The organism is Streptomyces sp. NPDC051211, assembly GCF_040689505.1.
Lineage (GTDB): Bacteria > Actinomycetota > Actinomycetes > Streptomycetales > Streptomycetaceae > Streptomyces.
In genome coordinates this window covers 1-175,180 of record NZ_JBFBAV010000015.1, presented here as the reverse complement: position 1 = coordinate 175,180, position 175,180 = coordinate 1, and the positions used below count along the sequence as shown (strand labels likewise).

Here is a 175,180-nt window from a genome sequence, read left to right as displayed (position 1 = left end):
GACGTACGGGCGGACCTGGGCCAGGTCCTCGCCGTCGGCATCGAGGAGCTGGGCCCGGCGACCGTGCGGCCGCCGGGGCAGGGCTCGATCCGGGCGGAGGCGTCCGGCGTCAGACCGGGTCCGGGTTTCCGGGCCCGGGCCCGGGTCCGGGTTTCCGGGTCCGGGTCCGGGTCCGGGTCCGGGTCGCAATGATCAAGCCGGTCGGGCGGGCCCGCGCGGGTCGATCGGGGTGAGTACGCCGAGCCGGTCCTCGACCGCTTGGGCCGCGTCCAGGCAGAGGTCCTCGCGGAAGGCGCGCCCGATGATCTGCACTCCACAGGGGAGCCCGTCGGCCAGCCCGGTCGGTACGGCCACCGCGGGCACGCCCACGAAGCTGGTGACGGTGCACAGGCGCATACCGGACCCGACCCGGTCCCGGCCTGCCCTGTCACGTGACTCCAGGCCCGGCTCGACCGGCGGCTCGGTGAACGACGGGCCGAGCAACAGCGGGTACTCGTGGAGGAATTCGGCCCAGGAGCGGCGGATGTTCAGCCAGGTGCCCATCAGCTTCATCAACTCGTCCGCGCTCGCGGGCGGGGTCTGCTCCATCGTCATCTGGATGTAGCGGTCCCCGCCGTTGCCGAGGAGCGTGCGCACCATCGGCCAGGTCGGGGCGAACTCGGTCACGGTGATGCGGCCGTACGCTTCGAGCGCCTCGTCCAACCGCGGCACGTCCGGCACCTCGTGCACCTCGTACCCGGCGTCGCGGAGCGCGTCGGCCGCGGTCTCGACGGATGCGCGGACCGCCGGGTGGACGCCGTGACCGCCGGGGTCCGCCACGACGGCGACCTTGACCGGTCCGGGGAGCGGTTCGCCGTAGGCGGGCACCGGTACGGCGCGCGGGTCGCGGGGGTCGGTGCCGGCCAGTACCTCGTACGCCAGCCTCAGGTCGCCCACGCGCCGGGCGAGCGGCCCGTCGGTGACCAGCATCTGGGAGGCCGGGCCCGGGTCCTCCGGGCCCAGGAAGCGGTGGTCGGCCGGGAAGCGCCCGGCGGTCGGCTTCAGCCCCGCCACCCCGCAGAACTGTGCCGGGACGCGGATCGAGCCGCCGGAGTCGTTGCCGAGGCCGAGCGCCGCCATGCCCGTGGCCACGGCCACCGCATCGCCCCCGCTGGTGCCGCCCGGTGTCCGGCTGCGGTCCCACGGGTTGGCCGTGTCGCCGAACAGCTCGCTGCGCGTGTGCATCCCGGCCAGGATCAGGGTGGGCATGTTGCTGTGCCCGATCGGGATGGCCCCGGCGGCACGCAGCCGGGCCACCGGCGGCGCGTCGGCCGGCGCCACGAGATCGCGGAAGCGCTCCACGCCGAACGTGGTCGGCACGCCTTCGACGGCGGTGGTCTCCTTCACCGTGAACGGCACGCCCGCGAGCGGCCCCAGCGTGTCGCCGGCGGCCCGCCGGCGGTCGGTCTCCGCCGCGGCCTCGCGGGCACGCTCCGCCAGCAGCTGCGTGACCGCGTTCACCTGCGGGTTGACCTCCGCGGTGCGCTCCAGATGGCTGTCGACCAGTTCGACGGCCGACACCTCCCCGCTCCGTACGGCTTCCGCCTGGGCCACGGCCGGCCTCTGCCACAAGGCGTCCTGCATGGTTCGCACTCTCCTGCCTTCATTCCTTCATCGCGTTTCGATGCGTTTCGATGCGCTTGCATCGGAACAATAGCGGGGAACCGATGCGAGCGCATCGAATAGAGTGAGGCGACACGTCCGTACGGGAAACAGGGAGGCGCGCGGGCATGCCCAGGCAGGTGGATCACGAGGGCCGACGTCATCTCATCGCCGAGGCCGTCTGCCGGCTCGCCGACGAAAGCGGGCTGGAGGGTGTGACGCTGCGCGATGTCGCCGCCCGCGCGGAGGTGTCGATGGGGGCCGTCCAGCGGTGCTTTCGCACCAAGGAGGAGATGCTGGTCTTCGCCCTCGGGCACATCTCCGAGCGGATCAGCGCGCGCGTACGGGCCCGGGTCCTCGGGAGCCCCGCCCAGTCGGCCGGCACCGCCCTGGGCCACGCGGCCACCGAGATCGCCCTGCTCCGGGAGGAGCACCGCGCCGAGGCCAGGGTCTGGCTCGCCTTCGTGGCGCAGGCGGCCGTCACCCCGGCACTCGCCGCCACGCTGAAGGCGAACTACGGGGGCTTGCAGGAGGCGTTCACCCGCCTGATCGCGGAAGCCTGCGAGGGCGCCACCCCGGGGACCTGCGATGCGTCACACGAGGCCCGCACCCTGCTCGCCCTGGCGGACGGCCTCACCACACACGTCCTGATCGGCCATCTCACTCCGCAGGAGGCCGAAGACGTCCTCCATGGGCACTTGGGCACCCTCTGGGGGAGGTTCGCGCTTTCGCCCGACCCCGGAAACCAGCCGCGATGAAGCCTTCGGGGCTGCGAACCGCCGCCTGGAGGAATGAGCCGGGGCGGGGCGGGGTTCTCCCCGTGTAGGTCTTCCCTGCCGAAGGAGCGAGCCGTGGCCCTGTCCCCCGCCGAACGTGAACAGTTCCTGGCCGAGCCCCACACCGCCGCACTCGCCGTGGACGCCGGCACGGGCGCCGGCGCGGAAGGTGAACGCGCACCGCTGACGGTGCCGATCTGGTACCAGTACGCCCCCGGCGGCGACATCTGGATCATGACCGGCCGGGACTCCCGCAAAACCGAACTGATCAAGGCCGCAGGCCGGTTCAGCCTGATGGTCGACCGCCTGGAGCCGACGATCCGGTACGTGTCGGTCGAGGGCCCGGTCGTCTCGACAGCACCTGCGGTGCGCGAGCAGCTGGTGGAGATCTCCTCGCGGTACCTGCCCGCGGAGAAGGTGGCCGATTACGTCGACTTCGCGTGGAAGAACCACGGCGAGCAGGTCGTGATCCACATGCGTCCGGAGCGGTGGGTGAGTTCGGACCTCGGCTCGATCTGAATCCGACCGCCCGCGGCGACCCGAAGCCGGGTCGGGCCTGTCAGCCCGGCCTCGGCTCGCTCATCGAATGCAGCTGGGCGAACTCGTCGGCGAGCATGCCCATCATGACGAGATCGTGGTGCCGGCCGGCGTAGAACACCTGATCGCGGAGGCGGCCTTCCTCGACGAATCCGAGCCGGCGTTGAAGTGCCAGCGAAGTCTCGTTGTGCGCGAAGATCCGCGCTTGGCACTTGTGGTAACGCCGCTCGGCGAACATGAAGCGCAGCAACAGGACTGCGGCTTCTGCCGCGTAGCCCTTGCGCCGGTGTTCGGCACCGATCGTGACGCCGTATTCGAACCAGCCCGCACGGGGGTCGGCGTGGTGCGAGCCGACGGCGCCGACGATCTCCCCCGTGCCGACGGCTTCGATCGCCGACTGAAAACGGTCGCCGTCCGACCCGGCGGCGGCTTGCTCCTTCGCCCAGGCGCGGTAGCTCTCGGCGGAACGAGGCGGGTTCAGCAGGTCGCCCAGCCGCTCCTCGTCCGCGGAGAAGCGCATGAACGCAGTCCAGTCGTCGGGCTCGATACCGCGCAGATGTACTCGTTGGCCGGTCCAGAAGGATGCCATCCCCTATTTGATCATGTCGGATGGCGGGGGTCCAGTACTGCTGCCCGGGCTTGGAGCTAGCCCACGGGCTCGATCACGACGATCGGGATCTCGCGGTCCGTCTTGGCCTGGTAGTCGTCGTACGCGGGCCAGTGCCCGGCCATCAGCGGCCAGTACGCGGTGCGTTCCTCGGGGGTCGCCGTGCGTGCGATGGCCTGGTGGGTCTCGGGGCCGACCTGGATGCGGACTTCGGGGCGGGCGGTCAGGTTCCGGTACCAGAGCGGGTGTTCCGACGCCCCGCCGTTGGAGGCGACGACGAGGTAGCGGCCGTTGTCCTCACCGTAGATGAGCGGGGTCCGTACGGGGTTGCCGGAGACGCGGCCGACGGTGGTCAGCAGCAGGGTCTGGGTGCCGTTCCAGAACTGGCCCTCGGCGCCGTTGGTGGTGACGTACTGCTTGATGTGGTCCAGCTGCCAGCCGGACCTGGGGTCGGTCGGGTTGTCCCAGTCGATGTCGGTCATGAGGCTCGGCCCGCCTTCGGGTTGAAGGGTCAACAAACCACGGCAGGGGTGCCAACGCCCGGGGTGCGGCCGTCATTCCCCGGTCGGCGGAAGGGCGCAGCCGTTGAAGAGGTCGTCCAGGGCCCGGTGCGTGACGCGTGCGGGGGTGGCGCGGACGGCGAGGTCACGGACGGCCACGGCCAGCGGGTGGGTGAGGGCGGCGATCCGGCCGGCGCGGCGGGCGCGGAGCCGGATGGCGTCGGTGCGGGCGAGGCGGGCCCGGGTGTATGCGGCGAGGGCGGCCGGTATACCGGCCCCCTCCGCGCCCGTCGCCGCCCCATCCGCGCCCGTAGCCACCCCATCCGCCCGCGCCGCCGCCCCGTCCGCTCGGGCGGCCCCCCGCTCCGCCCGGACGGCAAGGAGGCGGGCCAGGACGACGGCGTCCTCGATGGCCTGGCAGCCGCCCTGGCCGAGGTTGGGGGTCATGGCGTGTGCGGCGTCGCCGATCCAGGCGATCCGGCCGTGGTGGAGGCTGGGGAGCGGGGCCGCCAGGTCGTACAGGTCGTGCTGGAGCACCGCCGCGGGGTCGATCCGGTCCAGGAGCGCGGGGATCGGGTCGTGCCAGGTGCCGTAGCGGCGCGTCAGTTCGGCGAGGGTGTCGGCGGGCCGGTACCCCTCGGGAACGACGGCGGTGGCGTAGACGTAGATCCGGCCGTCGGCGAGCGGGACCACCCCGAAGCGTTGGCCGCGGCCCCAGGTCTCGGCCGGCGGCGGAGGCGGCCCGTCGCCGGGCAGGACGGCGCGCCAGGCGGTCTCCCCGCTGTAGCGCAGGCCGGAGTGGTCCGGGAAGTACCGGCGGCGCAGGGGGCTGTGGATGCCGTCGGCTGCGACGACGACGTCCGCGGTGAGGTCGCCGGAGGCGGTACGGACCACCGGGCGCCCCCCGGCCCCATCCCCGGCCCGGGCTCCGACTCCGGCCCCATCCCCGGCCCCGGCCCTGTCCCCACCCCCGCCCGCGTCCACGCCCGTGACGGTGGCCCCGTAGGCGACGGTGCCCTCGGGCAGCACGGCAGCCAGCCCGGCGGTGAGGGCCTGGCGGTGCACGGCGAGTGCGGACCTGCCGTAGCGCGCGGTCATCGCGGTGGTGTCGGCGCGGCTGAGCCAGTCGCCGGCCGGGCGGCGCAGGCCCAGGGCCGCCAGTACGGTGCGGCCGGCCGCACGCGTGGCGTCGAAGCCGATGGCGTCGAAGGCGCGCAGCGCGTTGGGGGCGAGGACGATCCCCGCTCCGGCGGCGGCCGGCCCCTCCGCGCGCTCGCACACGGTGACCCGCCACCCGTGGTGGTGCAGTGCCACGGCGGCGGTGAGCCCGCCGATCCCCGCCCCGACGATGACGGCGTGGCGCTGACGCTCCGGCATGGCATGCTCCTCCGCGCTCGACCGAGCCTCTACATCCGTAGAGGCTCGCTACTCACTCTACAGCTGTAGAGTGAGCGCATGTCCATCCCCACCCCAGCCCCCACCCCCGAAGGGCCCGGCTCCCGCACGAGCGACCGCAGAACCCTCCTCGCGGACACCGCGATCGGCCTGGTCGCCGCCGGCGGCCTGCGGAACCTGACGCACCGCGCCGTCGACGGCGCGGCGGGACTGCCGGCGGGCAGCACCTCGTACTACTTCCGTACGCGGACGGCGCTGATCGGTGCCTGCTACCGGCGGGTGGCCGAGCTGGACCTCGCGGACCTCGACGCGGACGCCACGGCCTTCACGCCGCCGCAGCCGCCCGACCGGGACGCCGTCGCGCGGGCGGTCGCCGGGCTGCTATACCAGTGGCTGACGGTGGGCCGGGCACGCCAGCTGGCCCGCTTCGAACTCAGCCTGGAGGCGGGGCGCAACCCGGAACTGGAGGCAGAACTCCATCAGGCTGGCCTCGGCGCGCGGGCACGCGCCGCCGAGATGCTCGCGGGCCTGGGGGCGGACCGGCCGCAGGAATCCGCCGAACTGCTGGCCGCCTGGACCGACGGCCTGCTCTACGACCGCCTGGCGGGCTCCCTCGCCCGCTCCCGCCCGGCCCCTGAGCTGGACGAACTCACCGCCACCGCCCGGCGGATGCTCGACGCCGCCCTGGCCCGCGTCCCGGGATCCGGCACCTGATCCCCGCATTCCCGCCCGGCGCCTGCGAGGGCGTCATGGGATGCTGGGGAGGGATGAATCCGACACCGAGCTTGGGTGGCCGGAGCATTGCGGCGCTCCCGGGCAAGGGGAGGAGGGCCATGAAGGGCACAAGAAGGGGCGGTACCGGAAAGGCATCGTCCCCGTTGCTCACAGCATGCCTGTTGGCCGGCAGTCTGCTCGCCGGCGCCAGCGCCGGTTCGGCGTCGACGTCGACGTCGACGTCGACGTCGGTCGAAGCAACCGGCTCGCGGCGAGCGCCCCCTTGCACGCACAACCAGTTCGTGGCCAACCCTGCGGAGCGCGTGGGGTCCACTCAGGTACGGGTCACCGTGATCAACGAAGGCCCGAAGGCGTGCCAGCTCCGGGGCTTCCCGACCGTGGCCCTCGCAGGTCAGGGCTCGCCTGACAAGAACAAACCCCTCAAGGTGGTCCGCCAGGGACAAGCGCCGCTCGTGCAACTCCCGGTCGGCGGCACGGTCACGACACGGATCACCTTCACCCCGGTCCTCGGCGAGGCGGACGGGTACTGCGCCTCCGGCGCCGAGCCTTCCGTCGCACCCTCGATCGTCGTGGGCATCGCGGGAGGGGCACTCCAACTCGCGCCGGAAGACGGCGGCAACTTCGCCCTGTGCGGCAACAGCGTTCGTGCCACCGCGTTCCGGTGATCCGGATCAAGCACACTGGCCGGATGGACGACTACCGCCCGGTGCACCGTGAGCCCGGTCCCGACCTGTACGGCCGACTGCGCGTCCAGGGCACCGATCTCGGTCCGGCCCGCCGGCTGGCCGAACGCGGCCCGGGATTCGGCGGCTTCGGCACCGTCGCGGGCATCGCCGCGCCGGGGTTCGCCGCCTACGCCCGGGTGCTGCATCCGGCGTCCCTGGACGAGCGCCCGGTGCGGTGGTCGACGGTGGCTGCCGCCTACGGGCGCGAAGCGGCGCCGCGCACGGACTGGCACGACCTGATCGGGATGGACCGCGATTACCAGAACGCCGCCGAGTACGGCCTGCCCGGCGTATGGGACGAGCACCCCGCCGAGGGTCCCACCCCGCCCGACCTCGCCCGCGCGCTGATCCCCGTGCTGGCCCGGCACACCCGGACCCCCGAGCGTTGCTGGTACGGCCTGTGGAACGGCTACGGGCGCTGGGACTTCGACCGGGTGCCCACCTTCGAGACCCCGGGCCGGGACGAACTGCTGCTCGCCGGCACGCTGGACGATGCCGTTTCGCCGGTCTCCCTGGACGAGTTCGCCGAGCTGCCCGACCTGTGGTGGCCCGAGGACCACGCCTGGTGCCTGGGCGGTGACGTGGACCTGGTCAGCACCTACATCGGCGGATCCGAGGCCCTGGTCGCCGAACTGCTGGCCACCCCCGGGCTGGAGGCCCACCGGGTGGCGCCCGGAAACCGGGTCGGCTGACCCGCCGAGCCCGGCGCGAGGCGTCGGCGGTCAGCGGCCAGCGGCCAGCGGCCAGCGGCCTGCCGTCAGCGGCCTGCGGTTTGCGGCCTGCGGTTTGCGGTCAGCGCTGGTCGCCCAGCTTGTGGTGCTCGGTCAGTTCGAGGTCGATGAATGCGGCGATCATCGCCCGCCAGACGGCCTCGGCCACCTCGGGAGCGAGCCCGGCGGTTTCGGCCCGGACCCGGGCCGCGCGGACGACGCGTTCGACCCTGTCCGGAGCCCGGACGGCCTGCTCGTCGGCCTTGAAGCCGGCCGCCGCCCGGACCAGTTCCTGGCGTCGGGCCAGCAGGTCGACGAGCTCGGCGTCGAGCGCGTCGATGTGGGCGCGGACTTCGGCGAGGGAGGTGGGGCCGGGTTCGGAGCGCATCCTTGCTGCCTTTCGGGATGTGGGGAAGGGCGATCGGGCGGTCGGGGGGTCGCGGTGGTCGGGTGGTCGGGTGGTGCGGGCCGAAGGGGCCGCGGGGAGCGACCCGCTCAGGCCGGGGGGCGTTCGAGGACGAGGCGGATCTCCGTGACCTCGTACCCGGCCCGGTCGAAGGCGGCGGCCATCGGGACGTTGACCGTGTCGGTGGTCGCGGTGATGCGGTCGGCGCCCTCGAGGGCGTGGAAGCGGGTGATCTCGGCCAGGATCTCGTCGATCAGGCCCTGGCCGCGCTGCTCCGGTACGACGCCGAGGTAGCCGACGTTGCGGTGGTAGGGGGTGGCGGACGGGATGGCCATGCCGGCGAGGGTGCCGTCCGGGAGGTGGGCCAGCCGCCACCAGGAGCGCTTCCCGGGGCAGTCGAGGTAGAACTCCATGTCGTCCCGGGCGAGTTGCTCGGCGTCCATGGTGCGGAGCTCGTTCTGCGTGTGCAGGTCGAGGCTCCCCGATGACAGCCGGACGAACGCATCGAGGAACTCCTCGTCCGTGCCCTCCCGGAAGAGCAGCCTCCCCGTGGGCTCGCGGACCTCGGCAGCGGCAGCTGCGGCGGGGGTCCACTCGTACCGAAGTCGCTCGATCTCGCTGGTCAGGCCGGACCGGTACGCCGCCTCCCGGCGCCAGGCGACCGCCTCGGCCACCGCCGGGGTGGCCCGCCAGTCATGGGGCAGGGAGATGTTGTAGCCGGGGAGGGTGCCGAAGGCCGCGTGCCCGGCCGCGAGCAAACCGGTGGCCACGGCAGCGGGATCGGCCACGCCGGCCCGGACCTGGAGGCAGTCCAGCGCGATCGGCTGCTCACTGTCGGCGCGGCCCCACCACAGGGCGCGGGCCAGGATCTCCCCGCCCTCGTCCTCGGCGAACCAGATCCACTCGGGGCGCATCCGGTTCTCCGCGAACTCCTGCCGGAGCGTTTCGGCGGTCAGGGGAGCGACGGGTCCGCCGGCGGGGTAGGCGGCGGCGCGGTCGAGGTCTGCGGGACCGTCGGTGGCAGGGCGGAAGATCATGCGGCAATGATCACACGGCGGCCGAGCCGAGGTTTCGGGCCGGGCAAGTCTAGTTGGGGAGGGTTCCAGCAGAGGAGGGGCACGGTGAGGGAAGACGTTGTGAGGCCGAGGCCGAGGCCGCGGCCCGGCCGGGGGTGGGGCGGTGTCCTGCCGCTCCTGGTTTCGGTGGCCGTCGGCGTTGTGGTGGCGGCCCTTGCCGTCGTCGACTTCCGGTTGTCCGGCGGGGCGGGCCGGCAGGCGCTCGCGGTGGCGCTGACGGCCGTACTCGTGACCTGTGCGGTGCTGATGACGTCGCGTCTGGCGGGGCGTCTGACGCGACCGTCGTTACGGCGTGCCGAGCGAGAGCTGGCCGAGGAGCCCCCTCTCGGGGTCTCGGACCGGGAGTTCTTCGCCCCGATGCGCCGGCTGATGCTCATCGGGGCAGTGGGCATCCTGGTCAGCCTGCTGACCCTGACGGTCGTGTATCCGCTCGCGCTCTGGGGCGCGGTACGGATCGGTGCGGCCGTGGGGCTGTCCGCGCGGCTGGACGGATGGTGGCCGGCCTTCGTGGGCGGGCTCCTCGTCGCGGCCGTCGCCACCTCGGTCCGGACCTTCTTCGCGCTGTTCCGCACTCATACCGGGCGGGCGGCCGCGTACTCGCTGGCCGCCGTCGTCCTCAACACCGCCGGACTCGCGCTCGCCGTGCTCGTGCTGGACGGGGTCCGGCTGGACGCGGGGCCCGGCTGGCGGCAGGCGCTGATCCTGTGCGCGGCCGTCTGCCTCTTCATGCTGCCGCGCATCACGCTGTCGCTGCCCGTGCCGGGTGCCGCTTCGCTCGCCCTGGTCGCCTACCACTGCCTGCTGCTCTGGCTGGTCTGCCAGGCCCTCGCCTTCGCCGAGCCCGGTCTGTACGTAGACGGTTTCTGGCAGCTGGCGGGAGCCGCCGCGATCATGTGGGCGGTGGAGTGGCCCGCGCGACTGGCGACCCGTCTCGCCGAGGCAGCCGTTCAGCCGGGGCCCGCCCTGCCCGATCCGTTCCCGGACCACATGTTCCCTTCCGGCCCGCTGTACTGACGGCGCCCCCACATGCCGGCGGCCCACCCAGGGCTTCCGGCTGCGGCAAGTGACTCGTGCGTACTGCACGCCTCGTTGGTGACAGCGGTGACTGTCGGAGCCCGGGCGCCCCGTGACACCGTCGTTCCTGTCACCGACCGAGGGAGCAGGTGTGAACAAGGGGTACGCCGCATACTGCGACGCCGACCGCTGGTTCTACGACGCGCCGTACCGCCGCGCCGAGGGCGGCAGGTACGCCGCCGCACTCGCACCCACTCCGGAGGGCTGGCGGGCGCACCGCAGCGGGGACTGGCTCGCGTTGCGTCCCGTCGGGCTCGAACTGCCCTCGCAGGGTTGGAAGATCCATGTGTCGGCGGGCCTGGACAACGCCGAGTCGGTGCTGGACCGGGTCCACGCGTACTGCCTGGCCCGGCAGATCGCCTTCAAGTTCGTCCCGAGCCGCTATCTGCTGCACACCCGGAACGCCAAGTACGCCGACCGGGCCGGCAGCGGCAAGTTCATCACGGTCTATCCCGGCGACGAGGAGCAGTGCCGCACCATCGCGGAGGACCTCGACCGGCTGCTGGCCGGCGAGCACGGCCCGTACGTCCTCAGCGATCTGCGCTGGGGGGACGGCCCGGTGTACCTGCGCTACGGCAGTTTCACCCTGCGGCACTGCTACGACGAGCACGGTGAGCTGTGTCCGGCGGTCGAGGACCCCGAGGGGCGCCTCGTACCGGACCTGCGCGGGCCGGTGTTCCGCCTGCCCGACTGGGTGGCGCTGCCCGCCTTCCTGAAACCGCACGTCGACGCCCGCGCTGCCGTCACGCTGACCGACCTCCCGTACACCGTCGAGAGCGCACTGCACTTCTCCAACGGCGGCGGCGTCTACCTCGGCCGCGACAGCCGCACCGGTGAGCGGGTCGTGCTCAAGGAGGGGCGGCCCTACGCCGGGCTCGCCGCCGACGGAGCCGACGCGGTGGCCCGGCTGCGCAGGGAGCGGACCGCGCTGGAGCTGCTGGCGGGGCTGGACTGCGTACCCGCGGTGCGCGGCGCGTTCACGGTCGGCGATCACCACTTCCTGGCGCTGGAGTACCTGGAGGGCAAGCCGCTCAACACCTTCTTCGCCCGCAGACATCCGCTGATCGAGGCGGACCCGGATCCGGCCGAACTCGCCGCGTACACCGAGTGGGCCGTGAAGGTCCATGCGCGGGTGTCGGAGGCGGTGGCCGCCGTCCACGCCCGGGGGGTGGTCTTCAACGACCTGCACCTGTTCAACATCATGGTGTCGGAGGACGAGGCCGGCGAACCGTCCGTGGCGTTGCTCGACTTCGAGGCGGCCGCGCACGTCGACGAGGGGCTGCGGCAGACGGTCGCCAACCCTGCGTTCGTCGCACCGGCGGAACGGCGCGGGTTCTCCGTGGACCGTTACGCACTGGCCTGTCTGCGTCTGGCGCTCTTCCTTCCGCTGACGAGCCTGCTCGTACTGGACCGGGCGAAGGCGGCGCATCTGGCGGACGTCGCCGCCGCGCAGTTCCCCGTCCCGCGCCGCTTCCTGGACGAGGCGGTCGAGGAGATCCTGGCCGGGCCCGATCCGGCGCCCGGAACCGGGCGTCCGACGGGGGCCACGGGGCCGGCGGAGCCGGTGCGTCGGGTGCGGCCGGCGCGGCCGTACCTGCCGGTGGAGCCGGGTGACTGGCCGGCGAGCGGAACCTCGTTGGCCGCCGCCATCCGGGTCTCCGCGACACCCGACCGGGAGGATCGTTTCTTCCCGGGGGACGCCGCACAGTTCGCCCATGCGGGCGGTGGGCTCTGCTTCGGTTACGGGGCTGCCGGGGTGCTCTACGCCCTGGCCGAGACCGGCGCCGAGCGGTGGCCCGAGGCGGAGGAGTGGCTGCTGGCCCGCACCAAGGAGCCGGCGTCCGGCACTCCCCTCGGTTTCTACGACGGACTGGCGGGTCTGGCCTGGACGCTGGACCGGCTCGGCCACCCCGACCGGGCCCTCGAACTGGCCGAACTCGTCGTCCGCCAGCCCTGGGAGAACATCGCCCCCGACCTGCACAGCGGCCTCGCCGGCATCGGCCTGGCGCTGGACGCGCTCGCCGCGTCCACGGGCGAGTCGTCCCTGCGGACGGCGGCCCTGCGGTGCGCGGAGCGCGTCGCCCGGACCGCGCCGGAGCTCACCCGGGCCGGGCTGCTGCACGGTTCCTCGGGTCCTGCGCTCCTCTTCCTGCGGCTGTACGAGCGGACCGGTGACACCGGGTTCCGCGACCGCGCCGCCGAGGCGCTGCGCCGCGACCTCGGGCGCTGCGTGTCGAGCGTGTACGGCACGCTCCAGGTGAACGAGGGCTGGCGCACGATGCCGTACCTCGGAGCGGGCAGCGTGGGCATCGGCATGGTGCTCGACGACTACCTGGAGCACGGCGCGGAGGAGGAGTTCGAGCGGGCGCGCGGGCAGATCGTACGGGCGGCCCAGGCCACCTTCTACGCGCAGCCGGGGCTCTTCCGCGGTGCCGCCGGCATGGTGTTGCACCTCGCCCGGACCACCGCACCCGGTCCCGGCACCGGCCCGGCTGACATCCGGCGGCAGATCGACGCGCTCGCGCGGCACGCCGTGCCCTACCAGGGGCACCTGGCCTTCCCCGGCGAGCAGATGATGCGGCTGTCCATGGACCTGTCCACGGGTGCCGCGGGCGTTCTGCTCGCACTCGGCGGCGCGGCGCCCGGCGGGCGCGCGCAGCTGCCCTTCCTGCCGCCCCTCGGGCGGCCCCAGAGCCGGTCCCTCACGGGACCGTGACCCACCAGCACCACCAGCACCATCCATCCGAAGTACCCGTCGAAAGAAGAGGAAAAGAATCATGACGCTTCTCGACCTGCAGTCGATGGAGACCCCGAAGGAAGAGATCACCGAGGCCACCACCGGCGGCGGTGGCGGCAGCCGCGCCAGCCTGCTGCTCTGCGGGGACAGCAGCCTGAGCCTCACCACCTGTAACTGACCCGGGACCGGCACCCCGGCGCTCCGGGCCCGGGCGGCCTCGCCGCCCGGGCCCGCACCACACCCTCCGGAGGACGCACGCCGATGACGACCGCCGACCGCACCCTCGGCGCGGCCGCCCGGCACAGCGCGGGCCGCACCGCGGCCGTGCTCGTCTGCTCCGTGGCGGCCGCCGGTGCCGCCCTCGCCGAACCGGCCGTCCTCGGCCACACCCTTGAACTGCTGCTCCGCCGCGACCCTTCCGCGTCTGCCTGGATCGCCCTCTGCGCGGCGATCGTCACCGCCGAGGTCCTCCTCGATGCCGGTACCGCCGCGCTCACGGGTACGGTCGGGGCCCGTTCGACCGCCTGGCTGCGCCGGCTCACCCTGGGCCGGCTGCTCTCGGCCGCACCGCACCACGCCGCCCGTTTCGCCCCGGGAGACCTCGCGGCCCGGCTGACCGCCCACGCCACCGAGGCCGCCACCGTACCGGCGACGGCCGCCACCGGCCTGGCCGCCCTGCTGCCGCCGCTCGGCGGTCTAGCCGCGCTCTTCGTCATCGACGTGTGGACCGCACTCGCCTTCGTGGCGGGGCTGCCGCTGCTGCTGCTCCTGCTGCGGGCCTTCGCCCGGGACTCGTCGACGAGCGTCACCCGCTACCAAAAGGCCCAACTGGGCATCGCCGAGCGACTCGTGGAGACCCTGGCGGGGGCCCGTACGATCGCCGCCGCCGGCACCACCGACCGCGAACGCCGCAGGATCCTCAAGGGACTTCCCGAACTGGGCGTCGAGGGACGGCAGATGTGGCGCGTGTACGGCGCCACGGTCGCCCGCAGCAGCGCCCTCATGCCCCTGTTGCTGTACGCCGTCATCGCGGTCGCCGGCTTCCGCCTGGCCGGCGGTGCGCTGGGGGTCGGGGAACTCCTCGCCGCCTCCAGGTACGCAGCCCTCGCGGCCGGGATGGGAGCGGTGACCGGGCAGCTGGCTGCGCTGGTCCGCGGCCGGGCAGCGGCCGGCCGGACCGCGGAACTCCTGGACCTGCCCCAACTCGCCCAGGGCACCGGTGCGTTGCCGCCCGAGGGCCCCGGGACCCTCGAACTGCGCGGTGTCACCGTCGTACGGGACGGGAGAGCCGTGCTGCGCGGCATCGACCTGGTCGTCCCGGGCGGCAGCACGGCGGCGGTGGTCGGCCGCTCCGGATCGGGCAAATCGCTGCTGGCCGCCGTCGCGGGGCGGCTGACCGCACCCGACGAGGGCGAGGTGCTGCTCGACGGCGTGCCGCTCGCCGCACCGGACGGCGCCCGGCTGCGCCGCGAGGTCGGGTACGCCTTCGACCGGCCCGCCCTGTTCGGCGCGACGGTCGGGGAGGCCATCGCCTTCGGCGCGGGGCCGCAGCCGGACTCCGACGCAGTGCGTGCCGCCGCCCGGTCCGCGGGTGCGGAGGACTTCATCCGCCGGCTGCCCGAGGGGTACGACACGCCGTTGGCGGACGCCCCGCTGTCCGGGGGCGAGTACCAGCGCCTGGGACTGGCCCGGGCGTTCTGCCATGCCGGGCGGCTGCTGATCCTCGACGACGCGACGTCCGGCCTGGACACGGTCACCGCGCACCAGGTGGAACGCGCCCTCGCACGGGAAGTCCGGCCGGGCACGCGGCTGGTGGTCGCCCACCGGGTCTCGTCGGTGACCCGGGCCGGGATGGTGGTCTGGCTGGACGAGGGGCGCGTACGGGCCGTCGGCACCCATCGCGAGCTGTGGCGGGACCCGGCCTACCGTGCCGTGTTCTCCGGGACCGCTGACGGTGCGGAGGGGAAGCCGGAGCCACGGCCGGAGGTGGCCCGATGAGCGCCTTCCGCAAGGCCGCGTCCCCCGGGGCCGGGCGCCCCGGGGCCGGGCCCCCCGAGGCCGTCCCGCCCGCGCCTCCCTCCCCTGCGTCCGTCTCCCCTGAGTCCGTCTCACCCGAGACCTTCTCCCCCGAGCACGCGCCCACGGAGCGGGGTGCGCTCGCCCGGGTGGCACCCGACGCCCGGCGGTTCCTGCGGGGACGCGGACGTGCGGTGGCGGTGCTGGGCGGCTGGTCCCTGCTGGAGTCCGCGCACACCTTCCTCGGGGGCTACGGGGTGGCCCGGGCGCTGGACGACGGCTTCCTCGCCGGGCGGCCCGGAACAGGGCTGGCCTGGCTGTCGCTCGCTGCGGTGGCGGCACTGCTGGGCGGGGTCGCGCTGCGGGGTGTGTTCGGCGGGCTCGCGGACCTGGTGGAGCCGCTGCGGGACGGGCTGGTGCGGCGGGCGGTCACCTCGGCGCTGGCGGAGGCGGTGGCCGATCCGGCGCGGACGGATGCGGGAGCCGTGTCGCGCGTGACGCAGCAGTCCGAAATGGCACGGGATTCCTTCGCCGGGCTGGTGCTGACGGCCCGTTCGTTCGTGTTCACGGCGGCCGGGGCGCTGCTGGGGATGGCCTCGCTCGCCCCGGTTCTCCTGCTGATCGTGGTGCCGCCGCTGCTGTTGGGCCTCGGGGTGTTCCTGGGGACGCTGGCTCCGATGGCCCGGGTGCAGCGGTCGTACCTCGATGCGGACGAGGCCCTGTCGGCCCGGGTCGGGGCGCTGGGGGCCGGACTGCGGGACGTCGTGGCGTGCGGGGGCGGACCGGCGGCGGGGGCCGAAGTGGAGTCGCTGATCGCCACCGAGGAGCGTCTGTCCCGGGTGCTGGCCCGCTGGGCCGCGGTCCGGACGCTGGCCCTGGGCGTGGCGGGCCGGCTGCCGGTGGTCGCGCTGCTGTCGGCAACTCCCTGGCTGCTGACGCGGGGGGTCTCGGCGGGAACCCTGGTCGGCGCCCTCACGTACCTGGTCCAGGCGCTGCTGCCGGCCCTGCACCAGCTGATGACGGCGCTGGGGACGGCGGGGACCCGGCTGCTGGTGGTGCTGGAGCGGTTCTGTGCCGACGTACCGCGCCGTGTCCGTGCCGATGCGCCGGAGTCCGAGCTGCATCCGCCGGTCCCGCGGCCGGCTGCGGGACCGGCCGCGGGACGGGGCGGCGCGTCCTTGCCGATGGTTCCCGCGGCCGAACTGCGCGGCGTCGCCTTCGCCTACGGGCCGCGGGCCCGGCCGGTGCTGGACGGTCTCGACCTGGTCGTGCGGCCCGGCGAGCACCTGGCGGTCGTCGGCCCCAGCGGGATCGGCAAGTCCACCTTGACCGCGCTGCTCGCCGGCCTGCACCCGCCGGACCGGGGCTCGGTCCTGGTGTCCGGCGCGCCGGCCCGGCGCGGGCCCGGCCCCGACGGCCCGGACCCCCGCCGGAGCCTGCTCCCGCAGCAGGCGTACGTCTTCACCGGCACCGTACGGGAGAACCTGCTGCACCTGCGTCCCGGTGGTACCGGCGACACCCCCGGCCGTACGGACGCCCTGGTGGCGCATGCCGTGGCGGCTCTGGATCTCGGGGAGCTGGTGGGCCGGCTGGGCGGTCTGGACGCGGTGCTGGAACCGGCCCGGCTGTCCCAGGGTGAGCGGCAGCGGCTGGCCCTGGCAGCCGCCTACCTCTCCCCCGCTCCTCTGCTCCTGCTCGACGAGGCCACCTGCCATCTGGACGCGGACACCGAGGAGCGGGCCGAGCTGGCCCTGGCGGCGCGGCCCGGCACGCTGATCGTCGTGGCGCACCGCATCTCGTCCGCCGCGCGGGCGGACCGGGTGCTGGTGCTGGACGGGGCCCGTGCGGTGTGCGGCACGCACGAGCAGCTGCCGGACCGTTCGCCGCTCTACCGGGACCTGGTCGGCCTCTGGGAAGAGCAGGCGGGCTGACCGGACTGCCTGGCACGGACCGGACCCGGTCCGACCCGACCCGGCCCGATCGGCCCCGTCGGTCGCCGGGTGGCTCAGACCCACCCCGAACGCCGGGAGATCCGGATCGCGTCGACGCGGTTGCGTGCGCCGGTCTTGCGGGTGACGGCCGCCATGTAGTTGCGCACGGTGCCGCTGGCGAGGTGGAGGGCCCGGGCGATCTCTGCGATGGAGTCGCCTTCGGCGGCCCGGGCCAGGACGCTGTGTTCGCGGGGGCTCAGCGGCATCTGGTCGACTTCCAGGAAGGCGGAGGCGAGGGACGCGTCGACGAAGCGTTCTCCCTCGGCCACCCGCTGTATGGCCCGGACCAGGCGGCCCGGGGACCCGTCCTTGTCCACGTAGCCGCGGGCCTTGGCCGCAAAGGCCTTGCGCAGGGCGCCGGGTGAGCCGGCGTGGGCCAGCACGAGCAGGGCGGGGCTCCGGCCGAGGAGGTCGCGGTGGCGGCGGCCCTCCTCCCCGGCCAGGACGGCTGCGGCCTCGGGACAGTCGACGTCGACGACACAGACGTCGGGTCGTAACGACTCCGCATGGCGCTTCGCGGTCCGCCAGCCCGCCGACGAGACGTCGAAGGTGGCCTCGGCTCTGAGCAGCGCGGTCAGCGCGGACCTCACCAGATTGGCGCTGTGCAGTACGAGAACCCTCGTCATCACGTGTCCCTTCGGAAAGTCGGAGTCGACGGCATGCCGTTGCCCAGGGACTTGCCGAATGGAACGTGCGGGTGGGAGCGCAGGGGGCGCACGGGGGTCGCTTCCGGCCAGTCCGGCGCGGCGGGAAGATCCCCTCCGCCCGTGCTCCGGGCGGCGGGATCTGCACAACACCGGCACATCCGTCGGGCCGTCTTCACGTACCGGCCCGTAGGCGGCCGCCCGCCGTGGGACCGCCGGACCGGTGAACGGCGTTCTGCACCGGACATGTCCGCCCAACGCCCGGTTGGCGCCTGCCCCGACGGGCGGGACCAACCGGCGCGCGAACCCGGCGGACGGCCCGGGAGCCGGCCTCTCGACGAGGCCGGAACTGCTTCTACCGGAAGGCCGGCAGGTTCCGCGCGACCCAGTCGCCGAAGGGCCCGGCCGGTCGGCGGAGGACGGCCTCCACGTCGGGGCTGATCCTCTGCTCGGCCGGCAGCGGGGCGCCGAGGACGTCCAGGGTGCCGTCGATGACCTCCTCCGGCATGAACTGCGCCAGGTGCGCGTGGGCGTCCTCGCGGGTGAGTTCCACGAAGGCCACCTCCTCGCCGAGGGCCTGGGAGATCACCGCCGCCTGCCGGCGCGGGCTGATCGCCTCGGGTCCGGTCAGCTCGTACGTACGTCCCGCGTGGCCGTCCTCGCGCAGCACGGCCGCGGCGACCCCGGCGATGTCCGCCGGGTCGATGACGGGCAGCGCCACATCGCCGAACGGAGCGAAGACCGTGCGCTTCGCGCGGACCGACTCGGCCCAGGCGAAGGCGTTGGACGCGAAGCCCCCCGGCCGCAGGACGGTGAAGTCCGGTCCGGAGGCGTGCACGGCGGCTTCGAACTCGCGCAGTCGGGCGTGCGAGAGGGCTTGGGGGCGGGTGGAGTTGAGCTGCGAGGAGAGCAGGACGATCCGGCCGACCCCGGCCTCCTTCGCCACGTCCATCAGGGCGTTCGGGCTCTCGCCGTGGCTGTTGAGCTCGCCCCCGAGCAGGAGGAAGAAGGCGTCGGCGCCTTCGAGGACCGGCCGTAGGCTCGCCGCGTTCCCGAGGTCGGCCCGGGCGTGCCGGACGGCTGCCGGCAGCCCCTCGGAACGCGGACTCCGCGAAACGGCGGTGACCTCCTCTCCCGCCCCGGCCAGCAGTTGCACCAGCGTGCGCCCGATGTTGCCGGTCGAACCCGTCACCACGATCATTTCGATCCCCCGCATTGAGTTAGTGAGCTGACTGACTTACTTCGACGAGGTGACGTTAACACGCCGCAGGGGCGGGCTGTCTATAGTTGGTTGGGTGACTGACTCAGGTGGAGCCCGGGCGCGGGCAGCGGACAAGCGCCGACGGCTCACGGCCGCGGCCGCCCGGGTCCTGCACGAGCAGGGCGTCGAACGCACCACCCTGGCCGACATCGCGCGGGAGGCCGACGTCCCCGTCGGGAACGTCTACTACTACTTCAAGACCAAGGACGAGCTGGTCCTGGCCGCGCTGTCCGAACACGGTGCGCATCTGGACGAACTCACTCGCCGACTGGACGAGTTGCCCGATCCGCGCGACCGCCTCAAGGGCCTGATCGGAGCCTGGGTCGACCAGCGCGACGTCGCCGCCCGCTACGGCTGCCCCACCGGCACCCTGGCCGTCGAACTGGACAAACGGACGGACGGGACCCTCGACGTGGAGGCCGGCGCGGTGATCCGGCGGCTGGTGGACTGGGCCGGCCTCCAGTTCCGCTCCCTGGGCCTGGCCGACCCGGACGACCTCGCCGTCACTCTCATCTCCGGCTATCAGGGCATGTCGCTCCTGACCAACGCCCTGCGCGACCCGGGCATCATGAAGCGGGAGGGAGCCCGTCTCCTCGGCTGGCTCGATTCCCTGGAGGCCGCCCCCTCGGGGAGTCCCTGAAGATCGGTGCGGGAACGAAGGGTGGGGCGGTGCGTGAAGGCCCGCGGCCGCCCGCGGATTCACGGGTCGACTGGCAGCTCGGCATGGACGTCGGCACCGTTCCGGTGCGTGGTGAGCTTCGCACCGTTGTGGCGCAGGGCAGCGAGCGCGGCGGGGTTGCCGGCCGTGGTCTCGGCGACCACGGCTCGTACACCGGCTGCGGCAGCCTCGTCGAGGAGCTTGCGGAGGGTGGCGGTGCCGGTCCCCCGGCCACGCTCGGAACGGGCGAGCCACAGGCCGGTCTCGAGGACGTCGTCGTGGCTGTCGCGGCGGGCGAGCCGCGCCGATCCCACGATCCTTCCGTCCCTGACGATCGCGAAGGTGCATTCGCGCAGTGGACCGGCGAGTCCTGGCCGTCGAGCACGGTGCCAGGCCAGGAACGCCTCCTTGCGCTCCGTCGTCCAGCCGGGCGGGCCGGCCACCGGCGGCATGACCTCACCGGGTGCGGCGTCGGCAACGGCCACCGCCAGGAGCCCGTGGAGGGTTTCCTCGTCCACGGGACGCAGTTCCACCTGCCCGGTCATGCCGCGAACTCCGTATCCGTCTCGAGTCTGGACATGGTCGCGACAGTAACACCGGAGGGACCCCGGATCCCTGGGACCGGCGACGCGTTGACGGCCGGCGTTACGCGGTCACCACGGGAATGCCGTCCGAGCGGCCGGCGAGCAGGGCTGCGACGTGGTCCGCGCAGCGGAGGGCCGCCGTGGCCATGGCGTTGCGGCTCATCCCGGCGACGTGCGGGGTCAGCAAGGCGTTGGGGAGGCCGAAGAGCGGTGAGGTGAAGGCGGCGTGTTCGTGCTCGAAGGTGTCGACCGCTGCCGCCGCGAGGGGATGCGCGGGGTCGCGCAGCGCCTCGGCGAGCGCCTGCTCGTCGACGATGCCGCCCCGGGCGGTGTTCAGCAGGATCGACCCCGGGCGCATCAGCGCCAGTTCGGCCCGGCCGATCGTCCCCCGGGTCTGCGGGGTGAGGGGCAGGTGCAGGGAGACCACGTCACTGGTGGCCAGCAAGGTGGTGAGGGAGCGGGCCGACGGCAGCGAAGCCTCGGGCGGGCGCCGTGAGAAGCCTTGGACGTTCATGCCCAGCGCCGTCGCACGCTCGGCCAGCGCAAGGCCGATGCGGCCCAATCCCACGATGCCCAGGGTCAGTTCGGACAGCTCCACTGCCGGCGTGGCGGGGGTGCGCCAACTGCCGTGGTGGGCGGTCTCGTTGTGGGCGGGCAGGTCCCGTGTGAGGGCGAGCAGCTGGGCCAGGGCGAACTCGGCGACCGCGTTCGCGTTGGAGCCCGGGGTATGGGTGACGGCCACGCCGTGACGGGCGGCGGCCGCCAACTCGACGTGGTCGGTGCCGGCTCCGGCCCGGCCGATCACCCGGAGCCGGTTGGCCAGCGTGGTGTCGGTCGCCGCCGCGAGGAACGCGGCGCGCAGGGGTACACCGGCCCGGGACTTGACCGCGTGATAGCCGAGTCCGTCGCGTGCGGTCTCGGTGATCAGCGCGGCCTCGTCGAAGGCGTCGAAGTCGGTGAAGTCGACCCGGCCGGCCCAGGCGGCTCGCGTCCCGGCGTGGTCGGCCACGCGCCGCAGGTTCAACGTGACGGCCAGGCCGTGGCCGAGCAGACGCTCCAGTTCCCGGGCGAGCAACGCGCCGGGAGCCGCGTCCAGCAGCAGGATCCGGCCCTGCTCCATGCGGTTCCCCCTCAGTTTCATGGCCGTTCGGTCATTCGGTCGTTCGGTCATTCCTGTGTTCGGACCCTATCGCCGGCCGCGGATCCGCTTCCCGCCGAGCCCGTCGGTGCCGCTCTGCATTGCTCCGGGCTGTCACCTGTTTTCGGCTGATCACTCGTCGGTGGGACGTTGGCGGGCCGGCCCACATGCAGGCAGGCGGTCCGTCACAGTAATCGGATGATCCGCCGGAACTTGCCCCTGATTTTCGTCACCTTCCTCGCCCTCATCGCCGTGTCGGGCTGCGTCACCGTCTCCGGCTCCCGCTCCGCTGACGGGAGGCCGCCTGCGGATGCGGACGGCCGGCCCCCCGGCGCAGGCCCGGGCTCCCCGTACCGGCCGGGAGAACGGGGCGGCGGCCGGGACGCGGCCTTGCCGTTGACGCAACTGCCGGTGAGCCGGCCGGCAGCCTTGGCCCCGACGGCCGTCCTGCCTGCGGCCAGGCCGCAGCCGGACCGGGACGCGGACCGGAACAGCGGCCGACGGACCGCCGAGCGGCAGGGCGGGCACCACCGCCCCCGTCCGTCGAGGGTCTGGACGTCCCGCACGGCCGAATCGGCGCCGAAGCCGAAGGCACACGCGAAGGCGAAGGCACACCCGAAGGGGAAGGCGAAGGCGAAGAAGCGGGCCCGCAGCGCAGGCACGCCGGTGGTGGCGCGGCGTCCCCGGCAGGCGCCCACGGCCGGCCGGGCCGACATGGCCGAGCTCTGCCGTTCCTCGAAAGGAATCACGAACCCCTCGATCACCCAGCTCTGCCAGGGCACGTTCGGCCGCTGACGCACGCCTCGCCGACCCGTGCGCTAGGTGAACTCCAAGCGTGCGATCCCACCCCGCTCCAGCGCCACGTACAGCGCGCCGTCGGTACCGAAGGCGAGGCCGTGGGGCTCGGAGGCGGGGTCCGGCAGGGCGTACTCCGTCACCTGGCCGCCGATCGTGACGCGGCCGATGCGGCCGGCGCCCCACTCGGTGAACCACAGTGCTCCGTCCGGTCCGTTGGTGACGGCGTGCGGGCGGCAGCCGGGATCCGGCAAGGTGAACTCGCGGACGTCGCCGTCGAGGGTGATCCGGCCGATGCGGCCGGCGCCGATCTCGGTGAACCACAGGGCCCCGTCCGGTCCCGCCGTCAGGCCCACGGGTGCGGCGCCCGGAGTGGGCAGCGGGTGCACGGTGATCTCGCCGCCGAGCGTGACCCGGCCGATGGCGTGTGCCTGGTTCAGGGTGAACCAGAGCGCCCCGTCGCCGCCCGCCACGATCGCCGACGGGAAGCCGCCCTGGACGGGCAGCGGGAATTCGGTGACCTCGCCGCCGGTGGTGATCCGGCCGATCCGGTCGGCGTGCAGCTGGGTGAACCACAGCGCCCCGTCGCCGCCGGCGGCGATGCCGTACGGGCCGGCGCCCGGTGTGGGCAGTGCGTACGAATGGGCCTGCCCGGTCGTGGTGATGCAGCCGATGCGGTGGTCCCGCATCCGGGTGAACCACAGGGCGCCGTCCGGGCCGGCGGCGATGAGTGAAGGACCGCAGTCGGGCGAGTCCAGCGCGAACTCCTGGAGCCGGCCGGCAGGGGTGAGCCGGGCGATACGGCCGCTGTGGACGAGCGTGCACCACAGGGCGCCGTCGGGGCCTGAAGTGAGCGCGTACGGGCCGGAGTCGGGGTCGGTGACGGCGAAGCTGCGTACCGCGTGGAGGTGTGCGGGCAAGGCGGTTCCTTTCCGTGGTGAGGGGGAGGGGGCCGGGTCAGCGGGGCGTGAAGACGGCGGTCGGCGCGCGGAGTTCGAGCCGTCGGCCGCGCCAGCGGTCCCGCAGCAGCCGGTCGTGGCTGACGACGACGACCGCGCCGGGGAAACCGGCGAGCGCCGCCTCCAACTCCTCGACCAGGGCGAGGGAGAGGTGGTTCGTCGGCTCGTCGAGGAGCAGCAGGTCGGCCGGCTCGCTGATCAGGCGGGCGAGGGCGAGGCGCTGCCGCTGGCCGGCGGAGAGCACGCCGACCGGTACGTCGAGCCGCTCGCGGGCGAACAGGCCGAGGGAGAGGAGCTGTTCGGCGTGTTCCTCGGCGGTTCCGGCGCGCCCGTGCGCGTACGCGCCGAGCACCGTACGCCCGGGCGGGCCCACGTACGCCTGTTGGGCGAGGAGGCCGGTCCGGCCACGGCGTACGAGGCGGCCGCGGTCGGGCTCCGTGATGCCCGCGAGGAGGGACAGCAGGGTGCTCTTGCCCGCCCCGTTGGCCCCGCCGATCAGCAGCCGGTCGCCCGCCGACACCGTCAGGCTCACCGGGGCGAGCCGCCCGGCGGCCTCGACCTCCTCCGCTTCCACCAGTGGGCCGCGCACGCCCGTGTCCCGGAGCGCGGGGGTGAAACGCAGCGGCTCCGCCGGTGCGGGGACGGGGGCGGCGAGCAGGCGGCCCAGCCGCTCCTGGGCTCCCCGCACCCGGCTGGAGAGGGACTGCTGCACGCGTCCGGCGGCGCGGTCGTACGCCATCTTGTTGCCGTCCTTCATCGCGCGCCCGGGGGCCACCCGGCGGGCGGTGGTGGCCGCGTTCTCCCGCAGCCGTGCGACTTCGGCGCGCCAGTCGGCGTGCGCTTCGGCGCGGCGCTGCCGGTCGGCGGCGCACTCGGCGAGGTAGCCCTGGTAACCGTTGCCGTAGCGGACGACGCGGTGGAGATCGGCGTCGACCTCCAGCAGGGCGGTGGTGATCCGGTCGAGGAAGACGCGGTCGTGGGAGACGGCCACGGTGGTGCCGCGGCGGGCGCGCAGGTGGTCCTCGAGCCAGGTGAGCGCGGCGTCGTCGAGGTGGTTGGTCGGCTCGTCCAGCAGGAGGACCTCGGGGGCGGCCGCGAGCAGGGCGGCGAGGCGCAGCCTGACCTGTTCGCCGCCGGAGAGGCCGGCTGCGGTGCGGTCGCGGGGCAGGTCCGGGAGGCCGAGGCCGTGCAGGGCGCGCTCGACCCGGGCGTCGGCGTCGTAGCCGCCGCGCAGTTCGAAGGCGGTGAGCAGGTCGGCGTACTCGGCGAGGGCGGCGCTCTCGTCGAAGGCGGCGGGGTCTTCGCCGGAGGCGGTGTCGTCGCCGGCGGTCGCGCCGTAGCCGGCAGCGGTGTCGTAGCCGGCCGCCATCAGCGCTTCGAGGTGGCGCATGCGCTGTTCCATGGCATGCAGGGCGGCGAGCGGCCGGTCGATGACCTGCTGAACGGTCAGGTGGGCGGGGAGCGCCTCTTCCTGGGCCAGGTATCCGATGCCGCCGTCGGCGCGTACGACGATCTCGCCCTGGTCGGGGAGCTCGGCACCGGCGAGCAGCCGGAGGAGGGTGGACTTGCCGGAGCCGTTCTCGCCGACGATGCCGAGGCGTCCGCCCGCGGGGACGGAGCAGGTGACGGAGTCGAGGACGAGGCGGCCGTTGTAGGACTTGGTGACGTCAAGGGCGGTGAGCTGTGCAGTCATAGGGCTTCTTCCGGGGGTAGGGGGTGGACCGGTCGGTAGGGCTGCTGCGACGGCGGTCGATGAGCATCGGAACTCCTTAATGCGATGAATGTTGCTTTAAGATGGTGACATGGATGATCAGGAACCCGCAAGCACTTCTTCCGGCACTTCTTCCGGCTCGACCGCCCGCCGCCGTACCGGCGGCCGCAGCGCCCGCATCCGCTCGCAGGTCGTGGAGGCCGTGGGCGCGCTGTTGGTCGAAGCCGGGTACGACGGCCTGAGCGTGGACGCGGTCGCCGAGCGGGCCGGCGTGCACCGCACGACCGTCTACCGGCGCTGGCGCGATGTGGGCGGCCTGCTGGCCGACGTACTCGACGCGGCCTCCGACGACACCTGGAGTCCGCAGGACACGGGGTCGTTGGAGGGCGACCTGACCGCCCTCAACCAGGAGGTCTACGAGGCGCTCGCCGCCGGCCCGACGGTGACCACGGCCCTGATCGCCGCGTCCTTCCGCTCGGCGGAGGCCGCCGGGGCGCTGAGCCGCTTCTGGGCGGACCGGTACGAGCGCTGCACGCCGGTGGTCACCCGCGCGGCGGCGCGCGGCGACCTCACCCCCGGGACGGACGCCCGCGCCCTCCTGGTGACGGCGACCGCCCCGCTCTACCAGGAACTGCTCCTGCTGCGTGCGGCCCCGGATCCGCGGCTGCCGGAACGCGCGGCCCGCGCGGCGGCAGCGGCGGGCCGGGCAGGGGCGTTCGCAACGCCGTGACGGCGGTGGGCCGGTGCGCGGTGGGCGGTGCGCCCGTCGAAACCTCTGATCCGCGACCGACTAGCCCCGTTCCCAGTAGGCACAGGAGTGACGGGTGTCCGCGGCACCCGGAGCCGGGGTGGGGCACATGAAGAGCGTGGCTCCATGCGAGGGGGCACGTTCCCACTGCAGCGGCTCCCCCGCAGCGCTCTCGGCACCGTTCAGGTACAGCGTCAACGCCCCACCCGCGAGCACGATGACCGCCCACCCCGCCATCGCCCACTTCCAGGCCCGCCGCGACATCAACCGTTCCCCCTCGACGCTCAAGTCCCTTCAGGAACAGTCTGCCGACGTCGCAGGCGGTTGAGAGGGGGACATCGGGTCAGTTCTTCAGCCAGCCGTAGAGGACCAGGCCGGCCACCACGATTCCCACGAACTTCAACAGACGCCTCAGTCCCAACAGGCGGATCAACACGGCTGGTTCCCCTCGCCATTCTTTGTGGTCGGGCGCCATTGTCCGGCCCCCGGCGGCCCGTTGTCGGCAAACGCCCCGTCCCTCCGTCAGGTACGCAGAACCCGGGTCCGGGGGCCGCGGTGGCGTGATCGGGCCCTGCCGGTTTCCTCACCATGATCCATAGACTGCGGGTGTTGGTCCTGCCCGGACGGGGGCAGGCAGCCCAGGGGGAGGAATCACCACTGTGTCCGGCTACTTCTTCTACGTCGTGCACCGCGGAGACGGCCCGAACGGCAACGGGGTCTCCGCGATGGACCCGGTCACCGCGCGGGTGACCGCCACGGTTTCGCTGGGTTCGGTCGAGCCGCTGGACATGGTCGCCGTCCACGGCGGCAAGCAGCTCGTGGTCATGGTCCGGGACCGGGCGGAGCTGCGCGTGGTCGACGTGGAGCGGCTCGCCGTCACCGGTGCCGTCGCCATCGAGGGGAACACCGGCTACCGCTCCCTGGCCGTGTCCCCCGACGGGAAGCGCGTGTACGCCGTGGGCGAGGGTGTGGCCGAGATCGACCTCGCCACCGGGAACAGGGTGCGGGTCTTCCGCGAGGGCGGGATCCACGAGGCACCGGTGACCAGCCCGGACGGCGCGTACCTGTTCGTCCTGGGTCCCGACGGACTCGTCCGCTTCGACACCGGCAGCGGTGAAGCCCTCGTGACCGCCCTCGACGGCCGCCCGGGCGGTCTGGCCGTCCACCCGGACGGCTCCGTCCTCTACCTCGTCGGGGAGGACATGCCCGTCGAGCGGCGTGACCTGGACTCCCTTGCGGTGACCGCGCGGGGCGCGCTGGGTGGGACGGGAGTGAGCGTGGCTCCCGACGGGAGGGTGTACGTCGCCGACCGGCGCCACACCGTCCGATACGATCCGGACCTCGTCGAGAGCGAACCGCTGTACCTGGGGACCGGGGCCGCCCCGTGCTTCTCGCCGAACGGCTGGTCCCTGGCCACCTTCGACGCCGATGTCGCCCTGCTCCACTCCGTGAGCAGCATCGACCGCGGCAATGGGATGCCCCTGCCCGGTACCGCCGTCACCTTCACCACGGCCGTCCCCGCCGCCAGGTTGGCCACCCGCATCGAAGCCGGCCCCGGCCGGGTCCTGGCGGCCGTCCGGATACCCGGCCTGACCGCGCGCCTGACCACCGAGGACGGCGCGCCCGTCACCGGCCAGCTGCTGCGCTTCACTTCCGAAGGCGGCCTGGACCTGGGCACCGCCGTCACCGGCCCCGACGGCCGCGCGCACCTCACCGCCGAACTCCTGGTGCCGATCGACCCGGTCACCGGGCAGATCGACACCAGCGCCCTGACCGGCTCGTACAAGGTCGACTACGCGGGCAAGCCGTCCTACTCACCCACCGGCGGCCGGGCCGAGATCACTCTCTGACCACCCGAACCCAACGCCGCCCAGGCAGCGTCCACCCCGCCGATCCCGCCCACGAGGAGACCGTGACGGTCCATGACCTTGCTCCACGCCCGGGTGGACGGGGAGTGGTCCCTGCACGTAACGGCGCGGTGTTGGCGGCCCGGGTCAGAGCAGCCGGGCCATGCCCACCGACTCGGGCGCCGTCTCGGTGAAGCCGAATTTCGCGTAGAGGTGTCGGGCGTCGCCGTCGGCGATCAAGGAGACGTACGTCCCCTCCGGCGCGCGCCGCTCGAGCTCCGCGGTGAGCTCAGTCATGATCAGCTTGCCGAGGCCACGGCCCTGGTGGGCGGGGAGCACGCAGATGTCGACGATCTGGAGGAAGCAGCCGCCGTCGCCGACGATTCGTCCCATGCCGACCGTCTCGGCGCCGTACGCGACCGTCACGCCGTACCAGGAATTCGGCAGCCCGATCGCGGAGCCGGCCACGCTCTTCGCGCCGAGTCCGGTCTCGCCGCGCAGCCGCCGGTACGTTTCGATGTTCGGTACACCGGGCCGGAGTGCGTAGGCCGCGTTCTCGTTCCCCGTCGTCCTGAGCGTCATGCGCCATCCCCCTGTGATCGTGCGGAGGTGGCCATCATCCTTCATGGCCGCCGGGGACGATCTGCCGGATCCGGCCCCCGGGGGGCGTTGCGGCGTGCGCGACGGCACCTTCGTGGGCGACGGTGGGTGTGCGCTGCTGTGTGCACCTCGCCGTTTTCCGAGGAAGGTCTTCCGTGAACTGGACACTCGAAGTCGTACCGGTCCCCGTCACCGACATGGACCGGGCCAAGACGTTCTACGCCGACAAGGTGGGCTTCAAGGTCGATCTCGACGACGAGGTCGCCCCGGGCATCCGCATCATCCAGCTGACCCCGCCCGGCTCGCGGTGTTCCATCGCGATGCTCCAGGGGATGCCCCCGGCGCCCGGTACGAAGGCCATGGCCCCGGGCACGCTGCACGGCCTGCAGCTCTGTGTCACGGACATCGAGGCGGCCCGCACGGAACTGGTGGGACGCGGCGTGGACGTCTCGCCGATCCGCCATGTCGGTGAGACGGGTTGGGAGGACGGCAAGGGCGACACCTGGAACTCGTTCATGACCTTCGAGGACCCGGACGGCAACGGCTGGGTCGTCCAGGAGGCCCCGTCGGAGCTGGCGGAACGCTGATCCGGGACAACGCTCATCCGAGAAGACGAGACGCTGCGGTTCGCAGTAGGCTGGCCTCGTGTGCGCGTGCTGCCTCCCAGCTCGCCCTGCGCGGGGTCTCCAAGGCCTACGGCGACCGCCTCGTCCTCGACCAGGTCTCCTTCGCCCTCCGGCCGGGTGAGAAGGCCGCCGTCATCGGCGAGAACGGGGCCGGGAAGTCGACGCTCCTGCGGCTGATCGCCGGTGCGGAGCAACCCGACCACGGCCAGGTCACGGTGTCCTTCCCCGGCGGTGTCGGCCATCTCGGACAGACCCTCGAGCTGGCGCCGTACCGCACCGTCCAGGACGCCGTGGACGCCGCCCTGCACGAGCTGCGGGCACTCGAAGCCGCCATCCGGGCCGCCGAGGTCGCGCTGGCCGGCGCGGGGCCCGCGGAGCTCGATGCGTACGGCGACCTCCGCGCCGCGTTCGAGGCCCGGGACGGCTACGCCGCCGACGCCCGCACCGACGCGGCCCTGAACGGGCTCGGCATCGGGCACCTCGGGCGCTCGCGGCCCCTCGGCTCGCTCTCCGGCGGCGAGCAGTCCCGGCTCGCACTGGCCTGCGTACTCGGCGCGGCGCCGGAACTGCTGCTGCTGGACGAGCCGACCAACCATCTCGACGAGCCCGCCGTGGCATGGCTGGCGGACCGGCTGCGCGCGCACCGCGGCACGCTGGTCGTCATCACCCACGACCGGGCGTTCCTGGAGCGTGTCGCGACGACCGTCCTGGAGGTGGACCGCGATCTGCGGACCGTCACGCGGTACGGGGACGGCTGGGCCGGCTACCGGGCGGCCCGCGCCGCCGCCCGCCGCGGGTGGCAGCTGCGCCACCGGGAGTACCTCGACGAGCTCGCCCGTACGGAGCGGCTGGTGGAGGCCGCCGGGCAGCGTCTGGCCACCGCCGGCAAGGACCCCCGACAGGGCTTCGGCAAGCACCGGCGCTCCCACGAGGCCAAGCTGTCCGGGCAGGTCAGGTCGGCGCGCCGGCATCTGGACCAGCTGCTTCGGGAGCCGGTCGCCGCGCCGCCGGAGCCGCTGCGGTTCGCGGCGCGGATCGACGCCGACGGCGGGGTCCTGCCCGAGGACAGCCCGTACGTGGCGGAGCTGGCCGGGATCAGGGTCGGTGGGCGCCTGTCCGTGCCGGAGCTGGCGATCGGCCCGGAGGCCCGGCTGCTGGTGTCGGGTCCGAACGGAGCGGGAAAGTCGACACTGCTGCGGGTGCTGGCCGGGGACATCGCACCCGACCGCGGCACCGTGCGGTGCCAGACGTCGGTCGGCTATCTCCCGCAGGAGGTCGTCTTCGATCCGGCCGGCCACCCGCTGCTGCACGGGTTCGCGGCCGGGCGGCCCGGCGATCCGGAGGAGTACGCCGAGGAGTTGCTCGGCCTCGGGCTGTTCCGTCCGGAGGACCTGCGGGTGCCGGTGGCCTCGCTCTCCGTCGGGCAGCGCCGCCGGCTGGAACTGGCCCGGCTGGTGTCCCGCCCGGCCGGCCTGCTCCTCCTCGACGAGCCGACCAACCACGTGTCACCGGCGCTGGTCGAGGAGCTGGAGGAGGCCCTGGCCGTCTTCCCGGGCGCGGTGGTCGCGGTCTCCCACGACAACCGCTTCCGCTCCGCCTTCACCGGCCCCCGGCTGGAACTGCGGGCGGGCTCCCCGGTGGCGGGCTCGGTACGGCGCGCCTGAGGGCCGCCCCGAAACCGCTGCTGCGCCGTCCTGTGCCGCGCCAGGTCCCAGCCGCTGTGCCCCTCCCTGGGGTGTCCTGCCGCTATGCCTCGTAGCCGGCGAGAATGCGGTCGGCCGCGTAATGGGGACACGAAAGGCGGTGCCAGGTCACCGTCAGGCGCCCCGAGCGGGCGCCGAGGGTTCTCGCCTCTCCGTCCACGGGGCCCGCCTTGCAATGCGGGCACAGCACCGTTTGCGGCTTCAAGACCTCACTCACACGCCTGCCTTTCCCTGCCGGCGGACACGACCGCGCGTTCCCCCCTCGATCCCATCACATGGACGGCGCTCCGGAACCCTCAACCCGCGGGTAGGGGTAGGGCGCGCCCGATCCCGCGGCGGCGCGCCCGGCCCCGCGGCGTGCGCAGCAGCGGAGTGGCGGTCGGCTAGAACAGGGGCGCACAGCTCTCCGTACGTACGAGGTGATGTGGTGGCGGCTCAAGCGAACGATCCGGGCGGGGCCGAGGGACCGGGGCCGGGGCGCCGGCGGGTCCTCGGGCTCGCGGCCGCGCTGGCGTCCGCACCGCCGTGGCTCGGCACGGCGTCGGCGGCGTCGGCGTCGGCGTCGGCGGCCTCGACCGCCCCGGCGGGGTCGGCAGGTGCGGCGCGGGAGTACGGGCTCGACGTGTGCGCCGAGAACTCCCTGCCGGGGGCCCGTGACTGGCGGATCACCCGGGTCGGGGCGGCGCGGGCCATCGAGGGTTTCGCCGACCGGGTCAGCGTCTGCTCCGGTGAGGCGTTCGGGCTGCGCGTGTCGACGACGTCCGCCTCCTACACCGTCTCCGCGTACCGGATGGGCTGGTACGGCGGGGCGAGGGCCCGCCTGGTGTGGCGTTCGGCCGTCCTGCCGGGCGTGCTCCAGCCGTCGGCCCGGCTCGATGCGGGAACGCGGATGGCCCGTACCGAGTGGCGGACGACGACGGAAGTGGACACCTCCGGCTGGCCCGAGGGCAGTTACCTGCTGCGGCTGGACAGTGGTGACGGCCGGGCGCAGCGATTCGTGCCCGTCACGGTCCGGTCGCCGTCGTTGTCGCCGTCGTTGTCACCGTCGTTGTCACCGTCCCCGTCTCCGTCGGCGGCCGGCCGGGTGGTGGTGGTCAATTCGGTGGCGACCTGGCAGGCGTACAACCGGTGGGGCGGCGCCGACCTCTACAAGGGGACGACCGGCAAGAAGGGGTCGCGGTCCCTCCAGGTCTCCTTCGACCGTCCGTACCTGGGCGGGCAGGGCGCCGGCCAGTTCTTCGTGTACGAGGCGCCGCTGATCGCGCTGGCCGAGCGGATGGGGCTGGAGCTGGCCTACGCCACCGGGGTGGACGTGGCCCGTGAGCCGGGCCTGTTGCGGGGAGCCCGGGCCATGCTGTCGCTGGGGCACGACGAGTACTGGAGCCCGGAGCAGCGGCGGCACGTCACCGAGGCGCGGGACGCGGGGATGAACCTGGCCGTGTTCGGGGCGAACTGCTGCTACCGCCGGGTGCGCTTCGAGGGCTCTGCGGTGGGAGACGACCGGATCGTGGTCTGTTACAAGGACGACTACGCCGCGGATCCGGGCTTCCGGCGCGGGCAGCCTCCGACGAACGACTTCCGGCGCAAGCCCTCGCCCGATCCGGAGAGTTCACTGCTCGGCGTGATCTACGACGGGTATCCGGTGGACGCGCCGTACGTGGTGACCCACCCGGGGCACTGGCTGTTGGCGGGCACCGGGGTGCGGCCGGGCGATTCCTTCCCGCACCTGGTGGGGGTCGAGTTCGACCGGGTGAACCCGGCCCATCCCACCCCGCGGCCCGTCGAGATCCTGGCGCACTCCCCGGTGGTGTGCAAGGGCCGCCCCTCGTACGCGGATACCGCCTACGTTTCGCTGCCGGGCGGGGCGGGCGTCTTCGCCACGGGCACGATGCGCTGGGTCGAGGCCCTCGACGTCGGCGCGGACGACGGGGAGGGCGGCGGGGAGACCGGGAACGGCGTCGGCGCTGGCGGCGTCGGCGTCGGCGTCGGCAAGGGGCCGCACGGTCTGGACGCGCGGGCCGGGGCGTTCACGCGCACCGTCACCGCGAACGTGCTGCGGGCGTTCGCGCAGGGGCCTGCGGGGCGTGCGAGGCCTGCTCACGACAATGTCGGCGTCCACTACGGGGATGAGACGGCTGCCGTTCCCGGCGCGTAGTCCGGTGGCTCGCGCCCCGGTTCCATTACTGTCCGTTCAATCCAGATTCAGGCGGTTTGATCGAGTTTGGGGATGTGCTGTGCGTCGTCTCACCGTTGCCCTCACCCTGCTGGCGACCCTCGCCTCCGGTTCGTACCTGGGTTCGCAGGCCGTCTCGGCCAGTGGAGGTCGGGGTACGAACATCCTCGTCGTCGGCATCGACAGCCGCACCGGCATCTCCGCCGCCGAGAAGCGACGACTGCACGTCGGCGGCAAGGGATGCAACTGCACCGACGTGATGATGCTCGTACACCTGTCCGAGGACCAGCGGCGCGCGAGCGTCGTCTCCCTCCCCCGCGACTCCTACGTCGAGTACGCCGCCCCGGCCGGCAAGGCCGGTGACACCGGCCCGGCCCGCCGCGGCAAGATCAACGGTGCGTACGCGATCGGCGGCGCCGACCTGACCGTGCGCACCGTCGAGAAGGCCACCGGCCTGCACATCGACCACTACCTGGAGACCGGCTTCACCGGCTTCGAACAGGCCGTCAACAACCTGGGCGGCGCGACGGTGTGCACCGACAAGCCCCTCTTCGACGAGAACGCCGGCCTCGACATCGCCGCGGGCGTCCACCACACCGACGGCAACGGAACGCTGCGCTACGTCCGGGCCCGGCACATCAACCGGCCCGGTGACCTCGGCCGCGTCCGCCGCCAGCAACGGGTGGTCACCGACCTGCTGGCCCGCCTCACCGCCGAGGGCGCCCTGGCCGGACCCGCGAGCGCGGCGCGTACGGCCCAGGCCCTGCTGAAGTCCGTACGCACCGACGACCGCACGGATCTGCACGACCTGATCCGCATCGGCTGGGCACTCGGCCGGCTGAGTGCCGACCGGACGGAGTTCGCGACCGTCCCGATCCGCGTCTTCGACCACCGCGTACCCGGCGTGGGCTCCACCCTGGTGTGGCACGAGGCCCGCTCGCAGGCGCTGTGGGACGCCCTGGGCGCGGACCGGCCGATCACCGGCGACACCCGCATCCAGCCCGCCCCGGACACCTCGGCCGCGACCAACCCGGCCGGGATCGCGGTGCGCGTGGACGACGCCGCCGTGGCGGCGGCGTTGCGGAGCAACGGGTTCGCCGTCACCGACACCTCGAAGTCCGCGCCTGCGGTACGTCCCGCCGGTCCCCCGGTGATCAGCTACCCGGCCGGGCGGGACGAGGACGCCGCCACCCTCGCGGCCGCCCTGCCCGGCTCCCGCCTGCGCGCCGTCCCGAAGGGCGACAAGTTCTTCGACGTCGCGGTCGGTGCACGGGCCGTGCCGGTCAGGAAGGTCACGTACGACCGGAACGTCGCGGAGGGCGCCCCCGTGACCGCCGCCCGGCTCCGCTGCGCCGGCCCGCCGGCCCAAGCCGCGCCGGTCGCCCCCGCGAAGGGAGAGGGCTGACGGCCGGTCACGAACCGGGACGGGCAGGGCAGTCCGGGGCGTCAGGGATTCGGGCGTCCGCCACCGGGTGTCGGGTCAGGCGAGTGCGTCGAGCAACTCGCGTTCGCGTTCGGCGCTGAGACCGGCGCGTCGCGCCCGGTCCAGACCCTGCTCGCGTTCCCAGCGCAGCGTGTCGGCGACGCGCGTGCGGGCTCAGTCGAAGCGGACGCAGATGGACACCGGCAGCCTGACCGCCCAGGTGTCGGTGGCCTGGTCGTAGCCGCGGGCGTAGCCGTTCTTGTCGCCCGGGCAGGAGGCCGGGATGTTCGTCTCGATGTGGAACGTACCGCCGGGGTTGCGCTGTCCGGGACGGGCGGTCACCCACTTGCGGAAGTGCGTGGCACCGGAGTTCAACTTGACGTCCACGTAGACCCGGCCGCCCACGGTGAAGTGCCCGCCGCCCAGCGACAGGTGGTTGTTCCAGTCGTAGTTGAACACGTACGGCCGCGGGGCCTTCAGCTGGTCCGCGGCCAAGGCCTGTGGTGCCAGCACGAGGCCGGTCAGGGCCGCGCCGGCCATGCCGATCGCGATCCGACGCGAGCAGCGGGACTTCGAGAGGGAGGGTTTGCGCATGGCTGCTCCTCGGTGAAAGGGAGCGGTGGCACCCACCGGTGGGGAAGGGAGATGCGGCGAGATGCGCCGCTGGCGGGGCCGGGGGGATCGGCAGCCTGCACGGCCCGATCAACCATCCCGCTCCAGAAGACGAGTCTACCGAGCCCTTCCCACCCCCGCACGGCCACGCCCGTCCCCGGGGCGGCCGTGGCGGCGTGCCTCCGTCCGAGGGCTTCTCAGGGAACCCTCCACTCCTGGGCCTTGTTGCCGGGCGTGCAGGTGACCATGGTGACCTGTTTGCCGGCGCCGTTGTCGGTCAGGCAGAGCGAGCCCATGTAGTCCTGCAGGTAGTAGGCGCCCCGGGTGGTCGCGGGGGCGACCGTCCAGTTCGCCAGGTAGCTGAAGCCGTTCGAGAGGGACACCCTCCCGTCCGTTTCCTGGACGAGCGCCGGGGAGCCCATGTTGCACGGGTTGAACTGGTGCCAGCTGCTCGGCACCGAATGCACCCAGCCGTAGGCGGTCGCCCCGCCCGTGACCACCGCGGTTCCGCCGGCGAGGGTGTTCTTGGCCAGGCCGAGCCTGAGGCCGTCGCCGACGTTGACGATGTAGCCCCAGTCCGTACCGCCGCAGCCCGGCGGCTTGGACGGCTTCTGGGTCGAGGCGCCGGGGGCGGGCTTGGAGGCGGGCGGGGCCTGGGGCGCGGTGGTGCGGCCGCCGGGAGGCGGGGTGCCGGGGTTCCCCGCGTCGGGCGGCGTGTTCGGTGGCCGGCCCACGGCGCCCGGGGCGGTGCCGGACTGGGGCGGGGCGGTCGGGCCGGCGGCCGACGGCGATGGCCCGGACGGCGAAGGCCCGGAGGTCGGGGGTGTTGCCTGCGGTGTGCCGGCGCCCGCGCCCGCCGTGCCGGGTGGCGCGCCGGACGGCTGTGGGGCGAGCGCGTTCGCCTCGGACCTGTGCAGGGGCCGGTCGATGAACAGGACCGTGCTCGCACCCGCCGTGATGACCACCGGGATGATGACGGGCACCAGGAGGGCACGCCTCGACCGGCGCCGCGGCCGCTCGGGCACGGCGCGGGACTCGACCTTGGGCTCGGCCTCGGGTCGGCTCTCGGGCTTGGGCTCGGCCTCGGGTCGGCTCTCGGGCTTGGGCTCGGCCTCGGGTCGGCTCTCGGGCTTGGGCTCGGGCTTGGGTTCGGCACGGTCGGTGTCGTCCGCTGCGGGGCGGGGCGCCGGTGCCGGCCCGGCGCCGATCGCGGCCCGTGCCGCGGCCGCCATCGCCGCGGCGTCCGCGAAGCGGTCCTCGGGCTGCTTGGCCAGTGCGGTGGCGACGAACCCGCGCACGGCCGGCGGGAAGACGGCCGGGAGTTCCGGTGCCGGCTCCCTGATGTGCTTGAGCGCGACTTCGAGCACGCTATCGCCCGTGAACGGCCGCTCCCCAGTGAGGAGTTCGTAGCAGACGACGCCGATCGAGTAGAGGTCGCAGGCCGGGGTGACGGTGGCTCCCTCAGCTTGTTCGGGGGCCATGTAGAGGGCGGTGCCGAGTACCTCGTGGGAGGCGGTGATCTTGGTACTCGCCAGGGCGCGGGCGATGCCGAAGTCGGTCACCGTGACCTGGTCCCGGTCGCGGAGCATCAGGTTCGACGGCTTGAGGTCGCGGTGCACGATGCCCCGCTGATGTGCGGCGTGCAGCGCGTCGAGCGCCTTCGCGAGCAGGCCGAGCGCCCGCTCGGCCGGCATCGGCCCGCTCTCGGCGAGGGCTTCGTCGAGCGGCCGGCCGTCGACGAGTTCCATGACGATGTAGGCGACCCGGTCCTCCTCGGCACCCTCGCCGCTCTCGGGGCCCGCGCCGCTTTCGCCGTAGTCGTGGACGTCCACGATGCCGGGATGGCTGAGGGCGGCGAGGAGCTGGGCCTCGCGCCGGAAGCGGGTGGCGAACGTACCGTCCGCGAGCAGCGCGGGATGCAGGATCTTGACCGCGACCTGCCGCGCCAGCACCTCGTCGTCCGCACGCCAGACGGCCCCCATGCCCCCGCCGCCGATGCGCTCGGTCAGCGTGTAGCGGCCCCCGAGCGTGGTCCCCCGACCCCGCATGCCCTGCCCCCGTCCGTGCACGGCCCGATCGGCCGTTCGTCCGCACAGTGTGCCAGAGGGTCCGGCCCCCTCGCCCACACCCCCGGAGGCTTCTGATGTGCCATCAATTTCCTGACCGTGGGTGCCTCTTGTACGTGGGCGCCCCTGTCCAGGGGACCTGCGTTGCAGTGCGCCGGGGTCGGCCCGCCGGGGTCAGAGCCTCGGGTCGCGGTGGGGGCGGCGGCCGTCGAGGACGGCGAGCAGCACCGGCAGGTCGGGCACCTCTGCGTCAACGCCGTGTACGCGGAGCCCGCTCGCCGGCGGCCCTGGGCGGGGTGGATCCGGCTCTGCCCGGAGGCATCACCGTCGCCTCGGCCCGCTACACGATGCCGATGCGACGCCCCCACTGGCAGGGCGGGTGGGGCCATGACGGATAGACTCGGGTTCCATGTCGAAGCCTGACGAACTGCTCATGGACGTCGCCGCCGTGGTGGAGTCCGAGCAAAGCAATCAGATGTCCCTGACTGTGGTCACCGGCGGCACCGTCATCACAGGTCGGCTTGCTCCCGAAGCCGTATGGCGGCAGCGGGTGGCGGAGGTCCTGGCGGACTCGGACCGCCTCGGACCGTTCTCCGGCATCTTCACCCCCGATCCGGCGCAGGAACGTCCCGAAAGGGGCGGCCCGCCCACTCACCTGCACTTCCACCTCGCCCGGATCCTGCAGGGCAGCACCGGAATCCCCGAAACGGGCGGCATGTACCGCGTCGCGATCAGCGACGTCAGCGCCTGGACCGTGGGCGATTTCAGCTATTCCGATCACTGAACCGGCGCGGACCGTGAACACCACCACGGCCCGCGTCGCCCCTCCCCCTCCCCCGCGTGGGGAGACACGTACATCGCGGGGCTGACGCGCGCCGTCGGCCCCGCCCGAATCGGGCATGTGATCGACAATTCGGCTCTGTCGGGGCACTCGTCGCCTAAGGTCGGAAGGAATGGGCACCGACTCACCTGGATGAGGGGCGACGAGCATGCAGACCGACCGCGGGGACGGCTGGCAGGGTGACCGGCTGGACCTCGATGCCTACCTCGGGCGCCTCGGGTACGACGGGGAGCGGGCACCGACGCTGGACGTGCTGCGTGCACTGCACCGGGCCCATGTGACGTCGATTCCGTTCGAGAACGTGTATGCGGTCCTCGGCATTCCGCTTCCGCTGGACGTCGAGTCCGTCGAGGACAAACTGGTACGGAGGCAGCGGGGCGGCTACTGCTACGAGCACGTCACGCTGTTCGCCGCCGCCCTGGAAAATCTGGGCTTCCGATTCACGGCCATGAGCGGACGCATCACGCTCGGGGCGGACAAGATCCTGCCGGCGACCCATGCCCTGCTGGCCGTCACGGCGTCGGACGACGATCGGACCTGGCTGTGCGACGTCGGTTTCGGCGCCGGCCCGCTGGGGCCCGTCGAGCTCGCCGACGGGGCCGAGGCGGAATTCGACGGCTGGCGGTTCCGCCTGGAGCGGCGCACGGACGTACACGGCTTCGACCAGTGGTGGCTGTACCAGTACGGGCCGGACGGCTGGATCGACCGGCACACCTTCACCCTGAATCCGCAGTACCCGATCGACTACGTGGTCGGCAGCCACTACGTGGGCAGCCACCCGCGCTCCCCGTTCGTCAAGCGGCTGTTCGCGCAGCAGTTCAGCGCCGCCCGGCACCACCAGATCGACGGACTGACCTGGACCACCACCTACCCGGACGGCACCCGCACCGAGCAGACGGTCGAGCCGGCCGGCCTCCGGCACGTACTGGAGAAGGAGTTCGGGATCCTGCTGGACTCCGAGGAGATCGACCGCCTGCTCCAAGCGTGACCGCCCCGCGCCCGGCCTTTGGCCGCAGTCGCGCAGGCAGGTCGGATGGTTGGACAGCCGCATGCGGGAGATGCCGAGGGTGTCGGCCAGGTCCGAGGATCATCCCTGTCCAGTAGGGCCGGTGGGCGCGGTCAGCGGCCCGGATCCGCCGGCTCGGCGTCGACGCCGGTGTCGGTGTCGGTGTCGGTGTCGGCGGCGTGGATGTCGAACAGTGCGCCGTCCGGGTCGCGGACGGTCACCGACTCCGGGCGCCCCGGAGCGGCCGCCTCCTCGGAGACCACCGCCCCGCCCAGAGCGGTCGCGGCCTCGATCGCCGCCGCGAGCGCGGGCACCCGGAAGTGGACGTGCCAGCGCGGCCTGCGCACCGGTTCCGAGGAGGACTCGTCCACCGGGCCGCTGTCCAGCCGGGCGATCGGCTCGCCGTCGTGGCGGCGCAGTACCACCTGGTCGTGTTCGTAGGACACCTCACAGCAGCCGGGGCGTCCGCTCGCCCAGCCCAGGACCTCGCCGTAGAACACGGCGGCGTCGAAGGCGTTCCTGGTCCGCAGTTCCAGCCAGGCCGGGGCGGTCCCCTGCCCCACCCGCCAGTCGGAAAGGATGCGGCCCTCCCAGAGTCCGAAGGCGGCGCCCTGCGGGTCCGTGGCCATGACGCCGCGGCCGGCCCGGTCGAAGGAGACCGGGCCCACCCCGACCGTTCCGGTGCGCTCCCGGATCCGGGCCACCGCGGCGTCCGCGTCCTCGACTGCGAAGTACGGCGTCCAGGCCGCCGGTACCGAGAGGTCCCCGGCAAGGGCCCCGATGCCGGCGACCGGCACCCCGTCCAGCTCGGCGACCCGGAACGCCGGCCCCAGCCGGGTCGGCCGGAAGGTCCAGCCCAGCACCGCGCCGTAGAACCGCTGTGCACCGTCCAGGTCCCGGGTCATCAGGCTCACCCAGCACGGGGCCCCGTAGACGTCCCCCGTCGACAACTCCACCACGGCTGCTCCGTTCGCCCGTTCCGTACCAACCGGCCCGGGGCAAACGCTTCCATCCCCGTCGGCCGATCTGCGGGCGCCACGCTGAGCCCGGCATGATCGGCAAGTCGGGACTTTGACCCCCTAGCGGTCGTGACGGGTCTCGTGGACCGTCTCGTGGATCACGGGGACCGAGTCGGTCAGGTGCGTGCTGTGGCGCCTCTTGAGGACGCTGGCGTAGACGGCGAGTCCGATGATGCCGACCAGCATCAGGATCACGCCGACCAGGTCGAGGTTGACGCTCTCGGCCTCCCAGTCCGTAGCGAAGGTGAGGATGGCCCCCACCGCGATCAGGGCGATGCATCCACCCATGCCCATGGCACTCGCCTCCAGGATTGCGGTCTATGAGGCGCGGCTACCCGGAAGACGGACCCGAAAACGCTCCGGCGGCACGGCAGTTCGAACGATGCGCCGGATGCAGGGCGACGGACCGGCCGGTCAGGCCAGGGCGCCGAGGACCCGGTCCGGGGTGAGGGGCAGTTCGCGCAGGCGGCGGCCCGTCGCGTGGTGGAAGGCGTTGCCGATGGCCGCGGCCGTGCCGACGATGCCGATCTCCCCGATGCCCTTGCTGCCCATCGGGTTGAGGTGCTTGTCGTGTTCGTCGACCCAGTGCACCTCGATGTCGGGCACGTCCGCGTGGACGGGTACGTGGTAGGAGGCCAGGTCGCTCTCCGTGAAGTCCCCGAAGGCGGGGTCCATCGTGCTGTGTTCGGTGAGGGCCATGCCCAGTCCCATGACCATGCCGCCCACGAACTGCGAGCGGGCGGTGAGCGGGTTGAGGATGTGGCCGGCGGCGAAGACGCCCAGGAGCCGCCGGACGCGGACCTCCCCGGTCACCGTGTCGGCCTGCACCTCGGCGAAGTGGGCGCCGAAGGCGTGCCGGGCGTACGGGGACCGCTGCTTGGCGGAAGCCGTCGTATCGGCGGAGGCGGAGAGTCCGGCCTCGGGGAGCGGGCCGTCGTGGCGGTCGAGGACGGCGGTGAGGGCGGTGCAGGCGTCGTGGACGGCCCAGCCCCACGAGGCGGTGCCGGCCGATCCCCCGGCCACCGAGCCCGGCGGCAGCGCGCTGTGCCCGATCTCCACCGCGACCCGGTCCGGTGGCACCCGCAGCGCGTCGGCCGCGATCTGGCCCAGGACGGTGCGTGCGCCGGTACCGAGGTCGGTGGCGTTGGTCTGGACGAGGTAGGTGCCGTCCGGGAGTGCGTGCGCCCGCGCCGAGGAGGGGGCGATGTACACGGGGTAGGTGGCGGCGGCGACTCCGGTGCCGATCAGCAGCGGGCCGTCGCGGCGGGGTGTGCGGTGCGCGGCCCAGTCGAACCGGTCGGCTCCTTCGCGCAGGCATGCCACCAGATGGCGGCTGCTGAACGGGTGGCCGCTGTCGGGCTCGGCGTCGGGCTCGTTGCGGACGCGCAGTTCGACCGGGTCGATGCCGAGGGCGTCGGCCAGTTCGTCCATGGCCGATTCGAGGGCGTACATGCCGGGGCACTCGCCGGGCGCACGCATCCAGGAGGGCGTGGGCACATCGAGGGCGACGACGCGGTGGGTGGTGAGGAGGGCGGGAGCGGCGTACATGACGCGGGCGGGGACGGCGGCCTGTTCGACGAACTCCCGGACGCGGGAGGTGTGGGTGGTGACCTCGTGCGCCACGGCGGTGAGGATGCCGTCCTCGCCGGCGCCCAGGCGGACGCGGTGCAGGGTGGGCGGGCGGTGGCCGACGACGGCCGGCAGGTGGCGCCGGGGCAGGGCGAGGGTGACCGGGCGGCCGGTGTGGCGTGCGGCCATCACGGCCAGGACCACGTGCGGGCGGGGAGTGCCCTTGCAGCCGAACGCGCCGCCGATGTGCTCGGAGACCACCGTGACACTGTCCTCCGGCAGCCCGAAGAGGGCGGCCAGGGCGGACCGTACGAGTCCGGATCCCTGGCTGGAGTCGTACACGGTGAGGGCGCCGGCGCCGGCTTCCCAGTGGGCGGTGGCGGCGTGCGGCTCCATGGGGTGGTTGTGCAGGGGCGGCACGGTGTAGGAGCAGTCCACTTGCACCGCCGAGTCGGCGAAGGCGGCCTCGGCGTCGCCGCGTTCGCGGTGCGCGGGGTAGCCGCCGTTGACCTGTTCGGGGGTGTAGGCGTCCGGGTGGTCGGCGCGCAGGACGCTGTCGTGGGGCTCGGTGTCGTAGGTGACGCGGACGGCGGCGGCCGCGGCCCGGGCCGCCTCCAGGGTCTCGGCGACGGCGAGGGCCACGTACCAGCCGCGGTGGGGCACCTCGGTGCCCTGGAGCACGCGGAGGGTGGGGTCGTCGGCGGTGCCCAGCCGGGGTGCGTTGTCGGGGGTGAGGACGGCGAGGACGCCGGGGAGGGCGAGGGCGGCCGCGGTGTCGACGTCGGTGACGCGTCCGCGGGCCACGGTGGCGGGCACGGGCCAGGCGTACGCCCGGCCCGGCAGGTCGTGCTCGGCCGCGTAGCGGGCGGTTCCGGTGACCTTGTCCCGGCCTTCGCGGCGGGTGGCGGGTGCGCCGAGGGCGGGGGCGGCGCCGCTGGTGGAGTCCATGGTGGCTCTCGTTCGTCGGTGGTCGAGCGGGGGCGGGGCGCGGGCATTGGGCTGCGGGCTCACGGCTGTGAGCGGCGGGCTCAGGTACGGGCTGCGGGCTCGGGTGCGGGTTGCGGGCTCAGGTGCGGGCTGCGGGGTGCGGGGGGGGCGGGGCTGCGGGCTGCGGGGCTGCGGGCTGCGGGCCTGCGGGCCTGCGGGCCTGCGGGCCTGCGGGCCTGCGGCTGCAGGCTCAGGGGCGCGGGCCGCGGGCCAGGGTGTTGAGGGCCTCGCAGGCGAGGTTGCGGGCGAGGGCCACCTTGTAGGCGTTGTCGCGCAGCGGCTGTGCGAGGGCCAGCTCGGCCTCGACTGCCTGCTGTACGGCGTCCTCGGTGGGCGCGCGGCCCACCAGGAGCTCTTCCGCGGTGGTGGCGCGCCAGGGCCGGTGGGCGAGTCCGCCGAAGGCGAGCGCGACCCGGCGGACGCGTCCTTCGCCGAGGTCGAGCACGGCGGCGACGGAGGCCAGGGCGAAGGCGTACGAGGCCCGGTCTCGGGCCTTGCGGTAGCGGGCGGGCAGGCCTGCGGCGTCCGGCGGGAGCAGGACGGCGGTGATGATCTCGCCGGGCTCGGCGAGGGTGTCCTGCTCGGGGTGTTCTCCCGGCAGCCGGTGGAAGTCCGTCGCGGGTACGGTGCGGCTGCCGCCGGGGCCCTGGAGTTCGACGGCGGCGTCGAGGGCGGCGAGCGCGACGGCCAGGTCGGAGGGGTGGGTGGCGATGCACTGCGGGGAGTGGCCGAGCACGGCGTGGTCGCGGTGGACTCCGTCGCGGGCGCCGCAGCCGCTGCCCGGCTCCCGCTTGTTGCAGGGTTTGGCCACGTCCTGAAAGTAGGGGCAGCGGGTGCGCTGGAGCAGGTTGCCGCCGGTGGTGGCGGTGTTGCGGAGCTGCCCGGACGCGCCCGCCAGGAGTGCCTGGGCGATGACGGGGTAGCGGGAGCGGACGAGGGGGTGGGCGGCGAGGTCGCTGTTGCGGACACCGGAGCCGATGCGCAGGCCGCCGTCCGCGGTCTCCTCGACGGTGCCGAGTGGCAGCCGGGTGAGGTCGACGAGGGTGTCGGGGCGTTCCACGCCCAGCTTCATCAGGTCCACCAGGTTGGTGCCGCCGCCGAGGTAGCGGGCGCCGGGCCGGCCGCCGTGGGCGGCGATGGCCTCCGGCAGGCTCGCCGGGCGTACGTAGGCGAACGGCTTCACGCGATCACGTCCAGGACCGCGTCCACCATGCGCGGATGGGCGCCGCAGCGGCACAGGTTGCCGCTGAGCCGTTCGGCGATCTCGGTGCGGGTGAGGTCCACGCCGTCGGGGTCGGCGGCGGCTTCGGCGAGCATGCCCAGGGCGGAGCAGAGCTGGCCGGGGGTGCAGTAGCCGCACTGGAAGGCGTCCCGTTCGAGGAAGGCCTCCTGGAGCGGGTGCAGGCGGTCACCGCCGTCGTCCGCGAGGCCTTCCACGGTGGTGATCGCGGCGCCGTCGTGGGCGACGGCGAGCAGCAGGCAGCTGTTGGCGCGCCGGCCGTCGACCAGTACGGTGCAGGCGCCGCACTGACCGTGGTCGCAGCCCTTCTTGGCGCCCGTCAGGCCGAGGCGTTCGCGCAGGAGGTCCAGCAGGGTGACCCGGTGATCCAGGTCGAGCTCGTGCGCCTGGGCGTTCACGTGCAGGGTGATGCGGGAGCGGGTCGCCCCCGCCGCCCCGGTCGTCCCGGTCGCCCCGGCCGCATCGGTGTCGTTCGCCACTACTGCCCCTTATGAGGAGGTTTGCGTACACATCCTCCCTTCGGATAACCGATCGGGGCGCGTTTCACACCCGGGCCTCAGGCAGCCGGGCGGTGTGGCAGCCGGGGCGAGGGGCCACAACAGCCGACGGCCCTGCTCCTGCGCGAAAAGCGCGGATGCAGGGCCGAACGGGTCGTTTCAGCAGGTCAGAGTCTGCTCATGCGCGTGTACGGGCTGAGGATCCGGGCCGTGCGGGAGCCGAAGTCGACGAGCATCGCAATGCCCTCCTCCACGCCGATGATCCGGCCCAGGCCGAACTGGTCGTGTGAGACCCGGTCGCCAAGTTCGAAGTGCTTGGCCGACGGGGCGACGGGAGCTTTGAAGGGGCTGGTGGGCAGGTGGCGCCGGGGCGCGGATGGATTCGTCATCGTGAAGCCAGTATGCGCCTTGGCGCCTCCGATCCGTCAGGCCGGGAAGGAAACGATGGCGCTACAACCTGCCGCGCGCGCCCCCGCCGGCGGCGCCCGGTGGGGTGCGCACCTGACAAAGGAGCGGCGGCGACCTGTGGGCCGCCCCGCCACGGGTGATAGGAACTAGAAAATCGTTCTAGTCGATCCGGCCTCGGCCCCCTACGGAAAGCGATCGAATGTTACGTGTGTTGCGCACCCTCGGTATCGCCGCCCTGCTGGCGAGCATGTCCCTCGTCGCCGCCCCTCCCGCGAGCGCGGACCCGCTCGCGGCCGTCGGCGGCGGCACCGGGATCATCTTCCGGCTGGCCCCGACCCCGGAGGCGCCCACGAGCTACACCACCTGCACCCTCACTGCCGTCGGCCGCGACTCGGCCGGCAACCTGGTGGGCCTCACCAACGCCCACTGCTTCATCGACGCGCAGGGCAAAAAACTGGTCGGCGAACCGGTCTACCGGGACAGCTCGCCCGCGGGGACGGCCTTCGCTCCGGCTCCGCCCGAGGCCAGCCGCCCCGATCTGGCGACCGGGGCCATCGGCACGGTGACGTACGTCGGGACGCCCAACAACCTGCTCAGCACCGGCCCCAAGGGCCTGGACTACGCGGTGATCAAGCTGGACGAGACCCGGGTCGCCCCCACCAGCACGGTCGGCGGGGTCACCATCACCTCGATCGGGGCTCCGCCCGCCAACGGGACGCGCATGTGCAAGGAGGGACACCGCACCGGGCTCACCTGCGGCATGAAGCTGGGCACCAGCGGAATCTGGTTCACCCACCTCATCTGGACCAACGCCGGCGACTCCGGTGCCCCCGTCGTCGCCGGTCAGACGCTGGTCGGCAATGCGTGGGGGGTCCAGCACAGTTCGCCGATCCTGAGCATCATCGACGAGATGAACGCCAACGGCGGAGTGGGAGCCGGCTTCCACCTCGCGTCCTGAGCGGGGCGGCCGCTCGGCCGGGAAGGCCGCTCAGCCCGGTACTCCCTCGCCGGGTGAGGGCGGCGGGAGCAGCCGGGCGGCCTCCGGGTCTTCGGCGAAGGTGAACAGGCCGGCGGTGCCGGTCAATTCGAACAGCCGCTGCAGCTGGCTGTGCAGCGGGCCGGCCAGCACCAGGGCGTGTTCCTCGCGGGCGCTGAGCAGCACGTGCAGGAGCGAGGAGTCGGCGAAGACGACGCCCGACAGATCGACGATCGTCCGCCGGGCGCCCACGGCGCGCACGGTGGACAGCGCCTCGCGCACCTGCGGCGCGGCGTCCTGGTCGAATTCCCCGGACAGGCGGAGCAGGCCGGTCCCACCCGGCTCGGTCAGCGAGGAGACGCTGGTCGCTTCGCAAGCGGTGGAGGCGACGTGCGCCGTCAGTGACACTGCGTGGCGGCCGCCGGACTGCGGGGACCGGTTGTTCATGTAACGCATGGCTGCCCGTCCTTGTGCGGTGGGCGCGGCGAGGGACATCCGCTGGGGCCATCTCCCAGCATGACACCGACTGCAGCCCGGCACCACGAAGGACTACCCAGCGTGACGACCGGCTGCTCCCGCGACGGACGGGGCGGGGTGGGCCGCGGCCGTGGCGATCTTGGGCAGGGCGTAGGAGTGTTCCTCGGCCAGCCAGGCCACCAGCTCTTCCCGCACGGCGCACCGTACGGTCCAGAGCCGGTCCGCGTCCTTCGCCGTGACGACGGCCCGCAGCTGGATCGTGCTGGGCGTGGTGTCCGTGACCGCGAGGTCCCAGCCGCGTCCGTCCCATGCCTCGCAGCCGTCCAGGATCTCCTTGAGCTTGTGGCGCACGAGGGCGACGGGTGCCGAGTGGTCGCAGTGGAGGAAGACCGTGCCGGTCATCTGGGCCCCGCCGCTGGACCAGTTCTCGAAGGGCCGGGCCGTGAAGTACGACACCGGCATGGTGATGCGCCGCTCGTCCCAGGTGCGGACGGCGAGGTAGGTGAGCGTCACCTCCTCCACCACGCCCCATTCCCCGTCCACGACGACGGTGTCCCCTATGCGCACCATGTCGCCGAAGGCGATCTGGAACCCGGCGAACAGGTTGCCGAGGGTCGACTGGGCCGCCACGCCGGCCACGATGCCGATGATGCCCGCCGAGGCGAGCACCGAGGTGCCGAGGGCCCGGAAGCCGGGGAAGGTCAGCAGCATGGCCGCGGCGGCCACCAGCGCGACGACGGCGGTGACGATCCGCATGATCAGCGTGACCTGGGTGCGGACCCGCCGGAGCCTGGACGGATCGCGGGTGCCGGTGGCGTAGCGCGCGTACGAGGACTCGACCATTGCGGACGCGATGTGCACGACCAGCCAGGCGCCCGCCCCGATCAGCACCAGGGTCAGGAGCCGGCTCACTGCCGTGTTGTGCTCCTGCAGCGGCGGCCAGCCGATCTGCCGGTACGAGCCGCGCAGCAGGGCGGCCAGCAGCACCAACCGCAGGGAAACGCGGCTGCGGCGGAGCAGGCTCCACAACGGGGTGTCCGGGTGGCGCGCATCCGCCCGCCGCAGCAGGAGGTCGACGAACCAGCCTGCGGCGAGTGTGAGGACGGTCGAGCCGCCCAGGACCATCAGCAAACGGGCAAGGCTGTTCATGGCTCCTCGTAGACAGGTCGGCAGCGGGCGATGCCGTCGCGCGTGCCCGACCCTTGCGGAGCCAAACCGCCCCGCCCTGGTTCGGATGGGGCCGTCGTGACCGTGGTGGCCGTCGTGACCGTCCAGGCCGTCGCGGCGCGGCCTCTGCGGCGTCGGCACGTGTGCGCCGTACGGCGCGGGGCACACGGGCACCATGACCGTGGCCAAGACGACTGTCCTCGTACTCGACTGCGCGGAGCCCGAGCGCCTCGCGCACTTCTATGCCGCCCTGCTCGGCGCGGAGACGGGCCCCGCCGACGGGGATCCGGATCTGGTGCTGGTGAACGGTGGCGGCACCCTGCTGGGGATCCGCCGCGACCGGGGCCACGCTCCGGCCTCCTGGCCGCGGCCGGAGGACTCGCAGCAGGCGCACCTCCGCATCCTGGTCGCCCCCGGCGACCTGGACGAGGCCGAGCGGGAGGCCGTCGGTCTCGGGGCGCGCCCCGTGACGGCGACTCAGGAAGGCGAGGTCGCGCTGGACGACCGGACCGACCTGCGCCGGTACACCGATCCGGCCGGGCACCCGTTCGTCCTGGTGGCGACCCCGCTGCCCTGAGCGCCGAGCCGGGACCGCCGCCGCGGCGGCGGGTTCAGTCGCCCGGCGACCAGAAGGCGGTGAGACGGCCCGCGCCGGGTGCGAGGCCGCTCCAGGGGCCGGTGAAGGTGAGGACGGCGGCCGCGGCCTTGGGGAAGCCCGAGCGGAGCCGGCCCACCAGGTCGTCCGGGCCGTCCCCGCACAGGGCGGTCGCGGCCTCGTGGAACCCGGGGTTGTGGCCCACCACGAGCAGTCCTCCCACCCCGTCCGAGGTCTCCTTCAGTACGGCGATCAGCTCGTCGGCGGTCGCGTTGTAGAGCCTGTCCTCGTAGACCGTCGGGGGCGGCTCCTCCAGCTGTGCCTCCATGACCTGCCAGGTCTGGCGCGTGCGGCGCGAGGGGGAGCAGACCACCAGGTCGGCCCCGAAGACGGACTGCGCGAGCCACCGCCCGCACTGCAGCGCGTCGCCTCGTCCCCGGTCGGTCAGGGCGCGGTCGGGGTCGTCCGCGGCGTCCTTGGGCACGGCCTTCGCGTGCCTGACCAGAATGATCCGGCGTTCCTCGGAGGCGGCCACCGGCACTCCCTTCGGTCACGGTCGGGTGCCTACGCGGCCACCCTCCCACCGCACCGCCCCGCACGCACGCGCACGCACGGATGCATGCGTGCGCAGTCGATGCGGGCCGCGCGTCATTCCGGGTGCTCTCCCGGTCCGAACGGCTGTGCGGCCAGCGGCGTGGGCGACAGGGCGGTCACCTCCTCCCCCGGTTCCAGCAGGGTGTCGGCCGAGCCGACGATCAGCGGGTCGGGGCGGCCGACGGCACGCCCGTCCTTGTTGGCGTAGTCGATCCGCGAGAGCAGGCTGCGCATCGCCTCCAGCCGCCCGCGGCGCTTGTCGTTGCTCTTGACCACGGTCCACGGCGCGTGGGCGGTGTCGGTGGCCCGGAACATGGCGATCTTGGCGGCGGTGTAGTCGTCCCACAGGTCCAGGGAGGCCACGTCCGTCGGGGACAGCTTCCACTGGCGCACCGGGTCGACCTGCCGGATCGCGAATCGGGTGCGCTGTTCGCTGCGGGAGACGGAGAACCAGAACTTGACCAGGTGGATGCCGTCCTCGACGAGCATGCCCTCGAAGGCCGGGCACTGGTGGAGGAAGAGCTCGTACTCCTCCTGCGTGCAGAACCCCATGACCTTCTCGACCCCGGCGCGGTTGTACCAGGACCGGTCGAAGAAGACGATCTCGCCGGGGGCGGGCAGGTGGGCGATGTAGCGCTGGAAGTACCACTGGCCGGCCTCCCGGTCGGTGGGCTTGTCCAGCGCCACGATCCGGGCGCCGCGCGGGTTGAGCCGCTCGGTGAACCGCTGGATGGTGCCGCCCTTGCCGGCCGCGTCCCGGCCCTCGCAGATCACCACGAACCGCGCGCCGGTGTCCTTGACCCAGCGCTGGAGCTTGAGCAGTTCGATCTGCAGGATGCGCTTGGTCCGCTCGTAGTCGCCGCGCCGGACCTTGAGGTCGTACGGGTAGTTCTCCCGCCAGGTCTGGATCGCCGCCCCGGAGGCGTCGAGCAGCACCGGCTGCTCCGGCCGGCTCGCGTCCACGCTCAGGCCGGCGAGGAGCTCCTCGGGCCGAGGCGCATGGCCTTCTCCCATTCCTCGCCCCTACCCCGATCCGCGGCGCGGCAACGGGTCGGACCCCGTACGGCCTACGGGACGGACCCGGTCGGCGCACCGCCGCGGACCGGTGCGCCGGACACCCCCTAGAGGTCCGCGGCCCGCTCCAGGGTGCCGAGGTCGATGAACTTGAAGTCGGTGTTCTCGCGCTCCTCACCGTCGTCGCCGTTGGCGACGGGGGTGTTCCGGCCGTCCTGGACGACGAGGAGGCCGTTCGGGAAGCGGGATCCCAGCGGGGCGTTCAGGACCGCGGCGCCGTCGCATTCCTGTACGCCGTCCGGGGTGCCCCGCCGGCCGTCGACGATCCGGAAGCCCCCTTCGTACTCGTTGTCGTCGCCGATCTCGCGGTCGTACAGGGCGAAGGTGTCGTCGCCCTGGCTGGAGGCCATCAGATAGCCGTCGCCGTCGTCCTCGCGGTAGATGGTCAGCCCCTCGACGTCGGCCGACAGGTGGGCGCCGCCGTAGCCGGGGTCGCGGCCCGGCGTGCACTCCTCGGTGCTCTCGTCGTACGTGCCCGGTACGCCGTACTCGCGCACCCGGTCGATCAGGACGGGCGTGCCGGTGAGGTCGGCGGGGATCCGCCAGATGCCGACGTCCTCCTGGCCGGCGTAGAGCGTGCCGTTGTCGGGGTCGACGACCATGCCCTCCACCTGGGGCAGTTCTCCGGGGTCGGCGCACGGCGTCCAGCGGCTGCCGTCGGGGAGGGCGAAGGAGGACGGCAGGTCGATGCGGCGCACCAGGTCGTAGCGGATCGTGCCGGCGGCGGTCGCCTTGATCTCCAGGAGCGCGACGGTGGTGGTGCTGCGCCGGCTGACCAGGGCGTAGGAGCGTCCCGTGGTCCGGTCGCGCCAGGTGGCGAGGCCGTAGGCGGTGTGCTGTTCGTCGACCTCGTCCTGGTCGGCGGAGAAGATCGCGGCCGCCGCGGGGTCGGTCACGTCCACCAGGGGGGCCTGGCGGTGTGCGCCGTCGATCCGGTAGAAGCGCAGGCGGTCATGGCCGCGGTCGGTGACGACGGCGACATCGCTGCGGCCGCCGGACAGGCGCAGGCCGGAGAGGAGGTCCACGTTGTTGAACCGGCCGGGCGCGTGGTCCGGTCCGGGAGCGGCGGGGGCCGCGATCGACTGCACCTGGCGGGCGTCCAGGTCGTACACGCGCAGGCCGCCCTCCTTGGCCGTGGCGACCACGAGGCTGCGGCCGGGGTCGGCCGGGTTGCGCCAGATGGCCGGGTCGTCGGCGTTGGCGTTGCCGCCCGCCTCGTCGTCGTACAGGGCGGGGGTTTCGGCGACGGCGGCGACGGGGGGAAGGACCGCGCCGGCCGGGGTGGAGGAGGCGGGCGACGAGACGCCGAGGAGGACGGCGAGCGCGCCGGCCGCGCTGGTGGTCCACCGGGCAACATGTGGGTGCTTCAAGGACGTTACCTCCGAGTATCCAGTGTGACGCCCCGGACGTTCGCAGTCGACGGCGAACGGGCGGCGCGGCGGCGGTCAACAGCGGATGAACTCTTGCCGGGACGGGCCGAGGAGGGAATGGGGGGCGGGCGGCGGACTTCCGGGGGTGCGCCCGGTGCTGCCGTGCGGGACGGTGGCGTCCGTGCCTACCGTGGAGACGGGCGGTGATCAGTGTGGAGGGTGCGGAGTTCGCGGGCCTGCTGAGTTCGCTCCTGCAGGTCGCGCACCGGGTCGGCCCCAGTGAGCTGCCTGCCCTGGTGCGCAGCTCGGCGCGGTCGCTGGGGCTGCTCGACGCGGTGATCTACCTGGCGGACGTACAGCAGGTGCGGCTCGTCCCGCTGGCCTGGGATCCCGGGGGGGCCGGGGGTTCCGGGGTTTCCCGGGAAGGGCCCGACCGGGAGGAGGGCGGCGGCGCACCCGGTCTGCCGGTGGACGGCACCCTCGCCGGATGGGCCTACCGGACCGGTGTCATGCAGCTGACGTCCGGGACCGAGCTGGTGGTGTGGCTGCCGCTGGTGGACGGCATCGAGCGGGTCGGTGTGCTGCGGGTGACCGCTCCGTCCCTGGATGCCGCCCTGCTGGAGCAGTGCAGGACCCTGGCCTCGCTGGTCGCCCTGCTGGTGGTGTCCAAGTCCGGCTTCAGCGACACGATCCTGCGCAGCGTGCGGACCCGGCCCATGATCACCCAGGCCGAGCTCGCCTGGGCCTTCATGCCGCCGCGGACCATCGGAACCAGGTACGTGACCTCCAGCGCGGTCCTCGAGCCCGCCTACGAGATCGGGGGCGACGCCTTCGACCACGCGCTCACCTCACGCACCCTGCACATGACCGTGGTCGACGCCATGGGCCACGACCTGGCCGCCGGGCTGTGTTCGGCCGTCGCCCTGGCGGGCTGCCGGTCCACCCGACGCTCCGGCGGCAGCCTCGCCGACATCACCGACGCCGTGGACGAGGCGTTGCACCGTTGGCTGCCCGAGCGGCTGCTGACCGGGGTCTTCGCCGATCTCGACCTTGTGACGGGCGGCCTGACCTGGGTGAATTGCGGACATCCCGCGCCGCTCCTGATCCGCCGCCAGCACGTGGTCACCGATGCGCTGCAGCGCGCGCCGCAGCTCCCGCTCGGCATCAGTTCCGCCCACGCGCCGCGCGCGCCGAGCATCGTCCACCACGCCCACCTGGAGCCGGGCGACCGGATCCTCATCCACACGGACGGGATCACCGAGGCCCGCTCCGCCACCGGTGAGGAGTTCGGTGAAAGACGCCTGATCGACACGGTCGTACGGGCCACCGCCGCGGGCGAGCCCGCCCCGGAGGCCCTCCGGCGCCTCATCCGCGGCGTTCTCGACCACCACCACGACCACCTCAGCGACGATGCCACGATCCTGCTGGCCGAATGGCATCCTCCCGCCGGAGCACAGCATGAGCCGTCAGAACCCTCCGAAGCGTCCGAACAGTCAAAGCCGTCCGAGCCCTCCGAGCCGGTCGAGCCGTCCGAGCCGGTCGCCGGCTGAGCCGCGGGCCGTACGGAGCGGCCCGCCGCCCGCCCGTGGCGGGGCCGCCGCGGGCGAGGCACGGCGGCTCCTCGCCGAGTACGGCCGGACCCACGCGAGCGAAGCGGGCATCCGGCTGCGGGACACCCCGGCGCCGCTCTACCAGCTGCTGACGCTGTGCGTCCTGTTCGCCGTACGCATCCGGGCCGACATCGCGGTGGCCGCGGCGCAGGAGCTCTTCGCGGTGGGGCTGCGCACCCCCCGGGCGATGGCCGCGTCCTCGTGGCAGGACCGGGTGGACGCGCTGGGCCGTGCGCACTACCGCCGGTACGACGAGAGCACGGCCACCGCGCTCGGGTCCGGGGCCGAGTTCCTCCTCGACCGGTACGGCGGCGACCTGCGCAGGCTCCGCAAGGAGGCCGGCGGGGACCCGGGCCGGGTCCGCGAGCTCCTGCAGGAGGTGCCGCGGATCGGCCCGGTCGGGGCGGACATCTTCTGCCGGGAGGTGCAGGGGCTGTGGCCCGAGCTGCGGCCGTCCTTCGACAGCCGGGCCCGGCACGCGGCCGCCGAGCTGGGTCTGCCGGACGCGCCCGGGGACCTGGCGGCCCTGGTCCCGGCCGCCGACCTGCCGCGGCTGGCGGCCGCCCTGGTCCGCGTGGAGCTCGCCCGGCCTGCGGCCGGGCAGTCCTGAAGACCGCTAGGCAGTCCTGAAGATCCGGTCCAGGTGGTGGCGCAGCACCTCGGTGGCCGACTCCGGCCCCCGTTGCCCCACCAGGATGCTGGTGCCCATGCCCGCCGCCATGGCGAGCAGGCCGACCGCCTCCGTGCGCGCGTCCGTTCCCGGGTCGGCCAGGCCGGCCTCCTGGGCCTGCCGGAGCAGTCCGGTCAGGGCGTTCTCGGCGGCGTCGGGGTTGTCGATGAAGGGCTGGGCGGCGAGTGCCTCGTCGGTCACGGACAGGACCGCGTACGAGGTGTAGAGCAGGTGGAAGGTGCGGCTCTCCTCGTCGGTGGGGAGGGACGACAGGAGCAGTGCCTCGATGGTCGCGCGCGGGCCCGGGTCCGTACCGGCAGCTGCGAGGCGGGCGCCCACGCGTGCGGTGAAGCGGTCGGTGAGGAGCTGGAGGCCGTGGAGGAGCAGCTTCTCCTTGGTGTGGAAGTAGTACTGCACGAGCCGGAGTGACACCCCGGCCTCGGCGGCCACGTCGCGCATGCCGACCGCGTGCAGTCCGCGCCGTCCGGCGACCCGGACGAGCGCCTCGGCGATCTGGGTGCGGCGTTCCTCGTGGTCCACGCGCTTCGGCATGTGTCGTGTCTCCGCCCGTCGGTGGTGGGTTCGCGGTCCGCTCCCCGGGCCTTGATGGTACCGCCGTATCACCATCATGGTACGGTCGTATCACGAAGAACGGATCTCCCGGAGGTGCCCACGTGCCCGAGAACACGACCCGAGCCCGCACCCGCGCACGACGCGACGTCGGCCGCTACGTGAACGACACCCTGCGCGACCGGTACTTCGCCGCCTGCGACGCGGTCTACGCGATGGGGGCGCCCGCCCGTTCCGAGACGGACGTCGAGACCGGCTTCGGCACCACGCACGTCTACCGGTACGGGCCCGCGGACCCCGCCGCCGAGGACCGTACGCCGGTCGTCCTGATCCACGGCGCGGGCTTCTGCTCCGCCATGTGGTATCCCAACACCCCCGCGCTCAGCGCCGAACGCCCCGTCTACGCCCTCGACACCCCCGGCGACGCCGGCCGCAGCGTGCACCGCGAACCGATGTGGCAGCCGGAGCGCGCCGCCCAGTGGCTCGACGAGGCTCTCGACGCACTCGGCCTGGACCGGGTCCACCTCGTCGGGTCCTCCTACGGCGGCTGGCTGGTGCTGAACCAGGCGCACCGCCGGCCCGGACGGCTCGCGTCCGTCACCCTGCTAGACCCGGGCGGTCTGGAGAAGGTGGGCCTGCGCTTCTTCGCCTGGGTCTTCGTCAGCCTCTTCGCGAGCTTCGCCCCCAAGGCGCTGCGCCCGCGCCTCGCCGCCTGGCTGGAGCAGCCGGTGCTCGTCGTCCCCGAGCTGCGCCGGATGATCCAGGCGGGTGTCCGGGCCTTCCGGATCCGCCGCCCCGCGCCACTGCCGCTGGCCGAGGACGCGCTGCGTTCCATCCGAACCCCGGTCTACCTGGTCCTCGGCAAGCGCAGCCTGCTCCTGAACCCGAAGCGGCAGCTGGAGCGGGTGCCGCGGCTGATCCCCGGGGCGCGCGCCGAGATCATCGCCGCGACCGGCCACGGACCGCAGATCGACCACCCCGACGTCGTCAACGCCCGGATGCTGAACTTCATGGAGGACGTCGACTCCCTCGACCCGGCGGCCGAGCGCGGCGCCGTCGGCGCATAGCGCCGGGCCGCGGCGGAGGCGGCCGGCGTCCTGCTCAGCGGCGGCAGGTGAGGGATAGGCGGTGTCCGGCGGATCAGGCCCGGCCATGATCCGCCGGACACCCCCCGAGCGGGGTTCGGGCGGCCGTCAGCGGGCAGGCGCTCCGGTGACGAGGCACTCCCCCGTCCGGGAGGACACCGTGAAACTGCAGTTCCTCAGCCCCCTGTACGAGCATCCCGGCCCGATCGCCTCCGTCTTCCTCGACACCTCCCGCGACCTCGGCGCCGGCGACCCGGACCGGGCCGTCGAGCTGCGCTGGCGGAAGCTGCGGGCGAGCCTGCTCGCCCACGAAGCCGACCCGCCCACCGTCGACGCCGTAGCGGAGGCCCTCGGCACCGACCGCGACCGCGAGGTGGCCGGGCGGCACGGCCGGGGCGTCTTCGCCGCCCACGGGCGGGTCGTACTGGCGGCGCGCCTGCCCGAACCGCCCGCCGAGGACAGCGCCCGGTACGGGATGCTGCCGGACGCGATGCCCCTGGCCTTCCAGCGCGCCCCGGACATCCCCTACGCAGCGGTCGTCATCCACCGCCTGCACGGGCGCGGGCCCGGGGCCGGCCCCGGGCCGGACGCGTCCCCCCTGCCCTCCCCCCCCCCCCCCCACACCCCCTCCCCTGGGCTCGTCACCCCCCGCCTGCCGGGGGGGGGCCCGGGGCCCGCCCCCGGCCCCGACGGCGCCGGGGAGGAACTGGAGCTCGAACACGAGACCGGCAGGTGGCCGGCGAGCCGGGTTTCGCCCGGAGCGCGCTCCCACCGGCGGATCCCGGTCGAGGGCTGGCCCAAGGAGGCCGAACAGCTCCTTGCGGAGCTGGTGGCGGGCGTGGAGGCCAACGGTCACGAGATCGTCGTCGTGGCCGGCGACCCGTGGGCCGTCAACAGTCTCGTGCGGCCAGCACCCCGGAAGCTGCACGGCCATTTCGTCAAGTTGAAGGACGGCGGGCCGGCGCGGCCGGAGCCGGGCCGGGCGCTGCTGGAGGAAGAGCTCGCCGTCCTGCTCGACGGCCGGCTGTCCGAGCACGACCGGCGCGAGCTCGATGCGTACCTCGGCCAGCGCGCCCGGCACCGCGAGTACGTCGAGGGGATCGCCGCCGCGGTCGCCGCGCTGCAGCGGGGACAGGCACAGGCGCTGATCGTCAACCGGCCGGCCGCGCCTGCCGAGCATCTGTGGGTCGGCGCCGCGCCCACCCATCTCGCGCTGCGCGGGGAGGACCTGCACGACTTCGGGCTGCACTACTACTGGGAGGAACCCGCTCCCGGCGCCGCCCTGATCCGGGCGGCGGCCGGCACCCAGGCCGATCTGGTCGTCGTATCCCGGGAGGAACTGCCTCTGGACGACGGGGTCGCGGTCCTGCTCCGCTACTCCCCCGTGTGACCGGGGTGCCCCGGTCAGCGCAGGTGGCCCGCGCGCGGGCCCGGCGACGGAGAGGCGGCGGGCGGTCAGCCCGGCAGGGGGCGGGCCCGGACTCCCTGGGCGGGTTCCTGGCCGCCGCCCGTCGGAAGGATGCGGACTTCGCCCCGGTCGCTGATCTCCGCGCGGACGATGCCGGTGGCGTCGACGTAGACGGGGTGGCCGCCGGGACCCGTCTGGTCGGTGATGGCCACTTCCACGATGTCCTGGCCGGCGTCGGGGCCGTCAGGGAAGACCAGCTCGTACCGCTGGGTCGTCATCCGCGTTCCTCCCGTCGCCGTCCCCCCGCCATCGTGTGACCGCCGGGCCCGGCCCGCACCCCGGCAGCGGCCGACCGGTGCGACCGTGGACGTGCGGGCCGCCTACCGGGACCCGCCGGAGGACGAGGAGCGAGCAGCCGTGACGGACCCGAACCCGAACGTGGACCCGAACCCGAACCTGGACCCGAACCCGAACCCGAACCTGGACCCGAACCCGGATCTGGATCTGGACCCGGACCCGGACCCGGATCTGGACCTGGACACCTTCACCGAGGCGATCGACGGCCCCATGTACGTGGTCACGGTCGCGGCCGGTGGCCGACAGGCGGGCTGCCTGGTGGGTTTCGCCTCGCAGTGCTCGATCCATCCGCCGCGGTTCGCCGTCTGGCTGTCCACCGCCAACCACACCTACCGGGTCGCCTGCGAGGCCGCCTACCTGACGGTGCACGCACTGCGCCGGGACCAGCGCGCACTGGCGGAGCTGTTCGGCGGGGAGACGGGCGACCGCGTGGACAAGTTCGCCCGGACCGCCTGGCGGCCGGGCCGGGACGGCAGTCCCGTCCTGGCGGAGGTGCAGGCCTGGTTCACCGGCCGGATCGAAGGCCGCATGCCGGGCGGCGACCACGTGGGCTTCGTGCTGGCGCCCGTCGAAGGGTGCCCGCCCGCGGCCGGTGGGGCGCCGGAGCAGCTGCGGTACGGCCAGATCCGCGACCTGGAGGCCGGCCATCCGGCGTGAGCCGGGCCCCGTCCCCGTTCAGCTGCGGCTGCCGGCCAGCAGCCGGGTGGTGATGCCGGCCAGGCGGGCGCCCTGGTAGCGGGCCGCTTCGAGGATGTTCTCGCCGGGGGCACCGGTGCCGGAGGCGTGTGCGGTGCCGTACGGGTTGCCGTTGGCGGCGTAGACCACCGGATCGGTGTAGCCGGGCGAGACGATCAGCGATCCCCAGTGGTGCAGCGTGTTGTAGAGGGCCAGCAGGGTGGACTCGTTGCCGCCGTGCAGGTTGGCGGCGCTGACGAACGCGGTGGCGGGCTTGTCGGTGAAGGCGCCCTGGGCCCAGAGGCCGCCGGTGCCGTCGAGGAACTGCTTCAGCTGGGCCGAGACGTTGCCGTACCGCGTCGGGGTGCCGAAGGCGTAGGCGTCGGCCCAGGTGAGGTCCTCGTGGGTGGCCGCCTCGATCTCGCGGGTGGCTTCGATGTGCTCGCGCCAGGCCGGGTTGGAGTCGATGGCCGCGTCGGGGGCCAGTTCGGCGACGCGGCGCAGACGGACTTCGGCGCCGGCCTTCTCCGCGCCCTCGGCCAGGGCCTGGGCCAGCTGGTGGACCGTGCCGGTCGCGGAGTAGTAGATCACGGCGATCTTGGGGGCGGTGCTCATGGCGGGGATCCCTCCCGGAGACAGAAGAAACGGATGACTATCCGGTTCGCTGGGACACCAGTGAACCGGATAGTCATCCGCTTAGCAAGGTGTTCTCCCACCGAACCGGATAACCGTCCGGTACGCTCGCTCCCAGAGCTTCAGATCAGACCTCCAGACCTCCAGAGGGCAGGACGTGGGAGAGCAGCACCGCACCGAACTCCCGCTCGCGGGGCGACGACCCCCCGTCGAGCGCGCCGACGCGGCCCGCAACCGTCGCAAGATCCTCGACGCCGCGGCCGAGATCGTCGCAGGGCAGGGCCCCGAGGCGCTGACCATGAACGCCGTCGCGCACGCCACGGGCATCGGAGTGGGTACGGTCTACCGCCGGTTCGGCGATGTCTCGCAGCTGGTCTACGCCCTGCTGGACGAGCGCGAACTCCGCTTCCAGGAGGCCTTCCTGAGCGGCCCGCCCCCGCTCGGCCCCGACGCACCGCCCGCCGAACGGCTGCGGGCCTTCCTCCACGCCCTGGCCGATCGCATCATCGAACAGCAGCAGCTCATGCTCGCGGGCGAGGCCGCCTCCCCCGGCGCGCGCTACACCAGCGGCCCGTACGCCGCGATGCACACCCACGTGACCACGCTCGTCCGCCAGGTCCGCCCCCAGGCCGACGCGCCGACCCTGGCACACCTGCTGCTCGCACCCTTCGCCCCGAGCCTGATCGGCCACCTCACCCGGGCACACGGCCTGACGGCGGCCCAGATCAAAAGCAGCCTCGACGACCTCCTCGACTTCAGTCGATGACGGCGGTGGCTTCGGCCTCGACCAGATGGCCGGGTACGTCCAGTGCCGCAACACCCAGCAGCATGGCTGGCGGCACCGGCACGCCCGGGATGCCCGGGATGCCCGGGATGCCCCCCAGCTTCGCGGCGGCCCGGGCGACCTTCTTGAGGGAGGCTCAGCACGGCCTGACGGGCTGGAGATTGTGGACGTAGCGGGCCGAGACCCAGCCGTTGATGCCGTGGAGCCGGTACCAGACGGGGTTTCCGTCGACCCAGTTGCCGTGGGTCCGGCAGGTGAGGAGGATCCGCTGGTGGGGGCTGAGGGTCTTGATGACGGGGGAGGTGACGGTGGGCCGGATGCGGACGTTGAGCCCCCCTTCGGAGACGACGATTCCCACCGGGTGGGCCGGCTCCGACCCGGGTCCGGCCTTCGCCGTGCGGGGGACGCGCGTGCGGTCGCCGTCGTCGAGCGCCCAGCCGGCCGACGTCCCCGTCGGCCCGGCGAGCAGACCCGCCGCCACCGCGCACACCATCGCCGCCTTCGTCACCATCGGCCCGCTCTCCCGCCGGTCGTCTTGTCGTACCCGGCTCGACTATCGCCTCGGCGCGTACCGCGAAAGGGGCGGACACGCCCCGCGTTCAGTCGGACGGCCCACCCCGCAGCCGGTCAGCCGAGCCGGTGCACCCGCTGGTTTCCGAGTTCGTACCGGGCTCCGACGACGGCCAGCTTCCCGGTTCCGATCCTGGTGGCCAGGTCGGGCTCCGCGGCCAGGCGCGAGCGGACGAGCAGCACGTTCGCGGTGACCGCGGCGTCCACGCGGGCGTCGCCCCGCAGCGTGCGGTCGATGGCGGGGCGGATCTGATCGGCCAGGTACCCCAGGTGTGCGGGCAGTTCGCCGCCGCCCTCGTCGGCCGCGACGGCGGCCGCCACGGCCCCGCAGGACTGGTGGCCCAGCACCACGACCAGTGGGATCGCCAGCTCCAGGACCCCGTAGGCGATGCTGCCGAGCACCGCCTCGTCCAGGACCTCGCCCGCAGAGCGCACGGTCAGCAGATCGCCGAGCCCCTGGTCGAAGACGAGCTCCGGCGGCACCCGGGAGTCGACGCAGCCTAGGACGACGGCGAAGGGGTGCTGCCCGCGGATCAGCGCCTGCCGTACCGGCCGCGTCTCGTCGGGGTGGCGTTCGTGCAGCGTCCGCCACCGCCGGTTGCCGGCCGCGAGTTCCGCCAGCGCGGAGTCGGGCGTGGCCGGCCGCGGCTTCCGCATGTCCGTACGGGATCCGGTCGGGGTGGCGGGGAGGCCGGCGGCCAGCCCGGTGCTCAGGGCCAACGCCCCCGTCAGGCCGGCGCGGACGAGCCTGCGCCGCCCCGGTTCCCGTTCCCCACCACTTGCCGTCATACCGGTACAACCTAGGCGCGCAGGCCCTCCCGGCCATCCCGCCCCGCACCCGCATCACCCACCCGGCCGCTGCCCTGTCACCGGAGCCGCCGTCCCGGTGCTCCCCGGAGTGCCGGGGAGCAGCGGGGTAGCGGGGTAGCGGGGGTGCCGGGGAGCCCCGGGACGCAGTTCAGCCGACGGCGGGTATGTGCTGGGTGACGCAGTGGACTCCGCCGCCGCCCCAGGCGAGGGTGCGTGTGGGGATGCCGACGATCTCGCGGCCCGGGAAGAGGGTGCGGAACCGGTTCAGCACGGCGGCGTCTTCCGGGGCTTGGGCGGTGGGGACCACCACGCTGCCCCGGGTCTCGTAGAAATTGGTGTAGCTGAAGGTCTCCACGCGCAGCCCGTTGAGCGTGAAGTGGGGCTGCTCGTGCAGTTCGACCAGGTCGAAGCGCCGGCCGGACGCGTCGGTGGCGGCCTGGAGGACCGCCTTGTTCGCGGCCGTCCGGGCGTGGTTGGGGTGGGCCGGGTCCGGCTGGGTGTGCAACAGCACTCTGGCCGGGCCGAGGTAGGCGGCGACCAGGTCGACGTGGCCGTCGGTGACGGTGTCGTTGTGCAGCCCGTACGGCAGCCAGATCACCTTGGCGGCCCCGTAGGCAGCGAGCAGGGCGGCCTCGATCTGGCTCCGGGTGAGACCGGGGTTCCGGTTGGGGTTCAGCAGGCATTCCTCGGTGGTGATGAGGGTGCCCCGGCCGTCCGTGATCACCGCGCCGCCCTCCAGGACGAGGTCCACCTCCCGCCGGGGGACGGACAGGTGGGCGCAGACCCCGGTCGGGAGCAGGTCGTCCTTGTCGTACGGGTACTTGTTCCCCCATCCGTTGAAGCGGAAGTCGAGCCCGGTGAGGCGCGTGCGGCCGGGGTCCAGGGCGAAGACCGGGCCGGTGTCGCGGGTCCAGCAGTCGTTGACGGGGTATTCGATCACGGTGACCCCGCTGCCGCACTGGCTGCGGGCCTCGGCGGCGGTGCCGGGCTCGGCGACCATGGTGACGGGCTCGAAGCGTGCGATGCTCCGGGCGATGGCCGCTATCTCCTGCTGGACGTCCCTGAGCAGGCCGCCCCAGCCGACGTTCCGGTCCCAGGGCCAGGCCATGACGCAGCCGGAGTGCGGCTCCCATTCGGCCGGGACGGTGAGCGCGGCGGCGGGTGCCCCGGCCGGGGCGGCGGTGGCGGCGGTGCGGCTGCCGAGGAATGCCGTCGCGGCCGTGGCGAGGGCGGTGGTGCAGAACGTACGACGGGTGCTGCGGGGCAGGTGCATGGCGGTGTCCCTTCGTGTCCGTGTCGCTTGCGTGGGGGGATGGGTCAGGAGGGGTGAGGCGTGCCGACGGGCTCGGACTCGGTCGCGGGCTCCGGATCCGGCGCGGACGCGGGCCCCGGATCCGGCGCGGCAGCGGGCTCCGGCGCGGCAGCGCGGCGCAGGACGTGGTGCGGTCGTCGCAGGAACAGGTAGAGCAGGCCGCTGCCGAGTACGACGGCGGTGCCCAGGAGCGCGGCCCACACCTGGTACCAGGGGGCGCCGGGCGGCGCGAGCACGGCCCGCGGCCAGCAGACGTTGACCACCTCGAAGGCGGTCCACAGCACGGCCAGCACGTTGAGGACGGTGCCCTTGCGGCCGAGCCGGATGTGGCCGGACGGCACCCAGGTGCCGCGCAGCCGGGCGACGAGGGCGGCCAGCGAGACCAGGAAGAACGGCAGGTAGGTGGCAGCGGTGCCGAAGGCGATCAGGCTGCCGATGGCCGTGGCGTTCAGGCCGAGGGCGAGGGCGCTGCCGCTGATGAGGGTCGAGGCGACCAGGCCGCCGATCGGGGCCTTGCGGGCGTTGACCTTCCGTACGTGCCGGGAGAAGGGGAAGACGCCGTCCCGGGCCAGCGAGTAGAGGCCGCGGGCCGCGCCGCCCTGGGAGGCCATGGCGCAGGCGAGGAAGCCGATCAGGACGACCACGACGAACGGCTTGTCCGACCAGGAGCCGAAGGAGTGCACCACGGCGGTGGTCACCGGGTCGATGTCCTGGCCGGCCACCACGGCGGCCGGGTCGGGGTGGGCCAGTGCCACGGCCATGGCGTTGAGGATCACCACCACGCCGACGCTGAGCAGCGCCCACCACATGGCGCGCGGCACCTGCCGGCCCGCGTCCTTGGTCTCCTCGGCGGTGGAGACGCAGGCGTCGAAGCCGATGAACGCCCAGCCCGCGACGGCCACCGCGGCGAGGAAGCCCATGACCGTGGAGCCGCCGGACAGAGCTTCCGCCCCGAGGGTCTCCGTGAAGAGCGGGAAGCCGTGTTCGCGGAAGAAGAGCAGCAGGGCCAGTCCGACCAGGACGGACGCGACCGCCTCGGCGGCGATGCCGAGGGAGACGAACCAGCGCAGGATGGTGATGCCGTACGCGTTGACCAGCATGCAGAGCAGCAGGATGCCGACCGCCGCCCCGACCAGCCCGCCGGGGGTGGGGGTGGCGCCGAAGAGCGCGAACACCCAGGGTGCCGCCAGGTAGGCCACGGTGGTGTTGCCGAACATCACGGCGAACTGCCACACCCAGCCGCCCAGCCAGCCGAAGGCGGGGCCCAGCAGGCGCCGGCCCCACTGGTACGGGCCGCCTGCGAGGGGCCACTGCGAGGACAGCTCCGCGTAGACGTTGACCACCAGGCACTGGCCGACGAGCACCAGGGGCAGGGCCCAGAGCCACATGGGGCCGGCCACGGTGGTGCCCACCATCGAGACGGCGTAGAGGGCCACCACCGGCGAGACCACGGCGAAGCCCATGGAGATGTTGCCGAGGATGCCGAGGCTGCGCCGCAGCTCCTGGCGGTAGCCGAGGTCTTCCAGACGGGCCGCGTCCGCATCCGGACCGCCGGCCGGGGCCGCGGCCTGGGCGGCACCGTCGGCGGTGGCGGGACATGGTCCGTCGGCGACCGGAGCCCGGTCGGGTGCACTGTTCATGATCACCTCATCGAGAGCGCGCGCTCCCCCTGAGGAGGCGCGCCGAGCCAAACCTAACCGCGTTAGGTAAACGGTGGCGTGAATGTAGCCGCCGGGCCACCGGCTTGTGAAGCGTTCCTGACAGGTAATCTGCACGTCCGACGAGTGAAGGAGCCCGCATGCCCCGCCCGAGCCAGTCCATCCTCAGCCGCGCGGCCATCGCCCGGGCGGCCTTGGAGCTGCTGGACGAGCTGGGTGTGGAGGGCCTGAAGATGCGCACCATCGCCGATCGGCTCGGTGTGCGCGGGGCCTCCCTCTACCACCACATCGCCTCGAAGGAAGATCTGCTCGACGCGGCGGCGGAGCTCATCAACGACGAGATCGCCCTGGGGCCGCTGGCCGATCCCGGCGGGGTGGCGGGCATCGCCGAATACGCCCGCGGCTACCGGCGGGTCTACCTGCGCTATCCGCACATGATCCCGCTGGTGGCGCGCCACCGGGTCGAATCGGAGAAGGCGCTGCGCGGCTACGATGCGCTGCTGGCGGCGCTGGGCGGTCTCGGCTGCACGCCGGCCGAGGCCGCGGAGGCGGCCGCGGCCCTCGACAATCTGGTGCTCGGCTCGGCGCTGGAGACCTTCACCGCCGGATTCACCCGCGCCCCGCGCGACTACGAGCCCGGGTATCCCGCTCTGGCCGCCGCCCTCGGGGCGGCGGCCGGGGAACCGGGCGGGCTGGGCGGGCCGGGCGGCCTGGACGACCGCGGTTTCGAGCGCGGCCTGCGGCTGCTGCTGGGCGGCGTCCAGGCCGGTGCGGGCAGCCCGCGCCCCTGATCGGGGCGGAGGGTCAGCTGCCGGAACCGGAGACGGCGGCGTTGCGCCAGACCGTCACGTCCAGGGTCATGTACTTGCTGGGCGAGTCCTCGGGCGAGAACCCCTTGACCGTCACGAGACCCATGTGCCCGGTACCCGTGGTCACGCAGACCTGCCGCCCCGTCGAGAGCTTGTTCACGTAGACGTTCTGGGTGAACCGGGTCTCCGCACGGCAGACGGCCAGTGATCCCTGCTGGCCCGGATCGAGCAGCACCAGGTTGCCGTCCGAGTTCTCCGCATCGAGGTAGGCACCGGTGTCGTAGGAGAGCTCGTACCCGCCGTCCTCCCCCTGCTGGGGCCGGACCGGGTCCTCCCCGAGCGTCAGGTGGTAGCCGGCCGTGAGGTTGATGCCCTTGTAGTCCACGGCCTTCGGCTCGGAAACGGCTCCCTTGGCGGGGGCGCTCGCCCCGCCGCCGGACACGGTCCCGCCGCCCTGCTGCCCGCCCTGCGAGGAGGAGCCGCCCTGCGTGAGCTCGCCCTTGTCCTTGTCCTTGAGCAGGACGTACGCCGTACCGCCGCCCACGACGCCGAAGACCAGCGCGGCGGCGAGAGCGATGACCAGGCCCCGGCTGCCCGCACTCTTCGGAGGCTGTCCCGGGTACGTCTGTGCGTACGGCGGGACATGGGTGGGATGGGGCGCCGGAGCCTGGCCCGGGATCTGGGTCGGGGCGTACGCGTGGGCGTAGGACGGCGCTCCGGCGGGCGGGCCGTAGGAGGGCTGCGGGGGCCGGGCGGGCTGGGCCGACGGCGCCGCCTGGGTCGGCTGGTGCGCCGCGGACGGGCCGTAGCCCGGCGGCGGTGTAGCCGGGGCCACCGGCGTGGTGGGCGAGTAGCCCACGGCCGGGGCGGTCGGCGGGGGCGGCGGGGCCTGGGCCGGAGCGGGGGCCGCGGCGCGCACGGTGATGTCGGCGGCGACCGCGCCCGGCAGCCAGTCCTCGGGGCGGCGCAGCACCGTCTCCGCGTTCGCCGACTGGCAGAGGCTGATGATCTCGCTGATCGAGGGCCTGGCCTCGGGGTCCTTGGCGAGGCAGCGCGTGATCAGCTCGGTCAGCCGCTCGGGGACCCCGCTGAGGTCGGGCTCCTCGTGGACGATCCGATAGAGCACGCCGTGCGAGGTGCCCTCGCCGAAGGCGGGGGCACCCGTCGCCGCGTACGCCGCGACCTGGCCGAGCGCGAAGATGTCGGTGGCCGGGGTGACCCTGCGCCCGGCGGCCTGCTCGGGAGCCATGAACGAGGGCGTGCCGATGGTGACCCCGCTGCCCGTGAGCGAGGTCGCGTCGGCGGCGTAGGCGATGCCGAAGTCGATGACGCGGGGCCCGTCCGCCGCCAGCAGCACGTTGGACGGCTTGAGGTCGCGGTGCACGATGCCCGCGCCGTGGATGACGGTCAGGGCCTCGGCCATGCCGGCGATCAGCAGCAGCACCGCCTCCACGGGCAGCGCCCCGTGCGCGACGACCGCCTCGGCGAGCGAGGGGCCCGGCACGTAGGCGGTGGCCAGCCACGGCTGCGCGCCGTCGGTGTCGGCGTCGATGACGGGCGCGGTGAAGAGGCCCTGCACCCGCTGGGCGGACTTCACTTCCTGGGCGAACCGGCGGCGGAACTCGGGGTCTTCGCCGAACTCGGGGCGGATCACCTTGATGGCCACGGGCCGCCCGCCGGGCGTGTACGACAGGTACACCTTGCCCATGCCGCCCGCGCCGAGCCTGGCGGCCAACCGGTAGCCGGCAATGGTGGTGGGGTCGTCTCCCGTCAGTGGCTGGAAGATCTGCGGGGCACTGACCCGGTCCGGCTGCTGACCACTCATCGACTCATGTCTCCCACGCAGGCTCCTGTTTCGACCGGAACCTTATCCAACCCCCGGAAGAAATGGGCGGGTCAGTCCTGGGCGCGGGCGGTGACCGGGGCGTCGGAACGGTCGCCGAGGAACTCGTACCAGCGGTGGCGCAGGCAGAGGTAGCGGGTGTCGGCCTCGGCGAGGGCGAGGAAGGACTCGATGGTGGCGCCCAGGCGTTCGCCCAGGCCGGGGTCGGCGAGCGTGCCGTCCTCGGTGAACGCCTGATGGGCCATAGCCAGGCTGAACATGTCGGGGTAGACGCGGGCGCCCAGGTGTTCCAGCGGGATGCGGAGCGCCCACAGGCCCCGGTTGCCGCCCACCATGGAGGGCGAGGCCGAGATCAGCAGGGTCTGCTTGTCCTTGAACGGCTGCGGCCGGAAACGGGACACCCAGTCGACGGCGTTCTTCAGCACGCCCGGGACCGAGGCGTTGTACTCGGGCGAGGCGATGATCAACGCCTGTGCCGCGTCGATGCGTTCGCGCAGCGCGACGGCCCCGGGCGGCTGGCCCTGGTCGGATTCGGCGTCGGCGTCGTAGGGCGGCATGACGAACTCCCCGAGGGTCGCCAGGTCCGCCGGCGCGCCCGCCTGCGACACCAGGTCGGCGACCAGCGTGGCCAGCCGCGCGTTGACCGAGCCGGTACGGGCGGACCCCGCGAGCACCAGGACGCGCAGGGATGCCCGGGCGTCGGGGTGCGGGGCGGCTCCGTCCACGGGGAAGGGCTCGTGGTCCGTCAGGCTGCTCATGTCGCCGTCTCCCTTGCCGCATGCCGCCGGCTGCCGGCCGGTGGCTGCTCGTGCCTCCGTCTCGGGCCGAGCGTGGCACAGGCGGCGGTACCCGGCCCGGCTGCCGCGCCGGGCTGACCCCGTTTGCAGCGCATGCATGCCGTCGCGCGGGGTGGGCAGGCACGGAGTACGGGGTGCGGCCTTGGCCATCAAGGGCTGCGACGGGGGCCGCACCCCGGCGCACTCCACTCCGCTGCGCTGTTCCGGCGTGCCGTCGTTCGGCGGACGTCGTTCCTGCTTGCGTCGTTCCTGCTTGCGGCGTTCCTGCTTGCGGCGTTCCGGCTTGCGGCGTTCCGGCGCTATTCCGGTCCGTCGCCGACCGGGCGGATCACCACCGGCTGCTCCGCGGACCCGGCCGGCAGCGGGCACTGGGTGATGCGGGCGGCGATCTCCGTGACCCGGTCCAGGCTCTCGCACTCCAGCAGCCAGTAGCCGGCGATCTGCGGCTCGGAATCGGCGTACGGGCGGTCGGTGACGACCGGCTCGTTGCCGGGCAGGGCGCTGACGAAGCGCGCCTTGGCGGGCTCGGCGAAACCCTGTGCGTCGACGAGTTCACCGGAGGCGGCCAGCTCGTTGTTGAGGGAGTTCATGAAGGCGAACATGGCTTGGAGCTCGTCCTGGCTCCAGGCGGGGCTGGTGGCCGAGCCGTTGCCGGACATGGCGTCGTAGTCCGCCTGGCTTCCCTGGACCGTCACGAAGTACTTCATGCCCCCAGGCAACGCCCTGCCGGGGCGGTCGGCCGGGCAGGATCGCGGGAGCGGGTGCCCGAACCACCCGGTTGGAGCCGCTCCGGGACGGGCCGGGCAGGACCCGTTCCGGGCTTCTCGCGCCCCCGCTCGACCGTGCTGACATGCAGATACCGCATCTCAAACAGGGACGTCACCGTGCCAGTCGAAGCGGGCCGGGTCTCCCGGGCGGGGTGTGTACTGGCTGCGGCCGCCGGGACCGTAGCGGCCGATCTCCGTCATCAGGAGGGCGCCCTCGGCCCGCTCGGCCGGGCTCCAGCCGGTCACGTCCAGGAGGAGGCCGTCGAGCGGTCCGCCGACCAGCTCGGCGTAGTCGCGGCCCGGGCGCGGGCCCGGGTCGGGGTCGTCGTGGTCGGCGCCGTAGACACGGCCGCGCATGATCTGCTCGTCCATGTCCGCCACCATGCCAGCCGCCACTGACAGCCGCCCACGACGTGCATCCCGCCGCGCGGCGGGTAGCGGGACGCGGGGCGGACAGCGGGAGGCACGGTCGTCCGTCGTCGGTCGCCCGTCGTCGGTCACCCGTAATCGGCTCAGTCATCGGCTCAGTCTTCGGACGAGACACCGAGGTCGTGGCGCATGGCGCTTCGGCGCACACTCCCGACCTCGTGCGGCCGTACGCCCCCTGCCACGGCCCCGGCCGGTGACGGGTCCTACGGTGGCCGCCGGCTGCTCCGCGCTCGGGGAGAATGGGCATATGACCGAGATCCTGACCCCCCGCCTCCTGCTGCGCCAATGGCAGGCCGACGACCTGGTGCCGATGGCCGAGATCAATGCCGATCCGGCGGTGATGGAGTGGATCGGCGACGGCTCGGTGCTCGACCTGGAGGAGACCGCCGACGCGATCGAGCGCTGGGAGGAGGAGTGGGACGACGAGGGCTTCGGGCTGTTCGCCGTGGAGCTGCTGGGGTCGGGTGAGCTGATCGGCTTCACCGGGCTGTCCGTACCGCACTTCCTGCCCGAGGTGCTGCCGGCGGTGCAGGCCGAGTGGCGGCTGGGGCGGCAGTTCTGGGGGCAGGGATATGCGTCCGAGGCGGCCCAGGCCGTGCTGGAGTGGGCGCTTCAGGACCGTGGGCTCGAGCACGTGATCGGCATCTGCCGGACGGGCCACGAGGCATCGGAGAACGTGATGCGCAAGCTCGGCATGACGCTGGAGCGCGAGGCGGTCGACCCGGTGTACGGGTTCCCGCTGAACGTGCACGGCATCGACCTGACCGAGTACTCCGGCTGACCGCGTACTCGGACTGACCGCGTACTCGGGCTGAGCGGAATCGCCGTCGCGGGCCTGCTGCGGGACCCGGTGGCCGGGTCGCGGCAGGCCCGCGCGCTCCCGGTCCGGCCTTGCGGGATACGCGGGCCTCGACGGGCCCGGGAAGGAGCCGGCCCTAGAAGCGGATCACGTTCTCGCAGTTCGAACTCACCGCGTCCCGCGCCAGCGGGCCCGCGATCACCGTGTCGAAGCCGCTTCCGCAGTCGATCCGGTCGTAGCCGCGGTTCCGGCTGATGATCGTGTCGTTGCCGCCTTCGGCCATGAAGGTGGCCTCCGACTGCGGGGACGGCCAGCCGTCGGGGTCGGTCAGCCGGTCGGCCCGGTCGCCACTGCGGAGCCGGTCCTGCCCGGACCCGCCGTCGATGTCCGCCGGGATCGGCAGCGGACCTTGGAAGGGGAACAGCAGGGTCACGGAGTCGTTCCCGTCGTTGGCCGCCAGCCTGATCCTCGTCGCGGTGGCGAGCGGACCGCAGCCGACCTGGGTGGGGGCCTGGGTCACACAACCCGGCCCCGCCACGATCCCGGCCTCGTCGAAGATCGAGAGCGTGCCGGCAGGGAACTGTCCGACGAAGACGGTGTTGGCGGTCGCGGGCAGTGCGGTCCACCGGACCTCGGAGCCCACACGCGACGCGACGGACGGAGCCGCCGCCGCCGGGCCGGCGCCGAGCACGACGAGGGAGAGGGCGGCCGCGGCGGGTCCGATCAGCCTGGCGGGGAGCAGCAGAGATCTGTTCACCGCCCCACTGTGCTGACCCCGCGACGGCGACCGGAGCGACCCGCCCCCGTACCCCGATCGGCCGACCTCCGCCGGGCGCGCCCCACCCGTACGGTGCAGGTGGGGCGGGCGCCGTCCCTGCGTACCGGGCGGCTGGCCCCGGCGTACCGGGCGGCTGGTGCCGGGCGTCGCATCCGGTCAGGTGGCAGCACGTGCCCGCCCGGTGCGCCCCTCGCCCCGGCCTGCCGGCTTCGAGCTAGGTTCGCTGCCGGCCAAGGGAGGCAGTGATGACCGAGCACCCGCACATCGGAGTGTTCCAGCGAGCGATGGCGGCCTTCTCGGCCGGTGACATGAAAGCGCTGGCGGAGGTCTTCCATCCCGACGTCGAATGGCACCAGGGAGGTCGGGGGCCGCTGTCGGGGGACCATCGGGGCCGAGACGCCACCTTCGGGATGTTCGCCCGGAACTTCGAGCTGTCGGACGGCACGTACCGCGCCCGGCTCCACGACGTTCTCGCGAACGATGCCCATACGGTCGCCCTGCTCCATGCCACGGCGTCGCGCCCGGGCAAGGAGCTCGACATGGACTACGCCATCGTCTTCCACATCCGCGAAGGCAAGATCGTCGAAGGTTGGGAGCTCTGGGCCGACCAGGCGGCGTACGACGCGTTCTGGTCGTAAGGACGCGTATGCGTAACGTCCCGCTGATACCGGTCCGGTCACATCCGGGCGGCAGGCCGTTTCCCAACCCGCGCGGGCGGGTTGGGCAGGGCGTGGATGATGTGAGATACGCCGTGCTCGACGGCGCCTACTGGGCCGCACCGCACGATGAGGACTGCCCGCGCTGCGCGCTCGTACGCGAGAGCGGTGCCGGCTCCCCCACCGCCGTCGGAGAAGGCGGCGGTACGGGAGCCGGCCCGGTGGAGGCCGGCCGCGGTCAGGCGGCGCGCTGGGTGGACTGCCTGCAGGACGTCTTGGTGGACGGCGGGCGCCCGCACGTGCGGGCCGCGCTGCTCATCGGATCGGTCACCACCGTCCTCGCCGCGACGGCTACCAGATGGAGTTGACCCATTCGGGGTGGTCGATGAACGGGTTGCGGTTGTGCTGGTAGGTGTCGTAGATGACCTGGTTGCGGCGCTGTTCGAAGGCGTCCGGCGGGTCCTGCTGGTGCCACTGCTTCAGCACGCTGATCCGGCCCTGGGCGGGCAGTGAACCGTTGTTGACCCTGTCGTTCATCTCGAGGTTCGCGAAGCCGTCACCACCCTCGTAGCGCACCGCCATGTACAGCAGCATGCGTGCCACGTCGCCCTTGACCGCGTTGCGCGGCTCGAAGGAGTCGGCGTCGGTCAGGCTGCCCGGGGCTTCGGACACCGGGCTGCCGCCGTAGTCGAAGTCCTTGTTGCCGCGGGTGCTGTTGACCGTGACGTCCTCGGGCCGCAGGTGGTGCAGGTCGGTGCCGGGGCCGGTGGCCGTGCCGAAGTCGCCGTGGCTCTTGGCCCACACGTGCTCCCGGTTCCAGTCGTTGACGCCACCGCCGTTGGTGGACTTGGACTGGGAGCGGCCCGAGTAGACCAGGATCACGTTGTTGCGGTTGGCGGGGTCCTCGTCGGTGACCTTCAGCGCCGCCCACACCTGGTCGTAGCTGATCCGCGACTGGTTCTTGATGATGCCGTGCAGGGCGCTCTTGAGCGCGGCGCCGGTCTTGCCCTCGGCCGGGGCGTAGTACGTGTCGTACGCGCCGTACGCGTTGTACGTGTCCGTCGTGTTCGTCGTGTCCGTCGCGTCGAGGCCGGCGGAGGCGGCGACGGGCGGAGCCTCAGGGGCGGAGGCCGAGGCGGAAGCCGGGAGGAGGAGCAGCAGCGCGGCCGTCGCCGCGAGGCCGGCGGCCCAGGGGGCCGGGCGCGGGGATCTCTTCACGTGGGGGTCCTCTCCACACGCACCGCTCCCGCCAGTGGAGTTGGCGGGGTGTCAGGTGGCAGAGCGAGGCTCACATTGTCATGTGCCGTACAGATGAAGACCACGTGTCGGGCGTGCGGATCTTCACCCCCGACCCGCCGGTACCGAGCCATCCCAACCAGGCATATTTGACCGGGCGTTCCAAATCGATCTAGAGTTCCGGCATGGCCAGGACCAAGGAATTCGATCCGGATGCGGCACTGCGGGCAGCGCTCGAGCTGTTCTGGCGGCGCGGCTACGAGGCGACGGCCATGTCGGACCTCGTCGAGCACCTCGGGATCGGCCGGGCCAGTCTCTACGCGACCTTCGGGAACAAGCACGAGCTGTACCTGAAGGCCCTGGACCGGTACGCCGAGGAGCACGGCCCGCTGCTGCTGGCCGAGTTGTCTCAGCCCAGCCCCGCACTGCCCGCCGTACGCGCGGTGGTACGTCGGTTCGCCGCCGAGGCCGGCTCCGACGAGCACCGGCTGAACGGCTGCCTCGTCACCAACACGGCGGCGGAACTGGCTCCCCATGACGCCGCCGCCGCCCGGCGGGTGGAGCTCAGCTGGGAGCACGTCGAGACGCTGCTGCACTCGGCCCTGGTGCGCGCACAGGCGCAGGGGGAACTGCCGGAGCGGCGCGATCCGCGCACGCTGGCGCGGATGCTGCTGGTGCTGATGCAGGGCATCCGGGTGGTGGGCAAAGCCTCCGCGGACCCGGCGCGGGTCCGGGACGCGGCGGAGCAGGCGCTGGCCCTGCTGGACTGACGCCGCCCGGCGAGCACGGCAGGGTCGCGGCCTTTTGCGTGCCCTGATATTGGAACGATCGGTCTTGAAAGAGGGGGACATGACCGCCACTACCGCCACCACCACAGCCACCACGCACACCGGCCGGAGCCGGCCGCCCGACCCCACCAGCAGCGGCAGCGGTACCGGCAAGGGCACCGGCCCGGGCTTCGCACTGCTCGGCGCCGTGCAGGTCGTACTGATCTTCACGCTCGCCTCGGTCGCCGTACCGCTCCCCCGGATCGGGGCCGAGTTCGATATCGGCCGCGCCGGGCTGATCCTGCTCACCGCCGCCTACGGACTCTCCTTCGCGGGGCTCCTGCTGTTCGGGGGCCGTCTCGCCGACCGGTACGGCGGTCGGCGCACGCTGACCGCCGGGCTGGCCGTCTTCGGCGTCGCGTCGGCGGGCGCCGCCTTCGCCCCCGGCTTCGAGGCACTGCTCACCGCACGGTTCGTCCAGGGGCTCGGTGCGGCGGTCGTCGCTCCCGCCGCGATGGCGCTGCTGCGCGGACTGTTCCCCGAACCGTCCGCCTACGGCCGGGCCATGGCCACCTGGGGCGGGCTCTCCGTCCTCGGCGCCACCGCCGGAAACCTGCTCTCCGGGGTCATCTCGGCCTTGTTGTCCTGGCGTTGGACGTTCGCCGTGCCGGTGCTGGTGACTGCGCTCGCCCTCGCCCTGAGCCGCCGGCTGCTGCCCGCCGCTCCCCCGGGCCCGGCCCGCTCCCTCGACCTGCCCGGTGCCGTGCTCGCCACCGCCGGGATCACCCTGGTCGGGTTCGGCCTGGTCCTCACCGATGCCCACCCCTGGGCTTCGGTCCCGGTGCTCGTACCGCTGACGGCCGGGCTGGCCCTGCTCCTCGGCTTCCCGGCCGTCGAGCGCCGCCGGGCCGATCCGCTGCTGCCGCCCGGGTTCCTGGCCGACCGGCGGCGCGGCCTCGGGCTTGCCGCCATCGCGTTCGCCGCCGCCGGCACCGCCACCGTCTTCGTCCTCCTCTCGCTCGGCGTCCAACAGCAGCGCGACTACTCGGCGTTGCTCACCTCCGCCGCGTTCGCGCCGTTCGCGGCCGCGCTGATCGGCGTCGGCCGCGCCGCGCCGCCGCTGATCGGGCGGTACGGGCCGGAGCGGGTCACCGGAGCCGGGTTCGCCTGCGGGGCCGTCGGGCTGGCCCTGCTCGCGGCCACCGGGTTCGACCCGGACCTGCCGTACGCCTACGGCCTGCTGCCCGGGCTGCTCCTGCTGCCGGCCGGCACCGCCCTCTCCTTCGCGGGCGCGGCAGTGCTCGCCACCTCGGGGGTCCCGGCCCGGCAGGCGGGGCTGGCTGGCGGAGTGCTCAACACCGCCATGGAGTCCGGTGCCACCGTGCTCTTCGCGCTGCTGCTCGCCCTCGGCAGCGACGCCGTCGCGCTGGGCTCGGCCGCGGTGGCGTTCGCCGCACTGGCCGCGGTCTCGCTCAGGGCCGCCCGCCGCGCATAGCCATACCGCCATACCGCCATACCGCCATACCGCCATACCGCCGTACCGCCGTACCGCCGTACCGCCCTACGTGCACCTGGCCTTCCTTCCATCCGGAACCGTCCGACGGCCTCACTCAACCCAAGGAGTCACCTCGTGTTGCACACCACCACCCTCGCCCCGCGCTTCACCGGCAAGACCGTCCTCGTCACCGGCGGCGGCACCGGTCTCGGCCGGGCCATCGCCCTCGCCTTCGCCGCCGAGGGCGCGAACGTGGTCGTCGCGGGCCGCCGTGCCGCGCCGCTCGACGAGACCGTCGCCCTGGTCGAGGGGGCGGGCGGAACCGCCGTCGCCCTCACGGCCGATGTGTCCAGCGGCGAGGAGGTACGGGAGCTCGTCCGTGCCACGGTCGAGCGGTTCGGCGGACTCGACATCGCGGTCAACAACGCCGGGGTGTTCCGTGGCGGCGGTCCCGTCGCCGACCTCTCCCGGGAGGACTGGCAGACCCTGCTCGACATCAACGTCACCGGGGTGCTGCTGTCGCTCCAGGCGCAGGTGGCCCACATGCGGGCCAACGGCGGCGGCGCCATCGTCAACATCTCCTCCAACCTGGGAGCGCACCTGCGGATACCGGGGGTGGCGGGGTACGCGGTCACCAAGGCGGCGGTGAGCGCGCTGACCCGCGCGGCAGCCCTCGACCACATCGCCGAGGGCATCCGGATCAACGCGGTCAGCCCCGGGGCGTCGGACTCCGAGATGTCGTTGCTGCCCGGGGAGAGCGAGGCCGAGCGGGCCGAGCGGATGAAGCAGCAGTCGCCGCTGGGCCGGATCTCCTCCGGCGCCGAGGTGGCCGCCGCCGTGCTGTACCTGGCCTCGGACGCCGCCGGTTCGGTGGTCGGCACCGACCTGGTGGTGGACGGCGGCTCCTCGGCCTGACCCGGTCCTGGTCAACTTCATCGGCACGGCCCGCCCGCCGGCCGAACAGGCCGAGGTCCACCGGCTCGGGGGCCCGGTGGGACCCGGCACAAGGTGGTGCTGATGCGCTGACCGCGCCGAACGGTGTCAGCGGTCGGCCGTCTTGGCGGCCGCGGCCGGCCTGGCCTGCCGGGACCGGCGTGGGGTCGGGCCGGCCGCGATGGAGGTGAGGAAGTCGTCGAGCATGGCGGTCTGTACGTCCACGGGGAACCGGCCGGGGTCGAAGAGGGCCTGGACGACGAGTCCGTGGGTGAACGCGACGGCGGCCGCGGCGAGTTGTTCCGGGTCGGCGGTGGCGGGGAGCTCGCCCAGGCCGCGCGCGGCTTCGAGGTGCGGGCGGATCGCCGAGCGCATCCGGGTGTAGCGGTCGGCCTGGTCCGCGGCCAGGCCGTCGTCGGCGAGGGCCAGGTCCCAGGAGCTGACCCAGATGCGGTTGCGGGCGGTGTCGTCCGGGGTCAGCGGCAGGACGTCCAGCAGCATGGCTCGCACGGTGGCCAGGCCCTCGGCCGGGCGTACGCGGCGGGGTCGTTCCGCGGTGCGCTTCTCCAGCAGATCCAGGGCATGCGCGATCAGCGCCCGCTTGGTCGGGAAGTAGTGCATGAGCATCCCGGTCGAGACGCCCATCGCGGCGGCGACGGCGCGCAGGGTCAGCCCGCCGAACCCCTTGTCGGCCAACACTTGCCACACCCCCTGGGACACGTCCTCGCGGCGGGCTTCACGGTCTCCGGGTGCGGGCGGCATGTTGCTATCGTACGTACCGAACGCTTGTTACGCACCCCAAGGATCAGGGAAGAGGCATCCGTGTTCGCACTGCCGCTCGGCGACAACGCTCAGCTCCGCCCTCTGGAGCCCTGGCAAGCGCAGGAGTTCCTTGACCACATCGACCGTGCCCGGCCCCATGTGGACCCCTGGATACCCTGGGCGACGTTCAGCACGGACCTCGCCTCCGCCACTGCCGTCCTCCAGGGGTACGCCGACCAGCAGGCCGCGGACACCCGTCGGATCTACGGGATCTGGAGGGACGGCACACTGGTCGGCGGGGTCATGTTCACGAAGTTCGACGCCGCCTCCGGGGTGTGCGAGATCGGCTGCTGGCTGGAGGCGGACGGGGCGGGCCGCGGGCTCGTGACCCGGGCATGCCGGGCGTTGATCGACTGGGCCTTCACGGAACGCGGGATGAGCCGGGTCGAATGGTCGGTCGCGTCGGGAAACACCCGCAGCATCGACGCCGCGCGACGGCTCGGCATGACCCGCGACGGGGTGCTGCGACAGCGCTATCCGTACCGGGGTGTACGGCACGACAGCGAGATCTGGTCGATCCTCTCCGAAGAGTGGGCGCCCGGGGCGGAAGCGCCCGCGGCGGAAGCGACCGTGGCGGAAGCGACTGCGTCCGACGTCAAGGCCGAACTCGACGGGCTGATGCGCACCTTCCTCGGCGCGTTCACCAACACCGGCGGCAGCCGGCCGAACGTCGGTGTCGTCCGCGAGGTGTTCATTCCACAAGGGACGATCGTCAGCAACGCCGGGGCCGAGCCCGTGGTCTACGACCTCGACGCGTTCATCGAGCCCCGGCAGAAGATCCTCACCGACGGGACGCTGACGGAGTTCTCCGAATGGGAGGTCGCCGAGCGCACCGAGATCTTCGGCTCGATCGCGCACCGGTTCAGCGAATACCGCAAGTCCGGCTTCCTCGACGGTGCATGGTTCGAGGGCTCCGGCCACAAGACCACCCAGTTCCTCCGGACGCCCGCCGGCTGGAGGATGAGCTCGCTGGCCTGGGACGACGTGTAGAGGGCGCTCCCCCGGGTGAAGCGGCCGCCGCGCGCGTCGGGCCGGCCTGCCGGCCGACCAGGTCTGCTCGCCGGTCCGCCGTTAGTGGCCGCGGTACCGGGGCAGACGCAGGGGACGTTGCGGAGCCGACCAGAAGGAGGAGGATCGCGGTGACCAGCACGAACCCGGAGTTCGAGAATCCGCCGCCCGTTCCCGAGGACCCGGATGCCGAGACCCCCGACCTGCCGCCGACCGGCCCGGAGGGCCCGGTTCCGGAGCCGGTCGTGCCCGAGGAGCCGCCGGAACCGGAGGCGCCGGACGAAGAGGGCGAGGGCCGGGGACGGCCCACCGGGCCGGGGAACGCTCCCGCCCAGGAACCGCCCGACTAGGCGACGCCGCCGACGAAGCCTGGTGCCACTGGTGCCACGGACGTCACGGGTGTCACGGGTGTCAGGAGACCCCGTGGGGGCGGAACTGGATGCTGATCCGCGGCCCTACGGCCCGGGTGGACTTGGGGATCGCGTGTTCCCAGGTGCGCTGGCAGGAGCCGCCCATCACGACCAGGTCGCCGTGGCCGAGCGGCAGCCGCAGGGCGGCCCCGCCCCCGCCGCGCGGGCGCAGGGCCAGATCGCGGGGGTCACCCACGGACAGGATCGCCACCATGGTGTCCTCGTACGAGGAGCGCCCGGTCCGGTCGCCGTGCCAGGCCACGCTGTCCCGCCCGTCGCGGTAGAAGCACAGGCCGGCGGTGACGAACGGCTCCCCCAGTTCCTCCGCGTAGTACGCGCACAGCGCGTCGCGCGCCTCGTCGAGCACCGGGTGCGGCAGGGGCGCGCCCTCGCCGTAGTAGGCGAGCAGGCGGGGGACGGCCACCTCGTTGTCGTACATCCGGCGCCGCTCGGCACGCCAGGGGACGCCGGCGGCCAGCTCCTCGAACAGCCGGTCCGAGCCGCTCAGCCAGCCGGGCAGCAGGTCCACCCAGGCGCCCCGGCCGAGCTCGCGCCGCCGAAGGCCGACGAGCGGGGCGAGCCCGATGGCGTCGGCCTGGTCGAAGAGCGAACCTTGCAGTGGGGCGTGCATGCGTCCACCCTACCGCGCTATTCGAACGTACGCCCGATTGGAACAACGCGAAGGAGCCGTCATGGACGATCTTCCCCAGGGTGGCGCCGGAGGCGCGCCCCTGCACGACACGGACGACCCCCGCCGGCACCACCCGGCCCCCGAAGGGGGCACGGGTACGGCGACGACCGCACCTGCGGGCACCGGAACGGACCAGGAGCGGCGGGCCGCCCCGACCACCGTCCGGCTGGGCCGGCTCGCCGACGAGCACATCGCGGCGGCCCGGGCCGATGAGCACGGCCGCAGCGCCCTCCTCATCCTGCGCGAGGCCCCGCTGCGGCAGTCGGTCATCGCGCTGGCGGCCGGGGCTCAGCTGGGCGAACACACCACGCCGCCGCCGGCCTCGCTCCAGGTCCTGCGCGGCACGGCACGGGTGACCACCGACGACGCGGTGGTCGACCTGCCGGAGGGCGCCCTGTACCTGCTGCCGGACGACCGTGCCCGGCACTCGGTGACCGCCCTCACGGACACGGCCGTGCTGCTGACCTCGGTCAACCTCTGAAGGCGGTGTTACGACAGCTTGCCGTCGTAGTCCGGGAGCTTGAAGGTGCGCTCGGCGTGGCCGCCGACCAGGTCGCTCTGCTTGTTGCCGATGTTCGCGATGATCGTGTAGCCGCGGGCCTCGATCTCGGCGCGCTTGGCCGTCTTGTACGTGCTGACCTCCTCGAACAGGTCGGGCAGGTCCCGGACGTACAGGCCGGACACCGGGTACCCGACCGCCTTGAGGTTGTACTGGGTGAGGGAGTGGATGATGCCCGGGCGGGCGGTGACGAAGAAGATGGCGACCCCTCGGGAGTGGGCGTACCGGGTGAGGTCGCGGACCTTGGCGATGGCCGGGGTCGGGAAGGTCCAGAAGTAGTGGAAGTCGGTCTCCAGCGAGGAGTTGTCGATGTCGAGCACGATCGCCGGCTTCTCGCCCGCGGGTGAGGTGGCGATGCGCTGCTCGATGTAGGGGCGGGCCACGTCGATGACGGCGGACACGTCGCGCTGCCAGGTGGCGTAGTCGATGCCCAGGATGGCGGCGTTGCCGCCCGGGGCCGAGGCGGAGACGGCGGCCGGGGCGGGCGCGGCGACGGGCGCGGGGGCCGCGTGGGCGGCGGTCGCCGGGAGCAGGAGGGCGGCGGCCGCGGCCGCCGCGGTTGCCGCGGTGGCGGCCTGACGGGGTATCCGGGTGCGGGGGGTGCGCATGGGGGGCTCCTCGGGCATGCGGGTGTGCCATGTGGCGGCATGGCATGAACACGACCAAGCGTCCTGTGCGATCCGGCCATATGTCTACTGGCCGGTAGGAAACTTTTCGTAGCCGCCCGATGAAGATCACCCCGCCTCCGGCCCGGAGCCGCATGGGCGGGCGGGGGCGGAAGCGTCCGCCCCCGCCCGCCCCGAGCACGCCCGGTTCAGGCCGGGTTCAGGCCGGGTTCAGGTCCGGCTCAGGTCCGGCACTGGCTGGTTCAGGCCCGGGGACTGCATCCGTCCGTTCAGGCCGCATCCATGGGTGGATCCGAGAAATAATCTGGCAGCGACGTTCGATCCCGCCCGTTCAGCGCCGGAAGATCCTCGCGAGATGGGCGGTCAGCGCCGGGCTGGTCGGCGGCCGGAGGCGGGCGCCGAGGTAGCCGTCCGGCCGTACGACGAACGCCGTGGCGCCCCGGGCTCCGTACAGGCGGGCGAACTCGCCCCGGCTGTCGCGGTAGGTGGGGACGGACAGCCCGTCGGCCGGTGCCGCGCCCTCGCCGAGCAGCACGCAGGCGTCCAGCCGGCCGCCGGACAACTCGGCGGCCAGGGCGCAGAGTTCACCTATCCCCACGCCCTGCGCCGGACTGCCGTCCCGGTACATCAGCAGCACGTGGTCCCGGTCCCGGAGCAGGTCGAACAGCCGGAGCGGGTAGACCGCGATGTCGTCGGTGAGGCCACCGCAGTCCGGGGCCCGGTCGCCGGGCCGGGGTCCGGCGGCGTCACCCTCCGCACCCGGATCCGCGTCCGGATCCGCGTCGAAGCCCGTGGGGGACACGATCGGGCTGCCCCGATAGCCGAGCAGCAGCTGGGCCTCGCGCAGCATCACGGTCCCGGGATCGTCCGGGTCGGCCTGCACGCCTTCGGCGGCATGCCGGACGGTGCGGCCGACGACCTCCTCGCCGACCGGACGGCGTTCGGCGTCGTAGCTCGCCAGCAGGCCCGGTGCGGCCGCTTCCTCGACGGCGAGGGCCAGTTTCCAGGCGAGGTTGTACGCGTCCTGGATGCCGGTGTTCATGCCCTGCGCGCCGGTGGGCGGATGGATGTGCGCGGCGTCCCCGGCGACGAAGACCCGGCCTTCGCCGTACCGGTCCACCAGCCGGTGGCTGATCCGGAACACCGAGGACCAGCGGAGGACGGACGCGGTGGCGGGCCGGGGCGAAAGACGGTCCAGGACGGCCTGCACGTGGTGCAGTCGGGGTCCCCGGCCGAGTTCCAGGCCGTGCGCGACCCCGTTGCGTGCCCCGTCCGCGCGCTCGCGCGCGGCAGACAGCTCGGGCGGCACCAGCATGGACATCCGGTAGCGTCGGCGGCCGGGCAGCGGGATGCACACGAGCACGTCGTCGACCGAGCCGTCCGGCGCGTGGTGCATGGCGCGCACGCCGTACCCGGACGGCAGGTCCCAGTCGACCTCCACGTCGGCCAGCATGTACGCCTCGGGGAAGGCGCCGCCCTCGAAGGTGAGCCCCAGCGTCTTGCGGACGATGCTGTGCGCGCCGTCGCAGCCCACCAGGTAGCGGGTACGGAGCTCCTCCTGCGCGCCGGCGGCGGTGCCGAGGCGGGCGGTCACCCCGTCGGCGTCCTGGGTGAACGACAGCAGTTCGGTGCCGCGCTCGATCCGGGTGCCGAACCGCGCCAGGAACTCCTCCAGGATGCGTTCGGTCTCGTACTGCGGCAGGGCGGCGAAGCGGTACGGGACCTCGGGCGGCAGGGCCAGGTCGATCCGGGCCCGTTCGGTGCCGTTGACGTAGACCAGCTGGCCGCGCATCGGGACGGCCGCGTCCAGGGCGGCCCGGACCAGGCCCATCCGGTCCCAGATCTCCAGGGTGCGCGGCTGGATGCCGACCGCTTTGGCGTACATCAGCCGGGCCGGGAGCCGGTCGACGAGGCGGCAGTGGACGCCGCGCCGCCGTAGTTCCACGGCCGCGGTCAGGCCGACCGGGCCTGCTCCTGCGACCAGCACGTCCGTCGTGTCGGTGTGCACCACCGGTGCCTCCCGCCAGAGCCCCCGACGAGCGGATCCGCCCCTCCCATGGTGTCCCGGCCCGCGGAGTCCGGCCACCGCTGCCCACCGGGTCCGGCCCCAGCTGCCCGCGAGGCGGGCCACGGCTTCCCACCGGGCCGGCCACGGCTGCCCGCGAGGCCGGCCGCGGCTGCCCGCCGGGTCCGCCCACGGTCGGCCCGCCAGTGGGGCCGCGGACGCTCCGCCCGCGTTGCGGGGGCAGGGGCCGGACGGCACGGTCTAGGCATGCCCATCGCCACAGTGAACCCCGCGACCGGCCGGACGCTGCGCACCTTCGACCCGCTCGGCCCGGACGGCATCGAACGGTGCCTCGCCGACGCCGCGGCAGCCTTCGCCACGTACCGCACCACCTCCTTCGCGGACCGGGCCGCCCTGCTGACCCGCGCCGCAGCCCTCCTGGAGGAGGAGTCGGAGGAGATCGCCCGGACCATGACCACGGAGATGGGCAAACCCCTGGCCGCGGCCCGCGCCGAGGCCGCCAAGTGTGTGAAGGCGATGCGCTGGTACGCGGAGCACGCCGAGGAGCTGCTCCGCGACGAGCAGCCCGCCGAGGCCGATGTGCGCGACTCCGGGGCCTCGGCCGTCCGGGCCCACTACCGGCCGCTCGGGGTGGTCCTGGCGGTCATGCCGTGGAACTTCCCGCTCTGGCAGGTCGTACGGTTCGCCGCGCCCGCGCTGATGGCCGGCAACGTCGGGCTGCTCAAGCACGCGTCGAACGTGCCGCAGACCGCCCTGTACCTCGGCGAGCTGTTCCACCGGGCCGGTTTTCCGCACGGCTGCTTCCAGACCCTGCTCATCGAGTCGGGCGCGGTGGAGGCGGTCCTGCGGGACGGCCGGGTGGCCGCGGCGACCCTGACGGGCAGCGAGCCCGCCGGCCGGGCGGTGGCCTCCGTCGCCGGCGACGAGGTCAAGAAGACGGTGCTGGAGCTGGGCGGCAGCGACCCGTTCCTGGTGATGCCCTCGGCGGACGTCGCGCGGGCGGCGAAGACGGCCGTGACCGCGCGGGTCCAGAACAACGGCCAGTCGTGCATCGCCGCGAAGCGGTTCATCGTGCACGCCGACGTGTACGAGGAGTTCGCCGAGCGGTTCACGGCCGGGATGGCCGCGCTGCGCGTGGGCGATCCGATGGAGGACGGCACCGATGTCGGCCCGCTGGCCACCGAGAAGGGTCGTGCCGACCTGGAGGAGCTGGTCGACGACGCGGTGCGGCACGGTGCCGGGGTGCTGTGCGGGGGTCGCCGGCCGTCCGGGCTGGAGCAGGGCTGGTTCTACGAGCCCACCGTCCTCGCCGACGTCACCCCGGCCATGCGGGTCGACCAGGAGGAGACGTTCGGGCCGGTCGCCACCCTGTACCGGGTGGCGAGCCTGGACGAGGCGGTGCAGCGCGCCAACCACACGCCGTTCGGTCTCAGTTCGAATCTGTGGACCCGGGACGAGGCCGATGTCGAGCGGTGCGTACGGGACTTGGAGGCGGGCGGCGTCTACATCAACGGAATGACCGCCTCGCATCCGGCCCTGCCGTTCGGCGGGGTCAAGCGCTCGGGGTACGGGCGAGAGCTGTCCGGCCACGGCATCCGCGAGTTCTGCAACATCACCACGGTGTGGCGGGCCGCCGGGGAGCACTGAGATGCGGGGCCGGATGGGGTATGCCAGCTTGGAGCGAGTGGGGGGTTCCTTCCCCGAAAGGGTGAATCTCATGAATCGACTTCTGGCAACCGCCTGCAGCACTGCCGCCGCCCTGGCCCTCGCGGTCGGAGGCGCGTCCGCGGCCGTGGCGCAACCCACCGACGACGCCGCGGTGCAGCTGTGCAGCAACCTGACCGAACTCAGGGCGGACAACGCGAAACTGCGGGCCCTTGACCCGGCGACCGCCACGAAGGACCAGGTCAAGGACGCCTTCGACGACGTCCAGGACAGCTGGAAGGACGTCGGCGAGTCCACCGCCCAGTTCGAGGCGTCCAAGAAGGACGCGGTCAAGAAGGCCGCCGACGACCTGAAGTCCACGTGGGAGGGCCTGCCCGGCGACACGACCGGCCAGGAGGCGCTGACCAAGCTGACGCCGCAGATCCAGAGCCTCGACACGGCGGTCTCGGACGCCACGACCAGCCTGTCCTGCTACTGACCGGCTGACGGCCGGCCCGGGCGGGTACCGCGCCACCCGGGGCGGGGCGCAGAATCGGTGGCGTGACCGAGGACGACGATCCGTATCTGTGGCTGGAAGACCTGACAGGAGAGCCCGCGCTCGGGTGGGTGCGGGAGCGGAACGCGGAGACCGCGGACACGTTCACCGGCTCGCCGGGGTTCGGCCGGCTGGTCCGCGAGCTGCGGGAGGTCCTCGACGATCCCGGGCGGATTCCGTACCCCACCCGACGCGGCGGGCACGTGTACTCGTTCTGGCAGGACGCCGGGCACGTGCGGGGCCTGTGGCGGCGCACGACCGCGGCGGAGTACCGCACGGACGACCCCGCATGGGAGGTGCTGCTCGACATCGACGCGCTCGCCGAGGCTGAGGGCGAGGACTGGGTGTGGGCCGGTGCGGGCATGCTGTACCCCGACTACCGGCTCGCCCTGGTCCACCTGTCGCGCGGCGGCGGAGACGCCGTCACGGTACGGGAGTTCGACCTCGGCACCCGCACCTTCGCCGACGACGGCTTCCGGGTTCCGGAGGCCCGGACGCACATCTCGTGGATCGACGCCGACCGGGTGTACGTCGGTACCGACCTCGGCGCGGGCAGCCTGACGGCCGCCGGCTATCCGCGGACCGTCCGGCGCTGGCAGCGCGGCACCCCGCTGCACGAGGCCGAGCTCGTGTACGAGGGGACCGTCGGGGACGTGACGGTCACGGCCTGGCACGATCCCACGCCCGGTTTCGAGCGGGACTTCGTCATCCGCCACCGGGACTTCTGGCACAGCGAGCCGTACCTGCTCGGCGCGGACGGTACGCCGGTCAGGCTGGAGGTGCCCGACGATGCCGACCACTACGTCCACCGGCGGTGGCTGCTGGTCACCCCGAGGCGTCCCTGGCTCGGCCACCCGGCCGGCAGCCTGCTCGCCTTCGGCCTGGAGGAGTTCCTGGCGGGCGGGCGCGAGGCCGCCGTGCTGTTCACCCCGGACGAGCGGACCTGCCTCTCCGGGTACGCCGTCACCCGCGGCCATCTGATCCTCGAAACCCTGTCCGATGTGGCGACCCGCCTGGAAGTCCTCACCCCCGGCCCGGAGAAGGGCCCGGAGAAGGGCCCTGAGGACGGCCCGGAACGGGGCGGTTGGGCGCGGCGGCCGTTGACCGGTGTTCCACCCCTGTGCACCGCCGTGATCGCCGAGACCGACCCGCTGGCCGGCGACGAGTACTTCCTCGACGTGACGGGGCCGCTGCAGCCCGCCACCCTCCACCGCGGCGAGATCGGCGGCGGATCCGAGGTCCTCAAGCGGGCCCCCGCGCAGTTCGACCCGGCCGGACTGGCGGTGCGCCAGTACTTCGCCGAGTCCGAGGACGGCACGCGCGTCCCGTACTTCCTCGTCGGCCCCGAGCACCGGGACGGCCCCGGCCCCACCCTCCTGCACGGGTACGGCGGATTCGAGTACTCCCTGACCCCCTCCTACCTGCCCGTCACCGGACGGGCCTGGCTGGCCCGGGGCGGCACCCATGTGATCGCCAACATCCGGGGCGGCGGCGAGTACGGGCCCGGCTGGCACCAGGCCGCCCTGGGGGCCGGCCGGGTCCGGGCCTTCCAGGACTTCGCCGCCGTGGCCCGCGATCTGCACGCCCGCGGTGTCACCACGCCCGGCCGGCTCGGCATCGAGGGCGCCAGCAACGGCGGCCTGCTCGTCGGCGCCAGCCTGGTCCGGCATCCCGAGCTGTTCGGTGCGGCCGTGGCGGCCGTGCCCGTACTGGACCTGCTGCGCTTCCACGCCCTGCCGACCGGGGCGGCCTGGACCGCCGAGTACGGCGACCCGGACGACCCCGATGACCGGCGCCACCTCGCCGCCCTCTCCCCCTACCACCAGGCGCGGGCCGGCCGGCCGTACCCGCCGCTCCTGCTGCTGACCTCCACCCGCGACGACCGCGTCCACCCGGGCCACGCCCGCAAGATGGCCGCCCGGCTGCGCGAACTCGGGCACCCGGTGTACTTCCACGAGCACACCGGCGGTGGCCACGCCGCAGCCACAGACCACGCGCAGGCCGCGTTCAACGAGGCCCTCACCCACACCTTCCTGTGGCGGCAGCTCGGCGGCACCTGACCGGGGCCGCCCTGTTCCCCCGAACACGCCCCGCCGAGGGGTGATTGCTGCCATCGTGTGTAACCGCCCGGCCGGGTCCGCTGCGGCTCCACCCGGGTACGAGGGGCAAGCGGAAAGAGGGGGGAGCCATGTCCCGTGCGGCCAGGATCGGGGAGATCCGGCGACGCCGAGAGCGGCAGGCACAGCAACTGGACGTCAGCCGCACCTGGGTGACGGAAGTGCTGGCCGAGCTGCGCGCGATGGAAGCGCTGCGACTGGAACTGCTCGGCAGCGTGCCGGAGGAGGCCGAGGGCAGACTCGCCGCCATCGGGGTGGAGTTGGGCGCGCTGCTGGAACAACTGCCGTTGGAGGCCGCGGAGATCGAGGCGGTCGCGGCGCGGTTCCGGCGGCCCACGCTGAACGTGGGCGTCGTCGGCCGGGCCCGGCAGGGCAAGAGCCGCCTGATCAGGAGCCTGACCGGGCTGTCGGAGGAGGAGATCCCGACCAGTGACGGCAGCTTCTGCACCGGGGTGACCAGCGTGATCCGGCACGAGGACGGGGTGGACACGCAGGCCCAGGTGTTCCTGCACAGTGAGCGCTCGTTCCTGCACGAGGTCATCGCCCCCTACTACGCGGAACTCGGCCTGGGCGCGCCCCCGGCCGGGCTCGACCGGTTCGCCGGGCCGCTGCCCGCCGAGCGGCCGGGCGGCAGCGCCGTGGACGGCAGCCGGTACGCGCACCTCGCCGGGTTCCACGCCGCGCTCCCGGAGTACCGTGCTCTGCTGCGCACCGCGTCTCCGTACCCCGTACCGGCGGGCGGGATCCGCCGGTTCGTGGCCCAGGCGGACGAGAAGGAGACCCCCCAGCACGCGTTCCGCGCGGTGCGCCACGTCCGGATCACCACGCACTTCGAGGAGCAGGACTGGACCGGGCTGGCGCTGATCGACCTGCCGGGCATCGGTGACACGAACCTCCAGGACGCGCAGCGGATCGTGGCCGCGCTGAAGGACGAGATCGACGTCGTCGTGTTCGTGCGCCGGCCGGACGCGCTGGGCGACGGCATCGGCACGTACGACCACGACCTGTACGACCACGTCCGGGACGGTCTGCCGGACGTGGGCCTGGAGCAGTGCTCCTTCCTGATCGTGAACCGGTGCACCGGGCCCGGGAACGACAACTCCGCGAACGCGGAGCGGATGCTCACCCAGTGGCTGCCGGCCTCGCGTTTCGAGGTCGCGGAGGCGCACATCGCGGACTGCTCGCAGCCGGCCGAGGTGGCCGAGGTGATGGACCGGGTGCTGGAGCACCTCCTGCTCCACCTGGACGACCTGGACGCGCAGTACCTGGCGGCCCGTACCGAGAAGGCCGCCGAACTGCGGGAGCGGACCGCCCGGCTGCTCGCGCAGGCCGGCCGGCTCGCCGATCTGGCGCAGCCCAGCGAGGTCTGGTTCCTGCCGTTCACCACCCTGTTCAAGGAGGCTTCCGGCCGGCTGGCCACGGCACTCGCCGCGTACGTACGGGAGTTGCGCGAGGAACGGGAGTACGCGGACAGCTCGCTCGCCGACGCGGTGGACGCGATCCTGGACGCGGCACACCGGGACCCCGGGCATCCGACGGTCGAGCAGATCGTGGTGCGCGCCGATGCCGAGGACGGCCTGAGCGTCGCCTACGGCAAGTACCTCAACGAGTCGCGGGCCCGGATCTCCCGCCGTTTCCTGGAGTGCGACGTCGCGCTGCACACCCGGACGGCCGAGATGCAGCAGCGGATCGCCGAGATCCTGAAGGGCGCGGGTGGTCTGGGCGCCCTCGGCAGCGCGGAGGGCGCCGGATTCCTGCTGGCGCTCGCCGAGCGGATCCCCAAGGTGCGGGAGCAGGGCGAGAGCGAGATCCGGTACGCGCTCGGGCTGCTGGCCGGCTTCCAGCTGTCCTACCGCGGCATGCTCCAGCACCGGGTGCGGGCCTGCCTGGACGGGCTGCACGCCGACACCCCGGCGATGCGGTTCCCGGAGGGCCCGGTGCCCACGGCCGCGCAGGTGCGGGAGATGCTGGAGGTCTGCTACGCCGAATCGCTGTACGCCTGCCGGGCCGAGCTGCACAAGGCACTGGCCGAGCCGAGCGCCGCGGTCTTCTCGATCGTCGAGGAGTTCTACGACCGGGTGGTTTCGGCGGCGGGCGCCGCCGACGAGTGGCTGGTCTTCTACCAGGACGCGCGGGCGGAGATCTGGCCGGGCCGGTTCGCCGCACTCGCCGAGGACGCCGCGCACCTGCGGCGCTGGTCCGAAGCGGTGGCGAGGGTCGCCGCACTGCTCGACGCGCCCGAGGAGGCGGCACGATGACCACCCCCGAGCGGTACACGATCGAGGTGAGCATGCTGGGGCCCACGGGTGTCGGCAAGACCTCCCTGCTCGCCTCCATGTACGTGCAGTACGCCGACCTCATCGGGTCCACGGACCTGGAGCTGTCCCCGGTCGGGGACACGGCGGTGAAGCTGTCGGACGCGGTGGCCCGGCTGAAGTCGCTGTCCCGGTCCGTGCAGGTGCGGGACAGCGTGGACGGCACCGCCGGTGCGGCTCTGCACCGGTATCTCATCGCGGTGGGCCGGAAGGGCAAGAAGCCGAGGTTCACCCTGCGGTTCACCGACTACGCGGGCGGACTGCTGCGGGAGCGGGGCGGCGGCGGGGTCGGCGAGCAGGTCCAGCAGGCCCTGGCCAACAGCCCGGTGATCCTGCTGGCGGTGGACACCGCGGCCCTGCTCGAACAGGACGGCCTGTACCACGAGCGGATCAACCAGGCGCATCTGATGTACGAGCAGGTCAAAGCGCTGCTCCAGGGCGACGAGCGGCACCGGCTGCTGGTCATCGTGCCGCTGAAGTGCGAGAAGTACGTGGGCACCGAGGCGGCGGCGCACCATCTGCTGGACCGGGTCCGCGAAGGGTACAAGCCGCTGCTGGATCATCTGGCGCATCAGGAGGTGCGGCCCCGGGTCGGCTGCGTGGTGGTGCCCGTGCAGACCACCGGGTCGATCGTGTTCTCCTCGATCACCGAGTCCGCGGACGGCCGGCTGCAGTTCCACTACCGCAGCCGCCGCCCCGGGGCCCCGTACTCCCCGGCCGACACCGATCAGCCGCTGCGCTACGTCCTGCGGTTCGTGCTCAACGTGTACCGGCAGGACCGGCGGGGATTCTGGCGGGAAGCCGTCGACGGGATGTTCAGCACGGACGATGCGCTGCGGGCCGCGGTGGACAGTTTCGCCTCCGGTACGGTCTCCCGGCCCGGCATCCGGATCCTGCAGGACCATCCGCGGCTGGGGTCACCCACCGGCACGGGCGGGGGGCGGTGACGGCGATGCCGGACAGCAGTTGGTTCGTGGAGAGCCGTGGCCGCCTGCCGGAGCAGGACTACAGCTGGCAGGCAGCGGGGGCGGGCGGGCAGGACGTCCGGGCGGCGGCGCAGCTGCTGGCGCGGGGCTGCCGGGGGAATACGGTGTACGACCTGATCGACGACTCCGCCTCCTCGCTGCTGCTGTACTGCGCCGACGGCGGGAACGGTGGAGCGGGCACCGCGGCGGCGCCGGTCTGGCTGCTGCTGATCACCGGCCTGCGCGGGGCGCCGGACGACCGGACCGACCACATGGGCCGCACCATCCGCGCGTCCGTCCTCGGCGTCGGGTCCGGGTCGGGGTCCGGGTTGCCGCCGGCGGATCTGCTGGCCGTCGCCCACCGGTTCCTGCTGGGCGGCCTGTCCGGCCCGCTGCCGGTCGAGTACGGGCTGCCGGTCGGCACCGCAGGCTTCGCGGTGGACGCCGCCGGCTGGGAGGCCCTGCTCGCCGAGACCCGGGCCGGGCTGCCGGCCGGCCCGGAACCGGCCGGTCCGTACGATCCGGGGCTGATCCGCGTCGACCGGGACACCGCCGACACCCGCCGCCGGGCGGCCGCGATCCTGCTGGAAGTGGCCCAACAGGCCGGCGACGGGGCTTTCGACCCGGCCAAGGCTCAGCTGCTGGGCAAGGAGGCACGGCCCCTGCTGGTGATCACCTCGCTGCTGGGCTTGAAGTCGCTTCGGGAACTCCGCCCGCTGCACGCGCTGAGCCCGCGCGTGGACGGCAGGAAGGACAGCCACGTCCAGCGGGAATCCGGCCTGGCCGCCAGCAAGAGCATCGCGAAGGCGTTCAGCCGGCCCTTCGGGAGCCTGTTCGCCCTCGTCGGCCTGGCGCTGCTCGCGGTGTCGGTGTTGGCGGTGTGGCGCTGACGGTGCGGCGCCGCGGGAGGGGGATCGCGCCATATCCGTTTGTCCTAGTCTCATCCGGCCTCCGGGCGGGTAGTGGCCCTGGGTGATGACGGTCGGAGTCGAGGAAGAGTTCGTACTGCTCGACGCGGCGACAGGCCTTCCTGTGCCGCTGGCGGAGAAGGTCCGCGCGGTGGCCGGCCTGCGGTGCCGGCCGGAGCGCGGCGAGGGGGAGGTGCAGTCCGAACTGCTTCAGGTGCAGCTGGAGATCGCCACTCCGGTGTGCACCTCGATCGAGGAAGTGTCCCGGCATCTGGGGCGGATGCGGCACCTGGTCGCGGAGGCGGCCGGGGCGTTCGGCTGCCGCCCGGCGGCCTGCGGCACTCCGCCGCTGAAGGGGCCCGGTCCGGTGCCGGTCACCCGGGGTACGCGCTACCGGGCGATGACCGAGCAGGCCCCGCAGTTGGTGGCGGAGCAGCTGATCAACGGGATGCACATCCATGTGGGGGTGCCGGACCGGGCGCGTGGGGTGGCGGTTCTCAACCGGGTGCGGGTCTGGCTGCCGACTCTGGTGGCGATGGCGGCGAACTCCCCGTTCTGGTGCGGTGACGACACCGGATTCGCGAGCTGGCGCACGGTGGTGTTCGGGCGGTGGCCGGTCAGCGGCCCGCCGCCCCGGTTCGCCGGCCTCGAGGACTACGACCGGCGGCTGCGGGCCCTGGTCGACGGCGAGGTGATGCTGGACATCGGGCAAGCGTACTGGCAGGCCCGGCTGTCCGAGCGCTACCCGACGATCGAGGTGCGGTGCATGGACGTGCAGCTGGGCGTCGAGGAGGCGGCCTGGTTCGCGGGGCTGGTGCGGGCGCTGGTCGGTACGGCCCTGCGGGAGTCGGAGGCCGGGCTGCCGGTGCCGGACTGCGCGCCGGAGCTGCTCCAGGCGGCGAACTGGCACGCGGCCCGGCACGGCCTGACCGGAGCACTGCTCGCGCCCGGCGGATCCACGCTGGTCAGCGCCGAGGCCGCGGTGGGCGGGCTGCTGTCCCATGTCGCGCCGGCGCTGGTGGCGGCCGGGGACCGGAAGGGCGTGACGCGGCTGGCCGAGGAGCTGCTGCGCCGGGGTACGGCCGCCGACCGGCAGCGGCAGGCCTATGCGCAGGGCGGGATGCGCGGGGTGGTGGACCTGGTCACCGGCGGGGCGGCCGCCTGATCCGGTCAGGTCCCCGTTCAGGCGATCTGACAAACCGTCAGTTCGGTGGCCGGCCGGCTGTCGCGGCTATGGGAACCGCGAGGGGTGCGCGCTACCCTCCGCCGCATGATTTCCACGGTTGTCTGGGGTACCGGCAACGTCGGACGTGCGGCCATTCGTGCCGTCGAAGCCCACCCGAGGCTGAAACTCGACTCTGTGCTCGTCAGCAATCCCGCCAAGGTCGGCCGCGATGCCGGCGAACTCGGCGGGCTCGACCACGAACTGGGGGTGGCGGCGACCGACGACATCGCCGCGGTGCTGGAGGCCGGCCCGGACGCCGTGGTGTACGCGGCGTCCGGGGACGTCCGGCCCGACGAGGCCCTCGCCGACATCGCGCGGGCGGTCCGGGCCGGGGCCGTCGTCGTGACCCCTGCCCTCTACCCCCTCTACGACCAGCGCAACGCTCCGCCCGAGTTCCGGGATCCGGTGCTGGCCGCCGTGGCGGAGGGCGGCGGCTCGCTGTTCGTCTCCGGCGTGGACCCCGGCTGGGGGAACGACGTACTGCCGCTGCTGATCAGCGGGCTCGGCAGCGAGGTGGACGCCATCCGCTGCCAGGAGATCTTCGACTACTCGACGTATGAACAGCCGGACTCGGTCCGGTACCTGGTCGGCATGGGGCAGCCGATGGACTACCAGCCGCCGATGCTCATCGAGTCGGTGCCGACCATGGTGTGGGGCGGGCAGGTCCGGCTGATGGCACGGGCCCTCGGGGTCGAACTCGACGGGATACGCGAGACCCTTGAGCGGCGCCCGCTGGAGACGACGGTGACCACGCGCACGATGGGCGAGTTCGAGGCGGGCACCCAGGGCGCGGTGCGGTTCGAGGTACAGGGCATCGTCGGCGGCGAACCCCGCATCGTCATCGAGCACGTGACCCGCATCCACCCCTCCTGTGCTCCGGACTGGCCGGTGCCGCCCGACGGGTCCGGTGCCCACCGGGTGGTCATCGAGGGCCGTCCGCGGATCGAGGTCACGGTGGAGGCGAGCGACGAGGGCGAGAACCGGTCGGCGGGCGGGAACGCCACGGCCGTCGGCCGGCTGGTCGGCGCCATCGACTGGCTGGTGGAGGCGGAGCCCGGACTGTACGACGCACTGGACGTCCCGCTGCGTCCGGCAATCGGCAAGCTCGGAAGGAGAAAGTGATGCAGATCGACATTCCCGAGGGCAAGCATCCGATCGAGTACGTGTGGGGCGACATGGTCCCGGACATCGGGATGGCCGCCTCCAACTTCTCGCTGTCCGTGTACGCCCATACGACGCTGGGGCTGCGCGAGTTCGAGGCGGCGCGGCTGCGCATCGCGCAGATCAACGGCTGCGTGTTCTGTCTGGACTGGCGGACCGAACGGGACGGGGAGAAGGTCGAGGAGGAGTTCGCCGACGCGGTGACCGACTGGCGGACCACGGACGCCTTCGACGACCGGACCCGGCTGGCCGCGGAGTACGCCGAGCGGTACGCCCTCGACCACCACGGTCTGGACGAGGAGTTCTGGTCGCGGATGACGGCGCACTACAGCCAGGTCGAGATCGTGGAGCTGAGCATGAGCATCGGCTCGTGGCTGGCGTTCGGGCGGCTCAACCACGTGCTGGGCCTCGACAGCGTGTGTGTGCTGCCCACGGGCTGAGGCGGCTTCGGGGCCGGCCGGTCGCACCGGCCGGCCCCGGCCGTCACCCGCCCTCGTCAGAGGTCGGTGGCGATGATGTTCTCGATGTTGCGTTCGGCGAGCGCCGTGATGGTGACGAACGGGTTGACGCTGGCGTTTCCGGGGATCAGCGCGCCGTCGATGACGTACAGGCCGGAGTAGCCGTGCAGACGGCCGTAGTTGTCGGTGGCCTTGTTCAACACCGCGCCGCCGAGCGGGTGGTAGGTGAGGTGGTCGCCCCAGATCTTGTGGCTGCCGAACAGGTCGGTCCGGTAGATCGTGCCCTCCTTGGCGTTGATCTTGTCGAAGATGGTTCTGGCCATGTCGATGGAGGGCTGCTTCCAGGCGGCCTGCCAGCTCAGGTCCACCTTCCCGGCGGCCGCGTTCCAGGTGAACTCGGCGCGGTGCGGGTTCTTGGTGATGGACAGGTAGAAGGAGGCGTACGTTTCGATGCCGGTGGGCAGCGGTGCGACCTCGGCGAAGGCCCCGCCGGCCGCCCAGTTGTCGATGCCGGCGGTGGGCATGGAGGACTGGAGTTTGCCCGTCGCGTCCCACATGTGGTTGGCGCGGCCGCACATGACGTTGCCGTTGTCGCCCCAGCCCTTGCCGATCTCGTTGTTGAGCTGCGGCAGGACGCCGGTGGCCTTCAGCCGGACCAGCAGCTTGCTGGTGCCGACGCTGCCGGCCGCGAAGAACACCCGGTCGGCGGTGACCGTCTTGACGGCGGTGGTGGTGCCGGTGGTGTCGAGCTGCTCGATGGTGACGGTGTAGCCGCCGCCCGCCGCGGGGGCGACCGAGGTGACCTTGTGCAGCGGCGAGACGGAGACCCGTCCGGTGGCCTCGGCCTGCGCCAGGTAGGTCTTCTGCATGGACTTCTTGCCGTGGTTGTTGCCGTAGATGACCTCCCCGGCCAGGGCGGATTTGGGGACGGTGCCGGCTTCCTCCTGCTTCATGTAGTCCCAGTCGTACACATTGGGCACGAAGACGAAGGGGAAGCCGGAGCGCTGGGCGTGCTTGCGGCCGACCCGGGCGTACTGGTAGCAGGGGGCGGTCTCCCACCAGCGCTCGTCGACCGGGGTGACGCCGAGGCCGGCGTTTGCGCGCGGGTAGTAGACGGAGTACATCTCGTCGGCGTTCACCGAGGGCAGGACGGCGCCGAAGTTCTCCCGTTTGGGGGTGACGGCCATGCCGCCGTTCACCAGGGAGCCGCCGCCGACGCCGCGGCCCTGGTAGACGGTGATGCCGGCGAACTCCTCGGCGTCGAGGATGCCGGTGTAGCGGGGGACGTCCTTGTCCAGCGGGAAGCCGAGGAAGTTGCTCAGGGGCTGCTTGGTGCGGGTGCGCAGCCAGAAGGACCGGTAGTCCGGCTTGGTGGTGTTGGCGAAGATCTTGCCGTCGGAGCCGGGGGTGTCCCAGGCCATGCCCATCTCGATCATGTGGACGCCGACTCCGGCCTGGGCGAGCCGGAGGGCGGCGACGGAGCCGCCGTAGCCGGTGCCGACGATCAGGACCGGTACGTGGTCTCCGCTGCCGATGACCGACTCGGCGGCGGGGACGACCGCCGGGCCGGCATACGCGGCGGAGCCGTGGCCGGCGAGGGCCACGGCTCCGAAAACAGAACTCGTTCCTGCGATGAATCCGCGGCGGGATATGCCGTCGGATGCCTTCTCGTGGGGGGAGTTGGCACTCATGTGACCTGCCTCACTCTTGGCGGAAGAGGAACGAGTTCTAACGCCGCGAGTGTGGTAAGTCGATAGATACCAATTAGTAACTTTTGTCTGTACCAGCCCTCGGTTACGACCCTCGGTCAGGGGCTCTCGGCTTCAGCCCGGCGCGACAGCCGTCAGTTGCGGATCAGCAGGACCAGGGCGGCCAGCACGACGGCCAGCACCAGGGCCGCCACTCCGTGGACCAGGCGGTGGTCACGGAGGACCGGCAGGTGGCGGTCCACGGCGTAGCGCCCGGGGCCGGTGAGGGCCAGGGTGGCGGCCGCGGCGGTGATCAGGGACTCGAACTCGATGCCCTCCTGGCCCACCACGGAGCCGGTCCACTTGACCGAGATGGCGTTGAGCATGACGCCGACGATCGCGGCGCCGGCCAGCGGGGTGAGCAGGCCGAGGATCAGGCCCAGGCCGCCCAGGGTCTCGGTGAGGCCCGCGATGGCCGCCATGGTCTCGCCCGCCGGGTAGCCGGCCTTGCCGAAGAACCCGCCGGTGCCCTTGAGGCCGCCGCCGTCGAACCACCCGAACAGCTTCTGCGTGCCGTGGACGGTCATGATCAGGCCGAGCACCACGCGGAGGATCGGCAGGCCCACGTCGTACGGGGTGGTGTCGGGGGCGGTGCGGGGGCTGTTGGTGAACTGCGTCGTGGTCATGGTGCGCGCTTTCTGTGGGAGGAGGGGGACGGTGGTCGGCCGCCCCGGCGGCCGGGGCGAACCGGTGGTCGGCCACCCCGGCGGCCGGGGCGAACCGGTGGTCGCTGGTGCCGGTGGTCAGCCGAACTGGAGGGAGCGCTTGGCCAGGCCCATCCAGAAGCCGTCCACCGCCGTGCGGTGGCCGGCCAGGTCTCCGGTGGCGTCGGCGGCGCCGAGGGTGACGAAGAGCGGGGCGAAGTGTTCGGTCCGGGGGTGGGCCAGCCGGCCGGACGGGGAGGCGTGCTCGAAGTCGAGCAGCGCGTCCACGTCTCCGCCGGCCAGCGCCTCACGGCCCCAGGCATCGAACTCGGCCGACCAGGCGGGCACGCCCGGACCGGTGTGCCGCAGGGCGGCGAGGTTGTGGGTGAAGAAGCCGCTGCCGATGATCAGGACTCCCTCGTCGCGCAGCGGGGCGAGCCTGCGGCCGATGTCCATCAGCCGGCGCGGGTCGAGGGTGGGCATGGAGATCTGCAGGACCGGAACGTCGGCCTCGGGGAACATCTCGACCAGGGGCACATAGGCGCCATGGTCGAGCCCGCGGTCCGGGATGTCCTGCACCGGCGCGCCGGGCCCGCGCAGCAGGGCGCGGACGGACGCGGCGAGCTCCGGGGCGCCCGGGGCGTCGTACCGCACCCGGTAGTAGTGCTCGGGGAAGCCCCAGAAGTCGTACACGAGGGGGACCCGCTCGGTGGCGCCGAGCGCGAGCGGGGCCTCTTCCCAGTGCGCGGAGACCATCAGGATGGCCCTGGGCCGCGGCAGCCCGGCGGACCAGGCGGCGAGCTGGCCCGGCCAGACGGGGTCGTCGGCCAGCGGGGGCGCGCCGTGGCTGAGGTACAGCGCCGGCATGCGGCCGGCTTCGGGCGTGGTCATGGCGGCAGCTCCTCCCGTTGTTCAAATTCGAATCACTACCTCGACTCTAGGCCTCGATTCGAATTTGAACAAGCTGCCCTATCCTGGGCCCATGGGTGACACGAGATGGCTCGACGAGGAAGAGATGCGCGCCTGGAAGGGCTTCCTGGCCGCGTCCGCACTGCTGGGCAGGCGGCTGGACCAGCAGCTCAAGGTGGATTCCGGTCTCTCGCACCCGCAGTACGAGATCCTGGTGCGCCTGTCCGCCGCGCCTGACGGTGAGCTCCGGATGACCGAGCTCGCGGACGCCCTGATCAACACCAAGAGCGGTCTCACCTATCAGGTGACCCAGCTGGAGAAGGCCGGCCTGGTGCGCCGGCGCACCTGCCCCTCCGATGTGCGGGGGGTCTTCGCGGTGCTCACCGAAACGGGATGGCAGCGGCTGCGCGAGGCGGCGCCCGGGCACGTGGGGGCCGTCCGTGAACTGCTGATCGACGTCCTGAGCCCGGAGCAGCTCACGGCCATCGCCGACGGCCTGGGCGAGGTCACCCGCCGCCTCCGCGCCCGCACCGACTGACGTACGACTCGTCGCCGTCCCCCGGGCGGCAGAACGCGGCCGCGACCCCGATTCCGGCGCGTCGCACGCCCCTTCGGAACGCGGCCCGAGCCGCAGCCCAGGGCGACCCGGGCGGCTCGGCCGTCCCGTCAGAGAGGAGGCAGTAGGCCGAACTGGCCGAGGACGGCGGCGAGGTCCCAGTAGAGGGATTCCCGGCGGATGCGGCCGTCCGGGGAGAAGCGGTAGATCGTCGAGCCCTGCATGGAGAACGGCTTGCCCTTCGCGAGCTCGGCGAGTTGCGGGGGGAGGCCGTCGAGGGGGCCCTGCAGGGTTCCGGACATGGTCCACTCGCAGGCGCCCGCGCGGTCGTCCGCGAAGAGGGTGTGGATCTCCATCCGGGTGTCGGGGATGGCCGCCACCCAGGAGCGCACCCCGGCGTCCAGTTCGGCGCGGCCGCGCCAGACGGAGTGCAGGGGGACGTCGTGGGAGACGGCGTCGTCGGTGTAGCAGGCGAGCCAGCCGTCCGCGTCGCCCGCGCTGATCGCGGACAGGCAGGTGCGGACGAGTGCTTCGTGGGCGTGCATGAAGTGCTCCGTTCGGGACGGGAGGACGCCCCGGACGGGGCGTCAGGAGTCCGCGGCCGCGCGCAGGATGGAGGAGAGCGTGCGGTCGAGGATGTCGGGGATGCTCTTGACTTTGAGATGGCGGGCGTCGGCCTCGGCCGCCGCCGCGTGCAGCAGGCTGTAGAAGGTGGTCACCAGCCATTCCAGGGGAAGGTCGGTGCGGAACACCCCTTCCGTCTGGCCGCGGACCAGGATGCGCTCCACCCGGGCGAGGACCTTCCGGTGGTGCGTGCGGCGGCGGGCCGGCGAGATGACGCCCTCGGAGGCGGCCAGCAGGAACGCGTGCCGCTCGAGGATGCGCCAGCCCGACCGGACGAGCCGGGAGAACGCCTCGTCGGCCGGGCCCTCGTCCAGGCCCTGGGCCTGCAGGGCGGCGTCCGCCTCCGCCACCGAGTGCTCCAGGACGGCGTCCAGCAGGGCCTCCCGGGACGGGAAGTGCGCGTACAGGGTGACCCGGCTGACCCCGGCCGCCGCGGCCACGGCGGTCATGCTCACCTGGGGGTCCTGGCGGAAGCAGTCGAGCGCGGCGGCCACGATGGCCGCGATGCTGCGCTCCGCGTCCGCCCGCCGGCGGGGTTCCTCCCGGTCGGCGGCGCGGGTACGGCGTACTTTCTGGTGCGGCGTGGACATGGGCGTGAGCGTATGTCACCTCCCGTTACGGTGTCAGGCGCGGACGTGCGGGCCGGCGGCCGGCGCGGTTGCCCCGGCAACGCCTTCCTTCGGTGCCGGTCCGTCGGAGTCGCCCGTCCTGCCCTTGGGGAACAGCAGCAGGGCCACCGCGATCCCGGCGGCGGCGACGGCGGCGCCGGTGAACATCGCGGGCGCCATCCCCGAGACGTAGGCGGAGCGTGCCGCCTCGGCGAGGCCCGCGCCGGCCTCGGCCGGCAGCCGGGCGGCGACGGCGAAGGCGGCGCCCACGGAGTCGCCCGCCGTGTGCAGGGCGGCTTCCGGCAGGCCGGCCGCGGCCGCGCTGTTCCCCAGCTCGTCCCGGTAGGTGCCGGCCAGCAGGCTGCCGAGTACGGCGACCCCGAGCGCGGAACCCAGCTGCACGGCGGCGCTGTTGGTGGCGGATCCGACGCCGAGGTCGTCCTCCGGGAGGGAGCCGACGATGGCGTCGCTGGTCGGGCCGATGATGAAGCCGGCTCCGAAGCCGAGGAAGAGCATGGCGGCGAGCGCCCGGCCGTAGCCGTCGCCGTCCCCGGTGGTGGCCAGGATCAGCAGGGAGACCACGGCGAAGGCGAGACCGGCGGCGGCCAGCCAGCGGGTGCCCACGTGCTGGCCGAGGAAGGAGGCCAGGGGTGCGGCGAGCAGGATGATCAGGGCGGTGGGGGCGATGCGCAGTCCGGTCGCCCCGGCGTCGTAGCCGAGCACGAACTGCAGGTACTGGACCAGCACGAACAGCGCGCCGAGCAGGGACAGCAGGCCGAGGAAGACCAGGATGTTGCCGATGGCCAGGCGCCGGTGGGCGAAGATTCCCAACGGGAGCATCGGCTCCCGGGCGGTGCGCTGACGGGCGACGAAGCCCACCAGCAGCAGTGCCGCGACGACGAACCCGGCGAGCACCGGCAGGCTGGTCCAGCCCTTGACCGGGCCTTCGATGATGGCCCACAGGAGCGTGCCGGTACCGAGCACGGAGAGCAGCGCGCCGGGCAGGTCGAGGCGTCGGACGACCGAGGCCTTCGAGTTCGGCACGATCTTCATGGCCACGGCCAGGGCGATGAGGCCGATGGGCACGTTGATCAGGAAGACCGAGCCCCACCAGAACCGGCCGAGCAGCCAGCCGCCGACCAGCGGGCCCATGGCGAGGCCGACGCCGATCATGGCGGACCAGATCCCGATGGCCTTCATGCGCTCGGCCGGGTCGGTGAACACGGCGCCGATGATGGAGAGGGTGGCCGGCATGATCAGAGCCTCGCCGACGCCCATGACACCGCGGGCGGCCATGAGTTGGGCCGTGCTGTCGGCGAAGGCGCCGAAGGCCGAGGCACCGGCGAAGAGGACCAGGCCGGACAGGAAGAGGGGCTTGCGCCCGAACCGGTCCGCGAGGCTGCCCGCGAACAGCATCAGGCCGGCCGCCATCAGGCTGTAGATGTCCACCAGCCACTGCAACTCGCTCGTGGAGGCGCCGAGTTCGTCGACCAGCGTGGGCAGGGCCACGTTGAGGACGGTGACGTCGAGGCCCACGATCAGCAGGCTCAGGCACAGGACCGCCAGGATCGGCCAGCGCAGCGGATGGCCTGCCGCCCCGGCTGGGGTCTCGACGGGGGATGGGGACGGTACCGAACGCACGGCGAACTCCTTAAGTTGAACACTGCTGTTCATGTTCAGCGTAGCGGCAGAACCGGCCCAAGTCGAACAGGGTTGTAAAGATTCACTGGCTCGCCGGAACCAGGGAGCGCGAGACGCTGCGCAGCTTCTCGCAGGTCTCCTCGAACTCCCGCTCGGGCGTGGACTGTTCGACGATGCCCGCGCCCGCGCGCAGCCAGGTCCGGCCGTGCTGCCGGAACACCGTGCGGAGCACCAGCGCGGCATCGAGGAACCCGTTGGCGCCCACGGTGAGCACCGCCCCGCTGTAGAGGCCGCGCGGCTCCTGCTCCAGCTGCCGGATGGCCCGGTAGGCGGCCGCCTTGGGTACGCCCGAGGCGGTGACGGCGGGGAAGACGGCGGCGAGCGCGGGCCACGGCCCCCGGTCCGCGTACGGCAGTTCGCCGCTGACCCGGGAGGCGATGTGCTGGACGCTGCCCCGCTCCTTGACGGACATGAACTCCTCGGCCCGCACCGAACCCTCGCGGCAGACCTGCGCCATCTCCTCCCAGGCCACCTGGACCGATATCGCGTGCTCGTAGATCTCCTTCGCATCGGTGAGCAGGTCGGCTCGGCGGGCCGCGTCCTCGGCCGGGTTCCCGCTCAGGGCGCGGGTGCCGGCCAGCGGCTGGGTGGACACGTGACCGTCGGCCGAGACCTCCACCACGGTTTCGGGGCTGAACCCGGCCGCCTCGATGCCGCCGAGGTCGAGCAGGAAGGAGCGGGCGGGCGAGTTGACCGAGCGGCCGGCCAGATACGTGGCCGGGAGGTCCACCTCGCCGTCGACCTCGACGGCGCGGGACAGGATCACCTTCTGCAGGTCCCCGTTGCGGATCGCGTCGACGGCATGCGCGACGGACTTCCCGTACGGGCCGTCCGCGCCGCCTCCGAGGTCCACCGGCAGCGGGCTGAACTCCCCATGCCCGGCGGCCGGTTCGGCGGCGTCCAGCACGGCGAGTGCGGCCGCCTCCGCGGCCGCGTCGGAACATCGGACCTCGGCGCCGTCGGCCGAGAGCCGGATCTCCGCCTCCGGCACCACCAGGTGGACCAGGGCCTCTTCGCCGAGCTCGGCCGCGTCGCCGGCGAGGGCGTAGGAGAGCTCGAAGGTGGCCCAGCCGTAGGCGCGCCAGTCGGAGCCGGGGAGGGTCGACAGGGCACGGTGCACGGCGGCCGGCAGGTCGTCCTGCCAGGCGGTGCGGGTCCGGGTGCCCTCGGCGTCGAGCGTCACATGGGTGCGGTCGGCGACCAGCCGGGCCCGCACCCCGCCCGCGTACCACCAGGCCCCTTCGCGCTCGTACACCACGTACTCGCCGTACAGTCCGGCGCGGGCCAGCCGGACCGCGGCCTGGGCCGGGGTGCCGGAGAACGGGACGCGGCCGGTCCGGGGCGACAGGGTGCTGGTGGACATGTGGATCTCCTTCTGGACGTGCGGGGTTCGGGGGTGCCGCCGGGCGCGCGGCGGGTGGGCTCGGCCCGTGCCGGTGCCGTGCCGGTGGATTCAGCCGGTACGCGGGTTCGGCTCGTACGGGTGCAGCTCGTGCGGGTTCGGCTCGTACGCGGGTTCAGCTCCTGCGGGTTCAGCTCGTACGGGTGGCGGCGGCCTCGGCCGCGCGCTGCGCGAGCAGGCGCTTGTCGAGCTTCCCGACGGCGGTGAAGGGCAGCGAGTCGACGAGGTGGACCAGGTCCGGCTTCTTGTACGGGGCGAGGCCGCGCTCGTCGAGGAAGGCGTCGAGGCCTCCCGGGCCGAACGGTGACGCCGCGGCGGCGGATCCGCCCGCCCCGGTGTGCCCCTCGCGCAGGACGATCCAGGCGCAGGTGCGTTCGCCGAGGTAGGCGTCGGGTACGGGGACCACCGCGGCGTCCAGGACCGCCGGGTGGGCGCGCAGATGGCCTTCGAGCTCGTCCGAGGAGACCTTGTCGCCGCCCCGGTTGACGAGGTCCTTCTGGCGGCCCTCGACGACGATGTCGCCGCCGGGCAGCACGCGTACGAGGTCACCGGTCCGGTAGAAGCCGTCGGCCGTGAACGCGGTGCGGTTGTACTCCTCGGCGCGGTAGTAGCCGCGCAGGGTGTAGGGGCCGCGGGTGAGCAGTTCGCCGACCGTGCCGGGCGCCACCTCGCGGCCCTCGGCGTCGACCACGCGGATCTCGTCGTCCGGGCTGAGGGGGCGGCCCTGGGTGGTCTCGGTGCGTTCCGGGTCGTCGCCCGGCCGGGTCATGGAGAGCAGCCCCTCTGCCATGCCGAACACCTGCTGGAGCTCGCAGCCGAGGGCGGCGCGGACCCGGCGGGCGGTCTCCGGGGCGAGCCTGGCCCCGCCCACCTGGAGCAGGGCCAGGCTGCCGAGGTCCTCGGGGCTCCACTCGGCGGCCTGGGACCACAGTGCGGCGAGCGGCGGCACCACCGCCGTGACGGTGACCCGGTGGCGTTCGATGAGCGGGAAGACCGTCTCGGGATCGGGGGTGGCGGCGAGGACGACGGTGCCGCCGGCCAGCAGGGTGCCGAGGGCGCCCGGGCAGGCGAGTGCGAAGTTGTGGGCGGCGGGCAGGGCCGCGAGGTAGACGGTGCCGGGGCCGAGGCCGCAGAGTTCGGCGCTGGCCCGGACGTTGTAGGCGTAGTCGTCGTGGGTCCGCGGGATGAGCTTCGGCAGGCCCGTGGTGCCGCCGGAGACCAGGAGCACCGCCGGGCCCTGCGGGTCGGGCTCGGCGAAGGCCGGCCGGCCGGCGGCCTCGCGCCCGGCCCGTTCGACCTCGCCGAGCGCGGTGTGCGGGCCGGGGGCGCCGGACACCAGGACGTGGCGCAGTCCGGGCACCTGCTCGCGGACCTCTTCGGCGAGCCTGCGGTGGTCGAAGCCGGAGGAGGGGTCGGGGTCGGCGTCGGGGACGACGTAGGCGACGGCTCCGCTGTGGCGGCAGAGGTGGACCGCCTCGCTGCGGCGGTAGGCGGGGAGCCCGAGGACGGGGATCGCGCCGGCCCGGAGTGCGGCGAAGAAGAGGACGAAGAAGTCCGGGGTGTTGGGGAGCTGGACCACGATGCGGTCGCCGGGGGCGATGCCGAGGCCGGCGAGGCCGGCCGCCACATGCCCGGCGCGGCGGTCCAGCTCGGCGTAGGAGAGCTGCTCGCCCGCGGCCACCAGGGCGGTGGCCGTCCCGATCGTCCGGGCGTGCTCGGCGAGGAAGTCGCCCAGCGGACGGCCCTGCCACCAGCCGGCCTTCCGGTACCGCTCCACCGCCGCCTCGGGCCATCGAACCATGTCCACCGGGAATCTCTCTCCTCACGCCCGAGTCGAATGCCCGGAACTATTGCAGGGGTATTTCAAGGGCTAACGCTGCCGTAAAGACTCTCCCGATGGAATTGGCCGGAGGCAATCCGAGGCAGATCACTGTTTGGCAAAATCGACCATCTTTCCGGCGCCAACTGCGCCCACAAAATAGAGACATGTACCGTTTCGTCGGTCATACCACTGGCGGGTATTGCCCCTTCGGGTACTTCCCTTTGAACCGGCCGGTTTTTGACGTACGTTGACAAAGGAAATTCAGCCCACTCCGACTCCGGGCTTTTCTCGAAAGGGCTCTTCCTTTGCTCAGGTACGGGCTGACGCCGCAGCAGAACGCGGCGGGCCTCGACCGGTCCTGGCTGCGCACGCCGGCACCCCGGCACCGCCCCGGACTGCGACTCGTCTGCTTCCCCCACGCGGGCGGCTCGGCGGGCTTCTTCGGTCCCTGGCTCGACCACCTGCCGGGCACCGTCGAACTCGCCGCCGTGCAGTACCCCGGACGCGGCGACCGCGCCGGCGAACCCGTGCCCACCCGCGTCGAGGACCTCGCGCGGCCGGTCGCCGGGGAGCTGGCCGGGCGGTCGGACGCGCCGCTGGTCCTCTTCGGGCACGGCATGGGCGCCGCCGTCGCCTTCGAGACGGCCAGGCTGCTGACGGCGGACCGGAACCCGGCCCCGAGCGCCCTGTTCGTCTCGGCCCACCCGGCTCCGACGGACAGCCGCCCCCACGAGACCGCGCGCCACCACGACGACGACCCGGTCGCCCGGCTGCACCGCCTGACCGGCGGGGACGACGCCGGGCCCGACGGGGAACCTCCGGAACCGCCGGTACCGCCCGAGACCGTCTACGCGGACCTGCGGCTCGCCGCCCGCTACCGCTACCGGCCCGGACCACCCCTGAACTGCCCGGTCACCGCGCTGGTCGGCGTCCACGACACCGAGGTCACCACCCGGCACGCGGAAGGCTGGCGCTCCTGCACGACCGGCCCGTTCACACTGCGCGCCATGCGAGGCGGCCCCTTCTACCGTCCGGGGCCGCGCGGCCCTGGTGGCCTTCCTCCTCACCAGCTCCGGCGGCGTGCGGGCCCCGGGACCGTCCCGCCGGGCCGACGACCGCCCCACCTTCCGCTAGGAGACACAGCCCATGGTGCTCCAGGACGCCTTCGCCGAGGTCCTGACCGAAGTCCTCACCCAGGTCCCGTACAACAGCGCCGCCCAGTACCACCTGCACTACGGGAGCGGCTCCTCCCCCGAGCGGTTCGGGACCGCCTGTGCCTGGCAGACCTTCGCCGCCGGCGAGCGGGTGGCCCGGCGCACCGGCATCGAAGCCGAGTACCGGGTCGGCGGGCGGCACGTCTGCGCGCTCTACGACGACGGCGAGTCCCTCACCGTCCTCGACCCCTACCTGATGCACCGCACCCCGCTGCGCCTGACCCGGGCCGCCGCCGCGGACAGCGCCGACGGCACCGTACGGGCCTCCTCCGAGGCATATCCGCTGCGCCGGCGCCCGGACGGCTCGCCCGCACCCTCCGTGCTGCGGGCCTCGTGGCGACCGGCCGACGGGGTGCTGCGCCTGCACTACCTGCGGTTCAGCCCCCGGCTCGGCGACCTCGTCATGCACCGCGCCTACACCATGCGGCCGGGAGACACCGTCACCGAACTCCCCGTCCCGGCCCCACTGGTGCGCGCCCTGCTGCTGCATCCCGAGCAGAACAACCTGTCGGTGCGGGCCGTACACCCCGGGGACGACGGCCTCACCGAGGTGGCGCTGCCCTTCCCGGGCCGTCCGCGGGGCAGCCTCGCCGACACCCGCGCCCTGATCGCCCGCGACAACCAGGGCACGGTCAGCCGATGGGGCACTCCGGCCTTCGACCGCGAACTGGCCCGGGTGGCCGAGGCCCTGACGGCCGATCCGGACGAGGTCGTCGAGCACCTGCTCCGCGCCGCGGCGCTGTACGACGCGGCCGCCCCGGCCGGACTCCTCGTGCCCGACTACTCCCTGGAGGACGCGTGAGCGCCCCGCAGCCCCGTTCGTACTTCCTCGCCGGCGTCATGCAGGGCGCCCGCGGCGGCGCCGTCCTGGCCGACCAGGGCTACCGCGACCGGCTGCGCCGGACCATCCTGGAGCACCGGCCCGACGCCGTGGTGCACGACCCCGAGCTGCTGATGCGGGAATGGATCGGCGCCCACGAACAGGCCATCCGGGCCGGCCACGCCGCACTCGCGGACACCCCCGAGGTGCACCGCGCCGCCCTGGACCCGGCGGTCACCCTGCTCACCGACACCTTCCACCGGCTGACCGAGGTGGCGGCCGAGAGCGACGTGTGCGTGGCCTGGCTGCCGGACCACGAACCCAGCATGGGCACCGCGGCGGAGATGCTCAGCGCCCACCGGGCCGGCACCACCGTCGTCGCCGTGACCGCGATGCGCCAGAACCTGGCGGTGCTGGCCTGTTCCGACGTGATCCTGCCCGACCTCGCCGCCTTCGCCCGCTGGCTGGCCGCCGACGCCCGGCCGGACGGTACGCCCGCATGAGCGCCGGAAGCGGCAAGCCCCGCGAGGCCTGCGGCGTCGCCGGGGTGTGGGGCGCGGCCGGCGACGCGGCCCCCCTGGTCCGCACGATGCTGTCCGCCCTGCAGCACCGGGGCCGCCAGAGTGCCGGCATCGTCGCCTGCCGCGACGGCGTACTGACCCGCCTGACCGGGCCGGGCCGGGTCGTCGAGGTCTTCCCCGGCACACGGGAGCTGCCGGCCGGACCGGGCGCGATCGGCCATGTCCGCTACGGCACTTCGGGCGGCCGGGACGCGGCCGGCGGTGACGCCCTGCTCGCCCAGCCGGCCGTCGCCGGCCCGGCGGACCGGCCGGTGCTCGCCGTCGCGCACAACGGCACCCTGATCGGCGCCGAAGCGGCCGCGGCCGGGCACCGGGTGGCCGGCCTGCCGGACGAGTCCGACACCGCCCTGCTCACCCGGCTGCTGCACACCGTCGCCGAACGGCGCGGGCTCCCGGCCGGGGCCGCGCTGCACGAGGTGCTGCCGTCCGTCGGCGGCGCGTACGCGCTCGTCCTCACCGACGGCCGCCGCATGTACGGCGTACGCGATCCGCACGCGTTCCGGCCGCTGTGCCTGGGGCGGCTCGGCGACGCCTGGCTGCTCGCCTCCGAGTCGGCCGCCCTCGCCGCCGTCGGGGCCGAGCTCGTACGCGACCTCGAACCCGGAGAGGTGCTGGAGGCCGGGCCGGACGGCATCCGCTCCAGCCGTCTCACCGCCCCGGGCGCCCGGCGCGCCTCGTGCGTCTTCGAGTACGTCTACTTCGCGCGCGCCGATTCCGTCGTCGACGCGCAGAGCGTGTACCGCACCCGGTACGCCGCGGGACGCGCGCTCGCCGTGCACGCCCCGCCGCCGCCCGGCGGCCCGGACCCGGTGGTGGTCGCGGTCCCCGAAACCGCCCGGGTCGCCGCCGACGGGTATGCCTGGCACCTCGGACTGCCCGTGGTCCAGGGTCTGTTGCGGCACGAGGGCGCCGGACGGTCGTTCATCGGCGGCACGCCGGAGGACCGGGCGGCAGCGGTCCGGGCCAAACTGTCGGCCGTACCGGCCGCGGTGGCCGGCCGGTCCGTGGTCCTGGTCGACGACTCGCTCGTCCGCGGCACCACGATGGCCGGGGTCGTCGCGCTGCTGCGGTCGGCCGGAGCCCGCGAGATCCACCTGCGGGTGGCCTCGCCGCCGCACCGCATGCCCTGCTTCTACGGCATCGACACCGCCCGCGGTGACGCGCTGCTCGCCACCGGACTGCCCGACGGCGCCCTCGCGGGCCGACTGGGCTGCGAGAGCGCCGAGTTCCTCCCGGTCGACGCGCTGGTCCGGGCCGTCGGCAAGGAGCCCGCCGTGCTGTGCACCGCCTGCCTCGACGGCCGGTACCCCACGCCCCTGCCCACCTCCCTGCTGCCCGCCGCGGCCACCACCTCCGCCGCCGCGCCTGCCGCGCCCGCGGGCCGGCCCGTCCGGTCCGCCGAACCCATCCCACCTTCAGGAGAGCGAGCCCTCGCATGACGACCACCGCGGAAGCCAACCCCCGACTGGAAAGCCGCAGCGGCAGGTTCTTCGCCCGCTACTACGACGCGATGACCCAGCGGGCGGAGGAGAAGTGGGGCCGCCCGCTGCGCACCCTGATGTTCGGCGAACTGACCGGCGACATCCTGGAGGTGGGCGCCGGATCCGGGGCCAACCTGCCCTACTTCGCCAAGGCCGACTCCCTGGTGGCCGTGGAGCCCGCCAGCGAGATGCGCAGGCAGCTGCACCGGCGGGCCGCCGAAGTCCCCCTGGACGTCGAGGTGGTGGACGCCTGGGCGGAGAACCTGCCGCTGCCCGACGACGCCTTCGACACCGTCGTGTGCACCCTCGTGCTCTGCACGGTCACCGACCTGCCCGCCGCCCTGTCCGAGATCCGGCGGGTGCTCAAGCCGGGCGGACAGCTGGTCTTCTTCGAACACGTGCGCTCGCCCGGCGCGGTCGGCCTGATGCAGGACGTGCTGGCCCCCCTGTGGAAGCGGGCGGCCGGCGGCTGCCACGCCAACCGGCGCCTGCTGACCGCGCTGCGCGACGCGGGCTACCGGGTGCGGATCCACGAGATCGTCCGCCCCTGGCCCCGCTACCCCACCAACACCCCCTACGTACGCGGTACGGCCGTGCCGCTGCCCGCCGACCGCGACCGATAGGAAGCACCGTGCCTGTGACCACCCCGACCGCGCCGACCGCGGCGACCGAGGCGACCGAGGCGACCGAGGCGACCGAGCTCACCGAGCCGCTCGGGCTCGCCGCGGCCGTACGCCGGGCCGCCCGGCACCGCCCGGACGCCACCGCGCTCACCTTCGTCGACTACTCCGCCGACCGGGCGGGCCGGCCGGTCCGGCTGACCTACGGCCGGCTCGAGGAGCGGGCCCGCGCCGTGGCGGGCGCCCTGAGCCGGATCGCCGCCCCCGGCGACCGGGCGGCCATCCTCTGCCCGCACACCGCGGACTATGCCGCCGCCCTGCTCGGCTGCCTCTACACCGGCGTGATCGCCGTACCCCTCTACGCGCCGGAGGCGTTCCGCACCGACGAGCGGCTGCGGCTCGCCATGGCCGACTGCACCCCGGCCGTCGTCCTGACCACGTCCCCGTACGAGGAGCCGGTACGGCAGCTGCTCGCGGACGCCCCCGAGCTCCGGCAGCCCTCGGTGCTGCGGGTGGACGCGCTGGACCCGGCGGTGGGCCGGCAGGTGGTCCTGCCCGGCGCGGAGCGCCCGCACGACATCGCGTACCTCCAGTACACCTCCGGCTCCACCCGGGAACCGGCGGGCGTCGAGGTCACCCACCGCAACCTGGCGGTCGGGGCCGCGCAGCTGCGCGCCGGCCTGGACATCGGCGAGGACGCCCGGATCGCCGGCTGGCTGCCCTTCTTCCACGACATGGGCCTGCTGCTGATGCTCGCGGTGCCGCTGATCAGCGGCACGCCCGCGGTGCTGATGTCGCCGTTCTCCTTCATCCAGCGGCCGGTGCGCTGGCTGCGCGCGATCGGCGAGCACCGGGCCACCCACACCGTGTCCCCGAACTTCGGCCTCGACCTGTGCACCGACCGGATCCCCGAGAACGCGCGGGCGGGCCTGGACCTGTCCTCGCTGCGGACGCTCGTCAACGGCTCGGAGCCGGTACGGGCCGCCAGCCTGGACCGGTTCACCGCCGCGTTCGGACCCCACGGGTTCCGGGCGGAGGCGCATTGCCCCAGCTACGGGCTCGCGGAGGCGACCCTCGCCGTCACCCTCGGCGGCCCGGCGGCCCCCCGGGTGCTCCGCCTGGACCGGACCGAGCTGGCCGGGGACCGGGTGCGGATCCTGCCGGACGGCGACCCGGACCACACCGCGCACCACGACCCGGACGGGTACCGGGTGGTGGCATGCGGGACGCCCGCCGGGCAGGAGGTGCGGATCGCCGACCCCGCGACCGGTGAGCCGGTGCCCGCGGACCGGACGGGCGAGGTGTGGGTCCGCGGGGCCAATGTGTGCGCCGGGTACTGGCGCCGCCCGGAGCGGACGGCCGCCGTGTTCGCGGCCGGCGGGGGCACGGACCCGCGGGGGCGCTGGCTGCGCACCGGCGACCTCGGTTTCCTGCGCGACGGGGAGCTCTATCTGACGGGCCGTCTGAAGGACCTGATCGTCGTCGACGGCCGCAACCACCACCCGGCCGACCTCGAACTGACCGTCCAGGAGGCGGAACCGGCGGTGCGCCACGGTCATGTGGCCGCCTTCTCGACCGGGATGCTCGACGGGACGGGCGAGCGGATCGTGATCGTGGCCGAGCTCGAACGCAACCGCGGGGCGGGCGTGCCGACGGCGGGCTCGGCCTCGGCTCCGGCCTCGGACCCAGCCTCGGACCCGGTCTCGGTTCCGGACGCCGTCCGGGCCTCGGTCCGGGCCTCCGTGGTGGCCCGGCACTCCGTGGACGTGCACGAGGTGGTGTTGATCCGGCGCGGCACCCTGCCCAAGACCACCAGCGGGAAGATCCGCCGGTCCGCCTGCCGCGACCTGTACCTCGCGGACGCGCTCGCCCGCGTCGCGGACCCTGCCCTTGCGGTGCGGGACGGGGCGCCGGTCCGGTGAGGGAGCACGTACACCGGCTGCTCGTGGCGCGCGCCGCGCTGCGCAGCGGCCTGCCCGAAGACCGCATCGACCCCGACCTGCCCTTCGACGCGTACGGCTTCGCCTCGGTGGACGCGGTGGCCCTCTCGGCCGAACTCGAGGACCTGCTCGACCGGGACCTGCCGCCGACCGTGCTGTGGCAGCACCCGACCATCCGCAGGCTGACCGCCTTCCTGACCGGCTCCCCCGAGCCCGGCGAAGCCGCCGACGACTCGTCCGGGGCCGGTCGGGCCGGCGCCCACGACGGCCGGTACGACGGCACGGACCTCGCCGTCGTCGGCCTCGGCTGCCGGCTGCCCGGCGGCGTCTCCTCCCCGGCCGGGCTGTGGGACCTGCTCCGCTCCGGCGGCGACGCGGTGGGCACGGTGCCCGACGACCGCTGGGAGCAGTACCGGCAGGTGTCGCCCGCGCACGCCGCCGCCGTCGAACGGACCAGCCGGCACGGCGCGTTCCTCGACGACGTGGACGGATTCGACGCGGAGTTCTTCGGGATCTCCCCGGCCGAGGCCGCCGAGATGGACCCGCAGCAGCGGATCCTGCTGGAGGTGGCCTGGGAGGCGCTGGAGCACGCGGGACTGCCCGCGGACCGGCTCGCGGGCTCCCGTACCGGCGTGTACGTCGGTGCGTGCAGCGACGACCACGGCCGGACCGCGCTGGACGACCTGCCGTCGGTCGGCCCTCGCACGGGCACCGGATCGGCCATGAGCATCCTGGCCAACCGGCTCTCGTACGCGCTGGACCTGCGCGGGCCCAGCATGACCGTCGACACCGCCTGCTCCTCCTCCCTGGTCGCCCTGCACCTCGCCCGGAAGGCCCTGCTCGCCGGGGAGTGCGACACCGCCCTCGTCGGCGGCGTCAACCTGCTGCTCTCCCCCGGCGTGACGCTCAACTTCGTTGCGGCCGGGGCGCTTTCGCCGCAAGGGCGGTGCCGGCCGTTCGCGGCGGCCGCCGACGGGTACGTGCGCGGCGAGGGCTGCCTGGCCGTGGTGGTCCGGCGGCTCGACGACGCCCTCCGCGACGGCGACCGGGTCCTCGCCGTGGTGCGCGGGACCGGCACCAACCAGGACGGACGCTCGAACGGGCTGATGGCGCCCAACCCGGCCGCCCAGGAGGCGCTGATCCGGGAGGTGTGGGCCGCGTCCGGGCTCGACCCTGCCGATGCCGGCTACGTCGAGGCCCACGGCACCGGGACCCCGCTGGGCGATCCCATCGAGGCGTCCGCGCTCGCCGCGTCCCTCGGCCGCCACCGGTCCCCCGGTTCACCGCTGCGCATCGGCTCGGTGAAATCGAACCTGGGCCATCTGGAAGGGGCGGCCGGACTCGCCGGACTCGCCAAGTGCGTCCTGGCCCTGCACCACCGGATGATCCCGCCGACCCTGCACCAGGAAGCCCCCAACCCCCGTATCCCGCTGGCCGAGTGGGGGCTGTCCGTGGTGGACCGCCCGCTCGTGTGGGAGCGGGGCGCCGGTCCGCGGACCGCGGGGGTCAGCTCCTTCGGCTTCGGCGGCACCAACGCCCATGCGGTGCTGGTCGAGGCCCCGGCACCGCAGAGGGTGCCGCACACCGACGGAGAGTGGACGACCGCATGACCGACACCGCGACCCCTACCGCCACCGACACCGCGACCCCTATCGCCACCGGCACCGACGCCGGCACTGGCACTCGCACTGGCACTGGCACTGGCACTGGCACTGGCACTGGCACCAGCACCGATACCGGCACCGATCCCGACGCCGCGAGGCTCCTCTTCGCCCTCTCCGCCCGTTCGCCCGGCGCCCTGCGCGCCTACGCCGGCCGGCTGGCCGACTGGCTGGCCGGCGACGGCGCGGCCGTCCCCCTGGCCGATGTGGCCCACACCCTGGCCGTGCGGCGCACCCACCTCACCGAACGGCTGGTGGTACGCGCCGCCGACCACGCGGGGCTCGCCGCCCTGCTGCGGACCGTGGCGGCCGGCGGGGAGCCCGGCCCGCTCGCCGTGTCCGGCAGCGTGCCGGACACCCGCCCCGCCGGACCGGTGTTCGTCTTCTCCGGCCACGGTTCGCAGTGGGACGGAATGGGTGCCCATCTGCTCGCGGAAGAACCGGAGTTCGCGAAGACCGTCGACGCCCTCGAGGCCGTCGTACGGGAGGAGAGCGGCCACCGGCTGCGCGCGCTGATCTGCGAGGACGGGCTGGCGGGCTCCGGCATGGACCGGGTGCAGCCCGCCGTGTACGCCATGCAGGTCGGCCTTGCCGCGGTGCTGCGCGCCCGCGGCATCCGGCCGGCCGCCGTGATCGGCCACTCGATGGGCGAGATCGCCGCAGCCGTGGTCGCGGGCGCGCTCACCGCGGAGGACGGCGCGCGGGTCGTCTGCCGCCGTTCCCGGCTGATGGAGCTACAGCTGGCCGGCAGCGGCGCCACGGCCCTGGTGGAACTGGCCGCCGACGAAGCGCGGCGCCGGCTCGCGGGCCGGTCGGGGATCTCAGTGGCCGTGCACTCCTCGCCGCGGGCCTGCGTGGTCGCGGGCCGGCCGGACGCCGTGGAGGGTTTCGCCGCCGAGTGCCGGGCGGAGGGGCTGCTGGCCCGGCTGGTGCCGGGGGTGCGGATCGGCGCGCACAGCCCGCTGGTGGATCCGCTGCTCGGCGAACTCCGCTCCGGGCTGGCCGACATCACCCCCGGCACGCCCCAACTGCCCTACTACAGCTGTACGTCGGACGATCCGCGGGAGCGTCCGGCCCTCGACGCCGCCTACTGGGCCGCGAACCTGCGCCGCCCGGTGCGGTTGACGGAGGCGGTCCGGGCCGCTGCCGAGGACGGCCTGCGGGTGTTCGCCGAGGTCTCCCCGCACCCCGTCGTGGCCCAGTCGGTGCTGGAGACCGTACTGGAGACCGACGGGGAGCGGCACGGCCGGAGCACGGTGCTGGGCACCCTGGTCCGCGACACCCCCGGCCGTGACGCACTCGAGTCCGCCCTGGCGGCCCTGCACTGCGCCGGGGTGACCCTGCCCCGCCAGTCGGCCCCGGCGGGCCGGCCCGCCGAACTCCCCTCCTACGCCTGGCAGCACCGCACCTTCCCGCGCCCGCAGCGCACCCCCGCCGGCTCCTTCGCGCACCCGCTGCTCGGCCACCGGATCACGCTGCCGGGCACCCCGGTCCGCCATGTGTGGCAGGGACCGGTCGGGCTGGACCGGCTGCCGTGGCTGGACGGACACCGGGTGCAGGGCATCCCGGTGCTGCCCGGCAGCGGGTACGCGGAACTGGCCCTGGCCGGCGCCTGCGAGGCGTTCGGGGCCCGGCCGGAGGGGGTGGAGGTGACCGGCCTGGAACTGCTCCGGGTGCTGCCGCTGGGCCGCCCGGCCACCGTCACCACCACGCTGGACGAGGACCGCGACGGGCGGGGCGGCACGGTCACCGTGGTCGCGGACGCCGGAGCCGGGAGCCCTGCGACGCCGTTGGCCCGGGCCAGGGTGGCGACCGTCCCGGCCGCACCGCTCCCGGCCGCCGGTGGCCCCGTAGCCGGCGTCGGAGTGCCGTACGACCCGCAGCAGTTGTACGCGGCGCTGCGCGAGCTCGGCCAGGAGCACGGGCCGGAGTTCGCCGCGGTCACCGAGGTACGGGTGGACGGCGCCGTCGCCGTCAGCCGGGTGGAGCGGCCCGCCGGGCTGCCCCCGGACGGCCGGTGGCGTTTCCACCCGGCGCTCCTGGACGCCTGCCTGCACGGGCTGGGCGCGCTGCTGCCCCCCGGTACGGCCGGCCCCCATCTCCCCACCGGTGTGGACCGGCTGCGTGTCACCGGAACGCCCGGGGCGGTCCTGGTGTGCCGGTCCCGGCTGCGCCCGGTCGGCGCGGGGCAGGGCCTGACCGCCGATGTGGAGGTCACGGACGCCGAGGGGACGCCGGTCGCGGAACTGGCCGGGGTACGACTGAGTCCGGTCGGCGAGGACGCCCTGCCGGTCGATGTGGCGCCGCTGCTGCACCGGGTGCACTGGGAGGCCGTGCCGGCGCCGGAGCCCCGGAGCGGCGACGGGCTGCGGCTGCTGCTGGTGGGCGAGGAGCCGGGCGGCCCGGTGGCCGCCGCGCTGTCCGCCGCCGGTGCCTCCTGCGAGAGCGTCGGCCCGGACGGGCCCTGGGAATCCGCCGGGGCCGCGGACGGTGTGGTCCTGGCCGGGTGGGGCGGTCCGGGCCCAGACCCCGGCCCGGCCGCGGACTACAGCCCCGCCGCGGACGCCGGATCCGCCGGGGAGCCCGGCCCCGCCGACCCCGCCGCGCGGGCCGAGGAACGCGTGGGGTCCGTCCTGCGGCTCGCCGCCGGACTGCTGCGCCGGTCCGAGGAGACGGGCACTCCACCGCCCGCGCTGACCGTCCTCACCCGGCACGGCCAGGCCGTCCTCGACGGGGAGGAGCCGGATCCGGTCCAGGGCCCGCTGCGCGCGGTCGTCCGTACGCTGCGCCAGGAACGGCCCGAACTCCGCGCGCGCATCGTCGATCTGGACGATCCGGGGGCGCTGCCCGCCGCCGAGGTCCTGGATGCGGACGGCCCCGACGAGGTGGCCTGGCGGGCCGGCCGGCGCCGGGTGGCCCGCCTGGTTCCCGGTCCGGCGCCGGCCGGCGGGTCCGTGCCGGCACGCGGCCGGGCGGTCGTCCGTCCCGGCGGCGGCTATCTCGTCACCGGCGGGACGCGCGGCCTGGGCCTGGCCACCGTCCGGTGGCTCGCCGAGCACGGTGCCGCGGCCGTGGTCCTGGGCGGGCGCGGGGCTCCCGGCCCGGAAGCGGCCGAGGAGCTGGCGCGGATCCGGTCGCTGGGCACCCGGGTGGAACTGGTCCCCGGGGACGTGGCCCGGGCCGGGACCGCCGAGCGGATGCGGGAGGTGTTGTCCGCCGCCGACGTCCCGCTGCGCGGGGTGGTGCACACCGCGGCCGTGCTCGAGGACGCCCTGGTGACGGAGCCGGACGGCGGGCGGCTGCACCGGGTGTGGGCGCCGAAGGCCACCGGAGCCTGGCGGCTGCACGAGGCCACCGCGGGCGAGGAACTGGACTGGTGGATCGGGTTCTCCTCGCTGGCGTCGCTGACCGGTTCCGCCGGCCAGGCCGAGTACGCCGCCGCCAACGCCTTCCTCGATTCGGTCGGGGCGCTGCGCCGCAGCCGGGGCATGACCGCGCTCACGGTCAACTGGGGGCCGTGGGGCGAGATCGGCGCGGTCCGCGGCCGGGAGGTCGCGGGACTGGGCCGGCTCACCGTGCGCGAGGGCTTCGCGGCTCTGGAGGCCCTGCTGGCCGCCGGCCCCGGCCAGGCCGGGGTGGCCCGGCTGACCGGCCGGGACTTCGTCCGGGCCTACCCGCAGGCGCGCGACTCCTCCTTCCTCGCCGCGCTGGTACGCGCCGAGGACGCGGAGGCGGCCTTCGACCGGGAGGCACTGGCCGCCCTGGGCGAGGGGGACCGCCGGAACGCCGTGCTGGCCCGCACCCTGCTGAGCGTGGGCCGGGTGCTCGGTTTCCCCGACCCCGCGCGGATCGCGGACCGGCCCCTGGTGCACCTGGGCCTGGACTCCCTGGCCGCCCTCCGCATCAAGACCGCGCTGGCCGCGGACTTCGGCGTGGACGTGCCGGTGGCCCGGCTGCTCCAGGGGGCGAGCGCCTCGGACCTGGCCGGACTGGTGGCCGACGCCCTGCCGGGCGCCGGCGCCGGAGCCGGAGCCGGTGGCGGTGGCGCAGCCGGCTCCGGGGAGGGCGGCGGTGCTCCCGTGGTGGTGGCCGACGCGGTGCGCGGAGCCGCGCGCCGGGGGGCCGCCCGTACCGCCCTGGCCGGATCGGGCCGGGTGCGACGACGAGACGTACAGCGGAGGAACCCATGAGTGACCAGCGGCCGGTGTCCGGCGGTACGACGGCCGACGCGGGCGGGGCGGACGAGGGCGGGGCCGGTGAGGCGGTCGCGGTGGTCGGGATCGCCGGCCGGTTCCCCAAGGCCCGCGGCACGGAGGAGTTCTGGGCCAACCTGACGGCCGGGCGGGACTGCCTGGAGGACCTGGACGACGAGGAGCTGCTGGCTTCGGGGGTCCCCAAGTCGGCGCTGGTGCAGCCGGGTTATGTGCGGCGGGCGGCGACGCTCGACGGGTTCGAGGAGTTCGATGCGGAGTTCTTCGGGCTGCCGCCCGGGACGGCCACCGCGATGGACCCGCAGCAGCGGCTGTTCCTGGAGAGCTGCTGGCACGCGCTGGAGGACGCCGGGCACGACCCGGCCCGCCGGGAGGGTGCGGTCGGGGTGTTCGCCGCCCCCTCGTTCAGCGGCTACTTCGGCTACAACCTGCTCTCCCACCACGACCCGCGGCACCTGCTCGGGGCCGGCACCTCCCCGGCCCTCGTCCACGCGCTGACCCTGACCGATCCCAACTTCTTCGCCACCCGGGTCGCCCACGCGCTGGATCTGCGCGGTCCCGCCCTGACCGTGCAGACGGCCTGCTCCGGGTCCCTGGTCGCCGTGCACCTGGCCTGCCAGAGCCTGCTGTGCGGGGAGACGGACCTGGCGCTCGCGGGCGGCATGACGGTGAAGGTGCCGCACCGGGCGGGCTATCTGTACGAACCCGGCTCGATGATGTCCGCCGACGGCTTCTGCCGGCCCTTCGACGCGGCGGCGAACGGTACGGTCTTCGGCAGCGGCGGCGGGGTGGTCGCCCTCAAGCGGCTCTCCGACGCGCTGGCCGACGGGGACCGGATCCGGGCCGTGGTGCGGGGCACTGCCGTCAACAACGACGGTTCGCTGAAGATGGGCTTCACCGCGCCCAGCGTCGAAATGCAGGCGGCGGTGATCGCCGAGGCCCTCGCGGTGGCCGGGGTGCATCCGCACCGGGTCGGGTACGTCGAGGCGCACGGCACCGGCACCGCGCTGGGCGACCCGGTCGAGACGGCTGCCCTGCGGCAGGCCCTGGACCCGGAGGGCGACCGGACCGCCCCCTGCCTGATCGGATCGGCGAAGGGGAACATCGGCCATCTGGAGGCCGCCTCCGGCGTCGTCGGACTCATCAAGGCGGTGCTGGCTCTGGAGCACCGCACCCTGCCGGGGACCGCCCACTACACGGCCCCCAACCCCGAACTGCACCTGGGACAGGGGCCGTTCGAGGTGGTCGGCCGGACCCGCGGCTGGCCGGGACCGGGCCCGCTGGTGGCCGGGGTCAGCTCGCTGGGCGTCGGCGGCACCAACGCCCACGTGGTGCTGGCCGAGGCACCGGCCGCCCCGCCCCGGGACCCCGCACCGCCGGTGCGGGCCGCCGCGCCGGTCCTGCTGGTCAGCGCCCGTACGGCCGGGGCGCTGGCAGAGGCCCGCCGGGACCTGGCCGGCGCGCTGGGCCCGGACACCGTCCTCCCCGACGTCGCGTACACCCTCGCCGAAGGGCGCCGGGCCTTCGGGTACCGGATGGCGGTCGCCGCCCGGACTCCGCAGCGGGCGGCCGGGCTGCTCCGGGCCGACCGGGCAGCCGCCCGGGTCCCGGCCGATCCGCTCGCTCCGGTACTGCTGCTGCCCGGGCAGGGGTCCCCGTACCCGCGGATGGGCGAGGGGCTGTACCGGCACGGCGGGGTCTTCCGCCGCGAACTGGACCGGTGCGCCGAGCTGTTCGCCGAGGAGTCCGGCGGCCGGGACCTGCGGGACGCGGTGTTCGGGGGCGGCGAGGCGGAGCTGCTGCGTACGGACGTGGCACAGCCGGCGCTCTTCGCCGTCGAGTACGCGCTGGCGCGGACCCTCGAGGACTTCGGGGTACGGCCCGCCGCGATCGGCGGGCACAGCGTGGGCGAGTTCGCGGCGGCCTGCCTGGCCGGGGTGCTGGAACTCCCGGACGCGGCACGCCTGGTGGCGGCCCGCGGCCGGCTGATGCACGCCGCCCCCGCCGGGACGATGCTCGCGGTCGGCGCTCCGCAGGAGCAGGTGCGCGAGCGTCTCGCGGGGACCGGGCTGGAGGTCGCCGCGGTCAATGAGCCGGGGTCCTGCGTGGTGGCCGGTCCGCCGGCCGCGGCCGCGGAGTTCGCCGCGCGGATGACGGCGGCGGGTGCCCGGGTGACCGCGCTGCGCACGGCGCACGCGTTCCACACGGCGGCGATGGACGAGGCGGCGGAGCGGTTCGCCGAGCTGGCCGGACCGGTGGCACTGTCCGCCCCGGCCGTGCCGCTCGTCTCGAATGTGACCGGCGGCTGGATGACGGACGCGGAGGCCACCGATCCGCAGCGGTGGGCGCGGCAGATGCGCTCCCCGGTGCGCTGGGCGGAGTGCGTACGGACGCTGCTGGACGGGCCGTCCGGGCCGCAGGGGTCCGGCCGGCTGCTGGTCGAGGCGGGTCCGGGGCGGGCGCTGGCGTCCGCGGCGCGGCGCAGCTCGGGGTGGTCGGACGCGCACCGCGCGGTGAGCGTCATGCGGCACGCCGAGGAGGCGATCGACGACGGCGAGGCGCTGTCGCGGGCGTTGGGGGCGATGTGGGAGGCCGGCCTGGAGGTGGACTGGTCCGGGACGCGGCACGGGCAGGAACGCCGGGTTCCGCTGCCGGGGTATCCGTTCCGGCGGGTCCGGCACTGGACGGAGCCCGCCTACGCGGCGGACACGGCGACCGTTGCGCATGCGGTGGAGCCGGCGGGCAGGGCTGCGGGGGGAGTCGCAGGAGAAGCGGCGGTGCCCGGGGTGGAGGGTGGCGCGGTGCGGCTGTTGGCCGGCATCTGGGCGGAGGTGCTGGGGATGGCGGAGGTGCGGCCGGACGAGGACTTCTTCGACCTCGGCGGGGATTCGGTGCTGGCGGCCAGGGTCTGCGCGAGGGCGGCGGAGCAGGGACTGGAGTTCGAGCCGAGGCGGGTCTTCGAGTACCCCACGGTGGCCAGGCTGGCCGCCGCGGTCGCTCCGGACCGGCCGGGACACCTCTAAGTTGAACACCGGTGTTCAAAATACCGGCGGAGTGCCCTAAGCTAATCCTGACAGCATTGTTCAAGTTAAGGAGCTTGCGGTGAACCCGGACCATCACGCCGCGACCGCGCAGCACCACCACGGCGCGCCCGCCGCCGCACCGCCGGACCCACGCCGCTGGCTGATCCTCGCCCTGCTGTGCATGGCACAGTTCATGCTCATCGTCGACGTGACCGTGGTGAACGTCGCCCTCCCGACCATCGGAGGCCAACTCGGCCTCGACGCGGGCTCGCTGACCTGGATCGTCACCGCGTACACGCTCTTCTTCGGCAGCCTGCTGCTGCTCGGCGGCCGGCTGGGCGACCTGCTGGGCCGCCGCCTGATGTTCCTCACCGGACTGGCGCTGTTCACCGTGGCCTCGCTGGTCTGCGGGCTGGCCGAGAGCGGCGGCGTACTGATCACCGCGCGGTCCGTACAGGGCGTCGGCGCCGCGCTCATGTCGCCGGCCGCCATGGCGCTGATCATGACGGTGTTCGAAGGGGCGGAGCGCAACCGCGCGCTGGGCGTGTGGGCCGCGATCGGCGGCACGGGAGCCGCCTTCGGCGTCCTGCTCGGCGGGGTGCTGGTGTCGGGGCCGGGCTGGGAGTGGATCTTCTTCGTCAACGTACCGATCGGGCTCGTCGTCCTGGTGGCGGTGCCGGGACTGGTCAAGGAGGTGTCGGCCGCCGGCCACGGACACGGACACGCGCCGGCACACGGTCACGGACAGGAACACGGCCACGGCCACGGCCACGGACAGAAGCACGGGCACGGCCACGGTCACGGCGCGGCGCCCGCCGGGGTCGACCTGCCGGGCGCGCTGACCATGACGGCCACCCCCGCCCTGCTCATCTACGGCCTCGTCCAGGCCCGGGACCACGGCTTCGGCGACCTGTCCGCCTGGCTTCCGCTGCTGGGCGCGCTGGTCGGGGCAGCCCTGTTCGTGGCCGCGGAGCGGTCCGCCGCCGCGCCCCTGGTCCGGCTGCCGTTCCTCGCCCGGCGCTCGCTGATCGGCGGCTGCCTGCTGATGCTCGCCGCGTCCGGCGTGCTGATCTCGGCGTTCTTCCTCTGCTCCCTCTACCTCCAGCACGTGCTCGGCTTCAGCGCGCTGCGCACCGGCCTGATGTTCCTGCCGGTGGCCCTCGCCACCACCGTGGGCGCGCACTTCGGTTCGCAGGCCGTGGCGCGGCTGGGCTGGCGGACGACCGCGGGCGGCGGCATGGCGGTCGCCGTGGCCGGGGCACTGCTGCTGACCGGCCTGGAGCGGGACGGCAACGCGTGGACCCAGCTCGTGCCCGGGTTCGTCCTGCTCGGCCTCGGCCTCGGCGCCGGCTTCATCTGCGCCATCACCAGCGCCATGCACGGCGTCGAGCACCAGGACGCGGGACTGGGCTCCGGCCTGGTCAACACCTGCCACGAGCTGGGCGCGTCCCTGGGCATCGCGGTGGTCGCGGCGGTGGCCGGGGCCAGCCTGGAGGGTGGTGCGGCTCCGTCGGTCGACGGGTTCGGCAGCGCCTTCACCGCCTGCGCGGTCATCGCGGCCGTGGCCGGCGCGGCCGGCCTGACCCTCCTGCCCAAGGGGAAGCCCGACCCGTCCGCGGGCCCGGTGTTCGCCCACTAGCAGAGCCCGGCAGCATCGCTTGAGCAAACATTCCTAGCGGAACCGAACACTTGACTCCCTCGACCCCTATGATCAATAGTAGATCCCGTGTTTTGGCTGAAATGCCTACCGGGGGAGAAACAATGCAAGAGGGAAATAAAGACAGGGACGGGGAGTGTAGTACCATCCTCGTCGTCGATCCCGATCCCGCCTCACGCGCCTTACTGCGGCGGTTCGTGGAGCCCGGCACGCGGCCCGATCTCGTCATATCGGCCGCCTCCGCCGCCGACATTCCGCTGGACCGCGTAGCCCGGCCCCTGACGCTCGTCCTCTCGTCGGGCGTGGGCGTCCGGGACCTGTCCCGGCTCGGTCCGCTGCTCTCCGATCCGGCCACCCACGTCGTGCTGGTCCTGCGCTCTCTGATGCAGGACCAGCTCGACACGGCCCAATGGGTGCTCGCCGATGTGGTGCTGCGCCTGGAGGACCTGCAGAGCGCCGCGCTCCACGAGGTGCTCACACCGCACCGGCGCGGCACCGTCGCCGTATCGCCCGAGGCCCTGCGCCAGGTCGTCCGCCTCGCCTCCGGCGCACCGGAGGCCGAGGGCCGGCGGCCGAAACTCACCGAACGCGAGACGGAGACCCTCTGGGGCGTGGCCCAGGGGATGAGCAACCGCCAGATCGCGCGCGCCATGGGCATCAGCGAGCACGGCGTGAAGCGCCACCTCGCCAATGTCATGGGCAAACTGCAGTGCCAGAACCGGACTTCGGCCCTCGCCGTCGCCCTGCGCACCGGGCTGCTGGAGCTGAGCGACGTGGGCAGAGACGTCTCCTGACGCTCTCCCCACGCGCCACCCGCCCGCTTACCCGCCCGCTGCCCGCCGTCTCGCCACGCGCCCTTCGAATCTCACGCACGGGGGAATCACACATGGCTCAAAACCGCCTTGCCGAAATGCTCGACAGCGGAATGGAACTCCGCATCACGGCCGCACACCCGGCACCGGAGATGCCCTCTCCCTCGCCTTTCGGAGCTCCTGGCACCGATTCGGTATTCCGTCACACCCAGGACTTCAAGGACGAGTGGAATATCCTCGTGCAAACAGCGAACGGGCGATGTCTGAGCCCGGCCGCGGTCCTGCTGACAGCCGCTGCCGAGGTGCTCCGCCTGTGGTCCGCGCAACCCGAGTTCTCCTTGGGCCTGGACGCCGCCGGCTTCGGCCCGGCACACCCGCTCGCCTTCGACGTACGCCCCGGCGACACCTTCGCCGTGCGCGCGGAACGCATCCAGCAGCAGCTGGCCGCCCCCTCCCCGTCACACGCGCCCGCCTCCTCCCCCGCCCCGGGCGAGGAGTCCGGCCTCCGCTGCCGCTACGCCGAACGGAACGGCGTCCTCAGCGTCACCTGGGAGATCAGCGCGGCGCAGTACCCCGCCGGGTTCCCCGCCGACCTCGTCTCCGTGTGCACCGCTCTGCTGGAGCGGCTGGCGCGGGAACCCGACTGCTGGGACGCCTCCGACCGGCTCACCCGGCTGCCCCGGTGGCAGACCGCCGAGCGGGCCGAGGCCAACGGCACCGCCGCCGACCTGCCCGCCGCCACGCTCTGCGGCCTCGTCGAGGCCCGGGCCGCCGAAACCCCCGACGCCGTCGCCGTCATCGCCGACGACGGGCAGCTGACCTACGCCGAGACGGTGGACGCGGCCCGCCGGCTGGCCCGCCGGCTCACCGAACTGGGCGCCACCCCGGGCCGGCTCGTCGGCGTGGTCGTGGACAAGTGCCTCGACCAGGTGCCCGCCGTGCTCGGCGTCACCCTCTCCCATGCCGCGTACCTCCCCGTCGACCCCGGCTGGCCCGCCGCGCGCCGCGCGCAGCTGCTGGAGCAGGGCCGCGTCCAGACCGTCGTGACCACCCCGCGGCTGCGCGACACCCTCGAATGGCCCGACGGCATCCGCCTGGTGACGCTCCGGGACGAGGAGGTGCGCCAGGCCGACGCCGGCCCGCTGGAGACCGCGCCCACCCCCGACGACCTGGCGTACGTCATCTTCACCTCGGGCTCCACCGGCCGCCCGAAGGGCGTGGTCATCGACCACCGCGGGGCGGCCAACACCGTCCAGGACATCAACGCGCGCTTCGCCGTGGGACCCGCCGACCGGGTGCTCGCCCTCTCCTCCCTCAGCTTCGACCTGTCCGTGTACGACGTGTTCGGCGCCCTGGCCGCCGGTGCCGCGGTCGTCCTGCCCGCCCCGGGCCGCGCCCACGACCCGGAGCACTGGTCGCACCTGGTGGACCGGCACGGCATCACCGTCTGGAACTCGGTGCCCGCCCTGCTGCGCCTGTGGCTGGACTCCCCCACCCCGGTGCCGGCCGCGGCCCCGCTGCGCCTGGTGCTCCTCAGCGGCGACTGGATCCCGGTCACGCTGCCGGACGCGCTGCGCACCCCGTACCCGGACGCGCAGGTCATCAGCCTCGGCGGCGCCACCGAGGCATCCATCTGGTCGGTCCACCACCCGATCGGCGAAGTCCCCGCCGAATGGCCGCGGATCCCGTACGGCAAGCCCCTCGCCAACCAGACCCTCCAGGTGCTCGACCACCGGCTGGACCCGTGCCCGGTGTGGACGACCGGTGAGATCTACATCGGCGGCACCGGTGTCGCCAAGGGCTACTGGGCCGACCCGGTGCGGACCGCCGAGCGGTTCCTCGTGCACCCGGCCACCGGCGAGACCCTGTACCGCACCGGCGACCTGGGCCGCTATCTGGCGGGCGGCGACATCGAGTTCCTCGGCCGCGAGGACAGCCAGGTCAAGGTCAACGGCTACCGCATCGAACTCGACGAGATCGCGGCCGTGCTGCGCCGCCAGGCGGGCGTGCGCGAGGCGCTCGTCACCGTCGACACCAACCCGGCCGGAAACCGCGGGCAGCTCGTCGCCTATGTGATCCCCGAGGGCAAGGCGGCGGCAGCGGCAAAGAACTCCGCCGGCCCGGCCGCGCCGGACTCCGCCACCGCCACCGCCACCGCCACCGCCACCGGCGAGGAGGTCTCCGCCGAGGAGGTCTCCGCCGGAGTCTCCTGGCCGGCCGTGCTCGAAGCGGCCCACACCGAGCTGCACCGCGCCGCGGCCGAACTCGCCCCGGCCATCGCCACGTTCCGCGAGGTCTGGCACCGCCTGGAATCCCTCGCGCCGACCGTCATGGCCCACTCCTTCGCCCGGCTCGGCTTCTTCACCGCCCCGGGTGCGACCGCCACCGTCGACGGGATCGTCGAGGGCGGGGGCCTCCGGCTGCTGTACCGGGGCCTGGTCGGCCAGTGGGCCGGGGTCCTGGCCGAGCGGGGCGTCCTGACCGCCACCGGCCGCCCCGGCGAGTACCGCACCGGCCGTGCCCTCGACGCCGACGCGCTGGGCCGGGAGATCGAGGCCGCCCTCGGCACCCTCACCGCCGCCGGCCCGGACCGGGTGCTCCTCGACTACTTCACCTCCTGCATCGAACGCCAGCTGCCCCTGCTGCGCGGCACCACCCGCCCCCTGAACCTGCTGCTCCCCGACGGCGACTGGCGGGTGACCGAAGCCGCGTACGCGACCAACCCGGCGGCCCGGCTGCAGAACAGGATCGCCGCCCGCGCCGTCGGCGCGTTCGCCCGGCAGTTCCCGGCCGGACGCACCGTCCGCGTCCTGGAGGTCGGCGCGGGCACCGGCTCCACCGCCAACGAGGTACTGGCGGGGCTGCCTGCCGACCGGGTCTCGTACCGCTTCACGGACCTCTCCACCGCCTTCACCGAGCAGGCCAGGAAGCGTTACGACGGGGTCTATCCCTTCGTCGACTACAGCCTGTTCGACATCGACGGCGATCCGGCGGAGCAGGGTCTGGCACCCGGCAGCGTGGACGTGGTCGTCGCGGCGAACGTGCTGCACGACGCCAAGAACCTGGGCCGCAGCCTGGAGCGGATCCGCGGCCTGCTCGCCCCCGGCGGGCTGCTCGTCGCCATCGAGGGCACGGTCAACTCCCCGCTCAACATGATCAGTTTCGCCTTCCTCGAAGGCTTCGGGAACTACCAGGACCAGCGCGCGGCCACCCTGCTGTCGGTACCCGAGTGGCGCGAGCAGCTGACGGCCGCCGGCTTCGCGAGGATCGCCCCCGTACCCGAGGGCGAGCCCGTCGTGGACGCACTGGCCCAGCACGTCCTGCTCGCCGGGGCCCCCGGCGGGAACGCGGCCGCGGCGCACCCGGTCGACGTGACCGCCCTGGCGGGCGCCCTGGGCGAGCTGCTGCCCGACTACATGGTTCCGCACCACTTCCTGGTCCTCGACGAGATCCCGCTGAGCGCCAACGGCAAGGTCGACCGGTCCGCCCTGCCCTCGCCCTGGTCCGAGCCGGCTCCGGCGGAGCGCGCCGTACCGCTGTCCGAGCTGGAACAGCACCTGTACGCGATCTGGTCCGATGCGCTGGGCCACGGCAACTTCGGCACCGAGGACAACTTCTTCGACCTCGGCGGCGACTCGCTCCACGCGGTCCGGATCGCCGGCCGGCTGCGCACCGAGCTCGGCATCGACAAGGCCGGCGACGAGGCGATCGACATGCTGTTCGAGGCTCCGACCATCAAGGAGCTGGCCGTGGCCCTGTCCCTCGAAGCGGGGACGGGCGCATGACCGAGTACGAGCCCTTCCCGCTGACTCCGCTCCAGGAGGGCTATCTCGTCGGGATGTCCCGCATGGTCGAGCTCGGCGGATTCCGGCCGAGCTACTACACCGAACTCGACGTGGTGAACCTCGACCCGGCCCGGGCCGCACGGGCCCTCGACACGCTGCTCCGCCGCCACGCCCACCTGCGGGTGGTGATCGACCCGGCCGGCACCCAGCGGGTCCTGCCGGAGGCGGAGACCGGGCCGGCACCGCTGCGGTGGACGGACCTCACCGCCCTCGACGAGGACGGGCGGCAGGCCGCGCTGCTGGCCACCCGGGAGCGCATGTGCGAGGAGGGCGTGGATCCGACGCACTGGCCGCTGTTCGAGATCGTCGTCCAGCGCGTCCGCGAGCGCCGGTACCGCGTGCACATCTCGATGAGTCTCCTGCTCCTGGACGGCCGCGGCATCCGCCGGGTCATGGACGAGTGGCGGACGTACTACCACGACCCGGCCGCCCAGCTGCCCCCACCGGCCGCGTCCTACCGGGCCTGCCTGACACAGCTGCTCGCCGAGCAGAACTCCGCCGCCCACCAGGAGCAGTGGCGGTACTGGGAGGACCGGCTGGACACCCTGCCGGACGCGCCCCGGCTGCCGCTCGCGGTGCAGCCCTCAGCCATCGCCTCCGTCCGCTTCCGGCGCCGCACCCACCGCCTCACCGCCGACCAGTGGCGGCGGCTGTGCACGGCCGCCCGGCGGCACAAGGTCCTGCCGACGACCGCGCTCCTGCACGTGTTCGCCGAGGTGCTCGGCGCCTGGGCGGACGCTCCCCGGTTCAGCCTGAACATGCTGCACCGCAACTGGGCGTCCGCGCGGACCGACATGGCCGATGTGGTGGGCCAGTTCGGGGCGACCCTGCCGCTGGAGGTGGACCTGAGCGGGTCCGCGGACTTCTGGGAGCGGGCCCGGATCCTGCAGAAGCAGGTCATGCGGGACCTGCAGAACGCGGACGTGGCCGGCGTACGGATCACCCGCGAGCTGGCGGCCCGGCACGGCTGGACCTCGCGTGCGGCCCTGCCGTACGTCTTCACCAGCATGCTGGCGCCGACCGCGGCGGCCGGGGCGGCCCCGGCGCCCGCGGGCACGGAGCGCCTGGTCTGCCGGGAGCTGGACGGCGATCTGCGCACCCCGCAGGTGCTGGTCGACAACCAGCTCCACGACGGGGCCCGCGGCGGGGTCGACTGCGTCTGGGACGTGGTCGACGCGGCCTTCCCGCCCGGTCTGCCGGACCTGATGTTCGAGGCGTACGGGCGGATGCTGGAGCAGCTGGCCGGGCCGGACGCCGCCGGGGCGGAGCCCGACCCGGTGCCGGCCGCCCACCGGTCGGTCGTCGAGGCCCTGAACGCGGCCGCCGCGCCGGCCCCTTCGGAGCGCCTGGAGGACGGCTTCCTGCGCCGGGCCGCCCTGCACCCGGAGGCGGTGGCCGTCCTCAGCGAGCGCCGCACGCTCACCTACGGGGAGCTGGAGGCCCGTTCGCGTGCGGTGGCGTCCTGGCTGCGCGGCCTGGGCGCCGGCCCCGGCACCGTGGTGCCGGTGGTGATGGCCAAGGGCTGGGAGCAGGTCGTCGCCGTCCTCGGCGTCCTGCGGTCCGGGGCGGCCTACTGTCCCGTCGACGCCGGGCTGCCGGCCGACCGGATCGCCCACCTGCTGGACACCTGTGCCGCTCCGGCGGTGCTGGTCCAGTCGCACACCCTCCCGCCCGCCGAAGCGCTGGGCGCACGGCCGCTGCTGGCGGTGGACGCGGCGGATCCGCTGCCGGACGAGCCCCCGGCGACGGAGCCCTTCCAGCCGGCGGGCGGGCCCGCGGACCTCGCGTACGTCATCTACACCTCCGGTTCCACCGGTCTGCCCAAGGGCGTCATGATCGAGCACCGGGCGGCCGTCAACACCGTCGCCGACGTCAACGAGCGGGTGGTGCTCGACGCCGCCGACCGGGTCTTCGGCATCTCCTCGCTGAGTTTCGACCTGTCCGTGTGGGACGTGTTCGGCACGCTGGCCGCCGGGGCGGCCCTGGTGCTCCCGGCGGCCGCCTCCCGTCCCGACCCGGTGGGCTGGGCCCGGACCGCGGCCGCGTACGGGGTGACCGTGTGGAACTCGGTGCCGGCCCTCGCCCAGATGCTGGCCGAGGCCGTGGGCGCATGCCCGCCGCCGGTCCGGGCCTTCCTGATGAGCGGCGACTGGATCCCCACCACCCTGCCGGAGCTGCTGCGTTCGCGGTGGCCGGAGGTCCGGCTGATCGCGATGGGCGGTGCGACCGAGGCGTCGATCTGGTCGAACATCCACGAGATCGGCGAGGTCGACCCGGCCTGGCCGAGCATTCCGTACGGCGTCCCGCTGCGGAACCAGACGATGCGGGTGCTCGACCACCGGCTGGAGCTCCGCCCGCCCTGGGCCGTCGGCCGGATCCACATCGGCGGTGCGGGACTCGGCGCCGGCTACTGGGCCGACGAGGCGCGGACCGCGGAGCGGTTCATCCGGCACCCCGGTACCGGCGAGCGGCTGTACTGGACGGGCGACCTCGGCTGCTACCGGCCGGACGGCACCATCGAGTTCCTGGGCCGGGAGGACCGGCAGCTCAAGATCCAGGGGTTCCGGGTGGAACCCGGCGAGGTGGAGGCGGCCGTCCGGGAGCATCCGGCGGTCCGCGACTGCGTGGTCGACGGCGTGCGGGCGCCCGGCGGGCAGCGGCGCCTGGTGGCGCTCGTCGTCCCGCACGAGGGTGCGGCGCCGGCCGGCCGGGACATCCTGGCCCACCTGCGGTCGCGGCTCCCGCACTACCTGGTGCCCGGTCAGGTGCACGTCCTGGACCGGCTGCCGCTCTCCGCCAACGGCAAGGTGGACGTGGCCGGGGTGCTGGCCCGGCTGGCGGTGGAGGAACGCCCCGCCGGCCCGCGGCCGGCCGCGGCCGACGGCGGGCTCCAGGAGACGCTGAGCCGGCTCTGGTCGGAACTGCTGGGCGTCCCCGGGATCGGACCGGACGACGACTTCTTCGCGCTGGGCGGCAACTCGCTCCTGGCCCTGCGGCTGGTCAACCGCATCCGGACCGATCTGGGCGTCGAGCTGCCGTTCGGGCAGGTCTTCGAGGCGCCGACGGTCGCCGGACTCGCCGCGCTCATCGCCGACACCTCACCGGCCCGGGCCTCGGCCTGCCGGGTCCTCCTCTCCCCCGGAACCGGCGGCGACGGCGGCAGCGGTGGCGACCGCGCCGGCGGCGAGCTGTTCCTCTTCCACCCGGTGGGCGGCTCCGTCACCAGCTACACCGGGCTGGCCCGCTCCTGGCCGGGCCCGGTCCACGCCTTCCAGAGCCGCGCCCTCGCCGAAGGGACCGCGGCGGCCCTCGCCCCCGACCTGGAGACGATGGCGCGGGAGTACCGCGAGGAGCTCCAGCAGGTGCGCCCCGCGGGCCCGTACGCGCTGGGCGGCTGGTCCATGGGCGGGGTGCTCGCCTACGAGGTCGCCCGCCAACTGGCCGAACAGGGCCACCGGACCGCCCTGTTCATGATCGACAGCGATCTCACGGAGGACCGCTCCCCCGCCACCGAGGCCGACCGGCACCTGGCGTTCCTCGGTGACCTGGCCGGGGGCGTCCTGCCCCCCGCCGCGCGGGACACCGTACGCGCCGCCCCCGCCGGCCGGCTCGTGGAGGCCGGGGCCGAGGCGGCCGCCCGGCACGGCTGGCTGCCCGCCGAGGCCGGGGTGCGCCAGTACGAACTGCTGATGCGCGTGCACGCGCACAACCTCGCGGTCCTGGACGCGTACCGGCCGGACAAGTCCGAGGTGCCGGCGCTGCTGTTCGTGGCCGGCGAGGTCGACCGCCCCGACCCGGTGGCCGCCTGGCGGGACCTCTGCCCCGGCATCGAGGCGGACGTCCGGCCGTACGACCACTACACGATCGTCGGCCCCGATGCACTCCCCGCCCTCACCGAGCGGGCCGCGGACTGGCTCACCGCCACCCTCCCGCAGGACAGGAACTGACTGACCCATGGACGAACTGTCGAAGGACGAGGTGCGGCGCGCGGTGGCCGCGGTGCTCGGGGCGGACGCCGGGTCGATCCCGGACTCGGCCAACCTGATCGAGCACGGGATGGACTCCATCCGCATGATGCAGCTGGCCGGCGGCTGGCGCCGGACCGGCGTCGCCGTGACCTTCCGCCTGCTGGCGCAGGAGCCGACCGTGGACGCCTGGTACGCCCTGCTGACGGCCGGCCGGAACTCCGCGGCACCGCCACCCGGCACCGCGGAGCAGCCACCCGCCCCGCGCGAACGGGTCGACGAGGGGGCCCCCTTCGCCCTGACCCCGGTCCAGCGCGCCTACTGGATCGGACGACGCGCGGAAATGGCCCTCGGCGGCGTCGGCTGCCACGCCTACCTGGAGTTCGACGGCAGCGGCATCGAACCCGGCCGGCTCGAGGAAGCCGTACGGCAGGTCATCGCCCGGCACGGCATGCTGCGGGCCAGGTTCACGGACGACGGGCGCCAGCAGATCCTGCCCGCCACTCCGTGGGCGGGTCTGACCGTGTACGACCTCTCCGGCGCCGCACCGGAGAAGGCCGAGCGGCACCTCGGCGAGGTGCGCGACCGGCTCTCCCACCGGGTGTTCGACGTGACGGCCGGCGAAGTGCTCGACGTACAGCTGTCGTTGCTGCCGGCCGGCCGCACCCGGATCCACTTCGGGGTCGACCTGCTCGTGGCGGACGTGGCCAGCATCGAGATCGTCCTCGCCGATCTGGCCACGGCCTACCAGGACCCGGCGGGGCTGGCCCCCGCCCCCTCGTACACGTTCCCCCGCTACCTGGCGGACCACCGCGCCGCCTGCGGGGACGCCGGCACGGCCGGCAGCCCGCTGGCCGCCGCCCGCGCGTTCTGGCGCGACCGCGTCGCCGGCATGCCGGCCAACGGACCGCTGCTCCCGCTGGCGGTGCGGCCCGAGGACGTGGCGCGGCCGGTGTTCTCCCGGCGGAGCTTCACCCTCGAACCGGACGCCTGGGAGCGGATCACCGGCCGGGCGGCCCGGCACGGTCTGACGCCGGCGATGGTCCTGGCGACCGCGTACGCGGAGGTCCTCGGGGCGTGGAGCGAGGACGGGCCGTTCCTGCTGAACGTGCCGCTGTTCGACCGGCAGCCGCTGGACCCGGAAGTCGGCGGCCTCGTCGCGGACTTCACCAGCCTGGTGCTGCTCGGCGTGGACCTGGGCCGGCCCGTGCCGTTCGCGGAGCGGGCCCTGGAGCTGCAGCGGCAGCTCCAGGAGAACGCCTCGCACGCCCAGTACTCGACCCTGAACGTGCTCCAGGACCTGCGGCGGGCCGGGCGCGGCAAACGGGTCGGTGCGCCGGTGGTGTTCGCCTGCAACCTCGGTTCGGCCTTCGTGCCGCCCGAGGCCCGGGCGGCCCTCGGCGAGTGGAGCTGGATGATCTCGCAGACCCCGCAAGTGTGGCTGGACCACCAGGTCTACCGGACCGACGACGGGGTGGTGCTGGCCTGGGACGCGGTGGACGAGCTGTTCCCGGCCGGGCTGATGGACGCCATGCTCGGCTCCTACGAGACGCTGCTGCGCTCGCTCGCCGCCCCGGAGGGGCAGCCGGACGCCTGGTCCCGGGCGGCCTCCGGCATCCGCACGGGGGCCGTCCCGGCAACGTCCGTGTCCGGGTCCGGGTCCGTGTCCGGGTCCGTGTCCGATTCCGCGTCCGGGGTGCGGGCATGACGGCGGGCGGCCGGTGGATCCGGCGGTTCCACGGTTCCGGCGCGTCCCCCGCCCGCCTGCTGTGCTTCCCGCACGCGGGCGGCGCGGCCGGCTTCTACTTCCCGCTGTCGCAGGCGCTCGACCCGGACGTGGAGGTACTGGCCGTGCAGTACCCCGGCCGGCAGGACCGGCACCGGGAGCCCGGGATCGACGAGGTGCACGCCCTGGCGGACGCAATCGTGACGGCCCTGCTGCCGCTGCTGGACGACCGGCCGCTGGCCCTGTTCGGGCACAGCATGGGGGCCGTGGTGGGCTACGAGGTGGCCCGCCGCCTCGAACACGAGGCGGGCGCGCCCGCGGCCCTGCTGTTCGCCTCGGGCCGCCGGGCACCCTCCCGGCACCGCGAGGAATGGGCCCATCTGCTGGACGACGAGGGGCTGGCCGGGGAGCTGAGGCTGCTCGGCGGCACCGACGGGGAGCTGCTCGGCGACCCGGACCTGCTGCGGATGGTACTCCCCGCCGTACGGGTCGACTACAAGGCGATCGAGACCTACCGGCACCGGCCCGGTCCGGAACTCGGCTGCCCGGTCGCCGTCCTGGTCGGTGCGGCGGACGACCGGGTGACCCTCGACGAGGCCGCCGACTGGTGCCGGCACACCACCGGCGGCCACACCCTCGACGTGTTCCCCGGCGGGCACTTCTACCTGACCGGCATCATGCAGGAGATCGCGGCACTGGTCGCCGAGCGGCTAGCGGACTGCCGCACGGCCCGCACGAGCCGCGCGACCGGGGGATCCGCCCGGCCGTGAACCGATCCGACCGCGGGCCCCGCCGCTGGGCCGTTCACCTGTTCGCCCTGCTCGCCGTGCCGTTCTGCCTCGTCATGGGCAGCTGGCAGCTCGACCGGTTCTCCGCCCGGGTGGCGGCCGACCAGGAGTACCGCCGCTACCAGGAGGCGCCGGCCGGCCGGGCCGCCGGGCAGCTCACCGCCATGCTGCCGGTCAGCGCCGAGACCGTCGGCCGGCTCGCCACCACGGCCGGCCGCTACGACCCCGACGCGCAGTTCCTCGTACCCGAGCGCCGCCTGGACGGTGCGTACGGGTGCTACGTGCTGACGCTGTTCCGCACGGACGGCGGCCCGGCCGTACCGGTGGTGCGCGGCTGGCTGCCGGGGCCGGCGGACCCCGCCGCGGTGCCGGCCCCGCCCGCGGGACGGGTCACCGTGACGGGCGCCCTGCAGGCCTCGGAGCACCAGCGCACCAAGGGGGTGCGGGCCGGGGGGCTGCCGGCCGGGCAGCTCGGCGTCATCAGCGCGGCCTCTCTGGTCAACCTGGTGCCGTACGAGGTGCACGACGCGTGGCTCACGCTGGCCGACCCGGCAGGCGGCCTGCGGGCGGTGCCGCCGGTGCGTCCGGCGGGCGCCGGGCTGGACCTGAAGGCCTTCCAGAACCTCGGCTACACCGGGGAGTGGTTCGTCTTCGCGGGGTTCGTCGTGTTCATGTGGTTCCGGCTGCGCCGCAGGGACCGCGAGGCGGCCGGCGCGGCGCCCGCGTCGCCCACCCCTCGCACCGGGCCCGAACCCGCTTCCGTCCGGCCCGCTCCGGACCGTTCCGCGGACGCCCGGAAGGACCGGATCCTGAAGACCGCGGGGCTGGTCCTCGCGGCCGTCTCCGCCGGCTTCCTCATCTGGAGCGGCACCGCGTACCTCTCCGGCCGCAGTTACAGCGGCGAGCTGGTCGCGTTCGAGGTGGTCTCGGCGGAGTCCGTCGAAGCCCACGTGTCGGTGCGCAAGGGCCGGGGCACCGTGCTGGTGTGCACCCTGCGGTCGCTGTCGGAGTCGGGCCGCGAGGTGGCCCGCAAGGACGTGGGCTTCCCGGAAGAGGCCGACAGCGTGGAACGGCACGTGCAGCTCCGCACGACGGGCCGGGCCACCGCCGTGGAACTGGTCGGCTGCCAGGACGCGGCGGCGGGCTGAGCGGCATTCAGGAAAGGACGAAGCAGCAGCTGGTGGCGATCGGCACCATGAGGCCGGCCGTGACGGCCACGGAGGTCAGGCCGTGCAGGACCGGGCAGCCGGGGCGGCGCCGGTCGAGGATGCGGGCGATCCGGATGGCCGCGGACGGGCCGCCGGCCGCGAAGGCCCCACGGTCCCCCGGCTGCCCGGCCGCCATCGAATAGAGGGCGGTGGCCAGCACGTCGCGCGAGCAGTGGCGCAACGCGTGGTCGTCCGCGGTCATTTCGAGCAGCAGCGGAACCTCGGCCCGGGCCAGCCGGGTCAGCGGCAGGCCGCGGAACACCCTGCCGAAGGCCTCGACGCCCCCGATCACCATGTGGTGCCGGCCCGCGATGTGCGCCCGCTCGTGGCGCAGCGCGGCGGCCAGCTGCGCCTCGGTGAGGAGGCTCATCGCGCCGGTGGTCACCACGATCTGGGCGGAGCGGCCCGGCAGGCAGTAGACGGCCGGTTCGCCGTGGGCGACCACGGTGGCCCGCAGGTCGCGGTCGGCCCTGCCGACCAGCCGGAGGTCCCGCGCGTGCCGGACGCGCCGGCGCCGCGCGGTGAGCAGCTCGCGGCAGAACGCGGCGGTGGGCAGCGCGAGTACGGCGGCGGCCGCGGCCAGTGCCACCCGGTCCACCGCCTCGACGGCCGTGCCGTGCGCACCGTGCGGGCCGCCGGCCGTCGCGCCGGCCGTCCCGCCGCACGGCTCGCCGCTCCACGGCAGGCAGGTCAGCGCCTGGTTGGCCAGCCGGTGGGCGTTGTCGTACGGAAGGATCAACTGCATGGCGCCCAGGGCGACCATCGTGGTGAAGGCGACCACCAGCACGCCCCAGGCGACGATGGCCAGCCGCGGCGCCTGCCGGACCCAGCGCGCCCGCGCCAGCAGCCCCGGGCACACCAGGCCGGTACACGCCGCGATGACCAGGGGCGGGACGATGTGGTGGTTCATGGTCGGGCGCCGCCGTCCGGGTCCGGCTCTCCGCCGCGCGGCCCCTCTCCCGCCGGCTGCCGCCCGACGGCGCGCAGCGCGGCGTCCAGGGCCCGGACGTCCTCCGCCGACATGTGCTCGACGAACCGCAGCAGCGCCGCCGGGCGGTCCGAGGTGCAGCCGAGTGCGTCCCGCATCAGACCGGCCGTGTAGTCCTCCCGGCTCCGTACCGGTTCGTAGGCCCAGGCCCGGCCGCTCTTGCCGCGGCGGAGCCAGCCCTTGCGGAAGAGGACGTCCGCGACCGTCAGTACGGTGGTGTAGGCCAGCGGCCTGATCCGGTTGATGTCGTCGACGAGTTCGCGGACCGTGGCGGGCCGCTGCCACTGCCACAGCCGGTCCATGATCTCGGCCTCCAGCTCGCCCAGCCGTCTCATGAGCGCCTCCCCTTCGCGTGCCCCCCTGCGGAAGCGCTGGTCACGCACTCCGCCCCGGGGATCATCGTAGTGCGGCGGGCGGGACCGTGAGCGGCCGCCGCGATTTGAGACGCTGTGACAGCGGCGCGACGGGAAGCACACGAGCGGAACGGGATGGCGCGGGACGGGCGTTCGGCCGGACGGCTGGACGCGGCGGACGCGGCGGCCCCTGGAGGACCGGACGGGGCGGGTGCTGCGCTGTCATGGGGTCATGGACATGGACCGCCGGCAGGTGTTGGGGGGCGCGCTGGCCGGGTGGCTGTGGCCCGGATCCCGGCGGGAGGTGGACTACCGGGCGCTCGGCGCGGCCCTGGACGGGCGGCTGGTGGCCGCCGGGGACGCCGCCTACGGGGAAGCGCGGCAGCTGTACCAGCCCCGCTACGACCGGGTGGCGCCCGGGGCCGTGGCCTATCCGGCGCACGACGGCGATGTCGCGGTGTGCCTGGAGTTCGCCCGCCGCTCCGGGGTGCCGGTGGTGGCGCGCGGCGGCGGGCACGGCTATGCGGGCTGGTCGAGCTGCCCCGGGCTGGTGGTGGACGTCGGCGCGATGGCGCAGGTGTCGGCCGGGACCGGCGAGGTGCGGGTCGGGGCGGGGGCGCGGCTCGGCGAGGTGCACGCGGTGCTCGCCGCACGGGGCGTGGCCGTTCCGGCCGGCCTGTGCCCGTCCGTGGGCATCGCGGGACTGACCCTGGGGGGCGGGCTCGGGGTCAGCAGCCGGGCGTACGGGGCGGCCAGTGACCGGCTGACGGGGGTGCGGATCGTCACGGCCGACGGGATCGCCCGCGAGGTGCACGCGGGGCAGGAGCCCGAGCTGTTCTGGGCGTTGCGGGGCGGGGGCGGCGGGAACTTCGGCGTGGTCACCGAGTTCCGGTTCCGCACCCATGCGGTGGCGGCCTGCGGGTTCGCGGAGCTGGGCTGGGAGGCGCGGAACTCCAGTGCGGTGCTCGCCGGCTGGCAGCAGTGGCTGGGCGGGCTGCCCGATCCGCTGTGGAGCCAGGTCGAGTTCGTGCTCGACGGGCCGGGGGTGCCCGGGCCTGCCGTACGGGTCGTGTGCCTGGACGGGCGCCGGGAGCTGGAGCGCGAACTGGCCCGGCTGGTCGGGCTGGTCGGGTCGCAGCCGCGCGGCCACCACGTGGTGGAGCGCGGGTACGCCGACACCATGCGGACCATGGGCGGCTGCCCGGACCTGTCCCCCGCCGAGTGCCGGCTGCCCGGGGAGCTGCCCGGCCGGGATCCCCGCGGCCGGCTCGGCCGGGAGGACTACACGGCCCGATCGGACTTCTGGGCGGCGGGCGGCCTGTCCGCGCCGGCCGTCGAGGAGGTGCTCGCCGCGCTGGGCCGGTACGCGGCGGAGGTGCCGGCCGGCGGGCGCGCGGTGGTGCAGTTCGACGGGGTGTGCGGCGGTGCCCTCAACCGGGTCCGGGCCGCGGACACCGCCTTCGTGCACCGGGACAGCGCCTTCCTCGCCCAGTACCTCGTGTACTGGCCGCCGGGAGCGGCCCGCGAGGAGGTGCTGCGGCACGAGGGCTGGCTGGACCGGCTGTGGCAGCGGCTGCGGCCGTGGGCGAGCGGCCGCGCCTACCAGAACTACGCCGATCCCAAGCTGGCCGGCTGGGCCGGGGCCTACTACGGGCCCAACCTGCCCCGGCTGGAGCAGGTCAAGCGCGTCTACGACCCCGGCCGACTGTTCAGCTTCCCGCAGGCGGTGCCGAGTGCCGGTGCAGGGCGTCGCGGAGCCGGCCGGCCTGGGTGACCAGCCGGGACCTGCCGGGGCGGGCGGCGGTGACGGCGAGCCCGTCCGGTTCGGGCGTGGCGGCGCCGCACTGCTCCACGCAGTCCGCGGCGATCGCGAGGAGTTCGCCGGTGCCGTTCGGCTGCGCGGGCGCGGTGAGCAGGGCGGGCAGCGCGGCGGCCAGCACGGCCCAGACGGTGGCGTACGCGCCGGTCCCGGCGGCGGTGCGGACCGCGTCGGCGAACCGGTTGGGCTTGACGGTGCCCAGGCGCAGCAGTTCGGCGAGGTCGCTGCCGAGGCGTACGGCGTCCAGTTCCTCCCGGGCGGCGAGGGTGAGCAGGGCGTCGACGGCGGCCAGCCGGTCCTCGCAGTGCCGGGCGCCGAGCCCGGTGGCGACCGCCAGGTGCAGGGCCTCCCCGGCCGGACCGCCGGCCTCGGCCAGCCGGGGCAGGATTTCGGCGGCGCCGCGCTCCTCGGAGGCGGCGCAGCGGGCGATCTGGGGCAGCAGCCAGGCGGCGAGGGTCTCCCGGTCCTCCGGCAGCACGGCGAGGTCTGCGGCCGCCAGGCGCCACCAGTGGCAGCGGGTCGTGCCGGTGTGCGGCCGTCCCAGGGGGTGGAATTCGGGCGGCAGCTCGGCCTGTACGAAGGGCCGTTCGCCGGTCTCGAGGACGAGGTGGGGGACGTCGAGACCGGCGTTCTCCCACCAGGAGGTGCCGGCCGGACGGGCGTCGGCGGTCCGGCGGGTGACGGCGGGGGGTGCGCCCGCGCTGCCGAGCCAGGCGGCGAGCCGGTCGCCCTGGCGGGTGTTGAGCGCGGCGGCCGCGGGCGCGGCGGCGGGGTCCCGGCGGACCCGCAGCAGGGCTTGGGCGAAGTCGGCGGGGGCCGGGCTGACGGCGAGGCGCCGGTACTCGGCCAGCCGCCGGATCAGCTCCTCCGGCTCGATCGAGCCGGTCTCGACGAGGGGGGTGGCCAGGAGGAAGGGCAGCGGGGCGGTCCGGACGTACCGGGCGGCCTCGCGGAGCCGGTGGTTCCGCACGTCTTCCAGGGCCGTGTGCCGGCAGCCCTGGTGGAACCGGGGGACGGTGCCGTGCCCGTGCCGGCGGGCCTTCGGCGCGACCTTGTCCAGGACTGCGGCGGCGACGACCTCCAGGCCGTCGAAGCGGTCGGGCGGGAACTGCGCGGCCGCATCGGTGTCGTCGAGCCACCAGCGGCCCGCCAGCGCGGGTCGCAGCCCTTCCGCCAGCGCCGGGCGGTCGCGGTGGGCGTGGCGGACCAGGCCGTCCAGGGCGCGCTCGAACTCGGCCACGGTGGCCGTCGCCGAGTTGACCACGGCGGCGACGAGTTCGACGGTCTCGGCGACCGAGCCGGGGGCCGGTGCGAGCGGCGTGGGGACGGGGCGGGGCGGCAGGAGCTCCCGGTAGTCCCCGGCCGGGGTGTCCGCTGCGGCGGCGTCGGCACCGAACAGCTCGGTGGCCCGGGCCCGGTGCGCCGGGCTGAGCAGGGCGGCGCAGTCGGCGAGATCGGCGCGCAGCGCCTCGTCCGCGGGGAGGTGGGCGGCGACCAGTTTCAGGGCGCGTTCCTGGATGTCGGTGTCCTCGTGGCCGAAGGCGCTGCCGAGGACCGGCAGCACGGCGGGCGCGGCGGCCGGGTTGCGCCGCAGCAGCTTGCCGAGCAGCACCAGCTGGGCGCGGACCAGTTTCTTCTCCGGGCGGAACAGGACGGCTTCCGTCATCTCGGTGAGCAGGCCGGTGTCGAGCAGGCCGGCCTCGGCGAGCCGGGCGAGGGTCTGCTGGGCGTATCCGGCGGTGGCCGAGGGGGCGTCGGAGGCCAGCGCCAGCCAGTCGGCGGTGTGCTGCCGTTCCTCGTCCTGGGTCGGGTCCAGGCGCTGGAGGAGGACGAGGTAGTACTTCAGCTGGGCGGGCTTTCCGCCGCGCAGCAGGCGGTCGATGCAGCCGTCCACCAGGGTGGCCCGGTCCACGCATCCGTCCTCGGCGAGGGCGGCCAGCGCGGACGGCCAGTGGTGCGGGTTCTCCGGGTCGAAGAGCCAGGCGAAGGCGTCGACCGGTTCGGCCGTCTCGAACAGGCGGGGGACCAGGTCTCGGACGTGCGGGTCGCGGCGCAGGGCCAGTTCGAGCGGGACCCCGGCCCTGGAGCCGGGCCGGTCCCATGCCAAGGCGGCGGCCCAGCCCTCCACGTAGGCGTCGGTGAGGGGTACGGGGCATGCGGCGTGCCGGACGAGTTCGCTGATCAGCGGGTAGTCCTGGCGGGCGGTGGCGGCCCGGCCGGCCAGCCGGTGGGCGAGGTCGCCGAGCCACTTCGGGTCCCGGTCGGAGAGCAGGTCGAGCAGGGTGTCGGCCGGGAGGTCCTGCCAGGTGCGCAGGTCGCGGGCGCCGATCCAGGCGGCGGCGGCCGCGGCTCCGGTGTGGCAGGCGGCTCCGGCGATCAGCAGGGCGCGGCCGCGGGCCTCCCGCTCGTGCCAGCGGTCCCAGTCCCAGCCGCGCATTTCGCGGCGCAGCTGCTTCAGTTCGTCGAGGAGGGTGCGGCGCCCGGCGCGGTCCAGGTGCTTCAGGAGACCGGGGAGTTCGGCGGTGCGGCCGGTCCGGACGGCTTCCAGGACGGTCTCGGGAAGGGCCGCGGGGGCGGTGTCGACCGCGGTGTCCACGGCCGTGCCGAGGACGGTGTCGAGGGGGGTGTCGAGGGCGGCGGTCATCGTGCGGCTCCGGTGGTGACGGCGGTGTTCGGGGTGGTGTGGTCCGGGGTGGTGGCCCGCAGGGCCATCCGGGTGGCGAGGGCGTGCTTGCAGGGGCCGCGGCGGCCCCGGTAGTCGGCCCACCACTGGCAGGTGCAGCTGAGGGCGCCCCCGGACTCGCGGACCTGGTAGCGGCGTTCGCCGGAGGCGACGAGGGCGGTACCGGATCCGTCGAAGGCGACCGCTCCGGCGTCCAGCAGGGCGCGGGCGGCGACCAGCCGCGGGTTGTGGCGTTCGGCGCGCCGGGCGTCGTACGGGAGTTCGCGGTGGAAGTAGGCGGCGTCGGCGATGTCGTAGCCCACCCGGCCGGCCGTGCCGAGGCGGGCCAGGGCGGCCCGGACCCGGGTAACCGGCATTCCGGACTGCTCGGCCAGGTCGGCGGGGTCGATCCGGGGCTCCCAGGCCAGCAGGACGGAGATGAGCTCCGCGTCCTCGGCGGCCTCGTCGGTGGCGAGGGCCTCCAGGACGCCGCCCTCGCCGGAGAAGCCGCGGTCGGCCTCCGGCGAGAGGGTGAGGGTCAGCCGCATCCCGGGCAGGGTGACCTCCCAGGCGCTCGCGGTGGGGGCGGCGGCGTCCGGTGCGGCCCCGGCGGGTCCGTACACGCGCAGTCCGGTGGCGTGCCGCAGCACTCCCTGGAGGGCGGCCAGGCGTTCGGGGCCGGGCAGGCAGACCGCGCCGGGCACCGGCCGGGTGGTGGGGCGCAGGGTCCGGCCGGCCGGGACCACCCACACCGGACCGCCGGCCGAGCCACCGCCCGGCGCGGTGCGCGGGAGCGAGCGGAGGAACCGTACGGCCTCGGCGGCCGAAAGTTCGGCACGGAGGTCGAACCCGGTGGAGATGACCTGGGATTCGGCGAAGCCGCGGAGCCAGCGGTCGGGCAGCGGGACCTTCTTCTCCACCACCGGCCCGTCCAGGGTGGTCACCGCCATCTCGTCCGGTCCGACCCGCAGGTGCAGCGGGTCGTCGCCGGTCAGCCGGGACAGTGCCGCGCGCAGCGGGTGGTTGACGTCGACGTTGGTGGTGCCGTGGCCGGTGTCGGCGCCGCGCAGGCCTTCGGGCAGGACGTCGAGCCGGGCGTACACGCCGCAGCAGCCGGAGAAGGATTCGAAGCGCAGCCGGTCGCCGTTGCCCGTGACGACCGGGTCGAGGGAGGCGCGCAGCGTACGCCGGTAGTAGCGGGCGGCCGCCACGTCGGCGACGGCGAGCAGGGCGCGGGCGGCGGCCTGAGGCGCGTTCAGGAACCCGGCGAAGAACCGGGGATGGGCCTCGGCCCCGACGGGGGTCAGGCCTCCGCCGGTCTCCAGACCGAGGGCCCGGCCGGCCGCGGAGGAGGTCAGGGCGGACGGGCGGGCATAGGCGACTGTGTGAGCGGTTCGCGTCATGTCCCGGAACGCTAGGCGGGGGCTCTGACAATGCCCCCGCCGGCGACGGGCACCAGGAGGTGTCCGGCGGATCAGCCGAAGTCGGGCCCCGAGGTGCGGGCACGCTTGAGTTCGGCGAAGCCGGGGACGGAAGCGGAGAGCAGCAGGGCGTCGAAGAGCCGGAGGGCGGCGTCGCCGCGCGGCACCGGGGTGACCACCGGGCCGAAGAACGCGGCTTGTTCGCCGTTTGCGTCCGGAACGGCGATGACCGGGCTGCCGACCTCCTCCCCCACCGCTTCGAGGCCCCTCCGGTGCGAAGCGCGCACCTCGGCGTCGTACTCCGTGCCGTCCGCGTGGTCGACGAGCTCGGCGGGAAGGTCCGCGGCCGCCAGGGCGGCCGTGATCGCTTCGAGGGTGGGGCCCTGGCCGTCGTGGTGGAAGCGGGTGCCGAGTTCGGTGTAGAGGCGGCCCGCCGCTCCATTGCCGAATTTCTGCCCGGCCGCGGCCACGACCCGGACCGGCCGCCACCCCTTGGGGCCGAGCAGTTCGTGGAATTCCTCGGGGATCCGGTCGAGCCGGCCCTCGTTGAGGAGGGCGAGGCTGAGTACGTTCCAGCGGATGTCCACCGGACGTTCCTTTTCGACCTCCAGCAGCCAGCGGGAGGTCAGCCAGGTCCAGGGGCAGAGCGGGTCGAACCAGAAATCGACCGGGATGGGTTCAGGCATGCGGTGCTCCCGTCGGGACGGCTTCGATGGCGCTGCTGGGGGAAAGGGTCGGCAGAATGCGGGTGAGCGTGAATCCGGCGGCGTCGAGAAGGGTCCGGAATTCCTCGGCGGTGCGTTCCTGACCGCCGCTGAGGACCATCATGTTGAGGTCGATGATCTTCCCCGGGGAGAAGGAGTCGTCGTCGGGGAGGACGGTGTCCACGATGAGCAGGCGGGCGTGCTCGGGCATGGCCCGCCGGCAGGACCGCAGGATCCGGACGCAGGACGCGTCGTCCCAGTCGTGCAGCACCCACTTCATCGTGTAGAGGTCGCCGCCTTCGGGGACCTTCTCGAAGAAGTCCCCGCCGGTCAGCTCGCAGCGGTCGGCGAGTCCGGCCTCCGCGATCCGGCGGCGCCCGTTCTCCACGGCCTGGGGCAGGTCGAGGACGATGCCGGTGGCCTCGGGGTGCGCGGTGAGGATCGCGCCGAGGAAGCCGCCCTCGCCGCCGCCGACGTCCACGATCCTGCGGTAGGGGCCGAAGTCGTAGGCCGCCAGCACGGCGTCGGCGACCATCGCGGTGAGACCGGTCATCGCCCGGCCCAGGTGGCCGGCCATGACCGGGGTCTGCTCGAAGAACTCCCAGATCTTCCGGCCGTTGGCTTCCTCGAATGCGGGTTCCCCCGACCTCACCGAGTGCAGCAGCCGGCCCCAGGCCCCGTGGTGGGCCTCGCCGAGTTCCATCAGGACGAACGAGCCCAGCGAGCCGGGCACATCGGTGCGCAGGGTCTCGCCGAGTGCGGTGGTGTGGTGACGGCCCTGCCCGTCGGTGCGGAACAGGCCGGTGGCGGTGAGGGCCCGCAGCAGCCGGTGCAGTGCGCGCGGGTCGGTGCCGGTGGACGCGGCCAGTTCGGCGGTGCTGCGGGGGCCGTCGGCGAGCAGGTCGGGGATGCCCAGCTCGGTCGCGGCGTGGACGGCGCGGGCGAGCCAGAAGTTGGTGACCACCTCGAACATGGCCTGGAAGGCCGGCGGCGGGGTGGCAGGCGTGGGCTGCGCGGGCTGCGGCGTGGTCGCTGCCATGGAGGTTTCGGTCTCCCGGGTCAGGAAGGGATGCGGAACGGCGCGGCGTGGTTGCGGGGGCCCGGTGGTCGGCCGGGCCCCCGCCCGGTGGTCAGGCGACGCTGATGCCGATCTTGCCGATGGTTCCGGCGCCGAACGCCCCGAAAGCCTCGGCCACGGAGTCCAGGCCGTAGGTGGCGCCGAGCGGCACCTTGACGGTGCCGGCCACGACGGCGGCGGCGAGGCCGTCCAGGGTGGCGGTGTCCGGGTTGGCCAGTACGGAGGTGACGGTCAGCGGCAGGCCCTCGGCCTGCTCCGGGCCGAAGCCCAGGGTGGAGGCGAGCCGGCCGCCGGCCGCGACCAGCCCGGCCAGCTGCGCCGGGTCGCCGGCGAGATGGACGGCGGCCGCGACGCCCTCCGGGGCGATCTCCCGGACCTGCGCGTCCAGGTCCCCGGTGTGGTCCACGGCGTGCGCGGCGCCCAGGCCGGTCACGAACTCGGTCTCGGCGCCCGGCTTGGCGGTGGCGATGACCCGTGCGCCGCTGGCGGCGGCCAGCTGGACGACGTACGCGCCGACACCGCCGGTGGCGCCGGACACCAGCACGGTGTCACCGGCCGCCGGGGCGATGGCCTCGACGACACCGACGGCGGCGGAGCCGGCCAGGCCCAGGGCGCCGGCCTGGTCCAGGTCCAGGCCCGCCGGGGCGGCGGTGATGCCGTAGCCCTCGGCGACGACCAGGTAGTCGGCGAAGGCGCCGTCGGAGATGACCGGCTTGCGTACGACACCGAAGACGCGGTCGCCGACGGCGCGGTCCACGCCCTCGCCGACCTCCTCGACGGTGCCCGCGAAGTCCTGGCCCAGGGTGATCGGAAACTTGTGCTCCAGCATGTCCTTGAACACCCCGAAGACGACGGCGCCGTCGAAGCCGTTGAAGGAGGAGGCGTGCACGCGGACGAGGATCTCGCCGGGGCCGGGGGCCGGCTTGGCGGTCTCGGTCAGGGCCGGGGTCGCGCCGAAGGAATCGATGGTCACTGCGCGCATGTGCGGCTTCTCGCTTTCGTGGTGGGAAATGAGAAAGGGAAACGGAAGGGAAACGGCGCGGAAAGGGAATTCAGCCGGCGGCCTGTTCGTAGGAGGCCTGCAGGACCGCCGCCGCCACTTCGAGTTCCGCGGCGTCCCGGGGCGCGTACAGCATCACGATGGTGTCGGGGAACTCGGGCCGCCGGACGATCGGGTGGGGTTCCACCCAGCCGAGCTCCGCCAGGGGCCCGAGGACCTCCCTGGGCACGGTCAGGTGCAGGAAACCGGACCGGTGGATGTGCCCGAACTCGTCCACGGACGGGTGCAGGAAGGCCTCGAAGGGCCGGTTGGCCTGGTGCAGGCGCAGCGCCAGCGAGGACGGCTCGGACACCAGGCTGGCACTCGTGTACACGCCGGGCAGGGCCTCGGCGCGGGCGATGAGCTCGGCGCGGATCTCCGGCGGGGAGAAATCCTCCAGCTGGTCGTGCGGAATTTCCCTGCCGGTCGTCGCGGGACGGGGCCCCTTCCGCGGCGGCAGTGCGGTCAGATCGACGGCCACGATTCTCCTCGGATGTGCGCACTTCCGGTGCGCTGGTTACTTCTTGTTCTCACTCGAATTCTGGGTGATCCTTGCCGCATGGGAGAAGACGGCACTTCAAAGAGCGCAACGCACATGGATGTTCCCGACCAGGTGGGAGCGGGTGCGGTCACCTGCCAGCTGCGCGATGTGCTGGACCGGGTGGGCGACAAATGGAGCGTGCTGATCATGGCGATCCTGGGTGGCGGCTCGCGCCGCTATTCGGAGCTGCGACGGTCCATCGACGGCATCTCGCAGCGCATGCTGACGCTGACCCTGCGCAGCCTGGAGCGGGACGGCCTGGTCATCCGGACCGTCACGCCCAGCACCCCGCCCCGGGTGGACTACGCGCTCACCCCGGTCGGGCAGACCCTTTCCGCCGAGGTGAGTTCGCTCATCAGCTGGTCGGAGCGGCACCGCGAGTACATCGGCCGGTCGCGGGACCGCTACGACGCGGAGGCGGAGGCCGAGGCGCGCCCCTAGGAGCCCGGGCGCGCGCCTCGGCGCGCGGGCCTAGGAGATCCGCATGTTCGCCATCATGCCCATCGCCCCGTGGTCGAAGATGTGGCAGTGGTAGACGTAGGTGCCGCGGTAGCCGGTGAAGGTGGCCTGTAGTTTCACCGTCTCCCCCGGCAGCAGGCTGACGGTGTCCTTGAGTCCGCTCTCCGGGCCCGAGGTCACCGGCCGGCCGTTCCGTTCCAGCACTCTGAACTGCACCAGGTGCATGTGGAAGTTGTGCGGGGCGAGCTGGTTGGCGTTGGTGACCGTCCAGATCTCGCTCGCCCCGTAGGCGATCTCCTGGTCGATCCGGTTCATGTCGTAGACCTTGCCGTCGAGGTAGGCCAGGTCGTTCGGGCTGCCGGTCTCGTCCATCCGCAGTTCGATGCTGCGCTGCCCGGTGACGGCGGGCAGCGCCGGCAGGGTCCGCAGGACGGCCGGGACGACGCTGCTGTCGGCGGCCGACCGGGTGACCCGGAACTGCAGGACGCGGCCGATGAGTTCCACCGGGCCGGGGGCGGCGGTCGACACGTTCTTCAGTTCGATGGTGCTGCCGACCGGGTAGCGGGAGAAGTCGATGACGATGTCGGCGCGTTCGCCCGGGGAGACGGGCACCGATGCGGTCCGGTGCGGGGCCGGGAGCAGGCCGCCGTCGGAGCCGATCTGGATGATCTCGGAGCCGTCGGCCAGCCGGAGTTCGAAGAACCGCATGTTGGCCGCGTTGACGATCCGGAAGCGGTACTTGCGGGCCGCGACCTCGAAGTACGGCCAGGGCTTGCCGTTGGCGAGGACGACGTTCCGGTTGAAGATGTCGTGCATCTCGTAGACCAGCGCGCCGCTTTCCGCGAACCGCGCGTCCCGGAGCTGGACGGGTACGTCGTAAGTGCCGGAGGGCAGGTTCAGCCGCCGTTCGGTGTCGTCGGTGAGGAGGTAGGTGGCGGTCAGCCCGCGGAAGACGTTCTCCGACTCCAGGTGGTGGGCGTGGTCGTGGAACCACAGGTTCGCGTGCGGCTGGGTGTTGGGGTACGTGTAGGTCTTGGTGCCGCCGTTGGCGGCGATGAGGTCCATCGGGGAGCCGTCGCTGTCCGGCGGGACGTGGGCGCCGTGCAGGTGGACCGAGGTCGGGTGGGCCAGGGTGTTGGTCTGCCGGACCACGACCCGGCGTCCGGTCTCGGCCTTGACGACCGGGCCGGGGAAGCTGCCGTTGAAGGTGCGGACGGTGGTGCTGCGGCCGGGCAGGATCTCCTTGGCGGCTTCCTTCATGGTCATGCTGTAGTAGCTGGTGGTCGCGGTGACCAGGTACGGCGAGAGCACCGGCGGGAGCGGCATGCGCTGGGCGAACTTGGGTATGGCCGCCGGGTCGAGGTCGGGTTCGGCGGCTCCGCCGCCGGTGTCGCCCTCGTTGGCGGCGGCATTGACGGCGGGCAGCAGCAGGCCGGCGGTGCCGAGCACGCTGGCCGAGGCGATCCCGGCGCGGAGCGCGGTTCTGCGAGTGATCACGGCGTTTCTCTTTCCCCCGTGGACGGTGATGGTGGTGTCGGTCAGACGGTGACCCGTCGGGCCTGTCGGCGGGCGTCCTCCAGCGCCTGCTCCAGCGAGGCCCGGGCCTGGGGCCGGAAGCCGGCCAGCCGGGGCACGTGTGCCGACTTCGTCAGCTCGGTGTGCAGGAAGGTGAGGTCGTCGGCGAGCGCGACCATGCCCAGGGCGGCCCGCAGATAGGGCTCCTGGAAGTCGTAGGACCGGCGGGGCGTGCCGGGGCCGTAGGCGCCGCCCCGGGCGGTGGCGATGACCACCTGCTTGCCGGCCAGCGGTCCGGTGCCGGTCTCCAGGTCGACGACCAGCGGCGGGATCAGGATCCGGTCGAACCAGGCCTTGAAGGCGGAGGGCACCGAGAAGTTGTGCATGGGAACGCCGGCCACGATGACGTCGGCGGCCAGCACCTCTTCGACGAGTTCCCAGGTGAGGGCCCAGCTGGCGGTCTCCTGAGGGCTGCGGGCGGCGGCGCTCGCGGCGCCGAGGTCGCGGGTGCCGGCGGTTTCCAGCCGGTCCATGACGGCGATCTGGGCGGCGTCGATGTGGGGCACCGGGTCGCCGGCCAGGTCCCGGTGGGTGTAGGTGCCGTCCGGGTGTGCGGCGCGCCAGGCGGTGGCGAATTCGGCGCTGACGCGGCGGGACGCGCCGTCGGGGCGAGGGCTTGCGTCCAGGTGGAGCAAGGCAGGCATGCGGGTGTCTCCCGGGTGGTGGAGAGGGTGGGCGGTGGGCCGGGGCCGGGCGGTCCCGGTCCGGTGTCAGGCGGCCGTGCCGAGTCGGGGGTAGCTGCCCAGGAACCGGGTTCTGGCCCCCAGGCCGGCGAGCCCGGCGACGGCTTCCCGTACCGCCGGGTTCTCGATGTGGCCGTCGAGGTCGATGAAGTAGCGGTAGCTGTCCAGCCGGTCGCCGGTGGGCCAGGAGTGGATCCGGCTGAGCTCGATGTCGCGGCGGGCGAACGCGCTCAGCACCTCGACGAGCCGGGCGGGCCGGTTGTCGGCGAGGGAGACCACCAGCGAGGTCTTGTCCTTGCGGGTCCGGGCGGGCGGGAACCAGGGCTGGGACACCGACACGAACCGGGTGACGGCGCCGGGGTGCTCGCCGATGCCCTCGGCGAGCGTCCGCAGCCCGTACAGGCCGGCGGCGATGGGTGCGGCGATCGCGGCCCGGCCGCCGGGCCCGCCGTCGGCGACCGTGCGGGCGGCGGCGGCCGTGGAGTCGGCCGGGACGGTTTCGGCGTCCGGCAGCCGGCCGGCCAGCCAGCGGCGGCACTGGGCCAGGGCGTGCGGGTGGCTGTGCACCTGGGTGATCTCGCCGAGGGCGGTGCCGGCCGGGGCCATCAGCGCGAAGGTGACCGGCACCTCGACCTCGGTGTTGATGTGCAGGCCGGCGTCGGCCAGTTGGTCCATGGTGTCCGGGACCACTCCTTTGACGGAGTTCTCCAGCGGGACCACGGCGGCCGCGGCCCTGCCCTGCCGGACGGCGGCGATGGCGGCGGGCACGGTGGCGTAGGCCCGGTGGGCGGTGCCGGCGGACGGCCGGGAGATGCGGTGCAGTGCGGCCTGGGTGAAGGTGCCTTCGGGCCCCAGATAGGCGTAGGTCACGACGTACCGCCGTCCTCGATCAGCCGCTGGAAGAGGACGGTGTCGAAGATGTCCTCCATGCGGACGGCCTTGCCGTCGCGCAGGGTCCAGGAGTGGACGAACTGGAGCCGTCGGGTGCGGCCGGCCAGGTTGGTGACGTCCCGGGTGCCGAAGACCACGATCCGGTCGCCGGCCTGGAGGAACTCCAGGGGCTGCAGGCGCATCCCGCCGAGGACGGTGGGGACGTGGGCGAGGAACTCCTTGACGCCCGCGTGGCCGTGCTTGGTGCCGCCGAGGCCGTAGGGGTGCATGCCGTCGGGGTGGATCCACTCGATGTCCTCGGCCATGGTGGCCAGCAGGGCCTCGATGTCTCGCTGGTGGAAGGCCTGGTAGGCGGCGTGGATCAGGTCGAGGTTGGTCCGGGGCCGTAACGGGCTCATCGGTGGGCTGCTCCTCGGCTGCCGGCGTACTCGGGATACAGGGACTCGACGGTGCGGCGGAGGCCCTCGCGCCAGCCGACCGTGCACGGGCCGGTCAGCTTGCGGCGCAGGGCGGGATCGAACCGGTAGGTCTCCCGGGTGACCGCGCTGGGCTTCAGCTTGGCCTCGACGCCGGTGAGTTCCTCGAGGTAGCGCAGTACGTCGGTCATGCCGACGGATTCGTCGCCGCCCCAGTTGGTGAGGGTGGCCGGGACGTCGGCGGCCTCCCACAGCCGCGGTACCTGCGCGACCAGGTCGTCGGTGTAGAGCAGGGAGGACCAGTTCTGTCCCTCCAGCGGGACCGGGATGGGTTCGCCGGCTAGCATCCGCTTGAAGTAGATCATCGGTACGCCGCCGTAGCCGCCGGGCCCGTAGGCGATGTTGAGCCGGGCGATGAGGGTGGGCAGGCCCAGGGTGCGGGCGTACGCGCGGACCGTGCCCTCGGTGGCGATCTTGACGACGGGGTAGACGGGAAGCCAGTCGGCGACCCCGTCGACGGGGTCGTCCTCCCGGTAGGCGTGGTCGAGGGTCTGCCGGGCGTAGAGGGCGCCGGTGGACACGTACAGGAAGGCCTCGGCGGTGCGGCAGTGGGTCATCAGCCGGCCGGCGGCGACGGTGTTGGCCTCGACGGCGGCGTTGAAGTCGCCGTCCTCGCCGCGCTGGACGGCGGAGTGGAAAACGTGGGTGAAGTCGGCGGGCAGGCCGTCCAGGGCGTCGTCACCGGGGTCGGACATGTCCCAGCGGAAGGTGGTGATGCCGTGCCGGGTGAGGTCCTCGGCGGCGCCGGGGGTGCCGAACCGGCCGAGCGCCCACACCTCGTTGTGCTGGGCGAGGCTCTTCGCGACGGGGCCCGCCACCTGGCCGGTGCCTCCGGTGATCAGGATCTTCTTGCCTTGCACGGGCTTCTCCTCAGTGGGTGGGGCCGTCGCCGAGGGCGCGGTCGAGTTCGCGGCGCAGGATGGACTGGAAGGTCGCGACGTGCTGGGGGCCCATCAGGGTGTAGTGCTCGCCCGGTACGTCGATGTAGTGGTTGGTGCCGGTGGCGTGTTCGTCCCAGCGGCGCAGCTCGTTGTTCAGCCAGTCCTCCTTGGTGCCGCGCAGCGGGACGGCGTAGAAGACGGACAGCGAGCGGACCGATCCGGTGGGTGTGTAGCTGCGGCCGAGGTCGGTGAGGCGGTCGGCGAGTTCGGCCCAGGCGGTGAACTTGGCGAGGTCCAGGTCGAGTTCGGCGAGCCAGCCGGGCGGGGCGAGTTCGACGAAGCGGGCGAGCTGTTCGGCGCGCGGCAGCCGGCGGAGCTGTCCGGGGAGGTCCAGGGACTGCTTCTTGTCGATGAGCGCGAGGAAGAAGGCGAGGTTGGCGGCGGTCTCGACGAAGTCGAGTTCGTCCATGCGGTACTTGATGTGGGGCGGGAGGTTGAAGCTGCCGACGAAGTCGACGCGCTCGCCGGCCGCCTCCAGCACCTTGGCGATCTCGAAGGCGACGGCGCCGCCGTAGGAGTAGCCGGCGACGGCGTAGGGGCCGTGCGGCTGTTTGGCGCGGATGGCCGCGACGTAGGTGTCGACCATCTCCGCGAAGCTGTCGAAGGGCTTCTCGCCGGGGTTGAAGCCGCGGGCCCGCAGGGCGTGGAAGGGGCGGTCGCCGACGAAGTACTTGGCGAGGTTGACGAAGACGAGGACCTCGCCGACGCCGGGGTGGACGCAGAACAGCGGGGTCTTCTCGCCGGTGGCCTGCATGGTGACGATGGGGTCGTACGGGCGGACGGTGTCGCCTGCTTCGCCTGCCGCCGCGCCGGCTTCGCCGATGCGGGCGGCGAGGTCGCGGACGGTGGGCGAGGTCAGCACGGTGATGATCTGCAGGTCGTGGGCGCCGAGCCGGTGGGCGACCATGCTGCGCAGCCGCAGGATGTCGAGCGAGGTGCCGCCGAGGTCGAAGAAGTTGGCGGTGGCGCTGATCCGGTCGGGGTCGGTGTCGAAGAGTTCGGCGTAGATGGCGGCGAGGGTGCGTTCGGTGTCGCCCTCGGGGGCGTGGTAGCCGCCCAGGCGGCGCAGGACGAGGTCGGCGACGGCCTCGGTGACTCCGGCGTAGGCGCCGGTTTCCAGGCGGCGGCGCATCAGGCTGCGCTGGATCTTGCCGAGGCTGGTCTTGGGGAAGGCGTCCTGGGGCAGCGGCAGGATCAGGGCGGGGCGGAAGCCCCAGTGCGCGACGACGCCGGAGCGGACGGCGGACAGCACCCGGTAGAGGGCGAGTTCGTCGCCTTCTTCGGTCTCCGGGTGGAAGGCGACGACGAGTTGTTCGGTGTCGCTGCCGGGGGCGCGGGTGGGGAAGGCGGCGACGTAGGAGCGGCCGACGCCGTCGAGTTCGGCGAGCACGGCTTCGATGTCGTGGCTGTGGTAGTTGACCCCGTTGACGATGATGCTGTCCTTGCTGCGGCCGACGAGGGTGAGGCGGCCGTCGTCGATGCGGCCGAGGTCTCCGCTGCGGAACCAGCCGTCCGCGGTGAAGGCGTCCCGGGTGGCCTGCTCGTTGTTGTGGTAGCCGTCGGTGATCATGGGGCCGGTGAGCTGGAGTTCCCCGGTTTCGCCCGGTCCGAGTTCGGTGTCCCGGGGGCCGGCGATGCGGATGCGCAGGCCCTCGACGGGGACGCCGAGGTTGGCGAACTCCTGGTTCCGGTCGGCGGCCGGGAACTCGCGGGAGTAGATGCTGCCGGCGCAGGTCTCGGTCATGCCGAAGGCGGGCCAGAGGGCGTCGGCGGAGAGGCCGTACGGGGCGAAGGTGCGCAGGAAGGTCTCGCCGGTGGTGCGGACCACGGCTTCGCCGCCGCTGATGATGTGGCGCAGCCGGGACAGGTCGACGGGCTCTCCGCCCTCCTCGGCGAGCCGCCCGGCCAGCGGGTTCAGCAGCCCCAGCAGGAAGTTGGGGGTGAAGGTCATGGTGACCCGGTGGGCGGAGATCAGCCGCAGGAATTCGAGCGGGGCGGCGAGGACCGTGGCGGCCTCCACGTGGACCTGGCTCGCGCCCACCGACAGGGGTAACAGGTGGCATTCCAGGAGGGCGGCGACGTGGTCGAAGGAGACCCAGTTCAGGGAGGTGTCGGCGGAGGTCAGGCGGTGGTGGCCGTTCTTGGCGGGCATCGAGGCGAGCAGGTTGGCGTGGGTGAGCCGGACCGCTTTGGAGCTGCCGGTGGAGCCGGAGGTGAGGACGAGGACGGCGAGGTCCTCGGGGGCGGCCGGGTGCGGCGCCGTGAAGTCGGGGGTGGTGTCGTACAGCTCTTCCAGCTGGGCGACGGCGAGGCCGTCGGTGCGCGGGAGTTCGGCGGCGAGCTTGCCGGTGGTGACCAGCAGCGGCCGGTCCAGCAGGGTGTGGACGTGGGCGAGCTGGGCGGCCCAGCGGTCGGGGTCGCCGGACGGGGCGGCCATCGGGACGGGGACGAATCCGCCGAGCTGGCAGGCCCAGAAGGCGGCCAGGAACTCCTGGGGCCGGTCCAGCAGGAGGACGACCTTGTCCTGGGGGGCGAGGCCGTGCCGGCGCAGCCCGGCCAGCACCCGGCCGGCCTCGTCGACGAGCTCGGCGTAGGGGTGGAGGCGGCCGGCCCGGCCGGCGGCGCTGCCGGACGGGTAGCGGATGCCGGACGCGGGGTGCTGCTCGGCCGCGAGCAGGAGCAGATCCGCGATATTCCGCGGCGCTCGGACTGCTGTGGACATGATGGATTCCTCTCTGATGCATATGACAGAGAAATGCGTGCGCGGCTGTGCCCGCAGAGCACGCGGAAATGCGCCGGAGCGTGCCGGAGCGCGGCAGGCGTGGCGAAGATCCGGGACCGCAGGTCCCGGCGCTGAGGATGGAGCGGCATGGGCGCAGTCCGGCGGCACGCCTCTGGATACGAGTGCGCGCGGGAAGGCCGTTCGACTGGACCGCTATCTGATGAAGTGGACCTCGTGCTTCATGTCTCCCCCGGTTTTTGATGACTCCCGCGGAGCCTATTAATGGCCCTTCATTCTTGTCAATGCACGTTTAAGTAAACGGGTATGACGGACACGTTAAACCGGATTTCGATCGTCCAGCTTTGATGAAATTCAGTCAACTAATTCATGACCGCCAGAGGGTTGGGAAGGGACAGGTACCGGGCGGACGCCCCGTCCGCGCCGGTCCAGCGGAGCAGCAGATTGGCCTTGCCGGGCAGGTCAGGGGCGGCGAGCAGCTCCCTGATCTCGGGGAGGCCGTGCGCGGTGTCGAACCGGAGGAGTTCGCGCCGGACGGCGGGCCACAGTGATCCGGACGCGCCCGGGTGTCGTTCACCGATTGCATATGCGATTTCGGTCACATGGTTGACGAGCAGGCAGTAGACCAGCCGCTGCCAGCCGGCCGCGCGGCTCACCGCGGGCAGCCGTTTGACGCCCTCGGCGTCGCGGAAGAGCGTCTGGGCCGGGAGGCCGGCCCGGTCGAGGGCGATCAGGGTGTTCTGGAGGTGCGCTTCCAGGACGATGCCGTCGCGGGCGAACAGGTCGAGCACCGGCGGCACCACCTGGCGCAGGTACGCCACCCACCAGGCGACGGGGTCGGCGAGCCGGTCCAGCGGGCCGCCGGTGAAGCCCTCGGCGAGGGAGGCGGCCAGCAGCGGGGTCGCGCCGGGCAGCAGGTGGGCGTCCAGCCCGTCGCGGACGAGGACGGCCAGCTCCTCGAAGGCGAAGGCGGCGGTCCGGTAGCCGCGGTCGCTCAGCCAGGCGGCCGCCCCGGCGCGGTTCCCGTTCTCCGCCCGGGCGTCGAACGCGGCCTCGACCGCGGCGTCGGTGTCCCGCAGGGCCAGCAGGTCGTGCCGCCACAGCCGCCGTACGTCGTTCGTGATCCGTACGTCGAGGCTGAACTTGGCGAACAGGTCGGCGGTTCCGTCCCGGCCCGGCACGTACACGGTCCGGACCGAGGCGGTGGGCCACACCGGGCGCCGGGTCCGGCCCAGCCGGAGCAGCCGGCCGTCCTCGAGGGCGTCCCGCACGGCCGGGGTGTCCGCGACCAGGTCGAGCTGCCAGGGGTGGGCGGGCAGCAGCCGGTAGCCGGGCGGGGCGGCCGGGCCGTCCAGCAGGCCGGCCAGCGACTCGACCATGCCGGCGGCCCGCTCGCCGCCCTCCTCGACGGCTTGGTCCGCGCGGACCGCCAGGAACTCCAGCGGGAAGCTCGCGTAGGCCTCGGGCGCGTACGGCAGCCAGGTCCGGGCCGGGCCGCCGCCGCGGGTCTTGGGTGCCGGGTGGCAGGGGTGCCCCATCACCAGGGACTGCTCGGAGCGCAGGTACGGGTCCTCGGGCGGGCGGGCGCCGTTCCGGGCGGCCAGCAGGGCGGCCACCACCTCGCGGCTGTCGGCCATTTCCGCGGGCAGTTCGTCGTTGGGCACACCGGTGCTGCGGCGAAGCTCATCGGCGGTGAGTTTGACCAGCTCGGCGTGGCCGAGCGGCCGCCATCCGGCGGCGGTGCGCAGCTCGGGCCGGACGGGACGGCGCCCGCCGGCCACCCGGAGCAACCGCCCGCTGCCGCGCAGCCGGTGGATGCCGCCGTCCACGCGTTCGGCCGCCTCTTGGAGCAGGCAGTTCAGGAGCGGAGCGGAGGCGTACGCATCGGCGGCGTCGGAGATGTGGTTCACGGATTCCTAGTATCCGGGGTGAGAGCCAAGGAAGCGGAAGCGGGTACACACATGGATGACCGGTACGTGTCGGCCTCGCCGGCCGAGGATGCGATCGCCGGCGAGCTGGGCGCCGTACGCCCGGATCTGGTCCCGGGGTTCCGGGCGGCCCTGCCCGGGGCGCGGGCCGCGGTGCTGACCCGGCTGTGGCGCGGGCTGGCCGTCGACCCGCTGCCGTGGGTGGTGCGGCGGGAGACCGGGGCGGCCGGGCTCACGCTGGAGCTGGCGGGGGGTTCCCGGCTGCGGGGGCCGCGGGCCGATCCGTACGCGACGGCGGCGTATGTGACCCGGGTGGAGCTGGACGGGCGGGAGTTCCGGCAGGCCGGCGCCCTGATCCGGGCGCTGGGGCTGCCGCACGGGACGGGTTTCGCCGAGGAACTCGACCACAGCACGGCCTCGTTGGCGCTGTCCCGGGCATCGGCCGAGAGCCGGGCCGCCCGGGCGGGCGGAAGCGCTCCGGCCGGGCCTGCCGGGTCTGCCGGGCCGGTCGCGCAGGTCGCGCAGGTCGCCGGATGGGAATGGGAGCAGCGGGTGGTCGACGGGCACCCCTACCACCCCAACTGCCGTTCCCGGCCGGGGTTCTCGGCGGCCGAGCAGCTGGCCTACGCGCCCGAGCACGGCGGGGTGGTCGAGCTCGGCCTGGCGGCCGTGCCGGCGGACGGGTGCCTGGTGACCGGCGCCTGGCCGGCCGCGCTGCGGGACGGGGACCGGGTGCTGATCCCGGTGCATCCGTGGCAGGCCGGGCACGTCCTGAAGTCGCCCCCCGACGGGCCGCCGGGCATCGCCGCCCACCCCCTGATGTCACTGCGGACGCTCGCCCCGGCGGACGGGGCCTGGCCCGGCGGCGGCCCCGGTCCCGCCCCGCACGTCAAGACCGCGCTGAGCAGCAGGCTGACCTCCTCCGTCCGGGACATCTCGGTGTACTCGGTGGAGACGGCGGCGGCGGTGTCGGCGTTCGCGCAGACGCTGTCCGAACGGCTGGACGGGCAGCTGCACTTCACCCGGACCCTGGGCGCGGCCACGGCGCTCACCCCGGATCTGGCGGCGGTGCTGCGCGAGGCTCCCGAGGTGTACGCCGATGCGGACGCGGGCGAACGGGTTGTCCCGGTGGGGGCGTTGGCATCGACCGGCCTGCCCTGCTCCCCCGGCTGGACGGACCGGTTCGCCCGGCTGGCGCTGTCGGTGTGCCTGCGGGTGCTGGAGCTGGGGGTGGCGTTGGAGGCGCACGGCCAGAACCTCCTCGTCGTGCTGTCCGCGTCGGGCGAGCCGCTGCGGCTGGTGTACCGCGATCTGGCCGACGTACGGATCAGCCCGGCCCGGCTGGCCCGGCACGGGCTGCCGGTCCCGCCGGTGGCCGGCCGGCTGGTCACGGACGACGAGACCACCCTGCGGCGGAAGCTGTTCGGATCCCTGCTGGCCGGGGCGCTGGGGGCGACGACGGGTTCGGCGGCGGCCTTCGGCGAGGCACTCGCCGCCGCCTCCGGCTCCCTGCCGGACACCCCCGACACCCGGGCGCTGCTGACCGCCCCGTTGCCGACCAAGGCTCTGACGCTGATGCGGCTGAGCGTCGGGGTGACGGGTGATCAGTGGACCACGCTGGCCAATCCGTTGGCGTGAAACGGCGGAGGGCCGGCCCGCCCGGGCCGGCCCTCCGTGTGCTCGTTCGCCGAGGCGTCCGGTCAGCGGCGGCGCTGGGCCACGATGGCGCGGGTGACGATCGGCGGCAGCAGGTCCTTGGCCAGCTTCTTGACCTTCGACTGCGGGCGGCGCACCGGGGCGGGGGCCGGCTTGGCGGCCGCCGGAACGGGGGCCGGGGCGGGCGCCGGGGCCGGCTCGGGGGCCTTGTAGCGGGACTGCGGAAGGGCGGGGGCGATGGCGCGCTCGCCGCCGATGCGGATCAGCGGGGCGCCGGCCACCTCTTCCACGCCGTGCCAGAGGTCCTTGCGGGTCTCCAGCCAGGCCAGCAGCTCCTTGCGGAGCGGCTCCGCGTCGCCCCAGGTCGCGTACAGCTTGGTGCCGGTCACACAGATGACCTGCAGGCCGTCCTCGGCGACCGCGCCCCAGACCGCCGCGCCGACGCCCGGGCAGTGCTCGGCACGGTAGTCGTCGAAGACGACGACCGCGTCGGGGGCGCCGACGACGCGGGAGGCGGCGATGTCCCCGTTCACGTGCTCGTAGAGGTGGGAGGCGTCGATGTGGATGAAGCGGCAGCTCGCCCCGCGGACCTTGGCGGCGACCACGGAGGTCGGGGCCATGATCACGGTCGGCAGCTCGTCGTGGAAGGCGAGGTAGTTCGCCTCGAAGGCCCGCCGGGTGAGGGTGGAGTAGGACTTCTGCATCTCCTCCGTGTTCGACTCGTCCGGAGCGGGCGAGTCGAAGAGGTCACAGACGGTGAACTCCTCGTCCTTCTTGAGGTAGCTGCCCAGGAAGATGGCGCTCTTGCCCATGTACGCACCCAGTTCCAGCAGGTCGCCGCCCTGCCCCGGGTCGTCGTTCTGCCTCTTCAGGAACCAGTCGAACAGCAGCTGGTCGACTGCCCAGAACCAGCCCTTGACGTCTTCGAGCTGGGTGGGGGCGGTCAGGGCAGCAGCGGAAGCTTCAGACATGGAGCGGTCGTCCTCCAGGAAAATGGCACGGATCCGCCGCACAGCCTCTCTGCACGGGGACCGTCTGCATCTCCGACCCTAAACCCGAATCGGCTCTGTGCAATGGCTTTGTGACAACTGTGCGATCTCTTCTGGGCGTCGGGGTCAGGGGCTCGATCGGACGGGTGCCTCCCGGGTGCCGGCCGCGGCGGGTGCGGGCACCGGCGCGGGGGCCGGCACAGGGGCCGACGCGGGCTCCGGGGCAGGGTCCGACGCGGGCGCAGGGGCAGGGGTCGATGCGGATGGCCTGGTGGCGGGCCCGGAGTGGGCCCGGCGGGTGCGGCGCGGGTTCCCGAGGGTCCGGGGGACCAACGGCAGGCCGGTGGCGGTGAGCGGGTCCGCGGGCGGCAGCGCGAGGTGCCGGCGGAGTTCGGCCAGGGCGGTGTGGACGGGGGCGAGGATCAGCGGGGCGCCGGGGTGGGTTCCGGCCAGGGCGTGGGCGGTGGTCTCGATGGCCTCGGCGGCGTCCTCGGCCGCCGCCTGGCTCCACCGGCCCGGCCCGGCCACGTCGTGCAGGTGGCAGGCGGCCTCCGCCACGGCATCGGCCCGTTCTCCGACTCCCGGCGCGGCAACGGTCGGCATCAGCTCCATGCCGAGGTCAACGACCGCTGGGCCGGGACGTAATTCCCGGTGGAGCGGGCCGGCGCCGTGCCAGGATCAGGGACATGACCAATCGGGCAGCTTCTCTGCGTCTCCAACAGCTGATCGAAGCCCTGACCGCGCTGGCCGCGGACGCCGAGGCGCAGACGGCGTGGCTGCGGCGGTACGCCGTCCCGACGGACGAGCTCGCGCTGAACTTCGACGACGCGTTCTGGGCCGTCGGCCCGCTCCCTGCGAAGGCACTGGCCGGATGCCGGACGATCGACGCCACCCTCAACGGGATGAGCGGCCCCGGCAGCAGCCGGCGCTGGGAGCCGGCGGCGCTGGCCGGTGATGCCGGGTGGGCGCTCGTACGGCGGGTGGCTCGCGAGGTCCTGGACGGGCTGGAGCGGGAGGGCGTGGCGCGGATGCCCGAGATCGAGGTGATCCGGTGAGGGCCGCGCGGGTGCCGTTCGGGGACGTGCTGCGGGAGCAGTTGGGGGAACCGGGGCGGGCACGGCGGCTGGGGAGCAGTCCGCGGTCGCGGGTGTGGCGGATGGAACTGGCCGCGGGCCCGGTGGTGGTGAAGCAGAGCGTCGGCGGGGCCGATGCCGGGGCGCGGTTCGAGCGTGAGGTGACCGCGCTGCGGCTGTCCGGGCGGCGCGCGGCGGGTGTGGTGCCGCAGCTGCTGGCCGTGGACCCCGGGGCGCGGGTGCTCGTACTGGAGCACTTGGAGCACCGGCCGCCGGGCCCGGAGTGGCTCGTCGGGTACGCGGCGGCGCTCGCCCGGCTGCATGCGGCGGGGCGGGCCGAGGACGCCGGGCTGCTGCCGCGCTGGACGGGGCCGGGCGGGCAGGACGTGGAGGCCTTCCTGGCGCTGGCGGACCGGCTGGGGGTGCCCCGGCCGGCCGGGGTGCGGGAGGAGCTGGCCGGTCTGGTGCAGCGGCTCGCGGAGGCACCGGGTCATGCGCTGCTGCACGGGGACCCGTGCCCCGGCAACGACCTGCACACCGGGGACGGGATCAGGTTCGTCGACTTCGAACAGGCCTCGCTGGGCAGCGGGCTGGTCGAGCTCGCCTACCTGCGCATCGGCTTTCCCACCTGCTGGTGCGTGACGGCGGCGGCCGAGCCGCTGCTCGACCGGGCGGAGGAGGCGTACCGGGAGGTGTGGCGGGCGGAGACCGGCGGCGAGGTGGGCGGGGGACTCGCGGACGCCTGTGCGGGCTGGCTGATCCGCGGGGACGCCCTGGTGCAGCGGGCCCGCCGGGAGGGCCCCGACCACCTGGCCCGGATGACGTCCCGGGACTGGACCTGGGGCACCGCGACGGCCCGGCAGCGCCTGGTGCACCGGCTGGGCGTGGTGGCCCGGCTGACCGCCGACGACACCGCCCTGGCGGCGACGGCCCGCCTCTGCGCCGCCCTGCGCACCCGGATGCTGACCCGCTGGCCGGCCCTCCCACCGGTCCCGGCCGAACGGCCGGCATAGCGCCGGATCCTGGGGCTGGCCCGCGTCCGGTCGATCACTGCCGGACGAGGGCCGCCCACTGGAGCCAGAGCGGCAGCAGGAGCAGGGCGGCCACCGACGTCTTGATGACCAGGGCGGCGGACAGGTCGACGTCGATGTCGTAGCGCTGGGCGAAGATGAACAGGTTCTGCGGGGTGGGCATGGCCGCGATCAGGACCAGGTAGGCCAGCCAGTCGCCGGTCACCCCGAACACCGCCCCGCAGACCGCCCAGGTGAGCAGGGGGAAGGCCAGGCATTTGAAGGCGATGATCGCGGCTTCCTCGGCCGTGGTGCCGCGCAGGTTCAGCCCGAGGCCGCCCAGGTGGAGGCCGAGGGCGAACAGCGCGACCGGGGAGGCGCTGTCGCCGACGAAGGCGAAGCCGTCGAGGAGCACGTCCGGCACCGGGACGGACAGCAGGTTGAGCAGGATGCCCGCGTTGCAGGCGAGGACCAGGGGGGTGGCGAGGGAGGCGCCGACGGCGCGGAGCGGGTGGCGGCCGGCCGGGCCGGCCGTACGGCCCAGCTCCATCACCGTGATGACGATCATGGAGAGTACGCAGACCTGGAACAGCAGGACCGGGAACACCGGTGCCGCGGTCCCGAACACCGTGATGAACACCGGTACGGCGAAGTACGCGGTGTTGACCTGCACGGAGGCCATGATCCGCAGGGCCGCCCCGCGCGGTCCGCGGCCGCCGTAGAGCCGTGCGACCAGGCCCACCGCCAGGACCGCGAGTCCGGCGGCGGCCGCGTAGCCGAGGATCGCCCGCCACTGGAACAGGGCGCCGAGGTCGCTCGCGTAGATGTTGCCGAACAGGTAGCAGGGGACGGCGAACAGGAAGGCGTAGTCGGCGAAGGCCTTGGAGGTGTCGGCGGGCACCACTTTGCGCCGGGCGAGGAGCACTCCCCCACCGAAGGCCAGGACCACGGGTATGAGTTTCTCCAGTGTTGCTGCCGTTCCCACCGCTCGAGCCCCCGCCGTCCCGCGTCCCGCTGTCCGCGTCCCGCTGTCCCTGTTCTGCCGCGGCCTGGAGACTACGCGTCGGGATCACGAAGAGCGGACCCAGGCGGTGATCTTCGCGTACGAGGCGGGGCCGGTCCCGCCCGGCGACCGCGGCTGAGGCGTTTCTTTCGGATCATCCGGATCGTTGGCCCGGGTGCGCCCTGACTTCCGAGGGCAGGCGAACGGAGAGCCCCGTGCGAATGACCGACATCCAGCGTTGCGAGATCCGGCCCGGACGTCTTGTGGAATGGACGCTGCATCCGACGACCGTCGCGGCGGCGACCGGCCTGTCGGAGGATTCCCGCCCGCCCGCGTACGTCCAGGAGTCCCACGTCCGCACGGCGCGGTCGGTGCACGAGGACGGCCTGTTCGTACCGACCTGGATCGGCACGGCCTTCGACATGCCCGGGCAGGTCGATCTCGACGTCCTCCACGAGGCGCTGCGGGCCTGGACCCTCCGGCACGAGACGCTCCGCAGCGGCTTCCGCTGGGTCGGCGACGAGATGCGGCGCTTCACCCTGGACGCCGACGACGTCGTGCTGCACCGCCAGGACGTCGGCAGCTTCTCCGACGCGGCGACGCTGACCCGCTACCTGCAGGACCGATTCGACGGCGCGGCCAACGCCCTCACCTGGCCGAACTACATCTACACCGCGGTGGTCAGGGAGGACGGCACGAGCATCTACATGGCGTTCGACCACAGCAACGCCGACGCCTACTCGATCTACCGCATCGCCGCCGAGGTGCACGAGCTGTACGAGGCGGGCCTGGAGGGCCGCACCGTGGATGCGCCACCGGCCGCCAGCTACGTCGACTTCTGCGCGAGCGAGCGCACCGACGCCGACCGGATCGACGCGACGCACGCGATCGTCGCCCGCTGGCGGGAGTTCATCGGCCGGTGCGACGGGAAGCTGCCCGGCTTCCCCGTCGACCTCGGTCTCGAGGCCGGAGGGCCGCTGCCCCAGCAGAAGCTCATGCACGAGATGCTCGTGGACGACGCGGACGCGGCGGCGTTCGAGGCGTACTGCCGCCCGTACGGCGGAAGCCTGGTCGGGATCCTCGCGGCCAGCGCCCTCGTGCTCCGCGAGATCGGCGGGCACGAGGTGTACCGCACCGTCGTACCGCTGCACACCCGGGCGAAGTCCCAGTGGTCGGACTCGGTGGGCTGGTACGTGGGCGGTGCGCCGATCGAGATTCCGGTGGCGCAGGCAGCGGATTTCGACGGCGCGCTGGGGATGGTCCGGGCCGCCCTGCGGGAGAACCGGGCGCTGGCCCGGATGCCCATCGCCCGTGTGCTCCGGCTGCTGGGCTCGGACTTCCGGCCCACTTCTCCCGATCTGTACTCGATCGTCTCCTTCGTCGACACGCGCGCGGTCGTGGGCTCGGAGCGGTGGCAGGACCTGAATGCGTACGGGCTGATCCGGGTGTCGTACGGCGACCAGGTGTGCGCGTGGACCACCCGGCTGCACGAGGGGCTGCAGTTCGCCGGCCGCTACCCGGACACCGACATCGCGTACAAGAACCTGCGGTTGTACGTCGAGGGACTGCGGGAGCTCATCGTGGCGGTGGCCCGGAAGGAGTCGGCCGTGCGCGCCTGAACGCGTGAGGGCGCGTAAAAGCGCATAAAGATCGTCAAGGGCCGGGCGTGAGCTATGTTGGACGGGAGCGGCGGGAGAAGGAGGCACGAGGTGCCATCGGGGCAGCGGGCACGGGCGCAGGCCGCCGCGATCAAATCCAGCGGCCAGGCGCCGGAGCACGAGCGTGCCCCGGCGGACCGGGTGCGCGCCCTGTTCAACGGGCACCGCCTCTCCCCCGGCCAGCGCCGCATCGCGCAGTACCTCATCGACCACCTGACCGAGGCCGCCTTCCTGTCGATCACGGAACTCGCCGAGCGGGTCGGGGTGAGCCAGCCGTCCGTGACGCGGTTCGCCACCGCCCTCGGTTTCAGCGGCTACCCGGCGCTGCGGGACATGCTCCAGCCGATCGCGCTGAGCGCGGTGGCCGGGTCGCCGGAGAGCAGCAGGGAGATCCGCCGCAACGAGCTCCAGGCGGCCGTGGACGCCGAGATCGCGAACCTGGAGAACGTCCGGCGGCTGCTCGCGGACACCGACCAGGTGCTCGACCTCGGGCGGGAGCTGGCCCGGTCGGTGCCGTTGACCGTGCTCGGCCTGCGGATCTCGGTCTCGCTGGCCCACTACTTCGCCTATGCCGCCCGCCGCATCCACCCCGATGTCCGGCTGATCACCGAGGGCGGCAGCGTCGCCTACGACGCGCTGATGCAGTCCCGGGCGGCAGGCGGGACCTGGGTGCTGGCCTTCGCCATGCCGCGGCACGCCAAGGAGACCCTCTCGGCGCTGCAGGCGGCGCGCAGCGCCGGGCTGCGGGTCGCGCTGATCACCGACCTCACGCTGGGGCCGCTGGTGGAGGAGGCGGACGTGGCCCTGACCGCGGGGACCGGGGCCCGGCTGGTCTTCGACTCGTACGCGGCGCCGGGCATCCTGTCCGCGGCCGTGCTCCAGGCGATGGCGGACGCGGACCCGGAGCGGACGCAGGCGCGGCTCGAAGGCTACGAGCAGGTCGCCGAGCAGCACGGTTTCTTCCTGTAGGGCGGCTTCGTCCGGCTCCTCCCCTCTCCGACCTGGGGATTTTCAGCCCTGGTGCGGCATGAAATTTTTCATACCCTTGCCTACTCGACGGTATATATGTTTACTTCAGGCCACGCGAACCACCCAGGCCGGCGTTCCTCCTCCTCACGTCGGCCGGACCCCGCGTCGGACGGGCCCTCACATCCCGCACGGCGCACCCGGCGGCCTCGGTCAACCCCTGGGCCGAGGCCGCCACCCCCTCTCGATCACCGTTCGACACCCCTTCGGAAGCGACGAGAATGCCCACGACCGCCCAGATGGTACGCACCTCCCTCAGCCCCGACTGGCCCTGTCAGGTCAAGGCCCCCGGAACGCACGACTGGGAGCGCACGGCCGCCCGCTGGCTGCGGGACCTGCTGCCGGCCCGCTACGCCGGGTACTCCACGCTCACCCGCCACCCCATGCTGCTCGCCCGCCACGCCCAGCTCCAGGTGCAGCACGAGATCCGCGCGGTCCGCGTGGCCCTGCACACCAGCCGCCAGGAGCTGCCCGCGCTCGGTGTGGCCGAGTCCGTGATCGAGAACTCGATCCGGATGTACGCGGTGGAGCTGGAGCAGCTGGGACGGCTGGCCCGCGGCATACGGCTGGTCAGCGAGGCGCTCCTCCGCTAGGGCGCCGCGCCTCGCCGTCCGGGGGTCTTACGGTCAGAACCGGTTGGATCCGGCCATCGGGAAGCGTTGCGGCTCGGGCCGGACGAGCGGCTCGCGCCGGTCCGCACCGCCCGGCGCGGTCCGGCAGGTCACGTCCTTCGCGGGCAGCCGGCCGGTGACCAGGTAGGTGTTCACAGGGGCGTTCACACAGGAGGCAGGGTCGGCGAGGTAGACGCCGTGGCCCTCACCGCCGGCCGCCAGCACCATCCGCGAACCCTTGAGCGCGCGGTGCAGGCCCTGGCCGCTGGTCAGCGGGGTCTGCGAGTCCCACTCGTTCTGCACGGTGAGCACCGGGGCCGCGGTCTTCATCGGCGTCTCCGCCTCCAGCGGCCGCTGCCAGAAGGCGCAGGGCTTGATGTTGGAGGCGAAGTCCCCGTACAGCGGGTAGGCGGCCTTGTCCCGGGCCGCCTCCTTCCGGTACCGGCCCGGATCGCGCGGCCAGCTGTCGGTGTCTCCGCACACCACGGACCAGAAGACGGCCGTCCCGTTGTCGGAGGGCCGCTCGGGGGCGGTCATCCGCCGCATCAGGTCCGGCAGTCGCAGACCGGCCGGCTTCCCCTCGGCGGCGGCCTTCAGCGCGGCAATCACCGGAGCGGCCTGCGACGGGTAGAAGAAGATGCCGCGGCCGGCCCGGATGTCGTCGCCGGTGAGCTTCATCCCCTCGTAGTCGATCGGCTCCCGGTCGGCGCGGGCCACCAGGTCCCAGAAGGTCTTGGACACGGCCTGCGGGGTGGCGCCGAGGTGGTACTCCCCGTCGCGCTCGGCCGTCCACCGGGTCCACCGGGCGAAGGCGGGCTCGGCCTCCGTGGCCCACACCTGGATCATGCCGCGCCAGATCCGCTGCGGGTCCACACCGCTGTCCAGCACGAACCGGTCGGTCCGGTGCGGGAACATCTGCGTGTAGACCGCGCCGAGGTAGGTGCCGTAGGAGTAGCCCAGGTAGGAGATCTTCCGCTCGCCGAGCGCCGCACGGATCGCGTCCATGTCCCGCGCGGTGTTGCGGGTGGTGATGTACGGCAGCACCGAACCGGCGCTCTTGCGGCACTTGTCCGCGACCGTCCGCGCCCACGCCGCGTCGGACCGGAACGTCTCCGGCCGGTACGGCCGGTGGATGTTCTGCTCGGCCTCGGTCATCCCGCAGCCGATCGGGCTGCTGGCGCCCACCCCGCGCGGGTCGAAGCCGATGAGGTCGTACCGGTCGCGCACCTCCTTGGGCATCGCCCCGTGCACCTCGAGGGGCAGGTCGAGTCCCGCCCCGCCCGGTCCGCCCGGATTGAGCAGCAGCACCCCGCGCCGCTCGGCCGGGTTCTGGCTCTTCATCCGGGACACGGCAAGGTCGATGGTGCGACCGTGCGGGCGGCGGTAGTCGAGCGGGACCTTGAGGGTCGCGCACTCGAAGGCGGCCGGCTGGTCCGGGCTGCAGCGGTGCCAGGCGGGCCGGTGCGGGAGGTATGCGTCCGCCGGGTCCGCGGCGGCCTGGGTCGCGGACAGCAGCGGAACGGCCGTCACGGCGAGACCGGCTGCGGCCAGCAGGGTTCCGAGGCGTTTGAGGCGCACGAAGAGCCCGTCCTTTCCTTGGAGTTGGGTACGCGCCTCACCCTGTTGCATCCGACCGCAGAGCGAATCATTCCGGAGGTTCGATCCGCATACTCCTCACGACCGAGCCCAAATTAGGACAACTGGCCGACACGCCATTGCCCTTGTGCCGGCCGGCGCAGCCCCCTTGCCGCGGCCGGCTCCGCCACCCCCTACCTGGGTAGGACACCCGGGCCGGCACGAACGAAACCCCCGGGTCCGCGCTGCGGATCCGGGGGTGTGTCGCGGTGCGGTGGCGGCGTCAGGCGATGGAGGCCGAGACGATCGCGGCGACCGCGAGGTTGCAGGAGGCAGTCACCCAGACCGCCGGGTGCGGGTGCGGGTCGACCACTATGGCGCCGAGCTTGCCCGGCGTCACCAGGTCCACGACGAGGAAGGCCACGGCCATCAGCACCAGGCCGAGGACGCCGAAGGAGGCCGTGGCGGCCAGGCCCTTGCCGAAGTCGTCGTAGGTGGTCCAGATGGAGGTGAAGACGATGCCGCCGATCCCGAGCAGGGCCGAACTCAGCATGATTGCCGCATTCCGGTTGCGGTCTTCCCAGATCTGCCGGCCGAGCTTCCCGGGCGTCAGCACGTCCACCAGGACGATGCCGAGGATCAGCAGCACCAGGCCGAGGGCACCGTAGGCAGAGGTGCGGCCAAGTCCGTTGATGATGTCGCTCATTGAGAAGCCTGTCTCCGGATGTGGATGGGCGGGTGTCGATGGGAAGCTGAATCTATCGCACGGATGGCGGAAAGCCGACGGCCGGGGAGGGTGCATGCTGCGGATCCGGGCGGCGCGGACGGCGGAGGCCGCCGCACTGACCGAGCTGGTGCTGCGTTCCAAGGCGCACTGGGGTTACGACGCCGCGTTCCTGGCCGCCTGCGCCGCGGACCTGCGGATCCGCCCCGAGGACATCGCACACCGGCGGGTCGCGGTCGCGGAGGACGCGGACGGGACGGTGCTGGGTGTGGCCTCGCTGGAGGACGGGCCGGACGGGGCCGTGCTCGGGCTGCTGTTCGTGGAACCGGACGCCATGGGGCGCGGGGTGGGGCGGGAGCTGTACCGGAACGCCGTGCGGCGGGCCCGGGAGCTGGGCAGTCCGCGGCTGGTGATCGATGCGGACCCGCAAGCGGCGGGCTTCTACCGGGCCATGGGCGCCGTCCGCACAGGGCAGCCGGCGCCGGAGGGACTGGTCCGGTTTTCGGTGGAGTTGCCCCCGCCGGCCCCGTGGGTGGCGGCATGGACCGGCGGCCGGCCGGCCGTGCACCTGGGCAATGTCGCCGAGTTCAACGCGCAGTTCCGCGACGCCTCACTGGACCGGTTGCAGGGCCCGGCGCACCACTACGCCTCGCTGGCCGCCTTCTACAGCCCGCAGCCGGCCGCCCTGGTGCTGCCCCGGCCGGCCCCGGCGGGCTGGCTGGAGCTGCTCACCCGGCAGTTGGGGTGGGAGCCGGTGGAGCTGTACGACGGGGTGGCCGGCAGCGGGCCGGGGCTGTCGGCGGCCGTGCTGGCCCGCCCGTCGCTGGCCGGGCGGCTGCACGCGCTCGGGCTGCCGCTCATACCGTGGGGGCAGACCGAGGCGTTCGGCCGGCTGTCCGGGCGGCCACTGCCGGCGGACGCGCTGCGCTACGAGTCCAAGGCGGCCTCGCACCGGCTGTTCCGCCGCCTGGCCGGGACCGGCCGGCACCCCGGGATCGTGGTGCCCGACCAGGCGTACGCCGGGACCCGGCGGGCGGCGGCGCGGCTGCTGGCGGACCGGGCGCGGGCCGGGCGGACCACGGTGCTGAAGTCGGAGCACGGGGTGGGCGGCTCCGGGACCACGGTGGTGACGGCCCGGGAGGTCCGGGAGGCGGGCGGGGCGCGGGCGGTGCTGCGTCGGCTGCCGCGCGGGCCGCTGCTGGTCGAGGAGTACGTGGGGGGAGGTGCCGGAGCCGGGGCGGTGCGGGACCTGACGTACGACGGGTTCGTGGACGGGTCCGGCCGGGTGTGGGAGGCGGGCGCCGCGGTGATGGAGGTGGCCGGCACCGGGTACGCGGGGGCGACGGTGGGCCCCGGGGTGGTGCCCGGGGCCGCCGAGGGCCCGCTGCTCGGGTTCGGGCGGGCGGTGGGGGCGGAACTGGCGGACTCCGGGTACCGGGGCTGGTTCGACGTGGACTTCGTGCTGGACGCGCGGGGCCGGCCGGCGCCGACCGAGACCAACCTGCGGCTGACCGGCCCGTCGATCGCCTTCATGGTGGCGGCCCGGCTGGACGAGGTGCGCGGCGGCCGGCACGTCGTACGGATGGTGGACCGGGTGGAGCTCGGGGCCCGCCTCCCCGGGCCGGCGCTGACCGAGTTCCTGCAGCACCTGTCCCGGTCCTGCACCGCCTTCGACGCGGTCTTCCTCCCGGCCATCCCGACCGCCGCCTTCGATCCGGCCCCGTTCCTGGGGGTGCTGCTGGGCGCGCATTCGGTGGCGGCGGTGGACGCGGCGGAGTCCCTGGTCCGGGAGGAGGCACGGCGCCTCGGCGAGATGTTCCACCCTGCGGACAGCGCCTAGGCAGGTGGCGCCGCGAGCTCCACAGGGGCGCACGGGGCGTGCGGGGGCGCATTGGCGCGCGGCGCGCCACCGGGGGTTCCGCGAGCCTGTGCGCTCCGTGCACCGCCGTGCGATTGCATCCCGTGGTGAAGCGTGACCAACGGCGCAGACCGAGCTGCAACGCCTAGGAGGCACCATGCCGAACGACCTGCACGAAGCCGGCACCCTGACCCTGGACGAACGCCGGCTCCTCGTCGACCAGGCGCTGGTCCTGTTCGAGCAGAACTACGTCCACCTGCCGCTCAAGACGGCCATGCACGCCGTGAATCCGGTGCAGCGCCTGCGCGTCCTGCGCCGGCGGCTGGAGCGGCAGACCGCGGACACCATGCCCGAGGAATGGCTGTTCCACGCCGAACTGTCGGAGATCTTCCACTCGGTCCGGGACCTGCACACCAACTACCTGCTTCCCGCCCCCTTCGCGGGCCGGATCGCGTTCCTCCCGTTCCTGATCGAGGAGTACGCCGACGAGCGGGGCCCGCACTTCCTGGTGACCCACGTCGCCGAGCAGTTCCCGGTCGACGACCCCAGGTTCCGGCCCGGTGCGGAGGTCACGCACTGGAGCGGCACCCCCATCGCCACGGCCGTCGACCTGCACGCCGCCCGCTTCGCCGGCAGCAACGCGGCCGCCCGGCGCAGCCGCGGCGTGCAGTCCCTCACGGTCCGTCCGCTGCGGATGCACCTGCCGCCGTTCGAGGAGTGGGTGGCCGTCAGCTACCTGGACGCCGACGGCAACCGGCAGGAGCTGCGGGTGAACTGGCAGGTCGACGAGAGCCTGCCGCCACTGGTCGACGCGGACGTCGTCAGCGAAGCCGCCCTGAGCCAGGGCCTGGACCTCGACGCGGACGAGACCGGGCGGGCCAAGGTGAAGCTGTTCGCCCCGCGTGTCGTCGAGCAGGAGCGGGCCGCCGCGGCAGGGGAAGAGATCCCCGTCTCCGCAGGGGAGGTCCCCACCTCGATGCCGACGGTCTTCCGGGCGCGCGAGGTCCGTACTCCCTCCGGCACCTTCGGCCACATCCGCATCTTCACCTTCGCCGTCCCGGATCCCGGGAGGTTCGTCGCCGAGTTCATCCGGCTGATCAGCGCCCTGCCCCAGAACGGGCTGATCGTGGACGTGCGCGACAACGGCGGCGGCCACATCCACGCGGCCGAGTTCGCGCTCCAGGTACTGACCCCGCGCCGGATCACCCCCGAGCCGGTGCAGTTCCTCAACACCCCGCTCAACCTGCGCATCTGCCGCAAGCACGAGCACAACCCGGAGATCGACCTCGGTACCTGGGTGCCCTCGATGGAACAGGCCGTCGAGATCGGCGCGACCTTCTCCAACGCCTTCCCCATCACGCCCGAGGACGGCGCCAACAGCATCGGCCAGACCTACTTCGGCCCCGTCGTCCTCATCACCAACGCACGCTGCTACTCGGCCACCGACATCTTCGCCGCGGGCTTCCAGGACCACCGGATCGGGACGGTCCTCGGGACCGACGACAACACCGGGGCCGGCGGCGCCAACGTCTGGACCCACGGCCTGCTCAGCGCCCTCCTGGAGGGGGAGGCCGGCGTGCCCTATGCCGAGCTGCCCAAGGGAGCGGGCATGCGCGTCTCGATCCGCCGCACGCTCCGCGTCGGTGCTCTGTCGGGAACGCCCGTGGAGGACCTGGGCGTCCTCGCCGACGTACGCCACCGGATGACCCGCCGGGACCTGCTGGAGGACAACGTCGACCTGCTGGCCCGGGCGGGCGAACTGCTGCGGACCCGGCCCCCGCGCACCCTCACGATCACGGACGCCTCGCGTACCGACGGCTCCCTGCGGCTCAAGCTGAAGACGGCCAACGTGGACCGGGTGGACGTCTACCTCGACGAACGGCCGCGGGAGTCAGTGGACGTCGCCGACGGCCAGGTCGACGTCACGGTGGACGACGCGAGCGCGGCCGAGGCGGTGCGGGTGGACGGGTTCGCGAACCGCGAGCTCGTCGCGAGCTGCCGGAAGCGGCTCGGCTGAGCGGGCCGGCCGGGCGGACCGGGCTGGGCGGACCGGGCGGGCGGGGCGGGCGGGTCGGGCGGGCGGGTGACTCGGCCGAGCGGGCCGGCCTGGTGGCTCGGCCGCGCCGCTCGGCCGGGCGGCTCCGGACGCACTGCACGCCCTGGACGCCCTGGACGCCCTATTGGCGGTCGGCGGGTTTGCGGGTCAGGTAGAGGGCGACGATGGCCGCCGCGAGCATCAGCGGGATGTTGAAGGTGTAGACGAGGGCGGCCTGCCGGGGCCAGTCCGTCTTGGCCGCCAGCCGGTAGAAGTTGTCCTGGGGCCACCAGGCGACCAGCAGGTAGACGACGGCCAGGTGGGCGGCCGTGGCGAGGGCCCGGGGGCGGCCGGTGCGCAGCATGCGGTCGCGGCCGGCGAAGAGGAAGACCACGCCGGCCGCGAAAGCCAGGCATTCGAAGAGGTGGAGGACGAAGAAGAGCGCGGCCCAGGGGCCGGGGACGCCGGCCAGTTCGGTGGAGCCCGGCCAGATGGCATCGGTGAGGAAGAAGGCGAGGACGGCCAGCAGGACCGTGGCGCAGCCGGCCGGCATGGCGGCCGGGGCGCCGTCCCCGCGCAGGGCACCGTACTTGCCGCTGCCGCTCCGTACGGCGGCGGGTTTCGGGGGCAGCGGAAGGGCCGTACGGTCCTCCTGGCCGGCCCGGTTGCGCGGCAGGGCGGGCAGCCGGACCACCGTCACGGGGATCTCCTCGGCGGGCAGGCTGCCGCTGAGGTGGGCCCGCAGGGTGGCGGCGTCCGGCAGGCGGGGGGCCGGGATCGCTGCGGCCGGGCGGGCGGCCGGGGCGAGGTACGCGACGAGGCGTTGCTGCAGCGGGCCGTCGGACACGCTGCGGACGAGGGCACCGCCGACGGCCGGATGCTGCCGGATGGCGGATTCGATCCGGTACGGGTCCACCGTGCGGCGGCCTGCGGTGATCCGGTCCCGGGCCCGGCCGGCGAACTCCAGCAGGCCGTCGGCGCGGAGCAGGCCCAGGTCGCCGGTGGGGACGGCATCCCCGCCGTCGGGCGGGGTGAGGAGGATCTCGCCGTCGCGGAGGTCGACCCGGCAGCCGGGGAAGGGGATGCCGAGGAGGGTCCGGCGGTCCGGGTCGTCGAGGGGGCGGGACAGCTGCGGCAGTTCGAACCAGGTGCCGGTGCCGGCGGTCTCGGCGGTGCCGTACACGTTGAGGAGCCGCACGCCCGGCCGCAGCCGGCCGTGCAGTACGGCCTGGTCGCCCGCATAGAGGCGGTCGCCGGTGACGGTGATCAGGCGGAGGGCGTTCAGCTCCGCGGGCGCGGCGGGCCCGTCGCCGAGCGGGGCGAGGAGGCCGGCGAGTGCGGCCGGATCGGTGTGGAGTACGGAGACCGCCTCGGCGTCGATCAGCCGGCGGAGGCCGGCGCTCGCCGCCCGCTCCGCACCGGCGGCCCCGCCGGCCGCCGCCCCGCCGGCCGCGGCCCCGGTTCCGGCGGCTCCGGCGGCTCCGGCGGCGATCAGGGCACCGCCGGAGCACAGGGCCCGGGTCCAGCCGGCCGCGAAGGCGGGGACATCGGGGCGGGCGGTGATCAGGTGGCGGTCGTCGGGGCCGAACCGGGCGGTTTCCGCCCAGGCGTCGTGAGCGGCGAGCAGCCGGGCGTGGCCGGTCCGGACGGGCCGGGGTTCCGTTCCCCCGGTGAACAGGACGGCGGCGGTGTCGCCCGGGGCGGTCCGGGGCGCTCCGGCGTCGTGGGCGGCGATGCCGGCGGCCTCTGCGTCGAGGCCGATCACCCGGTGGCTGCTGCTGCCCGAGTCCAGCCGGGGCCGGTACCGGGCGAGGGTGAGGAGGACGTACGGCCGTATCGTGCCGAGTTGTCGGAGGGCGGCCAGCCGGTCTTCGGGGTCGAGGAGGGCGTAGGCTCCGCCCGCCTTGAGCACGGCGAGGACGGCGACGAGGGTGTCGGCCGGATCGGGGACGGCCACCGCGGCGGTGGCTCCCGGCGGCAGCCCGGCGGCGAGCAGGTGGCGGGCCAACCGGTTGGCCCGCTCGTCGAGTTCCCCGTAGCCCAGAGTCTGCCGGCCGGAGACGACGGCCGGGGCGTCGGGGGTGTCCCGGGCCCACTGCTCGAAGCGGCGGGTGACGGTGTCGGTGGTGCGCGGACCGGATCGGGAGGATTCGGGTTCCTGCGTCATGTGCCGATGATGCCACCGGCCGCCGACAGGGGACGAGAATCCCTGGCGGGTACGGGAGTTGGCATCGGCGCCCGCTTCTTCGGCGCCTCCCGGCGGCTCCTGCCCGCGGCTCCTTTCGGCGGCCCCTCCGGGCAGCTCCTTCGGGGCCCTTCGGTCGTTTCCTTGACCTCAAGCTTGGTCGAGGTTCTAGCGTCGGGGCATGGATATGGAAGTCACCGCCTGGACCTCGCTGCACAGCGCCATCAACGCGCAGTCCGACCGCCGGCCGTTCTCCCGCGCGGTGCTGCGCCGGGTCGCCTCCTTCGCCCGCCCCCACCGGCGCGGCCTGCTGTTGTTCCTGCTGCTGAGCGTGGTCACCGCGCTGCTGGCGGTGGCCACTCCGGTGCTCGCCGCCCGGGTCGTGGACGCCATCGTCGACGGCGGCAGCACTGGTCAGGTCTCCCGGCTGGCGCTGCTGATCGCGGTGATCGCGGTGGCCGAGGCGGGGCTGGGGCTGCTCACCCGGAAGCTGTCGGCCACGCTCGGCGAGGGTCTGATCCTGGACCTGCGGACGGCGGTGTTCGACCATGTGCAGCGGATGCCGGTGGCCTTCTTCACCCGCACCCGGACGGGCGCTCTGGTCAGCCGGCTCAACAACGACGTCATCGGCGCCCAGCGGGCGTTCAGCAACACCCTGTCCGGGGTGGTCGCCAACTCGGTGACCCTGCTGCTGACCTTGACCGTGATGCTGAGCATCTCCTGGCAGATCACGCTGCTGGCGCTGGTGCTGCTGCCGGTGTTCGTGCTGCCGGCCCGCCGGATGGGCACCCGGATGGCACGGATGCAGCGGGAGGCCGCGCAGCTGAACGCGGCGATGGGCACGCAGATGACGGAACGGTTCTCGGCGCCCGGCGCGACCCTGGTCAAGCTGTTCGGACGGCCGGCTGACGAGTCGGCGGAGTTCGCCGCCCGGGCCGCCCGGGTGCGGGACATCGGGATCCGTACGGCCATGGCCCAGTCGGTGTTCATCACCGCGCTCACCCTGGTGTCGGCGCTGGCGCTGGCCCTGGTGTACGGGCTGGGCGGGTACTACGCACTGCGCGGCAGCCTGGACGCCGGCTCGGTGGTCGCCCTGTCCCTGCTGCTGACCCGGCTGTACGCCCCGCTGACCGCGCTGGCGGGGGCGCGGGTGGAGGTGATGAGCGCGCTGGTCAGCTTCGAGCGGGTATTCGAGATCCTCGACCTGAAGCCGCTGATCGCGGAGCGGCCGGACGCCCGCCGGGTGCCGGAGGGGCCGGTGTCGGTGGAGTTCGACGGAGTGTCCTTCGGCTACCCCTCGGCCGACAAGGTGTCGCTGGCCTCCCTGGAGGAGGTGGCGACGCTGGACTCCCGCGGGGGCACCCCGGTCCTGCACCAGGTGTCGTTCCGCGCCGAACCCGGGCAGATGATCGCCCTGGTCGGGTCCTCCGGCGCCGGCAAGTCCACCATCGCCCAGCTGCTGCCCCGGCTGTACGACGCGGACGCCGGGGCGGTCCGGCTGAACGGGATCGACGTACGGGACCTCAGCGCCGACTCGATCCGGGAGACGCTCGGCATGGTGACCCAGGACGGGCACCTCTTCCACGAGTCGGTACGGGCGAACCTGCTGCTGGCCCGGCCGGACGCGGCGGAGGAGGACGTCTGGGAGGCCCTTCGCCGGGCCCGGCTGGACGGGCTGGTGGCCTCCCTCCCGGACGGCCTGGACACCGTGGTGGGCGAGCGCGGGTACCGGCTGTCCGGCGGGGAACGGCAGCGGCTGACCATCGCCCGGCTGCTGCTGGCCCGGCAGCGGGTCGTCATCCTGGACGAGGCGACCGCCCACCTCGACTCCACCTCCGAGGCGGCGGTGCAGGAGGCGCTGGGCGAAGCCCTGGCGGGCCGGACCGCGGTGGTGATCGCGCACCGGCTGTCGACCGTACAGGCGGCCGACCAGATCCTGGTGGTGGAGGACGGGCGGATCGTGGAGCGGGGCACGCACGCGGAGCTGCTGGCGGCCGGCGGGCGGTACGAGGAGCTGTACCGGACGCAGTTCGATCCGGCCGGAGCGGGCGGCTCGCTGCCGTCGGGCGCATGATGCTGGCATGCCGCCGGATGCCCTGGAGCAGCGTGAGGAGCAGATGATGGACATCAAGCTGGAGCTGGTCGCCGTTCCCGTCACCGACGTCGACCGGGCCAAGGCCTTCTACGAACAGGTGGGTTTCCACGCCGACCACGACCACCGGGTGAGCGACGAGATCCGCTTCGTGCAGCTCACCCCGCCCGGGTCGGCCTGCTCGATCGCCCTCGGCAAGGGCCTCACCCGGATGGCACCGGGATCGCTGGACAACATGCAGGTCGTGGTGGCGGACATCGAGGCGGCGCACGCGGATCTGACCGCCAGGGGCATCGAGGTGAGCGGGATCGACGACCAGCCGTGGGGTTCGTTCGTCTACTTCGCCGACCCGGACGGCAACCGCTGGGCGGTCCAGCAGACGGTCCCGCGCAACGCGCCGGACCCGTCCTGAGGATCCGCGTCCGGTTCCGGTTCAGCCGGCCGGCTGCGGGCGGCGCAGGGCCACCACCCCGACGGCCAGCGCCCAGTAGACGACCAGGGCGGCCGTCAGGGCGGTGTTGCCCCAGCCGACCGCGCTGTAGAAGCGGGCCGCGTCCGTCCCGAAGAACAGGGAGGGGACGAAGGCCAGGTTGACCGCGGCGACGGCGTAGGCGGCGCGGGCCGTCCAGCGCGGCAGGACCCCGCTCCGCCGGATCGCGTATCCGGCGGCCGTGAGCGTGATGGCGGTCAGCAGCCGCGCCACGGAGCCGTGCAGGAGCATGTTCGCGTGGGCGATCGGTCCGTCGACGGTGGGGTCGAGCAGGCCCTCGGGGTGTTCGAGGACCACACCGGCTTCCAGGGAGGCGGCGACGAGGGTGACGACCACGTACGCCGTCCCCGCCCCGAAGACGAGGCCGCCGAGCCACTCGTAGCCGGCTCCTGCGGCACGGATCAGCTGGCGCAGGCCCGCCAGGAAGACCAGCAGGGCGCCGCAGGTGAGCAGGTTGAGCAGGATCCGGGTCAGGACGTTCCCGGCGGGCGGCGGGCCGGCGTACAGGAAGTAGAGCGGCACGCTGACGGCTGCGAGGGCGCCGGCCGCGATGCCGGAGGCGCCGGTGAGGCGCCGGATGACGGAGTGGTCCACCATGCGAATTCCCCTTCTGCGTATGCAATACGCTCAACGTAACACGTACGCAGAGCGGGGAGGCTTGAACGGGTGCACTCCGATGGGGTTGGGTGACGGCATGAGTGCTGAGCCGGTCCTGGTGGTGATGGGCGTCGCGGGCACCGGCAAGACGACGGTCGGCCTGCTGCTCGCCGCCGCGCTCGGCGTCCCCTATGCCGAGGGAGACGCCTTCCACCCCCCGGCGAACATCGCGAAGATGTCCTCGGGCATCCCGCTGGAGGACGCCGACCGGGGGCCATGGCTGGACGCCGTCGGCGCGTGGGCCGGCGGGTGCGGGGAGCTCGGCGGGGTGGTGTCCTGCTCGGCGCTGAAGCGGACCTACCGCGACCGGCTCCGCTCGGCCGCCCCCGCCGTCGTCTTCGTCCACCTCACCGGCGAACGCGCCCTGATCGAACGGCGGATGACGGCCCGCACCGGCCACTTCATGCCGGCCGCCCTGCTGGACTCGCAGTTCGCCACCCTGGAACCGCTGGAGCCGGACGAGCAGGGCGTGCCCGTGGACGTCGCCGGCACCCCTGAGGAAATCACCGAACGGGCACTGGCCGCGCTCCGCTCCCGGCGGGGCGGAACCGGCTAAGGGGTGTCTTGTCGATCAGGCCGGATCAGGGAGCGGCGTCTGGCGGTGCCAGGTGCCGCGAGCCCGGCCTGATCGACAGGACACCCCTTAGGGCAGCGCCGGGCCGCACCCGGCAACAGGGAACGCGGCGGGCCGGTCCGGGTGCCGGGGCCGGGGCCTAGCCCTTCAGTCGTTCCTGCAGTTCCTCCGTGTCGGCGAGGAACCAGGTCTGGCGCCCGCGGTTGCACTCACGGACGAAGTCCTGCAGGGCGGAACTGGCGCTGGTGTGGCGGGAGATGTCGCCGAGGACGACGATCCCCATGCGGTATTGGACGAACTTCTGGATGATGTCGCCGGCGACGCGGGTGCGGAGCCGGAAGAAGGTCTCGTCGAGCCGTTCGGCGGGGATGACGACCCATTGGGCACCCTGGTAGCCGGCGTTTCCGATGAGGTCCAGGGCGTCGGCTTCGCCGCCGATGGGCTCGCCTTCGGCGGGGCACATCAGGACGGGCACGTCGTGGATCGTCTGCAGGGTGCTCATGGGGGGCGAGCCTAATTCGGCACGCGGAGGCGGTCGACCCGATTTCGATCGCCACTGCGTCAGCCACTCCGGCCACTGTCCGGAGGGAGAGACAACGGGCAGGGGCAACGGGACGCCTCGGCAAACGGTGCGGACGACCGTCCAGGTTGCCGGTGGGCGTTGCTGTAGGCGTCCGCAGCCCCGGCTCCGCCGCAGCGGTCACTCCCGCTGTCCCCGCATCGCCACCAGCCGGTGAACCACCTCGGAATCCAATGCCGGGTTCGCCGCGGCCGCGTGGGCCAGCTCCTCGTCGTCGAGGAGTTCCGTCAGCCGGGGCTGCGGAAGATTCGGGTGGCGTGCCAGCGCGGCTCGCACGGCAGGGTCCGGGTCCCGGGTGAGCCGTTCTACGGTTGCCGGCGCGGCCTGGGGGTCGCGGGCGGCCAAGGCGCGGACCTCGGGGTCGTCGTGGTCGGCGAAGGCGGACAGGCCGGTGGTAGGGAAGTTCGGCCGGGTGGTGAGGTGCGCACGCTCGTGGCCGTTGTACTCCAGGAAGCTGCGCAGCAGTAGTGAAGCCGGGGCGTCCGGATGGTGCTGGGCCAGCAGGACGCGTACGCCGAGATCGTCGTCGACGGCCAGGCGCGCTACGAGGTCGGGCGGCAGAGAGCGGTCCGTGGCCGCCTTCCGGCGCAGCAGCGGGTGGGCGGAGCTCGCGTCTCGGCGGACGTCCTGGGGGTCTCGGGGCACGGAGGGCTCGGCCTCGAGGTAGAAGCATTCGTCCGTGGGGATCTCGTAGTCGATCTCGGCCCGTTCCTCCTCGCTCAGCTCGGGGTGCACGGATAGAGCCAGCCGGACCTTCGGGTCGGGGTCCGCGGCGAGCGCGCGGCGCTCGGCAGGTCCGAGGTCCGCGCGGCGGGCAATCCTCTCGCGCACCCTCGGGTCGGGGTCCGCTGCGAGCGCGCGGCGCTCGGCAGGTCCGAGGTCCGCGCGGTGGGCAATCGCCTCGCGCACCGCGGGGTCCGGATCGGTGGACAGGAGAACCACCACGTCGGAGTGCAGGCTGGGGTTGCCGGCGATCGCCTCCCGCTCTCGCTCGGCCACCGGAGCGGTGAGGACGGTGTCCACGACAGCTCTGCTGAGGGCCCGGTACATCAGAATGTCCCAGCGTGCGTGGCACGACCGGTCAGGCAGTTCGCGCTCCACCCACGCCGAATCCTGGTATCGCGCCTGCCTTTGCGCTCGCTCCCTGACGTCCTCGTCGGCGTCAGCCAGCAGCGCGGCCCGTGTGCCGGCGGGCAGCAGACCCCACTCTCCGACCCCCCAACAGCGGACCTTCGCAACCGGATGGGTGGGCATGGACCTACGCAGCCCGGTGGAGATCTGCCGGTAGAAGGTGCCGTGCAGCAGCTCGCCGTCGTACGTACTGATCATATGCACGACAGTTTTGTCAGGTAGCGGCCTGGGCGCACGCCCGGCAGGCAGGCGGGGAGCCTCGGCAAGGTGGGCACGGACGAACCATTCCGGGTCGTCCACCAGTTGTGCCCGTTGTGCTGGATCGACATGGGGGTTGCGGGCGAAGAAGCTGCGGGTGCGGGTGTCAGGGTGCTTGAGCACGGCGTCTACAACAGCGTCGGGCAGGATCCGGTCCCGGCACAGCACCATTCGTACGGCCAGCGGACCGTCGGCGAGCAGCCGCAGCAGGACATCTTCCGGCGAGGACGGATTCAGAGCCACCCCGGCGAGCCGACGCGTAGGCAGATCAGCGGCCTCCCAGATGTCCTCAGGCGTAGGCATGTGTCATGACCCCCGTGTCTCAACTGGCCTCCTCGGGGCCATCGGGGCAATGACCTTACCGGCCTCGCCCGGTTGCAGCCGGTGGGCGGCAATCATGGAACACCAGGGCGAAACACGGCAGCGTCCGACCTCCCATGATCGCCCGGGCAAGTCCTAGTCGGTCGGGACGCAGAGGACCGGGAGGTGGGGCAGGTGCCGGTCCAGGTGGCGAGTAGGTGTTGGAGGAGGTCCAGGGCCTGGTAGAGGGTCAGGCCCTGGCAGGGGCTTTTGGGCTGCTCCGCTGTTCGGTGAGGAACAGGTGGGCGGCGGTGACGAGGGTGACGTGTCGGTGCCAGCCGGTGAAGGACCGTCCCTCGAAGTGGTCCAGGCCCAGTGCCGTTTTCAGTTCGCGGTAGTCGTGTTCGATCCGCCAGCGTGACTTCGCCAGCCTGACCAGGTCCTTCGCCGGGATGTTGGCGGGCAGGTTCGAGACCCAGTACTTCACCGGCTCCGCTTCCCCTTCAGGCCACTGCGCGATCAGCCAGGTCAGCGGGATCGTTCCGTCGGCAGCGGGTTTCGGGCGCCGGCCGGCGAGACGGACCCGCAGAAGCAC

The 175,180-nt window shown here is 73.6% G+C and carries 152 protein-coding genes and 6 pseudogenes; 79 read left to right on the top strand and 79 right to left on the bottom strand.

The genetic code is table 11. The features are described 5' to 3' along the window. Window positions 1–192: hypothetical protein (locus tag AB0447_RS17720; RefSeq protein ID WP_366477589.1), on the top strand; the 192-nt coding region annotated here is incomplete at its 5' end. Here the strand turns inward: AB0447_RS17720 and AB0447_RS17715 are convergent. Further along, window positions 193–1,623, bottom strand: a complete 1,431-nt coding sequence (locus AB0447_RS17715; protein ID WP_366477588.1) for an amidase — start codon at window positions 1,621–1,623, stop codon at window positions 193–195. A gap of 146 nt (window positions 1,624–1,769) precedes the next feature. On the opposite strand from AB0447_RS17715, the gene AB0447_RS17710 reads away from it, so the two are divergent. Continuing rightward, the gene (locus AB0447_RS17710) at window positions 1,770–2,399 is read left to right on the top strand and encodes a TetR/AcrR family transcriptional regulator (protein ID WP_366477587.1); all 630 of its coding nucleotides are present in this window, start codon (window positions 1,770–1,772) and stop codon (window positions 2,397–2,399) included. A gap of 93 nt (window positions 2,400–2,492) precedes the next feature. After that, entirely contained in the window at window positions 2,493–2,936 is a 444-nt protein-coding gene (locus AB0447_RS17705; protein ID WP_366477586.1) for a pyridoxamine 5'-phosphate oxidase family protein, read from the top strand. 40 nt (window positions 2,937–2,976) lie between these two features. On the opposite strand, the gene AB0447_RS17700 is transcribed toward AB0447_RS17705, so the two are convergent. The 3 genes from AB0447_RS17700 to AB0447_RS17690 form a co-directional block, all read right to left on the bottom strand. After that, window positions 2,977–3,543 (bottom strand): GNAT family protein, encoded by a 567-nt coding sequence (locus AB0447_RS17700; protein WP_366477585.1) that lies wholly within the window; start codon window positions 3,541–3,543, stop codon window positions 2,977–2,979. Window positions 3,544–3,599: 56 nt separating this feature from the next. Then, the gene (locus AB0447_RS17695) at window positions 3,600–4,043 is read right to left on the bottom strand and encodes a nitroreductase family deazaflavin-dependent oxidoreductase (protein WP_366477584.1); all 444 of its coding nucleotides are present in this window, start codon (window positions 4,041–4,043) and stop codon (window positions 3,600–3,602) included. A gap of 72 nt (window positions 4,044–4,115) precedes the next feature. Then, entirely contained in the window at window positions 4,116–5,438 is a 1,323-nt protein-coding gene (locus tag AB0447_RS17690) for an FAD-dependent monooxygenase (protein WP_366477583.1), read from the bottom strand. A gap of 78 nt (window positions 5,439–5,516) precedes the next feature. Between AB0447_RS17690 and AB0447_RS17685 the strand changes: the two genes are divergently transcribed. The 3 genes from AB0447_RS17685 (at window position 5,517) to AB0447_RS17675 (ending at window position 7,608) form a co-directional block, all read left to right on the top strand. Further along, window positions 5,517–6,170: a TetR family transcriptional regulator gene (locus AB0447_RS17685; RefSeq protein WP_366477582.1), complete on the top strand. Its 654-nt coding sequence runs from the start codon at window positions 5,517–5,519 to the stop codon at window positions 6,168–6,170. A 182-nt stretch (window positions 6,171–6,352) separates the two neighbouring features. Continuing rightward, on the top strand, window positions 6,353–6,856 hold the full coding sequence (locus tag AB0447_RS17680) for a DUF4232 domain-containing protein (protein WP_366477580.1): 504 nt from the start codon (window positions 6,353–6,355) through the stop codon (window positions 6,854–6,856). A gap of 23 nt (window positions 6,857–6,879) precedes the next feature. Further along, window positions 6,880–7,608: a hypothetical protein gene (locus AB0447_RS17675; protein WP_366477579.1), complete on the top strand. Its 729-nt coding sequence runs from the start codon at window positions 6,880–6,882 to the stop codon at window positions 7,606–7,608. A gap of 100 nt (window positions 7,609–7,708) precedes the next feature. Here AB0447_RS17675 and AB0447_RS17670 read toward each other — a convergent pair whose 3' ends face one another. Both AB0447_RS17670 and AB0447_RS17665 read right to left on the bottom strand, forming a co-directional pair. Continuing rightward, a complete protein-coding gene (locus tag AB0447_RS17670; protein ID WP_366477578.1) occupies window positions 7,709–8,014 on the bottom strand; it encodes a chorismate mutase in 306 nt (101 codons plus the stop codon). Between the two features lie 107 nt (window positions 8,015–8,121). Next, window positions 8,122–9,069: a GNAT family protein gene (locus AB0447_RS17665; protein ID WP_366477577.1), complete on the bottom strand. Its 948-nt coding sequence runs from the start codon at window positions 9,067–9,069 to the stop codon at window positions 8,122–8,124. A gap of 165 nt (window positions 9,070–9,234) precedes the next feature. Here AB0447_RS17665 and AB0447_RS17660 point away from each other — a divergent pair, with 165 nt between their 5' ends. The 5 genes and pseudogenes from AB0447_RS17660 to AB0447_RS17640 all read left to right on the top strand — a co-directional run. Next, entirely contained in the window at window positions 9,235–10,122 is an 888-nt protein-coding gene (locus tag AB0447_RS17660) for a hypothetical protein (RefSeq protein ID WP_366477576.1), read from the top strand. A gap of 151 nt (window positions 10,123–10,273) precedes the next feature. Next, the gene (gene lanKC / locus AB0447_RS17655) at window positions 10,274–12,898 is read left to right on the top strand and encodes a class III lanthionine synthetase LanKC (RefSeq protein ID WP_366477575.1); all 2,625 of its coding nucleotides are present in this window, start codon (window positions 10,274–10,276) and stop codon (window positions 12,896–12,898) included. Window positions 12,899–12,959: 61 nt separating this feature from the next. Further along, window positions 12,960–13,097, top strand: a complete 138-nt coding sequence (locus AB0447_RS17650; protein ID WP_366477574.1) for a SapB/AmfS family lanthipeptide — start codon at window positions 12,960–12,962, stop codon at window positions 13,095–13,097. A gap of 83 nt (window positions 13,098–13,180) precedes the next feature. Then, a complete protein-coding gene (locus AB0447_RS17645; protein ID WP_366477573.1) occupies window positions 13,181–14,917 on the top strand; it encodes an ABC transporter ATP-binding protein in 1,737 nt (578 codons plus the stop codon). Beyond that, a pseudogene (locus tag AB0447_RS17640) lies at window positions 14,914–16,851 on the top strand (ATP-binding cassette domain-containing protein); the annotation flags it as partial. The gene AB0447_RS17645 and the pseudogene AB0447_RS17640, both read left to right, overlap by 4 nt. An 89-nt stretch (window positions 16,852–16,940) precedes the next feature. Here the strand turns inward: AB0447_RS17640 and AB0447_RS17635 are convergent. Both AB0447_RS17635 and AB0447_RS17630 read right to left on the bottom strand, forming a co-directional pair. Further along, window positions 16,941–17,552 carry a response regulator transcription factor gene (locus AB0447_RS17635; protein WP_366477572.1) on the bottom strand — a complete coding sequence of 204 codons (612 nt, stop codon included), beginning with the start codon at window positions 17,550–17,552 and terminating at the stop codon, window positions 16,941–16,943. 373 nt (window positions 17,553–17,925) lie between these two features. Further along, window positions 17,926–18,771 carry an NAD(P)H-binding protein gene (locus AB0447_RS17630; protein ID WP_366477600.1) on the bottom strand — a complete coding sequence of 282 codons (846 nt, stop codon included), beginning with the start codon at window positions 18,769–18,771 and terminating at the stop codon, window positions 17,926–17,928. A gap of 94 nt (window positions 18,772–18,865) precedes the next feature. Between AB0447_RS17630 and AB0447_RS17625 the strand changes: the two genes are divergently transcribed. Continuing rightward, on the top strand, window positions 18,866–19,471 hold the full coding sequence (locus AB0447_RS17625; protein WP_366477571.1) for a TetR/AcrR family transcriptional regulator: 606 nt from the start codon (window positions 18,866–18,868) through the stop codon (window positions 19,469–19,471). Between the two features lie 59 nt (window positions 19,472–19,530). Here AB0447_RS17625 and AB0447_RS17620 read toward each other — a convergent pair whose 3' ends face one another. Together AB0447_RS17620 and AB0447_RS17615 are read right to left on the bottom strand one after the other, a co-directional pair. Next, the gene (locus AB0447_RS17620) at window positions 19,531–20,034 is read right to left on the bottom strand and encodes a GNAT family N-acetyltransferase (protein WP_366477570.1); all 504 of its coding nucleotides are present in this window, start codon (window positions 20,032–20,034) and stop codon (window positions 19,531–19,533) included. Between the two features lie 100 nt (window positions 20,035–20,134). Beyond that, window positions 20,135–21,214, bottom strand: a complete 1,080-nt coding sequence (locus AB0447_RS17615; protein ID WP_366477569.1) for an NAD(P)-dependent oxidoreductase — start codon at window positions 21,212–21,214, stop codon at window positions 20,135–20,137. A 195-nt stretch (window positions 21,215–21,409) separates the two neighbouring features. Between AB0447_RS17615 and AB0447_RS17610 the strand changes: the two genes are divergently transcribed. Beyond that, window positions 21,410–22,006, top strand: coding sequence for a hypothetical protein (locus AB0447_RS17610; protein WP_366477568.1), 597 nt, complete (start codon window positions 21,410–21,412; stop codon window positions 22,004–22,006). Window positions 22,007–22,029: 23 nt separating this feature from the next. On the opposite strand, the gene AB0447_RS17605 is transcribed toward AB0447_RS17610, so the two are convergent. Together AB0447_RS17605 and abc-f (AB0447_RS17600) are read right to left on the bottom strand one after the other, a co-directional pair. Beyond that, the gene (locus AB0447_RS17605) at window positions 22,030–22,926 is read right to left on the bottom strand and encodes a virginiamycin B lyase (RefSeq protein WP_366477567.1); all 897 of its coding nucleotides are present in this window, start codon (window positions 22,924–22,926) and stop codon (window positions 22,030–22,032) included. A 37-nt stretch (window positions 22,927–22,963) separates the two neighbouring features. After that, window positions 22,964–24,658 (bottom strand): ribosomal protection-like ABC-F family protein, encoded by a 1,695-nt coding sequence (abc-f, locus tag AB0447_RS17600; protein ID WP_366477566.1) that lies wholly within the window; start codon window positions 24,656–24,658, stop codon window positions 22,964–22,966. 109 nt (window positions 24,659–24,767) lie between these two features. On the opposite strand from abc-f (AB0447_RS17600), the gene AB0447_RS17595 reads away from it, so the two are divergent. After that, window positions 24,768–25,406, top strand: coding sequence for a TetR/AcrR family transcriptional regulator (locus AB0447_RS17595; protein WP_366477565.1), 639 nt, complete (start codon window positions 24,768–24,770; stop codon window positions 25,404–25,406). A gap of 677 nt (window positions 25,407–26,083) precedes the next feature. Further along, complete coding sequence (locus AB0447_RS17590; RefSeq protein WP_366477564.1) at window positions 26,084–27,274, top strand: hypothetical protein; 1,191 nt, start codon at window positions 26,084–26,086, stop codon at window positions 27,272–27,274. A gap of 144 nt (window positions 27,275–27,418) precedes the next feature. Here AB0447_RS17590 and AB0447_RS17585 read toward each other — a convergent pair whose 3' ends face one another. Then, the gene (locus AB0447_RS17585) at window positions 27,419–27,853 is read right to left on the bottom strand and encodes a GNAT family N-acetyltransferase (RefSeq protein ID WP_366477563.1); all 435 of its coding nucleotides are present in this window, start codon (window positions 27,851–27,853) and stop codon (window positions 27,419–27,421) included. 173 nt (window positions 27,854–28,026) lie between these two features. On the opposite strand from AB0447_RS17585, the gene AB0447_RS17580 reads away from it, so the two are divergent. The 4 genes from AB0447_RS17580 to AB0447_RS17565 all read left to right on the top strand — a co-directional run bounded on the left by AB0447_RS17580 (window position 28,027) and on the right by AB0447_RS17565 (window position 33,778). Continuing rightward, the gene (locus AB0447_RS17580; protein ID WP_366477562.1) at window positions 28,027–28,458 is read left to right on the top strand and encodes a VOC family protein; all 432 of its coding nucleotides are present in this window, start codon (window positions 28,027–28,029) and stop codon (window positions 28,456–28,458) included. A gap of 50 nt (window positions 28,459–28,508) precedes the next feature. Beyond that, window positions 28,509–30,161 (top strand): ribosomal protection-like ABC-F family protein, encoded by a 1,653-nt coding sequence (abc-f, locus tag AB0447_RS17575; protein ID WP_366477599.1) that lies wholly within the window; start codon window positions 28,509–28,511, stop codon window positions 30,159–30,161. A 466-nt stretch (window positions 30,162–30,627) separates the two neighbouring features. Continuing rightward, complete coding sequence (locus AB0447_RS17570; protein WP_366477561.1) at window positions 30,628–32,355, top strand: N,N-dimethylformamidase beta subunit family domain-containing protein; 1,728 nt, start codon at window positions 30,628–30,630, stop codon at window positions 32,353–32,355. 79 nt (window positions 32,356–32,434) lie between these two features. Then, a complete protein-coding gene (locus AB0447_RS17565) occupies window positions 32,435–33,778 on the top strand; it encodes an LCP family protein (RefSeq protein ID WP_366477560.1) in 1,344 nt (447 codons plus the stop codon). Between the two features lie 75 nt (window positions 33,779–33,853). Here the strand turns inward: AB0447_RS17565 and AB0447_RS17560 are convergent. The 3 genes and pseudogenes from AB0447_RS17560 to AB0447_RS17550 all read right to left on the bottom strand — a co-directional run. Beyond that, window positions 33,854–33,958: pseudogene (locus AB0447_RS17560) on the bottom strand (oxidoreductase); the annotation flags it as partial. Window positions 33,959–33,970: 12 nt separating this feature from the next. Continuing rightward, window positions 33,971–34,390 (bottom strand): hypothetical protein, encoded by a 420-nt coding sequence (locus tag AB0447_RS17555; protein ID WP_366477559.1) that lies wholly within the window; start codon window positions 34,388–34,390, stop codon window positions 33,971–33,973. 215 nt (window positions 34,391–34,605) lie between these two features. Next, window positions 34,606–36,456 carry a protein kinase gene (locus tag AB0447_RS17550; protein ID WP_366477558.1) on the bottom strand — a complete coding sequence of 617 codons (1,851 nt, stop codon included), beginning with the start codon at window positions 36,454–36,456 and terminating at the stop codon, window positions 34,606–34,608. A gap of 427 nt (window positions 36,457–36,883) precedes the next feature. Between AB0447_RS17550 and AB0447_RS17545 the strand changes: the two genes are divergently transcribed. Then, window positions 36,884–37,258 (top strand): hypothetical protein, encoded by a 375-nt coding sequence (locus AB0447_RS17545; protein ID WP_366477557.1) that lies wholly within the window; start codon window positions 36,884–36,886, stop codon window positions 37,256–37,258. Window positions 37,259–37,463: 205 nt separating this feature from the next. Next, a complete protein-coding gene (locus tag AB0447_RS17540; protein ID WP_366477556.1) occupies window positions 37,464–38,303 on the top strand; it encodes an arylamine N-acetyltransferase in 840 nt (279 codons plus the stop codon). A gap of 21 nt (window positions 38,304–38,324) precedes the next feature. On the opposite strand, the pseudogene AB0447_RS17535 reads toward AB0447_RS17540, so the two are convergent. From AB0447_RS17535 to AB0447_RS17505, 7 genes and pseudogenes are all read right to left on the bottom strand, one after another. Continuing rightward, a pseudogene (locus tag AB0447_RS17535) lies at window positions 38,325–38,399 on the bottom strand (transcriptional regulator); the annotation flags it as partial. 35 nt (window positions 38,400–38,434) lie between these two features. Continuing rightward, entirely contained in the window at window positions 38,435–39,226 is a 792-nt protein-coding gene (locus tag AB0447_RS17530; protein WP_366477598.1) for a VOC family protein, read from the bottom strand. A gap of 174 nt (window positions 39,227–39,400) precedes the next feature. Beyond that, window positions 39,401–39,634 (bottom strand): DUF6458 family protein, encoded by a 234-nt coding sequence (locus tag AB0447_RS17525; RefSeq protein ID WP_366477555.1) that lies wholly within the window; start codon window positions 39,632–39,634, stop codon window positions 39,401–39,403. Between the two features lie 120 nt (window positions 39,635–39,754). Beyond that, complete coding sequence (locus tag AB0447_RS17520) at window positions 39,755–41,857, bottom strand: xanthine dehydrogenase family protein molybdopterin-binding subunit (RefSeq protein ID WP_366477554.1); 2,103 nt, start codon at window positions 41,855–41,857, stop codon at window positions 39,755–39,757. 229 nt (window positions 41,858–42,086) lie between these two features. Next, complete coding sequence (locus AB0447_RS17515; RefSeq protein ID WP_366477553.1) at window positions 42,087–43,079, bottom strand: xanthine dehydrogenase family protein subunit M; 993 nt, start codon at window positions 43,077–43,079, stop codon at window positions 42,087–42,089. Next, window positions 43,076–43,546, bottom strand: coding sequence for a (2Fe-2S)-binding protein (locus AB0447_RS17510; RefSeq protein ID WP_366477597.1), 471 nt, complete (start codon window positions 43,544–43,546; stop codon window positions 43,076–43,078). The genes AB0447_RS17515 and AB0447_RS17510 overlap by 4 nt, the downstream gene beginning before the upstream one ends. Window positions 43,547–43,800: 254 nt before the next feature. After that, window positions 43,801–44,022 carry a hypothetical protein gene (locus AB0447_RS17505; protein ID WP_366477552.1) on the bottom strand — a complete coding sequence of 74 codons (222 nt, stop codon included), beginning with the start codon at window positions 44,020–44,022 and terminating at the stop codon, window positions 43,801–43,803. Between the two features lie 218 nt (window positions 44,023–44,240). Here AB0447_RS17505 and AB0447_RS17500 point away from each other — a divergent pair, with 218 nt between their 5' ends. Continuing rightward, window positions 44,241–44,999: a trypsin-like peptidase domain-containing protein gene (locus AB0447_RS17500; RefSeq protein ID WP_366477551.1), complete on the top strand. Its 759-nt coding sequence runs from the start codon at window positions 44,241–44,243 to the stop codon at window positions 44,997–44,999. Between the two features lie 30 nt (window positions 45,000–45,029). Here the strand turns inward: AB0447_RS17500 and AB0447_RS17495 are convergent, their stop codons facing one another. Together AB0447_RS17495 and AB0447_RS17490 are read right to left on the bottom strand one after the other, a co-directional pair. Then, window positions 45,030–45,473 (bottom strand): STAS domain-containing protein, encoded by a 444-nt coding sequence (locus tag AB0447_RS17495; protein WP_366477550.1) that lies wholly within the window; start codon window positions 45,471–45,473, stop codon window positions 45,030–45,032. Between the two features lie 93 nt (window positions 45,474–45,566). Further along, on the bottom strand, window positions 45,567–46,643 hold the full coding sequence (locus AB0447_RS17490) for a mechanosensitive ion channel domain-containing protein (protein WP_366477549.1): 1,077 nt from the start codon (window positions 46,641–46,643) through the stop codon (window positions 45,567–45,569). 193 nt (window positions 46,644–46,836) lie between these two features. Between AB0447_RS17490 and AB0447_RS17485 the strand changes: the two genes are divergently transcribed. Next, window positions 46,837–47,238 carry a VOC family protein gene (locus tag AB0447_RS17485; protein WP_366477548.1) on the top strand — a complete coding sequence of 134 codons (402 nt, stop codon included), beginning with the start codon at window positions 46,837–46,839 and terminating at the stop codon, window positions 47,236–47,238. 34 nt (window positions 47,239–47,272) lie between these two features. On the opposite strand, the gene AB0447_RS17480 is transcribed toward AB0447_RS17485, so the two are convergent. The 3 genes from AB0447_RS17480 to AB0447_RS17470 form a co-directional block, all read right to left on the bottom strand. After that, window positions 47,273–47,791: a histidine phosphatase family protein gene (locus AB0447_RS17480; protein ID WP_366477547.1), complete on the bottom strand. Its 519-nt coding sequence runs from the start codon at window positions 47,789–47,791 to the stop codon at window positions 47,273–47,275. A gap of 113 nt (window positions 47,792–47,904) precedes the next feature. Further along, the gene (ppk2, locus tag AB0447_RS17475; protein WP_366477546.1) at window positions 47,905–48,864 is read right to left on the bottom strand and encodes a polyphosphate kinase 2; all 960 of its coding nucleotides are present in this window, start codon (window positions 48,862–48,864) and stop codon (window positions 47,905–47,907) included. A gap of 107 nt (window positions 48,865–48,971) precedes the next feature. Next, entirely contained in the window at window positions 48,972–50,294 is a 1,323-nt protein-coding gene (locus AB0447_RS17470; protein WP_366477545.1) for a phytase, read from the bottom strand. A 203-nt stretch (window positions 50,295–50,497) separates the two neighbouring features. Here AB0447_RS17470 and AB0447_RS17465 point away from each other — a divergent pair, with 203 nt between their 5' ends. Both AB0447_RS17465 and AB0447_RS17460 read left to right on the top strand, forming a co-directional pair. Then, the gene (locus tag AB0447_RS17465) at window positions 50,498–51,844 is read left to right on the top strand and encodes a PP2C family protein-serine/threonine phosphatase (protein WP_366477544.1); all 1,347 of its coding nucleotides are present in this window, start codon (window positions 50,498–50,500) and stop codon (window positions 51,842–51,844) included. Next, entirely contained in the window at window positions 51,753–52,514 is a 762-nt protein-coding gene (locus AB0447_RS17460; protein ID WP_366477543.1) for an endonuclease, read from the top strand. Before AB0447_RS17465 ends, AB0447_RS17460 begins: the two co-directional genes overlap by 92 nt. Before the next feature lie 6 nt (window positions 52,515–52,520). Here AB0447_RS17460 and AB0447_RS17455 read toward each other — a convergent pair whose 3' ends face one another. Continuing rightward, entirely contained in the window at window positions 52,521–53,126 is a 606-nt protein-coding gene (locus AB0447_RS17455) for a TetR/AcrR family transcriptional regulator (protein ID WP_366477542.1), read from the bottom strand. A 122-nt stretch (window positions 53,127–53,248) separates the two neighbouring features. Between AB0447_RS17455 and AB0447_RS17450 the strand changes: the two genes are divergently transcribed. After that, entirely contained in the window at window positions 53,249–54,211 is a 963-nt protein-coding gene (locus AB0447_RS17450) for an alpha/beta fold hydrolase (RefSeq protein WP_366477541.1), read from the top strand. Between the two features lie 178 nt (window positions 54,212–54,389). Next, window positions 54,390–55,619, top strand: coding sequence for a hypothetical protein (locus AB0447_RS17445; RefSeq protein WP_366477540.1), 1,230 nt, complete (start codon window positions 54,390–54,392; stop codon window positions 55,617–55,619). Window positions 55,620–55,684: 65 nt separating this feature from the next. Here the strand turns inward: AB0447_RS17445 and AB0447_RS17440 are convergent, their stop codons facing one another. Then, the gene (locus tag AB0447_RS17440; protein WP_366477539.1) at window positions 55,685–55,915 is read right to left on the bottom strand and encodes a DUF6296 family protein; all 231 of its coding nucleotides are present in this window, start codon (window positions 55,913–55,915) and stop codon (window positions 55,685–55,687) included. A 289-nt stretch (window positions 55,916–56,204) separates the two neighbouring features. On the opposite strand from AB0447_RS17440, the gene AB0447_RS17435 reads away from it, so the two are divergent. After that, complete coding sequence (locus AB0447_RS17435) at window positions 56,205–56,651, top strand: flavin reductase family protein (RefSeq protein WP_366477596.1); 447 nt, start codon at window positions 56,205–56,207, stop codon at window positions 56,649–56,651. Window positions 56,652–56,669: 18 nt separating this feature from the next. Here AB0447_RS17435 and wrbA read toward each other — a convergent pair whose 3' ends face one another. Next, window positions 56,670–57,284 (bottom strand): NAD(P)H:quinone oxidoreductase, encoded by a 615-nt coding sequence (gene wrbA, locus AB0447_RS17430; protein WP_366477538.1) that lies wholly within the window; start codon window positions 57,282–57,284, stop codon window positions 56,670–56,672. A gap of 175 nt (window positions 57,285–57,459) precedes the next feature. On the opposite strand from wrbA, the gene AB0447_RS17425 reads away from it, so the two are divergent. After that, window positions 57,460–58,068 (top strand): TetR/AcrR family transcriptional regulator, encoded by a 609-nt coding sequence (locus AB0447_RS17425; protein ID WP_366477537.1) that lies wholly within the window; start codon window positions 57,460–57,462, stop codon window positions 58,066–58,068. Here the strand turns inward: AB0447_RS17425 and AB0447_RS17420 are convergent. The 5 genes and pseudogenes from AB0447_RS17420 to AB0447_RS17400 form a co-directional block, all read right to left on the bottom strand. Next, window positions 58,058–58,147: pseudogene (locus AB0447_RS17420) on the bottom strand (RidA family protein); the annotation flags it as partial. The gene AB0447_RS17425 and the pseudogene AB0447_RS17420 overlap by 11 nt on opposite strands. Before the next feature lie 75 nt (window positions 58,148–58,222). Then, complete coding sequence (locus tag AB0447_RS17415; protein ID WP_366477536.1) at window positions 58,223–58,597, bottom strand: SH3 domain-containing protein; 375 nt, start codon at window positions 58,595–58,597, stop codon at window positions 58,223–58,225. Between the two features lie 116 nt (window positions 58,598–58,713). After that, window positions 58,714–59,445 carry a carbonic anhydrase gene (locus AB0447_RS17410; protein WP_366477535.1) on the bottom strand — a complete coding sequence of 244 codons (732 nt, stop codon included), beginning with the start codon at window positions 59,443–59,445 and terminating at the stop codon, window positions 58,714–58,716. A gap of 169 nt (window positions 59,446–59,614) precedes the next feature. Beyond that, window positions 59,615–60,739 (bottom strand): agmatine deiminase family protein, encoded by a 1,125-nt coding sequence (locus AB0447_RS17405; protein ID WP_366477534.1) that lies wholly within the window; start codon window positions 60,737–60,739, stop codon window positions 59,615–59,617. Between the two features lie 44 nt (window positions 60,740–60,783). Next, window positions 60,784–62,418 (bottom strand): APC family permease, encoded by a 1,635-nt coding sequence (locus AB0447_RS17400; RefSeq protein WP_366477533.1) that lies wholly within the window; start codon window positions 62,416–62,418, stop codon window positions 60,784–60,786. Window positions 62,419–62,576: 158 nt separating this feature from the next. Here AB0447_RS17400 and AB0447_RS17395 point away from each other — a divergent pair, with 158 nt between their 5' ends. Continuing rightward, window positions 62,577–63,227: a TetR/AcrR family transcriptional regulator C-terminal domain-containing protein gene (locus AB0447_RS17395; RefSeq protein ID WP_366477532.1), complete on the top strand. Its 651-nt coding sequence runs from the start codon at window positions 62,577–62,579 to the stop codon at window positions 63,225–63,227. A gap of 13 nt (window positions 63,228–63,240) precedes the next feature. On the opposite strand, the gene AB0447_RS17390 is transcribed toward AB0447_RS17395, so the two are convergent. From AB0447_RS17390 to AB0447_RS17375, 4 genes are all read right to left on the bottom strand, one after another. Beyond that, a complete protein-coding gene (locus tag AB0447_RS17390; protein WP_366477531.1) occupies window positions 63,241–65,070 on the bottom strand; it encodes a protein kinase in 1,830 nt (609 codons plus the stop codon). Window positions 65,071–65,141: 71 nt separating this feature from the next. Continuing rightward, window positions 65,142–65,846, bottom strand: a complete 705-nt coding sequence (locus AB0447_RS17385; RefSeq protein ID WP_366477530.1) for an NAD(P)H-dependent oxidoreductase — start codon at window positions 65,844–65,846, stop codon at window positions 65,142–65,144. Window positions 65,847–66,184: 338 nt separating this feature from the next. Next, window positions 66,185–66,592, bottom strand: a complete 408-nt coding sequence (locus AB0447_RS17380; protein WP_366477529.1) for a YciI family protein — start codon at window positions 66,590–66,592, stop codon at window positions 66,185–66,187. 159 nt (window positions 66,593–66,751) lie between these two features. After that, window positions 66,752–67,024, bottom strand: a complete 273-nt coding sequence (locus AB0447_RS17375; protein ID WP_366477528.1) for a hypothetical protein — start codon at window positions 67,022–67,024, stop codon at window positions 66,752–66,754. A gap of 304 nt (window positions 67,025–67,328) precedes the next feature. Between AB0447_RS17375 and AB0447_RS17370 the strand changes: the two genes are divergently transcribed. After that, entirely contained in the window at window positions 67,329–67,862 is a 534-nt protein-coding gene (locus AB0447_RS17370; RefSeq protein WP_366477526.1) for a GNAT family N-acetyltransferase, read from the top strand. Window positions 67,863–68,016: 154 nt separating this feature from the next. Here the strand turns inward: AB0447_RS17370 and AB0447_RS17365 are convergent, their stop codons facing one another. Further along, on the bottom strand, window positions 68,017–68,637 hold the full coding sequence (locus tag AB0447_RS17365) for a hypothetical protein (protein ID WP_366477525.1): 621 nt from the start codon (window positions 68,635–68,637) through the stop codon (window positions 68,017–68,019). Between the two features lie 266 nt (window positions 68,638–68,903). Between AB0447_RS17365 and AB0447_RS17360 the strand changes: the two genes are divergently transcribed. Together AB0447_RS17360 and AB0447_RS17355 are read left to right on the top strand one after the other, a co-directional pair. Continuing rightward, the gene (locus AB0447_RS17360; protein ID WP_366477524.1) at window positions 68,904–69,296 is read left to right on the top strand and encodes a nuclear transport factor 2 family protein; all 393 of its coding nucleotides are present in this window, start codon (window positions 68,904–68,906) and stop codon (window positions 69,294–69,296) included. Between the two features lie 92 nt (window positions 69,297–69,388). Next, complete coding sequence (locus AB0447_RS17355) at window positions 69,389–69,682, top strand: hypothetical protein (protein WP_366477523.1); 294 nt, start codon at window positions 69,389–69,391, stop codon at window positions 69,680–69,682. Here the strand turns inward: AB0447_RS17355 and AB0447_RS17350 are convergent. Beyond that, complete coding sequence (locus tag AB0447_RS17350; RefSeq protein WP_366477522.1) at window positions 69,666–70,532, bottom strand: endonuclease; 867 nt, start codon at window positions 70,530–70,532, stop codon at window positions 69,666–69,668. The genes AB0447_RS17355 and AB0447_RS17350 overlap by 17 nt on opposite strands. Before the next feature lie 203 nt (window positions 70,533–70,735). Here AB0447_RS17350 and AB0447_RS17345 point away from each other — a divergent pair, with 203 nt between their 5' ends. From AB0447_RS17345 to AB0447_RS17335, 3 genes are all read left to right on the top strand, one after another. Continuing rightward, the gene (locus AB0447_RS17345; protein WP_366477521.1) at window positions 70,736–71,320 is read left to right on the top strand and encodes a TetR/AcrR family transcriptional regulator; all 585 of its coding nucleotides are present in this window, start codon (window positions 70,736–70,738) and stop codon (window positions 71,318–71,320) included. A 79-nt stretch (window positions 71,321–71,399) separates the two neighbouring features. Continuing rightward, window positions 71,400–72,812: an MFS transporter gene (locus AB0447_RS17340; RefSeq protein ID WP_366477520.1), complete on the top strand. Its 1,413-nt coding sequence runs from the start codon at window positions 71,400–71,402 to the stop codon at window positions 72,810–72,812. Between the two features lie 138 nt (window positions 72,813–72,950). Next, complete coding sequence (locus AB0447_RS17335) at window positions 72,951–73,727, top strand: glucose 1-dehydrogenase (RefSeq protein ID WP_366477595.1); 777 nt, start codon at window positions 72,951–72,953, stop codon at window positions 73,725–73,727. A gap of 126 nt (window positions 73,728–73,853) precedes the next feature. Here AB0447_RS17335 and AB0447_RS17330 read toward each other — a convergent pair whose 3' ends face one another. Then, window positions 73,854–74,507: a TetR/AcrR family transcriptional regulator gene (locus AB0447_RS17330; protein WP_366477519.1), complete on the bottom strand. Its 654-nt coding sequence runs from the start codon at window positions 74,505–74,507 to the stop codon at window positions 73,854–73,856. A 60-nt stretch (window positions 74,508–74,567) separates the two neighbouring features. On the opposite strand from AB0447_RS17330, the gene AB0447_RS17325 reads away from it, so the two are divergent. Together AB0447_RS17325 and AB0447_RS17320 are read left to right on the top strand one after the other, a co-directional pair. Further along, a complete protein-coding gene (locus AB0447_RS17325) occupies window positions 74,568–75,557 on the top strand; it encodes a GNAT family protein (RefSeq protein WP_366477518.1) in 990 nt (329 codons plus the stop codon). Between the two features lie 149 nt (window positions 75,558–75,706). Further along, window positions 75,707–75,925: a hypothetical protein gene (locus AB0447_RS17320; protein ID WP_366477517.1), complete on the top strand. Its 219-nt coding sequence runs from the start codon at window positions 75,707–75,709 to the stop codon at window positions 75,923–75,925. Between the two features lie 61 nt (window positions 75,926–75,986). On the opposite strand, the gene AB0447_RS17315 is transcribed toward AB0447_RS17320, so the two are convergent. After that, complete coding sequence (locus AB0447_RS17315) at window positions 75,987–76,616, bottom strand: alpha-ketoglutarate-dependent dioxygenase AlkB (protein WP_366477516.1); 630 nt, start codon at window positions 76,614–76,616, stop codon at window positions 75,987–75,989. A 226-nt stretch (window positions 76,617–76,842) separates the two neighbouring features. Here AB0447_RS17315 and AB0447_RS17310 point away from each other — a divergent pair, with 226 nt between their 5' ends. Next, window positions 76,843–77,157, top strand: coding sequence for a cupin (locus AB0447_RS17310; protein WP_366477594.1), 315 nt, complete (start codon window positions 76,843–76,845; stop codon window positions 77,155–77,157). Window positions 77,158–77,165: 8 nt separating this feature from the next. On the opposite strand, the gene AB0447_RS17305 is transcribed toward AB0447_RS17310, so the two are convergent. Both AB0447_RS17305 and AB0447_RS17300 read right to left on the bottom strand, forming a co-directional pair. Beyond that, window positions 77,166–77,843 (bottom strand): HAD family acid phosphatase, encoded by a 678-nt coding sequence (locus tag AB0447_RS17305; protein WP_366477515.1) that lies wholly within the window; start codon window positions 77,841–77,843, stop codon window positions 77,166–77,168. A gap of 349 nt (window positions 77,844–78,192) precedes the next feature. Beyond that, window positions 78,193–79,872 carry an FAD-dependent monooxygenase gene (locus tag AB0447_RS17300; RefSeq protein WP_366477514.1) on the bottom strand — a complete coding sequence of 560 codons (1,680 nt, stop codon included), beginning with the start codon at window positions 79,870–79,872 and terminating at the stop codon, window positions 78,193–78,195. A 261-nt stretch (window positions 79,873–80,133) separates the two neighbouring features. Between AB0447_RS17300 and AB0447_RS17295 the strand changes: the two genes are divergently transcribed. From AB0447_RS17295 to AB0447_RS17255, 9 genes are all read left to right on the top strand, one after another. Next, window positions 80,134–81,534, top strand: coding sequence for an NADP-dependent succinic semialdehyde dehydrogenase (locus AB0447_RS17295; RefSeq protein WP_366477513.1), 1,401 nt, complete (start codon window positions 80,134–80,136; stop codon window positions 81,532–81,534). A 70-nt stretch (window positions 81,535–81,604) separates the two neighbouring features. Next, window positions 81,605–82,030 carry a hypothetical protein gene (locus AB0447_RS17290; RefSeq protein ID WP_366477512.1) on the top strand — a complete coding sequence of 142 codons (426 nt, stop codon included), beginning with the start codon at window positions 81,605–81,607 and terminating at the stop codon, window positions 82,028–82,030. A gap of 53 nt (window positions 82,031–82,083) precedes the next feature. Continuing rightward, entirely contained in the window at window positions 82,084–84,147 is a 2,064-nt protein-coding gene (locus tag AB0447_RS17285) for a prolyl oligopeptidase family serine peptidase (protein ID WP_366477593.1), read from the top strand. A gap of 128 nt (window positions 84,148–84,275) precedes the next feature. Continuing rightward, a complete protein-coding gene (locus AB0447_RS17280) occupies window positions 84,276–86,462 on the top strand; it encodes a hypothetical protein (protein ID WP_366477511.1) in 2,187 nt (728 codons plus the stop codon). Continuing rightward, window positions 86,459–87,466, top strand: coding sequence for a hypothetical protein (locus AB0447_RS17275; RefSeq protein ID WP_366477510.1), 1,008 nt, complete (start codon window positions 86,459–86,461; stop codon window positions 87,464–87,466). Before AB0447_RS17280 ends, AB0447_RS17275 begins: the two co-directional genes overlap by 4 nt. Window positions 87,467–87,471: 5 nt before the next feature. Further along, window positions 87,472–88,374, top strand: a complete 903-nt coding sequence (locus AB0447_RS17270; protein WP_366477508.1) for a hypothetical protein — start codon at window positions 87,472–87,474, stop codon at window positions 88,372–88,374. Window positions 88,375–88,456: 82 nt separating this feature from the next. Beyond that, a complete protein-coding gene (locus tag AB0447_RS17265; protein WP_366477507.1) occupies window positions 88,457–89,557 on the top strand; it encodes a glutamate--cysteine ligase in 1,101 nt (366 codons plus the stop codon). A gap of 105 nt (window positions 89,558–89,662) precedes the next feature. Continuing rightward, window positions 89,663–90,739 carry a dihydrodipicolinate reductase gene (locus AB0447_RS17260; RefSeq protein WP_366477506.1) on the top strand — a complete coding sequence of 359 codons (1,077 nt, stop codon included), beginning with the start codon at window positions 89,663–89,665 and terminating at the stop codon, window positions 90,737–90,739. Further along, window positions 90,739–91,218: a carboxymuconolactone decarboxylase family protein gene (locus AB0447_RS17255; RefSeq protein ID WP_366477505.1), complete on the top strand. Its 480-nt coding sequence runs from the start codon at window positions 90,739–90,741 to the stop codon at window positions 91,216–91,218. The genes AB0447_RS17260 and AB0447_RS17255 overlap by 1 nt, the downstream gene beginning before the upstream one ends. Before the next feature lie 56 nt (window positions 91,219–91,274). Here AB0447_RS17255 and AB0447_RS17250 read toward each other — a convergent pair whose 3' ends face one another. The 3 genes from AB0447_RS17250 to AB0447_RS17240 form a co-directional block, all read right to left on the bottom strand. After that, window positions 91,275–92,927, bottom strand: coding sequence for a GMC oxidoreductase (locus AB0447_RS17250; RefSeq protein ID WP_366477504.1), 1,653 nt, complete (start codon window positions 92,925–92,927; stop codon window positions 91,275–91,277). Between the two features lie 152 nt (window positions 92,928–93,079). Next, window positions 93,080–93,610, bottom strand: a complete 531-nt coding sequence (locus AB0447_RS17245) for a DoxX family protein (RefSeq protein ID WP_366477503.1) — start codon at window positions 93,608–93,610, stop codon at window positions 93,080–93,082. A gap of 117 nt (window positions 93,611–93,727) precedes the next feature. Continuing rightward, on the bottom strand, window positions 93,728–94,519 hold the full coding sequence (locus AB0447_RS17240; RefSeq protein WP_366477502.1) for a class III extradiol ring-cleavage dioxygenase: 792 nt from the start codon (window positions 94,517–94,519) through the stop codon (window positions 93,728–93,730). A 91-nt stretch (window positions 94,520–94,610) separates the two neighbouring features. Between AB0447_RS17240 and AB0447_RS17235 the strand changes: the two genes are divergently transcribed. Continuing rightward, window positions 94,611–95,075 carry a MarR family transcriptional regulator gene (locus AB0447_RS17235; RefSeq protein ID WP_366477501.1) on the top strand — a complete coding sequence of 155 codons (465 nt, stop codon included), beginning with the start codon at window positions 94,611–94,613 and terminating at the stop codon, window positions 95,073–95,075. 128 nt (window positions 95,076–95,203) lie between these two features. Here AB0447_RS17235 and AB0447_RS17230 read toward each other — a convergent pair whose 3' ends face one another. The 5 genes from AB0447_RS17230 to AB0447_RS17210 form a co-directional block, all read right to left on the bottom strand. Beyond that, complete coding sequence (locus AB0447_RS17230; protein ID WP_366477500.1) at window positions 95,204–95,638, bottom strand: nuclear transport factor 2 family protein; 435 nt, start codon at window positions 95,636–95,638, stop codon at window positions 95,204–95,206. A 42-nt stretch (window positions 95,639–95,680) separates the two neighbouring features. Continuing rightward, the gene (locus tag AB0447_RS17225; RefSeq protein ID WP_366477499.1) at window positions 95,681–96,307 is read right to left on the bottom strand and encodes a TetR/AcrR family transcriptional regulator; all 627 of its coding nucleotides are present in this window, start codon (window positions 96,305–96,307) and stop codon (window positions 95,681–95,683) included. 33 nt (window positions 96,308–96,340) lie between these two features. Then, complete coding sequence (locus tag AB0447_RS17220; RefSeq protein WP_366477498.1) at window positions 96,341–97,966, bottom strand: DHA2 family efflux MFS transporter permease subunit; 1,626 nt, start codon at window positions 97,964–97,966, stop codon at window positions 96,341–96,343. Window positions 97,967–98,048: 82 nt separating this feature from the next. Next, window positions 98,049–99,389 (bottom strand): salicylate synthase, encoded by a 1,341-nt coding sequence (locus AB0447_RS17215; RefSeq protein ID WP_366477497.1) that lies wholly within the window; start codon window positions 99,387–99,389, stop codon window positions 98,049–98,051. 169 nt (window positions 99,390–99,558) lie between these two features. Continuing rightward, complete coding sequence (locus AB0447_RS17210; protein WP_366477592.1) at window positions 99,559–101,229, bottom strand: AMP-binding protein; 1,671 nt, start codon at window positions 101,227–101,229, stop codon at window positions 99,559–99,561. Between the two features lie 326 nt (window positions 101,230–101,555). Between AB0447_RS17210 and AB0447_RS17205 the strand changes: the two are divergent. From AB0447_RS17205 to AB0447_RS17125, 17 genes and pseudogenes are all read left to right on the top strand, one after another. Next, window positions 101,556–102,269, top strand: a pseudogene (locus tag AB0447_RS17205) (thioesterase domain-containing protein); the annotation flags it as partial. Window positions 102,270–102,396: 127 nt separating this feature from the next. Further along, window positions 102,397–103,266 carry a hypothetical protein gene (locus tag AB0447_RS17200; RefSeq protein WP_366477496.1) on the top strand — a complete coding sequence of 290 codons (870 nt, stop codon included), beginning with the start codon at window positions 102,397–102,399 and terminating at the stop codon, window positions 103,264–103,266. Then, on the top strand, window positions 103,263–103,787 hold the full coding sequence (locus AB0447_RS17195; RefSeq protein ID WP_366477601.1) for a hypothetical protein: 525 nt from the start codon (window positions 103,263–103,265) through the stop codon (window positions 103,785–103,787). The genes AB0447_RS17200 and AB0447_RS17195 overlap by 4 nt, the downstream gene beginning before the upstream one ends. Continuing rightward, window positions 103,784–105,304, top strand: a complete 1,521-nt coding sequence (locus tag AB0447_RS17190) for an amidophosphoribosyltransferase (RefSeq protein ID WP_366477495.1) — start codon at window positions 103,784–103,786, stop codon at window positions 105,302–105,304. Before AB0447_RS17195 ends, AB0447_RS17190 begins: the two co-directional genes overlap by 4 nt. Then, window positions 105,301–105,969: a class I SAM-dependent methyltransferase gene (locus tag AB0447_RS17185; RefSeq protein WP_366477494.1), complete on the top strand. Its 669-nt coding sequence runs from the start codon at window positions 105,301–105,303 to the stop codon at window positions 105,967–105,969. The genes AB0447_RS17190 and AB0447_RS17185 overlap by 4 nt, the downstream gene beginning before the upstream one ends. 8 nt (window positions 105,970–105,977) lie before the next feature. Then, on the top strand, window positions 105,978–107,888 hold the full coding sequence (locus AB0447_RS17180; protein ID WP_366477493.1) for a fatty acyl-AMP ligase: 1,911 nt from the start codon (window positions 105,978–105,980) through the stop codon (window positions 107,886–107,888). Continuing rightward, entirely contained in the window at window positions 107,885–109,516 is a 1,632-nt protein-coding gene (locus AB0447_RS17175; RefSeq protein WP_366477492.1) for a type I polyketide synthase, read from the top strand. Before AB0447_RS17180 ends, AB0447_RS17175 begins: the two co-directional genes overlap by 4 nt. After that, on the top strand, window positions 109,513–113,757 hold the full coding sequence (locus tag AB0447_RS17170; protein WP_366477491.1) for an SDR family NAD(P)-dependent oxidoreductase: 4,245 nt from the start codon (window positions 109,513–109,515) through the stop codon (window positions 113,755–113,757). The genes AB0447_RS17175 and AB0447_RS17170 overlap by 4 nt, the downstream gene beginning before the upstream one ends. Continuing rightward, window positions 113,754–116,801 (top strand): beta-ketoacyl synthase N-terminal-like domain-containing protein, encoded by a 3,048-nt coding sequence (locus tag AB0447_RS17165; RefSeq protein WP_366477490.1) that lies wholly within the window; start codon window positions 113,754–113,756, stop codon window positions 116,799–116,801. The genes AB0447_RS17170 and AB0447_RS17165 overlap by 4 nt, the downstream gene beginning before the upstream one ends. A 79-nt stretch (window positions 116,802–116,880) precedes the next feature. Then, window positions 116,881–118,440 (top strand): MFS transporter, encoded by a 1,560-nt coding sequence (locus AB0447_RS17160; protein WP_366477489.1) that lies wholly within the window; start codon window positions 116,881–116,883, stop codon window positions 118,438–118,440. 215 nt (window positions 118,441–118,655) lie between these two features. After that, window positions 118,656–119,252 (top strand): LuxR C-terminal-related transcriptional regulator, encoded by a 597-nt coding sequence (locus tag AB0447_RS17155; RefSeq protein WP_366477488.1) that lies wholly within the window; start codon window positions 118,656–118,658, stop codon window positions 119,250–119,252. A 257-nt stretch (window positions 119,253–119,509) separates the two neighbouring features. Continuing rightward, entirely contained in the window at window positions 119,510–123,055 is a 3,546-nt protein-coding gene (locus AB0447_RS17150) for an amino acid adenylation domain-containing protein (RefSeq protein ID WP_366477487.1), read from the top strand. Next, window positions 123,052–127,062, top strand: a complete 4,011-nt coding sequence (locus AB0447_RS17145; RefSeq protein ID WP_366477486.1) for an amino acid adenylation domain-containing protein — start codon at window positions 123,052–123,054, stop codon at window positions 127,060–127,062. The genes AB0447_RS17150 and AB0447_RS17145 overlap by 4 nt, the downstream gene beginning before the upstream one ends. 7 nt (window positions 127,063–127,069) lie before the next feature. After that, window positions 127,070–128,788, top strand: a complete 1,719-nt coding sequence (locus tag AB0447_RS17140; protein ID WP_366477485.1) for a condensation domain-containing protein — start codon at window positions 127,070–127,072, stop codon at window positions 128,786–128,788. After that, window positions 128,785–129,576 carry an alpha/beta fold hydrolase gene (locus tag AB0447_RS17135; protein WP_366477484.1) on the top strand — a complete coding sequence of 264 codons (792 nt, stop codon included), beginning with the start codon at window positions 128,785–128,787 and terminating at the stop codon, window positions 129,574–129,576. Before AB0447_RS17140 ends, AB0447_RS17135 begins: the two co-directional genes overlap by 4 nt. Continuing rightward, window positions 129,573–130,304, top strand: a pseudogene (locus AB0447_RS17130) (SURF1 family protein); the annotation flags it as partial. The gene AB0447_RS17135 and the pseudogene AB0447_RS17130, both read left to right, overlap by 4 nt. Beyond that, window positions 130,278–130,742 (top strand): DUF4307 domain-containing protein, encoded by a 465-nt coding sequence (locus tag AB0447_RS17125; RefSeq protein WP_366477591.1) that lies wholly within the window; start codon window positions 130,278–130,280, stop codon window positions 130,740–130,742. The pseudogene AB0447_RS17130 and the gene AB0447_RS17125, both read left to right, overlap by 27 nt. A 7-nt stretch (window positions 130,743–130,749) precedes the next feature. Here AB0447_RS17125 and AB0447_RS17120 read toward each other — a convergent pair whose 3' ends face one another. Further along, the gene (locus AB0447_RS17120; protein ID WP_366477483.1) at window positions 130,750–131,712 is read right to left on the bottom strand and encodes a M56 family metallopeptidase; all 963 of its coding nucleotides are present in this window, start codon (window positions 131,710–131,712) and stop codon (window positions 130,750–130,752) included. After that, window positions 131,709–132,125: a BlaI/MecI/CopY family transcriptional regulator gene (locus tag AB0447_RS17115; RefSeq protein ID WP_366477482.1), complete on the bottom strand. Its 417-nt coding sequence runs from the start codon at window positions 132,123–132,125 to the stop codon at window positions 131,709–131,711. The genes AB0447_RS17120 and AB0447_RS17115 overlap by 4 nt, the downstream gene beginning before the upstream one ends. Before the next feature lie 250 nt (window positions 132,126–132,375). Between AB0447_RS17115 and AB0447_RS17110 the strand changes: the two genes are divergently transcribed. Further along, window positions 132,376–133,917, top strand: a complete 1,542-nt coding sequence (locus AB0447_RS17110) for an FAD-binding oxidoreductase (RefSeq protein ID WP_366477481.1) — start codon at window positions 132,376–132,378, stop codon at window positions 133,915–133,917. Here the strand turns inward: AB0447_RS17110 and AB0447_RS17105 are convergent. The 6 genes from AB0447_RS17105 to AB0447_RS17080 all read right to left on the bottom strand — a co-directional run bounded on the left by AB0447_RS17105 (window position 133,853) and on the right by AB0447_RS17080 (window position 141,347). Beyond that, window positions 133,853–136,606, bottom strand: coding sequence for a DUF6493 family protein (locus AB0447_RS17105; RefSeq protein ID WP_366477480.1), 2,754 nt, complete (start codon window positions 136,604–136,606; stop codon window positions 133,853–133,855). The genes AB0447_RS17110 and AB0447_RS17105 overlap by 65 nt on opposite strands. Continuing rightward, entirely contained in the window at window positions 136,603–138,027 is a 1,425-nt protein-coding gene (locus AB0447_RS17100) for an SWIM zinc finger family protein (protein WP_366477479.1), read from the bottom strand. The genes AB0447_RS17105 and AB0447_RS17100 overlap by 4 nt, the downstream gene beginning before the upstream one ends. A gap of 71 nt (window positions 138,028–138,098) precedes the next feature. Further along, complete coding sequence (locus tag AB0447_RS17095) at window positions 138,099–138,731, bottom strand: disulfide bond formation protein DsbA (RefSeq protein ID WP_366477478.1); 633 nt, start codon at window positions 138,729–138,731, stop codon at window positions 138,099–138,101. Further along, window positions 138,724–139,788, bottom strand: coding sequence for a methyltransferase (locus AB0447_RS17090; RefSeq protein ID WP_366477477.1), 1,065 nt, complete (start codon window positions 139,786–139,788; stop codon window positions 138,724–138,726). Before AB0447_RS17090 ends, AB0447_RS17095 begins: the two co-directional genes overlap by 8 nt. Window positions 139,789–139,879: 91 nt before the next feature. Beyond that, entirely contained in the window at window positions 139,880–140,809 is a 930-nt protein-coding gene (locus tag AB0447_RS17085; RefSeq protein WP_366477476.1) for an NADP-dependent oxidoreductase, read from the bottom strand. 70 nt (window positions 140,810–140,879) lie between these two features. Continuing rightward, complete coding sequence (locus tag AB0447_RS17080; RefSeq protein WP_366477475.1) at window positions 140,880–141,347, bottom strand: luciferase family protein; 468 nt, start codon at window positions 141,345–141,347, stop codon at window positions 140,880–140,882. A 114-nt stretch (window positions 141,348–141,461) separates the two neighbouring features. Here AB0447_RS17080 and AB0447_RS17075 point away from each other — a divergent pair, with 114 nt between their 5' ends. Continuing rightward, window positions 141,462–141,848 (top strand): helix-turn-helix domain-containing protein, encoded by a 387-nt coding sequence (locus AB0447_RS17075; protein WP_366477474.1) that lies wholly within the window; start codon window positions 141,462–141,464, stop codon window positions 141,846–141,848. A gap of 30 nt (window positions 141,849–141,878) precedes the next feature. Here AB0447_RS17075 and AB0447_RS17070 read toward each other — a convergent pair whose 3' ends face one another. From AB0447_RS17070 to AB0447_RS17040, 7 genes are all read right to left on the bottom strand, one after another. After that, window positions 141,879–143,363, bottom strand: a complete 1,485-nt coding sequence (locus AB0447_RS17070) for a multicopper oxidase domain-containing protein (RefSeq protein WP_366477473.1) — start codon at window positions 143,361–143,363, stop codon at window positions 141,879–141,881. A gap of 41 nt (window positions 143,364–143,404) precedes the next feature. Then, a complete protein-coding gene (locus tag AB0447_RS17065) occupies window positions 143,405–144,085 on the bottom strand; it encodes an NAD(P)H-dependent oxidoreductase (protein WP_366477472.1) in 681 nt (226 codons plus the stop codon). Window positions 144,086–144,151: 66 nt separating this feature from the next. Continuing rightward, window positions 144,152–144,994: a prephenate dehydratase gene (pheA, locus tag AB0447_RS17060; protein WP_366477471.1), complete on the bottom strand. Its 843-nt coding sequence runs from the start codon at window positions 144,992–144,994 to the stop codon at window positions 144,152–144,154. Beyond that, window positions 144,991–145,413: a nuclear transport factor 2 family protein gene (locus AB0447_RS17055; protein ID WP_366477469.1), complete on the bottom strand. Its 423-nt coding sequence runs from the start codon at window positions 145,411–145,413 to the stop codon at window positions 144,991–144,993. The genes pheA and AB0447_RS17055 overlap by 4 nt, the downstream gene beginning before the upstream one ends. Beyond that, a complete protein-coding gene (locus tag AB0447_RS17050; protein ID WP_366477468.1) occupies window positions 145,410–146,351 on the bottom strand; it encodes an NAD(P)-dependent oxidoreductase in 942 nt (313 codons plus the stop codon). Before AB0447_RS17050 ends, AB0447_RS17055 begins: the two co-directional genes overlap by 4 nt. Before the next feature lie 10 nt (window positions 146,352–146,361). Beyond that, window positions 146,362–149,154, bottom strand: a complete 2,793-nt coding sequence (locus tag AB0447_RS17045; RefSeq protein ID WP_366477467.1) for a non-ribosomal peptide synthetase — start codon at window positions 149,152–149,154, stop codon at window positions 146,362–146,364. A 380-nt stretch (window positions 149,155–149,534) separates the two neighbouring features. Further along, window positions 149,535–151,082: an IucA/IucC family protein gene (locus tag AB0447_RS17040; protein ID WP_366477466.1), complete on the bottom strand. Its 1,548-nt coding sequence runs from the start codon at window positions 151,080–151,082 to the stop codon at window positions 149,535–149,537. A 51-nt stretch (window positions 151,083–151,133) separates the two neighbouring features. On the opposite strand from AB0447_RS17040, the gene AB0447_RS17035 reads away from it, so the two are divergent. Next, the gene (locus AB0447_RS17035; RefSeq protein WP_366477465.1) at window positions 151,134–152,738 is read left to right on the top strand and encodes an IucA/IucC family siderophore biosynthesis protein; all 1,605 of its coding nucleotides are present in this window, start codon (window positions 151,134–151,136) and stop codon (window positions 152,736–152,738) included. A 62-nt stretch (window positions 152,739–152,800) separates the two neighbouring features. Here AB0447_RS17035 and AB0447_RS17030 read toward each other — a convergent pair whose 3' ends face one another. Then, on the bottom strand, window positions 152,801–153,727 hold the full coding sequence (locus AB0447_RS17030) for a class I SAM-dependent methyltransferase (RefSeq protein ID WP_366477464.1): 927 nt from the start codon (window positions 153,725–153,727) through the stop codon (window positions 152,801–152,803). Window positions 153,728–153,871: 144 nt separating this feature from the next. After that, window positions 153,872–154,348 carry a hypothetical protein gene (locus tag AB0447_RS17025; RefSeq protein ID WP_366477463.1) on the bottom strand — a complete coding sequence of 159 codons (477 nt, stop codon included), beginning with the start codon at window positions 154,346–154,348 and terminating at the stop codon, window positions 153,872–153,874. Window positions 154,349–154,431: 83 nt separating this feature from the next. On the opposite strand from AB0447_RS17025, the gene AB0447_RS17020 reads away from it, so the two are divergent. Both AB0447_RS17020 and AB0447_RS17015 read left to right on the top strand, forming a co-directional pair. Continuing rightward, on the top strand, window positions 154,432–154,800 hold the full coding sequence (locus AB0447_RS17020; RefSeq protein WP_366477462.1) for a hypothetical protein: 369 nt from the start codon (window positions 154,432–154,434) through the stop codon (window positions 154,798–154,800). Beyond that, window positions 154,797–155,831, top strand: a complete 1,035-nt coding sequence (locus AB0447_RS17015) for an aminoglycoside phosphotransferase family protein (protein ID WP_366477461.1) — start codon at window positions 154,797–154,799, stop codon at window positions 155,829–155,831. Before AB0447_RS17020 ends, AB0447_RS17015 begins: the two co-directional genes overlap by 4 nt. Window positions 155,832–155,865: 34 nt before the next feature. Here AB0447_RS17015 and AB0447_RS17010 read toward each other — a convergent pair whose 3' ends face one another. After that, a complete protein-coding gene (locus AB0447_RS17010; protein WP_366477460.1) occupies window positions 155,866–156,813 on the bottom strand; it encodes an AEC family transporter in 948 nt (315 codons plus the stop codon). Between the two features lie 239 nt (window positions 156,814–157,052). Here AB0447_RS17010 and AB0447_RS17005 point away from each other — a divergent pair, with 239 nt between their 5' ends. The 3 genes from AB0447_RS17005 to AB0447_RS16995 all read left to right on the top strand — a co-directional run bounded on the left by AB0447_RS17005 (window position 157,053) and on the right by AB0447_RS16995 (window position 160,108). Beyond that, window positions 157,053–158,450: a condensation domain-containing protein gene (locus AB0447_RS17005; protein WP_366477459.1), complete on the top strand. Its 1,398-nt coding sequence runs from the start codon at window positions 157,053–157,055 to the stop codon at window positions 158,448–158,450. 90 nt (window positions 158,451–158,540) lie between these two features. Then, window positions 158,541–159,458: a MurR/RpiR family transcriptional regulator gene (locus tag AB0447_RS17000; protein WP_366477458.1), complete on the top strand. Its 918-nt coding sequence runs from the start codon at window positions 158,541–158,543 to the stop codon at window positions 159,456–159,458. Window positions 159,459–159,736: 278 nt separating this feature from the next. Continuing rightward, window positions 159,737–160,108: a hypothetical protein gene (locus AB0447_RS16995; protein ID WP_366477457.1), complete on the top strand. Its 372-nt coding sequence runs from the start codon at window positions 159,737–159,739 to the stop codon at window positions 160,106–160,108. A 33-nt stretch (window positions 160,109–160,141) separates the two neighbouring features. Here AB0447_RS16995 and AB0447_RS16990 read toward each other — a convergent pair whose 3' ends face one another. Together AB0447_RS16990 and AB0447_RS16985 are read right to left on the bottom strand one after the other, a co-directional pair. Further along, complete coding sequence (locus AB0447_RS16990) at window positions 160,142–161,704, bottom strand: alpha/beta hydrolase (protein WP_366477456.1); 1,563 nt, start codon at window positions 161,702–161,704, stop codon at window positions 160,142–160,144. A 280-nt stretch (window positions 161,705–161,984) separates the two neighbouring features. Further along, window positions 161,985–162,407, bottom strand: coding sequence for a DUF350 domain-containing protein (locus AB0447_RS16985; RefSeq protein WP_366477455.1), 423 nt, complete (start codon window positions 162,405–162,407; stop codon window positions 161,985–161,987). 94 nt (window positions 162,408–162,501) lie between these two features. On the opposite strand from AB0447_RS16985, the gene AB0447_RS16980 reads away from it, so the two are divergent. Continuing rightward, the gene (locus AB0447_RS16980) at window positions 162,502–164,265 is read left to right on the top strand and encodes a GNAT family N-acetyltransferase (RefSeq protein WP_366477454.1); all 1,764 of its coding nucleotides are present in this window, start codon (window positions 162,502–162,504) and stop codon (window positions 164,263–164,265) included. A gap of 175 nt (window positions 164,266–164,440) precedes the next feature. Further along, the gene (locus tag AB0447_RS16975) at window positions 164,441–166,300 is read left to right on the top strand and encodes a S41 family peptidase (RefSeq protein WP_366477453.1); all 1,860 of its coding nucleotides are present in this window, start codon (window positions 164,441–164,443) and stop codon (window positions 166,298–166,300) included. A gap of 160 nt (window positions 166,301–166,460) precedes the next feature. Here the strand turns inward: AB0447_RS16975 and AB0447_RS16970 are convergent, their stop codons facing one another. Then, the gene (locus tag AB0447_RS16970) at window positions 166,461–168,485 is read right to left on the bottom strand and encodes an AMP-binding protein (RefSeq protein ID WP_366477452.1); all 2,025 of its coding nucleotides are present in this window, start codon (window positions 168,483–168,485) and stop codon (window positions 166,461–166,463) included. Between the two features lie 199 nt (window positions 168,486–168,684). Between AB0447_RS16970 and AB0447_RS16965 the strand changes: the two genes are divergently transcribed. Together AB0447_RS16965 and AB0447_RS16960 are read left to right on the top strand one after the other, a co-directional pair. After that, on the top strand, window positions 168,685–170,577 hold the full coding sequence (locus AB0447_RS16965) for an ABC transporter ATP-binding protein (protein WP_366477451.1): 1,893 nt from the start codon (window positions 168,685–168,687) through the stop codon (window positions 170,575–170,577). 46 nt (window positions 170,578–170,623) lie between these two features. Then, window positions 170,624–171,007 carry a glyoxalase superfamily protein gene (locus tag AB0447_RS16960; RefSeq protein WP_366477590.1) on the top strand — a complete coding sequence of 128 codons (384 nt, stop codon included), beginning with the start codon at window positions 170,624–170,626 and terminating at the stop codon, window positions 171,005–171,007. 21 nt (window positions 171,008–171,028) lie between these two features. On the opposite strand, the gene AB0447_RS16955 is transcribed toward AB0447_RS16960, so the two are convergent. Continuing rightward, window positions 171,029–171,682 carry a hypothetical protein gene (locus AB0447_RS16955; protein WP_366477450.1) on the bottom strand — a complete coding sequence of 218 codons (654 nt, stop codon included), beginning with the start codon at window positions 171,680–171,682 and terminating at the stop codon, window positions 171,029–171,031. Between the two features lie 97 nt (window positions 171,683–171,779). Here AB0447_RS16955 and AB0447_RS16950 point away from each other — a divergent pair, with 97 nt between their 5' ends. Then, on the top strand, window positions 171,780–172,298 hold the full coding sequence (locus AB0447_RS16950; protein ID WP_366477449.1) for a gluconokinase: 519 nt from the start codon (window positions 171,780–171,782) through the stop codon (window positions 172,296–172,298). Window positions 172,299–172,455: 157 nt separating this feature from the next. On the opposite strand, the gene AB0447_RS16945 is transcribed toward AB0447_RS16950, so the two are convergent. The 3 genes from AB0447_RS16945 to AB0447_RS16935 form a co-directional block, all read right to left on the bottom strand. Further along, window positions 172,456–172,818, bottom strand: coding sequence for a DUF4180 domain-containing protein (locus AB0447_RS16945; protein WP_366477448.1), 363 nt, complete (start codon window positions 172,816–172,818; stop codon window positions 172,456–172,458). 198 nt (window positions 172,819–173,016) lie between these two features. Beyond that, entirely contained in the window at window positions 173,017–174,225 is a 1,209-nt protein-coding gene (locus tag AB0447_RS16940; protein WP_366477447.1) for a hypothetical protein, read from the bottom strand. A gap of 610 nt (window positions 174,226–174,835) precedes the next feature. Continuing rightward, a partial coding sequence (locus AB0447_RS16935) for a transposase (protein WP_366477446.1) occupies window positions 174,836–175,180 on the bottom strand: 345 nt, incomplete at its 5' end.

What these genes read in the sequence shown, in the direction of transcription:
- AB0447_RS17540 (WP_366477556.1), top strand. Translation starts at nt 37,464, where the DNA reads ATGCAGACCGACCGCGGGGACGGCTGGCAGGGTGACCGGCTGGACCTC.
- AB0447_RS17545 (WP_366477557.1), top strand. Translation starts at nt 36,884, where the DNA reads ATGTCGAAGCCTGACGAACTGCTCATGGACGTCGCCGCCGTGGTGGAG.
- AB0447_RS17110 (WP_366477481.1), top strand. Translation starts at nt 132,376, where the DNA reads ATGGACATGGACCGCCGGCAGGTGTTGGGGGGCGCGCTGGCCGGGTGG.
- AB0447_RS17650 (WP_366477574.1), top strand. Translation starts at nt 12,960, where the DNA reads ATGACGCTTCTCGACCTGCAGTCGATGGAGACCCCGAAGGAAGAGATC.
- AB0447_RS16975 (WP_366477453.1), top strand. Translation starts at nt 164,441, where the DNA reads ATGCCGAACGACCTGCACGAAGCCGGCACCCTGACCCTGGACGAACGC.
- AB0447_RS17485 (WP_366477548.1), top strand. Translation starts at nt 46,837, where the DNA reads ATGACCGTGGCCAAGACGACTGTCCTCGTACTCGACTGCGCGGAGCCC.
- AB0447_RS17685 (WP_366477582.1), top strand. Translation starts at nt 5,517, where the DNA reads ATGTCCATCCCCACCCCAGCCCCCACCCCCGAAGGGCCCGGCTCCCGC.
- AB0447_RS17670 (WP_366477578.1), bottom strand. Translation starts at nt 8,014, where the DNA reads ATGCGCTCCGAACCCGGCCCCACCTCCCTCGCCGAAGTCCGCGCCCAC.
- AB0447_RS17635 (WP_366477572.1), bottom strand. Translation starts at nt 17,552, where the DNA reads ATGACGAGGGTTCTCGTACTGCACAGCGCCAATCTGGTGAGGTCCGCG.
- AB0447_RS17340 (WP_366477520.1), top strand. Translation starts at nt 71,400, where the DNA reads ATGACCGCCACTACCGCCACCACCACAGCCACCACGCACACCGGCCGG.
- AB0447_RS16965 (WP_366477451.1), top strand. Translation starts at nt 168,685, where the DNA reads ATGGATATGGAAGTCACCGCCTGGACCTCGCTGCACAGCGCCATCAAC.
- AB0447_RS17005 (WP_366477459.1), top strand. Translation starts at nt 157,053, where the DNA reads ATGACCGACATCCAGCGTTGCGAGATCCGGCCCGGACGTCTTGTGGAA.
- AB0447_RS17375 (WP_366477528.1), bottom strand. Translation starts at nt 67,024, where the DNA reads ATGGACGAGCAGATCATGCGCGGCCGTGTCTACGGCGCCGACCACGAC.
- AB0447_RS17245 (WP_366477503.1), bottom strand. Translation starts at nt 93,610, where the DNA reads ATGACCACGACGCAGTTCACCAACAGCCCCCGCACCGCCCCCGACACC.
- AB0447_RS16940 (WP_366477447.1), bottom strand. Translation starts at nt 174,225, where the DNA reads ATGATCAGTACGTACGACGGCGAGCTGCTGCACGGCACCTTCTACCGG.
- AB0447_RS17055 (WP_366477469.1), bottom strand. Translation starts at nt 145,413, where the DNA reads ATGAGCCCGTTACGGCCCCGGACCAACCTCGACCTGATCCACGCCGCC.
- AB0447_RS17460 (WP_366477543.1), top strand. Translation starts at nt 51,753, where the DNA reads ATGAGCCGTCAGAACCCTCCGAAGCGTCCGAACAGTCAAAGCCGTCCG.
- AB0447_RS17360 (WP_366477524.1), top strand. Translation starts at nt 68,904, where the DNA reads ATGACCGAGCACCCGCACATCGGAGTGTTCCAGCGAGCGATGGCGGCC.
- AB0447_RS17100 (WP_366477479.1), bottom strand. Translation starts at nt 138,027, where the DNA reads ATGACGCGAACCGCTCACACAGTCGCCTATGCCCGCCCGTCCGCCCTG.
- AB0447_RS17505 (WP_366477552.1), bottom strand. Translation starts at nt 44,022, where the DNA reads ATGACGAATCCATCCGCGCCCCGGCGCCACCTGCCCACCAGCCCCTTC.
- AB0447_RS17030 (WP_366477464.1), bottom strand. Translation starts at nt 153,727, where the DNA reads ATGTCTGAAGCTTCCGCTGCTGCCCTGACCGCCCCCACCCAGCTCGAA.
- AB0447_RS17275 (WP_366477510.1), top strand. Translation starts at nt 86,459, where the DNA reads ATGACCACCCCCGAGCGGTACACGATCGAGGTGAGCATGCTGGGGCCC.
- AB0447_RS17065 (WP_366477472.1), bottom strand. Translation starts at nt 144,085, where the DNA reads ATGCCTGCCTTGCTCCACCTGGACGCAAGCCCTCGCCCCGACGGCGCG.
- AB0447_RS17415 (WP_366477536.1), bottom strand. Translation starts at nt 58,597, where the DNA reads ATGGTGACGAAGGCGGCGATGGTGTGCGCGGTGGCGGCGGGTCTGCTC.
- AB0447_RS17270 (WP_366477508.1), top strand. Translation starts at nt 87,472, where the DNA reads ATGCCGGACAGCAGTTGGTTCGTGGAGAGCCGTGGCCGCCTGCCGGAG.
- abc-f (WP_366477566.1), bottom strand. Translation starts at nt 24,658, where the DNA reads ATGACTGCACAGCTCACCGCCCTTGACGTCACCAAGTCCTACAACGGC.
- AB0447_RS17305 (WP_366477515.1), bottom strand. Translation starts at nt 77,843, where the DNA reads ATGCGCACCCCCCGCACCCGGATACCCCGTCAGGCCGCCACCGCGGCA.
- AB0447_RS17210 (WP_366477592.1), bottom strand. Translation starts at nt 101,229, where the DNA reads ATGGTTCGATGGCCCGAGGCGGCGGTGGAGCGGTACCGGAAGGCCGGC.
- AB0447_RS17525 (WP_366477555.1), bottom strand. Translation starts at nt 39,634, where the DNA reads ATGGGCATGGGTGGATGCATCGCCCTGATCGCGGTGGGGGCCATCCTC.
- AB0447_RS16950 (WP_366477449.1), top strand. Translation starts at nt 171,780, where the DNA reads ATGAGTGCTGAGCCGGTCCTGGTGGTGATGGGCGTCGCGGGCACCGGC.
- AB0447_RS17700 (WP_366477585.1), bottom strand. Translation starts at nt 3,543, where the DNA reads ATGGCATCCTTCTGGACCGGCCAACGAGTACATCTGCGCGGTATCGAG.
- AB0447_RS17185 (WP_366477494.1), top strand. Translation starts at nt 105,301, where the DNA reads ATGACGACCACCGCGGAAGCCAACCCCCGACTGGAAAGCCGCAGCGGC.
- AB0447_RS17280 (WP_366477511.1), top strand. Translation starts at nt 84,276, where the DNA reads ATGTCCCGTGCGGCCAGGATCGGGGAGATCCGGCGACGCCGAGAGCGG.
- AB0447_RS17380 (WP_366477529.1), bottom strand. Translation starts at nt 66,592, where the DNA reads ATGAAGTACTTCGTGACGGTCCAGGGAAGCCAGGCGGACTACGACGCC.
- AB0447_RS17390 (WP_366477531.1), bottom strand. Translation starts at nt 65,070, where the DNA reads ATGAGTGGTCAGCAGCCGGACCGGGTCAGTGCCCCGCAGATCTTCCAG.
- AB0447_RS17295 (WP_366477513.1), top strand. Translation starts at nt 80,134, where the DNA reads ATGCCCATCGCCACAGTGAACCCCGCGACCGGCCGGACGCTGCGCACC.
- AB0447_RS17240 (WP_366477502.1), bottom strand. Translation starts at nt 94,519, where the DNA reads ATGACCACGCCCGAAGCCGGCCGCATGCCGGCGCTGTACCTCAGCCAC.
- AB0447_RS16980 (WP_366477454.1), top strand. Translation starts at nt 162,502, where the DNA reads ATGCTGCGGATCCGGGCGGCGCGGACGGCGGAGGCCGCCGCACTGACC.
- AB0447_RS17190 (WP_366477495.1), top strand. Translation starts at nt 103,784, where the DNA reads ATGAGCGCCGGAAGCGGCAAGCCCCGCGAGGCCTGCGGCGTCGCCGGG.
- AB0447_RS17090 (WP_366477477.1), bottom strand. Translation starts at nt 139,788, where the DNA reads ATGGCAGCGACCACGCCGCAGCCCGCGCAGCCCACGCCTGCCACCCCG.
- AB0447_RS17440 (WP_366477539.1), bottom strand. Translation starts at nt 55,915, where the DNA reads ATGACGACCCAGCGGTACGAGCTGGTCTTCCCTGACGGCCCCGACGCC.
- AB0447_RS17250 (WP_366477504.1), bottom strand. Translation starts at nt 92,927, where the DNA reads ATGAGTGCCAACTCCCCCCACGAGAAGGCATCCGACGGCATATCCCGC.
- AB0447_RS17105 (WP_366477480.1), bottom strand. Translation starts at nt 136,606, where the DNA reads ATGACCGCCGCCCTCGACACCCCCCTCGACACCGTCCTCGGCACGGCC.
- AB0447_RS16995 (WP_366477457.1), top strand. Translation starts at nt 159,737, where the DNA reads ATGCCCACGACCGCCCAGATGGTACGCACCTCCCTCAGCCCCGACTGG.
- AB0447_RS17235 (WP_366477501.1), top strand. Translation starts at nt 94,611, where the DNA reads ATGGGTGACACGAGATGGCTCGACGAGGAAGAGATGCGCGCCTGGAAG.
- AB0447_RS17095 (WP_366477478.1), bottom strand. Translation starts at nt 138,731, where the DNA reads ATGCCTGAACCCATCCCGGTCGATTTCTGGTTCGACCCGCTCTGCCCC.
- AB0447_RS17115 (WP_366477482.1), bottom strand. Translation starts at nt 132,125, where the DNA reads ATGAGACGGCTGGGCGAGCTGGAGGCCGAGATCATGGACCGGCTGTGG.
- AB0447_RS17260 (WP_366477506.1), top strand. Translation starts at nt 89,663, where the DNA reads ATGATTTCCACGGTTGTCTGGGGTACCGGCAACGTCGGACGTGCGGCC.
- AB0447_RS17550 (WP_366477558.1), bottom strand. Translation starts at nt 36,456, where the DNA reads ATGCGGGGTCGGGGGACCACGCTCGGGGGCCGCTACACGCTGACCGAG.
- AB0447_RS17255 (WP_366477505.1), top strand. Translation starts at nt 90,739, where the DNA reads ATGCAGATCGACATTCCCGAGGGCAAGCATCCGATCGAGTACGTGTGG.
- AB0447_RS17400 (WP_366477533.1), bottom strand. Translation starts at nt 62,418, where the DNA reads ATGAACAGTGCACCCGACCGGGCTCCGGTCGCCGACGGACCATGTCCC.
- AB0447_RS17085 (WP_366477476.1), bottom strand. Translation starts at nt 140,809, where the DNA reads ATGCGCGCAGTGACCATCGATTCCTTCGGCGCGACCCCGGCCCTGACC.
- AB0447_RS17230 (WP_366477500.1), bottom strand. Translation starts at nt 95,638, where the DNA reads ATGCACGCCCACGAAGCACTCGTCCGCACCTGCCTGTCCGCGATCAGC.
- AB0447_RS17690 (WP_366477583.1), bottom strand. Translation starts at nt 5,438, where the DNA reads ATGCCGGAGCGTCAGCGCCACGCCGTCATCGTCGGGGCGGGGATCGGC.
- AB0447_RS17495 (WP_366477550.1), bottom strand. Translation starts at nt 45,473, where the DNA reads ATGCGTTACATGAACAACCGGTCCCCGCAGTCCGGCGGCCGCCACGCA.
- AB0447_RS17370 (WP_366477526.1), top strand. Translation starts at nt 67,329, where the DNA reads ATGACCGAGATCCTGACCCCCCGCCTCCTGCTGCGCCAATGGCAGGCC.
- AB0447_RS17715 (WP_366477588.1), bottom strand. Translation starts at nt 1,623, where the DNA reads ATGCAGGACGCCTTGTGGCAGAGGCCGGCCGTGGCCCAGGCGGAAGCC.
- AB0447_RS17035 (WP_366477465.1), top strand. Translation starts at nt 151,134, where the DNA reads ATGGATGACCGGTACGTGTCGGCCTCGCCGGCCGAGGATGCGATCGCC.
- AB0447_RS17215 (WP_366477497.1), bottom strand. Translation starts at nt 99,389, where the DNA reads ATGTCCACCAGCACCCTGTCGCCCCGGACCGGCCGCGTCCCGTTCTCC.
- AB0447_RS17595 (WP_366477565.1), top strand. Translation starts at nt 24,768, where the DNA reads ATGGATGATCAGGAACCCGCAAGCACTTCTTCCGGCACTTCTTCCGGC.
- AB0447_RS17610 (WP_366477568.1), top strand. Translation starts at nt 21,410, where the DNA reads ATGATCCGCCGGAACTTGCCCCTGATTTTCGTCACCTTCCTCGCCCTC.
- ppk2 (WP_366477546.1), bottom strand. Translation starts at nt 48,864, where the DNA reads ATGGGAGAAGGCCATGCGCCTCGGCCCGAGGAGCTCCTCGCCGGCCTG.
- AB0447_RS17500 (WP_366477551.1), top strand. Translation starts at nt 44,241, where the DNA reads ATGTTACGTGTGTTGCGCACCCTCGGTATCGCCGCCCTGCTGGCGAGC.
- AB0447_RS17290 (WP_366477512.1), top strand. Translation starts at nt 81,605, where the DNA reads ATGAATCGACTTCTGGCAACCGCCTGCAGCACTGCCGCCGCCCTGGCC.
- AB0447_RS17520 (WP_366477554.1), bottom strand. Translation starts at nt 41,857, where the DNA reads ATGGACTCCACCAGCGGCGCCGCCCCCGCCCTCGGCGCACCCGCCACC.
- AB0447_RS17330 (WP_366477519.1), bottom strand. Translation starts at nt 74,507, where the DNA reads ATGCCGCCCGCACCCGGAGACCGTGAAGCCCGCCGCGAGGACGTGTCC.
- AB0447_RS17555 (WP_366477559.1), bottom strand. Translation starts at nt 34,390, where the DNA reads ATGCGCAAACCCTCCCTCTCGAAGTCCCGCTGCTCGCGTCGGATCGCG.
- AB0447_RS17120 (WP_366477483.1), bottom strand. Translation starts at nt 131,712, where the DNA reads ATGAACCACCACATCGTCCCGCCCCTGGTCATCGCGGCGTGTACCGGC.
- AB0447_RS17615 (WP_366477569.1), bottom strand. Translation starts at nt 21,214, where the DNA reads ATGAAACTGAGGGGGAACCGCATGGAGCAGGGCCGGATCCTGCTGCTG.
- AB0447_RS17315 (WP_366477516.1), bottom strand. Translation starts at nt 76,616, where the DNA reads ATGCACGCCCCACTGCAAGGTTCGCTCTTCGACCAGGCCGACGCCATC.
- AB0447_RS17045 (WP_366477467.1), bottom strand. Translation starts at nt 149,154, where the DNA reads ATGTCCACAGCAGTCCGAGCGCCGCGGAATATCGCGGATCTGCTCCTG.
- AB0447_RS17665 (WP_366477577.1), bottom strand. Translation starts at nt 9,069, where the DNA reads ATGATCTTCCGCCCTGCCACCGACGGTCCCGCAGACCTCGACCGCGCC.
- AB0447_RS17165 (WP_366477490.1), top strand. Translation starts at nt 113,754, where the DNA reads ATGAGTGACCAGCGGCCGGTGTCCGGCGGTACGACGGCCGACGCGGGC.
- AB0447_RS17140 (WP_366477485.1), top strand. Translation starts at nt 127,070, where the DNA reads ATGGACGAACTGTCGAAGGACGAGGTGCGGCGCGCGGTGGCCGCGGTG.
- AB0447_RS17710 (WP_366477587.1), top strand. Translation starts at nt 1,770, where the DNA reads ATGCCCAGGCAGGTGGATCACGAGGGCCGACGTCATCTCATCGCCGAG.
- AB0447_RS17145 (WP_366477486.1), top strand. Translation starts at nt 123,052, where the DNA reads ATGACCGAGTACGAGCCCTTCCCGCTGACTCCGCTCCAGGAGGGCTAT.
- AB0447_RS17695 (WP_366477584.1), bottom strand. Translation starts at nt 4,043, where the DNA reads ATGACCGACATCGACTGGGACAACCCGACCGACCCCAGGTCCGGCTGG.
- AB0447_RS17490 (WP_366477549.1), bottom strand. Translation starts at nt 46,643, where the DNA reads ATGAACAGCCTTGCCCGTTTGCTGATGGTCCTGGGCGGCTCGACCGTC.
- AB0447_RS17410 (WP_366477535.1), bottom strand. Translation starts at nt 59,445, where the DNA reads ATGACGGCAAGTGGTGGGGAACGGGAACCGGGGCGGCGCAGGCTCGTC.
- AB0447_RS16960 (WP_366477590.1), top strand. Translation starts at nt 170,624, where the DNA reads ATGGACATCAAGCTGGAGCTGGTCGCCGTTCCCGTCACCGACGTCGAC.
- AB0447_RS17385 (WP_366477530.1), bottom strand. Translation starts at nt 65,846, where the DNA reads ATGAGCAGCCTGACGGACCACGAGCCCTTCCCCGTGGACGGAGCCGCC.
- AB0447_RS16945 (WP_366477448.1), bottom strand. Translation starts at nt 172,818, where the DNA reads ATGAGCACCCTGCAGACGATCCACGACGTGCCCGTCCTGATGTGCCCC.
- AB0447_RS17645 (WP_366477573.1), top strand. Translation starts at nt 13,181, where the DNA reads ATGACGACCGCCGACCGCACCCTCGGCGCGGCCGCCCGGCACAGCGCG.
- AB0447_RS17675 (WP_366477579.1), top strand. Translation starts at nt 6,880, where the DNA reads ATGGACGACTACCGCCCGGTGCACCGTGAGCCCGGTCCCGACCTGTAC.
- AB0447_RS16970 (WP_366477452.1), bottom strand. Translation starts at nt 168,485, where the DNA reads ATGACGCAGGAACCCGAATCCTCCCGATCCGGTCCGCGCACCACCGAC.
- AB0447_RS17135 (WP_366477484.1), top strand. Translation starts at nt 128,785, where the DNA reads ATGACGGCGGGCGGCCGGTGGATCCGGCGGTTCCACGGTTCCGGCGCG.
- wrbA (WP_366477538.1), bottom strand. Translation starts at nt 57,284, where the DNA reads ATGAGCACCGCCCCCAAGATCGCCGTGATCTACTACTCCGCGACCGGC.
- AB0447_RS17020 (WP_366477462.1), top strand. Translation starts at nt 154,432, where the DNA reads ATGACCAATCGGGCAGCTTCTCTGCGTCTCCAACAGCTGATCGAAGCC.
- AB0447_RS17405 (WP_366477534.1), bottom strand. Translation starts at nt 60,739, where the DNA reads ATGCACCTGCCCCGCAGCACCCGTCGTACGTTCTGCACCACCGCCCTC.
- AB0447_RS16955 (WP_366477450.1), bottom strand. Translation starts at nt 171,682, where the DNA reads ATGGTGGACCACTCCGTCATCCGGCGCCTCACCGGCGCCTCCGGCATC.
- AB0447_RS17225 (WP_366477499.1), bottom strand. Translation starts at nt 96,307, where the DNA reads ATGTCCACGCCGCACCAGAAAGTACGCCGTACCCGCGCCGCCGACCGG.
- AB0447_RS17075 (WP_366477474.1), top strand. Translation starts at nt 141,462, where the DNA reads ATGGATGTTCCCGACCAGGTGGGAGCGGGTGCGGTCACCTGCCAGCTG.
- AB0447_RS17345 (WP_366477521.1), top strand. Translation starts at nt 70,736, where the DNA reads ATGGCCAGGACCAAGGAATTCGATCCGGATGCGGCACTGCGGGCAGCG.
- AB0447_RS17395 (WP_366477532.1), top strand. Translation starts at nt 62,577, where the DNA reads ATGCCCCGCCCGAGCCAGTCCATCCTCAGCCGCGCGGCCATCGCCCGG.
- AB0447_RS17630 (WP_366477600.1), bottom strand. Translation starts at nt 18,771, where the DNA reads ATGATCGTGGTGACGGGTTCGACCGGCAACATCGGGCGCACGCTGGTG.
- AB0447_RS17170 (WP_366477491.1), top strand. Translation starts at nt 109,513, where the DNA reads ATGACCGACACCGCGACCCCTACCGCCACCGACACCGCGACCCCTATC.
- AB0447_RS17025 (WP_366477463.1), bottom strand. Translation starts at nt 154,348, where the DNA reads ATGCCGACCGTTGCCGCGCCGGGAGTCGGAGAACGGGCCGATGCCGTG.
- AB0447_RS17435 (WP_366477596.1), top strand. Translation starts at nt 56,205, where the DNA reads ATGTACGTGGTCACGGTCGCGGCCGGTGGCCGACAGGCGGGCTGCCTG.
- AB0447_RS16985 (WP_366477455.1), bottom strand. Translation starts at nt 162,407, where the DNA reads ATGAGCGACATCATCAACGGACTTGGCCGCACCTCTGCCTACGGTGCC.
- AB0447_RS17620 (WP_366477570.1), bottom strand. Translation starts at nt 20,034, where the DNA reads ATGACCGGGCAGGTGGAACTGCGTCCCGTGGACGAGGAAACCCTCCAC.
- AB0447_RS17200 (WP_366477496.1), top strand. Translation starts at nt 102,397, where the DNA reads ATGGTGCTCCAGGACGCCTTCGCCGAGGTCCTGACCGAAGTCCTCACC.
- AB0447_RS17455 (WP_366477542.1), bottom strand. Translation starts at nt 53,126, where the DNA reads ATGCCGAAGCGCGTGGACCACGAGGAACGCCGCACCCAGATCGCCGAG.
- AB0447_RS17585 (WP_366477563.1), bottom strand. Translation starts at nt 27,853, where the DNA reads ATGACGCTCAGGACGACGGGGAACGAGAACGCGGCCTACGCACTCCGG.
- AB0447_RS17530 (WP_366477598.1), bottom strand. Translation starts at nt 39,226, where the DNA reads ATGACCCGGGACCTGGACGGTGCACAGCGGTTCTACGGCGCGGTGCTG.